Origin of the sequence: Reichenbachiella sp., from assembly GCF_039941815.1 — a bacterium.
GTDB lineage: Bacteria > Bacteroidota > Bacteroidia > Cytophagales > Cyclobacteriaceae > Reichenbachiella.
In genome coordinates, this window is record NZ_JBDVDW010000050.1 from 1 (window position 1) to 230,686 (window position 230,686).

Sequence of the window (230,686 nt, forward strand, 5' to 3'; positions counted from 1 at the left end):
AATCATAAAGCACTTTGAAATAGACACTTAACATATATTTATTGAATCACCATAGCGGTGCTATGCCTCTTCAATATAAGTGCCTCTTTCTTTGCGCTTTATAGCTTTCATCACGATTCCTAATGCATAATCCAGGTTAAAGCCCATTTTTAGACTGGTCAATAAAAAAGCAGCTGCAATTACTTGCAAGCTGCTTTTCTTTTATTCTTAAAGTACTTTGGTGTTTTCTGTCGGCATCTGGTCACCGTCCCATAGATTGCATATTGATTTGTTGTTGTTTGTATCCAGCCGGCACTTTAAACTGATCTGCAGCAATAGCTTGCTCCGCCAAAGACTCTACTATGTTTTCATTATCAGCTTTACCCTCCTTATAAGAGATGGTTTTCACCGGGATTCCGTCCTTTAGGATTGGACTATTATCGTCAAACCCCATTTGCGAAAAGGATCCGCCTGACGGAATCAGCGCTATCACTTCCTGAAGATTTTGTTTGAAATAATTCATCATCTTTTTCATAACATCAAATTTTGACTGCGCCACACCTAGTGTTTGAAATGAAGCAATATTCATCTGCAGTACTTTATTATCTTCGTTCAAACCATCATATCCTGTGGTAGCCCAAGATCCGACTTTGGCATTTTGACCGTTGGTTTGATAGGTCATCATATCCCCTCCGGGGTTCAAAATTTTATCAAACCTCTTCTTCTGCTCTTCTGGCATGTTGGCAGCAAACTGCTGCATCATTTTAGCCATCATTTTTATTTGCTCTTTTAGTTGCAACAAGGTTGGCTTATCAAACTGATAGTATTCCTTTTTCTTATTATCAATGAAAGTAAATATCTCGGTAGTCGCATCAAAAATGATGGTACTATTATCTGCACCAGAGTTTTTTACCATCATTTTGTCTGGGGTCAGATAGATTTCTGAGACAGATACTTTTCCATTACCGAGAGATTTTGTCTTTGACAAAATAAAGACGCCGTCTTCAGCCATCAGGGTGAAGCTTGTTAAAAACGTAAGCCCTAGTAAGAGTATATTTTTTGACACAATCATCTTAAGCATATTATTTTTGATTACTATTTAGTTCAAACGACGTAAACACCTCTTTTGGTACCTCGTCTAGTACTTTTATATCAGTAAGGCTTCCTTTTCCTCTACCTCCTGACAGCAGAATATTTCCATGTTTCTCATAATTCTCCCATGGAGTAATAAAATCCGGGTGTGGGTTTTCTGAAGACTCATAAAACCCCCACTGGGTTACTAAATTCGATTCCTGATCCACCCATATGTGGTAGATATTTTGTGGTGTATCTCCTACATTCTCAAATGCCAGCTGGAGTACATAGGACTCCTGACCAACCTCTGTAGTGTCGCTTCCCACATAGTATAAGGAAACACCCGAATCCTTCAATTTGAATGGCATTACCAGCCAATAGGAATCATTGATCCAGATACTTTTGGCCTTATTCAAATAACTTGCCAAACTATCCTCCTGCACAATTTCAATCCCATCAACCGAAGCTTTGCCATTTAAGCTATGAATGTTCACGAGCAGGTTTTCATCTCTGTCCAAATATTCAATCCTGACATCTCCTGTATATTTATCCCATAATAAATTGCGCTTCCCAAAGAAAGTCCATGAAATATATCGAGTTTCGTCCCAAGCCTTTCTCCCGCCCATGGCTTTCATTACTTTATCAGCAATTACGATTGCTTCAGGATCCGAATTTTCAAAATTAAAACCATCCATTGGAGGATTTTCATCAACCCATTCGGTAGGTTCATTGGATTCATTCGACTCCATATTTTCCGTCTTGGTTTGACAGTAAGTCAGGCTTAATAACAGGAATGCTAATAGTAGATTCTTCATAAGATTTAATAGTTGTACAAATCAGTTTTTTTGAACACCATCCAAAGGCTCATTTTCACAATTTCACCCATGTTTTTGCACTTCATAAACTTGGGTTCGTGATAAAATTCAGCCAGGTCTTTTTTTAGTGTTACTACATTTTTAGGAAAAGAGATAGTATCGTCGATCATGGCTCTCATCAGGTCAAACACACGATACCTGGCCACTCTCAACCTATTGGCGATAAGTGATCTTTCTTCTTTTTGATACTGCCGGACAGTCTCAGGAGTCATGTGACGAAGGCCCATATTGATCAACGCATTGTTTTGCTTGAAATATTGTGGGAGGTAGATGTTTTTTCGACCTTCATAAGATTGCTGATCGAAGTCGATAGCTTTTAGTCGATAAGATATTTCTTCAAAGTCGGGAATAATATTGACCACAAAATTGCTGGAGTGCATATCTCCGAGCAGTCTTACAAAACAGCGCTCGTTGAACTTGACAAATTCTTTTGCCAGTCTAATTTCATTAAGGTTTTTGTCCTTGAGGTGGAGTTTGATAAATTGATCTCCAGGTATACCAGCAATATGCTCCTCGATCAGTGTATTTTTATGTACTACATAATTGATTCTGTTAGGAGAAAGTAAATGTTCTAGCTCAAGACCATAGATTCTGGAAGCATCGGCATTTTTGATATAGAAGTAATCAAAATTATCGTTGATCAGATTGACAATTCTCACCCGAAAAGGCTTGGTATTTCCATATTGACAAATATCCACCCGCTCTACCCGTAGGTGATCCATCACACTCACATCGCCGTCTGCTTTTATTTCTGAATAAATCTGTTTGAGGTCATGATGAATCATAGCCATGTCGGTCTGCGGATAGAATACCGTCTCCCACAGCGTGTCCACGCCCTGATTGTCGTATAGCGGAATAGAATTGTCGTAGCGGAGCAATGACTCGTATTCTATGGGCACAGCAATGGTCCGTTTGTACTTGTGCAAGTACACATTTAGCTTTTGGCTAATTTTAAACGGAATCTTCTTTTTACTGATTATAGCCATTTTTAGACAATCTTCACCACTAATATAATTAGGGCAGACGCTTACCAAACACTATAGTTTGAAAATTATTCTAGCGTGGGAAAATCAGTGCAAACTCGGTTCCCTCATTTACTGTGGACTGTACCGAAATATTGCCATTATGCTTTCGCATAATTTGCTTTGAGAGGCTTAGGCCAATACCAGAGCCAGATTTTTTGGTAGTAAAGAATGGAATAAACACTTTCTTGAGTGCTTCTTCGTCTATCCCGGTCCCATTGTCGATAATTTTGACAGAGATTTTTTCATCAGATTCTACTCTTGCATTTATTATTATCTCTTTGTGCTTGCCGAGTTCTTCGTTCTCCTCAAAAGCCTGAATAGCATTTTTGATCAGGTTTATTAACACTTGCTCGATTTGCTCCTTGTCCGCTCGAATCATGAGCTGCTCTGGTTCTATGCTCATGTTCACCTGAATATCATTTTGTTCGATATCAAACCTTAGCAGATTTAGAATAGGTCGAATCAAATCGCAAATCAGAATATCCTCTAGTTGTGGTATTGGGATTCGAGTGAGATTTCTAAAATCGCTAACGAATTTTATGAGTCCCTCACTTCGTTTATGTATAGTATGTAATGCCATATGAAAGTCTTCGAGGTCATCCTTGGAGATGTTTTCAATTTTGAAATCATCGGCCCTGATTTGACTTTCTAGTTCTGATTCAACAGTAGCCGCAAGTGAGGAGATTGGAGTCACCGAATTCATTATTTCATGAGTGAGTACCCGAATAAGATTTTGCCAAGCGTCCATCTCCTTCTCTTCAAGCTCGCTTTTAATGTTCTGAATAGAGATCAGCTTAAACTCTTCATCCCGTCGCATGAGCTCAATGGCATATATGGCCAGTTGTACTTCTTCTCCTTTCCTCACAATTTTCATCAAATCTCTGCCACCGGTTTTCAGCTCTGTCAAACTGTTGACTAGCTCTTCACTAACTGCATCCAGTTGCTTGACATTTTTGATCAGATCTACGCCAAGCAGTGATTTTGCCGCAGAGTTGATGATTTGAATATCACCGTTCTTATTGAAGGTAATGATACCAATCCCTACATGCTGCACAATGGTACGGAGGTACTGATGCTGTGCCTCCTTCTCAGCACGTATTTCTCTAAACTTTTTGATGACATTGTTGAATTGCTGATATAGGCCATCCATGGAAGTGCCCGTCTTCCTAGTCGTATAAGTATGTGTAAAATCATCATATTTAATAGAGTTTAGAAAACCGGCAAGTTCCTTGTTCGTCTTGTCTAAGTATCTTATGAGGACATAGATTTCATAGGTTAGCAATCCCCCCACAAGGATTTTTGTAAGCAAATAAGACTCTTCGTAAAATAGATTGACCAATACAATACAGGTACCTAAGATAAGCAGCACCCTGATTATGAGATTGACCTTGAAATTATTATTATAAGCCATGTTTTTCCAATCGACGATATAGAGAAGCTCTTGTCAGTCCCAGCTCCTTGGCCGCCTTTGAGATGTTTCCATCGTGGCGATCAATGGCTTTTTTAATGACATTCTTCTCTACCTCATCCAAATTAAAGGTATCGGACTCACTGTCTGACTGTCCATCAGGCTTATGATTGAGAAAAAAGAAATCCTCTGGTGAAAGCGTGGACTCATCACTCATAATTACTGCACGTTCTATGGCATGTTGCAGTTCACGAATGTTTCCAGGCCAATGATACTTTTGTAGCTTTTTGAGTGTAGTTGCTCCTATCTTCTTTCCGCTCTTTCTATATTTCGAGCTATATATTTTCACAAAGTGGTCGGCGAGTAGCGGAATATCATCTAATCTTTCTCGAAGTGACGGTAGGTGTATTTCTACAGTATTGATTCGATACAGCAAATCTTGTCTGAATGTACCCTCCTCTACCATATCATAAATCGGCATATTTGTAGCACATATTAGGCGTATGTCTATATTGAAGGGCTTATTGGCTCCAATTTTAGTCACTTGTCTGTTTTGAATGACAGTCAGTAGTTTTGACTGTAGCGGCATGCTCAGGTTTCCAATTTCGTCAAGAAACAACGTGCCCTTACTGGCAACTTCAAAACGTCCGGTGCGGTCCTCCTTAGCGTCAGTAAAGGAGCCTTTTTTGTGTCCAAAGAGCTCACTTTCAAACAATGTCTCGGTAATAGCTCCCATATCAACACCTACGAAGACGTTGTCCTTGCGCAGAGATTGCATATGAATGGCCCTCGAGATCAGCTCTTTTCCAGTACCGTTTTCTCCGAGGATGAGAACATTGGCATCAGTTTGAGCCACCTTTTCAATTATCTTAAAAACATCTTTGATCACTTGACTTTCGCCAATGATTTCCTTGAATGGTTGATTGATTTCTTCTTCGAGCTGTTTTTTGGCGCTTTTTAGTTGGTCTACCTCTTTGTAGGACTTCTTTAGTTTGACTGCAGTATTGAGGGTAGCAAGTAGCTTCTCGTTTTGCCATGGCTTGAGTACAAAGTCGGTGGCTCCTTCTTTCAATGCTCGAACCGCCATTTCCACATCACCAAATGCCGTGATCAGGATGACGACAGCTTTGGGGTCACGTTCTAAAATTTGCTCCAGCCAATAGAACCCTTCCTTTCCACTTGTGATATCCTTACTAAAATTCATATCAAGAAGAATGACATCATAGGTGTCATTATTCATTAAGAAAGGAATCTTCTTTGGATTTTTTTCTATGATTACGTTTTTCGCATGTTTTTTCAGCAGCATCTTGGCTGCAAACAACACATCCTCGTCATCATCTATTATCAGTATATTTCCTAGTTCTTTTTCCACGGTGTTTTCTTAGTTAAAAGTTTATTAGTCAGAATATGTGCCAAAAGCGAAAACCTACTTCTGTGTTCTCCAGAGCGCATATTGAAAAAAAAGCAATTTGAAAATCGCACTATATTGAACAAAAAACTGTATCAATATCGGACACAATATACTCAAAAAATAGACCTGATGGTTACTTGCGCTACGCTATCTGAGCGTGAGGGGTGAAAAAATTACAGATTGATTTTTTTTGTCAGATTCTGCTCACCTGATTTTACTTTGATGACGAAGATTTTAGATTTGATCTCATCGAATTGATACTCTAGTTCTGAGTCTTTTGACTGTTTTACACTTTCCTTAAGGATCAAATTACCAATGACATCATATATTTTTATATCCAGGTAATCCGAAGGTTGGTTGATGAATTTTACTTTGAACGAATTTTCTCCCACCTGAGAGAGTTCGTACTCTAGAGGTTTTGCGTTTAAACTGTTACTGTAATTTATGGTACCTTCTGGCGGACGGGCATAGGTTAGTGCATTCTTCTCTTCATTAGTATTCTTTACTTCCTGACCTATTAGCAGGGAGCAATCGATGAATACCAGTAGTGCAAAGAGAAGTAAAGGTTTGTTCATTAGTTAGTTTTTAATTCCATTTTACAAGCCAAAACCTTGCCAGGCAAGGTTTTGGCTTGATATAATAATGTTAAAATTCGAATGTCAGTTGCCTGACAAATCAAGCTTCAACAACTTCTTCAAATTCTTCTACTGGTATACAGCTACAAAATAGATGACGATCTCCATAAGCATTGTCCACTCTGCCTACCGATGGCCAAAATTTATATGTTCTAAGATAGTCAAGTGGATATGCTGCATCGTTTCGCGAATATCCATGCGTCCAGTCATCCACCAGAACAGAGTCCGCAGTATGTGGGGCATTTTTCAAGACATTGTCTTCGGCGTCAACTGTGCCATTTTCTACGGCCTCTACTTCCTCACGGATTTGTAGTAATGCGTCGCAGAATCTATCCAATTCTTCTTTAGTTTCACTTTCTGTAGGTTCTATCATCAGCGTACCTGCCACAGGGAAAGACACTGTAGGGGCATGAAACCCATAATCCATCAATCGCTTCGCGATATCCTCCACTTCTATTCCGAAGGACTTAAAGGCGCGACAATCCACGATCATTTCATGAGCACACCTTCCATTGGTTCCGGTATATAAAATCGGAAATTTGGACTCCAGTCTGGTTTTGATATAGTTTGCATTGAGTATTGCCATCTTGGTCGCATTCAGTAGACCATCAGGACCCATCATAGCCACATACCCATAGGATATTGGCAATACACCGGCACTTCCATAAGGGGCGGCAGAGATAGATGTAATAGACTTCCCATGGTCTATATCTACTAATGGACTTCCAGGTAAGTAAGGAGCCAAATGCTCTGCTACTCCGATTGGGCCTATACCCGGACCACCACCACCATGAGGTATAGCAAATGTCTTGTGTAAGTTTAAGTGACAAACATCTCCGCCGATAAAGCCTGGGCTGGTCAGTCCTACTTGTGCGTTCATGTTGGCTCCGTCCATGTATACCTGCCCGCCGTTCTTGTGAATGATATCACATATTTCAGTTACACTCTCCTCAAATACGCCATGTGTGGATGGATAGGTAATCATCAATGATGAAAGTGTATCCTTGTATTGTGTCGCTTTCTCGCGTAAATCTTCTACATCAATATTTCCTTTTTCGTCGCATTTCACAATGACCACAGTATTACCAGCCATGACAGCACTGGCAGGGTTGGTGCCATGTGCAGAACTGGGTATCAAAGTCACATTTCTATGAGCTTCACCTTTATCAGCTTGATAAGCTTTGATCACGAGAAGTCCAGCATATTCTCCTTGTGCTCCTGAGTTAGGCTGCAATGATGTGGTATAAAAACCTGTAATCTCAGACAGCCACTCAGTAAGATTCTTGATTAGCTCTCTGTACCCCTCAGTCTGATTCACAGGGGCAAATGGATGCATCTGAGCAAATTCGGGCCACGTAATCGGAACCATCTCAGAAGTAGCATTCAGCTTCATGGTGCATGACCCCAGAGAAATCATGGAATGTGCCAGAGACAGATCTTTATTTTCTAATCGCTTCAAGTATCTAAGCATCTCGTGCTCCGACTGATACTTATTGTAAACGGGATGCTCAAGAAATGCTGATGTTCGTTCAAAAGCGGATGAGAACTTCACCTCAACTTCATTGGCAGCTGCGATGACTTCCTTATTGTCGATAGTAGTATCGCTATGCTTTTCAAATATTGAAATTACTTCTGATAAGTCGGCTACTGTATGGGTTTCATCAAATGAGATACCGATATATCCTTCATTGTAATAGTTGAAGTTGATTTCTTTATTCTCAGCTTCTTTTCGTATTTGTTCCTTCAGTTCATCGTTCGCCTTAATTTTCAAGGTATCGAAAAACACTTCATTTTCTTGCTCAAAGCCCAGTCTAGTAAGAAATTGACTTGCAAGACTCGCAAGTCCATGGATTCGTGTAGCAATTCTTTGAAGCCCTTTAGGACCATGATAGACTGCATAGGCTCCGGCTATCACTCCAAGCAGTACCTGAGCAGTACAGATATTGGAAGTTGCCTTCTCTCTTCTTATATGTTGCTCCCTGGTTTGCAGGGCCATCCTGTAGGCTTTGTTGCCATGGCTATCTTGTGAGACGCCAATTATTCTTCCTGGTATTTGTCTTTTGAAATCTTCTTTTGTGGCAAAAAATCCAGCGTGTGGTCCACCAAATCCCATTGGAACTCCAAATCGCTGGGTTGTCCCTACTACCACATCTGCACCCATCTCTCCGGGAGGAGTAAGGAGTACAAGGCTCATCAGGTCGGTAGCAGCTGTGATGAAAATTTGATTTTCTCTAGCCGTAGCAAACAATGATCTATAATCTTCAACACTACCTTCTGCATTAGGGTATTGCACGATTATGCCGTAAAAGTCCTGTGCAACAAGGTCGATACTTTCATGTTTTCCAATGACAAGCTCGATACCCAGCGGAATTGCACGTGTTTTGAGCACATCTAATGTCTGAGGAAAAATTCTTTCGTCCACAAAGTATTTAGTGGCATTCTTTTTATCTTTTTTCCTTAGGGCATATTGCATGGTCATGGCCTCTGCAGCCGCCGTCGCTTCATCGAGTAATGAAGCATTGGCAAGCTCCATCCCTGTTAGGTTGGCAACCATAGTCTGAAAGTTGACAAGGGCTTCCAATCTACCTTGTGCAATTTCTGCCTGATATGGAGTGTAAGCCGTATACCAACCCGGATTTTCAAGAATGTTGCGTTGGATCACGGCTGGAGTGACACAATTGTAATATCCTAGTCCAATAAATGACTTGTAAACTTTATTTTTCGAAGCAATCTCCTTGACCGACTTGATGTAACTAAACTCGTCCAGTGCTTCGGGAATATTCAGTGCACTCCGCTCTCTAATATTTTCAGGTACGGTCTGATCAATGAGTTCATCCACGGAGTTTACTCCAATGGTATCTAGCATTTGTGAAATATCCTCTTGGGATGGCCCATTGTGTCTTTGCTGAAAATGGGTGCGTTCGTTAAGATTTGCTTTCATTATGGGTTAAATGTTTACGATTAATCAAACGAAAATTGCTTCGAAATTTCCCGCAAATCTAAACTGAAATGAGCAAATATGAGTGAAGAATTTGGCCTAAAATCATACTTAATTGGCCATAAAACTATTTTGTGAATTGAGCTGATGAGAGAGAGGAGGGATCGATACTTGTGGGATTAGGTACCGATGTACCTATTCCCCACAAGATCTTTTCAACCAGCTATGGAAAGAAAGACTTTTTAATCCATCTTTCTATAGCAATTATAACCTCTTTCTTTAATCTGTTAAATTAAATTCTATGAATCGAAATATTTTTTCGACGAATCTGTCAATTTCTTAGACGAATGAATAAATATCCCTACTTCCTCTTTTTAGAGGGTTTAGATTTTCTATTCTTTTTGTCATGAAAAGCCCCTTGATAGGTTGGATCCAGTTTTCGTTTTCGAAAGTCTATTTCACGTAACTGTTCCTGCTGCTCCACAAACGGTGTCTTCTCAAGAGTAACACTTGTAGGAATGGTTTGAATCTTTATCTCTTTGTTAATTAGCTTTTCTATCTGCTTGATGTGGTATTCTTCTGCCTGATTGGCAAAAGTAATAGCCACTCCCGAATTTTTCGCTCGCCCAGTCCGGCCAATTCTGTGCACATAATCTTCATAAATCAATGGCACGTCGAAATTAATAACATGAGAAACCATACTCACATCCAATCCCCTTGCTGCCACATCAGTGGCCACCAAGATTCTAATTTCACCATTTTTGAATGCGTCAATAGAGTTGAGCCTTGTATTTTGTGCCTTGTTGCCATGGATCACACGCACTGATTTTGTGATCTTCCTTTCAATAAACTTGTAAATATTGTCTGCATTAGACTTCGTTTTCACGAAGATTATTGCTCTGGTAATCGCCTCATCCTTTAAGAGAAAATCCAACATGTTGATTTTGGACATGAAATTCGGGATGAAATATAAATGCTGACTGATGGCATCTACAGTTGATGATTGTGGGGACACCTCTACCTTCTCCGGAAACTCAAGGAACTCGGCAGACAGGTTTTCTACAATAGTGGACATAGTAGCTGAGAAAAGTAAGTTTTGCCTTTTGACTGGTATGATTTCCAATATCTGACGGATCTGCGGCATAAAACCCATGTCCATCATTTTGTCTGCTTCATCAATCACCAAGGTCTTAATAAGTTTGGTATGTAGCGCTCTTTTTTTGTACAGATCGACAAATCGACCCGGAGTTGCGACCAAGATGTCTATACCTTCGGCAAGCTTCTCCTCCTGTATCTTCATCCCAGTCCCGCCATATACTGCAGTAAATCGTAAATCCAGATAGGTACAATACTTCGCAATATTTTCATTGATTTGTGCTGCTAACTCCCGTGTGGGTGCAAGTATTAGTGCTCTGGGGTCCGTGCCCTGAGCATATTTGAGCTTCATAAGCAAAGGCAGAACAAAAGCCGCCGTCTTACCGGTACCGGTCTGAGCAATACCCATGACATCGTGCCCTGCTAAAATAAGTGGAATGGCTTTTTGCTGTATGCCAGTAGGTTTCGTGTACCCTGCCTCGTCTATGGCATTAAAAATTTGCTTATTCAGCTTGAATTCTGAGAAATTTTCCATGTTATTAGCCATCGATAGCAATTAGATGCCAGAGCCAGTTAATTTTGCTGCAAGTTATCAAAATACGTCGAATCTATCAGAAGCAGCTTGCACGAAATGATAAATCATAAAGTGTTTCTGAAGCAGATTTTTTGAAAGAAGATTGAAGCCAGAAAAAAACACAGGAGCCATGTCCAGATATACACTCATAAAAAACGCAAAACTTGTAAACGAAGGTGAAATACTGATGCACGACGTGCTCATCAAAGATCAACGCATAGAGCAGATAGGATATGATCTGTCACATGAATCTGCAGAGGTACTAGACGCAAAAGGCAAATATTTACTTCCCGGATTGATAGATGATCAGGTACACTTTAGAGAGCCGGGCCTCACACACAAGGCAGAGATTTACACCGAAAGCCGAGCTGCTGTAGCTGGAGGTATAACTTCCTATATGGAAATGCCCAATACAGTACCAAACACGCTCACTCAAGAATTACTGCAAAACAAATATGATATTGCTTCGCGTTCATCATTGGCCAATTACTCATTTTTTATGGGTGCCTCCAACGACAATATTGAAGAGGTGATGAAAACCAACAGGCAAAATGTTTGCGGTATAAAGGTCTTCATGGGTTCTTCTACTGGCAATATGCTGGTGGACGACGAAAAAACGCTCAATGAGCTATTTTCCCGGGCTGAGCTCATCGTAGCCGCACACTGCGAGGATGAAACCACTATAAGAAGAAATACTGAAATCTATAAAGAAAAGTATGAGGGCAAAATTCCGATGACTGCCCACCCGCACATTAGAAGTGAAGAAGCTTGCTATCTCTCGTCCTCGAAAGCTGTTACGCTGGCGAAGGCCAACAACACCAAGTTTCATGTGCTCCATATTTCTACCGGTAAAGAGACTGGACTATTCGATAATTCAATACCACTGAAGGATAAACTGATTACCGCAGAGGCCTGTACTCATCACCTTTGGTTTTCTGAAGAGGACTATATAACTAAGGGCGGGTTGATAAAATGGAATCCGGCTGTAAAAACTGCTTTGGATCGGGACACTATCTTTCAAGCCTTGCTTGATGACAAAATAGATGTACTAGCTACTGATCACGCACCACATACGATAGAAGAAAAGGGCGGCGATTATTTAAACTGTCCTTCTGGTGGGCCTTTAGTGCAGCATGCCTTGCCTGCTCTTCTAGAACATCATCTGAATGGTAAAATCTCTTTAGAAAAGTTGGTTGAGAAAGCCTGCCACAATCCGGCCATCCTATTTGAAATAAAGGATCGTGGATACATCCGCGAGGGATATTATGCTGATTTGGTACTTGTAGACACGGCCGATCAATGGCGAGTAGAAAAGACAAACATTCTTTCTAAATGTGGCTGGAGTCCGTTTGAAGGCCAAACTTTTAAAAGCAAAATCACGCATACGTTTGTATCCGGGCATCTGGCCTATGCCGATGGAAAAATAATAGAAGGGCAGTCTGGAAAAAGAATGCTTTTCGACAGAAAATAAATGCCGAATTAATTTTGGATTTTAAGAGCAGTAGTTTCTAAATTTGCGTCCCTGTCGAAAGGCAGGGTTCCTTGTTGCATAAGCAAGGAGATCAGCCAAAAGGGCTGAGTTCATATGGTGATTGTAGTTCAGTTGGTTAGAACGCCTGGTTGTGGTCCAGGAGGTCGCCGGTTCGAGTCCGGTCTTTCACCCAATAAAGCCTTGCAGAAATGTGAGGCTTTTTTTGTGCCTATACTTCAGAAAGATTGCGGTCCTGCAGGTCGCCGGGCTAGGCGCCCCCGTTGAGTCCGGTCTTTCACCCAATAAAGCCTTGCAGAAATGTGAGGCTTTTTTTGTGCGCCCGTAGCTTCTCTGACAAATCCATTTTTCTACCTACAGCCTCATCACATGCATTTGTCTACTGTTTTCACTTGTATAAGAATGTCTTTTATTTAAATTGAAGATCTTAAAATTTTGAAAGCGAACCTATGTATACGAAAAGAAATTACGGATTTTGGATGACATTTAATTGGTCAAAAGGGCCATTTATCTTAGGGTTCTTATATTCATTAATCATATATGTCGGGTCCTATTATCTAGACTTCAACCTATACATACCCTGGCAGCCGATAAGTATAATAGGTATAGCTGTGGCATTCTATCTTGGATTCAAAAACAACAGTTCCTACGACAGAACCTGGGAAGCGAGAAAAATCTGGGGCGGCATCGTCAACAACAGCCGAAGCTTCGGTGTCGCAGTCGTTGCTTTTGTAAGTGGCGATGGAAGCGAAGAAATAAAAAAGGAACTGATCTATCGTCATGTCGCCTGGCTTACCGCCCTCAGACATCAGCTCAGACTGAGCAGACCTTGGGAGCATACCGAAAATAGGGTGAAAGGTAAATATGCCCCCACTGTCTGCGAAGACTACACCAATAGACTAGACAATGAGCTCATAAAGTACATTTCTGAAGAGGAAGTGAAGGTGCTGGATCAAAAAACCAATGTAGCCACTCAAATCATGAGGTACCAGTCACAGCGGCTACAGGATTTAAGAGATAAAAATCACTTCGAGGATTTCAGGCATATGGAGTTTCACCAGCTCATCGTTAGCTTCTATGCAGATCAGGGCAAATCAGAGCGTATCAAAAATTTTCCTTTTCCAAGGCAATATGCATCTACTGCCATTTGGCTCACTGTAGTTTTCTGTGCATTCGTTCCACTCGGATTACTAGATGTGGCCAAAAGTATCCACGGCTGGCTTTTCTGGGTCTGCCCGGTTATTTCTGCCCTCATTATTTGGGTATTTTTCCTGATGGAGAAAATTGGTGATTATTCTGAAAACCCGTTCGAAGGCACCTACAACGACGTACCTATCACCTCCATCGCAAGAGGCATAGAAATAGATCTGAGAGAAATGATTGAAGATGAGAATATCCCAAAGCCAATTGAGGCCGACAACGGATTTTTGATGTAGCATCTGCTGGTTAGCAGCTAGACGACTTGCATCTAACATACCAAACTCTCAAGAATCTTGTAAACGACCTTTTGGTAATACTCCCCTGCTACCATATGATACAATATTGACCATATAAAATATGTCTTCCAGCATTTTTAGAAGCCAATTGACAGATTAGCTTGAAATCAATTAAATTAATAAAAAACTTCAGCTAAATATGATGCGAATATTATTCATCTGTCTATTGACGTACTGCTCACTGCATGCCTCCGCCCAGCAAACACAGCTCACTTTGGAAGACATATATAAAAACAAGACTTATGCCACCAAGCGATTTGGGCCTGCGCGCTGGATGAAAGACAACCGTAGCTATTCTACACTAGAACAAAACATGGATGCCGGTGGATATGATATGATCAAATATGACGCTTGGTCAGGTAAAAGATCTGTGCTGGTATCAGCACAAAAACTTATTCCAAAAGGCAAAAAACAACCGTTGAAAATAGTCGATTATGAGTGGTCTCCTGACAATACCAAACTCTTGATTTTCACCAATACTCGCAAAGTCTGGAGATATCACACCAGAGGTGATTATTGGGTCCTTGATATGAAATCGGAAAAACTCACTCCCTTGGGTCAAAATGTTGAACGTGCAACCATGATGTTTGCTAAATTTTCACCCGATGCCAGTCGTGTGGCCTACGTTAGCAAAAACAATATCTACGTTGAAAATCTATCCGACAGTAAATTTACACAGCTGACATTCGATGGAGGAAAATCGATTATCAATGGGACCTTTGACTGGGTGTATGAAGAGGAACTTAGCTGTAGAGATGGTTTTAGATGGAGTCCTGATGGCTCCCAAATTGCCTACTGGCAATCTGATACCAAAGGAATGGGCACCTTCTACTTGATTAATAATACTGATTCGATCTACTCCAAGCCTGTGCCTTTTCCATATCCTAAGGTGGGCACCTCCAATTCGGCAGTGAAGGTAGGAGTCGTAAGTGCTACAGGTGGCAGGACTCGCTGGTTTGATGTGCCAGGCGACCCAAGAAATAATTACCTGGCCAGAATGGATTTCATTCCAAATTCAGACGAGGTAATGATCCAGCAACTCAACAGAGAGCAGAATACTAATACCGTCTGGGTGGGTAACACGACCACTCTGTCTCTACAAAACATTTTTGTGGATAAGGATGAGGCATTTCTCGATATCCATGATAATATTATGTGGTTAGAAAATGAACAATTTTTTACCTGGACTAGCGAAAAAGATGGATGGTTGCATCTCTACAAGGTTTCCAGGGATGGGAAAAGCTTTGATACGATCACCAAAGGTGCAATAGACGTGGTGGGAATCAATTGTATTGATCCGAAGGGTGGTTATGTTTATTTCACTGCCTCTCCTGAAAACTTCACTCAAAGATATTTATACCGAAGTAAAATTGATGGAAGCGCAGAACCTGAGCGTGTCAGCCCGATAGATCAACCCGGCCAGCATGCTTATCAGATATCCGCAGATGCCTCGTACGCCATTCATACTTTCCAGAATTCGTCTACTCCCAACAAAATCTCTGTGATCGATCTTCAAAAACATCGATCAATTCGTGTACTGGAAGACAATCGTGAGCTAAAAAACAAATTCGATGCTCTAAACCTCAATCCGAAAGAGTTTATCAAAATAGATATAGGAGAAGTAGTATTTGATGCGATGATGATCAAGCCGGTCAATTTTGACCCTACTCAAAAATATCCGATCCTTTTCTTTACCTACGGCGAACCAGCAAACTCAACTGTGCAGGATGCTTGGCAAAGAGAGGATCTCTGGCACCAGTACATGTCTCAGCAAGGGTATATTGTGGTGAGTATTGACAACAGAGGAACTAGAACTCCTCGTGGTAGAAACTGGAGGAAATCAATTTACAAACAGATTGGAATCCTAGCCACACATGATCAAGCTGCGGCGGCAAAGGTTCTTTTTGATACTTACGATTTTATTGACACCAGCAAAGTCGGTATGTGGGGCTGGAGTGGCGGTGGTCAGATGACGATGAATTGCCTGTTCAGATATCCAGAAATCTATCATTCGGGTTTGGCGCTATCCTTTGTGTCTGATCAGCGACTCTATGACAACATCTATCAGGAAAGATACATGGGGCTACTCGCTGACAATGAATCCAATTATATCGCAGGCTCCCCTATCTCGTATGCCAAAAATCTACAAGGTAACCTCATGATTATCCATGGCACCGGTGACGACAATGTACATTATCAAAGTTTTGAATGGCTGGTCAACGAATTGATCAAGCACAACAAACCATTTGAAATGATGTCCTATCCGATGCGTACGCATAGCCTGAATGAAGGAGAAAACACCTCCCTGCATTTGAGAGAAACGATGGCTCGGTATTGGAAAAGGGTTTTTGAATAAATAAGTCCCCATGCCGATATAAGTGATTTTCATTTCGAAATCTGTTATCTTTAGCTAGATCAAAACATAAAATAAATGGCTATTTCAAGTATTTTCAACGATGTCATCGGGCCAGTCATGCGCGGACCATCAAGCTCACATAGTGCTGCCGCCTGTCGCATAGGCTTGATTTTACATGAATTGATGAAAGGTGACATTACGCATATGGCGGTTGACTACGACCCCAACGGTTCGCTGGTCACCACACACGAAAGCCAGGGTACTGATATGGGCCTATACGGCGGACTGTTGGGATGGCAGGCAGACGACCCACGAATGATGGACTACAAAAAGCACATAAAAGATGCTGGAATCAAGATTACTATCAATTACTTAAGTTACGATGCTCAGCATCCCAACAACTATCGAATCAGAATCGGCAACGATAAGATTGCACATACGCTCTCTGCGATAAGTACGGGAGGTGGAATGATGGAGGTGCAAGAGATTGACGCCTCAAAGGTCAGTATCAATGGAGACTATCACGAACTTCTCATCTATGGTTCGGAACTGGCCCTGATAGATAAGCTCCTGCCGGAAATTGCTTGTGACTACAAAATCATACACAAAAGTTTTATAGAAATCAAAAGTGCTGATGCCTTCGACTCCTCCACTATCGAGCGTATAGAAGGCACTCCGGGTGTGACCGATGTCTGCTATCTCCACCCTGTGCTACCAATCCTGTCGAGAAAGGATCTCAAAGTACCTTTTATGACTTGTAAGGAAATGCTGGAGCTGGGTCAATCGGAGCAACTGGAACTGTGGCAGCTTGCCACTTTATATGAAAGCATGCGAGGTGACATCTCAGAGGAGGAAGTTTTCTCCAAGATGAAGACCATCGTTGAGATCATGCGTGCAGGCATCACCGAAGGCCTCAAGGGCACTTATTATGAGGACCGTATTCTACCTGTGCAGTCACTAGGTTATAAATCCAAAATGGATCGGAATCAGCTACTGGATGGTGGCATGCTCAATAATATAGTGCTAAACACAACGGCTATGATGGAGGTAAAAAGCTCCATGGGTGTATTCGTAGCAGCACCCACAGCTGGCTCATGTGGCGCATTGCCAGGAGCTATCTTCGGAGCTGCTGAAAATATAGGCAGCACTGACGAAGAAATAGCACGAGCCTTATTAGCCTCTGGCATCATGGGTGTGTTTATTTCTGAGCACTCCACTTTCGCTGCAGAAGTCGCAGGATGCCAAGCTGAAACCGGAGCTGGAGGATCAATGGCAGCAGCTGGGTTAGTGACTCTCATGAATGGCAGCCTGGAGCAATGCGTAGCCGCGGCCTCTCTTGCTCTGCAAAATTCACTAGGCATCGTGTGTGACCCAATAGGCAATCGCGTAGAGGCTCCATGCTTAGGTAAAAATGTGATGGCCGCTTCCAATGCAATGTCGTGTGCGAATATGGCGCTGGCCAACTATGAACATTTGATTCCGTATGATGAGGTCGTTCAGAGTATGAAAGAGGTGGGTGACATGATGGCTCATGAACTGACTTGCACTGGTTTAGGCGGACTGGCAGCAACTCCTACAGGTAAGGCTATTGAGGCCAAGCTAAAAGAAAAAGCAAAATACTGCTAAATTCGAGTCTGGGCTTTATAAAAAGACCTTTGGGCCGCCCTTGAGCAAATCCTGAAATTCGGACGGTCCTATGAGCTCTTCTTGCAGACGGCCAAATTCATCCAAGGTCTCAGGCGACAGCAATTTCACTATTTCCTCCATGGCTATTCCACTAATCATATAGGGGTAGTCGGCCATGATCAACTGATCGCCGATGCACTGCGCATAAATCTGGCACTCTGCCGTACTTTCCACCTCAGTTTTAGTGATTATACATTTATTAACCCAGGCATCCAAATCGTCAAACTGATTATTCTCTATTAACCCTCTTCGATTTTCAATGTCTATGTTGGCAGCAAAATGATCATTGATTTTAGCCATTGATTCCTTTGAGATTTTGCTCTGATATCCTTCCATACATTGCATGCACATAGCATATTCAAATACGGTCGAATAAGACCGCAATCCATCATATGGCTTCAGGGCTTTTTCAATCATATAAGGTTCAATGCCATCTAGTAGGTCTCGCTCGCAGGAGATGCACTTTTGCATGGGAGCACCAGTGAGGTCATTGTAAAAAAGCTTAGGGATCTCGATGTAATTCAACGATCTATTGTTATCAGTACTCATGTCAAACAAATGAATGTAAAGGCGCCTTGAATTCAAAATTCAAACCTTTAGGATGGTTATATATAGTTAAAAAAACAATCAAATAGTATCAGGGTCTTCCAGTACAAAAACTGCTTCTTCTGGTTTGGAGAAAATACTATCAGCAAAAGCCTTTTCGGAAATCATGACATTTACAAATTCAGCAGTACCTCTGGGCTCTGTGAGTTGATTATTATCATATTTGTACCAAGTCAAGGCTTCTGGCAATACTAATCCTTGTATCTCCTGCCATTGATTGTATCTAATCCATCGTACCTCCTTGCTTTTTTCCTTTGAAAAAAAGGTGACCGTGTATCCAAGCCAGGTCATTTGATAACTCTCAGCATCATAGTGAAGGTAGTACTCGTCCTCTGGACTAATACCAACATTGGATTGATAGGTAATTTTAAAACCGGGATATTTTTTATCTTCAAAAGTAAGAGTATCCGCTGGCGCATAATTGATCCCTTCATCCGCCAGTACAAAGGGCATGGCATAGAAGTAGAACATAAGATTGTGATAAAATACTGGATTACCCTCATAGGTTGAGTCTGCATCCAGCCAGATATTTGTACCATCAAACCCTGTAGCAAAATTAGTAGCTTCGATTCTTTCTCGTCGATTGCGAAGGTCGATTTGTTGCTTTTCGTTGCCTTCCTCTCCTGTAATTTCATAGGACATCGCTCTCATTTTTTTCCAGGCATCAAGCGAGCCATGTTTATCGAACATCTTCAGAAGGTGGTCAGGATATCGACTAGGTTCTGAAGTTGTTTCTTGTTTTTGCGTCGTGGTGCTACAAGCAAAGAGTATGGTCAACAGCAGTAAGGGCAGTTTTTGCATGGTCGTTTATATTCGTAATAGGTATTTTAAGATAACCCAACCCCAAATTTATCAAAAGTGTTCCTATACCGAAGATTATTTTGTTAAATGTCGCTTCTTAAGGAGTGTATAACTGCTACATCTTTAATTTTTCGGTCAAACGATATTTCCTTTCTCTCAACAGGTTCTTTGAAATCTTTTCGTACAATTCACTTGGGTTGATTGGCTTCAGCACAAGATCATTCATACCAGCATTGAACAACCCTTCCTTCACGTCTATCATTGCTGAGGCCGTCAGAGCCACGATAGGTAGTTTTCTATATTTGGCTTCGTCTAGGTCCCTGATTTTGCGTGTGGCTTCGTATCCATCCATAATTGGCATTTGCAGGTCCATTAGTATCAAATCATAATCTTTCTTCTGAACCATTTCAACAGCCATAGCCCCATGATCGGCCAGGTCGGCCTTTGCGCCCCACTCATTCAAAAATCTTTCTGCCACCACTTGATTGACCGGAATATCTTCGACGACCAAGATTTCAATTTCCTTGAAGTCTTGCGCCCCATGGTTCTCTTCTGTTCTGGCTTTCTTGACTGTATCCAACTTATAGACCAGTGCAAACCTAAATGTGGAGCCACGTCCAAATTCGCTCTCCACACTAATAGTACCTCCTTGTAATTCGATGAGTTGCTTCGTTATGGTTAACCCCAATCCGGTACCACCAAACTTTCTGGTGATCTCTGAATCTCCCTGGCTGAAAGTGTCAAAAATTTTACTCAGTTTTTCTTGCGGAATTCCTATGCCTGTATCTGTCACTAAGCAGTCTATTCCTACCTCTGTGTCTGTCAAGCTGTCCACGATTAAGCTTACTGTGACACTGCCATCTTTTGTAAATTTGATTGCATTACCTACTAAATTTGTGATGATTTGTCTGAGCCTGGTTGGATCACCAACCACATGTGAAGGCAAATCACTGTCATGAACAAATTTGAGTTTTACATTATTCTCATCAGCCTTTACTTTCAATGCCTTAATCAGGCCATCAACATCTTCGGCAAGGTTGAATGGAATTTTCTCGAGGACTATTTTTCCAGCTTCAATTTTATTAAAGTCCAGCAAATCATTGATTAAGGAAGAGAGGTGTTCGCCAGAAAATTTCAGCGATTTGAGATCGTCAATCTGGTGAGGCTGTACATTTTTATCTGAAAGCATCAGATGGCAGAATCCTATTATTGCGTTTAATGGAGTACGCATTTCGTGACTCATCATTGCTAAAAATTCTGCCTTTGCTTTAGAAGCCATTTCGGCTTTCTCTTTAGCATCTTTCAACTCATTTAGCGTGTCTTCTACTTTCTTGTTACTATAAGTAAGGTCTTCGTGTAGATAGAGTAAGCCAGTCAATATCTCCTTATAATCATCGTTTTCCTCTTCCTCTATGCTTTCAATGGTAATCGGAATATTTCCGCTTAAAAGCTCGACCAAAGCATCCAATACCAGGTTAATAAAATCTTGCCTCATTTGACTTTTCTTATAAAAGTTGCTTCTTTTTTGAATCCTTGCCTATTGCTGGCATAGGGGTTCGATTTGCTTTTTGAAATTCACAGAGGCATATTCTAGAGCGCTTTCCATACTCCTATGAATAGACACAGATTTGAAGTACTTTCTCATGACAAGTTTGGCTGTCAACTCTAGCAATTTGTTGGTATTTAAAACAACGCAGCCGTGAGTTAGATTACCTCGGTATTTGTCAAAAATGTCTTTCAACTTATAGCGTATTTCCGAGGCAGGGCCTTTTTTCACATCTAAAAGGTTAAAAATCATTAAGTAGTTTTCTTTAAGATCAATATGGTCTTCCAATTTCTTTTCAAAAATTTCGAGTGCGGCTTTGGTTGGCTTAGCTAGTTCAGTCCAAATAATGATTCTCCCTTCTAGAAATTCAATTTTATTCTCAATGCTTTTTCTGGTTTCATCATTCATGTCTTTTGGTGTCTATGTTGAAAATATCTACTCGGAGCAAAAATTATGATCTTGTTATCCTCTCAATTCTCTGTTTAGCATCCTCCAACCAAACATGAAACGAATAGGAGCTCGAACAATCGATCATGATCATTTTGGCTGTAAATCGCAGCGGCGAGTCAGCGGCTATTATAAAACACACGTGCTCGAAATTCTCCTCGTAGTCATTAAAAATTGTCTTCATCAAGTACCTCACTTCCACTGGCGGCCGCAGGGTAATATTGGACAGATCGAAAAGGACGCAATACTTTTGATTTGGATTAATCAACTCTATCAATCTATTCCGCACACCTTGTGTGTCTACTATCGATGGGATCTTAGATTCTCGCCACATCAATATTCCATTCTCCACCTTCATTCTGTACTCGGATGGAGTCGTGGCATTCAATTGCCTAATGGTCCGCTCAAAAAAATTATTTTGTATCATCTTTCTAAAATCTTCTAATCGAACTTTTTTTTATTTCAGCTGCTCTATTTTTTTTCTGGCTTCAGAAAAATTCGAATGAAAAGACAAGGAGTTTACATTACCTCTCATCACAATTTTGGCAGCCAGCTTGATGAGTATATTTCCTTCAATGGCAATCGCATTATGAAGTATTTGTCTTCGATAGTATTTGAAGGTTTTCTTTAGCCTATCCCGATGAGCTGAGTCGTTCTTTTTCTCCTTTACCTTGGTAAGGTCGATCAGTAAATAGAAAGTGAAATGTGGAAGTATCAACTCCTGCATTTTCTCAAAAAAAAGTATCTGGTTAAACTCGGTGGGATGAGCCAGCTCCTCTATGACGAGAATATCCTTATCTATAAAGAATACTTTCTCTTTAATTCTTAGAATATCCTCAGCTGTGCTGTTTTCAATTCTATATTCTCTTTCTTCTAAATCTAGTTTCTGCTCGAATTCTGAACGGACCTTTACGTTTTGTATCATCTAAATAACTTTTCTACACTCAAAGCTATGTAGCGGACCATCCAAACGATTCTCAAACGGGTGAACAATAAGTGTACACCTATTTTATATCAGGTCAACTTTAGGTTAGCATAAGTACCCTAAGCTTTGAATAAGTGGAATGAAAGGTGTTTTTCAAATAACAACTAGAGAACTAAGAAAGGGTCAAGGTTGGAATTTCAATAGACTCTCCGAATCAAAGCCAAACGGTAGCAAGTCTCTGACTGTAGTCTTCATAATCTGATCGTTGGGCTGAACAAAAAGGAGTTCAATTTCGGATGATTGCTTGCTTTGGTACTCCATCATTGCCTGACGACAGTTGCCACAGGATGAGGCCATCACGTAGTCATTTGCCTTGGCCGGTTTGGCCGCAATGGCAATTTTGACAATAGCTTCATCGGGATAGTTTGCCCCTGCACTGAAGATCGCCACCCGCTCAGCACAGAGCCCAGATGGATAAGCCGCATTTTCCTGATTGCTGCCCTGTATTTTCTCTCCATTAGCCAATAATACCACTGATCCGACATGAAAATTAGAATAGGGTGCATAGGCGTTGGACACTGCCTGTCTGGCCTGACTGACCAGCGACTGTTCCGTCGCGTCCAACTCCGAAAAGTCGAATATTTCTGCGTTTACCTGCCGGGTTACTTTCTTAGCCATGGTCCAAAATCTATGTTTAAATGCACTAAAGCAATATGGACAATTTAATACTTATTTTTTTAAGGAAATGTTTTGTTCGTGGCCGTGAAAATCTAATAATTTGCTTCTTTTTTGGGCCAACCAACAACAAAGAAATTGACAGTACCCCAAAACTTAATACAACTATAAATGAAAAAAGTACTTGTACTTGGCGCGGGAAGATCCTCTTCTACATTGATTGAATTTTTGCTAACTCATGCAGAAAAAAATGATTGGCAGGTGGTAGTTGGAGATCTGGACGAAAAGCTAGCCAGGGAAAAAATAAATGGATACGAGAGAGGAAAAGCAATTGCTTTTGACATCTCCAATACTGCTCACCAGGACAGTCTTAGCTCAGGATATGATCTGGTGATCTCGATGATGCCTGCCTCCTTCCATATTCATGTGGCCAGAGTGTGCGCCAGACATGGGATCAATATGCTTACAGCATCCTACCTTACAGATGAGATCAAGGGACTAAATGCGGAATTTGAAAAAAATAATGCAGGCCTAATCATGGAGATGGGACTAGATCCCGGAATAGATCACATGTCGGCTATGAAAGTGCTGGACAGAATCAGGGAAGCTGGTCATGAATTGCGTGCATTTGAAACCTTCACTGGTGGTCTTTTGGCTCCCAACAATGATGATAATCCGTGGGAGTATAAATTCACCTGGAATCCGCGCAACGTGGTATTAGCAGGACAGGGTTTTGTGAAATTCATCCAGGAAGGCAGATACAAGTATATTCCTTATCAAAAGCTTTTCAGAAGAACTGAAGTCATCCACATCCCTGAGTATGGCTATTTTGAAGGTTATGCGAATCGAGATTCATTAAAGTATCTTGACGCGTATAAACTCCGTGGCATAAAAACTTTGTACCGAGGGACGCTACGAAGAGTAGGGTATTCCAAGGCATGGGATGTATTTGTTCAGTTGGGGGCTACTGATGATACCTACGAGCTACACGATGTGTCCAAGATGACGCATAGACAATTTATCAACTCCTTTTTATCCTACAACCCGGATGATTCTATCGAGCTCAAGCTGGCACACTATCTCAAACTTGAACTGGAATCGGATGAAATGTTCAAACTAAAATGGCTTGGAATGTTCGATGAGGAACTTGTGGGACTGGACAAGGGAACCCCGGCTCAAATTTTGGAACATATTCTGAAAAAGAAATGGACGATTCAACCGGATGAGAAGGACATGATTGTGATGTGGCATAAATTTGAATATTATGAGGGAAAGGAGCTAAAGCAGATACAGTCCTATATGGCGGTAGAAGGCGAAGATGCGATCAATACGGCGATGTCGAAAACAGTGGGGTTGCCGCTAGCGGTCTCTGCCCAACTCATCCTGCAAGGCAAGATGAATCCACTGGGGGTTCATATCCCTACAGAGAAAGTTATATATGAACCGGTTCTCAGCGAGTTGGAGTCTCATGGAATCACCTTTACCGAATGTGAGATGGAACCGTCGGCTAGTTGACAAGAATCGATTTAGTAATGCTGCTTTTTAGGGATTTCAATTTTTGACTTGTCTTCCCTAAAAAGCAAGATGAAACAATCACTAACCATCATCTTTCTTGTATTCGCCATACTTACAGGCTGCAAGGATGACTCTACCCTTCCAAATAAGTATTCAATTTCAGGATTTATCGGTTCTGAAGATGAAAGAGGAGCGTCGTTTGAGACTAAAGATGAAAGTGGCTTTAGTGTAGAACTCTATCAGGATCAGCAACTGATAGAAGAAACTGAAACTCCGTACGATGGCAGTTTTGAGTTTGAAGAATTCGACTCGGCTGCCTACACTATCCTGGTAAGCAAAGAGGGATATGCTGAAATCTATATCCCTCTGCAGGACATGCCTGATAATATTCTCACAATCAATATTCCATCCATACCTCTATTCGAAATTGAGACTATGACTCTGGTGGCGGGATCATTCGAAAATCAGGTACAAATGAGCTTTGAAATCAAGGGATTTCTAGCTGGAAGGTTTGAGAAAAAATATATTCGATTGTTTATTCATCGTGAAGAAGAAGTCTCCAGCACCAACTATTTGCATACCGACAGATTGGGTATACCAATAAGTTCTGACATAGTAGAACCCATAAATGACACAGATGCCAGAATTTCATTTGACTTGTTTTTGAATCCGTATCTCAAAGATTATTTCAGTGGAGAAAAAGTATATTTCGCATTCTACCCCACTTCAGAACAGGATCCGTATGTCGAAGATGAAATATCAGAAAAGCTGATCTACACGGGATTGTCAAAAAAGCACAAGGTGGTCTCCTATGTGAAGCCCTAAAAATTATCCTTAAAAAAAGGCTCAATTTGCCCTGATTACGATTGCTTTCGGGTACATCGTTTTTATATATTTGTGTTCTTAAAAATAGACTGAAATGGGAAGAGCATTTGAATTCAGAAAGGCACGTAAACTAAAAAGGTGGGGCGCTATGTCCCGTACATTTACGAGAATAGGTAAGGATATAGTAATCGCTGTGAAAGAGAGCGGCCCTGATCCAGATACCAATTCCCGACTGCGTGCGGTAATGCAGAATGCTAAGGCAGCCAATATGCCGAAGGACAATATCGAGCGCGCAATCAAGCGAGCTTCGGACAAAAGTCTGGGCGATTTCAAAGAGACCCTTTTTGAAGGCTATGCCCCTCATGGCATAGCTGTCTTAGTAGAGACTGCGACGGACAACAACAATCGTACGGTAGCCAATGTGAGGAGCTATTTCAATAAATGTGATGGAAATCTGGGTACTTCTGGTTCGGTGGAGTTTATGTTTGAGCATACCTGCAACTTTCGGTTGAACAAAGAAGGATTGGATGCTGAAGAGCTCGAACTGGAGTTGATTGACTATGGTGCAGAAGAGGTATTTGAAGACGAAGACGGAATGATGGTCTATGGAGGTTTCTCCGACTATGGTGCATTACAAAAGTACTTTGAAGAGAACAACATCGAGATTCTTTCCTCAGGTTTTGAGAGAATTCCAACTACTACCAAGGAGCTTACTGAAGCTGAGCAGGAAGATGTAAACAAGCTGTTGGAAAAACTAGAGGAGGACGACGATGTGCAAAATGTCTTCCATACGATGGCATAGTAAGCTGATTAGGCTTTTTCTAAAGTAAACTCAAAACAACTCCCGTTTCCCTCCGTGCTCTTAAGAGCAAACTTGCCATTATTGAGACGGACGAATTCTTTGCATAACGTGAGGCCGAGGCCTGTCCCCTTTTCAGCTTGTGTGCCTGGTGTAGATTCTACGCCCTGTTCTGCCAAAATAGCGGCTACTTTATCTGCTGACATACCAACCCCGTTATCTTCTATTTTGACTGCGATCGCTTTACCATGCGCACTCGCAGAAATCCGAATATTACCTTTTTCTGGAGTGTATTTCGTGGCATTGTTGAATAGATTGGCAATGATACTGGTCGCTGTGGGTTTGTCAGCCCTTACGCTCAAATCGGCCTCGATATCTACATCTACGGTCAGGTTTTTTAGTTCGGCACTCAACCTATACGGAGCAATGCCCTCATTGATCAGGTCACCCAAATTGAGTGTTTGCTGCTTTAGTTCGATGATGCCTTGTTGAGAAAGTGCCCAGTTGAGGAGGTTTTCCAGCAATTTGTGAACACTTCCTGCAGAGTTAGCCAACATTTCCAGCGCCTCATTATTCTTTTTCATCTCACTTTCGTTCAATTTGAGCACTTGTGCTAGCTGATGAATATTGGCGATTGGTCCTCGGAGGTCATGCGCGATGATGGAGAAAAATTTGTCTCTGGTATCGACAGCTTTCTTTAGTTCCAGTTCGGAAGTTTTCAGAGCCGTAATGTCTCTTGTAAAACAGGTCACCCCAACTATCTTTCCTTCTATTTGAACCGGATTGTACGAAATCTCCACATATCGAGCTTTGTCATCATATTCAAATTTGTCCACTACTTCAAATCGTTCTCCACTCAGTGCCCGATCATAACGCCCTCTCCATACAGTCTTCAAACTCCGCGGCAAGTAGCTAATAATACGATCTTTGATTTTCAAGTCGCATCGAAATGCCTGGCTAAATTCTTTTTGAAATACAGAATTCATAGTGACCATTTCATACTTCCTGTTCACTGACCAGATGCTATCAGAAGTATTCTCTATTTGCGCATAGAGATTGGCTTCACTCTGCTTGAGCTGAATCTCGGCTCTTTTTGTTTTAGATATGTCCTTGGAGCTGCAGGCCACACCAGTCACCATGTCGTCTTCTATTACCGGATTGAATGAAACTTCAACATACTCGGGTACGCCCTCTATTTCGAAGTGCTCTACCAGACCGAATTTTTCTCCTGCCAATGCTCTTTGATACCGCTCGTTCCAGAACGTCCGAAGAGGCTCGGGTACGTTTTGCAGTACGCACACTCCAGGTGCTAATCGAATACCGAAGGCATGATAAAAATCTTCGCTCATGTTGGTATTGGTGAACGTGCAATTCAAATCAGGGTCAAACGACCACAGTCGATCATTCGTATGCTCGAGTTGTGCGAGTAAGTCTTTTTGCTTCATTTTTCAACTTATTCTATGCTTAATATAAGCATTTTCTGGCATGGAAATGATAAGATCAGATAATCATACTCACTCGTCTGACAAATAACGGTCTTAGATTGATATCAAAGTTTTAGCTTCCGACAGGGCTACGACCTTAGCCCTGTCGGAAGGCTGGTTCTAGGCAAATTGCCCTACTTGATAGTGTCCGGCCTTGGTTTTAAAGGTTGTCATGAATCTATTCCAGCAGTTGATCTTTACGATAGCGAGTGTCCAGGCTGCCACTTCATTTTCAGTATAATGATCAAGCATCAATTGATAAACCTGATCACTGATCTCTCGGTTGGCCACCAGGGTAACAGCCTCTGCAAACTCAAGTACTGCGGCCTCCTGCTCGGAAAACGCCTCAGACTCTCTCCACGCTGAAAGCATGCTAAGCCGTACAGATGTTTCGCCGGCCTCTATGGCTTCTTTATAATGCATATCCAGACAAAAAGCGCATCGATTGAGCTGAGATACGTGATAGTCTACTAGCAATAATAATGATTTGCTGAGTCCGCTTGTATCTATGTATTTACCCATTTGGTAAAGTCCGTCATAAAGCCCATTCGGGGTGTTTTGAAAAGTAATTCGTTCCATTAGTATTATGCTTTAAGTGAAAAAATTCGTCACCCAAAGCTCATCAGCAGCAGTCTTCTTTTTCTTAATCTAGTTTAAGAAAGACCCTGAGACTTCTTTTTTCTGATTTTGCTAAGAAACTCTGGCGTAAAACCGAGATAGGACGCCAGCATATATTGTGGCACTCGCTGAATAAATTCTGGGTTGAGATTGAAGAAGGTGTCATAAATCTCTTCTCCGGTCAGGTTAAACATGTATTGGATTCGTCTTTGATCCGCAATATGTCTTTTCTCCAGAATGATTCGGAAATAATTAGCTAATCCGGATGATTTGCGTATCAGCTCGTCAAATCCAAGTTTGTTGATACTGAGTACTTCACATTCTTCCAGGGCCTGGATATTCAACGCTGAGGCGCGTTCATTAACAAAACTATCATAGTCCGTCATCCACCAATTCTCTATTCCAAAATTTACAATCTGCTCTACTCCTTTGTTGTTGATGAAGAAGGATCTCATGCATCCTGAGACTATAAAATGCTGATAATGGCAACGATGACCTGCAGGGAGTACCAATTCCTTTTTTTGATATGTTTTTCTTCTAATCAGGGATTCGAGCAGAATTAAGTCTGCTTCTTCGACTGTGCTAAATTTCCTGATGTGAGCGATTAGCTGGTCTACCATGATGATCAAAAATAACAAAAGTCCCTTGAGGGTGTGGCTAGTTATTCAGAGTATTATATGAAAAGGACATCCTTGACCACTGCCTTTCCAAATTCTTTATCCAGCAGCTGTAGCACCTTGAATCTGGAATTGTTCAATTCATGTTTGAGCGGAGCAGAGTTAAGCGTTACGATCAGTACGTTGTTTCTTACTTCAATCTTGGTGGTTCGATTGGCGATCCCTTGTCCCATGATCTTATTCCAGGTGCTGACCAAGGTAGTCTGGTCAAACTTTTTGCTCAGGTTGTATGATTTGAGCATAGCATCTATCACATCCTTCACCGTGGCGGTGTCTTCCTTTCGGATACTGGCAGCATGAGGTTTCCTTTTGGCCATACTAGTTTGAGTTCAACGGATCTTGTTTCAAAAGTAGCACTAAGATTCCATAGAGGTTCGGCATCAATCCTTTAAATTTCTCAGGACGCTCAAAAAAGTTTTCTATGGCCACCGAAAAAAACTCATCTGGGTCTGTTCCAGCATAATCACGAAACATGCTGCTTTGCCCATTCGCTATATTGATCATCTCTTCGTCCGCCAAACGTTGCCAGCTTTCCAATACCTCCGCATCCAAAAAGTTATACTCAGCATTCAAAATCAGATTTTCTAATCTCAGCGCATGGGCCATTTCATGCAACCCAAGGTTCCTACCATCTTCCTGGTCGATATACCCCTCTACAAACGCCTTCCATGAAAGCACAATGGCTTGCATTCTCGGATTGACCTCTCCCTTGTGATAGGTCTTGTTGATAGTAGAGTAGTAATTATCCGGATATACTAGTATCCTTTTGAAGTGGCTTAGAAATATTTTGGGATATCCGAAAGTGAGTTGCACGGCACATGCTGCGATCAGCACCTTCATCTCCTCTGTCACCACGGGTATCTGTCTGGGTATAAATTCTTTGACATGAATAAAATACTGCACTTTTTGTTCAAATCTACGCCGCTTGTTTTCCGACAGGTTTACATAATATGGAAATCTCTTTAAGAGAATCTTCTTTCGCGATGCAGACAGTGGGCGTGGAAACCCTGGCACCTGAAATCCCATATTGACTCTGCCAGACATGGCCGAAAGCACGATAAGCATCACACTAAGGACTACCATAAATAACACATCTGTAAAATCCGATGCGGGAGGGTCTACCTGTAATAAAAGGGTTGAAAAGCTAATGGTCATGGGATAAATATATCAATTCAGCTCTGACAATAATTGATCTACACGGAATGATACTTCCTGCGCACTTTCTACAATTGCAAAGTGCCCGGCGTTGTTGACCTCAATGCCAGTCACTCCATTTGGCTTGGGCAATAGGGCGTCGTCAGTGGCAAATATCCTTTGAAGGTTTTCCGGCACCCAATCATTCTGCCAATTGAGCACCTTATCTATTGATAGCTTTATAAATCTCTTGTCAGTACGGCTTGCGATATCAAAGACCATTTGTTTGCCTCTGGCAGATTTGACTCCAAATAGCCAAATAATCAACTTAGGATGAGAAGAGAATAAAAATGTAGGTATGATCCGATTGAGTCGCGTTTTTCCAACCCATCTGATCCATCTTGGAAGCTCGCTTCTTCTAGCCAGCGAAGTCACCAGAATCGTCATTTCGGGTTTTATAAATTTATTCATCTCTACAGCAAGCATTCCACCTAGGGATACCCCCAGCAGAACAAAGGGCTCGTGCTGATCTACTTGCTCGCAGAGTTTTTCTGCATATGCTTCCATGCTCTCCCAGGCATAAGTGGGCGCCCAGGAAATACATACCTTTTCGCTGTTGATCTCCAGCAGGTCAAAAACACTTTCGTCGGCACCTAATCCGGTAATGCAATATACTTTCATCCTTTTGTGATTCGGATTTGCTGCTCCTGGACACGACCATGACAAAGGCTATTCCAAAATTCTTTATGCAAATATTTCTCTTTAATAAAATCTGCTAACGCCTCAAAATCAGAAAGATTGCCTGTGAGTAGAGCAAGGGTGATTTTCTCTTCAATGGTTTTTTTGATCTCATCGAGGTCAGGATTGATCCACCCTGAACTATCTCCGGCGATTTTAAATTTGCAATAGTAATAAACCGACAGGCCATGCTCTTCTATCTCAGGAATAATCAATTCATACTCCCGATTTAGATTACTAATCAGTTCGTTCACCTCTTTACCAGCCAAATCATATAGTATAAACGACTTAAAGGTAATGGGTGCTTTTGATTCTAGAACAGTTTTCCAGTGATCCAATAGCGCAACGGTATCTCCATCAGCCATATGATGTCTGACTATATCTCTAACAGAGATACTCGGATCGATTTTTTTGAAAGCTGCACAGGTATCTAAAAACTCGTCTTCCAACTCAAAAAATTTCGTAAGCGCGCGAGCTTCTAAAAAAGTAACAGACAAGTTTCTCGCTGAAGCTTTCCGATAGGCTACCCAAACTGACCAGCCTGCCGCAAGCAGAAGTGCCAAGCCAAACAGCCCTGCAGCCATCAGTATCAAAAAGAAAATATCCATTATCAAAAGATATACAAGTTAGACTCTCCTGCAAAGAAGGGAGGTCTGTTTTTGTCTGGCCGGTGCATTTCTGCACAACTCAGAAGAACTCTGTATAGCGTATCGCGAAGACCTTGATTTATAAGGTCTTCAACAGCTTCTTCATATCCACAGCGCTTTCTATCTCTGAGACTACTTCGTCTACAGACACGCGACGCTGCTCCATAGAATCCCTTTCTCTGATGGTCACCATTCCATCCTCCAAGGTTTTGTGATCTACTGTTATACAATATGGCGTCCCGATAGCATCTTGTCTTCTGTATCGTCGGCCGATAGCGTCTTTTACATCCATCTGCACGTTGACAGAATATTTCAGTTCGTCCATGATTTCGCGAGCTTTTTCTGGAAGACCGTCTTTATTGACCAGCGGGAGCACGGCCGCTTTCACGGGCGCCAATACCGGAGGTATTCTTAGCACCACTCTGGTACTACCATCCTCAAGCGTCTCTTCTGTGTAAGCACTTGACAATACAGCCAAAAACATTCGGTCCAATCCGATAGAGGTTTCTACCACATAAGGTACATATGATTTTTCTTCCTCAGGGTCGAAGAATTGTAATTTCTTACCACTATGCTCTTCATGCGCCTTGAGATCAAAGTCAGTTCTGGAATGGATACCTTCTAGCTCTTTGAATCCCATGGGGAAGTTGAATTCAATATCGCATGCAGCATTGGCGTAGTGCGCCAAGTTTAGATGATCATGAAAACGATAGTTTTCCTCTCCAAGATTGAGTGACTTGTGCCAGTTGATTCTTTTCTCTTTCCAGCTTTCATACCAGTCCATTTCGGTTCCTGGTTTGATAAAAAACTGCATTTCCATTTGCTCAAACTCACGCATTCTAAAAATAAATTGGCGAGCAATGATCTCATTTCTAAAGGCTTTTCCGGTCTGTGCTATACCGAATGGCAATCTCATCCGACCTGTCTTCTGTACATTTAGATAGTTTACAAAAATGCCCTGAGCAGTCTCAGGCCTTAAATATATTTTGCTGGCTCCTTCCGTGACCGCTCCCAGCTCTGTGGAGAACATGAGGTTGAATTGTTTTACCTCGGTCCAATTTTTAGATCCACTGACGGGATCTGCTATACCCAGCTCTTCTATCAAAAGCTTGAGATCGTCAAAGTTTTCTTCTTCAATATCCTTTTTGAATCGGGCATTGATGGTATCAATTTTTTCTTGATTTTGGAGCACACGACCACTTGTAGATAGAAATTCCTCTTTATTGAATTCCTCCCCAAATCGCTTGGCAGCTTTATCTACTTCTTTGTTTATTTTACCTTCTATTTTAGCGACATAATCCTCTATCAGTACATCCGCTCGGTACCTCTTCTTTGAGTCCTTGTTATCAATCATCGGGTCGTTGAAGGCATCTACATGGCCCGATGCTTTCCAAGTGGTAGGGTGCATAAAAATCGATGCGTCTATGCCTACAATGTTTTCATTCATTTGCACCATGGCTTTCCACCAATAGCTACGGATATTTTGCTTTAGCTCTACCCCATACTGACCATAGTCGTAGGTGGCACTGAGGCCGTCGTAGATTTCGCTAGAGGGGAATACATAACCGTACTCTTTAGAGTGAGCTATGATTTTTTTTAATAGATTTTGGTCTTCATTTTTCGCCATAGCCGCAAAGATATACGAATCAATGATTTGGAGAACCTATCAGGTAATCAAAGTTTATTCTGGTTGAAAATCAGAGCCAATTCTGACGAATTAGCTGTGTCCAAGATATTTATCAACTGCCGCAGTCTATATCCCGATTACAAATAATACTCGAAGTTTTTTTGAATGTGATTAATTACAAATATTCTTGCACATCAAGTATCGTCTTATTCTATGAAAGCGTTTTCAGCAGCCCTTTTTCTCCTCGCTACACTAGTAGCCATAAACTGTCATTCTCAATCCGCCACTAAAGCACAGCTCAAAAATCTTACTGGCGATTGGCTTGGAGAATTCACTTTTGAGGAATCTAGAAACACCATCATGATGGCAATGTCTCTGAGCGAAAACACAGGAAAAAAGGGCAAGGGAATACTGAATTTCCCGGAGTTTTTTAATAGCTCCAACAGCATAGAAGTGAAATTGGAGAATTCGCAAGTGCTGTTCAATGAGTTGGAAATGACTCAGGGCTATGAAATGGATTTGAACGGCAAATACTTGCTTTCCTATGTGTCAGCAGACTCCATCTATGGCAACTACACCGATGGCGACATGACTGTGACAGGTGAATTCTGGATGAAAAGAAAATCTAAGCTAGAAAAATCGCAGCTAGATAAGTTTGAAAGAATTCAAACGGCATCTTTAGCGTATTATGGCCTTTCGTTGGTGAAAGAACTGCAACAGTCAGAATCTTCGAAAGACATTCTCGAGCAGGTCGGGAAAAGGCAGACTAAAGAAAGTGATTCATTTAATCAGTTTACTATCATCGGGCGTATGCAGGTGAACACAGTAGAAGTTCCAATTATCATTTATTACCTGAAGCCAGAGTTCATGAAATTTGAATTCCAAATCCAGAACGTGACATTCTACAGTGTGATCAATCAAAAAGAGAAGTGGGAATATGACCCTGTAAATGACAAACTGAAAATAACACCACATGAAGAGCAGGCGAAAAGCGAGGATATTTTTTCTTTTAGAGGTTCTTCATATTTATCAAACCTAGAGGACGGGTATAGTATAAAATCTGTAAAACGCAGCCAGCTTGATAGTCTCTCTACTTACCGAATTGTGATGGGCAAAGAGGAGGCTAGAATCACCTACTTCATAGATGACCAGACGCTTGACATCGTCAGAATAGACAAAGACCAAACTTCAGAATATAGATTGAAATACAAGACAATCAAAGGCCAAAGAGTGCCAACAGTATTTTTGAACATAGAGGCGAATCAAAAAATAAGAATGGACTTCGAGCAGATTGACTTCGACTCTTCTGTGGAAGAAGAATTGTTTGATATTCCGGCAGAGCTATTGGCGAAGCAAAAAAAGGAAGAGCGGGCTAAAGATGAGGAGTTTTACGAACTTGGTCTTCAATATCTCGAATCAGAGGACTACCCGAAAGCAATAGAACATTTTACAAAGGCTATCGAGCTGAATTCGGACATTACCCGCTACTATCAAAAGCGAGGAGAGGCCAAAGTGTCCAACGGCGATTATTATGGGAGCATCGGAGATTACACTCGTGCCATCGAGCTGACCCCTCGATCCGCAGTTTTGTACAATTTGCTGGCTACCGTTAAATACAAGCTCAAAGATTATCGCAATGCACTCCCAGATTATACCAAGGCGATCCAACTAGACAGCAATTATTTACAGGCGTACTACAACCGAGCGTATACTTATGCCAATCTCGATGATATCGATAATTCAATTCAAGATTTTCGAACGCTGTGCAGAAAGGATTCTACCAATGCCAACTACTTCCTAAATCTCGGTATCATGCTGGCTCAAAACGAATCATATACCGAAGCCATCAATGCCTATAATTATTCGCTATTGCTAAACGGTGAAAACGCAACGACCTACAATTATAAAGGTGTGTCGCAGTTCAATCTGGAAAATTATGAAGAGGCTGCTTCCGCATTTAAATATGCAATAAAATATGATTCCACTAGCGGCACCAAGTTCAACAACCTGGGTAATACTTTTCTGAACTTAGAAAAATATGACTCTGCAATTCTGTCTTATCAGAACGCACTAAGTATAGACGCTGAAAACGATGATTATTATAATAATATGGGCAAAGCATATTACTACGATGAATCATACAAGGCAGCAGAATCCTTTTATTCCAAAGCAATCGCAATCAACGGTCAGGATGCCTCCTACTTTGACAACCGTGCAAAAGCTAAAGAGGCCTTGCAGGACTTTACCGGAGCCATAGAAGACTACAATATTTCGATAGATCTCTACTCTACCGATCCAGCGATCTACTACCTACGTGGCCTGCTTAAAATAGGCATTCACGATTATTATGATGGATGTCGAGATCTCCGCAAATCCGCTGAAATGGGTTATGAGGGGGCCACTGAGGCTATCAAAGAAAAATGTACGGACTAGTTCCAAGTCCTGATCTTAAGACATACCATAGGCTCATAAAAAAAGGCCAACCATTTTCGTGAAGAATATGGTTGACCAATCATTTTGGGTAATATTATAAAGGGCTATTCGGCGGCGTTTGTGCTTTCGAATATCTTATCTGCCGATTTGGCAATAAATCCCTGAAAGAGATTTCCATCTGCATCTTCATACCTTCTGGCAAACTCATAGTAGCAGGAAGGAATCTCAAATGAGCCTTCAGCAAATTCGACTGCTTTCTTGTCAGCCAGGATACTAGACTGCTCCAGCATGGATTCGGGTGTACCTTTGATCTCACCTCCGGACACATTCATTGGAAACCCATTGGTTTTGAGAAATTCATTCATTTCCTGAAGAGATTCGATTGCCGTCAGTTGGTTGACGTTGATGGTGAAGTGATTGGCACAAAAGCCATACACGTACATCCAAGCCGCGTACTCTGACTCTTCTCTCAGTCTGAGATAGGTGTCATGGGAAATGGTCCCCCATGGCCTTCCGGCAAATATGGTTGCACCCGTTTCTATCAATCCCATTGGGATCTCATTGATTTTTTTCAAAATCAGAAACTGCAACTCCTCAGAGAATTCCTCAAGCAACAATTCGCTAATAAAAATCTTTGGTGCCTTAGGATCTGGGTGTTCGTAATGCTTCGCTCTGAGCTTTTTAGCCTCAAATACGTAACTATCCTTTTCTAAGTACCCACATGCCAAAAACGGTTTGGCCAGCTGCTCTACATTGATGCTCGGATGATCGAAGGTTCTGAAGGCGATGTGATCATTGCTGATTCGCTCTCCTTTGGCTTCGAGCAATTCATGAATCTTACCTGCCGAAGGAGTAGTCTTAACATACTCCTTCCAAAAAATGTTTATGATTTCTTCGTACTGCATTGCTTTTTTATTTGAATGCAAAAAGAAGATAATTTGACCTTAATAATTAATATATTCAGTCAATTAAACTATAATTATTATATATTAAATCAAATATCATTATTTTTACATTATAACAGTCAATTTTAAATATTTCATATCTACTTCGTATCATGATCAGTCAATTTGACTCAACGGACAAAAAAATACTCAAAAGACTCAGTGAAAACGCTCGGGTTCCGTATTCTACGCTAGCCAAAGAATTGAGCATTTCTAATACTATGGTGCATCAGAGGGTAAACAAACTAAAGCAGAGTGGAGTGATAAAAAATGCGACTTACGTATTTGATCCTAAGGTGCTGGGCTACACCACTGAAGCGATGACACGGATCATCGTGACCAACGCCAAGTATGTCAATAATCTCATCGCTGCGCTCAAAGAAATACCAGAGATCGTGGAGTGCTCAAACATCACAGGAAAATATGCACTGATTATCAAAATTTTTGCCAAGGACAATAGCCATCTACGCGACGTACTCTATGGTCGAATCCATCCACTAGCCGGGGTGGAAGGTACCGATACTACGATCTCATTTGAAACGGCTTTTCAGAAGAATATAGCCATAGACTAGCATCTGGTGAATACCTAATCGAAATTGAACATATCATCGAGGAAGGCTGCTACCCCAAATCGAATCCCCCAGTCGAGGTATTCCTGATCCTGAAAGGCAACTACACCTTCGAGTCTAAATAGTCGGAAAATATTGTCTATGCTATACCCAGCCTCTGTGTAGTTGAGCGCAGATTCCGAACCTAGATAGTTCACAAATACACTTTCCCTTACTCCTCTTTTTCTAGCAAATTTGAATCTGGAAAAAAACAATTTCCTAAACTGATAATGGGTCAGTAGATTGACATAACTGTCGTTGGTGCTGAATTGATAGTATGGGAGTAATCGGTAACTTTTCACAACATCTATATCCTGTATCGGTGTTTGGTTACCCATAAAGTGATTGTAATCTATAAAAGCCAAACTGTCCTTCGCCAAAAATCCTCCCGCACCGACTCTGAAGGTGAGTCGTCCTCTGATGCCGATATCCAATGAGTGCTGCAGATCAGCAGACCATTTGTGAAAAGATATTTCCGCATCGCTTATAGGCAAGGCATTGTCATATTTAAGAATCACCTCTGGCGAGGAATGGTTGATGGCTTTCTGCTCTTTGTTTTTAATGTAGTATTTCTGCCAGGGCTTCATTCTCAGACTTATGCCCGTGAGAAAAACCTTATGGGCTTCAAATGCTGTAGAATTTACCTCGACATTAGTTGGCTCATTGGACGTATACTCTCTATCCTTCTTGTTGAACCAAGTATGGCTGGTATTGTTTTCTAATGGCAATCTGTTGGCATATTCTGCAGAGATTTTCACTTTATATTTATCAGATATATCATGATTGTATTGCAGAGATAAAAACTCCTTCTGAAATATTTTCATGTAATTGCGCTCGAGCATAAGCGTGGTCAGTGAGTTAAGAATAGGATAAATTGGCTCCTGTTGGTTCAACTGATATACATACTTACCTCCTTCAAAGACCAGATTTTGACGGCCAAATTTATAAGTGGTTTTCAACTTTCCCTGAACCTCCTTGCTCGAAAATCCATAACGCACCAATGGCGCTACTTCCAGCCAGTGCTGATTTTCAAAAGTTTTTGAGAAGGCCAGTTCATAGTCAAAATTATACCCTTCCACTGTGTTGAAATTAAGTGCTTCCAATGGAGATTTGATCTGTAAATGTGTACGATCACCTATTCTGTATGTATTGCCAAGTACCAAATCGTAGATTCTAAACCGTTCGCGACCAGCGCGTGTTTTAATAGTATCACCCAAAGACTCGCGCTTCTCCACCAGAGCCATACTATCCATCTTTTGATACCCTTTGATTTCATAATCGGAAAGAGGAACTGGCCGTACGGTCTGCCAAAAAGTCGAGTCTTTTTTATACGCTAGAGAGTCAATGACTACGTTATTGATATATTCTACATCAGGAATCGTATCTTCTTTCATCTCCATCTTCTCATACTCTCGCATAAGTTTTCTCATTTCTTTTCTGGTGAGCTCCTTACCGCTAGTCATCTTCGAAAGCGTCTCTCCCTGGATATTTTTATTTTGCGCTTCTATTTTGGCAGCCAGCTCTCGATCTACTTTTTCATCGATGACAGTGAGCTCTACATCCAGATCTTTATTTAGTTCGATCTTATATCCGCTCACGGTGGCGAGGTAGTTGTACTCAAATTCGAATCCAAAGAAGGTGCCTTCCACATCAAACTTATGACTAATTGGAAGCCAGACTCTGTTTTCAATAGGATTATAAAGCTGATTGATCAGGAACTCAATACCGAGATAGCTGGTCTTCATATCGAGGCTATGAATACTCCAATGTTCTTCTACGATCGAAAGCTCCCCTTCGAATACGTCATCGCCCTTAGATCGGGGAGTCACTTTGATTTTGCTAAATTCAAAACCCTGATCCTTGTAGGTGCCCAGGTATTCGAATCGGTAGTAGGCGAATGCCTTGGGCGAAAGCGGTGATATGGCGTTACCAACCTTTGGTTCATAAAAGCTGCCTTTCAAGTATTCCATAGGACTCGTATTGTTGTCTTCGCCATTGCTCCTGATCGAGATCACTTCTTCTTCATATACATTGGGTCTGGTATATTTTACCTTGGTGATGGATTCGGTCACAAACGCCATAGTAGAATCGATACCTTCTTTTGCTATCGTTTTTCTTAGAAAGAAAGGAGAATCAATCAGCCTCCCCGACCCTTTGATATAAACTTCCGCTTCATAGCTATCCAGTTGTTGGCGATGAAATTTGGCTTTGGCTATCGCCTTTCTCATGATGGTGTAAGCGGGATCTTCTTTTCCAGCTCGGATCTCTACATCTTTTAGCACGATGGTCTGTGGTTCGAGCCTCACGTCTATCTTTACAGGTTCGTCAGTGACATCGACATATTTCACGACAGACTTATAACCCAGATATTGGAAAACCAAATCATATTTACCTGCTGAAAGTGGGTATTCAAAATATCCATTGTCGTTAGAAGTGGTTCCAGTCTGAAGGTTTCTGACATAGATGGTAGCAAAAGGCAACGGTTCTCCACTGGTCGACTTGATAGTGCCTTTGATTCCCTGAGCCAAGGAGACCATCGAACCGATAAAAAAGAGTAGAAAGAGTAGGCTTCGTCTGTTGAGTAGGTACCTTGGCATGAGTAGGTTTTGATTTACGTCCTTATATGAGTCTGACATGAGGATGCAAAAGTTACACTGCCGGTTGCATTTGGCAATAAATAATTACGAAAAGGCACCGGAATACTTTCTAAGCGTGCGCAAAGCAAACCCAATACTCATAAAAGTGAATACGGCTCCCATCAAATATGGGGCTCCGGGAAAATAGATCCCGAGCGTATCATTGGTAAACCGAGCAAAAAGATCAGTCATGAGAGGTGGCCCCACAATAGCAGTCAGACTGATCATACTTGTGATCGCTCCTTGTAGTTCTCCCTGCTGATCTGATGGGATCTGGCTTGTCATGATGCTCTGTAGGGCGGGACCTGCAAACCCACTTAAGGCATATGGTATCATAAAAACATACATCATCCAACCTTCGCTGGCAAATGCGAAAAGCACAAAGCCAATGAAATAGAGCGTGAGTCCCAGGTATACCGCATTTCTATCTCCAATTTTGGGGATTACAATTCTGATCAACCCACCTTGAACGATGGCCACCATCAATCCTACAAATCCAAGTGAGTAACCGACCATCTTTACATCCCAGCCAAATTTCTCCATGGTGTAATAGGCCCAGGTACTTTGAGTGGCATGTGATGCCAAATAGACAAAAAACATGGCGACCATCAAGCTCACCGCCACAGGGAATTTTTTCAATTGCATCAGCGAACCAACAGGATTGGCTCGTCGCAGGCTAAACTTCCTTCTTTTGTCTTTGTCCAGGGACTCGGGCAAAATAAAGTATCCATACAGCCAATTGATCAAGGTGAGTCCGGCTGCGGCTAGGAAGGGCACTCTAGAACCATATACACCCAGTAAGCCGCCAATCACTGGTCCGATAATAAAACCAAGGCCAAATGCGGCTCCTATCATACCAAAGTTCTTGGCTCGGTCTTCAGGGCGGCTGATATCTGCGATATACGCTGAGGCGGTAGTCATGCTGGCACCTGTCACGCCGGCTAATATTCTACCGACAAATAGCCAGCCTATAGTGGGTGCCCAAGCCAACAACAAATAATCTAATCCAAAGCCGAATAGGGAGGCAAGTAGCACTGGTCTACGGCCAAATTGATCGCCCAGGCCACCCATCACTGGAGAGAAAAAGAATTGTACTATAGCATAAGAAAACATGAGCCATCCTCCATATACTGAGGCCTCACTCAGATCACCACCGATCAGCTCCCTGATGAGATCCGGTACCACAGGTATGATGATCCCCAGACCAGTGACGTCTACTAATAACGTAATAAAAATAAAGGTCAGCGAGGCTTTGCTATTCTTCATTCGGGCATTTTTGATCGAAGATACGAGAAATATTATTGTTTGTTATCCAGGCGTCAAAAGAGTCCTGGCGTAGTATTACTCAATACATTTTTTGTTTGTAAATTATAAATTGAATCTATGACAAACTTTTTTGTCCTGATCTTGTAAGACCAATCGTCTCTAAATCAAACGACTAACGAATTATGAAAATTTTTAGAATAATCTTTTTGTGCCAAATCATTCTACTAGGTGGAATGATGGCCACGGCTCAGTCCTCATTGACCAAAACTGAAAAAAATACAGCACTAAATCATCTAAAACAGTCCCAGGCTGAGTTGATCATCGCGGTAAAGGATTTATCCGAAGACCAACTCAATTACAAAATGAGTGACGGATCATGGTCTATCGCAGAAACCATGGAACATATCGCCATTTCAGAGAAAAACATCTTTGGAATCGTAGAAATGACACTCAAAACTGATCCTGACCCTGCAGGCAGAAGTGAGGTAAAAATGTCCGATGAGCAGGTACTTGCACTCATTACCAGCCGTGATCAAAAAGTAAAAACTCGTCCGGAGTTCGAGCCTACCAACAGCTTTGGGAGCTATACAGGATCTTTGGACACCTTCAAAGCGCTGAGAAAATCTAACATGCTATTCGTGAAAAAAACCAAAGAAGATTTGAGAAATAGATACTTTGATTTCCCATTTGGGAAAGTAGATGCCTACCAAGTGGTATTATTCATGAGTGGTCATACGCAGCGCCACATGAAACAAATTGTAGAGATTATCAAAAGCGAGGGTTTCCCTAAAGCCTAGTCAATAGCATGTAAGGAACCGTCTCAAAAGGATAAGAATCAATAAAGATTACCGACTCATTTTACCAAAATAATGAAACCTAGTAGGGAAATTTTGGATACAGATGGCTAGTTCATGATTCCGCTTTTTGAGACGGTCTTGTTTTTATAGAAAGGTCAGAATTTCGTCGAGTTTAGCCTTGTTCAGCGGCTTGGATAAATACCCTTTTACAAGTTCGTGAGATTTGGCTTTGGCAATATCTTCAGGATTGATGGATGAAGTGAGCATCACCACAGGAATATCTGCTTTGATTTGCAGGCCCGAGAAGTTGTCCAAAAACCCCCAGCCGTCTAATACTGGCATATTTATATCCAGCAGTATCAGGCCTGGCGCCTGACCTTTGATCGCATGCTGTGCCAAATAGTCTACAGCTTCTTTACCATTTTTGAATTCCAAACTGTCTTCAAATGAGGGGTGCTGCTGCAGTGCCAATTTGATGACATATGAAGAGATCGGATCGTCCTCCACCACATATATGGATTTAATGCGCTTCATCAAAGGTGATTATGAATTTGGTGCCTTGATTTACCTCACTTTTTACTTCTATCTTTCCTTTCATGGCCTCCACCTGGTTTTTTGTAATGTATAAACCAAATCCTCTTGCATCTTCATTGGCATGAAAGGTATTGTACATCCCAAAGATTTTATCTCCATGGGCCTTCATATCGATTCCTAATCCATTGTCTGAGACTACAAGCTTCACACTTTTCTTTAGTTGGGTGGCTTTAATAGTAATTTTAGGTTTCAGGTCTCGTCTTCTGTACTTGATGGCATTGTCGACCAGATTGAGCATTATACTGTCAAGGTAGGCCGGAATGACGTTGATTTTTAAGTCTGCCGGTACCTGAATTTTAACAGAAACCTTATTCTGATGGATTTCTCCGCTCAGGATTTTTAGTGTTTTTTCGATCTCTGAGAGCAAATTTCTCCGCTCGATTGGCTTGTTCAAATTTTGATTGACGGTAATGATCTCATTCAGGTTTTTAATTGTTTCTTCCAACTGGCTGGTACTGCTTTTTAGCATCTGAAACATCTTTTCTTTCTCGTCTTCATCTTTTGTGCTCTCCATAAATGAAACCAAGGAGGTCAGATTGGCACTATGTGAGCGTATGTTGTGCGAAACAATATGAGCAAAATTTTGCAAGCGTTTATTTTGATCGCTAGTCATATTGAGCAGGTTTTGCAGTTCTTCCTGCTTCTGGTTTTTGGCAGTGACGTCTCGTAAAATTCCGTGATGGAAGATTTTTTTACCAGAGTTGTCATATTGGTAGAATCCGTGGTCCTCTACCCAGATTTCAGCACCATCTTTCCTTTTGAGGCGATATTGATTGTCATGTTTGATTCTGTCTTCTGTTTTAAAATAGAGTTGCGTTTTGATGTCAATCGACAGTAGCTCTTCCTCGGAGCTATACCCCAGCATATTCACTAGTGCGGGGCTGACTTCTACGAATTTGCCCTCAGGCGTACTTTTATAAATGCCGTCAAGAGAATTTTCAAAAATCGTTCGGTATCTCTTTTCACTCGCACGAAGCACCTGCTCTGTTTTGATCCGATCCGATATATCACGTACCAATGCCTGTGTGTACTCTTCGTTCTCCAGTTTGAAGGGGGAGAGCATTACCTCGACTGTAAATAGTGACCCATCTTTTTTAGAATGAACCCATTGAAAGCTATCTCCGATAGTTTTTCTACTTGACGTTTGACCGTCTGGCTGTAATTTTGGACTAAAATGATTGGGTTTGAATCCTATAAGTTCTTCTCTCGATCGACCAAATATTTCCAAGGCTCGATCATTACACTCAATGATGATATCGTTTTTGAGCATCAGAATAGCATCTCTTGCTTTGGAGAAAAGTAGTTGATACTTTTCCTGCTCTTGTTTTAGTTCACTCTGAGTGGCTTTAGCAGCGGTGATGTCCCTGGATACACCAGAAAGGTTTGTACAACGCCCACGTTTGTCAAAAACCGGGGTCAATTTAGTCTCAACGATCGTTCTGTCTTCGCCTTTACCAAAGTCTATCTCATAGGTAATTGGTTTTTTGGTGGTAATCGCCTGTATAAAATACTTTCGAATAACAGATGCACGTTCTTTATCCCATATTTCATCAACCGTCTTACCTACGACATCCTCCTTTGACCTTTTGGACAAATCCAAATAGGCGCGATTGACTGACACAATTCTGTATACTTTATTAGGCTCTACGGCAATAAGAAATATCAGGTCATTGGTATTGCTATAAATCAGATCAAAACTTTGTTCTCGCTCAGCCAGATTTTCAAGATGTCTGGCTTGCACTACTTTTATAGCCACCATAGAGGCGATGGTAGTCAGGATGCTGAGATGGATGGGTTGGAAAAAGTCTTTGTCCGGATGCTCAGAGTCAATGATCCCGATCAATTCATCTTCGTGAATGATGGGAATCGTAATTTCTGAAAACCTGAATTGATCGTCGGGGATATAGTCCTTGTCGAGAGAAGTGTCATTGGTGATTTTCGCCTTTTTCTGCAAAGCTACTTTGCCGACGATACCTGTGCCTAGTTTGATAAGTGCGGCCTTATTTTCTTTAGGAGTCCTGTTTTTGTATGCTTGTGAAGCTACCTGAATTAGATTTTCACCTTGATCATCGAGTAAATAAATGGCACAGTCATAGAAATCCAATTTGGATACCACATTGTCGATCACACTCCACAATATCTCTTTAATCGTGCTTTGGCTCAGTAGACCGAGCGCAAACTGATTGATGATATCAAGATACTTTTCCTCCTTTATTTGGGTATTGAGCATGCCTCTCAATTGTTTCTAGTAATCAAATAGGGGCAAGCTGAAATCACAAAATGCCAAAAATGCACGACCGACCTTTCCCTCGTATTAAAATTAATAAAAAAAAAGGAGGAATAAGAGGTGCCATCGGTGCTATCGTGCAGTAAGATGAGCGCCATAGAGGGAATAAATAAGAACCGATCGGTACAAAATAAAAAAAGGTTACGCTTTCACGTAACCTTACCACCTTAATAAATCGCTTTGAAGTCTTCGCTAAATACCTTTATTCCCATAGCTGGTACGTACCGAACCCTATCTCACACAACAAGCAGGTAATTGCTATATGTTGTACTCTTCTACTGCTGACTCCTTTGCGATCAATTATATCATTACACTGAGCATCGTGCAAGCCAGTACAAATCCGAATGTTAAGAGTGTACCCAATACTACTTGTCTTACGACTTTCTCTGATGATTTAAATTTCGGTTTCATAACTTTTATATTTTGTGGAATTTTATATTTTATGCTGCAGACAACTGCGGCTCTTCTTCTGATTCTTCTCCAAGGGAGTTGATTTCGGGAACTGAGATAAAATTGAACTTATAGTCAAAAAATGAACTGAAGTCCTCTCCTGCCTCGAGCATGTCATCGTCTACATCTTCGTAGTACCAGTTGACAATCACTCTTTTCCCTTGCTGATCAAAACTTTCAAGCTTTCTCAACAAATTAAATATGCACTTGGAAGAACTGGTATTGAAATATTCGAACGCAAGGTTCACGGTAATATTACCGGCGTGGTTTTGAACGTATTTATCCATGTTCAACAAAAGTGAGCCATAAAAGCTCAGCGGATTTTCAGGACTCGACTTCCCTCTTAGATCCAGTAGCTCCTTCTTTGGATTGAAGTAGACTGATGGTGTAACTTTTGATGATCTGATAAAATATCCTTGCATAGTTCTAAAATTTTAATCCAATTCAACTTAATCGTTGTGAGTATTTAAATTCTATAGTTCAAAGATGAAGTGCTTTCACCATTAATAAAATACAGGATATTCGTAAATAAATTTTTAGGCAAACAGGAAACGAAATCCAGCGTAGAATCTCATCATTATCCTGGATGTCTGTTTTTTGGCTGTATGAGCCATATTTGAGATTTTAAAGCCTGAAATTTCATAAGTGAATTACCTAATCGATAGGAAAAACCTGCAAAAAAGGCTGTTTTCTAACGAATCTGATCCTTTATTTATTTTCTGCTGTCCACCGGATTGGATAACAAATCAGCTCGTCATTGTCGATTTGCTCACCCGACACCTCAAATCCCAACTTCAAGTAAAGCGGTAGCGCATAGGTCGTAGAGAAGGCTGTCACTTGTGTGGGTTTTAGATCTGAGACCATGTGCTGCCACAGCAGTGTGGCGATTCCTTTTTTGTGATGATTCACATGCACAAACATATTATATAGATGCGTTGGTGGTTTTATGGCCAAAAGTCCAACCATCGTGTCATTTTCAATGGCGCCCCAGTAGTGAAACTCATTCTCGAGGTTCTGCCGCATACCTTCAAAGAGGACCGAAGTTTTGAACTTTTGATATCCCATTTCTGTAAAATCGCCACGATTGTACTTTTCAGCCACCTCCAATATTAGGAGACTAGCTTCTTCGATGTTCGATTGGTCGAGTTTTTGAATTATCATTTAAAAAAAATAAGTCCTGAAATAATCAGGACTTAAATCTAACCTCAATCAACACGAACTATATAACCAATTATAATTTTTTGTTAGTCCCAGTCCCCCTCGCCTTTCGAGAGACTGTATTTGCCGGCACCTAATAATGATACTGCTATGCCACCTATTAAATAAAGCATGGGTAGCTCTATAGCCCAGGTGCCTCGGTCAGCGAGACTAAATATATCTCCTGGATGTACCAGTAAAATTGCCACCAGCATGGTGAATGACATCACTAGCCCACCTAGTCTGGATTTGTATCCAAATAATATTAGAAGTGGAGCCAGCACCTCGCCTACAATCACTCCATAGCCAATAAATCCCGGGATTCCGGATTCTTGTAGCATTCCTGCTATATGTCCCGCTCCACCTGCCAACTTACCGACTCCATGAAATAGCATTCCAAATGAAAGAATAAATCGAAGTAAAAATTTTCCCCAGTGTTCTGCACCGGGTCCACTTATTAATTGAGCAATCTTATTCATATGTATTAATTAGTTTGATATAAGTGACTTTTCAAATGCTGATACAACCTGACTCAAAGCTTTCTTCTCAGAGTCGTTGCTAATGGTACCAGTCTGCTGATCGAAGTTTTCGTAAAAGGCGCCTAAGCTGTATGAACCTAATACCTCTCCGGCAAAGTATTTCATTTTAATCCTTAGATCTTCTAAAGCGCTGGCTCCTCCTCGCTTACCTCCAGAAGTACTCAATAGTAGCACAGGTTTTCCACCTACAAATTTGCCTTCCACTCTCGAAGCCCAGTCAAGGATGTTTTTAAAAAAGGCAGATAGACTTCCATTATGCTCCGGGGAGGCCATGATATAGGCGTCCGCTTCTGCCAGCTTCTGCACGAAGTCCTGGATAGCCTGTGGTATACCGGCCTTTTCAATATCAGCACTATAGATAGGAGCGTCATATTCTCTAAGGTCAATAACTTCTACCTCAGTATTAGTAAATAGTGTAGCAGCGTACTTCACCACTTGCTGGTTTATGGAAGTTGAACTGTTGCTGCCTGCAAAGGCTATTATTTTCTTCATGTTTTATTTGTTTTTACGTTTTTTGTAATTACATATTTTAGTGAAAAAAAAATTATCCTCTCATTTTGTCTAAGAGGTCGCTCAACTGATCTGATTCTTCTTGAGTAAGCGAATTATTTTTTTCATTCAGGATTTTAAGTTCACCATCCAGCTGGCTAAGTAGATCCAACCCATTAGTCGTTAGCTTGAGATTGATCATTCTGCGATTTTCTGGATTGATATCACGCTCCACCAGCTCCATGCTCACAAGTTTGTCCAACAGCCTGGTCAGATCACCTCGTTTATTGATTAGCACTTCTTTGATTTCGCCAGGACAGATCGTCAAAGGATACCTGCCTCTCAATATGCGTAGAATATTGTAATGTTGTTCGTTGATCCCAATTGGCTTGAGCATCCCTTCTGTCCGATCTCTCAACCAATAGCCGGTATAAAGGATATTGATAATGGCTTTTTCTCTTGAATCTTTGAATGACGACTGCCTGATTTCTTCTTCGAATTTCATATGAGTATCAATTACGGAATTACATTATTTGTAGTTACAAATAATGTAATTATTTTCTTAACTGTAAAATCTGTCCCTCATTCTATGGTAATTAAAGATGGATGATTAATATTGACCTCCATTTAAACGACTCAGCTATGGCCGAACTCTTGACTCCAGAATCACTTATTGCTCTGCTCACGCTCACCTTCTTAGAAATAGTACTTGGGGTGGATAATATCATCTTTATATCTATTGTATCGAATAAGTTGCCAGAGGCTCAGCAAGCAAAGGCTAGAAATATTGGTCTATTATGTGCCTTAGTTTTCAGAATTGGTCTTTTGTTTGGTATCACATGGATCATCAGTTTCTCTGAGCCACTGTTTTCTATCCTTGGCCATGCGTTTAGCGGCCGCGATCTTATTCTAGCTGGCGGTGGATTATTTCTCATTGCAAAAAGTACTGTCGAGATCAATCATAAAATGGAGGTACTGGAGCATAAGGAGGCTGCCAAAAAAAATACAGTGACTATTGGCGCTGTCATAGCCCAAATCATCATGTTGGATATTATCTTTTCTTTTGATTCGATCCTCACTGCCGTGGGACTCACTGATCAATTGATGATTATGATCATAGCTGTGATCATTGCGATGTTTATCATGATGTCATTTGCCGGCAAAATCAGTTCTTTTATCTCAAATCACCCTTCGTTGGAAGTGTTGGCGCTGTCCTTTTTGATCTTGATTGGGTTTATGCTCATGGTAGAATCTATGGGACACCATGTGCCAAAAGGATATATCTACTTTGCAGTGTTTTTCTCTCTATTGGTAGAAATGCTCAATATCAGAATCAGAAAAGGTCGAGAAAAAATAAAGCTCAATAAGCGAGTGGTTGAGGAAGGCTAGGAAAAATAAACATAAACTGAAAAAACGTTCGTTCCGTTCATTAACGTACACATTTTAGCATATAAATATTCTGTAACTCGCTGATTATCTGACGGATCGTCTTATGGCATAGTATTGGTCTTTGAATAGGTGACTTATACTTGAAATCATGCTAAAACACTACTTCGCGCAATTTTTCAGAAATCTGAAGCGCAACAGACTTTTCTCATTGATCAACATTCTGGGACTCTCCGCAGGTATCTGTACTTCTCTGCTCATCTACCTATATGTTGATTTTCAAACCAGCTTCGATGATTTTCACGCCAACGGTGAAAATATTTATCGTGTAAACCAAACGTTTATCTGGAGTGATCAAGTGGACGAGCAATTTGGATCCACCGGCCCAGGGGTAGTATTTGCCCTTACCGAAGAATTGCCAGAGGTCAAGCGTGGCACGAGACTCCTAAAGCTCAATGAGTACCTGGTCTCTTATGAAAAGGACAATGGGCAAAAAGTATCATTCAAAGAACCCAATGTGATCGCCGCCGATTCCAATTTCCTCGAGATGTTTTCTTTTGATCTACTCTATGGCGATGATCATAAAGATCTGCTCTCTGATCCCAAAAATATTCTACTAACCGAATCCACGAGCAAAAAATACTTCGGTGAGCAAAATCCAATAGGTGAGCTGCTAGACCTCGAATACGCAGGAAAGAGCTCTATCTATAGAATAGCCGGAGTGCTGGCCGACGTGCCTGCCAATTCGCATATTGTTTTCGATATGCTCATGCCTATGAACAGCATTTCAAGAGTGAAGAAGTCCAACTGGTCGTGGGTCTGGACAGGTTTTGTAACGTTTGTAGAACTTCATCCTGGGGCTGATCTTGCTACCGTACGAGACAAGATGGCTCATATTCCCCGTAAGCATGCCGAGCAAACCCTGCAGCGAGTGATGAATATGTCGTACGAAGACTATCTAAATGAGGGCAAGCAGTGGGAGATATTCTTGCAACCGCTGACAGATATTCACTTAAATACACATGTATTAAACAGAATCAACCAACCGGTCAACGTCCAAATTGTCTATGCCTATGGCATGGCGGCTGGTTTTATCATTCTTCTCTCCTGCATCAATTTCACCAACCTGACGACTACTCAACACCTTAAACGTGCTAAATTTTCTGGTATCAAAAAGCTTCTTGGGTCTTCCCGATGGCAGCTTAGTCTTGGGTATATGACCGAATCTTTTATCTATTGTCTGATCTCAGCCTGCATCGGATTATTGGCCTTGTGGTATGTCGTACCCATATTCTCGGCAGTGACACAAGCACAGCTGGCCTACACCGATATCTTTCAAGTAGAAGCGCTCGGTATGCTGCTAGCACTTATCCTGGGCATGAGCCTGGTGGCTGGTGGATATCCAGCCTTGTTTTTGAGTGCGTTCAAACCTCTAGACGCCATGAAAGGCAAAATCAAGAGCGGAAAAGATAGTGCTCCGCTTCGCAACGGCTTGGTGGTCATTCAGTTTACTGTATCAGTGATTTTGATCTCCTGTACTTTGATTGCATTCAAGCAGCTGAAATTCAGTAATGAAAAGGATGTGGGGTTTGACAAAAGTCATCTTCTTTCGGTTCAAAATCTTGAGTGGATGGACGCCAGCGCTCGTGAAGCATTTCAACATGAATTAACCCAAATTTCGGGAATCAAACAAAGCTCGATTTGTACCTCTGTGCCGCCAAATCATTGGGCGGGAGATCAATTCGAACCGATCAATGCGGACGTCAAGACTACACCGATTGATTACACTTTGATCGACGAACACTATCTCCAAACGCTACAAGTGCCGTTGCTTTTGGGAAGAAACTTCTCGAAAGCTTTTCCCGATGATATCAATTCGGTGATCGTGAGTGAAGAGACTGTTCGTACTATCGGATGGCCTTTGGATGAATCTGTACTTGGAAGAAAAATCGCCTATGGAAATGGTACCAAGCAATTCAAAATTATCGGAGTGATCGAAGACTTTAACTATCGCGGGCTGAGGGGTACGATTGACTCATTTGCACTTTTTCATCTAGAATCAGGTCTGTTTGACAGTGGCCGCCAATATCTGGTCCTATCCGCAGAATCCTCATCTTTTGATCAAATGAGTGCACTGCTCGGGCAAGTAGAATCTAGCTGGCAGCATTTTGTAGTAGAACGACCGTTCGATTATCAGTTTGTAGATGAAGCTTTTGCTGCAGACTTTAAAGAAGAGCAAAATTTTCTTCAAGTGCTTTCGTTGTTCTCTAGCCTGGCCATACTCATAGCCAGTCTGGGATTACTGGGCATCATTATCTATGCCATCGAGCAGCGGACTAAAGAGATTGGGATCAGAAAGATCGTGGGTGCCAGTGTCTGGCAATTGGCAGTGCTACTATCCAGACAACATGCTAAACTGATACTAATTGCCATCATTTTAAGTGTGCCTTCTACCCTCTTTCTCATGCAGAAATGGCTCAATGACTTTGAGTACAGAATAGATATTTCGCCTTGGGTGTTTGCTGTATCCGGTTGCTCGATACTCGTGCTTACCCTGGGAATCTCGGCTTATCATTCAGTGAAGGCAGCTATGGCTAACCCTGTGGATGTGATCAAGGATGAATAGGCTTGGGTAAGAGATTTATGATAGCTGGTGCCCTTTGGCTGCCCAGCTTCTAACTTTTGTTCTAAATAGCTCGTCGGCTTCAGGAGTCCACTTATAGTGCTCTCGGATGTAGTGCATGGTATCTTTCTCTACCTGTGTGTACACATGGCCATCGGAGATTGTGGCAAATATTTTTTCCGCGTCGGCCTTCGAGATTCTCCCATCACCTACACCTGCTACAGCTTCGTCTGCTTCTACCAGTGTGACGGCTTTGTATCTTTTGCCATCTATCTGCTTGTAGTAAGATATGTTATGGGCTTTGAAATGTTTGGTCACCTCTTCCAGCTCGCGTTCTTTTTCTCCCAGAGCCTCATCTTTTAGTTCTACCTCATGCTCCAGAGTCTTGGCTCTCTCCTTTAGCTCTTTGGAAGTTTTTTTCGACTCGGCAAACTCTTTTTTAGAAGCTCGTAAATCTGACTTGAGGGTTTTCACCTCTGTCTGAAGATCTTTTAGCGCTAGCTTATTTTCCTTAGCATTTTTATCCAATTCGGCCCGATGGCTCGCCTCCTGCTGCTCTACTTTTTGATTAAGCGCCTCATTCGCTTGGTTCAATTCCTCTACTTGCTTATCTAGCTTATAGTTGTCCTGCTCTATGGACTCCAGCTTTGCTTTCCAATGTCTATAGGTAAAATAAACGCCGATTGCGAGTGCTACGACAAGCATTCCTACTATCTCTAACAAGGCCTGTATCATTGGTCAATAGATTTAATGGTGATGGATACTCTTCTGAAGGATTTTCGTATTTCTTCGGTTCCGGCCACTGCTTCGCTTTCGCCAACAGAAGAAACCTCATAGCGTGAAGGTCGGATGTCACGATTCTCCAAATATTGTCGCATGGCGGCCGCACGACGCTCTCCCAGTTCAAGATTGTATGATTGACTGCCCAGATCACAGGTGGCTCCTATGATGCTGATTTCTACAGATCTGTCTGCTATCGTAGATTTTAGATTCTCTGAGAATCTCTCGACATACTTTTCGTCGACGAATGAGGTTGAGTTTTTCTTAAAGTAAATTTTATCTTCATTGATTTCGATCGGTGCAAGTGGCTTCACTGGCTCTTGTGATACCGTGTCCATCACTACCGGTTCAGGTTCTGGATCAGCTTTTAAATCTGGATCTGGTTCGGGGTCCTTGGTTGGGATATCGACCACTTCTTTTTGAGGATCAGTAACATCCTCGAGACACAGCCCTTTGATCTTACACACATAATACCAGGAGCTAAAGCTAGACCAGAGAATAAAAAGAAGAGCACCAAGGGTAAGGTTGAGGTTCATGTCCACTCAATATAATTATTTAGTTTCTATTTCTGATCCATTAAATGGAACAATTCCAATTTTCTTTAACTTTCGTTGCAAGATGAACAAGAGTAGTGCAGAGTCAAATAGGAAAGACAAAACAGATTTTGAAAATCTATTCAAAACATATTACCCTTTCCTGTGCTCCTTTGCCAGAAAATATGTGGAGGATGTCGACGATTGTAAGGATATAGTACACAACGTATTTCTAAATCTTTGGCAGAAGCAGGAGACGTTGGATACGGAAAGCTCGCTGAAGCCATACTTGTTCAAATCAGTACACAACAGATGCCTCAATTATATCCGTGATAGAAAGAAAATTATCCGGCATGATTTAATAACTGATACGCAGGCGCTACCGGATTATATAGAATCCAGAGATTTTCTTGAGGAGTCTGAAATGGAAACGAAGATAAAAGAGAGCATAGACGCCTTGCCTGATTCGTGCAGGGAAGTTTTCATGCTAAGTAGATTTGAGGATAAAAAATACAAGGAGATTGCTGACCAACTTGGCATTTCCATCAAAACTGTAGAAGGGCAGATGACCAAGGCACTCAAGATACTGAGAGAGCAGTTGGCAACATATTTATTGGAGATTTTGATTTTATTGTTGATTTCCATAGGGTATTGACCGAATCGCGTGTGTAAAGCATAAGAACAATGAACGAACGAGATAAACATACGGAACTGATCGAACTGGTACATAAAAAAATGACCGGCGAGGCAACGAGCGAAAACCTGGATCGTTTGACTGTTCTTTTGGCGGAAGACTCAGCCCATCAGTCTCTCTATGATGAACAAGTACAGCTTTGGTCAATAACGGAGAAGGCTAAAGGCATATCATCCCAAGAGGTGCAAGAGGAATGGAATCGTCTGGATCGGGCCATGGACCAATTGGAAGAAAAATCATCCTCGATTCCGGTATTCAAAATAGCCGCTGCTGTTGCGTTTCTAATAGTGAGCTCTATTGTGGCTTTTCAATTCTGGACTGCGTCCAATTTTATAGAAATTTCTGCGAGTACAGTAATCGAGCAGCAACTCGATGATGGATCATACATCACGCTACACGCTCATGCACAACTCACTTATCCCAAAGACTACAACCATGAAAAAAGAGAGGTTCGCCTAACTGGAGAAGCGTTCTTTGACGTGGCTGAAAATGCAGAAAAACCTTTCATTATACATGCTGAAAATACGGACATCAAGGTACTGGGTACTTCGTTTAATGTAAAAGCTGTTGAATCAAGCCCTGTCACGGAAGTGGTGGTGGTGACAGGCAAAGTGCAGGTCACCCATCGTTCGGATCAGGTAACACTACTACCTGGAGAAAAAGCGATTGTGAATAGAAAAACGGGCAAGCTATTTAAAATTGAAAATGATGATCCAAATTTCCAGTCCTGGCGAACCAAAAAATTTGAATTCACCAATCTGGCCTTAGACGAGGTCGTTCGTTTGCTAAGTGAGGCCTATCAGCAACCAATAAAACTAAAAAACCAACATCTCAACAAATGTCCTGTCACCGTATCATTTGATGGTCAGTCGTTAGAATCTATTATTACTGTGCTGGTCAATACACTTGACCTATCGGTAGTGGAGTCGGCTGGCGGACTGGTGCTCGATGGCACTGGTTGCGAATAACCGTTAACTTAGTGATACGATTTGTGACCCATGTCATATTTGCAGCTAACTTATAGATTTATAATAATGGTGGTGCTGATCCTGTCTGCACAATCTGTCTTAGGTCAGGAAGGAATGCTCCGTCAAAAAATCACTGTGGATTTCAAGGAGATCACGTTAGGCGAGGCCCTTGACAAAATCGAGAAAATAGCTACGGTAAGCTTTTCCTATAGTAGCAAAAAAACACCGGTTCATTCACTTGTCAATCTTCAGCTAGAAAATAAACCCTTAGCGGATGTTTTGAATCGCCTGTTTCAAAATCAAAACATTGATTATGTAGTGGTTGAAAACAAGATTATATTAAAACCTGCCGATCCTGCTCACTCAAATGCAAAATATACTATCAGCGGATACATCCAAGATGAGAATGACGGCGAGACGCTACTTGGTGCTACCATCCTGGTCACATCACTCGGCAAAGGTTCAATTTCAAATACCTATGGGTTTTATTCTATTTCGTTGCCCGAGGGTCACTATCAGCTCAAATACTCATATATAGGTTATCAGGATCAGTACCGAGAAGTAGACCTGCGTGCCGATGTGCTGGAAGATATAAAGCTACTTCCCAATATTTCACAACTGGACGAAATCATCGTTTCGCCAGACGACTCCACCACCAATACAGAGCATATCCATGCCAATGCCTATGCCATCGATCATGAGACGGTCCTACTCAAGACTTCTGCTATGGGAGAGTCTGACGTGATCAAAACACTGGATATCATTCCCGGAATTCAGCTATTCAGAGATGGCTCCACATTCTTCAATGTGCGTGGTGGAGACCGCGATCAAAATCAGATACTGGTGGATGAGGCGCCAATTTATAATCCAGCGCATTTTATGGGACTGTTCAGTGCTATTATCCCTGAGTCCATAAAAGACATGAAAATGTACCGTGGAGATTTACCAGCCAATCTGGGTGGGCGACTGTCTTCTGTATTGGATATCAAAACCAGAGATGGCAATTTGCGCAGATTTAGCACCAATGGTAGCCTCGGCCTCATATCCGCTCGACTGGCAGTCGAAGGCCCTATAAAGAAGGATAAAAGCTCGTTCTTCATCTCTGGCCGTCGGTCTTACATTCAAGGGATAATAAAATCGGCGGACGCCGATATCGACAAGCTTTACTTCTCAGATTTTACCGCGAAGGCCAATGTATGGCTCAATGCTAAGAATAGATTGTTTTTGTCAACATATCTAGGCAAAGATGAATTTAGCACCGATGGAGGCATCGCCTGGGAAAATAAAGCGGGTACGATTCGCTGGAATCACGTGTTTAACAGTCGACTGTTTTCCAACATCACTTTCTACTCCAGCAAATATGAATACACGCTGGTTCAGTCTCCCGATTTCATCTGGAAAAACCATATCTCAAATGTTAGTTTGAAAATGGATTTCACCAATTATCTCACGCTCACTAATACTTTGAAATTTGGGATCAAGCTGAGTGGTCATAATTTTAATCCTGGCAACGTGGAAGACCAAACCGGCGCTATTCCCGTAGGACAACCCTTCGTGCCCAAAAGAAATGCAACGGAGTTGTCGCTTTATGTCAGCAACGATCAGAAAATAAATGACTCCTGGCTGATTACTTACGGGCTGAGATTGAGTACCTGGACCAACATTGGTAAAACAATAGAATATGAGATTGACGAAAATTATGCGGTAGTGGATTCTACTATTTACGATACGCGAGACTCTTACAACGACTATGGAAACCTGGAGCCAAGGTTGAGTTTGACCTATCTGGTGGACAACAAAAATATCATTAAGTTCAACTATTCGCGGGCAGCACAATATATCAACCTGATTAGCAACTCGATCAGTCCTTTCAACAATCTTGAGGTATGGATGCCTGCCAGTGTCAATATTAAACCACAAGTCGCCAATCAAATATCATTGGGCTGGTTCAACACCTCTCCCGATTGGCAACTCAGTGCGGAGCTTTATTATAAACACATGGAGAATCAGCTGGACTATGTCAATCAAGCCAGCATCCTTCTCAACCCATATTTGGAGGCCGAGCTGAGATCTGGAGATGGCAAAGCTTATGGTTTGGAAACCTCGCTCACCAAAAGATCGGGTACGCTGACAGGCACGATATCATACACCTATTCAAAATCAACAAGGCAAATAGAGGGCATCAATCAAGGTCAGGAATATGTGTCTCTGTGGGACAAACCTCATCAGTTTGTAGTGAACGCCAACTGGAAATCTTCGCCCAGAACCACCTTCTCTGGTACGTTGTATATCAGTTCTGGTGGGCCGATCACCACTCCCACGGCATTTTACGAGTATGCTGGACGTAGCGTGCCAATATATGCCGCTAGAAACAATGACAGGCTCCCTGTCTATCATCGCTATGATATGTCCGTGAATCTGAGACTCAACAAATCCTTGAAAAAATTCAACCATTACCTCACTTTCTCTCTATTCAATTTATATGCTCAGAAAAATAGCATCTTGATCAATTTCAATAAAATAGAAGTGGATGAGAAATTCGTAGTGCCTACTAACACGCTAGGTTCAAACCCGGTGGTGTCTTCTCAAGTATTTGTATATAACATCGTTCCTTCCATCAGTTATTCATTCAAACTATGAAAAAGCTGCTCTACATTATCGCCATTCCGCTACTCTTCATATGCTGTGAAGAGACTTTTGATTGGGGCACAGGAGGCCAGAATGAACCGCTGCTGGTCGTGGAGGCCCTGCTCACCAACGAGAATAAGAGACATGAGGTGAGCCTCAGCCTTACCAGAGATCAGTTGAACGAATCACCGGAGTACGTCGATAATGCCTTTGTATTTATCAACGACAGTGATACGACCTACAGATTGACCAAGCATCCAACCCGGCCGGGCATTTATCTTACCGATTCACTACGTGCCTTATATGGCAAGCTGTACACGTTATTTATCATTCACGATCAAAAGGAGTATTTCGCTCTGACAATCTCCTCGTTTGGGGCACCGCTAGAACCACTGGTGACCACGACTACCGAAGACGGACAGCTCGAATATATCTATCAGGAAAGTAGCTCTCCATCTATGACAGAGGTAGAAATCCGATGGCCTGATACAGATGTAAATGCTGCCCCCGATATAAGAGCTTATTATTATACGCTCGCGGTGATAGATATCAACAAAGTTTTTGCGCCAGACCAAGAAAAAATCGTTTTTCCACCTGGATCCAGCATTTCGAGAAAGAAATATTCATTGACACAAAATCATCAGGATTTCCTTCGATCCCTACTTTCAGAGACCGATTGGAGAGGAGGGCTTTTTGATGTGGCTCCTGGCAATGTGGAAACTAACCTAAGCGATGGAGCGGTTGGCTACTTCGCAGTCTCAATGGTGAGCAGTGATGTGACAATTGTAGAATAGTATAATTATTCAGCTGATTATCAGCTATTTAAAAAGTTTTTTGAAATTATTTTCAATTATTCAAAGGGTATGGCAAACCTGATGTGTGATCATATCGAAATCAAGAATAACTGAAATGACTAACGAAAATAAAATAGACATGAACACTTCAAAATTAAATACACTACTCGCAGTATTGTTGCTTCTTTTGGTGACCGTATCCTGCGACGACGAAATTGAAAGTACCTCTGGTGGTGAGAGTATCGTACCGGAAAAATTTGCGGTGGATATACCAGAGTCACTGACCAATTCGCCAGCCGGTGGTAGAATCCGGAGCGGGTTATCTGCCGATGAGCTAAATGGCAATGAAATCTACGAAGGCCTGAGTTCTTATATAAAAATAGGAGAAGCCTCCGCTGAAATTATTGAGGCCATCATGCAAGGAATCTCAGATATCGGGATCAGTGGGGTAATATTTATTGCATACGAAAGTGATGAGGACGGCCGCGTGAAAAATCTCACGGTGACGGAAAACTCAACATTCGAAGACAAGACGTATGCCTATGAACTAACGGTGACGGACGCCGATTCTGAAGGCAATGATGACGGTGGAAAAGCCATGCAGGTATTCTGGAATCTAGAACCAATCGAAGGTATAGCTATCCTGAAGCCGTTCAACATCGATCGATTGAAAGATGCCGATGCCGGAGATGCCATTTATAGAATAGATTATAGTGAGGTAGAAACAATGGGCTATGATGCACATATGATCGTCTCCATCGCTAATCTTCCGTTGGCCAATCCATTGGAGGACCCTTACTCAGTAGACAATTTGAAAATGTTCGTGGGTAAGACTGGTGACCTGGTAGATGTCTATGGAAATTCCAACCATCCTAATGCTTCCTTCTTTACCACTGATTCGGGCTTCAACTGGGCATTTGTTGCCTCTGGTATAGACGGCGAGGACATGGGAGTAGCAGAAGTTGGATTACCTCCAAATGATCTTGACGAAACAGACCGAGCGGTACTCCTTGAGGACTATGCCATCCAAACCGTATTTTCGGATCAGATATCTGCGACGTGGCCAAATCTGGGTCAAAATCTAATTGACCAATATCTACTCAATACCGAAGCGCCAGGCTTTTTCAATGAGGACGGATTTGTCCAAGGTGGCACATCGCCGAGCTCAGACTACGATCCGCTGGTAGAGCGCATCCAGGATCTAGTGCCATATAATCCACTGGATATTAAAAATCTCACAGTAGAGTTTAAATAGCTGATTGATTAACTAAGGCCTTGTTTACTCATAGCAAGGCCTTTTTTTTGTTCCAATCTGAGCTAGACATTGTAACTAACGCCTGACAATTTCATTTCAATAATTACCCCTCAGATATCTGACGCAAGAAAAAATCAATTCATAAGAGTTCTTTTGTAAGAAAACCGGATAGATGGAAACTAATGGCAAGTGCTAAACTCCATGGTTTTTACCCTCTTACAACTCAGATTGAATCAAGTGCGCAGAGTCATCTCTGGTGTCACCTGGTATTATCAAATTGTCCTCCTGTTTTTTCTACTTTGGGCAGTAGCTGGCCTAGTAATAAAGGCAAGTCAGCCAGAAGGCAGTCAATCCTTACCCGTGCTGCTGGCATTGATCCTGGCCTCAGTCCATTGGATGCGCCCAGATTATCAATTTCTCAGAAATTACTTCGAAAATTATCGGGTACTATGTCTGAGTGAGTATTTGATCCTATCTACTCCCCTGTTGGCAGGATTGATGTTTTCACCCAGCTGGTATTTGATACTGCCCTATTTGATTTTTTTGATTGGACTTGCCTATCTGGTAAAACCGAAGAGAAAGTCCGCTGGTCGCGCAAGAAAGTTGAAATTCATACCTGACGCATATTTCGAATGGAAGAGTGGAATACGCAAATACTTCTATCCCATGGCAATCCTATGGCTATTGGGTCTAGTTTTTTCTTTTCAGATGGGTGCTGCAATAGTTGTCATTTTTTTGCTCGGTCTATTGTCTCTTGGCTTTTATGACTATTGTGAACCAGTCTCTATACTCATAGCTCCACAGCAGTCAGCAACAGCTTATCTGCAACATAGAATCAAAGGCTTGTTCTTGATGGCCGGGATATTTTACCTTCCCTTGCTATTATTGTTTTGTATTTTCCATCCAACTCACTGGTACATTCCTACTGTATTGGCAACTGTCATGCTGTCCTATCAGGTCTATGCTCTAATGATCAAATACGCTTTTTATGCCCCTCAGACTAAGTCAAGCAAAAATACCGTTTTGTTGTCTCTGGGTGCGCTCGTTCTTGTGCTGCCATTTATTCTGCCCGCTATTTGGGTATTAACTATTCGTTTATATTTTCAATCCATCAAAAAACTTAGCTTTTACCTTCATGATTTCCATTAACGATCTGACTCTAAGTTATCCAGGCGGGATCCCTGTAATAGAGAACCTAAATCTCACGCTGTCTACAGGACAAATCCATGGGCTGGTGGGACTCAATGGTACTGGTAAAACGAGCTTGCTAAACGTCATTCACGGAATGCTAATCCCGCAGTCGGGGGCTATTCTAATTGATGGGCGTCAGCTTACGAAGAAGGATATTGGCTTCTTGCCAACAGAAAACTATTTTTATCCCAACATCACCGGACGGGAATATCTCCAGCTGTTCGCCAATCCCAACTTTGATGCTGATCACTGGAATGACATCTTCTCTCTGCCACTGGATCAGACTATAGATGGATATTCTACTGGGATGAAAAAGAAGCTGGCGATTCTGGGCGTACTCAAGGCCGACAAACCAATATTGATTCTTGACGAACCGTTCAACGGTCTGGATATTGAAACCGGCAGAACATTGCACTCAATTATCTCCATTCTAAAATCAAAGCAAAAAACAATTGTCGTGACCTCGCATATCCTCGATTCTTTGATGGATTTATGCGATGAGATTCATTATCTTGAATCAGGAATAATCAAAAAAAGTCTTCAAAAGGAGCATTTTGAATCTTTCAAAACTGAGCTTTACGAAAGTATGGCTAACAAAACCAAGCAAAAACTAGATACCCTATTGTAGTGGCAACAGAGAGCATATCAAAAGGCAGATTACTAGAATTCGTGTATTTCATGAATGCCAAGTACAGAAATTTTGTGCTGTTTACACTGCTTATGGTCGCCCTACTCATTGTATTTGAAGCCTGCCAACAGTACTACTATATTCTACAATTTGACCTTGTACCACTTTCTGATTTCACCTTCACTGAGCTAATGATCGGGCAAGCTTATCGTTGGCTGATCTGGTTGATGATCACCCTTACCTATTTTGGTACGATCATTTATCGAGGGCAGTCCGATGAGCTATTCAAAATCACCCGACTCTCCACTACCGCAATTCATTTTGTGCTGCTGATCACCACCAACGTCGTGATCACAGCCATATTAAGAATAATAATTAATGACTTGCCCATGACAATCGAAAGCCTATGGGACAACTGCGTATTCTACTTTTTCCAAAAAACACCGATTTATACACTGGCTCATGGCGCCATGGTAGGCATGCTTCATCTAGTGAATTCGAATCAAAACCTCGAAATTGAGATCCTTGACCTCAAAAATAAAAATGAATCTGAGCCAACAGACAATCCACAGGCGTTGTCTATAAAAATCGGAATGCGGAATAAAATCATTCCTCTCAGTGATATTGTTTGGATAGAGGCCTATGACTACTGCGTCAAGATTCATACTGTATCACAGCACGCCTACGCCATGCGCAATTCGCTCAAGGCTCTGGAAAAAAGACTACTCAGTCACCAGTTTCTTCGAGTACATCGAAAAGCCATTGTGAATATGAATAAGGTGTCTGAGGTGACATACAACTCCTCTTCGTATCTTACGCTCGATAATCACACCAAAGTCGATATTGCGCAAAGCAGAGTAAAAAGCATAAAAACTTTTTTCAATTAATTGATGTTGAATCCTTTCATGACTAGCAGCAAAATGAACAACCAAAAAGACATAAGGCGAAATCAATCTTCAATTTTTCATACAATTCTGATTGTTTGTTCCCTCATTGTATTTTCCTGTAGCGACGATAGCGGATCGGAAGAGCAAATCGATCAGTATCTGATTTCATCCAAAAAAGTGGCTAACTATGACGCCATTCTGCTGCAACTTGGAGCGAGTCAGGAAGGATTGTCTTCGATAGCCAGCCAATTGAAATATGACATCAGTGTATATGAAATCGAATATAAAACTACCTATTTGGGCAGCGATATCACAGCCTCAGGTTTGATAGGCATACCTGATACCGAAGAGGAGGTTTCGATATTAAGTTTTCAGCATGGTACCATTGCAGCCAACAGCGACGCTCCTACCCAAAGCTCTGAGGGCCAATTTTATGCTTCGTTCGCCTCCCTGGGATATATTTCTTTGATACCTGACTTCATTGGATTTGGTAGTTCAGCGGACATCCTTCACCCCTACTATCATGAAGAATCCACTGCACAGGCAGTCATCGATATGATTAGAGCTGCAAAACAATTTATCTTAGCCAACGGAATTAATTCTGACGACAGACTTTTTCTTGCTGGCTATTCGGAGGGTGGATATGCCACTATGGTCGCACACAAAGCTATAGAGGATAAGTATGCAGATGAATTCGACTTGGTGGCCTCAGCCCCTGCCTCTGGCGGGTACGACCTGATAGGTATGAAAGACTATATGGTTTCTCTTGACACCTATTCCCAACCGTTCTATTTGGCGTATCTGACCGCCGCCTATGCGGAAATAAATGATTGGAAAACGCTCGTATCCGAAGTATTCAATGAACCCTATGCCTCTGCTATCCCCGATTTATTTGACGGCACAAAAAGTGGCAGTCAAATAAACGCCGCATTGACCACTGATATCAGTGCCCTGCTCACTGCCGATTTTATTAGTAATTCTACAAGCTCAAAGTATCAAATACTGACTGACGAATTATCAAGCAATAGTCCAATCGACTGGCAGCCCAATCGTCCCGTCTATATGTATCATGGCACCACGGACATCACCGTGCCGTTCATCAATTCTGAATCGGCCTATGATGAGCTCATCAAAAATGGAGCCTCTGAAGATAAGATTTCTTTTACTGCTCTCGAAGGGGTCGACCATGGAAGTGGTATCGCACCGTATGTAATTCACTTCACCGCAGTATTTGCAGATTTGTAATTATTCACACCTACATAAGACCTCCAGGTAGCTTCTATTCCGATCACGTTCCCTGCAAAAGTATTGGCGCTCCCTGCACGAGTCTAGGGGATTCGAGTTTTAGCATAGATATTACTCAAAAAAACAAATGCTTATAAAAACTCAAATACTCTGTGTGTTACTCGCACTATCAAGTGTCAGTTGCTTTGCGCAATACGACTATGCACCTAGCAAAAAATATCCTTTTGGCAGACCCAACCCAGATGCTCCGGAGCAGATCAAGGATTACGAACCCATGATTGGCGAATGTAAATGCAAGTCCTATAGAAAAGGTACTGATGGCAATTGGGCCGAACCAGTCGATATGATCTGGACATTTCAATATATCATGAATGGCATGGGTGTACAAGACTATACGCTGAAGTCCGATGGAGCCCATTCTGGAAGCATACGCCAATATGACGCCGATAGTGCGCAATGGTATGTGCATTATTACACCTCTCCATTGCCTGGTAGAGCGCCACTATCTTATTGGACTGGCAATAAAGAAGATGGTAAAATTGTACTTTTTAGATCACAAAAATCCCCCCAAGGCTACGATGGGTTTTCCAGACTCACATTTTACGATTTCAAGGACACAGGATTTAAGTGGATAGGAGAATGGATAGATGTTGGAAACACGGTTGTCGTTCCTTTTTGGAAAATCGAATGTAAAAGAGAGTAACAAAAAAGCTGAAAGAGTGATTGATCTATTAGATTCAATTACTCTTCAGCCCATCTGTAAAAACAGGTGAAATTAAGCAGGTTGAACCAAGATCTTGTGCGTTTTCAGATGGGCAGTGCACATTTGGTTCATTCATCAATAATTAACTTCTCCCAACTGAATATCTGCCAAAATAAAGAATAGATTGATCTATTGCAAATAACGTTCTTAGCGCAGCCTCCTTCATCCATATTTTTGCTGTGCACTTCTCCTCAGTGCATATTGGTCATTTTTGTACAAAAAACTCCCTGAATCAGGTTTACTTCCCTTCTTACCAGGCGATTTATTGAGCTCAGAGGGCTCTATGGTAAAAATTGCAAATGGCTTCGCTGCTAAAGTAAGTACGGCTACTTAATCAACCTTCTATCTCTTTTACTAGCTCTGCATACCAATTTTCTCCGTACTTGCGAATGAGTGGCTCTCTTAGAAATTTATATATAGGCACTTTTAGCTCATCCCCGAGTTTGCAGGCTGGATCACAGATATCCCACTGGTCATAATTCAGCGCGTCGTAGTGATCATACTTGGTGATTCTGATTGGATATAGATGGCAGGAGATCGGCTTTTTCCATTTCGTCTTTCCATCCAGATAAGCTTGTTCGATGGCGCATTTTAAGATCTTATTTTCGTCATAAATCGCAAAAGCACATTCCTTGCCACCAATAGTGGTCGTAGAATAGTCTCCCTCCTCATCCAAAATATAGCTACCTTCACTGTCTATGACAGCCTGACCTTCTTCAGACATATATGGTCTCACAGCATCGAGTACTTCTTCTAGTAGCGGAAGCTCCTCTTTTTCCAAAGGGGCACCAAGATCTCCTTCTACACAGCATGCACCGTGACATTTATTGAGATCACATATAAAGTGACGTTCTTTGATGTCATCGGAGAGCACAGCGTTGTCGAGTATTATCATAATAGGCTATTCTGAATGCAAAGTTATAAGATCAAAAAGTATTAAGCGATAAGTAAACTGGAATTGACAAGTAATAATTAAGACTCAAAAAAATTAAATTCGCATATGCCATTTGAAATCGTAGAACCCAAGATACAAGAGGTACCCATTCTAGTGAGTGTCCCTCACTGCGGTACGGACATTCCGTCTTCCATTGTCAATCAGTATGATTCGGAAATGATAGCCCACATAGATGATACCGATTGGTTTGTCGATCAGCTATATGATTTTGTAGGCAACATGGGTATCAAAATGATCAAAGCCAGGCACAGTCGCTGGGTGATCGATCTGAACAGAAATGCCAACAGTGAACCGCTCTATTCCGATGGACGGGTTATCACAGCTCTTTGTCCAACCACCGATTTCAACAATAAATCGATTTATATAAAGGATGGACCTAGCCAGGAAGAAATCAATCGAAGAATAGGTAGCTACTATTATCCGTACTATGATCGGATCAGGCTGGAACTTACGCGTTTGCAAAAAAAATTCAAGCACGTTCTTTTCTTTGATGCGCATTCCATCCGGCAATACGTCCCGGGCATACGCAAGGAAAAATTTCCGGATCTGATCTTAGGCGATGCAGATCAAAAATCTGCTGACACGAAGCTCATTCAAGCCACTCTGGAAGTACTGGAAAACACGCCTTATACTTGCAACCACAATCATCCATTCAAAGGTGGGAATCTGACCCGTACCTTTGGTCAGCCAGAAAAAAACATTCACGCATTGCAATTAGAAATGGCCAAAACGGTATACATGTCTGACGACGAATTAGATTATGAGGTTGGAAGAGCCGATAAGGTGAGAAAAGATTTAAAAAATATGTTTTCGGCATTGACCGAAACTCTAAATGACATGAACAGATGAATAAGGTTTGGGAATTTGAAGGGCTTTTGCAACAGGACGACTGGATCTCTCCTGCCTATGTCACTACTGATAACTCTGGACTTATCACAGATATTTCTACCCAAAAACCAATCTTAGACATTGAAGTAGAATCAGTAGCAGGGTATGCCATTCCCGGATTTCAGAATGCACACTCTCATGCCTTTCAGTATGCGATGTCCGGCTTAGCCGAAATCCATCCAGACCCCACCTCACAAGATGATTTTTGGAGCTGGCGTGAGACTATGTATAACATAGCGCTGACCATGGATCCAGAGCAGTTTGAACATATCGCAACCATGCTCTATGCTGAAATGTTATCTCATGGCTACACCCAGGTCGCAGAATTTCATTATGTCCATCATGATAAAGAAGGAAAGCCCTACGCACAACTGGCTGAGATGGGAAATCGACTGGTCTCGGCCGCACAGACCGCCGGTATTGGTATTACGCTCGTACCCATTTTTTATCAGCAAGGTGGGTTTGGCAAAGCACCTAGCGACAAACAACGAAGGTTTATTTCAAAAAATGCTGAGTCCTATCTCGAGCTTCTTTCAGCTTCGGATTCCGCCACCAAAAAATACAACAAAGCCAATGTAGGACTAGGCATTCACTCACTCAGAGCCGTGGATCAAGAGTCTATAACGGCCGTGTTGAATGAGGCAAAACAAATGCCCATCCACATACACATAGCAGAGCAACTCAAAGAAGTGGAAGACTGCCTTGAGTTCTATGGCCAACGGCCAGTCGAATGGCTGCTCAATAATTTTGCGGTCAACGAAAATTTTCATCTCGTCCATGCGACTCATCTCACCGCAGAAGAGACTACAGGCATTGCTAAGTCAGGCGCACATGTCGTGCTTTGTCCCTCTACTGAGGGTAATTTAGGGGATGGGATTTTCCCTCTGGGTCAATTCCAACAGCAAGGCGGACAATGGTCTATCGGTACAGATAGTCATATTGGCATCAATCCGCTAGAAGAGTTAAGAATATTGGACTACGGCCAGCGATTGACTACACACAGGCGAAACCAGTTGATCTCTCCAACTAATGGAGATGCTGGTAGATTCGGTATCGATATGGCACTAAAAGCCGGACGAAAAGCAATGGGTAATCATACAGTTGCGTACTTTGAAGTAGGACAACCTTTGGATGCAGCAGTGATCGATGCTCAGACACCCTTGATTGCGACGTCAAACCCAAAGAATCTGCTTTCTACAATGGTATACAGTGGAGACCGCACTTTTATACTAGGCACAATGGTCAATGGAGCATGGAAGGTGAAAAACAAAATACACTACGCTTCAGATCAGATTGTATCCAACTTCAAAACGTCTATAAAGGCCTTAAAATTTAGATAATCAAAGGTAAGTGTCGATTTCTTTTAGGATATCAGAGGTCAAAGGCTTGGTAAACAGCTTCTGAACTTCCCTATACTGATCTGCGAGTTCGGCATCCTGATAGTATTGAGAAGAGGTAAGAACAAAAAGTTTGATCTTTTCACTCTCTACCGAGGTCATCATTTTTCTATACTCTCTGATAAAGTCCCATCCGCTAATGGTTGGCATATTGATGTCCAATAATATGACATCAGGAAGCGCTTCGGATTTGTTCTTGACTAGATCCTCCAAATAAGTCAGCCCTTTCGTCGAACTGGTGAGTGACTCTACAGACACTTCAGGGTTGTAATCCTTGATAACTTTGGTGCAAATCAGATTGTTGATCTCATCATCATCAATAATTAAAACCTTAATTTGTTTCGTCATTATACTTAATAGAGGTGGTGAACAATAAGTTCGTCAATTTAAATTAAAAATATGAGAATAAGGAAATAAATCAGCCGTTGGAATCACTATCAATAAAAAATATGCAGGAACCCAGATGTTGTTATTTTCGTTTTCAAACCAAACAAAAAAACTTGAACTTATGAAAAAGATTTTAACAATTTCTTCAACCTTTTTATTGATGGTTGGTTTGCTCACCAGTACGGCCGCTAACGCTCAACAAAAAGCAAGTCCAGCGAAAGTTTCAAAAGCTTCTGTGAGTGGCAATGATGTAAGCATCAACTATAGCAGTCCGTCTAAGAAAGGTAGGGAAATCTACGGTGGCTTGGTGCCTTATGGCCAAGTATGGCGAACGGGAGCCAATGAGGCTACGACAATAGAGTTGTCAAAGGATGCAAATATTGGAGGTGTAGCTGTGAAAGCAGGCAAATACTCTCTCTTTACTATCCCGGGCGAAAAGGAATGGACAATCATCATTAACTCCAATGCAAAGCAATGGGGTGCCTATTCGTATGACAAATCCATGGACGTGGGTAGATTCACCGCTACTCCCAAGGCTCTGGACTCAGCCGTTGAAAGTTTCACCATCGAAGCCAATGATCAAGGTGTAGTTGCGCTGATCTGGGATAAAACTCGCGTGGAGTTCAATATCAAGTAGTTAAAAAAATAGCAATAAAAGGGCTCTGGATTAGTTTTCAGAGCCCTTTTTTATTTTATCTCAAGTATTTTGTAACATTAATCGTAATTTTACGATTATAGGATTACTTAAATTTTAATCGTAATTTTACAATCAATATGAAAACATCAGAATTTATAGAAGTCCTCAAAGAAAACCCGAGTCTGGGACTAGAGTTTGAGATAGAAAGCGGAAAGTTTATCAAGCCCACATTTCACATTACGGAAGTAAAAAATCTAACCATCGAATCAGTAGATTGTGGGGGAAATCCTGACAGCTACAAGCAGACGGTAGTACAGCTGATGGTGAATCCGCTAGAAGAAATGAGAAGACCCTGGTCTGCTAAAAAAGCCTTAGATATTTTCGAAAAGGTGGAAGCCCTAAAGCCTATGGAAGCTGATGCGGAAATATTCTTCGAATACGGCGATCTGGAAATGCGGACGTCAAATTTTAGTGTAGAAGACGTATTATTTGCTAACAACACAATCAGATTAGAGCTGTTTGCCAAACCAACTGTGTGTAAACCCAGTCTTAACCCTGGTGCCAAGCAGTGCTGTTAAGCCTGATTGACATAAGATCTAATAAGGGTCATTGCTATTAAAAACAGCAATGACCTCTTTCATAATGACAACTACCCGCTCATACTAACTATCAACAATGAAAAATCTAATCATACTTTGTACAGGCAATAGCTGCAGAAGCCAAATTGCGGACGGTTATTTCAAACACTTTGCCAACGATCAGTTGCGTGTGTATAGCGCTGGCATAGAGACTCACGGTGTCAACCCGCGAGCGATCCAAGTGATGAGCGAAGAAGGCATCGATCTCTCCGGCAATACTTCTAACAACATTACGGAATACCTCAATGTTCCTTTCGACTACATTATCACCGTTTGCGATCACGCACAAGAAAACTGCCCTTACATTCCAGGCGACGGCGAACGGGTGCATTACAATTTTCCTGATCCGGCGAAAGCGACTGGTACAGAAGAAGAAATTCTGGCCAGTTTTAGAGCTACACGCCAAATGATCAAGGATTTCGCCAAAGCATTTGTCGCTGAACGAGGTTTATGAATCTGACCCCTTTGCTACCGGAGCACTGGCCAACTGTCGAGCAAATCTATCAGGACGGCATCGATACAAATCAGGCCACCTTTGAGACTAAAACTCCCTCTTGGGAGGACTGGGATAGAGGACACTTGAAATCTCCTCGATTAGTGATATTTGATGGGCATCAAAAGTTGGTCGGATGGGCAGCACTGTCCCCTGTTTCGAGTAGAGCAGTCTATCAAGGTGTGGCAGAGGTAAGTATATATGTTGCCATCGATCAACTGGGTAGAGGGATTGGTAAGCTGCTACTTACAGAACTGATTGATCAAGCAGAAAAAGCCGGTATCTATATGCTACAAGCAGTGACTTTTCCCGAAAACAAAGCAAGTGTCAGACTGCATACTCAATTAGGATTCAGAATGGTGGGTAGACGAGAGAAGATAGCCAGGCAACATGGGAGATGGAGAGATACTGTGCTTCTAGAACGAAGATCGCAGCACCACATGGATAGTTAATATCCGTACTTTTCTTTCCATTGCGCTTTTAGCTTTTTCCGCATATCCTCCTCTCGAGGATTTTTTCCAGGTTCAAAAAGCTTATGCCCCTTCACCTCTTCAGGCATAAATTCAAAATCGACAAAATTTCCAGTATGGTCGTGGGCATATTGATAACCCTGCCCATAGCCTATTTCTTTCATGAGTTTGGTCGGAGCGTTTCGGATTCCCAGCGGGATAGACAGGTCTCCAGTCTCACGCACGAGCTGTTGAGCTTTATTGATTGCCATGTAGGCAGCATTGCTTTTTGCTGAGCAGGCGAGATAGACGACACATTGGCTAAGGATTATTCTGGATTCCGGATAGCCAATGACATTGACTGCCTGAAAAGCATTGTTGGCAATCACCAAAGCTGTCGGGTTTGCGTTGCCAATGTCTTCTGATGCCAGAATCAATAGCCGACGAGCAATAAATTTGACGTCTTCCCCTCCTTCTATCATCCGCGCGAGATAGTACACGGCTGCATTCGGATCGCTTCCTCGGATAGACTTGATGAAGGCTGAGATAATATCGTAATGCATCTCCCCACTTTTGTCGTAGATAGCAGCCTTCTTTTGAGCGATTTCTGTGACGACGTCATTGGTCACTATAGCTTCTTTTCCCAACGAGTCCACTACAATTTCGAGCAGGTTTAGGAGTTTTCTTCCATCGCCGCCTGACAAGCGCATGAGTGCTTGGTCCTCTTTGATTTTTACTTTTTTGTCTTTGAAAGTATCGGGATGATTGATAGCCTTTTCGATAAGTTCGGTCAGATTTTCTTTAGCCAAAGCATTGAGGGTATAGACCTGACATCTGGAGAGCAAAGCGGCATTGACTTCGAAACTGGGGTTTTCAGTCGTAGCTCCAATAAGCGATACCTGGCCTTTCTCAACGGCACCGAGCAGGGCATCCTGCTGACCTTTGTTGAATCGGTGAATCTCATCGATGAAGAGGATGGACTTGGATCCCAAGCGGGATTTTTGAATGACTTCTCTGATGTCTTTTACGCCTGCGCTAATTGCGCTTAGCGTAAAAAATGGCATTTTGGCAGAATTGGCTATAATATTTGCTATGGTAGTTTTCCCTACTCCGGGAGGCCCCCAAAGTATCATAGAGGGCACAGCACCCGAGTTGATGGCTCGTTTCAGAATATTTTTAAGATGGTCTTGTCCTACTAACTCATCGAGCTGATGCGGCCTAAGTTTTTCAGCAAGCGGTATGGGATTGTCAAGCATAATATAGGCTACGAATGAGGGCACTAAATGATTGGAAAATTAATGAAAAACAGGAAAGATTGATCAATTGTCGTCTTCAGAATCATCCGGCGTCTCCTCAATCTCCTCAGGCACCACTTCTTCTTCGATAGGCAGCTCCTCTTTCGGTAAGTCATCTTCTGCCGTTTCGGGTTGATCTTGTGCTTCGCCTTTCTTTTTCTTGAATAGTCCACCCAAGCCTTTTTTCTTCACTGCGGTAGTATCAGCCTCCTGCAATAGCTCCTCTTCCGACTTTTCTGGTGATGGTGGTGGGCGATTGTCTATGAACAGCTCTCCATAATACTTATTATAGTAGGCTTGTTCCTGGTTGTAGCCATTGTCAGGTGAATATCTGTATTTGTACTTTGGCCCTTCGGGCTCTGCTTCTTCGACTTTAGCAAGTAGTGGAGCAGTAGATACAGAATCGATACCCAAGGTATCAGTATCTACAAAATCCTCTGCAATAAATTCCCCCTGATCAATAACATCTTCTGATGTGGTATCGATAGGTACCGGCGCCAGCACATTTTTCTTAGGTGCTGTCATCAACTCATAATTTTTTCTAAATAAGCTTGTCTGCTTGTTTATTCCGTACTTGCTTCTACGGGAAGCCATGGCAAATTTCGGGGTGCTGTCGTTGGAGAAATAGGAGTATTTGGCCAGACGCATAGAGTCGTCCAGAATATACGTACTCTGAAAAGCAGGGCATACCACATTGTCTTTACAGGAGTAAATAACAAGGCATATCACAAACAACACTGGAAAACTAGTTCTCCTCACAAATTTTATTCAATTAGGGATTAGGTGGATACAATCACTAACCCTCAAAAATGGATAATATTTCCTGATTTATACAATAAATCAACCCAATTCTTGGACACCATTTCACGATCAAAATCAAATATCAATATTCAATCTTAGAATAGTACCAGTATCCTATTTTAGCATGGATTTCACTGTCGGATAGGCGGCATCGACCCACTCTTTGTACATTTTGCCAGAAGGATGGAGGCCATCTTCAGCTACGAGTGACTCATCACTGACTGCTTTTCTACTACCTGGTGTGATGTCGATAAAGGCTACTTTATATCTTTGGCAAATGGATTTGGCCAGTCGATTGTATTCATCCAATTCAAGACCTATTTTTTTAGGGTTTTTGTCCGCTGCAAACGGAGTGACGCCATAGTCAGGAATAGAAATCACAAAGGTCCTTTCAACCCTGTTGGCTGCAAAGGCAATGGACTGTTTGAGCAGAGATTCAAACTCCTTTTGGTACTGCTCTATCGGGTATCCACGATATTGATTATTGACACCTATCAGAAGAGAAACCAAATCATAATTGGAAGCAGGCTTTTCCTTATCGATTGCTGCCTGCAGCTCGTCAGTGGTCCACCCAGTAGTCGCGATTATTTTGGGTACTTCCATTTTGATTCCATCACCTACCAGTCGGCCCTGTAGCACATGTGGCCATCTTTCGTCTGGAGCAACTGACTCACCTATGGTATAGGAGTCGCCTAGTGCTAAGTATTTATATGTCATTTGATTATCAAAGTTTTTTTCCTAAAAATACCATGGCTATGGCTATGAATCCTACTCCTGTGATTCCAGGTGGTAAAATATTGGCTTTGACTGACATATAGATCATGATCACTCCCAAAAGGATCAGTAAATAGGCTACAGCTTTTTTCATTTCAATTGCTATTAGTGGATTGATTATTCTTCATGAACAATTTATTGAAAATTGAAGTCTTAACAAACCTGATAGATATATACCTAAAATTGTATCTATTGGCGAAATAAGATTGCTGTATATTCCAGCAGCTCCTGATCTCCCCACTTGCCATGACCTGGCACGACCAATTTAGTTTTAGGAAACTTCTTTTTGATCTTTTCTATGGTATTTGACCATTCACTGAGATTGGCCTCTCCTGTGTAGCCTTCGGATGCTCCCAAGCTTTTGACGAGGCATCCGCCAAACATCACATCTATGGTAGGCATATAGGCTATTACGTTGTCGCGGGTATGGCCTTCTCCGACCCCGCCAATCCATACTTCACTGTCACCGACCGGAATTGTAATTTCTCCGTCGAATCTGACCATAGGCTCGGTCTCTCCTGCTTCTTTGGCCAGCTCCACGGTCAGCGTTTCTCCAAAAGATGGAATACCCATGTCATGTGCAACACTGAGTCCGGCAAGGCAATCTCCATGAGAATGGGTCGGGATTATTGCCGATATTTTAGTTTTCAATTGCTGCTCTAGAAATTCAATCAGCTCTCGCGTGGCCGTAGTATCTGCGGGCGTATCAAAAATAATGCTTTGGTCCTTGTCCACATAAATTAAACCGTTGCAGCCTACTTTGCCATAGTCATCTGTCTGTAGATAGCTCTTGTGTACATAGGCTTGCGGAGCAATGGCGTAGATTTCCAGCTGATCAGATATATAGACTATTTGATCTTCTTTATTTTCAGTGTTGCATGAAAGCAACAATGCGAAGAATACGGCTAGTGTAGAATGGAGGAGCTTCATAATTTGGATTGGTCTTGCTTTACTTTTTTTGGTATTACAATTCTTGGAATACGTTCTTGCCTTGGCCCTGATCCCAGGTAAAATTTTCGATTAGATGTCTTTTACCAATGGAATCGACCGATACACTGCATATAGATTCACCACCTGTCACGTGCCCATCGTCATGCTCTTGAGCATATTTGAATGTGAGTGTATTATTGACCAGTCTACCTGCCAGGAAGCCTTTTATTACCCTACCTCCTTCGTATCTGGCACTTACGATTTCATTCTTTTGAACGAATGTGAATATGGTGTCTTGATTTACAACACCGTTGGTGGCAGTCTCGGTTACATTCATAAGTGCGCCGTGGAGATTGATCATCGAATTATAATTTTGTTACGAATATGGATAGCTCATTTATTTGTGACTCACTCAGGTCTTCAAAGATTTTTCTGCACAATTCACGTTTGGTGTCTCCCAATCCTGACTCAAGATCTGATTTTCTTTCATTTATGAAACTCATTAGATTTTTTCCGGCTAATCCGGCTGCCTTCAACTCATCATGTGTAATGTTGAGATTGGATTGTTTGACTGTAATGAGGGCTTTTGTAAGTTCTTTTACATCTCCGCTTGCCAGCGAATAGGTTTCCAATTCAGCTAAACTGATTTTGACACCAGCCTTCTGGCAGGTAATCATGGAATTCACAATATCTGTTAGAGGTGATTTTCGGATGCGCATAAAAACCAGCTCCCAGATGCTGATCGATACGTCGGAGAATTGAGCTGTGATCCAGAGCCCTACGGGTACGAAATAGCCAAATATGACAAAAAATACGACACTGGCAATAAGGAAATAAATGGCTTCTGGCATGCTATTTACAATTAGTGTAAGGAGACTTTAAAGATATGATAAAACCTCATGGTCGGCAAGGCGAAACCATGAGGTTTTAGAAAATATCAATTGATCAGGAATCACCTAGTTTTTGCAACCTTGCGATATCTTGATCTATGGAAAGAATCAGAAGGCAGGTGGCCGTACAAAATACTGGGCTCGTGATGCAGTGGTGTCCGCTCCAGCTTCCATTCGTATTTTGAATATGAACGATTCTACCTGCTGTGTTGTCAAACCACTTGGTCCATTCTTCGCCACCGGCAATCACCATAGATTCTCCTGTTTGCAAGAAGCTTAAAAATTCTTCTCCACCATTGTTGCCAAAGCCGCTAAGTACGTCTTCTTCCTGAGCCCTATTTTTGGCTGATTCAAATACATTGTAGCTGGTAGCCAATCGTGACGATTCTTCTTCACTAAATCCTATCTGCTCGAGCAGTTCTTCGGACATCTCTGCATCGTCAGCTATTTCTCCTTTTCGCTTGGCCTCCTCGACTTTGATCTTGGCTTTTTGGGCTTCCTTAGCGCTCGCTCTAAGCGATCCGGACACAGCATAGAGCATGATTCCGGCCCCTTTTTCTGTATTGACTTTACCTGAAGCGGGATTATAGTTTCCCTTTTGAAATTCTCTGGATCGCTTTAGTGCATCCTGATCGATTGCTACTCCATTGACTTCTGCTGCTTCGATAGCTTGATTGGCATAGGACGACTGCAGCACGCCAGCCCAGCCGTCTCCTTTCAGGCTTCCGTCTTGATTTTGGTTGGTTTGTATTCTTGCTACGCAATCTGCCAATGCCGAACGTACTCTGTCTTCTGTTTTGGCTGGCAGATCATTCAGTTCGAGCAGATTATTGAAATATTGAGCTGCCAGTACGGCATCTATGTTGTCTCCAAGTTTTACCTGTATCTGGGTGTTTTCCAGCTCAGTGATTTTCAATCTATCCTTAGGAGTGTCTTCTACAGCACTTAGCAAGTACTCTGTCGCTCTTGTCAGCGCCGACGAGTATTTCCCATTCGTCAGTGTACTCTTGGCACGAAGCATAGCCATGCCGACCATTGCTGTAGTGGCGGGATCGGTACTTACTGCTGTGGCATCACGGAGCTGTTGATAGCTGTGACTGCCTGCTCCCCAACCTCCGTTTTTCTGCTGAACCGACGCAAGGAAGCTTAGGCCCGAGCCTAGTGCCTGTTCGACTTTAGCTACATTTTTGAAATGGCTGTGACCGTCAGCCGATTCTTCTCCAAATATGGTTTTGAAAGTACAGCCCTTTGCTCCGCACATTTTGATATGATTGTGATCGCGAGGGTTCTTGTTTGTTGATTTGAAGCTGGGTGCAAACGACAAGAGCAAGCCTACAGCGAACATCCATGTCAAGGTTTTTGTTATAGTTTTCATAAGTATCTGCGTTTTGATTATATCATTTGATTGGACCAAGTACGTTGCTTATTTCATCAATGAAAACGTGTATTTAGGGAAGTCCGTGAGCCAGTGAGTGAAGGCCAAATGTGATTGAGGGACGAAACGCCCATTAATATCAATATTTTGATTAACTCGTCTTTATTTTACAAGTAAAAAGAAATTTAAATGAATCCGAATTTCCGAAAAGGCCTCTACATTGGACTGATATTTTACCTTTTTGGGGCTACCGTTACTATGGTAGTACATCACGTCTCTGGGTGGGAATATATGCATGCCCCTCCGCCAAGTGCTTTTGTAGTCCTTATTGTTTTGCTGCTGGCACTTGTACGAAGCGTATGGTTGGTGACCAATTTGGATAGCCGGCATGCCACTAGACACAAAGGGGAATTAGCTGTGCATGGCTTGCCGATGTTAGGGTTTATCATATTGGTAATCAGTCTTATCATGAGCTGATAGACTGAGTATATTGTCTTAAACCTGAAATATGCATTAGAAAACCTATTCCAATCATAAAGCACTTTGGCCGCTGATTAGCTGTACTTGCGCTACATATAAATGCCTAAAATTACGATGCCTACCAATACTGAAGTGATTAGCAAAGAAATAATTAAGGGTTTCCAAATGGATTTCTTCTCTGCGACCACTTCATCTCCTATATAGTTTTTATGGAAATATTCAGTCAAGATCATAGCACCTATTATATTAACAATGTATGTCAAATAGGAAGGTGCATTTTCGAATGTGGTCAAAAAATAAATCGTAACGACAGCATAGATCACAGAAAACAGTAGAACCGAATTTGCTTTATCAGTCTTGTCCAATGCCCGCAAATTACTGTAGAGTAGTACACCTCCGAATATGGTCGAAAAGAAAAAAGAGAAGCCTCTGATGGCGGTCTTAGAATACAATTCTTTGGCTTGATGCTCAGGGATATTAATTATTTCTTCGTCTAGCTCGCTCATGATGGGGGTCGAATTATTTGGTTGAGATCTGTGCAATCTAGTAAAAAAGGAAACACTCAACAATCATAAATTAAATCTGCAATGATAACTACACACTTTTATTACTGCATTACTCACTATTCTATCAGCTACCCCGTCTAAGGTAATACTGACTATACCTCTTTTGCCTGAGCTCATCCTTAACTATTCATTCCAGCTTTGAGATGTAATTATTTTAGAACAAAACCATACATCTAATCATGAGCAATTCAGATAATACCAAACTCTCCGTCACCAACAACACCGACGAACCTGTAGAGGTTTTCGTCACCTTTGCTGCGGACAACCATGCAAATAAATGCTGCCCGTCACCTGTGGGGGTTGAGGCTTTTGACATCCTGACTAAGACAAACTCGCTGAGAGGCAAATTCACCCTGGCGTCTAAGCAAACACAAGAGTTTGACCCTAAAGGTCAGTGCTTTAGCGGTAATATTGGTTTTTACATAGAGCCACAATGTCCGGTATCTGGTGCAGACTTTCATCATGGGGAATTTGGAACCAACATTGCAGAATTCACACTAAACCCAAATCAAGGCTGTGACGAGGCTTTCGACATCAGCTGCGTAAACGGAGTGAATTGCTTTATGGAAATGAAGGTCGAAGATGGAATGGGATGGCACTATGGTCCCAATCAGACTCTTATCAGCAAAATCTACAACCGAGCTTTACAGGAAAACGAAGGAAATCCCGGGGTCTTTCCGGTGAATTGCACCGATTGTATTCGCCTTGTGGGAAATGCTCCTTGTCCGTCGCTGCCTATTGGCCCTGCCCAAAAGGAGAGAATCTGTAATATCCAACGCACACAACGTGGAGGTACAGTCCAAGTGATTTTGCAAACCCCAGTGCCTTCTTAAAAATCGAAGATATTGTTGATTTTATGGCCATGTGTCGCTCCACATTGCCATATTTTTCTAAGTATCCCTTGGGAGTTGCTAATTGAGCCTAGCCAACTCCTCCTTTAGCTTCTTTGGTAGGCTGGCCGCAATAAGAGTATAGGAGTGGTCAATCAGCTCATATATGAGTTCGTCAGGAAGTGTGCCATCGGGATAGACAGAATTCCAATGCTGCTTGTTCATGTGATATCCCGGACGTATCGCGGGATGCTGGTCTCTCAATTCTACCGCGCGTTCGGGGTCACATTTCAGGTTGATAAATTCAAAGGTTTCAATATTCGCAAGGGCGTACATCTTGCCCATGACCTTAAAAACCAGTGTCGAATTATCGAAAGGGAAACCTTCGGAGGTACCAGGTTTAGACAGGCAGTAATCTCGGTAAGATTCGACATTGATCATTATTGCAACAGGGTTTTCTTGATGATGAAATAGATTACACCCAGAAGAAACGCAATGATGGCAAATTTGTTGATGCCATGCATCATTCTTAGATTCAGGTCTCTTTTCTGATTTGGGTCCTTTTTCCTAAAGAAGTACCCAAATACTTCTCCTAGTGAAAAAAACTCTCTCAGTTTACTATTTTCTTGTTTGTCCTCCATCAGTTCAAGATTAATTCTGTTAGTTCGGGTTCGATCCAGTTGCCGTCGTCCTTGATGATTTGAATCAATTCATCTACGGCATAGTCGGCGTGTACAGCTTTTTTCACTACCTCCTGCCCTCGATACAAGGTGATCTTATCTTTACCGGAGCCTACATAGCCGTAGTCAGCATCAGCCATTTCGCCTGGGCCATTTACAATGCAGCCCATGATCCCGATTTTCACTCCTTTCAGATGATCTGTACGTTTTCTAATCATCGCCGTTGTCTCCTGAAGGTCGAATAGTGTTCTCCCACAAGAAGGGCATGAAATATACTCCGTCTTGGTCATTCGGGTTCTGGCAGCCTGCAAGATCCCAAAAGCTGTTTCGTTCTCGACTTTTTTGCTGCCATTTCCTGCAAGCATTACACCGTCGCCCAATCCATCGATGAGCAAGCCTCCAATATCGGTCGCAGAAGCCAGCTGAAATCCTTCGGTCTCTGCAATCGTCTGATGCCAATGAATAACTACAGGGTGCTTAACTCCTTGCAAGATCAATTCGAAAACAAAACGACGAAGAGAGGCCATCGTATGATTGTTGCTGCTGTGCAGTACGATAATAGCATTCTTTACTGATTTCAGTTGTCCCACTTCAGAAAGCTGCTCAGCCTCAACTTTAATAAATGAAGGTTGATCGGTTGGTAATTTTGAGGCCTCTGATATATCCAACAATGGATATTTGTTTTTCTTATCTTCCAGATGGCTCCACACCTCATAATCGATGATTTCTTGCAGTCCGTTCGGTAGCATAAAACTAATGGGGTGGCTACCTGTATAAATATAATCTGCCCCAATATCATTCATACGCCATTTGTCTGGTTCGGGGAGATAAAAGTGGCCTATATCGCGTAAGTCTTTAATTCCTATGTCCGGATTATGACTGAAGTCTGCGATGACTCTTGGTACATTGTGATCCCCAAAATTTAATAGCTCTTGGGTCTCCCGTCTCTTGTATACAAATGGGTCGACTGGGCTCTCGGCAAGTGGGCTGATTGGGTCATGTCCGGCACGGTTTGCATATCTATCAATCAGTGCCTGCGCGACGGGTGCTTCAAATTCTGGCTCTTCTGTCAATGACACGCGTACCGTATCACCTAGTCCATCCTCTAGTAGGGCACCAATCCCTACCGCCGATTTGATACGACCGTCCTCTCCTTCTCCGGCTTCGGTCACTCCTAAATGTAACGGATATGGTTTTAGTCCCTCCTCATCTAGTTTATGTACCAGCAGGCGATAGGCTTGCACCATGACTCTGGTATTGCTGGCTTTCATCGAGATTACGATATCGTAGTACTCGAGATCCTCACAAATTCTTAGAAATTCAAGCGCCGATTCTACCATACCTAATGGCGTGTCTCCAAATCTACCCATGATACGATCGGACAAAGAGCCATGATTAGTACCGATGCGCATGACTGTCCCATGTTCCTTACAGATTTTGACCAGGGGTTCGAATTTTTGTCTAATCCGTTTTAGCTCTTGCTCATAGGTCGCATCTGTATATTCCAGCTCTTCAAATTTCTTTTTGTCTGCATAGTTGCCAGGATTCACCCTCACCTTTTCCACGATTTTGGCAGCGAGCTCGGCGGCATTAGGGGTAAAATGTATGTCTGCTACCAGAGGCACTTCAAATCCCCTGGCTCGCAAGCCGTTTCTTATCTGTTCGAGGTTTTGGGCCTCTTTCAGGCTGGGAGCGGTAATTCTCACATACTCACAACCTGACTCCACCATACGAATCGATTGCTCGATGGAGCCTTCAGTATCCATGGTGTCAATTGTAGTCATGGACTGTACTCTGATGCGGTGGTCACCTCCCAATGGTACTCCGCCGATGTTGACTTCTATGGCTTTCCTTCTGTGGTATTCCGTGAGTGACGGGCAGTATTTATGAGATTTGGACATGATACAAAAATAGTGAGGAGTAGAAAGAATTGTTCAAGAATTGATTAATTATCCGTGTTGCTTAGTTGTTCTTTCTTCCTCCAACAGATGACATTTAACTAATAAAGCTTTTTATATATCTCCCAGTTGAGGCCGGATGACCAGTTCTTCTATCACAGTACTACGCGACATGCAGTAGGCAGCCCAGAGTGAGTCTGCCACATCCGAGGCTTTGATGAAACGCTCCTCAGGTAAGTCCACTCCTTCCCAACTCGCTGTAAAAGTAGCTCCAGGGTGCACTGACGTGACACGAATGCCATGGGGTTTTAGTTCTTCTCTCAGTCCCAAGGACATTCCATGCATGGCAAATTTAGAAATACTATATGATCCACCATTGGGATAGGCTTTCAGTCCAGCCACTGAGCAGATATTGAATATATCACCGGTTTGTTCTTTGATCATCATGGGAATGACCCCACGTGATAGGTCATAGGCACTATACAGATTGGTTTTGATCATATGATCAAGTGCACCAGCCTCTTCATTATAGATTTCTCCTGGCACGAACGTTCCTGTATTATTTACAAGCACATCCACTTGGGTCACGGTATCATTGATGAAGCTAACAAACTTGGCTGTGTCTCCTTGCTTTGAAAGGTCAGCCTGAAAGGTATAAATTTTGATATTTGAGTAGTTTTTGGAAAGCTCTGCCTTCATGCGACTCAAGTCTTCACCGCCCCTGGCGCAGGTGATCACATTGAAATCTTCGGAGGCAAATTTCTCAATCACAGCTCTGCCGATTCCCTTTGTTCCTCCCGAAACCACAATCGTCTTATTCATAGTAATTCCTTTAATGACAGGGGCAAATTAAAGGTTTACAAAATTATTTGCTGGTAAAGTGATTTTAAATTCTGACAGGTAGTCGAAAATTGTTATTTTGGTGGCGAAATTTAGATTTTCAATGGCAAGTCTCGGACGATTTATATTATTCATAGGATCCATGTTTGTGCGGCGGGAGAGTTTTCTCACCTATGTGAAACTCACGGTGGATGAATGTATGAAAATTGGTATCAACTCCATTTTCATCGTCTCTATCGTTTCAATCTTTATTGGAGCGGTGACTACTCTTCAGACGGCCTACAATTTGGTAAGTCCGTTCATTCCTAATTATGTGATCTCCCTGGTCGTACGAGACATGACTATACTCGAACTGGCACCCACAGTGATGGCTATCGTGTACGCCGGCAAGGTAGGATCAAATATAGCTGGGGAGCTGGGCACGATGCGGATATCAGAGCAAATCGATGCTTTGGAGGTGATGGGGATCAATTCCTCGTCTTATCTGGTATTGCCTAAAATCATTGCCTCATTTTTTATGTACCCTATGTTGGTGATTCTCTCAGCCTTTCTTTGTATTCTAGGAGGGTTTTTGGCTGGTACTCTTACCGGGACTTTGACTGGATATGAATACATCTATGGTATAAGATATGAGTTTGTAGCCTACAACGTTACTTTTGCACTCATCAAATCGTTCAGCTTTGCTTTGGTCGTAGCTTCGATTTCTGCCTACAAAGGATATTTCACTAGTGGCGGTGCACTGGAAGTAGGCCAGGCCAGTACCGCAGCAGTGACCAACAGCTGTATCGGGATTCTTACCGCTGACTTTTTGCTTACCAAATTATTGCTCTAACGATGATAGAAGCTCAAAACATCAGCAAGTCCTTCAACGGGAAAGAGGTCATCAGAGACATAAGCATCAAATTTGATCAGGGCAAAACCAATCTGATTATAGGCGCTAGTGGTACTGGTAAAAGTGTCTTGCTGAAATGTATTGTTGGATTGATTCAACCTAATCAGGGCCAGGTGCTCTTCGATGGTCGCGATTTTACTAATGCAGGAAAAAATCTAAAAACCGAAATTAGAAGGGAAATTGGTATGCTATTTCAGGGGGGGGCGTTGTTTGATTCCATGACTGTGGAAGAAAATGTAATGTTTCCACTGAATGTCCTGACAGACATGAAAAATGATGAAAAACTGGACCGTGTCAATCATTGTTTGAAGCGTGTGGAGCTGACGAATGTAAACGATAAAATGCCATCAGAAATCAGTGGTGGAATGAAAAAAAGAGTGGGGATTGCCCGGGCTATCGTCAACAATTCCAAATACTTGTTTTGTGATGAACCAAATTCTGGATTGGACCCTCAGACCTCCATTACCATAGATAATCTAATCAAGGAAATTACCGAAGAGCTAAACATTACAACTGTGGTAGTGACTCACGATATGAACTCGGTGATGGAAATAGGAGATAAGGTCAGTTTTATTTTTCAAGGTCAAAAATTGTGGGAAGGCGACAATGAGTCCATTTTTGACTGTGAGGTAAAGGAATTACAAGACTTTATCTTTGCCAATAATCTGATGCGCAATGTAAAGCGCCATCGAGGCTGATCAGGTATTGACCCAGAGTAGAAATAAAAATGCTGAATAGCTAATCACTGCTGCAACCAGCTTAAATGTCTTCCAATAAAATTCATCTCCTTTCTTAACAAGATAACCTAGTAACATCATAATAGGACAAATTTGTTTTGCTGAACTTATTTTCTAATCGAAGTACTATAATAAACTGCCGAGAAAAAAATTAATTATACCAAGTGCTGGATAATTTCGACAGATCGTACCAAATCAACGGTCAACGATTTTCGTGCCAGAATCTAAAATAGGGCTGTGACTTGCATTCTGCCCATATGGATAGTGGGTCGGTCAGTAGACTTTCTACCTTCATATCCAAGGCTAATCTGAAGACCTGAGATCAACTTCTGATTATAACTGAATTGCCAAGAATAATTAGTGCCCGGTTGAAGGGCTTCCAGCAGTTCATAAGCAGCGGCCGTATTGATATCACCATTAAAGGAAATATCAGCCACTCTAAGACTAGCATTTAGAGCATTTTTCACTCCGTTAGACCATCTGGACTCAAATAGTACCTCATGGACTTTGGAGTTTTCGGGATCATCCGAAACCTGACTATTGTTTTTTGAAGCCCAGCGGTAGGTCGTGCTAAATCTAATATTGTTTGTGGGCTGCCAAATCAAACCTGGAAGTGCCTCTTGGCTGGTGATAAGATAGTTTCTGTCTTCTTGAAACTGTGATGCATTCTCCCTCTCTCCTCTTCGAAATCCCGTAGTAACCGTGATCTCCTTATTGATGTGAAACCGGAGATTGAGGGAGTATTCCTGATTTAGTCTGGATTCTATGCCCCGCGAGATGAGTTGCTTCGAATGGTTGAACAAATATCCGATATCTCCGCCAAGTCCTCGCCCTGACCGATTAAAAAAGAATACCGTGCGCAGAGCATCTCTTAAAAAGATCAACTCAGAATCTTCAACACTCAATTCAAATGGGTTAAATCTGGAACCAAAATCGTCGTTGGTATTTTTCTTATTGATATTAATACTCGTGCGATTGGATACCTTGCTCGCCATTTCTTTGAAGCCGCCTTGATTTCTCCAGCTTTTGGGCATTTGAGAATTGATGGTAAAGATCAGGGTGGTATTGAAGGCATTGACAAAGTCATTGGTCGGCACAAATACACGGATATAATTGCGCTCGTCAAAGTTGACGGCCTCGAAAAATTCAGTAAGGTCCTGAACGCCGTCTTGGTTTAGGTCTCGCCAGGCGTGGGTACCTTCCCCGTTGGCAACTTCCACGTAGATGTATTCCCTAAGAATTTCGCGACTGCTGGACGTTGCATAGGAAAGATCAGTGCGTATATGCTGATCCAGAATGCCTCCCTGCCAATTGAATCTACCCAAAATCGAACTTTCATTCTCTAGATTGGAAAAGGCTTCCTGATAGTTTACCTCCCTGAATGTGAAGGTAAAGTCCAATCGATTGTTTTTGTTGACATTGGCAGCAGCATTGGCTGAGGTCGTTTTAGAGATAGAAAATGGGGTCAAAAAACCATTTAGGATATTGTGATCTTCTCTCAGGGTGTAGTCGATTCGATAGTTGACTTTGAGCGAATCATTGTTGCGCAAATAAAACTGATGAGCGGTATAGTTCATTGCGGTACGATACAGCACATCGCTGGTCGCAAGACGTACTTCATTTTTGTCCTCTTGTATTTTATACCCAGGCACAATAAAAAACCGATCCATATATACTTCACTATACCATCTCCTCCATTTTGATTTTTCATTGATATTTTCGTTTTTCAGAAAGAAATGTCCGCCTGCCATTTTAAAATCACCAAAGCTTTTTCTGAGTTCTACCTCATGCTGAAATCCATCTATTACATTTTCTTTTTTACGCAAGGAAAACCTTGCCGAGGCCATATTTCTAAAGTCCTTGTGCAACAATAGCGAACTGTTGAATATATTGTCAGCAGTTCGAAAGCTATCCGTCTGAGGTGTATAACTCCAATCCCGATCGTACTCAATCGACCTATATCGATCTATTGGCTTGAAATCCGCACCATCATGTTCGTAGTCCATCGTAGCACTAAGCTCGTACTCAGGCAAAAATTCAATCTCCATGTCCTCTGCTCTCAGGCCCACCTTGTAGGCTATATCATTGTTATCATCATTGCCAATAGGCGAATACAAATTGAGGTCTTGATCGGAAAAAGCCACCTCTGCAAATACGGTCACTGGCTCCGAAATTTTGGTTTCCACTCCGGCAACGATCAGTTGTCGAGAATTGGGAGCAGGCACAAATCGAAGTGGGGCATAGGTCCCCTGAGATACCCCGCCAGACGGCGAGATCCATTCATAGACTCTGCCATTTACATCATTGATGACGAGTCGATAGTCTCCATTGCCCAGACCAACATTTGAGAATGATACACGATAAAGCTGCTGTGCGGAATCCACAGAGTATACAAAAATAGATTGTGGATTGCCTTCCAGATCCAGCGTGTCCTCTTTTTCATAGAGCACTGTACTGGAGTTGAAGTCGGATTCTATTTCTCCTGCGATTGGCACAGGTAGTTGATCATCTCCAGCTTCACTCATTAGCAACTTATCACTATCAGAAAGCAGAAAGGAAAGCGGTCGGTTCCTATCGTCTTTTTCTCTGTAGTACTCCAGGTGAAAGGTGCTGTTTTCGGTGCTGATCTCTTGCCTGGCATTGATAATAGACCTACTGTAGTTTTGATCTGAGTATTCATAAGTTACTCGGATTCGAGAAAACTGCGTGATTTGCACTGTAGGATTAAATGTAATTTCGCCCAGATTATAGTTGATGATATAGTCGTGATTGTATCCTCTGGTCAGCACTTTCCCATCAAGATATACATGCTCTGAGTTGGCAAGTACCACCACAAATCGTTGACCGTCAGGGCCTGTAAGCTGATACGGGCCTTGAAGACCTTCTAAGGCGGTGACGGTAACGTCAGCAAATTGGCCTTTAGCAGTTGCCACTGCTACCGTAGATCTGCCTGAAAACTTTTCATTGATGTCATAATTGATGTCAAACTGCCCTCCTTGTACATTTTTGTAGTAACGCATGAAATTAGAATTTCCATTGGTGAGTACTACATCGCCTGCTTTCAAGGATAGTTTTTCATTGTAAATCTCAAAAATGATGTTGTCGAATTCTCGAAGTTGCAGGGTATTTCCCTCAGGCTGAAAGGGAACATTCTGATCAGTGATATCTGCGCGAATATTCAAATTTTTTGAAAGCTTGCCTTCCATTTGGAAATTGAAAACTGAGTTGACGTTCAAATTTTGGCTGTTGCCAAAAGTCACCCCACGTGATAGACTACCGGTTTTATAAATTTCTGATGTAGAGAATAGTTCATCTTTCTCATAGACATAGTTATTGATCGTTGGTCGGGTGCCAAAGGAGGCAGTAGAGTCATAGAGGCTTTTGGATTTATGTGCATATTGGGCCTTTTTTGGAAATGGTATCACTCGGAAACACACTTCATCCAGCTTGGCTATTGGTTGATCTATAGTCAGTCTATTAGTCTTTGAATTGAACTGATAGGAACCTCCTGATCTAAGATTTACAGAAGTAGGGTCAATAATCAAGCTATCGCTTAAATCAATAGCAGAACTACCAGCTTCTATCTTGATGCAACGCTGTGAGGATTGACAATAGGCACTTGAGAAAAACAGAAGGCATCCGGCCGTGAGCATGAACCACAGGAGGTTTGCCTTTGCAAATCCGCTGGTAGCTTCGGCTTCCATTATGCGGTTTGATAAAGTGGTAAATCTATATAAAAGGTTGTTCCCTGGTTTTCCCTGGTCTCGAACCAGAGGTTTCCTCCAGCGTGTTCGATACCTCTTTTGGCTACTGCCAGTCCAATACCAGAGCCTGTTTCTTTGGTGCTGAAATTTGGAATAAAAACCTTGTCCTGTATCTCTTCAGGTATGCCTTCTCCCCGATCTCTAAATTCTAATCTGACCCGACCCTCTTTGATATTCATAGATACATACAACGTCGGATTTCCTAAATCTTTCATGGCTTGAAAAGCATTTAATATCAGGTTGTTGAAAATCCTTCCAAAAAGCTTCTTGTCTCCCATGACGGTGTAAGTGCCCGGCTCGAGCGCTGTCTCAATGTTCTTATCCACATGCAGATCTATAGATTTTTCCAAAACCTGGCGGAGATCAAATGGCTCGCGTTCTGGTGTTGGCATCTTTGCAAAGTGGCTAAAAGAGGTCACGATTTCATCTAAGGTATCAATTTGATTAAGCAGAATTTCTAGCGACCGTTTATCGCCTCCTTTATCTGTCAATAGCCGTTGTAGGTGCTGAATGGTCAGCTTCATTGGCGTCAGCGGATTTTTTATCTCATGCGCCACTTGTTTGGCCATTTCGCGCCAAGCTGCTTCTTTTTCGTTTCTCGCTAGCTCTATTTTTGTGCTTTCGAGTTTGCCGAGCATGTTGTTGTATTCTCTTACAAGGGTCCCTATTTCGTCGTCTGCCTTCCACTCTATAGGTTCATTGGCTTGCACAAAACCGGTTTGATGCAGACGGTCTGCAATTTCAACAATCGGACGGGTCAGCCTGGAAATGATGAAGTATGCTATGAGAATGGACAATATGAATACAAATGTGAAAATATTGATGATGTTGCCAAAAACCTCTAGCTGTTGTCTTTTGAGATGATTTTTGGAAGCAAAGTAGGGTGACCCAAGTACACCCAGCAGCTGTCCAGTATCTGTTGATTGTATGGCTGCATAGGAGGTTTTATAGAAAAAGTCGCCTATTGATTCATCCAGGATCAGGCTTTCTTTTCCTTTGCGAATCAGCTGATCCATAGCTGGTGCTACCAAATATTCGGAAACTATATTTGATTCAAATATCATCGGCGTGCTAGAGGCTAGTAGTCTGCCTTCCAGACTATAAATATTCAAATCCATACCGGCATGATTTGCCAATTGAGATATTTCATTTCCAAATTCTTCCTTGTTGATTTTTTTCTGATAGAAAAAATTCATCATATCATTGACTGTCTCGGTCATCACCAGGGCCTTTTTCAAATTGGACTTATCTATTTCTTTTCTGTTGGAAACATCGGTGCTGGACATGACTGCCACTCCCACCAACACCAATGGAATAATAAATGAGGCCCCGGAATAAATTAAAATCTTCGTGGAAAAATAGAGTTGGACAGCTTCTCTCGGCATCAGCAGAAAATTCATAATGAAGACCACACTGGCTACACCAAGGAACAGTGCAAACAGGAAGGAGAAATTAGAGATAATATTGGTGGTCGGGTAAACTTCACTGGAGATAAGAATCTTCTTGTTTCCAGAAATGGCTCCCAGATGATAATAGCCTTCGTGCTCAAGTCCTTCTTCGAACAGACCTTGTCGATTCAAAAAAGTAGTATCAATCTTGGATTCATAATCGAAATCTCCCGACTTATATAGCAAATTGTTTCCCACAAATATGGCATAATCATATTCTGTTGCAGATCGTTGCGTCCTGTCCACGAGCAGCTGTGGAAGTACTCTCTTGCCTGAGAATTTTTTCAATCTTAGCTCGATTTCAAGATAACCAGTCGTATTTTGATAGCGCTCTAATTCTACGAAGCAGACAAATTTCTTACGCTTCCGAATATCCATTTGTGCATCATAATATATGCCTTCAAATCCAGTTGAGAATTCCGTGGATTCATAATTTGGCCTTAGATCGTCTATTGTGCTACCCTTATATTTATCAGAGATACCTTGGCCGTCAGCATCAAAAAGGGCAATTTCTATTTCGTAATTATTAAAATAGGTATTAAAATATGTTCTCTGGATTCGCTGTACAATACTCTCCCTTTGACTTTGAGGATTGATCATTTTGCTATTGATCACCACATCATTTTTTATTTTTTTCATGATGGTGGAAAGAAGATATTCTCCATCGATGTCCCTATCCAGCTGGAGATAGGTAGCAAATTTTTTAATCTTATTGGTCTCCTTTTTTTCGAAGGATTCATAGATCAAAACGGAACCAGTGAAAGCCAAAAGAATCGCTGAGAGCATCAAATAATTCAGGCTATTGAAGCGGAGTTTTTTGAGGTTTGAAGGAAGATCAAATTGATAGACCACAATTTGGTAGAGCAAATTGCCACTAAGTACGAGCCAGAGGCTATCATAATTAAAAAGCACTACTCCGCTGATCAGAATACTGACCACATGGAGTTTCAAAAAGAGTGCGCGGTGTCCTCCAGCTTTGCTGAAGGCTTCAAATCCAAAATAGGTAACCAGAAAATAAAGTATACCATAAAGGGAAATCAGCAAATACGCGAAAATGCGCTCTAGCGGAAAATTAAGTGAATCGGTAATATCGAGTGAAAGTTGAGAATGGGCCAGTACGATTTGAATGGTATCAGCAAAGAGATAAAAAACGAAATAGCCCATGACGATCGAGGCATAGGATATCCATCTTTTGGTACGATTACCAGCCCAACCTATAAAGTCGTCTTTTTCAAATAGTACAAATACCAAAAAGATGTTTAACGACAGCACGTTGAGCAGTGCATCTCCGAGGCTGGAATAAAACCATTCGAAGCTAAAGGTCGAACTGGCAAATACGCCTAATCTAAAATAGCCGCTCGGAAAGTGTGCCGCAATCATAATGCCTCTCAACAGTATGATAGATAATAGCAAAAAAGTAGCTCCATGTCCAAATCCTCGCTTGTACTTGATCCAGATGGCCAGATGGTAAATAAGTAGAAAAAGACCACAGAAAAACAAAGTAATGATTAGAAGAATAAGATGATTGGCTTCCTGTGCATAGTTTGATCTGCCTGTCCATTGAACATTGAAAAGCTCCTTACCTTCAAAGCGGATGGGTACTGAAGACTCTCCATAGCCTATTTCAAGATTGCTGGGGATAATGTTTCTGTTGTACTCATCAGGAAACGATCTCAGGTCCGAATCAAAGATTTTGCGGATAGGGACAAAGGCTACTAGTTTATATGCTCTGTCAGTGCTGATCTGATCATAGGTTCTGAATAAGTATTCTCCCTGCTGACCTGACAGTAGAGGTTCAGATGGTGAAATGATAAACTGTTCTAGAGGTGGGATAAACAAATTATTTGTCCAGCTAATCAGTTTTCCTTTTTGATCATAGACCAGAAAGTCTACTCCTAATGGCGCACTAAAAAAAGGGATATCATCTTCGACCAGGTCATGAGCCAAATCCAATATAGCATATTGCTCGGCAATCGCAGACTCTATACCTTCCGCCTCTTTTTCCACGTCGATTCTGGAGAAGGCAATAAGGTATACCAGCACAGCCAATCCAATGGCTGAGAGTATTAATCCTAAGAATATGTACTTTTTTGTCTGAATGATTTTGAAGTTAGAATCAATCAATCAAAATACACAAAATTATGCTAATCAGAGTATTTGGGATTGAATCTGATCCCTCCAAAAAGATGAAGGAAAATCGATCTGGAGTATTTAAACATCACGGGCCAGAAGATGGCCAAAGACACCAAAACTACCGACATATAGACCCAGGTCTCTGGATTTCCAAAAAAATTGTATAGTACGAATCCGGTAGTCAATGTGATGGCTGCTGAAAAGGCATAACTCACAAACATGGCTCCAAAGTAAAAACCAGGTTCAGGCTCGTAGGTCTGCTCACAATTGGGACATTTATCATACATATCAATGCTGAACCACTTCTCAAGTAGCTTGTATTTAAACATTTCGCCTTCACGGCATCTTGGACATTTGCAGGTTAGCAACGCCTCACTGGAGCTTCTTTTTTCCATGACTTTTACTTTTTTTATACCAAAGGATGCCTATTACAAGTATGGCCAGATACGGGGTGAAAAACAGATACATAATACCGAAATTCAACCCTTCAGCCAGGCTCAGTTCGCCATGGCTCACATTGTTTACAATCGTGGTCTTACACATCGCACATTGTGCCCACACCTTTGTGTAGGGTAACAAAAGAGAGAATATTATTAGAGCTACCTTTTTCATTTGAACTTATAATTGTTCAGGTATATGTACGAATATTATTGCGGATAGTATGGGCTTGCCATAAAATAAACAAGAACACCAGTCACGGATACATACATCCATATTGGCCAGGTATATTTTACCGTATTCTTATGCTTTTCTATGTTTCCGACAATCGCAAAATAAAAGGCGAATAGTACAAATGGAATCACCACAAATGACATTCCTATATGAGATAGTAACACAGCAAAATAGAAGTATCTGAGATTTCCAATTCTGACCTCTTCACCATGTTCAAGTATTCCGTTGAGATTAGCATCGCCAAACATTGCGGATGCGCTAGTCGAATGATAAAGCGAATAAGCCAACACGAAGATTATTCCAAGTGTAAGTGCAAAAGACATAAAGAACTTGTGCCAGAGAATCTCACCTTGTCGAGCATACCTTTTGCCCATAAGGAGGAAAATGGCCGTCAAGGAATTGACTAATGCGTTGAATGCAGGAATATCTTTGAGCCAGAGGTAGTCTAAAGAAATTTTGGAAGGTGAATACAAAAAAACGCCTATGAGCCCCGGTATGGCAACCGAAAGCAACGCAATGACAACGATTGCTACTTTACTATCTTTCATATGTTAGTTGTTTAACGAAATTCTTTACTCGCTCAAGAGAATGTACAACTCAGTGTTTAACCGATCAATCTCTTTTAACACATATGGATCATAATATCCACGAATCTGTTGCTGTCTATCTACTAAGACAAGCCCACTATCTGACTTGAGCGTGCTGTCAAAATTCAGCTGCAATATACATCTTCCGATGTTTATCAAATCACTGTCTGGAAGATTAAATCGCTTCCAGGAGCTGTATTTAGATGTAAAATTTGTTGTGTCCATTTCCTTTTTTATGGATATCAACTTCACATCACTCTTTTCTTTATATTTCTCCAGAAAGGTATAGAGGTTGTTTTTGAGGGTTTCAGAATCTCTGTTACCGATTTCATAGACGGCAATAGAAGCTGAGAGATCCTCATCTAATATCAGGTTCAATGCAGATCTATCGATGCGGTAGGCTTCGTTTGTATTAATCGAATCACAACCATGATAGTGCTTCGTCAATCCTTGCTGATAATAGACTGGAATCGCGAAGTGGTTTTTCCCAAATCCTTGTAAAAACAGGTACACCAGTACTGGCAGAACCAGTAGTAGAAAAAGAAGTATTAGCTTAGTACTTTTCATCTTGAGCAAAAAAAAATGCCGTTTCTCAACGGCATTTCATTCATGTTTTTTTAGCAATTATCCTCCGAAAATTGCAGTGTATATCGCATCTCCCTGTATCAATAGAGCGCCAATCAACCACACAACAAAAATGAGGGGAAGCATGATACTCATTTTAAGTCCTTTGGTCTCGTGACCCAAGTGCATAAATTCAGACATAATGTAATAGGCCTTTACAATCGTCATAGCGATAAAAATCACTGTTTTGATTAAGCTTGTCTCTAAGGTAAAAGCAATGGCGAATTCTCCAGCTGTTATCAAAAACAGGTAAAGCGTTACTGTCCAGATATGCTTTATTTTCGCTTTGTCTACAGGAATGATTACCTGCTCTTTTGTTTCTTGTTCCATTTTGTAATGTCTTTTTATCTTAGATTAAGTAGAAGAAGGTAAATACAAATACCCAAACCAGGTCTACAAAGTGCCAGTACAAGCCTACTTTCTCTACCATTTCATAATGTCCTCTTTTCTCCAATTTACCAACTACCGTCTGATAGAAAATAATGAAATTGATCACCACTCCACTAAAAACGTGAAAGCCATGAAATCCTGTAATGAAGAAGAACAACGCAGCAAAGTTTGGTGGTCCGTATTGGTTCTGCGATAGGTTGGCTCCATGGAAAAGGTAATCAGCAAGCGGCTGACCATTTGCATCTGCACCCCCTTGAATAAAGTGAGACCATTCCCAAGCCTGACAGCCGAGGAAAGTAAGTCCACCAACAATGGTCCAAAGCATCCATTTTTCAACTGCCTGTCTATCATTTCTTTGCCCAGCTTCCACAGCCAAAACCATTGTCACAGAACTCATGATAAGAATGAAAGTCATCAGACCAACAAAAACAAGCGGCCAGTGCACTCCATGCATCAGTGGAAATCCATTGAATACCATATCAGGAATAGGCCAGTATTCTTGTGAGAATACATAGTTCTCAATGCCCTGGGTTAGATCATATGCCGGATGGCTATATCTAATCAATCCATAAGCTACCAATAAAGAGGAGAACGTAAAGGCATCTGAAAGCAGGAAAAACCACATCATGAGTTTTCCATAACTGGCTTTCATCGGTGAGGTTCCACCTTGCCATAAATTCTCGTTATTTTCTTCTACTACAACTGCTGAACCAGCCATGCTCTGAAATTTTAATTTTAATGATTAAGTGTCAAAAATAAGTATAAATACAACCAAAGTCCACCCAAAAAATGCCAATATGTAGCACACATTTCGAGTTGATCTAAACTTTTGGAATGAACCTTATACTTGAATGCAGCGACTACTACCACTGCTATAAATACCAAAGCACTCACCAGGTGAAACCCGTGAACTCCTGTGAGTACATACAGAAAAGATCCTGCAGGGTTACCTACAAAATAAACGCCTTGCTCTATGAGTGCCTGCCAGCCTAAGTATTGGCCAATCAAGAATCCTACACCGGTTAAGGCAGTCAGAATTAACATGACTCGCATTTTCATTATTTCATCTTTCTTAGCGAAATAATAAGCCAACTGCATGACCACACTACTCAATACAATGATCAGGCTAGTCACGTCAAACACAAATGGGAGCTCAAAATCCAGCCATACTCCGCTAGATGATTTCACTACATATGCACTAGTCAACGCTGCAAATAGCATGACTACTGAAACCATAAACAGCCAAAGAGCAAATTTCTTTGGATGCATTTTGAACTGCGTACCCTTGTCTTTCTTAAATATCATTGCTGCGTTCATATCAAATTTTGTCTAACATATATGCTATCTGCACAATGGGCAGATATAAAAACGATCCGAACATAATTTTCAAGGCTGATTTATCGGTATTGTCTCGCATCAGGCTAAATGTCTGAGCCAAAAATGCACAGCCGCAAACTGTGACTATCACGGCAGAGTTCAACCCGGTGACGCCAAAATATGTAGGTAATAGGCCGAGTGGTAATAAGAATAGCGTATAAATCATAATGTTGATTGCCGTATTCAAATCTTTTCTTCCGTTGTTGGGCAGAAGTTTAAATCCTGCCTTTTTGTAGTCTTCATCTCCTACCCAGGCAATAGCCCAGAAGTGTGGGAATTGCCAAATAAACTGTATTCCAAAAATAATCATCGCTTCAAATGAAATCACTCCGGTGGCTGCTACCCAACCTAGTAGCGGGGGCAAAGCTCCTGGTATTGCACCAATAAATACAGCAATGGGCCCAACTCTTTTCATCGGTGTATACACAAAACTGTAAAGAAGCAGCGACACAAAGGACAAAGCTACAGTCAGCGGATTGGTAGACAGATACAAGATATAGAGTCCCAATACTGCCACTAGAAAGCTAAAAATAATCGCTTCTTTTTCAGTAATTCTTCCAGTTGGAAGAGGTCTGTTTTTTGTGCGATTCATTAATGCATCATATTCGACCTCAATGATCTGATTGATAGAAACAGAGGCCCCTGACACTAGCATTCCACCTAATGATAGGAGCAACAAATTGCCCCAATTTAACTGCCCACTGGAAGCTAATATGTAACCAAACCCAGATGAGAATGCCACAAGAAATGACAGCCTGGGTTTTAGCAATTCTATGAAGGCGGCAGCTTTCGCAGCAACGCTGGGATCATTTGTGATATGACTTGTGATCTTACCCATTGCTTAATTCTTGTGTTGATTCTTCTTTATCCTTAATTATTAGATATAAGAAATATTGAATTCCGAAAATCATCAATGCCAGCAGTAAATGCACTGGCTGAATAAAATATGGCATGGCAAAGTAAGCCAACACCACACCGGTAAATATTTCCAATACCACCAAACTTACTAACCCCCATACCAGGTATTTGGAGGTGCTGAAATCTTGTATACTTTTAGTCAACCTGTAAATAAGATAGATGTGAATAGCTAACAACAATAAGGAATATGATCGGTGCATATAGAATATGATCCCCAAATTTTCTATCCAGGCATATCGCTGATCTTCTCCCAAGATATAGGCGATTGAATCTATGGCCTCTCTAACTTGAGTGCCCATCACAATTTGTGCAAAAAACAACAACATGCAAATAATTAGCAATCTTCTTACCTTATAGGGCTTGTAAGAAAGTAGCCCTTCTACATCGGCTGCCGCTGCCTTCACCCGTACTTGCAGTAGTAGAGCGATCAGCCCTATGGCCAAAATCATATGAAACGTAATCATCCCTGGTAGCAAATTGGTAGATACCACAATAGAACCAATCCATCCTTGAAATATCACAAGCGCCAGAGCAGCTAATGATAGGAAGAATATGCTTTTCTTGCTATGTATAAATGAGTATGACAATACGGTACAAATAATTATTAGAAACCCAACTACAACTCCTATGAGCCTGTTGATATATTCTGTCCAAGTTCTTGCAAAGTTAAAACTGTGAGTTTCGGTCACATTTTTACCTTTTCTAATATCTCTGGCCAACCCTGAAAAACCAAGTGATTTCACAAGTTGAGCTAGCTTTTCATTCTTCTGTATGCGCTTTTCGGCATATTGATCTTGATAATCGTCCGGCAAATCCGCCTCACTTGTGGGAGGGATATAGGAGCCAAAACATTTAGGCCAATCCGGGCAGCCCATACCAGAACCCGTACTACGAACAATGCCGCCTACCAATATTAAAAAGTAAACGGCAATGATCGTAATGCTATTAAATCTTATAAATAAACCTTTTTTAGGCTTCTTATTCATTTCTTATTAAACTAACCTAGTTTCTCATTTTCAGCATCTTCTGCTTCATGAGGAAGGTTAGATTCCGGCGTCTCAGACAACGGTACGGTCTGAGGGATGAAATCTTTGGCAGCACCAGGCTTGCTATAGTCATACGGCCATCTGTACACTGAAGGAATCTCTCCAGGCCAGTTGCCATGACCAGGTTCTCTTGGCGTCGTCCATTCTAGGGTGTTAGACTCCCAAGGGTTCGCTGGTGCCTTCTTACCTCTCCACATTGAATAGAAGAAATTGAAAACAAACAAGAACTGGCCTCCGAAAGTAATAATCGCAGCAACAGTCACAAACATGTTTAGATCACCAAATGAGCTAAATGCATCAAAGTTGGTGAATGAGTAATATCTTCTTGGAAATCCAGCAATACCAATGTAATGCATTGGAAAGAATACTAGATAAACACCTACAAAGGTTAGCCAAAAATGGATGTATCCTAATTTCTCATCAAGCATTCTCCCGAACATCTTAGGATACCAGTGGTATATACCTGCTACCATTCCAAAGAATGCCGAGCTACCCATCACAAGGTGAAAGTGAGCAACGACGAAGTAAGTATCATGTAGGAAGATATCCAGAGCCGAGTTGCCAAGGAAAATACCAGTTACACCACCAGAAATAAACAATGATACTAAGCCAATAGAGAACATCATCGCGGTGGTAAACCTAATGTTACCCTTCCAAAGGGTAGTGATATAGTTGAATGCCTTGATTGCAGAAGGTACTGCTATAACCAAGGTGAGGATCATAAAAATAGATCCAAGGAATGGGCTCATACCTGTTACAAACATGTGGTGTGCCCACACTACAAATGATAATATACCTATCCCCATCATAGAACCAATCATCGCTTTATATCCAAAAATTGGCTTACGTGAATTGGTTGAAATAATTTCTGAGGTGATTCCTAGTGCAGGAAGAATGATAATATAAACTTCGGGGTGACCGAGGAACCAGAACAAATGCTGGAAAAGAATCGGGCTACCACCTGAATTAGGTAATGCTTCTCCGCCAATATAAATGTCTGACAGGTAGAAACTTGTACCAAAAGATCTATCAAATACAAGCAACAAGGCCGCAGCTACTAATACTGGGAAGGACAACAACCCTAAGATGGCAGTAAGGAAGAATGCCCAGATTGTCAAAGGCATTCTTGTGAAAGACATACCCTGAGTTCTTAGATTGATAATAGTAGTGATATAATTGATACCACCAAGTAGAGTAGATGCGATGAAGAATACCATAGACACAAGCCAGAGTGTCATACCGAGTCCTGATCCCGATATCGCCTGAGGCAATGCACTCAATGGAGGATAGATTGTCCATCCGCCACCGGCTGGCCCTGTTTCAATAAACAAAGAGATGAACATAATCACACTGGATAAAAAGAAGAACCAGTAAGACAGCATGTTCATAAATCCGGAAGCCATATCTCGGGCTCCGATTTGTAATGGAATCAGAAAATTACTAAAGGTACCACTCAGTCCTGCGGTAAGCACAAAAAATACCATAATGGTACCGTGCATGGTCACCAGTGCAAGATAAAATTCAGTATCCAGCTGGCCAGCTTCAGTAATCCAATTTCCTAGCAGCGGTCTCAACCACTCCAGATCTATACCTGGAAAACCAAGCTGCAATCTGAAAATAATCGAAAGTCCCCCTCCTATGATTGCCCAAAAGATACCAGTAATCAGAAATTGCTTACCGATCACTTTGTGGTCCTGGGAGAAAATATAATTTGTTACAAAATTGCCATGATGCTCATGATCGTGATCATCGTGTCCTGCAATATGTTCGTCTAATTGTACTTCAGTAACTGCCATGATTTCTTTAATTATAATGAAGTATTCACTTCCTCACCACTTACATTTTCTTCTGCAGCCATTTGAACAGGGCTGCTTGCTTCAATATTCGCCAAGTAATCAGGGTTTTTAGATAACCATGATTTTTGCTCCGATTTCCACTTTTCATAATCTTCCTTCTCGTCAACTACGACGATGGCTCTCATTGAAAAATGTGCCTTTCCACAAATCTTATTACAAACTAGTTCATACTGGAAGTCTGGATTGCCGGTCTCGGCTGCCATATCCGCAGTAGACTTTGTAGGAACGAACCAGAATTGAGTTGGCATTCCTGGAACTGCATTCATTTGAAGTCTGAAATGAGGCAGATATACAGAGTGAATTACATCTCTAGCTCTGATCTTCAACAGGACAGGCTCGCCTTTTGGAATATGAATCTCTCTAGGTAAAAAGTCATCTTTAGCGTTTGGATTGCTAAAATCTACCCCTAGTCGATTATCTGTATCGATCAGCTTGTAGTCAAATGGTCCTAATTTACCATCTGCACCCGGGTATCTTGAAGCCCACGCATACTGATATCCGAAAATTTCGATCACCTCCGCATTTGCGGGAGCTGTATCAGTAATTTGAACCCACGCTCTCCATCCTTGAAACACCAACAATGCTAGAACGATTGCCGGAATAAAAGTCCAAATCATTTCTAGTGTATTGTTATGCGGATAGAAGTGTGCTTTTTGTCCTTCTCTATGTCTATATCTCCAAGCGAAGTAGAACAGAACGGCATTAGTCAGGATAAATACAGCTGTAGTAATGGCTGTAGTAATCCAGAATAGCCTGAAGGTGATTTCTCCATGCTCAGAGGCCACAGGCACAGTATATCTATCAAATTCGGTATAAGAATATCCAAAGAATAATACAGTTCCCAGTATCAAAAAGATCATGAATAAAGCTCCGTTCACCTTATTACTGGTACCCATAGGGTCTCCCTCTTTTCCTCTTACGACTTGCACCAGGGTATGCGCTCTGAAAATAGTTACCAAAATGGCGACTACCAATACCACGGCTAACAAGATTACAATATTCATCATGTCTTTAAATGTCTATTTTGTAATTAATTTCTTAAATATGATGATGCAATGTTTCTTCCATCATTGGGTGATTCTTAGCCACAAGCGGATGCTTAGCTAGAGAATGCAATACCGTATAAATGAAAGCCGATGCATAAACCATAATCAAACCTATTTCCAGCAGCCCGAAGCCACCGTTTTCTTTCAAAGTACCAGGAGTAACCATCAGGTAGAAGTCGATCCAGTGTCCAAATAGAATGATTGGAGGCACAACTTTTAAGAATCTTGAATGTCTTTTTGCATCTCTTGGCAAAAGCAACAAGAAAGGAAGGAAAAAGTTTAGAATCAAATTCAGGAAGAAATACCCCGAATACTGGTCACTTTTCCATCTTTCAACAAAATAGATCGTCTCCTCAGGAATATTCGCATAGTAGATCAAAAGAAACTGAGAAAACCAGATGTAAGTCCAGAAAATACTAAATCCCCAAATGAACTTACCTATATCATGAAGGTGGTTTTGGTTAACAATCTTTAGGTACCCTTTGTCCTTGAGCAGTACAGCAATAAAAGCGATCAATGCAAGACCGGATACCCACCAACTCGCAAACACGTACCAGCCAAACATAGTACTAAACCAGTGCGGGTCAATAGACATCACCCAATCCCATGCGGCTACACTTGAAGAGTATCCGAAGAATACCAAGAAGATGGCTGACAGGGTTACATTCTTTTTCCAGCTTGTGATCCCTCCATCAATGTCTTCTGCAAGCATCTGCTTTCTGATTTGGATAAACAAAATATACCAAACACTAAAGAAAACTACCATTCTAGCGAAATAGAAAAATGGGAATCCACCGTTTTCAAATGGCGCGAAGAAATAACCTGCTTTACCTTTTAGAATTTCATCTCCTCCATTTTCTGCATATAAGCTTTCGTGGGTCCAGTGAAACAAATCATGGCTTCCGAATAGGAAAACCAAAATCATCAGGCCTGCTCCGATAGGCAGCCAACTGGCCATTGCCATAGGAATTCTTTTCAAACCAACAGACCAACCTGCCTGTGCAACATATTGAATCGCAATAAAGAAGATACCAATGGCGGCTAATCCTGTAAAGAATACATTGTTGATCCAAAGGTTGGCATATAGACGCTTAGTCCATTTAAAAGCTTCATGACCACTTTCTGCGGCAGCTTCTGCACCGTGCGGATCATGCCCGCCCATATTCATCATTACTACTCCGATGGCTGCTAGTACGAGACCAGCGACAAACGTGATAAGAATGTTCTTTTTGGCTCCTGCTGAGAATATATATTTTTCGTCACTCATAATATGATCTCCTTAAGAATTATTGGTTTTGAAGGGTTTGAACAAATCGAACAATTTTCCATCTATCGTTGACGCTCACCTGAGAAGCATGTGATCCCATTCTGCCTTTACCCATTGTAATAACATGGAAAAGATGCCCTTCGGACTTATCTTTTACTGCTCTTGAGTTGTATGGGGTCACCCCCTTAAATACCAGCCCTACCAGGCCGTCACCCAATCCTTGCTCGCCATGGCAGTGTAGACAGTATCTACCAAATAGCACTTTACCTTCTGCTACTACCTGCGCTGTCGAATCCACAGGATTCTTCAATGATCTAGCCGCTAGCGCAAGAGAATCTTTAGGGATCCTGTAAGGGAGAGCTTCTCCTCTACGCACCGTATTGGGTACCGCCTCACGCATATTCATTTCGTTAGGATTGTTGGGATTTGAGGTATAAAACTCAGCGGGTCCCTCCTCTTGCGAGGTCAACCATCTACCGGCTTCTTTGTCCTTGATTTGAGAAAGCCCTTCGTAAGGTATAGAGTGATACATCTGGGGAGCGTACTCTACTCCTGTATCGTTGCCTCTGGAAGCGCATGACGCCACAACAAATCCTGCTGCAGCTATGACGATTCCGTTTATATATTTATTAAAATTCATTTTAATATTTTTTCCTAATGAGAATCCTGGTTTAGTCAAACTGCTTGTTATTTACTTCCTGTGCTCCCGCATCAGACAATGCTTTTTTGATATCAGCTTCGGTCAATTTGTTCTTGTCTAAATCCACAGCCATTACATGCTTGTCATCCGTGATTCGAATATCAAATATCCTCGGCTTTGCCCAAGGTTTGAGGTCACTCACCACGAAGAAAGTTCCTACCATTCCAAAGGCAGCTAATAATACAGTCAATTCAAAAGTTACAGGAATGAATGATGGAAACGGAAGAAAATCCTTACCACCAACGATCATTGGCCAGTCTACAGTCATCATTCCAATCTGCATAGTCAATGCAAGTGTGGTACCTAGCAGTCCAAAAATGAAAGCTGCTATGGACAAACGAGATCTTCTGTATCCCAATACATCGTCGATACCATGAACTGGAAATGGTGAGAATACTTCGTGAATCTTGACTCCGCCCTGACGAACCTGAGCGATTGCTTTTAGCAATACATCCTCGTCGTCGAATACACCTAATACAAAGTTTTTATTACCGTCGCTCATCTTATTTCTTTTTTTCTCCGGTTGCCTTAATAATACTTTTTACCTCTGCCATATTGATCACTGGGAAGAATTTCGCGAAAGCGAAGAAACAAGTGAAAAACAGTCCAAACGTAAAGATATAAGTTCCTACATCGACCCAAGTTGGGTAGAACATGGCCCAGCTCGATGGCAGGAAGTCCCTGTGTAGTGAAGTAACAATAATTACAAATCGCTCGAACCACATTCCAATATTTACAATAATGGAGATCACAAAGGTAGCGGCGATACTTGTTCTAATTTTCTTAAACCAGAAGAGTTGTGGTGAGATCACATTACATGTCATCATAGAAGCATACGCCCACCAATAGGGTCCAAGTGCTCTATTATAAAAAGCGTACTGCTCACCTTCTACTCCTGAGTACCAAGCGATGAATAGCTCAGTGATGTAGGCAACACCAACGATAGACCCTGTCACCATGATGATGATGTTCATCAGCGAGATGTGCTCGATTGTGATATAGTCTTGAAGCTTGTAAACGTGTCTTGTCACGATCATCAAAGTCAATACCATTGCAAATCCGGAGAAAATCGCTCCAGCCACAAAATAAGGAGGGAAAATCGTGGTATGCCATCCCGGGATCACCGAGGTAGCAAAGTCAAAGGATACAATGGTGTGTACCGAGAGTACAAGTGGTGTAGCCAGACCGGCAAGCACTAAGGCTACCGTTTCATATCTTGACCACGTTTTGGCAGCACCGTCCCACCCAAGGGCAAGGGCTCCGTATATTTTTTGGCTCAAGCCAGTCGCTCTGTCTCTAATGGTTGCAAAATCAGGTACCAGACCAATATACCAGAAGACCAATGAAACTGAGAAGTAAGTCGAGATCGCAAAAACGTCCCATAGTAGCGGGGAGTTAAAGTTTACCCAAAGCGATCCGTAGGTATTGGGAAGTGGTAGTGCCCATACTGCTCCGATCCATGGTCGCCCCATGTGAAGCAGTGGAAACTGCAATGCACAGATAACCGCAAAAATGGTCATCGCCTCTGCAGCCCTGTTAATCGACATTCTCCATCGCTGTCTAAACAGCAGTAAGATGGCCGAAATCAAAGTACCTGCGTGACCTATACCTACCCACCATACAAAGTTGGTGATGTCCCAGGCCCAGCCTACGGTTTTGTTGAGACCCCAGCTACCGATGCCATCCCATACAAGAATGAAGACTGCGTATGCACCATAGCCCAAGAGTGCCAATGATACAGCCATAGCCGCATACCAAGATTTGGCTGGTGCTTGCTCTACTCTGATACAAATATCCTCAGTTACGTCGTGTACCGTTTTGCCTCCTGTGACGAGAGGTTTACGAACTACTGCTTCTGCGTGCATATTGATTCTAATTTATAAATTAAGCGTTAGCTTCGTTTTCTTCTTTATTTCTAATTTTAGTGAAGTACCATACATTAGGCTTCACCGCTAGCTCTTCCAATACATGGTAAGCTCTTTCTTCTTTCACTTCTGGTCCATTTTCGCCTTGCTCTAATTTCAACATTTTTGAAATTCTCGATTTCGGGTCTTTTAGGTCACCGAATACGATGGCTTCCGAAGGACAGGCTGATGCACATGCAGAGGTGATTTCACCATCCACAGGTCTTCTGCCATCTTTCTTGGCTTCTAGCTTGCCATGCTGAATTCTTTGCACACAGAAAGAACATTTCTCCATTACTCCTCTGGATCGAACTGTTACATCAGGGTTCAATACCATCTTACCCAGATCGTTGTTCATAGAGGTGTTCTCAGGAAACTGATCATTGTCGTGATACTTAAACCAGTTGAATCTTCTTACTTTATATGGACAGTTGTTGGCACAATATCTAGTGCCTATACATCTGTTGTATGCCATTTGGTTGAGTCCTTCCGTAGAGTGGTTCGTTGCAGCTACAGGACAAACAGTCTCACATGGAGCGTTGTTGCACTGCTGACACATCATTGGCTGGAAGGTGACTTCAGGATTTTCCGCTGACGGAATTTCCATTTCCTCCAAATCATCCTTAGCATCACTGCTATAGTACCTGTCTATTCTCAACCACGCCATTTCGCGTCTATTGAGCACTTCTTCTTTACCTACTACTGGTACATTGTTTTCTGCCTGACAAGAAACCGTACATGCGCCACATCCAGTACATGAATTAAGGTCTATTGTCATTCCCCAGTGGTGGTTTGGATACTCATGTCCAGACCATAGCGATACGTTACCTGGCTTGGTAGTGCCGCTGTAAGTAGTAATCATTGGGAAATCTCTACCCGCATTTGGGTCTTTCTGATATTTTGACAAAATAGACTCCTGAATCACATTTTCTCTACCCATATAGGTGTGGTGAGTTTGTGTTTGAGCTATTTTATATTCTTCACCACTTAGCGATACGGAAACACCAGAGGTGACGGCTTTGCTTTGGTAACCACCTTTATAGTCCATCAAAGGATAGGCATTTACTCCTACTTTGTCGGCCACTTTGCCTGCGCTGGTACGGCCATATCCTACTGCTAGTCCGATCGTTCCGTTGGCTTGTCCAGGCTGTACCATGGCTGGTACTTTGATTGGCTCATTGTTGCCCACCTTGAGTGAGACAAGCTGAGTTGTCATATCACCAAGTACCAATCCCAGCTCTTGAGCCATTTTTGGTGAGATGGTCAAGTAATTGTCCCAAGTAGCCTTTGTGATGGGATCAGGCATTTCCTGCAACCATGGGTTGTTGGCCTGAGAGCCATTTCCGATAGATGCCTTTTCATACATCACGAGCTCTACGTCAGAGCTGTTAGATTTTATTCCTGCAGCGGCAGCATTTACGTCTCCTGCAAATGTGACTGCTTCAGCCGCTACTTCTGTTTCGAGTATACCCGCTTGAATTGTAGAATCCCAATAAGTTTGTTTATCACCAGAAGCATTAGCCGTCCATCTTGCTTTTACAAAATCGAAATATGACTCTGAGCTACCTGCCCATACCAAGAAAGACTGTCCAGCCTGACGGGTATTGAATAGGTTTGAAATAGTAGGTTGTGAGAAGCTAACTTTACCTGCGACAGGTTCGAAATCATTCCAAGACTCCAAGAAGTTATTGTCTGGAGCGATGGCGCTAGTCAGACCAGCGGTTTCATCTTTTCTTTCTGAGGTAGAAAGCGAAAATTTTGCTTTCTTCAATCCCGCTGCGATCTGTGCGCCCATGGCATGATCATAAACTGGATTGCTATTAAAAAACAAAACTCCATCAATATTACCTGCATTCAGGTCTTTGATGAAGTTTACCATGGCTTTGTCATCACCCTTTCTAGTGTTGACGGTTGCGGCCATATCAATGGTTGTTCCATAACAGCCTAATAAACTGTTGATCGCATTGACGAGAATTTGTACATTTTCATCATTGGATCCAGATACCACTACCGACTTTGACTTGCTCGCCCATAGATCGTTAGCAGCTTTCGTCAATACGGCTGTATCTCCCATCTTCGGAGCGTTGACTGCTTCTGCACCGGCTTTCGCAGCCAGCATATTGTACAAGTTGGCGATGAAGGCTCCTTGTTGAGATGGCTTAATTGCGCTTCTGTAGTCCGCATTAGAACCAGTCAAGGAAAGATTCGACTCAAATGAGTAGAGTCTTGACATGGTCTTCTTTTTATCATTTAATCTTCTGGTTTGAGCAAATTGCTTGCTATGCAAGGTATTGTTCAGCCAGTTGCCCAAGAAGTCAGCATCAAAAGACACAATTGTATCTGCTTTACTGAAATCATATGAAGGGATAGCTCTTTTGCCGAATGATGCTTCGTTGGCAGCAAGCGCTCCACTGAACGAAGTCTGGTCGTACTGGATATGCTCCAAGCCGGCATATTTTTCTTTTAGCTTATCTATGGCTGCAAGCGTAGATGGGCTAAACACTGAAGAACTCACAAGTGCTATTCTATTGGCTCCGGCTAGTTGCTTAGCAACCTCTGCATCCAACTCGTCCCATGTGGCTGATTTACCACCGAGCTCAGGTCCCTGCAATCTCTGCTTATCATATAGTGAAAGTACAGAAGCCTGTGCCTGAGATGAGGTACCGCCGCCGCTTACTGTTGAAAGTTTGTTGCCATCGATCTTGATTGGTCTCCCCTCACGAGTTTTGACAACAACACTACAATATTCATTTCCATTTACATATGAAGAGGCATAGTAGTTGGGCACGCCGGGATCCACATCTACTGGTTTGTTTAGATAAGGAATCGCCTTTCTGATAGGCGTTTCACAAGCTGCCAGAGATGCTGCTGCTACTCCAAACCCCATCAACTTCAAGAAATCCCTTCTACTTGCACCGGTTCCTTCGGATTCGCCTGTAATAGGCAAGTACTCTGGAAACTCTTTGTCAGCATGCTTTTCGAATTCTGGGTTTTTGGTCAACTCCTCCAACCCTTTCCAATATTGCTTTTTGGTCTCTTTCATGTGTTCTTACTTGACTTATTAGTCGTATGAAGCGCTATGACTTCATTAATAGTATCTTAATTTTTTTTATAATTTAATAGTGACATTTAGAGCATTCAAGCCCTCCAATATCTTCTACTTTCATTGGCTCATCGCTATGCGCATTGTGCATCTCTACCAAATTATTATAATAATCATTTCCTTTAGCATTCACATCTGTCTCTCTGTGACAGTTGATACACCATCCCATTGTCAATGGAGCATATTGTGAAACTTTTTCCATTTCTTCTATCGGGCCATGACAGGTCTGGCATTCGATCTTTCCGACTTGCACGTGTTGCGAGTGATTAAAGTATGCCAAGTCAGGCAAGTTGTGAATTCTAACCCACTCTATAGGCTCGTTTTTCTCAATTGCCGCATATATCTTTTTGATCTCCTCAGACTCAGTCTTGATTGAAGAGTGACAATTCATACAAATGTTTGGAGAAGGAATGTTAGCATTTTTGCTCTTTCTTACTCCTGTATGACAATAGTTGCAATCGATCTTATAATCTCCAGCGTGAATTTTGTGTGAGAAAGCTATCGGTTGATCTGGCTGATATCCTTGTTGCACTCCGATGGTGAATATCCCATCTATTGCGGACTTCAAAATAATCGCGGTGACAATAAAAGCAACTAAACCTAGGAAGGCGTTACTCTTCACCAAGGCACCCATATCAAATGTCTGCTCGGCGATCTCCCTATCTTCCTCGGATAGGTCATCCTTTTGAGTAAGGTATTTTTTGAGCATCGTAATGATCATAGCTAGCACAGCTAAAATCAACACTAATACAATCAGCAATACGATCATCACAGTGTTTACAAACTGTGAAGGCTCTTGGACAGCAGCCTCTCCACCGTCGTTGGTGGTCACTTCTTCCGTGGCTACTACAATCTCTTTCCCAGATTCTACTTTAAGGTATCCAACAATCGCTGAGATTTCTTCATTTGAGAAATCATCGAATGCGGTCATTTCAGTTTTGTTGTATTCGTTGTAAAGATTCACGGCATATTCGTCGCCGCTTTTAATAACCTTCTGTGAATTTTTCACAAAGGCCTGTATCCAGGCCAGGTTTCTTCTCTTGTGTACATCTCTCAACGCCGGCCCTATCACCTTGTCGTTTACCGCATGGCAAACCGTACAGTTAGCCTTAAATAATTTTTCTCCAGTTGAAATGGCCGCCTCATCTGTAGGGATGCCATCCGCGTCCTGCGCAACAACCACATTTTGAGTGAACAAAACTGAAAGAATCAAGGAGAGGAGTAGAACGGTTTTTGTGCTTAAAAAAAGCGCTCCGGAGTGTAAACTATATTTTTTTGACATCAGTTTTAGCTTTCCTTTTTTGTAAAGTGGTGCAAATGTAACATCGGGTAGTTGTATTTCAAAAACATAATAATGCCTTCTACGTACCCAAACAAGCACCCCCCTCTGCTAGGTAGTTTATCTGACTGTATATCAATCTTTTACAGCATTAAAAAGTACTAAAATTAGTGCTATTTAGAATTGATATAAATAAAATGTTCAAATCAGCTCAAATTCAACCCTACATTTTTATACATAATATTTTCTGCATCCCGACTACAAATCTTAATAATAAAGTCAAATTATTGTATACATAATATTCTTATGTATATTTGTCTTATGTATTCAAAAGAATTGATTAAAGGCACCTTAAAGACGGTTATTCTCAAATTACTCTCATCGAATGGCAAAATGTATGGCTACGAGATTACTCAAAAAGTCAAGATTCTGACCAACGGTAAAATACAATTGACTGAAGGCGCATTATATCCCACACTACACAAACTGGAGGCTCAAGGTCTGGTGACTACCGAGACTGAGAACATCAATGGTCGTAAACGCAAGTATTATAGCATGACCGACAGCGGCAATGAAGAAGCCGACGCACGTTCAAATGAATTCACTGAGTTTGTACAAACCATGCTTCTATTACTCAATCCACAACTGAAGCAGCCATCTTAAATTGAACAAAAATGAAAACTCTTACAAGGACTCAATATTTATACATTACCAATGATTTAAAGGCCAAAGGTCTTTCTAAAGGATTTCGGATCGAACTTCTCGATCACATTTGTTGCCTGGTAGAACTGGAGCTAAACGAGGGCAAATCTTTTGCGAGCGCCTATAAGCTGGCGCTGGATTCTTTCGGACAAGAGGGATTTGAAGAACTGAAACAGGTTTCACCCTTGGTTAAAAAACAAAGACGGAGTTTAGTCAGTCAGTTTTTAGCATCAGGAATAGCAGCGTGCATTTTTATGATGGTTTTCGTTGCGGGTGCCCAAGATCCTCCTACCATTTCCCCTTTGGATCATTATAAAAGAATAACATCTAATTTCGGTGAAAGATACAATCCGCTCAAGAAAGCGCAGGATTTTCATAATGGGATCGATTTTTCCGCTGAGGTGGGTACCCCTGTTCAATCCACTGCTTCCGGGACTATCAAATCAGTAACCAACAGTTTTGGTGGGTATGGACTTCATCTAGAAATTGAGCACGGTGATGGTTTCATTACTAAGTATGCTCACCTGTCCGAGGTAAAAGTGAAAGAAGGAGAAATGGTTGTACTTGGTCAGATTATTGGTTTATCTGGAAATACTGGCGCCTCCACTGCACCGCATTTGCACTATGAAGTGGTAAAAGATGGGGAACACCTGGATCCTAAGGATTATTTCTGATTACCCATGAAGTCATTCCAGGAAGCAGAAAAGTCAAGGGACATATTCAAAAATACTATTACCGGAGGAGAAGAAATAACCACGATCACTTGTTGAAAAACTGATTTCTGCATCCACTATCGGAGCATCGTTTGCCTGAGTCCATGAATCAGTAGAGGGATTGTAGATCCAAAAACTGTCGTATTTGCCTCCGCCCAAGTATCCCAAATTTCCGATGCTGAATACAGCCATAGTGAGCTCATTTCGCTGATCCAACTCTCCAGGATATGCCGCCTTGATGGTCCATTCGTCTGTGGACGGAGTATAGGCCCAAAACTGGGCTTGATCCTCTTGCTGATTATTGCTATTAACGGCAGAATAGACGTTGTATACGTATATAACATCGTCAATCGCAAAAACGGCTGGCTGCCCAATAACCCCTCCAGTCGCAGCAGTTTTTTCCGTCCAACTCCCCATCAGGTTTCCATTTGCGTCCATCCCATTAGACTCATCGGTAGGGTCAAATTCCCAAAGGTCATTGCTAAACTGAAATGAACCTCCGCCAATGTAACCTTTCCCATTTACAGCAATACTCAACGGGTGATTTCTGCTTTGTCCTGGAAAACTTGATTTTTTGGACCAGCGATCATTGATGGCATCATACTCCCAAAAAGTTGCGGGATTTTCGTTATCCGAAGAAGACAGCATATACCCTTTACTACCGATTGAAAAGCCTCGGGATTCAAATCCAACTCCATCTGGTATGCTTTCCTTCTGCTCCCATGTATTGGCATCTATATCATAGGCCCACCATTCTGTGATTGAAGTCGGACTACCATCTTTGAATCCCATTCCTACATGAAAACTGTTTTCTATGAGGAATCCGGAAGGAAACTGTCTCAATTCTCCTGGATATTGACTTTCTGCATATACATGCCAAGCATCGCTCTCCAAGGTCGTAAATGACACTTGTTCGCTATAAATCATCGATAGATCCTCAAATACAAAATAAGTTCGAGCATAATACTGAGTATTTAGTTCCAATTGAGTAGCAATATCAAAAATCGGAAAAGGGCTGCGGCCAATTCCTGAAACTGGGTTTGATGGCCAGGCTTCGCTTATGGAGTCATGTGGTTCGGGGTTGGGAAAAGTTGACCACACTACTCCAAATCCTTTATTTTTCAACTCTTCGCCTTCGAATACAACAGTGCCTTCGATATGAGCCTGATACAATCCAAGTTGGCTAATCTCGGGAGCTGTAAGGCTCACATCCAGTACATCTTTGAGCGGCTGATCTTCTTCGCTGCATGAAGAAGAAATAAGAGTAGAAAGTAGCAGCAAGCAAATTAAATTACTGCAGGAGAATAGTTGATTTGGTCTTGACGTCATGATTTATTTAGCTGGCTGAAAACTTAAATTTATTGCTCCAAAAAGTCAGTGGCAACAAAATATAAAGAAAATTAGATTTAATGGATTCATAAATACTTGAGGAAGGCCATCAATTATACTAGATTCCTCCGTCGTCCATCTTGATTTTCATTAAAACAGAAAATGCGTCATTGATGTTTTTTTGTTCTACTACGATAGAGAATTCGTTTGAAGTGGAGATGACTTCTATGACCGTGATCCCATACCAGGCTATCATTTTGAAAATGTAATAGTACAGTCCGTAGGCCCGAATATTTGATGCTTTCAACATGACTGTTGCCGAACTGAGTTGGTTATTTCCGGTCAGGTAATTTTCGTCTTTGAAAATTCTTTTCACCCGATCAATAATATTGTCACTGACTATCAAGGTACGTTCGTACATGCCCTGCGTAAACGAGCAATAGGTGTCAGGCAAGCTCTGAACCTCATGCAGCAATTTCGTTTGATTTTCTGTCAGTGTCGGCGAATTGGAATAGGTGAAAGTGGACAGCCCAGAGCGAACAAATACATCTCCGATGTGCTCTCTAAAATTTTTTGGATTTAAGTTGAGTGCATTAGTCCCCATTGTAGACCGCCGTTTAAGGGCCATTAGAATAGAGGCTTCTGTAGCCTCTTTCATTAGCTCCTTTGATACATAGGGCTGAAGTAGTCTGGCGAGTGATGAGTAGTTGATCAAGTTTGCGGTCATCGCCTCCTCGATAAAAGGCATCTTCCTTATGCCCTCTTCTACGATGTCTGATATTTTCTTCATGTCGTTAAATATTTAACAAAGTGCAAATATTATGAATAATTATAACAATTATTTCACAGCACCTGGTATAAAAAATACATTTGAATAAATAATTATTAATTGAAATAAAAAATGTCATTGAAAACGCCTTTTTACTACTATGATCTTGAGTTGTTGAATCAAACACTCGAAAGCATGACAGCTGCTATTCAAAACCCGAATTTCAAGGTACACTATGCGGTAAAGGCTAATGCCGAAGATCGCATCCTTCAGACCATAAAGGAACATGGCCTGGGTGCGGATTGCGTCAGCGGTAATGAGATAAAAAAGGCGTTGGCTCTTGGATTTGAGCCAAAAGAAATTGTCCTGGCTGGAATAGGCAAGTCTGATGAGGAATTGGATTTAGCCATTTCACATAACATTCATAGTATCAATTGTGAATCTATAGAAGAGCTGGAAGTCATCGATGCGATAGCAAAGAAGCATGATACTATAGCTAATATCGCTTTCAGGATCAATCCTAATGTAGATGCGCATACACATCACAAGATCACAACGGGGCTAAATGAAAACAAATTTGGAATCCCGATTTCAGAAATCGATACAGCGGTAGATGAAATTTTAAAACATAAAAACCTTGCGCTGAAAGGTATTCACTTTCACATCGGCTCTCAAATATTAAGCTTAAACCCCTTTGCCAACTTATGCCAGCAAGCCAATCGTGTGACAGAAGGCCTTAAAGCGCGAGGAGTCATTCTTGAGCATATCAATGTCGGAGGTGGGTTGGGCATCAATTATTCTGATCCCGAATCTCAGCTAGTACCCAACTTCGAAGAATACTTTAGGGTATTTGAAAAATTTCTAAATGTAGAGGACGGCCAAACCGTACATTTCGAGCTAGGCCGTTCTATAGTAGGACAAGCGGGGTCCTTGATATCCAAAGTTCTCTATGTCAAAAAAGGGGCCGCTTCCAATTTTGCGATTATTGACGCTGGCATGACCGATCTCATGCGTCCAGCTCTATACAATGCTTTCCATAAAATAGACAACCTTTCGTCCTCTGGTGAGCAGGAAAGCTATCATGTAGTAGGTCCTATCTGCGAGAGCTCGGACACTTTTGGAAAATCTGAGCTACCAAAAACCTCAAGAGGAGACTTTTTGGTGATTAGATCCGCAGGTGCTTATGGGCAAGTACTCAGCTCCAACTACAATCTACGTGATCGAGCTGAGGCGGTCTACTCAGATGTGATGTCCCTGGAAGAATATATAGCTCCAAATAGACCATTAGTCAGTCTTGCGGCCCAATAAAAACATAAATCATGTAATACAGTTAATAATGAAAATTGCGATGGGTGGTTCCCATCGCATTTTTTTATTCCTGTCGGAATCTAATATTCCAACTATTATTTAAACAATTCCATACGCAGAGTCCTCAAAATATAGTACATTTAAAATCCACACTTAAGACCCAAAACATGTCCGATTGATTCGGCTGTATAATTGCAAAGATTTATTAACGCAAAGTTGATTGACAAGTGAGAAAGAACTTATCTAAGCACATTTCGGGAGCTAGCCTATTCCTCATCGTGTTATTGATTGCTATTGGGATCTTTAGTATGATGCGTGTTTATAGCAGTCACAATTCCATCGATGAAGTAGCACGCATAGATGTGCCGCTGATCGAAGCGATGACAAATATCGAAACCCATCAACTAGAACAATCTATAAATTTTGAAAGAGCAGTTCGATTTGCCGAAGAAATAGGCAAATATGAAAATGCTCAGAAGAATTTTGAACTGGCCGATAGTCTATTCAGAAGCCTTGCCCTTCTTGTAGATGATGAGCTGGTACACGCCGAAGAGCAGGTAAAAGTTGGCATCAGCGAGGCACTATCGGACAATCAAAGAATCATCATGAAGGATCTTCTCAACGCACTCAAAAAGATGGAGAAAGAACATCTCAGCTACGAAAGAGATGCTTTGGCGGTGATTGATCTCCTCATAGACGGTCAAATCACAGAGGCCATCATCAGGGTAGATGATGTGGAGGCCGAAGAAGAAAAATTCAATAAAGAGGTAGAAAGGGTTTTGCTTCAAATAGAAAAATATACCGAGCATGCCATCAACTCCATCGAGGTACAAGAGAGAACCACCCTTAGATTGGTCGTATTATTCACTTGTTTTTTTGTGATGGCTTCGATTGTAATCGCTTTCATCTCAGGTAACAAGAATACAATTCCCATTGAAAACCTTACAGAAGGCGTAAAAAAAATAGCTAAGGGCGAAAAATCGGTGCAAGTGACTTCACCACCGTCGGGACTCACCTCGGAGCTCACCACTACTTTCAACGAAATGGTTGTCAAGCTACAGGATGCAAATGAAGAAATCGAAAGGCATATTCATTTCTCGAATAGCACGGCAAGAGATCTGAAATCGCCCACATTAGAACTGATTAGCATTCTTGAGCGCCTGGAAAAGGGTTCTGATGGTTTTGACAAAAGACTTGAGGAAGCAAAGGCTTCTGCGCATCGGGTTTACTCTATTGTGGATGCGCTCAATGAGGTCAACGATTTGAGAGAAAACCTCAAAATCAAGCCTGAATTATTGTACTTCGAGAATGTCTTAAGTGAAGTTGAAAAACAATTGGCTGATAAAATGCAGGATTCGAATGTGATCGTCACTAAATGGTTTGCAAAATGTCCTTCCGTAAGGTATCCTGCTGACCAATTAAAAATCATTTTTCTGCATTTGATTACAAACGCCATTAAATATAGCAGTCCCAATCGCCTGTTGGAAATCGAGATAGAATCCTATATGGACAATGAACATACCGTATTAGAAATCCGTGACAACGGCGTCGGGTTTGATTCCAACGTGAGCGGTGTGGAAATACTCGAACCTTTCAAACAGCTGAACCCAACAGATGACGGCAATGGACTAGGGTTGTACTTGGTGAAAACCATCATTGACCACCACCACGGCCACATTTCGGTAAAAAGCAAACCAGGTAAGGGTACGATCTTCACCATTTATATTAACTAAATAGATAAATTCTAGCGTCGCCCTCCAGAGCAACGGGTAAAACTAAATTTTACACTTCCACCAATTCTCCATTGATAAAAGTATCTCAAGTCTATAAAAGTTATCAAAACTCAATTCCAGCCTTGCGGGATATTTCTTTTGAAATAGAAATGGGAGGCGTTGTTTATCTACTCGGGGAGAGTGGTTCGGGTAAAAGCACTTTGGTGAAAATCATAGCTGGACTAGAGGATGCCGATGAAGGTGAAGTACGGGTCGGCGATGAAGAAATCACCGGCCCAGCTAAACATCTTGTACCAGGATATGAAAACATAGCTTATGTACCTCAAGATTTCAAACTTCAAGAATACTGGACGGTAAGCGATAATATAGGGAAGAAAATATCTCATTATTCTCCTGCCGATAAAGACGGTCGTATTGCCGAATTGCTGGAGCTTTGCCAACTTCAAGATTATGCTGAGCGGATGCCTCGTGAGCTCTCAGGAGGTCAAAAACAAAGGATTGCGATTGCGGCTGCTATTGCCGATGATCCTGATGTGGTGCTGCTGGACGAACCGTTTAGTAACCTGGACCTGCCCATGAAAATAGCGATCAGACAAGAAATCATTGAAATACTCCGGTCTCTCGAGATCACTGTAATATTGGTGAGTCATGATCCGGCCGAAGCACTTGCTGCAGCTGACATGATTATCCTGCTGAGAGATGGGCAGATTGAACAAATGGCATCTCCTGTAACCCTCTATCAGCGACCTCATTCACACTATGCTGCGAAATTTCTAGGACCAGTAAATGAATTGAAATTAGATGGAAAAATTATCCTCAAGCGGCCTGAGGAGATTAAAATTAGTGAAAATGGAAAATTCGATGCCTCAGTGATCTCAGCACCATTCATGGGTATGCACTATCACATATTCCTGAAAACAAAATTCTCTTCCTCTCCCATACTAGCCTACGCTCAGCAGCCATTAAAACTGAATCAAAAGGTTCGGTTTTCTATAGACTAGAGGATTAGTTAATTCTTTAAAATATGAACTTGAACCATTCCTACAATAGATTGGTTATGACACGAAAATTGGAAATTACATCGATATGGATACTTGCAAGGACAGAATCACACCTGAGCTAATAGACAAAAGTCTGAGTTATGAATCGTACAGGACTTTGATAGAAAATCTGCTAAAAGAAAACAAGGCAACAGGGTCTAATCATTCAGAAAGCATGATCAACTACTCGCAGCTCAATCTCCAAAGAATGAAAAAGTGGGATAAGGTCATAAAGCTGTCCGATGACCTGCAAGTGGCTATAGATAAAATAGACAAGGACCAAACCTGGGTGGCTCTGACCGAAGGCTGGTGTGGCGATGCCGCCCAAAACTTGCCTCTGGTAAACAAAATTGCAGAATCGAACGAGCATATAAATCTTCATTTGCTGCTGAGAGATGAAAATCTCGAATTGATGGATTGTCATCTGACTAACGGAGGAAGGGCAATTCCTAAGTTGGTCATTTTGGATACTGAAACTAAAGAGGTCCTCGGTACATGGGGCCCACGCCCTAAACCCATCCAGGAGATGCTTGCAGAAATGAAATCAAAAGATGATTTTTCTTATGAGTATTTTTCATTGCTCAGTCATACCTGGTACGCAAAAGACAGATCTCAGACTGCACAGAGCGAATTTTTGTCCCTACTCCAAGGTCTCTGACCAATAAATACAACACTGAGTTAGATTATTTCCTTTTCGATTGCCAGACGAATTAGTTCTGCAGATGTTTTTACCTGCAGTTTATGCATTATGTTTCTGCGATGAGTTTTAACCGTATGCTCACTGATAAATAAGCTGTTGGCTATTGCTTTACTATTCATACCATCCGCAAGGCAGCGGATTATTTCTTTTTCCCGCTCCGAAAGCTCCGCCAGTCCGGTATTGGTCTTGCTCTTGCCTCTGAAATAGTCAAATACCTGATCGTTTATTTTTGGGTGAAAATAATTTTTCCTCGCGCTGGTATTAACAATCGCCTGTACCAGATCTTCTTTCGATGCATCTTTCAAAATATATCCCTGCGCACCCTTTTCCAGAGCGCCCTTGATCTGCTTCATGGATTGGTGCATCGTGAGCATCAATGCAGGCTTCTCATACCCTTTGGAATTGAGCAGTTCCAGGGTAGCAATGCCATCCAGAATCGGCATATCAATGTCCATCAAAATGAGATCAATCTCAAGAGTATCCAGCAGGTCCGGGACCTGATTGCCATTTTTGGTGTGACTGACTATTTCTATGCCATCATCAGAATTAAACATGGATTTAACACCTTCGGCAAATAGGTCATGATCATCTACAATTAATACTTTTATCATGGCATTTTTAGGTTATCAGGTTGGCTTGAGAGGTAATTGGCAAATCTATATTGACTGTTGTACCACTGGTAGGATGGCTATCAAAGCGAATATCGCCTTGTATTCCAACCACCATTTCTTTGAGGCTGCCCAGGCCCATTCCGTCAGAATCCATTTCGACTTTATCTCGATCAAACCCCTTTCCGTTGTCTTCCACCAAGATATTGACGTATTTTTCTTCCTCAAAGCAAGTAAGAGAAATGGACAATTTAGTAGCCTCAGCATGCTTGAGTACATTACTTACCAGCTCTTGTATGATTCTATAAATAATGATTTCATTATCAGAATCCAATTGATGTTCACCCATCGCGGCAGAAAATTCTACTTCTAATCCCCCAGACTGTTGTAGATGTGCTGTAAGTTCTCTGAGTGCTGGCACTAGTCCAAAATTTTCGGAGATTCCCATATTCAAAGTATGTGAAAGGCTACGAATATCACTACATGCTTGATCGACTAGCATGGCAATGGTTTTATGTTTGTCTTTCTTGGTGGTCTCCAGACCATTGAGATTTACTTTTATGGTTGCCAATAAGCTTCCGAAATGATTGTGTAGCTCTTGTGCCAGTCGTCGTCTTTCACTATCTCGCCCCTTTACCATGGACTGTAGTGCTTTAGTCTCCTGCGCCCCCAGCAAATCTTTAATTCTATCTTTTTGCTTTTTTCTCTCCACGCTAGCCATCAATTGGGTTGTCCGAAATCTTTGTCTGAAATAGAGCAGCAAAACTATCGCTAGAATCAAAAGAGCAATTGCTATGGCGATATAAGTCCACTGTAGAGCCTCTCGTTTTTCGAGGAGATCGATTTCCTTCTCTCGAAGATTGACTTCAAATTCGGTACGCAAATCTGCCATTTTTTTTGTCTGCTCAGTATTTTCTATGCTATCCTTATAATGCAGGTATTGGGTTTGGTACTCCAGCGCTTTTTGAAAATTTTTCTTGCTATTGTAAAGCTCAGATAGCAAAAGGGAAGCATCTCTGATCTGTTCTTTCAACCCCAGATCCTCACCCATCTGAATGGCTTTTTCTGTATGCCAAATGGTCTTCTCAATATCATCTTGCTCTAGATAAATCCTCCCTAGTTGATTGTGATAATCTGCCATTCCATACTGATCACCAAGGGGCTCTAACATGGCTATGGCCGCCAGTAAATCTTCCTCTGCTCTATCCAGGTCACCCAATTTCCAATAAACAAGCGCTCTATTCCCAACCGTATACGCCTTGCCAATCGCGAGCCCGACCTCCTCGAAAATAGGCTCGGCTTCATTGTAGAGCAGCATAGCCGAATCTAGTATACCCAGGTTGTAATAACTGTAGCCTGTATTGAGAAGATTGATAGCCAGGGGTTGTTTTTTTCCATGTTGCCTCAGTACCTCAATGGCCATATTATCGTAGAAAATGGCATTTTTTGAATCATCATTGGCCGAATAGGTTGTCGCTATTTCGCCATAAATTTTTACCTGAAGATCGTAATTATTTATTTCGATAGCGATATTTATACTTTGTAAAAGGTGCTCTAGAGATTTTTTTAAAGCTCCTTTTAATCGATAAGCGACCCCTTTATGTAAAAATGCTTTTGAGACATAATTACTCAAATTTTCCTCAGTGGCGAGAGTCAATAGGGAGTCCGCAAAGATCAATTTTTCTTCAGGTGAGGCTGAGAATATTGCAATTTTATCTAAGGTGGAAATCTTAGATATAACCGACAGGGTGTCGTTCTCCAACAACACCAGTTTTAGACTATCTGCCTTTGACTGATTCTGACCAAAAACATGACTGCGATAATTCATGGCGACAATAAAAATTATTGTCGCCATCAAAAAAATTTTCATACACCTATTTAGTTTACAATTTACCCTTATCCTCCTCCCTGTTCTGTTTGAAGCCTCGGATCTATACAAATGTCTATTTTCTTACCTTCCTGAGTTTCAAGAACTGCGTTTAGGCAAAACACTGCAGTTCCGTTTTTTTGAACATTTCCGATGGGTATTGAAAAACTCAAAACATGAGTATCAGGCTTTACTTGTGAAGGAAGTTCTATACCGGTATCCTCAGTGACCAGAAATCCCGTAAAATATAGTTTAGCATAAGAGAACAATTCTAAGGGTACTATGCTGAAATGAATCTCCTGACCGGTTTGAACATTAATTGTGAAATTTTTCACGGCATTGCCAAGTGCCAGTGATCCTTGATCATAAATGAGGGTATGTGCCCTGACGTCTTCGTTTTTTGGTTTTGGATTGTTTAGCGCGATGATACTGTTCGTATCTATCTGAATAAAAATGTGTCTTGAATTTCCCATTAGGTTTAGTTTTTAATTTTTCTTGTTCATACTGGACGTAAACTTAGGTAGCGCATTAATCTGGTCTCTACCCCAAAAGAGGTATTGTACAATATACCATCGCAATGTCTACTTGAATTTAGGGTGCTCTATCACGCCCCACAAGTACAATTAAAAATATTTGAATAAGGCGTATCAGTTTCTAAAATCAATCCTATCCATTCTCAAAAATTCATAATTGTGCATTAAATAATAGTAACACAAAGAGGTAGGCACTACCCATCATGGGGTATAAATAAAACCAACTCTTATAGTTGAGTGAATCGAGTTCTACCAAACCCAATTTTGACAAGTCCTTTTCAATTAAAAGGTCCGGCGATATCCGAAAAGCCGATGTCAAACAGAGTAGGAACCAACTTCAAAAGTTTAATTATGAATAATATCATCAATGTTCAAGTCACAATCGACACAGAGGCAATCATCAACGATTTCCCTAGCCCAAGTACTGATCCAGCCAACCCCACTGGCATCGGGCATCAATACCAGTATATGGTCGTCACAGATGGGGCTTCGATTTCTGGTCAGGGAGGTGCTGATCTCAACTTCGCGGCACAGGTGGGAGACAATGTAAGGTTTCATGGAACTTCAGCGTCTGACAATTTCGAAAATGCTTTGCTGATCTATGGTATAGACCGTTTTGGCGGAGACCAAGTCTTCAGTCCATTTATGAGTTTTACCTATGTCAAAAATGGCGTGGCTCCTACTGGCGTCAATGTTTTGCCTGCTCACATAGGCTCTCAGCAGTTTTGGTTTTATGAGGGCCGTGTGATTGCTGAAGGCGTAGAAAACTTCAAGGTGGTGTTCGCCCTCTACTCAAGAGATTCCAACGGACTGCCTATCGTACACGGTTATTTCTCGTGGGATCCTACTGTCACAGTAAACGGCTAGTATCACAATTAAAATAATCTACCGGGGTACACTCTGGTGGATTATTCTCTCCCTTCAATGATGCCAATATTGGCTGTCTCACATCCCTAAACAGCCTTTTTCCCCGACCAATACCTCTTTTGGGGTAGTGCCAATTATACCCCTCTTGCCTGACGGAATCACCTACAGATAGACAGAAGTTTGTCATGATTTCAAGCTAAAAAAATTGAATCCATAGCAACAATTGCGAACTGAAATGTAGTAACTGCCCTGACTCGGGCACTTACTACTCTTTCGGTTCTGGATGACCAGTATAAACCAAAAAGTACACTATGAGAAAATTATGCAGACTATCGATTGTGCTCCTATTGCTGCTCAATCTGGCAGAACTAAAGGGGCAACAGGCTGTAACATCAGCTGGAGGATATACTACTCAGTCTAAAGGCACTATCAGCTATAGCATTGGGCAATTGCTGACAGAGTCCTACTCTACCAATAGTGGCTCCGCAAGTTTTGGCGTGCAGCAGGCCTATCAGGTAACAACTATTACCGGACTGGAGGCAAATGATATAAAGCTTGACTTAGAAGTCAATGCGTATCCAAATCCTACGATTGATTATCTAATGTTTGAGATCGTCAATCAATCTGAACCTCTACAGGCAGAAGTATTTGATATCAATGGATCGCTACTAAGAAGTGCTACTATAAGGAGCGGAAATGAAAAAATCCAAATGTCGGGATTGGTAGAGGCTATCTATATCGTGCAGATCAAGAGCAGAAAAAGAATTCACAAAACTTTTAGAATCATCAAGAAATAATTTCATCCGAGCATGAGCCATTCATACTAACTGACAACGCTGAGTGTGCTCGTCAAAAATTTTAAAAAATAGAGACATGAAAAAGATCGTTACCATACTAATACTGATGCTGTTAGTCGCCAGTGGGCTACTCATTCAACAGTTGAAAGCGCAGGCTCCGACCAAGCTGAGCTACCAGGCAATCATAAGAAATGCCGACAATGAAATTTTAGCCGGAGAGGTCGTAGGTATGCAAATAAGCATAATACAAGGTACAGCAGACGGAACCGTACAATATGTAGAAACACATATGCCACTCAGCAATCCAAATGGACTTGTCATAATTACCATCGGATCTGGTACAGTGGTAAGTGGAGATTTTTCGACTATAGACTGGTCGAATGGTGATCACTTTATGAAAACCGAAGTGGATCCGGAAGGAGGTACATCCTATACAATATCCGGCACAAGTCAGCTACTAAGCGTACCCTATGCGCTGTATGCTGCTTCCGCTGGAAACGTGTTTAGCGGAAGCTATGATGACCTTACTGACGTACCAGAGGGGCTTAGTGACGGCGATGACGACACTCAGCTGACCGAAAGCGAAGTAGATGCTTATGTCGCTGACAATGGCTACCTGACTGCCGAGGTTGATGGCTCTACTACCAACGAAATCGAATTGCCGGAGCAAGGCGGAAACTCAGGTAAAGTGCTAACTACCGATGGTAGCAGCCCGGCTTGGAGTACCGTCAGCTACAATGACTTGACCGATGTGCCTGCGAGCGAAAGTTTTGATGGGGATTTTTCCAGTTTGACGAGTATCCCATCAGGACTGAGTGATGGCGATGATGACACACAGCTCAGTGAAAGTCAGGTCGATACGTATGTTGCCAATAATGGATATCTGACTTCTTTCACGGAAGTGGATGGTTCCATTACTAATGAAATAGAACTACCCACACAGACGGGCAATAGTGGGAAGATGCTGACTACGGATGGGTCAAGTCCTGCTTGGTCAGCTGTGAGTTTCGATGATTTAACGGACGTGCCATCTGGGCTCAGTGACGGTGATGACAACACTCAATTGAGCGAGAGCCAGGTCGACACCTATGTGTCTAATAATGGCTATCTGACCTCATTCACAGAAGTGGATGGCTCTATTACAAATGAAATAGAACTACCCACACAGACGGGCAATAGTGGAAAAATGCTGACTACAGATGGATCAAGCCCGTCATGGTCTACTGTGAGTTTCAATGATCTGTCGGATGTACCATCTGGTATCAGTGATGGTGATGACAATACCCAACTGAGCGAAAGTCAGGTGGATACCTATGTCTCCAACAATGGTTATTTGACCTCATTCACGGAAGTGGATGGTTCTGTGACCAATGAACTCGAACTGCCTGCTCAGACAGGAAACTCTGGAAAGTACCTTACTACAGATGGATCATCGGTGTCTTGGGATACTCCATCAGGATCATCCTCATCGGTGAAAACAATCAGCGGCAATACAACGCTGCTGAGTACGGATCATACTGTGATTATCAACGGGGCATTTACGGCTACTTTCCCAGCTTCACCGACTGACGGTCAACTATTAATATTGGTAACAAATAGTAGTAGTGCTGGAATCAACGGAAATGGCAGATCGCTCCTTGTTGCAAACGGATCATTTTCTGCACTCACCTTCGCTGACGTGACTTCTAACATGTACACTTTCGTCTACAGCTCAACAATCAACGCCTGGATGGGCACTTATTAATTCAAACTTAAACAGATCTACATTATGTCAACTTTCGTAGCAGAAATCAAATTATTCGCAGGAAATTTTATCCCAGAGGGATGGTTGGCCTGCCAGGGTCAAATTCTAGCCATGAGTCAATATCCTGCTTTAGCTTCGTTGCTGGGGTCGCAATATGGAGGCAATGGTACTACCACTTTTGGATTACCAGATTATAGCGGGAGGACACTCATAGGCGAAGGCAATGGAAAAGGGCTGAGTCCCAGGGTACTTGGGCAGCAAGGTGGTATAGAAACGGTAACACTACAAACCTCCGAGATTCCTGCGCACAATCATGTAATAAACAATACACCTGCTGTGCAAAACAACCTTACTGTAAGTGCGACCGGTGTAGTCAAATGTGCAAGTACGGCTGGCAATAGTGCCGATCCCAATAATGCCTTTTTGGCCAAAACTAAAGCGATCACAGGAGACAGCATTTATACTACAGATGCGAGTCAGGCCACTGCATCTATGAATCCGAAAGCAGTGGATATTAATGCTGCGTTGCAAGGAAATATAGCCGTTGAAGTAAGTAGTCAATGTGGACTCACCGGAGCGGGTCTTGCTCATGAAAACATGCAACCATGGGCATGCGCCAGCTATATTATCAACTGGGATGGTGTCTATCCCAATAGAACCTGACCTGGAGAATCCAATTATCAATGCCGTCTACAGACTAAAAAAGCCAGCTGGATTAGCTGGCTTTTTTGGATTATGAATCACACAACACTTATTTGTCGTCGTAGCGCATCATGGTTGTTTTGTTGATATTGTTGGCATCATCGCGGTAGACAACAAATGGAATCTCATTGTCTACCATCATTTCCAAATGATTTACGTTACCATCGGAGAATCCGACCGAGCCGAGAGGGGACCAATTGCTTCCATTATACTTCATGACGGTAGCTTTGCCGCTGCTAAAGCTATCTCGAAAAGCTACATGGATCTGGTCGTCTTTGATGGCCAGGCTTTGATACTGGGCGCTGCTCAATGAAAAAGCAGCCGTTCCTACGATTGACCAGCTACTATTTTTATACCTCATCACAGTAGTTTTTCCATTGTTGTCCTCGTCAGAAAATGCAACGTAAGGAACAGATCCATCAAATATTAGATCCACATAGCTGGCCACTGAACTAAAGCCAGCAGTTCCCACCACAGACCAATCAGTGGTCTCAAATTTTGCCACAGTAACCTTCGAACCGTTTCCTGCATCCTGATAGGCCACATATGGTATGTCATTATAGAATTTGAGTGAAACATAACTGGCTGCACCACTTGAAAAACCTGCTGTACCGACCAGCACCCAATCACTGCCATCAAATTTCATTACCGTGATCTTAGCTGACCTGCTCCAATCTTTGTAGGCCACATACGGCACATCGTCATTGAACACGAGACTCTGATACTCGGAGGTATAGGATACGGCATAACTCCTCTCTGCAAATCCTGCAGATCCTACCAGCTGCCAGCTGCCATTTTCAAATTTCATTACAGTAGTTTTTCTTCCGTTTACATCATCCCTGTAGGCGACATAAGGAATCCCATTGTTGAAGGTCAGACTTTGATGTGTAGCATATCCATCCGAAAATCCAGCTGTACCTACCACTTGCCATTCGTCGTCTTCATATTTCATCACCGTCGTTTTATTGTCATTTTCTTCGTCGCGATAGGCGACATATGGCACACCATCTAGTACAGCGATGCTTTGATAATGTGCTTTGCCTGCTGAGAAACCAGCGGTTCCGATTGTTTGCCAGCTCGATGATACATCTCTGAGTGCAATGGTGACATCTACTTCGACAGAAACATCACCCGCCTCTACAGAGATAGTAGCCGTGAGCTCTTCTCGGCTTTCAAAGTCAAACAACAGTTTGTCTTTTACAGTCACTTCACCTGTACTCGCATCAATCTCTAAAGCTCCGGCAGGCTCCTCTTCAGCTATCGAGAAAACGAAATCTCCTGCATTTGTGGTAGCTGAGATCGTACCTAGCTCTTGTTCATTGGTTGGATTTTCATCAATGGTCAGGCTTAGTTCCTCTGCTGATATACCAGCTACATTTACACTCAGGTTTACTGTCTTGCTCACATCACCATTCTCTACAGTCACTACCCCGGTGATAAGTTCATTGACGGTATATACAAAGAGAGAGGCATCTGCCACGCTCAATTGTCCTGAAGATTCGTCTATATCAAATGCTCCATCTATGCTTTCAGAGGTGATCGAAAAGGAAAGGGAGCCTAAATTGGTTTCTGCATCGATCGTGCCGATGACCTCGCCATCCGCGGGCGAATCGTTGACTGTGGCTGTAAAATCCTCGACCGTTACTTCCACTTGGTCTTCTACGTTCAATTCATCCTCACTGCATGAAACCCAAAGCAATATGGATATCAATAAATAAACCTGTGTTTTCATAATATAAGTCTTGAGTTAAAAATTTTAATCAAAACTATCTATCTGAAAACCCAGAATTCGAGTCGATGACTATTCGCAGCGATCCATTGACTATTCGTCGGGATTTTTTGAATTTTAGTTGAATTTGAAATCCAGAAACCTACAAGTTCTCTAATGCAGACATAAGGGCATCCTTTTTTCTAACAGCCACGGGCAAGGTACTACCGTCTTTCATGTAGACGATGCCGCCTTCCTTTTTTTCATATCTGTCAAAGTGCAAAAGGTTGATTAGGTGGGATTGATGCGCTCTGAAAAAGGACTGGCCTTCGAAAAGCTGATCAAATTCTTTGAGTGTTTTAGAAACCATAACCTTGCGACCATCGGCCAGGAAAAAGTGAGTATAGTTGGCTTCTGATTCACACCTGACAATGTCTTTGACTAATACCAGATAGACGGTCTCGGAGTCTTTGAGTATGACCTTTTGATCAGCGTCAGAGGATTGCTTATTCTGCACCAGGTTGGCTACTCTCAGGTTTTGCTCCTGCTTGTCAAACGAGAGAGCGGCTTTTTCTAAAGCAACTTTCAAGTCGTCTGGATCGACCGGCTTTAGTACATAATCAATCGCACTGTACTTAAAAGCTTTGATGGCATATTCATTGTGTCCAGTCACGAAAATCAATTTGAAATCTAGCTCACCGTACTTAGCCAGCAGGTCGAAACCTGTACCATCTCCCATCTCTACGTCCAATAGAACCAGGTCTGGTTTATGCTTCTTGAGGCATGTCAATCCAGTCTGTACACCATTGGCCTCTCCTACGACTTCTGCCCCAGGGGCATAGATAGAGAGGAGGATTTTTAGGTTTTCGCGCACCGTGGCGTCGTCATCAATTAATACTACACGCATGTATGTTTTCTTGAATCTTTAAATCTACCTGAAAGGAACTTTCAATTCAACTTTGGTGCCTCGAATTTCTTCATTTTCATCGATGATCTCCTTCATGACGAGCTGTATTTTTCTCTTCAAAGTTTTGTTGAAAATGGCCATACGCTCCTGAATAATGGCGGAAGATAGCGAGGTATGATTTTCTGACTGGCTATCTGTACTAGCCAATCCTCCGCCATTATCCTGTATTACAATGGATATATACTCCCCTTCTTTTTCAAACGTCAAATCGATCTGACCCTTTCCATCAGCGTTGACAATACCATGCTCAATGGCATTCTCTACAAAAGGTTGAACAAACATGGGGGGTATAGAATCTGACTCGGTATCAATCTCGTCAGCTACCGAAATGTGATAATCAAACCTATCACTCATTCTCATTTTATGAATATCCATATAGTTGGTCAGCATCTTGAGCTCATCCTCAAGTAGTATAAACTCTTTTCTGGAGTTTTCGAGCGTCTCACGCATGAGTTTGGCAAACTTTGACAGGTAGCTGGCTGCTATCTCAGGCTGATTCTTGAGCATAAAGTTTTGGACTGCCAGTAGGGCATTTGAAATAAAATGAGGGTTGAGCTGAGACCGGAGAAATCTCTGTTCTAGTTCCATCTGCATCTGGCTGACTCTAAGTGCCCGCTGTCTGAGAGTCAAATAAATACCCAGCGCCACTAATATGATCAGTACCACACCGACGACAATCGCTATATTCTTTTGCTTAATCTCTAGAGACTGGATGGTGGCACGCTGTGAAAGAGCAGAAATTTCAGCTTCCTTTTTTGCCGTTTCATATTTAGTTTGAATCTCAGCCAATTGTCTGGATTTTTGTACATCATAGATTTGATCTTTGAGCCTGGTAAATTCTAATCTTGCTTCATATGCTTGAGCATGATTTCCCAATTTGGCGTAGGCCATAGCCAAATCTTTATAAACGCTATAATATAATTCTACCTGGCCAGATTTTTTTCCTGCTTCTATGGCCAGCTCTGCATAGCTCACCACCTTTTCATAATCCTTCAGTTTTAGATATCCCGATACATTTCTCGTATACAGCGACGGCAAATACAGCTCATAACCTGACTGCCGAGCAAGGTCTATTATGTCATTATTTGTGTCCACTGATTTGGAATAATCTCCTGCCTGATTATATAGATATGATATCCCTTGCATAAGCAGAATCTCCCTGTTGCGATCCTTGATCAATCTATTGACAGCAATACCTTCTTCGAAATTCATTAGCCCTGCATCATACTGGCCGCTATCCGCCTTTAGATAGCCCAACCATTCCAGAATACTAATTTCTCTCTTTTGATCTCCTATACTTCTGGCTACTTCCAGCATAGCCTCGAAGTCTGAAATTTTAAGATTTTGTGGTTGATGATCATAATAGATAGTAGAAATGTTTAATTGAGCTGTAATCATGAGGGGCTTGTCATCAATACGCTCTGCTATATCCAAAGCTTTGAAATAGATGGCTAAGGCAGAATCAATCTGTCCTGCGTGCTGCTGCAGCGTACCCAACCCGACATAAATGGAGCCCATACTTAGACTGTCCTTTGCATCTATGGCCACAGATAAACCTTTGTTGAAATAAAAGCTGCTTGAATCAAAATTTCCAGCACTTTGAAAAAAGTTACCCAGCTTGCTCAGTACCTGTCCTACCTCGTTGTACAGATTGTTTTTTAATCCAATCGTAGCCGCTTCTCTATAATAAAAGATAGAACTGTCCAGGTCACCCGCACAATATTTAAGATCGCCGTAAGATTGAAAGGTTTTGAATTTCACCAGCTTAGAGTCAGCAAAAAATGGTGAGTGCGTCAATTGGTGATAGTACGCAAGCGCCAAACTGTCATTTTTACATACATTCGACTGCATCAATTGTAGAAGTACTTCTAGTTGTGCTCCGCCTTCTTCGGGTGTTAAATTCACTGCGTGTGTATGCATTCTAGCAGGTAATGCATGGGAAACGTATACCAGGGAGTACAATATCAGAAACAATAACTTATTCATTACGATTCTCTAGATGGTTTAGGGTTGGGCTCAATGCCTTATTCGATGACCACAGGAAAATCCTGTCCTCGAGAGTAAGTGACCGGATACTGCGGTTTGCCTTTGTATTGGCTCGAATACTCTGGCACCTGTGAATCAATATAGGCTTTGAGTTCATATATAGTAACCTTGCCATCCTTGGGTGCTCCATCAGCTTTGCCGCTGAGTGCTTCTAAAATCACATAGGTAAATAGCCCATGGCCAAGCTCGGCAAATTCAGTGGCAAACTGTTCACTACCTGAGGCCGCCAGTACATGCACCCCGGAGCTACGCGATAGTTGGGCCATCGCTTTTTCTTCGCTGGCTCCACGTACCGCGAGTAATTCTGTGGATCCACCAGACTGACACGCATCTAATACCACCAGCTGTTTTAATGCACTGATATTTGCAAATTTTTGCTGCAAAGTTGATGCATTCACAGCCTCATCGGTGAGTAAATCAAAATCATAAAGCCGGATATTCTCTGTCGGGATGAAATAGAAATTTCCCTCTACCATACTACCATGTCCGGCATAGTAAAAGAAGAATACATCCTGAGGTCTGGCGTCGACTGCAATATCATCCAAGGTAGAGAGGATGTTTTCTTTGGTGGCTTTCTCGTTAAAAAGTGAGTACACCTCTATTTTGTTGAAAAGCTTCTTTCCTTTGGTTTTGACCAGCTTCAAAAAGGCCTCAGCATCTTCTAAAGCATAATTGAGGTCCAGACTCGGGTTTTTGTACTTGTTGATCCCAATAGCCATGATATGACAAGTGATGTCTTCGTGGATACCATCCGCAAACAATTCCCTTCTTGCCAGCTCTGATTCGATTCTCTCCTGACTAAAGGCCGATATTGAAATTACGTTTTTACCAGGAACCAATTTCACAGGGTAATGATGAAATACTGATTTACCAGGCTTGGGCTTGGTCTGAACCATCCGGTCATGCCCCGGTAGACGTTTGCCATTATGCAGGAGCTTGACTTCATCCAATCCTCCACCTTCATCTGTGATTTTCACCATGACATCTATCTCTTTTTTGTTTAAATGCTCTCCTGCCGTCGGCGAAATTATCTCAACAGTGGGTGGTGGCGAATCGATTAACCTAGACTTAATGTTAATATTCTCATTGAGTTGCCCCCCCTCTTTCAGCGATTTTTGAAGAATTCCTGGCTGATAAAAGTCTTCAAAAAACTGATCAAGTGAATAGCTTTTTAGCCCACGTACGAAGAAAATATTTTGTTTGGCTTTTTCAGTAGCATCAAAATATCCATTGTTATTGGTCACCAGCCAATCACGGTTATGGAGTAGTATGTGCGAGATGATTTCTTCACCTGTTTTGGTATCCCATATTCTAGTCGTGCCATCCAGACTGTGGGTAATCAAATGCTTATCTAAGTGTATAAATTGAGCGCTTGTAATGGCGTCGGTATGGCCTTCAAATGTTCTCTGTAGTTCTCCTGTCTCAACATCCCATAATCTGGCGACCCTGTCGGAGCCAGCAGTGACTATCCATTTTCCGCCAGTATCAAAAGAGGCTGTGTAGATATGTCCAACATGGCCGATGAATTTCTGTACTGAAAGTCCGGATTTGATATCCCAAAGTTTGGCTCTCCCATCCCAGCTGGCAGTAAGCATTCGATCATCTCTAATTTGAAGCTCTGACACTATTGTAGTATGTCCGATAAATTGTTTAGCCGGTTCGCCGGTATCCAACTCCAACAGCTTCAGCTCCTTTCCCAAGGTGCCTACCATCAAATACAAGTCGTTTTGTGCAAACGATAGCGAGTAAGGCGAATTCTGCTCCATACGATAGACTTTGATCTCTTTGCCCGTGCTGATCTCCCATAGTCTGGCTGTACCATCCCAGCTTCCTGAGACCAGGTACTTTCCATTCTGGCTAGTGGCCAGCTCAAATATCAACTCACGGTGACCCGTAAATGCCTTAACCTCATCTCCTGTAGCCACGTCCCACATTTTGATCGTCTTGTCACCTCCTGCGGTAAAAAGGAATTTGCCATCTCTGGAAAATTCACAGCTTATGACTCCACTCTCGTGCCCTTCAAATACACGTACCACTCGCCCTTTGTCCAAATCCCACAATTGAACGGATGGCCCCATGGCCTTCACAACCGTTTTTTCATCTGGCGAAATTTCAATACGCTCTCTGAAGCTCACATACCTACTGATGTTGTACTGCCAATAGGACTCTGGGTCTAGCCCCAATCCATTATCCACCGCTTGATTCAAATAACCTTTTAGAGTTTTTGATATACTTCCGTCCTGGATATTCCAAATTCTGGTAATTCGATCGTTGGTAGCCGTAGCTATATACTTACCATCTGGACTGATGACCGAAGAATTGATTTTGGTGTTTTCTATTGGGGTTTTCCTTATCAATTTTCCCGCTTTGCTGTACAGCTTTAATGTGTCTTCGTTAGATACATAAACATAATTGCCTTTCATCCCAATGGCATTATAGTCGTCCTCCTCGCCCCCATATTCTTTTATAATCTTGCCTGTTTTATAATTCCATAAGGTAACTGCTCCGTGACGGCTGGCAGAAAGTAGTTCGGATGAGTTGTCGCCAAGCTGAATAAAACTTGCGCATCCACCGCAAGAGCTTGGACTGATATTACGGAGTGTATCTTCGGCTATCGACGTAGTCACATCATAGATTATTATTTTTCCATCGTCGTTTCCCGTTATTATTTTCTTATCATCTTTTGTAAAAAGTACTTGTACGCCGACGCCTATTCCGGTTGCGGGATTTCCCTTATACTCGGCAAGTTTTTTGCCTGAGGCAACATCCCAGCGAAAGACCGTACGATCCCACCCACCGGAGACCAGTTGTGAGCCGTCAGCATTAAAATCAAGTGAAGAAACTCTCTTGGAATGGCCTTCAATTTTAGTTCTTATTTTTCCAGTAGATACTTCCCAAATAATGATGGTATTGTCTGAAGATCCGCTGGCAATCCATTTGCCGGTAGGGTCAAAGGTGATGATGTTTACTGGATCCAAATGTCCCAAAAAGGTTCGGATTTCCCTGCCAGTTGATACTTGCCAAAGTTTAATGCTATTGTCTCTGCTTCCAGTGGCTACAAAATTGCCATCAGGACTGTAGTCTACAGTTCTAACAGCTGCTCGGTGTCCTCGTTGTATGACGGTTTCTAACGGGTATTCCTGAGCGTTGCTAGTTAGAACAAAAAGCAATAGGGTAGCTGATGTGAATAATTTTTTCAAGGGTGGGGACTTTAAAATTTCGGATAAATATACTACGTCTTAGAAGAACTTTGTATCGTAGAACGGACGCTGAAAGATTTCTCTACGACTCGTATAAATTCAATCAAATATATGCAGGTCATATAATGATATTATTATCAATTTCAAATAAGTCTGTAAATACCATCCAATTGTTATAATTTTAGATTGAGAACTAAGTTAAATAGGTTATTTAAGCAAACAATTGTAGTATGGCTAAAAGGATCAAGTGGTTTTTAATTTTCATAATCAAGATGGTTTTGGTATTCGTCCTGATCATTTCACTAACACTTGGTATTCTACTTAATATTGTTTTCACACCTGAGAAGATTACTCCGTGGGCAGAACAGGCAGTAAACAATGAAATCGATGGCGATTTCTCCGCTTCAAGTATAGAATTGACCTTTTATTCAACCTTTCCAAATTTATCAGTAGAAATTCAAGACGGTTTGATTGTGGTGAACCACTTAACCGACAGTATTAGCAATCGTTCAGCATTGGATTCTCTGGTTTCTTTTGAGACTTGTGATATCTCCATCAATCCCCTTTCATTTCTGCAAAAAAACAAGGTAGATGTCAATCATGTCATACTCGAAAAACCAGTAATCAACGCGTATATCAACGCTGAAGGGAAACCAAACTGGGATTTCATGAAAACAACGACTCCGTCAGACACTACCTTATCCGCTGCCGATACTGATACCACTGCCATCAACTATGAAATAGGCCAGGTGAGAATATTAAACGGTGATGTTTTATACCTGGATGATAGTGTTTCTTATATGGCTAAGGTTAGTGGTTTGAATTTAAATCTGAGTGCTTTTATTGGTGTTGAGTTAGCAGAACTTGTTATAGAATCAAGCATAGCAAAATTCCGATTTGAGGAGTCAAAAGAGATTCTTGCAGATGATCTTAGTCTAAAAATGAATACAAAACTTGAATATAATTTTTTGACCTCTAGATTGAATTTTGATACCACAACAATGAGTATCAATGAAAATCAGCTTGAAGCTCTAGGTTATATTCAGCAGGACACTTCTGGAATAATTGACATGGATTTAGATCTCAATTTGGATGTGCCATCTATCAACAATGTCATAGCATTGATTCCACATAAATACATCGAACTTGAGAATAAATTTACTGCTAAAGGGAGTCTATTATTGTCTACTAAATTGGTGGGCCAATATGGAAACGAAGTGATGCCAACCATGGCCATAAATCTAAAATTAAAAAATGGAGGACTCGAATATCCTGACCTGCCAAACAAAATTGACCATTTAGAAGTTGATCTTAAGTCATTTTTAGACCCTACTTTAAATAGAAAATCACACATAAATATTAATAAAATCGAGGTAAAGAGCAAAGGTGTTGCTCTGCAGTTGAGTGGAACAGCAAAAGATGCACTAGGCCATGCACAATTGTCGCTTACTGCTGCGGGAAACATTATTTTCGGTGAAATAAAAAACACCATCCCTCTTGAGAACATCTCTCTAGACGGGGAGGCCAATTTCGACTTGAAAAGTGAGTTTGCTTTAGATGATATCAAGAATAACGACTATGGTAAAATAGCCGCATTGGGTAAAATTGGTTTGGACAATATCCACTTCACATACAAATCTGACAGTCTTGTGTTTGAATCAAAAAGATCAGTTTTAATACTAGGGCATGAACAAATCGATACTTTAGTTGATAACAACCAATCAAGAGAATTTGAAGGTAATTTTCGCTTTTCTCGACTTAAGTTTAGCGTAACCAATCAAATTAAAGCTGAAGTTAGAAAATTGTTTGTGACTGTCAAAACCAACCCTTGGCAAGACTCAACACAAATAGCTGATGTGATATCTAGTCTTCGCTTTAGAGATGCAACACTAAATCTATCTGATACGACTAACGTCAGTGCAGCATATGCTAGTGGTAAAATTGCTTTGAGTCCGTCTAAAAAAAACAAATCCATTCCAGCTATCCACTCAACCTTCAAATTCGATTCTATAAAGGCAATCTCTGGTAAGAACACTCTGTCATTAAAGAAGGGTAAATATAGTTTTGATATGGTCAGAAAAAGAGATGATGAGTGGCCAACAACTGGTTATTTGACATTTAGCAGTCTTTTTATCTATACGCCTTCGTTTCCTAAAACAATTCGATTTGCAAGAACGAGATTTGACCTAAAACCCCAAATCCTGACACTAACTAATGCAAGAGTAAGAATTGGGAAATCAAACATGACATTGTCGGGAAGAGTCTTTAACCTTCAAGAAACAATATTCAAAGGGAAAGCACTGCGTGCAAAATTAGATGTCACATCCACCAATCTTGACATTAATCAATTAATCGGAATAATGAATAAAGGTGCGATCAATGATCAAGAATTAGCAGCGAGCAATGAACAAACTGATACTCTATCGGTAGATGATGAAGAAAGCAGCGAGCTAGAGTCCTTTGTCATTCCTAAAGGAATTGATTTTACCCTTAAGAGCAAATTTGATAATGTCAAGTTTGGTGACCTTATGTTCAATGATGTAAAAGGAACAATGCTAATCAAAAATCAGAGTATAATTCTCAGAAAAATTAATATGAAAACCAAAGCGGTAGATATACTTACTTCCGTAAAATACAATGCAAAGAATAAAAAATTGGCCAAAGCCGAATTCAAGATTAATCTTACTGACATAGATGTAGCCAACTTGGTGGAGGTAATGCCATTTTTGGATACCTTATATCCTATGGCTCGATCGTTTGAAGGGCAAGTGAATTTTGCCATTCAAGGCAGATCAAGGCTAAACAATCGGTTGGAAATCATAGAGCCTTCACTAAAGGCTATTGCAAGGATACAAGGACAAAATTTAGTATTACTAGATGGGGAAACCTTTTCATATATCTCAAAGACACTGATGTTCAAAAATAAGGACAGAAATCTAATTGATAGCGCCTCATTTGAAATGATGATAGAAGATGGAGTTATGACTCTTTTTCCATCAATTGTAAATGTAGATAGATATAAAATTGCGATTGGTGGTATACATAATCTTGATCTTACCTATGATTATCACATATCCGTACTAAAATCTCCAGCACCATTCAAAGCAGGGATTGACATTTTTGGAGACTCGGAAGATTATGATTACAAAGTCACTAAAGCAAAATATAAATATCTGTTTTCAGATAAGGAGCGCCATCAGAACAAAGCGGATACTACCATTCTCAACAAAAAAAACGAGATCATGAAAAAGCTTCAATTCTAGCCGTCAAGCCAAATTATGACTTAACAAATTCGAAGGTCGATCCATTAACTCTTATTAGGTAAATACCAGATTCAAGATCATGAACTGGTAAAGCCACTTTATCCCCTCGTTTAATCAATGATCGAGTTATTATTTTTCTACCCTGCATATTATATACGCTTACTTCTTTTGGCAATTGTTGCTGAGGCTGAAGCGATTCTATATATAGAAACTCACTGCCTTCGGAAGGATTAGGGTAAATGAGTAAATCTTGTGATTCTGTATCAATTGATAGCACTGTGATTGTCAATTCTTGTTCTGATTCCGCTTCCAAATAGTCACAATTCCCCTCCTGCACTGCCGTAATAGTCACACTGCCCTCTGACACAACAGTTGCCGTAGTCCCATTGATTGATACAATATCAGGATCGCTACTGGTGAAAATCACATCAAGCCCTGAATCACTACTCGCCACCAATTCGAAGGATTCAGATCCTACAAATTTATTCCCAATGTCCTCAAAAGTAATTTGCTGTGATTGAATTTCTCCAGCCTCGATTTTCCAGATCCCGCGGCCAAATGTAGCAGCAAACAGCTTACCAGTTTCATCTTGCATTTCTAGTTCTCTTACCACCACATTTGGCAGTCCTTCTCCCAAATAATTCCAGGTAGTTTGGCCTTCGTTACGCGAGTACACACCGATGTCGGTACCTATAAACACCCTTCCGCTGCAGCTATTTTGGCTCAGAATGCAATTAACTGGCAGGTCAGGAAGACCTTCAGATACGCTGGTCCAGTTTTTTCCGCTATCGGTAGATTTATACACTTTCTCACCTATTTCATAATTGGAGAAGGTAGCCCAAATAGTGCTGGCATCATTGTGCGCAAAGGTCGCATCCGTCAGCGTATAAAAAGGTAAACCTACTGTGATATCGGACCATTTGTCACCGTCATCGGTGGTTAGATATAACGAACCGTCGGAGGAGGCTAATAGGTGATCTGTGTTAGTAGGGTGCTGTTTGAGAATGCTTATGTTTCCTCCTGTTTGAAAATTGCTAATCTTTGATAGGGTTTCTCCTTGATCCGTGGATTTCCAAACATTTTCAAAACCAAAATACATCGTTTTATTATCATCTGGGTGCATGATATAGGGTGTAATCCAGCCCCCGCTTTCATCATCAGAATTTATGACATCCAAATCTATATTCTCGCCATCGTCTGTATATCTAAGTATACCGCCGTTCTGATAAGAGGAGTACATGATTGTCGGATCTGTGTGATCAATGATGGCTTCCATACCATCGGCTCCATATATCTGATACCATTGATTATTTTTCCTTAAATAGGCTCCATTATCCTGTAGTCCTCCGATCACAATATTTTCATCTGTAGGATGAGTACTAATTCTATAGAATTGGCCAATATTTAATCCAGGGCTAAGGTCGGTAAAGGTATCCCCTCCATCTGCAGATACAAATACACCCCCGTCACAGCCCGCATATAGCTTACCATTTGCAATATCCAGTGTATGATTGTCTGCGTGTACATATGGGTACTCTTCAGTATCCCAAATCCAATAGTTCTGGATTTCCCACGTGACCCCTGAATCTATAGACTTCCAAATATGGACTCCACTAGCATAGAGGATATCTTCATCGTCCGGGTCTACTGCTATAGCCAGATCATACCATCCTTGCCCATCATCTGCGTCCGAACCATCCGTTTCATATCCGAAAATATTGGGTGTATTAGATTGCATGCTCATAGTGGATAGCTGATCTTCTGACTTAAACAATCCGCCGAACGTGGCGTCATCGTCCGAAACCAAAACATATAGGGCATCTAAATTATCTTCCGTTACTCCAAGGGCTTTTCTACCCAGCGTGGTGTCTAAAGATTCGAAGGTAAAAAGCGCCGATGACCACGTAGCACCGCCATCTGTTGATTTATAAAGTGTCAGTTCATTCTCTGAATCCTCATATCTCGCCGCTGCATAAACAATATCATCATCTCCCGGATGAAAAACCAAATCTGAAATGGTAACAGTCATCACCTCCGTCCAGGTATCTCCTCCGTCAGTGCTTCTATGTACGCCATCTCCTGCTACAATCATGAGGTCAGGGTTAGTAGGACTTACCTCAAACTTAAAGAACACATTATAGGCCGACTCCTCATAACTGAAATTGGTGGTGCTCCATGTTTTTCCACCATCTATAGATTTGATAAGACCGACACTTGGCGTATCACTGCCATAGGCATCTCCAGTCAACACGATTACTTCATCTGAGTCCGCAGGGTTCACATAAATATCGGTAGCTCCCAATACAGCCAATTGATCAGTTGTGGTGGACCAGGTTGCACCGCTATCTTCGCTCTTCCAAACCCCTCCACCTGAGGTGCCAATGTAAATTATGTCCGGGTCGTTTGGGTCTACCGTGATACAGTTGATTCTACCATTACCTGGACTATACCCGTTGGAAGCGACTTGCCAATCATATGGCCCAATTGCTTCCCAGCTCTCAGTATTCGTTCGAGCAGATTTGGTGAATTTCTCTTGAAGCAATTTATACTCTGAAATCCTCATGGTATAATGACCACTCGAAGACAACTGCCCATCTACCAGTCGGGGGAGAACTCTATCTTCCCACCGCTTAAATTTTTTAAAATCTGAATTGCGTCGACCTGTTCGATCCCAATAAGAATAGAATGCCTCTCTGATTTTTACAAAATCTCTTTCTCCCTCCGAAATTAATCGAAGATGATCTTGACTATTTGCATCCGAAATGACTACAATTGTTAAAACAACTGCTAAAATCATGCGGAAATTAACGTTTAAACTTGACATGGGGATGATGCGATTTGTCGTTTGTTCGATATTGATGGCTGGCTGTACTACATTAAAAATACAATCTTTTGGAGACATAAGTGTAAGCACACTCCCAGAAGATGAAAGAATCGCATTCAAGATTCAAAATATTTCGGAGAATGAGGTGGTTTTCCCCTCGTTGAGCAATTTCTATCTCGAAATGCTGAATTCAGAAGAGTGGAAAAGGATCCCTTATACACCTTGCCCGTGTGGCGTGCCTTGTGCCAGACCCATTCCTCGAAAGTTAAAGCCAAATGAGCAAACTACTATCTATTGGAATTATCTCTCCAGAAAGTGTAAGGGAAGAGAGGCTATTGAGGAAACATTGACAAAAGGACAATTCAGATTAAGAGTCAATTATCAGGTAAGGGAGGAAAACAAAATTTCTAAATCTGAAAAAATCTGGGTTGAGTTCAAGCGGTGATCCAACAATAGATTTCGTTATCAAACCCAATAGTATAAATTTTTAACTACGATCAGCATGTATTTTTAAATGGACTCCTTTTCCGCCCTAGACATTCTTTTATTTCTTGGTATCACTCAAGGTTTGTTTTTAGCAGGCACAATCCTACTTACTCAAAACAAAAATAAGGAAGCTAATCGAGCGCTGGCAATTGCCCTTATTTTGGCGTCCATCATGCTATTTGGACGAGTAGTAGCTTCTAGGATTACAGAGGAATGGGTATGGCGAGTTGGCACTTTTGCTGATACATCTGTATTGCTTTTCGCTCCACTCCTCTATTTGTACGTTCGTCGCTTGACATACAGTGAAAAACCAGTGTTTAGACTTTCCATATATCATTATCTCCCAGCGATAATTCATGTACTCTACTTTACATGGACTCTTTCGAAGAATACAGAGGAAATTTATGAACTGTACCGATCAGGAACTCTCCCATATATATTCATGACCGTCGAAACCATTGGGTTAATATCGTTCTATTTCTATTGGATCAAATCTGTTCTGCTTTTGAGAACTTTCGAAAAACTGGAAGCCTATCATCTGTCTTATAAGCAAAACGTAAAAAGATATTTGATTATAGTATTATCCACCCTGCTTGTTCTTATACTATTTTGGTCATTCAGCTTTACTGGTTATTATATCTTGGAAAAGCCATTTGACCACATCAATTATGATACAATGTGGATATGTACCCCGGTATTCATTTATTTAATAGGATATTTCAGCATTATTCAACCGGAGGTCTTTCGAATGCCACTCTTAGCGAAAAAGCTATCAGAACGTGATCGATTGTCTAAGGAGGAGATAAAACACTTACAAGAGAGACTAAATTACTATATCAATGAAGAAGAATTATTTCTTCAAAAAAACCTTACACTCAAAAGTCTATCTGATGCCATTGGCACTTCATCCAACAATCTATCTTGGCTACTAAACCAAGTTTATAATACATCCTTCTATGATTACATAAATCAGAAAAGAATAGAAGAATTCCAGAAAAAAATAAAAGCAGACAAGCACCTCTCTCACACGCTCTTTGGGCTAGCAATTGAAGTTGGTTTTAGTTCCAAATCAACCTTTAATAAGGCCTTCAAGACTGTTACGAATCAAACACCAAAGGACTACATCAGAAATTTGGATAAAAAGGTTTGATTGTACCCAATAGGTCGATTGCAAATAGTTGGTAATCTATGTTTGGCCTTTCTAAACAAACCTTAAAACATATGAATACGGCAAAATTTGTCTTGATAATTTTCCTAGCTAGTACTTTTGTCAGTTGTGGCAACGAGGACGGAGAATCGGATCCAGTAAAAGAAGAAACAGAAGATATTTCCTTAGAAGAAAAGTATTCTGGCACATGGTCCTCTACTCTTCCTAACAAAGTGTATGACAAAATTGCAGTTTCTTTTATTCTTACTCCTGACGAAGATTCTAACACCTGGACAGGTGAATTCTTTTTTACCGCCGGCTATACTGCATGCTGCGATGGAGGTAAAAACAATGGAACACTAGAACTTGTAATAGAAGACAATGTGATTACAAGCTTCGAATACGATGACACTGTACCTGGCTGTGGTGGAACATTTACCGGTAGCGGTGTAGTAGATGGAGACATACTAGATATCGATTTTACCGGTTCAGATTGTGAAGGAGAGCATACACAAGGTAAAATGCAACTTACCAAAAGGGAGTAACCAGGCTTCCAATCTGGTATAACAATTGATTTGGGAATTAGTCATCCAAGATTGTGGCTAACTCCCATTGTTAATTGCTTTTTGATAAGGATATATTGGTATTGCGACTACTCTTTCCATTTAAGATAATAAGCTCTGCAACAATCAAATTTGGCACCCAACATAGCCAAGAAACAATTAAGTAAGACGAAATAAAATCAAGCCCAAACCCTATTTGCAAGGTAGGCAACCAAATCCTTAAGGTGACAGCTGCCCAACAAAGAGCATAACTCCTAATCATCCACTGCTGATGAGCTGTGATCTCTCCCTTCTTGACAGTGATAAATGCCATGAACGTAGTAATGACCCACAAGACAGCCATAATTCCAAATCCAAAACTTGCAATAAGCCCTCCCGTAGCATAGAAAGATAGATACAAACCAGCTGTTCCGCTTAGAAGAACGGAAATCACGTATATCTTCCCAAGAACCTTATGAATGTTTATATTCCTAACCCTCAGTTTTCTGCTAAACTGTGTCCAACCTGTGAGCATAGTCATTGCACCAAAACCAATATGCTGATAGAAAAACCAGAACCAAACTTCATTCTGTAGAAGATCTTCAGACTTGCTTCCAAGCAGTCCCTGCTTCATATCTATTAAAAAATAGACCACAGGGTATACTCCGATCAGCAGAGAAAAAACACCGAATAGTACCCAACCAAGCTTTTTCATATCAGTATGCAATAATGATAGTATCTCTAGAATGTATCCCTCAGTTAGATAGCATTTCTAAAGATTTATTACAGGAACTGAAAAAAAATCAAAAAGTACTTGGGTGGTACGACGGATATTATTGTCGTAATATAAATGTAGGTAAAAGTTCTTCTATTGACTTCTCTGAATAATTCAATAATTAATTCTCTGAATGCAATAAGGATCTTTACATCTTGCGCTAGTATTTAAAATTTGAATCGCTATTCTATCCATTTAATTGAGGATTTACTAGCACAAATTTTCAATTTTAAATATGAATACATAGCCAATAAATATATCTTTGCGCATTATTTTATATAGTGCTCAGCAACTCGATTAAGTTGAATGATTGAAGTAGTAAAAGTTCAGGATAAGAAGGAATTGAAAAGGTTCATAGATTTCCCTCATGCCTTGTATTCGCATGATACAAATTACGTGCCTGAATTATTTATTGCCCAAAAAGACCTTTTGGACAAGAAAAATCATCCTTTCTTTCAACATTCAGAAGCGGACTTTTTTCTAGCCTACAAAGGCAATGAAATAGTTGGTAGAATTGCTGCGATAAAAAATAATAATTACCTGAGATTTACCGGAGATCAAACCGGTAAGTTTGGTTTTTTTGATGTGATTGAAGATTACAAGGTAGCAGAAAAGCTACTAGATACAGTTTCAACATGGCAAAAAGACAGAGGGCTTCTCAAGTTAGCCGGACCTGAGAACTATTCCACCAATGAGACATGTGGAACTCTAGTCGAGGGATTCAATTCCTCTCCTACCATTATGATGCCCTATAACAAACCGTATTATGGGGAGTTTTTGGAGAGGTATGGATTCGAAAAAGATATGGATTTGCTCTCCTATATTATCTATACTAAAGATGTACCTGACAAGCTCATTAGTCTATCTGATAAGATTCTTGAAAGGCTGAATACCAAGGGTATAACTATAAGAAAAATAAATATGAGCAACTTCTCCGAAGAGATTGATAAGATCATAGAGATCTACAACTCAGCTTGGGAGAAAAACTGGGGATTTGTCCCAATGACCGATGAGGAGTTTAGGCATGCGGCCAAAGATATGAAACAGATCGTGGATCCTGATTTCATTCTCATCGCAGAGCACGATGATAAGCCGATTGGGTTTTCTTTGAGCATTCCGGATATGAATGTTCCGCTCAAAAAATTGAAAAAAGGCAGATTGCTGCCATTTGGCCTTTTTAAGCTCCTATATTATAAAAGGAAAATCGATAGAGTACGTGTTGTAACTCTGGGGTTAGTCGAAGGATATAGGAAACTGGGAATTGATGCCTATTTTTATATGAAGGCATTTGATGAGGCAAAAAGAAAGGGAATGTTGTATGGCGAGGCATCATGGATTTTAGAAAATAATCTGATGATGAATAAAGCCATTGAAAATATCAATGGCGAAGTTTATAAAAAACACAGATTGTTTAAAAAAGCAATCTAACAAAAGAAAAAAGGGACTAATTGAATTCTAAAGAAGATAAATTGGTATTTTGCTTGTTTGAGGAATTAAATTCTTCAATAATAGCTAAATGGACGGTATAAGGCACCAATAAATTCTTTACAAAACCGATAATTGATGAGTATTCTACAAGAACGTTTGGCGAAGTACACTGTAGCTAAGGAGGCAAGAGATCAAGGACTATACCCTTATTTTAGGGAAATAGGATCTAATCAGGACACAGAGGTCATTATCAATGGCAACAGAGTTCTGATGTTCGGCTCTAATAGCTATCTGGGTTTAACAAATCATCCTAAAGTAAAGGAAGCTGCTAAATTGGCGGTAGATAAATATGGCACTGGTTGTGCAGGCTCCAGGTTTCTCAACGGCACCTTGGACCTACACGTTCAACTTGAAGAAAAACTCGCCGAATATTTCAACAAGGATGCCGCACTTGTGTTTAGCACTGGTTTTCAATCCAACCTGGGAACCATTTCTTGCCTTTCTGGCCGAAATGACTATATACTCATTGATGAATTAGATCACGCGTCAATTATTGACGGAACGAGATTGTCCTTCTCCAAGGTGATTAAATTTAAGCACAACGACATGGAGTCGCTGGAAAAACAGCTCAGCAAACTACCCAACGATGCCATAAAAATGATCGTTGTTGATGGGATTTTCAGCATGGAAGGAGATATCGTAAAACTTCCCCAAATCGTTGAACTTTCAAAAAAATATGGAGGAACTATCATTGTAGATGATGCTCATTCGGTAGGAGTCATTGGCAAACAAGGTTCTGGAACGGCCTCACATTTTGGACTTGAAGACGACGTCGATTTCATTGTTGGTACTTTCAGTAAGTCTTTGGCCTCACTCGGTGGGTTTGTCGCAGCTGATCATACCGCTATAGATTACTTGAAGCATAACGCCAGAGCACTAATGTTTAGCGCTAGTATACCTCCCGCATCTGCAGCCAGTGCGCTTGCAGCACTCGAGATTATCAAAAGCGAACCAGAAAGAATTGCAAAACTCTGGGACAATACGAATTATACTATCAAGTGTCTCAAGGAAAATGAATTTGACATTGGTGATGCAGAATCTCCAATAGTTCCAATCTATGTAAGAGACAATACAAAAACATTTCAGGTAACTCAGATGCTCTTCAATGAAGGTATTTTCGTAAACCCTGTGATTTCTCCAGCAGTTCCGAGTAATTCTTCATTGCTTCGATTCTCACTGATGGCGACTCATTCACATGAGCAAATAGACATGGCTATCGACAAGTTCATCAAAGCAAGAAAAATGATTGGCTTTGGAGAGCCACAAGAAATTTTTGAAGAAGCGGCCCTTCTTTCCAACAAAGCATAATTATGGAAGTTTGAATTATTCAGGCTTTACTTATTCAAATGACCAAGATCGGTTTTTTCCAGATTTAATGTAGCGATGAACATACTGATTACAGGTGCCACTGGATTTATTGGTAAGTTTTTGGTGGAATATGCCTTAGATGAAAAATTCAATGTCTTCGCCGCCGTTAGGAAAACCAGTAATCGATCAAGCCTTATGGGCATGGATATTAGTTTTGTACAGCTAGAATTGTCCTCTCTTGAATCATTAAAGATTCAACTCAACAGTTTTGTGGATATACATGGATCTATTGATTACGTGATTCATAATGCCGGTATTACAAAATCAACAAATAATGACGACTACGACACAGTAAACTTCGACTACACCGTGAATTTGATTCAAGCTTTAGAGTCAACTAATCAACGCATCTCAAAATTTGTCTTTGTGAGTAGCCTGGCTGCCTCAGCACCAGGAATTGATGATCAGATGATAAAAATTGATGCTGATGGAGATCCTGTTTCTGCCTATGGATGGAGTAAGAAAAAAGCAGAGCTGTATATAGAAGAAAAATGTAGTTTACCTTATGTAATTTTGCGCCCACCACCAGTATTTGGTCCAGGAGATAAAGACATGTTTCCGGTATTCGATCTGGTGAACAAAAACCTTGAACTATATGTAGGGGGTAAACTGCAATTGTTGTCCTTCATATATGTAAAGGATCTTGCCAGAGGGATTGTGAAAGCCACAGTGTCCTCGGTGAAAAATAAAAAATATTTTTTATCAGATAATGGACAGTATGACAACATGAAGTTCAACAATCTGATCAAGCATTGCTTAAATAAGAAAACATTAAAAATAAAACTACCACTATTCGTAGTCTACATTGTGGCTTTTTTCTCTGAGATTTATACCAGAATTACAGGAAACTTGTCTCAATTAAATATTGAAAAAATAAAGGAACTCAAATGCTCAAACTGGATGTGTGACTCCAGAGATTTCTACAAAGATTTGGCTTTGGAGCCAAATTATACACTTAGTGAAGGAATCCAGGAAACCATCGACTGGTATAAAAAGGAGCATTGGTTAAAATAGCGTTAAAATAGATTATAGATGTCAGACAAAATTACAATTCAGGAGCCTAAAGGAAAGCTAGGCATTCTTACCCCAGGAATGGGTGCGGTATCCACTACCTTCATGGCAGGCGTACTGAGTATCAGAAAAGGTTTATCTGATCCGATTGGATCTCTAACCCAGATGGGAACTATCCGATTGGGAAAAAGAACTGAAAACAGAAACCCATTGATTAAGGATTTCATTCCAATTGCACCTCTGGAAAATGTTGTGCTCGGAGGATGGGACGTCTTCGAAGACAATGCTTATGAAGCAGCCATGCATGCTAAAGTGTTGGACAAAGATTTGCTCAACGACCTGAAAGATGAATTGGAACAAATCAAACCAATGAAAGCTGTCTTCGACAAAGAATATGTGAAGAGACTTGAAGGCACCCACATCAAAACAGGATACGCCAACAAAATGGAGTTGGCAGAGGCCTTGATGGAGGATATGCGCAAATTCAAAGAAGAGAATGGATGTGAGCGTTTGGTAATGGTTTGGTGTGGTTCTACTGAAATCTACATAGAGGAAGGCGAAGTCCATTCTACTATTGAGAAGCTAGAAGAAGGAATGAGAAACAACCACCCAGATATTGCTCCAAGTATGATCTATGCCTACGCAGCAGTAAAAATGGGTATTCCATATGCTAACGGTGCGCCTAACCTCTCATGTGATGTGGACGCCATCGTAGAACTTGCAAAGCAAACTGGTGCCCCAATCGCAGGTAAAGATTTCAAAACGGGTCAGACACTGATGAAAACCATCCTTGCACCTGGACTAAAAGCTAGATCACTTGGTATCGACGGTTGGTTCTCTACCAATATTCTTGGAAATAGAGATGGTGAAGTTTTGGATGACCCTGATAACTTTAAAACTAAGGAGGTATCCAAGCTTGGTGTACTTGAAGAAGTACTAGAGCCAGAATTACACCCTAAGCTTTATGGCAATCTATATCACAAAGTAAGAATCAACTACTATCCACCAAGAGGTGATGATAAGGAAGGTTGGGACAACATCGATATTAAAGGATGGCTAGGCTATAAAATGCAGATCAAAGTAGATTTCTTATGTAAGGACTCTATTTTGGCAGCGCCTTTGGTATTGGATCTGGCATTGTTCCTTGATTTGGCATCAAGAGCCAGCATGAAAGGTGGAATTCAGGAATGGCTATCATTCTATCTGAAGTCACCTCAAGCGGCCAAAGGATTGAAGCCACAGCATGATATTTTTGTTCAGCTTATGAAGCTGAAAAATACACTCAGGTATCTGGCAGGAGAAGATTTGATTACTAATCTTGGGCTGGATTATTACGATTGATAGTCTATCGTAACCAAAAGGTTATAAAATCCCAGTTGAAATTATTCAATTGGGATTTTTTTATTTTAGAAAGTGCTTCCTGAAGGTCTCCACCGCTGAATTCTCACCTACTATGACTAGTACCACATTGGGTTCTACCAAAACTTTTGAAGAAGGGTTGAATTCTAATTTTCCCTCAGTATTATTGAGTCCCACCACCGTGACACCAGAAATGTTTCTAATATCCATAGACTCTATACTTAAGTCTCGAAATTCAGTCTTCAGGTCTTCATATTTGACCTCTTCGAGACACAATCCATTCTCGTTGGTGCCAGACAACTGATCCAAATACTCTATCACGAACGGTTTCGTAATGTGTTGTGCCATATGAAGGCCTCCAATGGCATCCGGCATGATAACATGGCTAGCTCCAGCCTGTTTTAGTTTTTTGATTGAATTCTCTTCCGAAGCTCTTGATATCACTCGAACTTTCGAGTTGAGTTCCTTTACGGTCAGGGTCAAATATACATTCTCAGCATCGCTAGGCAAGGTGGTGATCAACGCCTCTGCCCTATGAATTCCGGCTTCTTCTAACACTTCCTCATGTGTAGGGTCTCCTAGGATAAACTTATATTTTTTTGTGTTTTGAATAGTGTCGAGAAGTTGATCATCTCTATCAACTACCACAAAGTCGATATTTTGACTCCTAAGTTCTTCGCAGGCTTTGCTGCCATTTCTTCCAAAACCGCAAATGATTATGTGATCTTTCATTTTTCTTACTTCTTTACCAAAGGCATATTTTTTGTAAAGCCTGTTGAGCTCTCCTTCGAAGAGGTAGGTGGAAAATACCGAAACTACATACGCAAATACCATTAAGTTGAAAATGATATAAATGCTTGTAAACAACCTTCCTTCATTAGACAATGGATAAACCTCGTTAAATCCTACGGTGGAGAAGGTGATCACTGCCATATAAAAGGACTCTATCCAACTAAATCCTTCGATCCAATAAAACCCAATGGTACCCGTCAGTAAAGATATTATCAGCAATAGTATGCTGAAAATCAATTTTTTAAATATTATTAATTGTTCTGACAAAAGCATTCAATCAGCTTTTTTCTGGCCTTGGGACATTCTCCGGTTCTTCGGCCCTTCGAATCGGGCGTTTAGGAACCGGCTTGTTTCTAAATCTCAATTTATAGATTAAATAGTAATTAAACCCGAATCGACTCCCCTTATCCGCTTCTCCATAACCAGGAATCTCATAAGGGAATAGCTCTCCATTTCCAGTCAATGCTTTTGAGAATTTAAATCTAACCGTATACCCCAAATAAACAGGGCCTGCTATTTTAACATTTATTCCCACATTGGCCTCAAACCAACGGGCACTCATATTGTCATTCTTGTAATCGATTGTAGTCCCACCCCAACCCGCATCAGACTGGTCATAGTTAATTTGATCATTGAACGAACTTCTTGCATACATTAATCCGAAAAAAATGCTACTCCGGTGTAGGTTGTATGGCATCAGATTGACTTGAGGGCCTATTCTGAAAAAACTTCCCTCAGAAGTGTAGGTATAATTGTCACCACCCAGCTTGAACTTATCCACACCAAATTCTCCTGTCAGGTAAAACTGATGAAAATCAATTTTTGAATGAAATTCCAATCGCGTTTCATCAGTAAAAAATGTCTTACCTAGATCAATTATATCTGCAGCAAAAAGAATTTCGGAAGGTTTATAGTCCTTCTTTAATTCTTGACTCCAGCTCATCGTGCAGTTAAGCACCAGAATTAAACTAGCGGTATACTTTAATATTTTCATCGATTGAAACGTCTATAGTTGTCGAACTCAGCTCGTGGGTAAACGAGGAGCCTATTACCTCGAGCTCATCATAATAAAAAGACGGACTACAGGATTCTGATATCCATCGAAGCTCTTTGGAATAACCCAATGACAAAGTATCTTCATCTGTGCTACCTATAAACACATATGTCACTGTAGAATTATCAGGATTCAGTGCAACTGCAAAACTCGACAATGAATCTTCTGAGGTATAGAAGGTGCTGTCAGATGATCTTTCTCTAATCTGTACAAACTTGAGAAATAACTCACTTGAATCCTCTATATCATAAAAATTGACAAACACTGTATTGCTTCCGAGATCGAGGTTGCAATCAGGCTCTTCAGAGCAAGCCCATAGCAATAGCAATCCACAAAAAAGCACTATTAAATCACGCATGTCAACTACAATAATTCAACTGATATTAAACCCTATTATTCGGCGCTAAGATACTTATATATATCGAATCCATTATCGGTTGAGACTAGCAAACGATTGCCCGAAAACCGAATTTTTCCAGTGGACACTACCGGCAGCGCTATGGTCTTATTTAGAGTTTTGTACAAATGAATAAATTTAATGAATCCGTCTTGAGCATAATAGAGATAGTCCTTGGTAAAACCAACATCACTTAGCCCTAAAACTGGTAAACCATATAGATGATTTCCTATATTATCGAAGACTTGAATCCCAGTGATTTTGTCGATGAGGTAAAGTCGATTTTGATGCGTATGAAAGGATTGTATATCGGCTTGTTGTTCGTCAAGTATTCTTGCTAACGTTTTTTTTTCAAGTACTCTATTGTTACTCAAGTCGATAAGTTTGAGCGAAAAGTTTGACACATCCAAAACCCAAATCGAGGGCTGTATATTGAGTGTGATTTCTTCAACATAGCCAACATCATAATCCGTCAGCCTATACTTCACAGGAGAAGACAAGTACCTATCCAAAATCACCAACTCCTGAAGGTTATCATAAAACAGGTATACTTTGAGCTGTGTCCCCGCAGACATATCATGAATTTTCGCAAATTGGACTGGAGCATATTCTAGAATCAAATTGCCCATTGCATCATATTTAGAAACAGTGCCATGAAAATCTGCGATATATATATTACCTAATTGATCGAACTCAATATGATCAATATTGGCATGTTCAACTTTTTTCAACAACGCCCATGATTGCCCCATTGAAGTATTTGTCGAGATGGCAAACAATAGACAAACAATGCTAGCTTTCATCTGAGAAATCTCTAAGTTTTACATCGGCGCCGTCATATTCGGCGTAAGTGCAGGCGTTGAACCATTCGCCCAGATTCAAATAAGTTGCTGTGGAATTCAGCTCATGTTTACCAGCGATATGTCGGTGTCCATATATATAATAATTATGTGTGTCGTGTTTCTCAACTTCTCTACTATGGATGATAAGCCATTCTTCCTCTCCATGAAATGTCAACGGGGTGCTCATCTGTGCTAGTCTACTGCCCTTTGACCATTTTTTGGCAAGCGCTATTCCTAAATCTGGGTGCAACCATCTGAACATCCACTGGCAAAGTGGGTTTGTGAATATTTTCTTGTAGAATTTGAATTTGGAATCGCCTGGACCTAAACCATCACCATGTGCAAGGTAAAATCGCTTACCCCCAAGCTGAAAGGATACTGGTCGTTTTATTATTTCAACCCCAATCTCTTGTGTCAAATAATCTCCCAGCCACAAATCATGATTCCCTGTAAAAAGATAAATGTTGATTCCTTGATCAGTTAGTTCTGCTAGTTTGCCCAACAACCGATTGTATCCTTTCGGTATAGCTTCTTTGTATTCGAACCAAAAATCGAAAGTATCCCCTAAAAGAAATATGGATTGGGCATCAGTAGAAATTTGATCCAGCCAGCGCACAATCTTGATTTCTCTCTGTTTGGATTGAGCAGGGTCAGGCACACCCAAATGAAAATCACTGGCAAAGTAAATTTTCTTACCTTTCTCTATTTCAGCGAAACGAGTATTCATCAAAAAAAAAGGGGCTATTAATCATAGCCCCAATTTATTCTATTATTTAGAATCTTCTGTCGTTTCTTCGAGATTCTCAGCGGATTCTGAGGTCTTCTCATCCTCATTCTCAACTTCTGATTTAATTTCTGATTTGAGTTCCTCTATTGCCTTCTCATTTTTTTCTTCCTCGACTCCTTTAGGGCCAAGCGAACCGTTAGTAAATGCCTCATAATTGGTATCTTTTGCGAATGGTCGTTTTCCAATCAGGCCTTCCAGGTCAGCCTGAAAGATGATCTCTTTCTCCAAAAGCTCCAGAGCTATGATTTCCAATTTATCTCTCTTATCTATGAGCAATTTCTTGGTTCTCTCATAAGCTTGATCTACAATGCTCTTAACTTCTTTGTCTATAAGCTCCGCCGTGGCTTCAGAATACGGTTTGTTGAAATTGTATTCTGACTGCTTCGAATCATAGAAAGATATATTTCCGATCGCGGCATTCATACCATATACAGTCACAATGCTATAAGCCATTTTAGTTATTCGCTCCAAATCACTCAGCGCTCCGGTTGATATTTTGCCAAAGACAATCTCCTCGGCCACTCTACCTCCCAGTGCCATGCACATTTCGTCTAAAAGCTGCTCAGTCTGATGTAAATGCTGCTCTTTTGGTAAGTATTGTGCATAACCCAAAGCGGCATAACCACGAGGGACAATACTAACCTTCACCAACGGATCAGCATGCTCCAAGTACCAGCCGGCCACAGCATGACCCGCTTCATGATATGCTACTATTTTCTTTTCTTCTGGTGAGATAATTTTGCTTCTTTTCTCTAACCCACCTATTACTCTATCAATCGCATCCTGAAAGTCTTTCAGGTCTACGGCTTTTTTATCTTTTCTGGCTGCTATCAATGCTGCCTCATTACATACATTGGCAATCTCCGCTCCAGCGAAACCTGGAGTTTGTGCTGCCAACTTTCTGGAGTCTACATTTTTATCACTTTTGATTGGACCCAAGTGCACCTTGAATATAGCATCTCTACCTACTATATCGGGTTTGTCAATACTAATTTGTCTATCAAATCTTCCTGGTCTGAGCAAGGCCGAATCCAATACATCAGGTCTGTTCGTTGCTGCCAAGATTATTACCCCAGAATCGGTGGAGAATCCATCCATTTCTACCAGCAATGAATTCAGCGTGTTTTCTCTTTCGTCATTAGAGCCTGGCATTTGCCCTTTTCCTCTAGATCGTCCAATGGCATCGATCTCGTCGATAAAAACGATACAAGGTGCCTTCTCCTTTGCCTGCTTAAATAAGTCTCTAACTCTAGCCGCGCCTACACCTACAAACATTTCCACAAAGTCTGATCCTGATAGGGTGAAAAATGGTACGGCTGCTTCACCAGCCACGGCCTTTGCGAGCAACGTTTTTCCTGTTCCGGGAGGGCCTACAAGTAAAGCGCCTTTTGGAATTTTGCCACCCAATTTGGTGAATTTTGAAGGATTCTTAAGAAAATCAACAATTTCCTTTACCTCTTCTTTTGCTTCATCAAGACCAGCTACGTTGTCAAACGTGATTTTTACTTTGTTCTCTGCATCGAACAATGCAGCCTTTGATTTACCAATATTAAAAATTTGACCCCCAGGTCCGCCGCCGCCTGTCATCCTTCTCATCAATAGCCAAAAGCCGAGTATGATAATGATGAAAAAACCAGAGTTTAAAAAGATATGAGTATAGTCAGATCGGTCATCTACCAAATAATCATAATCATTTCCTGGCTTTAGCTGAGCGTCCAAGCTAAGCTTCTTTCTATCGAAAATATCCAGACTTTCAATTTTGAAGAAATACTGAGGTCCATTCGCCTGCACGCCGAATCGATTTTGTTTTTCAAGATGAGCCTTATATTTACTGTTTTGAAGTGCCTCCTCCTTTAATGTGACTTCTACAATTTTTTGATTGCTGATCAATACGACTTGCTTTACATCGTTGCTGAGCACCATTTGCTCAAATCTTTTAAAAGATATCTCGACTGCAGAGCTGTTGTTTGAAAAGTACGTAATGCCAAAAATAAATGCCATTAACCCCAAGATCACCCAAATTTGATAATTGGGTTTATTGGGCTGGTTCACACTATTCTTTCTCGGTTTATCCGCCATTATTTATTGTTTATGAAATTTTGTTTAACGCCTTGTTGCTGATTAAGTTTTAATCTCCAATAGAAGTGATGGTTGCATCTCCCCAAAGCTTCTCCAGAGAATAAAATTCTCTTCGATCTGCCCTGAAAATGTGAACTACCACGTTGGCATAGTCCATCAAAATCCATTCCTTATTTTCTTTTCCTTCCTTTCTCCAGGGATTATCAGCAGTGGCTTTATATACTTCTTCTTCTACGGAGTCAGAAATGGCATCAATTTGTGTGTCTGAAGTGCCCGAACAAATAACAAAAAAATCAGCCACGGCATTTCCTATGCTCGTCAAATCCATCAGCACTACATCAGAAGCCTTCTTTTCCAACATTCCCTTCACCACCGCGTCGCTCAATACTTTAGAATTTCGAGCTTCCTTTATTTCTGTCATGCTTTGTCTCTAAATTTACCACAAAATTAACCAATTTAAGTTGCATAAATTCTTTGCCAAACCGCATTTCCTTGGAAAAAAGGTAATTTATCTGTCACATTGTCACTCAACTAATGAAACGGCAGCTGCTCTCCTAAAGGAAAAACCTCAAATAGAAGGTACAACCGTCATTACTAACCATCAGACAAACGGTAAAGGTCAGCGGGGTAGTACATGGGAATCAGAGGCTGGAAAAAATGCCACATTTTCAGTTATACTTAAACCGAGTATGGTTGCTGCCAATCAGCAATTTCAATTGCATCTGATTACCACTTTGGCCATCCATGCAGCCTTGTTTCCGTTTCTGGGTAAAAAATTGAAAATCAAGTGGCCAAACGACATTTATTATGGTGATCGAAAACTCGGCGGTATTCTCATCGAGAATTCTCTCAAAGGTCACGCCATAGAAGCTTCTATAGTTGGTATTGGGCTGAATGTCAATCAAAAAACTTTTAATGAACCAAAGGCAATTTCTTTGACAGAAATTGTGGGTGACGAATTTGAAGTAAATGAATTGATCGAACAAATACTGATACAATTGGAGAAAACTTATCTTGTACTGAGAAGTGGGGATATGAAAAAACTGAAGTCACAATATTTACGAAGACTGTATAGATACATGTCCAAAGCCAATTATGAAATTCCTGGCAGAACAGTGAAAGGTACAATTGTCGGGGTAACAGATAGCGGACATCTTCAATTAAAAGAAGATGAAGTTACTCATGAATTTGATTTCAAGGAAGTGAGTTATAGGTGAACCAAATTGAAGGTTTTTTCGTCATGATTTTATCCGTTAACTTTGCGCACGCAAATAGAAAAATATTAAAATGATAGATACAGCATCAAAATTCAAAGTAAAAGACATTAACCTAGCCGATTGGGGCCGAAAAGAGATCAAACTAGCGGAGGCAGAAATGCCTGGTTTGATGTCTCTAAGAAAAGAATATGGAGAGAGCAAACCTTTGGCAGGAGCCAGAATTGCGGGATGTCTTCACATGACTATCCAAACAGCTGTCCTTATCGAGACACTTATCGAATTGGGTGCAGATGTAACCTGGTCCTCTTGTAACATATTTTCAACTCAAGATCATGCCGCTGCGGCCATTGCCAAAGCCGATATCCCAGTTTTTGCATGGAAAGGAATGAATGATCAAGAATTTGATTGGTGTATCGAACAAACTCTTTTTGCATTTGAAGATGGCAAACCATTAAATATGATCCTTGACGATGGTGGAGACCTGACCAATATGGTTTTGGATAGATATCCAGAATTAGTGAAAGACATCAAAGGGTTGTCTGAGGAGACTACCACTGGTGTACACCGACTGCAAGAAAGAGAAGAAAATGGAACACTTCCTATGCCAGCCATCAATGTCAATGACTCTGTGACCAAGTCAAAGTTTGACAACAAATATGGATGTAAAGAATCTTTGGTTGATGCCATAAGAAGAGCAACAGATGTGATGATGGCAGGTAAAGTAGCCGTGGTCGCAGGGTACGGTGACGTAGGAAAAGGTTCTGCCGCATCTCTTCAAGGTGCAGGAGCACGAGTCATTGTCACAGAAATCGATCCTATTTGTGCGCTACAAGCAGCAATGGACGGTTTTGAAGTGAAGAAAATGGACAATGCTGTGGCAGAGGCTGACATAGTCGTAACCACCACTGGTAACAAAGATATCATCCTGGGTCGTCACTTCGAACAAATGAAAGACAAGGCTATCGTATGTAACATCGGGCACTTCGACAATGAAATTGATGTAGCTTGGTTGAACGAAAATGCTGCCAAAATGGAAATCAAGCCACAGGTAGATCTCTATGACCTGAATGGCAAGGAGATCATCCTACTTGCAGAAGGTAGACTTGTAAATCTAGGATGTGCAACCGGACACCCTTCTTTCGTAATGTCCAATTCATTTACTAACCAGACCTTGGCCCAAATCGAACTTTGGACAAACGGCGATGCTTATGAAAACAAAGTCTATATGCTACCTAAACATCTCGATGAAAAAGTAGCCAGACTTCACTTATCTAAAATTGGAGTTGAATTAGATGTACTAAGTGAGGAACAGGCAGAATATATCGGAGTAACTGTAGAAGGACCTTTCAAACCAGAATATTACCGATACTAAACAATTAGATTAAAAAACTGAAAGGCCGTCTAAAGCTGCATTTAAGGCATTTAGACGGTCTTTTCTATGTAGTGTCGTCGTTTAACTGTTCAAAAAATTTATTAACTCAACAAAACCGTATAAATTTAAGAACGTAGGATTGTGTGTTCATACATATATTTGGACATCAATCAAGACCAATGGAAGAATCGTCAACCAAGAACAACTATTCCGACAGTATAAAGGATAAAATCTTCAATGAGGAGTTTATGCCTAATATACATGCTATGTACAACTTTGCACATCGGCTCACTTATGATGAAGATGATGCCAAAGATTTGGTACAAGACACCTTCATGAAATCGTATCGTTTTATTAATTCCTTTCATCAAGGAACTAATGCCAAAGCCTGGCTGTTCAGAATCATGAAAAACAGCTTCATTAACGACTTTAGGAAGAAAAGTAAACAACCTGCCAAAGTCGATTATCAAGAAGTGGAGGGTTACTACAATTCTGAGGGCACTCAGAAGTCTGTAACCACAGATTTGAGAATCGATACTGTAAAAAACCTAATTGGTGACGAAATATCAAATGCGTTGAGCGCATTGGATGTCGATTTCCGAACTGTGATTATTCTTTGTGATCTGGAAGGCTTTACCTACGAAGAAATGGCCAAAATCCTGGACATTCCCATAGGCACTGTTCGGTCCAGGCTACATAGAGCAAGAAATTTGTTGAAAGAAAAATTGCAATCTTATGCACAAAGCATGGGATATTAATATTTAAATTTGCGGCGATTGTGAGCTTAAAAAAATTGGTGCTGGAAATGAAACTCCGAACGGGCATGGCAAAATGCACGGAGTACTTGGATTTGATCCAATCTGTAGTGGATGGAGAAGCCAGTAGATCTCAGGAAGTTTATTTGAAAAGGCATTTGAGCATGTGTTTGAAATGCCTTGAAAAATATAATCTTGACCAAGAACTTAAGAAAGTTTTGCAATTGAAATTGGCAAGCCAGGAGGTTCCAGAGGGACTTGCTGACGCCATAAAAATGAAAATCGCAAAATCAGCTTAGTACATGCAAAAAGGCAAAGCCATTATTTTTTCGGCTCCCTCCGGATCCGGTAAAACCACTATAGTCAAACACATCCTATCCAAGTTTCCTGAAATAGAATTTTCAATTTCTGCCTCAACCCGAGATCGCCGAGGAAGGTCAGAAACCAATGGAAAGGATTATCACTTTCTAAGTCCTGAAGAGTTTAAAACTAAAATCGACAAAAATGAATTCATAGAGTGGGAAGAAGTCTATGAGGGCAATTTTTATGGTACATTAAAATCAGAGATTGACCGAATATGGGCGAAAGGGCATCATGTGATTTTTGATGTAGATGTAAAAGGAGGTATAAGTCTCAAAGAGTATTTTGGAGATGAAGCGTTGTCTATTTTTGTAAAAGTCCGGGACATGGATGTACTGGCCGAGCGACTTAAAGATAGAGGTACAGAAGACGATGACAGTCTATCTCGAAGATTATATAAAGCCAAGTTTGAAATGTCATTTGAAGACAAATTTGATATCACCCTGGTCAATGACAAACTTGAAGATTCTCTTATTCATGCGGAACAGATGATTACTGATTTTTTGAAATAAGAACTACATTAGACTTATGAAAGTCGGACTTTTTTTTGGCTCATTCAATCCTATTCATATTGGTCATATGATTATAGCTCAGACGATGTTGGATTGTGGTCGTATAGATGAGCTTTGGTTTGTAGTAAGTCCACAAAATCCATTCAAAAAAAACAACAACCTTCTACACGAATTCGACCGATTGGACATGGTGGAGGCCGCCATTGCTAGCCAGCCTAAATTTAGAACATGTGACATTGAGTTTCATTTGCCACGGCCTAGTTATACTGCTCATACTCTTGCCGTATTGAGCGAGAAATTTCCGGAAAAGGAATTTTCCCTTATCATCGGCGGAGATAACCTGGCCTCATTTCACAAATGGAAAAACTATCAAACTATCCTCGAGCATCATGATTTGCTAGTATACCCGAGACCAAATGGTGAAGCTCCAAAAATTAAGAGTTCAAATCGGATACATTTTGTTGAGGCTCCATTATTAGACATTTCCGCCACATTTATCCGCGATAAAATAAAAAAAGGACACTCGATTAAATACCTAGTGCCCAATGAGGTCGAAAACTTTATTGATGGAAAGAAATTCTATCAATAGTCTATATCGTCATTATATCTTTTTCTTTTTCTACCACTAGCTCATCAATCTGGGTTACATGCTGATCTGTAAGCTTCTGCACATCTGATTCGGCACTTTTTACTGCGTCTTCAGAGGCTCCTTCTTTGATCAGTGCTTTTATTGAGTCATTGGTTTCTTTTCTTACATTCCGCACGCTAACTTTTCCATTCTCAGCCTCCGATCTTACCAGTTTCATAAGATTCAATCTACGTTCTTCGGTCAACATCGGAATATTGATCCTGATCTGCTCTCCATCATTTTGTGGGTTCAGTCCTAGATCACTATTGATAATTGACTTTTCTATTTCACCAATTATGCTCTTTTCAAATGGCTTTACCGAAAGTGTTCTCGCATCAGGAGTGCTCACTGAAGCTACCTGGTTTATGGGTGTCATGGCACCATAATACTCTACCATCAAACCATCCAGCATGTTTGGCATGGCTTTGCCAGCTCTGATTTTCAAAAGTTCTTGCTTGCAGTGCTTAACGGAATTATCCATCAACTCTTTAGCTTCTTCCAAAAACATTTCAATTTCTTCCATGACAATTACTATTTACTCAATTCTTTTTTTCAAATATAATAATTCTATAAAACTCAAATTATGATATCAGTGTTCCAACTTCTTCTCCCGAGACAATTGCTTTTAAATTATCGGCTTTGTTCATGTCAAAAACGATAATTGGCAGGTTGTTTTCCTGGCATAGGGTAAATGCCGTCATATCCATTACATTAAGTCCTTTTTCATAAACATCCTGAAAACTGATTTTGGAGAATTTGGTCGCTGTAGGATCTTTCTCTGGATCGGCCGTATAGACTCCATCCACTCTTGTTCCTTTTAGGACTACATCAGCTTCCATTTCGATGGCTCTCAGGCTAGCCGTAGAATCCGTAGTGAAGTATGGGTTACCAATTCCAGCTCCGAAGATGACTATTCTACCTTTTTCAAGGTGCCGCACCGCTCTACGCTTAATAAATGGCTCACAAACTTCTTCAATTTTGATCCCTGACATCAGGCGGGTATACAATCCGGCTTTCTCCAATGCTGACTGTAGTGCCATGGCGTTGATAACGGTGGCAAGCATGCCCATATAATCTCCTTGTACTCGGTCTATTCCAGAGCTTTCTGCTTGTACACCTCTAAAAATATTACCCCCTCCAATGACGATGGCGATTTCTACACCCTGTTCCTTTACTTCTTTGATCTCTTTTACATATTGTTCAAGTCTGGTGGCATCAATTCCATATTGCTTATCCCCCATAAGGGCTTCACCACTTAATTTCAACAATATTCTTTTATACTTCATCGGAGATTTACCATTAGAGTGTTAGACAAAAATTTCACAAAGATAAGAGGGAAAACGAAACGTGACGTTTATAATGAAAGTAAAATTTTTCCTTTTTCAACACTTTCTCCTTTGCTTGAATAAAGTTCTGTGATTACGCCATCCGTTGGGCATTTTATGACATTTTCCATCTTCATGGCTTCCAAAATCAGCAAGTGATCTCCCTTTTTTACCTCCTGTCCTCGTTCTACCAAGACATCAATGATAAGTCCGGGCATTGGCGCTTTCACTTCTTTGGCCCCAGCCTGGCTGGAAGACTCCATGCCAAGTTTGGCTAGTAGCAAATCAAGATTGTCTTTGATATTCACAGTATAAGGTGTGTTATTCACCTTTAGCTCTACTGTTTTTTCTTCTTTATCAATGGAGAGTACTTTCGCCTGATAGGACTTGTTATTGACCAATAGATGAAGGTCTCCATTCCCTGATTTGGCCAGGTCAAACTGAAATGGCTGACCATCGATGTGGAATTCATTCTGAGATTGGTCTACTTCAAAACTCTTTTCTCCAATATGGGCTTTTTTCATTCTTGTGTCGTTTGAGTCAAAAATAACAGCCTTGACTTAAACCACCATAGCTATGGAGAATAATTATCCCAATTGAATCGGTCGACTCATACTTTCGTCTAAGGAAATGAAAGTCTCAGTTCTATCGATACCTTCCACTTTCTGAATTTTGTCATGTAACACCTCTCTTAAATGGTTTGTGTCACGACAATGAATTTTGATGAAGATATTATAGTTACCCGTGGTATAATGAATTTTAACTATTTCTGGAATCTCTCTCAATTTCTCAACTACGGTATCATATAGTGAGCTTTTCTGTAGGTAGATGCCAAGAAAACAAGTCACATCAAAACCTAGCTTGGAATAGTCTAATTGAAGCGTGGTTCCTTTCACCACGCCAAGCTCTTCCATTTTCTTCATTCTCACATGCACGGTACCTCCGGATACATATACTTTTTTGGCTATTTCTGTATACGGTGTTTTTGCATCTAGCATCAAATGAGAAAGGATTTTCAGATCCACTTCATCAATTTCGTAATTTTTCGGCATGATTCAATACTGATTTTATTAATTATTCAACAATATTAAATATATATTAGATAAAATGTAAATTTTTTGCCTTTTTTATGTGATATTTTTAATATATCGTCCATTTCATTAATTTTACCATATCAAAACAAATGAAAAACATGTTCTTTGTTTTATACTGTAGGGTGATGAAATAGGCAGCCATGCCCTCCTATCTCGGGGGTGGAGAATTGGGACAAATCGCTCCTTGCGACTAACTACTCCGTGGAGGTTCGAATCCTTCTCCTACAGCCATCATTTTTGGGTTAATGTTGTTTAATGAAAGAGTCTGGTTTACCAGACTTTTTTCATTTATAGACTTACTCTCTTACAAATAATCAGGCCCATTCTGCTCAACTCATTATCTCGATACATATTTCGTAATAAGAGCACCTTTTTCAATACTACGATTATTATTTTTCCAATAAAGGATGTAAAAAAGTAAAAATAATGTATTTATTCCTAGGTTTTGATGAAATATTTTCAGCATTGACGTCGATTTAGTACTTTTGAATTATCAAAACAAACGAAAAGACGTTCTTTGTTTTTATACTGTAGGGTGATGAAACAGGCAGCCATGCCCTCCTCTCTCGGGGGTGGGGAACTGGAATAAATTTCAAGCAATTGAAGCTAACCACTCCGTGAAGGTTCGAATCCTTCTCCTACAGCATCATTTTTGGGTTAATGTTGTTTAATGAAAGAGTCTGGTTTACCAGACTTTTTTCATTTATAGCCATTGAAGTAAAAAAAGTAGCGCAAACATTGTTGATAATTCACCTCTCATTGCTCATCTTTAATGGATTTTTCAATTTTTATTTCTATCCAGCATAGAAATATTCAAGAGCACTAACAAAACAACATGGCCACGCACAATTGGTATAAACACTACCCTAAGGGAATTCCTGAACAAATCAATCCAGACGAGTACGATTCGCTTGCTCATTTATTAGACATTGGTTTTGAAAAGTACGCTCATTTGCCCGCCATGGAAAACATGGGCAAGAGCCTATCTTATTCCGAACTCAAAGAAAAAGTAGATCAATTCGCAAGCTTTTTACAAAATCATACACAATTGCAGAAGGGAGATGCCATAGCGATACAAATGCCCAATCTTCTCCAATATCCAATAGCTATGTTTGCTGCATTACGTTGTGGGCTGATGGTAGTTAATACCAATCCATTATATACCTCAGCTGAAATGAAGCATCAATTCAACGACTCGGGAGCGAAGGCTATAGTCATCCTCGAAAATTTTGCTTGTAATCTGGAAGAGATACTTGCCGAAACAAAAATCGAAACTGTCATTACTACTGAAATTGGAGACTTATTGGGTGGTATAAAAGGTCCAATCACCAATTTTGTGGTCAAAAGAATCAAAAAAATGGTTCCGTCTTTTTCAATCCCAGGACGTATTCACTTTGGCCATGCCCTGCGCTTAGGTAGTAAATCGAAGTTTAACCCGATCACCCTAAGTGGAGATGATATCGCCTTCTTACAATATACCGGCGGTACAACGGGAGTTTCTAAGGGAGCCATGCTTTCTCATAGAAACCTTGTATCCAATCTCGAACAGGTATGCGCCTGGATGAGCATCATGCTCAAAGAAGGCCAGGAGCTAGTAATCACTGCCCTGCCTCTCTACCATGTATTTGCACTTACTTGCAACTGTCTTGTCATGTTTAAGCTTGGTGCAAAGAATGTTCTAATCACAAATCCCAGAGACATGCCGGGTTTTGTGAAAGAGCTTAGTAAACACCAATTTTCGGTGATTACCGGGGTGAACACACTATTCAATGGACTTTTAAATCAAAATGATTTCGAGAAATTAGATTTTTCAAAATTGAAAGTAGCCTTTGGTGGTGGAATGGCCGTACAAAAAGTGGTAGCTGAAAAATGGCTGAAGGTTACGGGTTCTTCGCTCGCAGAAGGATATGGTTTGACAGAGACCTCTCCGGTCCTTACCATCAACCCACTAGATGGGACGGATCGTACAGGGACAATAGGTCTCCCGATATCCAGTACTGAAATAAAAATGCTAGATGACGAGGGCAATGAGGTACCCATGGGAGAACCAGGCGAATTATGTGCTAAGGGGCCGCAGGTAATGAAAGGATATTGGCAAAGGCCAGATGATACCGCTCAGGTTATGCATGGAGAATGGTTTAAGACTGGTGACGTCGCTGTGATTGATAAAGATGGCTTTATTAAGATTGTGGATAGGAAAAAAGAAATGATACTGGTTTCAGGGTTCAATGTCTATCCTAACGAGGTGGAGGGCGCAATCGCCAGTCACGATAAGGTATTGGAAGTTGGAGCCATCGGTGTACCAGATCCAAAATCCACGGAGGCTGTAAAAATATTCATAGTCAAAAAAGATGATTCTCTCACGGTAGAAGAAATCAAGGCGCATGCTCATGAAATTCTAACTGGATACAAATGTCCAAAGCATATAGAATTCGTGGATGAACTACCAAAATCAAATGTGGGTAAAATTCTAAGACGCGTACTCAAGGAACAGGACGCCAAGGTGAATACTTATGTTTAAATTTCCAAATAGGAGTGATTTTTGAAAAAATCATACCTTTGCGCCGTAAAACATCGACTAATTTATCAAAACATAACAAATGAGATTCTTTTTTATTGCCATTTTAGTGATGGTTTCGTCGTCGCTATTTGCACAAACTGATACCACCTACTGGAACAAAGGAGGAGCGTTCGGAATCAATTTCACTCAGGCTACTTTGACTAACTGGTCGGCTGGAGGGTCCAGTTCGATTTCAGCAGCTACTAACTTTAAGTACTTCTTTGACTATAAGCGAAAAAATGTGCTATGGAAAAACACACTCGATATGGGTATCGGGGTGATCAAAGAAGAAGAGTCAAAACAAAGAAAAGCAGATGACCGCCTGGTATTCACCTCAAGTTATGGCAGAAAAATAAAGGAGAACGACAAATGGTATTATAACGCCACTATCGACTTCAGAACCCAATTTGCTAAAGGATTTAGCGCTGAAGATGTAAATCAAGAAAATTATATTTCAAAATTCATGGCTCCGGGTTATTTAATGGCCTCTATGGGAGTTGATTGGAGACCCAACGAATACTTCAGCATTACCATAAGTCCACTTACAGGCAAATTCACCTTTGTGAACGACGATCGCTTGGCAGCAGCTGGAGCCTTTGGTGTAGATCCGGGCAATAAATTGAGGTCAGAAATTGGAGGCAAATTTATAGCCACATTTGATAAAGAAATATTCAAAAACGGATCACTCACCTCCAACTTGATTCTTTTTACTAATTACACCAAGAATCCTAACAAGGTTGACGTGAATTGGGAAAATACCCTAACTATGAAAATCAACGATGTGCTTTCTGCCAATATATACAATCAAATCATTTATGACTTTGATATTAAATTTGAAAAGTTTGATACGGATGGCACATTGGTAAGCTCTGAAGATAAATGGCAATTCAAAAATATTTTTGGATTAGGTCTTGCTCTCAAATTTGGAGGTACCAGAGGAAAAAAAGGCTGATTATATAATCAGCCTTAATACATTTATGCGAAGGCCCCCTGGCTCTCAGCGTAAGTGGTGTACGAAACATTTGCTGGTGATTTTATAACAAAAAGTCGAGCTTCAGAATCAAACTGAATATCTATGTTATCTTCATTTTTTACAATCATGAAATCATCCTGAGCAATTGCCCCTTGATTGTACTTTCCTTCTCCTTTCAAGACATAGATACTGTAAACAGCATCCTTTTGTAGGGACATAGACCATTGTCCGGACTTTATTTCTGATATATCCAGAACAGATATTCCCTCGGTATCTATTTCCATTGGCGACCCTTCTCCAATGATAGTCTTTGATTTTCCGTTGCTCATATCGACCACAGGAAACTCCATGCTCTTAATATCTGAATAGGTAGCCTCTTTCTTCAATGACTTACTTAGGTTTGGGTCAAACCAGATTTGAAAAAATTCTCCACCTGGAAGAACCTTCTCAGCATGAGATATTCCGTTGCCCGCTCTGATTACCTGAGCATCTCCTTGATTAAGGCCCAACCATCGATCAAATTTTGTATCATAATGGGACAATTGCCCTGATATGACATAAGACATGATTTCGAATCCTTGGTGTGGATGTGTATCAATTAGGCCTCCCGTATCCGACCAGGCATGAGCCCAATAAAAAAGATTGGACATCGAAGTTGCTCCCCCTTTTTCATGAGGAAAGCCTATAGGCTTATTCTCTCTTATTCTTCCAAAATCAAATGCTCCTTGAGCTTGATGATGTTTGCTTACTATCTCTACACTCATAATATCAGGCTTAACGTAAAATTTTATATGTTGTTACATATTTTGTAATTACAAATTAATTTATCTAATTCTATTTATTCTTATCATATGCTGTGTACTGTGACTTCGTGATCAGAACTATAATTTCACCTCTAAGGCATGAAAAACCAAGAGATTAATTCAATATCAATCCTATTTCAGGCAGCCGTCAATAATTTCATAGGAATGAGTTATATCTGGTATTAACTCATGCCACTGGAAAATGTAGCACTGTAATAAGGAGACTTTTAATTGCACAATCACTCAGGCTGCAGACATAGAGTTGGTCGCCAATCAAATATTTGCCTTGCTGCTATTGGCTTCAATACAGTTGAATCACCTATTTATGTTACGCTACATTCTAAGGTCTTCAAAATTGTACATTACAGCTAATATTAATCTGCTTTAAGATATATTTGTTTAGCATGCACTATTGGGTGATTTAATTCATGAAAATAGATTTAAACGAAATTTGGGAGTTTATGGAACTTGTTCCTAAGCCTAAGACCGCCAAAGAAGGCGAAGAATGGATCTATGAGTTGGTGGCTGGCGAAATCACTATTGCGAACTTAAAATCACTTGATCTTCTGAATTTAAAAAAGGAAGAAAATTACGATACAGAATTGTTGCCTTCAATATTCACATTCAGAGAAATTCTGTGGCAACCCAATGTCTATACTCAGCCCGCTCTTTGTATACCACAACTCAATATTCTAAAGGTCTTCTGCGAGGATTATGTGGAAGAGAAAAAAAAGGAACAAAATGGCGATGTGTGGCCTTACTTTGATCTTTTGAAGGGATTGGCCTCTTTCTGCAAAGATGCCTTGGAGCGAATCAACGCAGAGAATGATGCGGGTGAAATTCGTATTACCTCGATTCTCGGAGATCTTAGAAAAAAAGCTTTTCCCGTGATCAAGTTTTTCATTTTCCATCCCATGAATAGGAAAGACTATCAAACGGATGCACTCAACCGGCTCAACTATGCTGTCAAAATCATGCTGACGCAATACAACAACAAGTATTATGATCTTAGAGATCCATTTTGGAATGTGACGGTAGGAAATCCAGATGAGCTGGAAAAAAAGATAGCAGCAAAAAATGCGCTGAAAAATGAAGCTGCTATGACAACAACATCTTTGGATCATGGAAGTGTAGAATCCAAAGAATCACCCAAGACCCTTCCTAAAAATAAGATAATTGCTCCTATCATGTCCAATTCACAGGACGGCGAATTGGAAGAGCTTTAGTCTCACATATTATTCTAAGGTTAGATTAATGAATTAATTGAGCAAGCACTGATCTTCTCATTTATTCGGCGTAATTTTGCGCTTTAATTTTAAGAAGGATGACAGAAATCAGAAACGTTGCTATCATAGCACACGTTGACCACGGAAAGACAACCCTGGTTGACAAGATCATTTATGCTGCTCAGGCAAATGACGCAAAAAGAACACAGGACAACAATGAGTTGATCCTAGATTCAAATGATCTTGAAAGGGAACGTGGAATCACGATTCTTTCGAAAAATGTATCTGTAGAATACAAGGGAGTGAAAATCAATATCATTGATACTCCCGGTCACGCCGACTTTGGAGGCGAAGTAGAGCGTGTGCTGAGTATGGCTGATGGCGTGATACTGTTGGTCGATGCTTTTGAGGGGGCCATGCCTCAAACCAGATTCGTGCTGAGCAAGGCGTTGGGTCTTGGGTTGAAACCTATCGTGGTAGTAAACAAGGTCGACAAAGAAAACTGTCGTCCAGATGAAGTACATGAGGAAGTATTTGACCTTATGTTTAACCTGGAAGCCACCGAAGACCAATTAGACTTTCCTACTCTATATGGATCTTCAAAGAATGGCTGGATGAGCCACGATTGGAAAAACGAGACAGACAATCTTGAGCCACTACTAGATACGATTATTGAAACCATTCCGGCACCAGAACAAAAAGAAGGTGTGTTGAGAATGAAAATTACATCTTTGGACTTTTCCTCATTTACTGGAAGAATTGCAATTGGAAGGATTCACCAAGGATCAATTGCCGTAGGACAAAGTCTTGGACTTACCAAGAAGGATGACACAGTAAAGCGTGTTAGAATAAAAGAACTACACATATTTGAAGGTCTGGGAAAAAGAAGTGTAGATAAAGTAGAGTGTGGAGACATCTGCGCAGTAACCGGAATCGACGACTTTGAAATCGGCGATACCATTACCGATTTTGACAATCCAGAACCATTGGATAGAGTGGGAGTCGATGAGCCTACTATGAATATGCTCTTTACCATCAACAATTCTCCTTTCTTTGGTAAAGAGGGAAAATACGTAACCTCAAGACACTTGAGGGACCGATTGATGAAGGAAATTGAGAAAAACCTTGCACTTCGAGTTGAAGCTACTGATAGCGAAGACAAATTTTTGGTTTACGGACGTGGAGTTCTTCACTTGTCCGTCCTGATCGAAACTATGCGTCGTGAGGGCTATGAACTACAGGTAGGTCAGCCACAGGTTATCTATAAAGAAATTGAAGGTCAAAAACATGAGCCAATTGAGCATTTGGTAATAGACGTGCCAGAAGACGTGTCTGGAAAGGCTATAGAGTTGGTAACCAAAAGAAAAGGGGAGTTGACTATCATGGAGCCTAAAGGAGACGTGCAGCATTTGGAATTCAACATTCCGGCAAGAGGCTTGATTGGATTAAGAAATCAAGTATTGACCGCTACAGCTGGTGAGGCAGTGATGACTCACAGATTCAATGGATACGAACCTTACAAAGGTGACATTCCTGAAAGATTGAATGGGTCTTTAGTATCTATGGAAACTGGGCCTGGTACTTCTTATGCCATAGATAAGCTTCAAGATAGAGGCATATTTTTTGTGTCTCCTGGTGATGATTTGTATGTAGGCCAGGTGATTGGAGAGCATTCACGGGCTAATGATTTGGCTGTAAACATCCAAAAGGGTAAGCAGCTGACCAACATGAGAAAATCGGGTACCGATGCGAGTATGAAAATTGCTCCTCCAAAGAAATTCTCATTGGAAGAGGCGCTCGAATACATCAATAAAGATGAGTATGTGGAAGTAACTCCACTCTCAGTTAGAATGAGAAAGATTGATTTTAAGGCCTAAGAGTCTTAATAAAAGTATTGAGAAAGGCAGCCCATTGCTACATATGGAGTTGCCTTTTTTTATGCTTCTTTGATCACGTGCATTCGCAAATCAAAGGCATCAAGAGCCGATAGGACTTGTTTAATGAAGTCTGGGTTGTTGATATAGAAATTAAGAAAATTATCGTGGCGTTCCTGCAATCCTCCTCCTGGAAAGAGCTTGTCTTTCAAGGCCCCCAATTGATTCAATGCTGTTTCATGTTTTTGCTCCTCTGATTTCTTTAGTCGTTTGGCTATATTGTCAAGGCCCTTAGCGGCTTTGGCATGTTCTGCTGCGATAAACCCTTTCAATGAGGCATCTACTGTTGCCGCCTTTTCGGCCAATTGTTCATACACCTTTTCGAGATCTCCTACCTCGCCGTTCAGGCTCATAGATTTTTCTCCATACTTCGCCAAATATTCACTTTTTAGTTCTTCTGCTTTACTAAATACTTGTTGGGGCGATAACTCAAACTTCGCCATCTTTTTGGCTGAAGCCGAATTGATATAAAGTGCGAAATTTCTGGGTAGTAGAATCGGAAATGTGATGCTGTAATTTTCGAATACTTTTGGTAGTTGGAGCCAATAAACCATTTCAGCAGGGCCTCCTATATATGCAAGATTGGGTAATACAGTTTCCTGATAGAGTGGTCGCATGACCACGTTGGGACTGAATCTTTCAGGATGCTGTTCTAGCTGAGCTAGAATCTCAGATTCTGTAAAAGTAACAGTTGTGTTGTTCACCTGATATCCGTCTCCATCTTTTACAATACGTTCACGACTGCCATCTTCTAGATAGAAAAAATTAATTTCCCTCGAATAAATCTGCGGTTTGTATCCTAGCGCCTCCAGGTCTGCGTTAGTCGACTCTACTAGTTGGTTTGCCTTGCGGGTCAACAGTTCGTCTTTAATGACTGGCACAAATAATTTTTTTAGATGCCCATGGTCTGCATCCAACACCACCACTCCCTCGTCAGCAAAAAGTTCATTAACATAGTACCTAACTGCATCGGCTAGGTTGTTTTGCTCGAGATAAGCTCGCTCAAACAACTCTACCTTTTCAGGAAGTTCGCTAATTACGGTTTCCAGTCCATCATTAGTGTACCGTCCCACAGCACCTTTCTGGTCTGTTTTCCACTCATATTTTTTGCCGAAAAGGTTGAAATAAGATATTTCATCAAAATCATGATCTTCTGATGCCATCCAGTAGACAGGCACAAAATTGTAATCCGGATATTGTTGTTTGAGTGATTTGCAGGCATTGACAGCAGTGGCTATCTTATAAATAAAGTAGAGTGGTCCTGTAAAAATATTGAGCTGATGGCCTGTGGTAATGGTGTAGGTATTTGGCTCTTTTAGTAACTGAAGGTTGGTACTAACAGCAGTAGACTTATTTGTATTTTGATATTGTGACTCTAGCACATCACAAAGCACTTTTCTATTTTCATCAGCAAATTGCTTTTTTCTGATTTGCTCTTCAAAACAGTCAATTGACGGACGTAATCCATAAAATGCTTTTAGTTCTTTTTTATTCTCCAGATAGTCTAGAAAGAAATCAGAAAATGAATTTGTGTCGTGTAGATCAATTTTTTCTACCTGCATGCTTTGTTAAGATTAGTCCAAATATTAAAGATGCAAGGTTTTACGCACCAGCCTTAAATAAGATGCTGAATTGATTCAAAACCATGCAAATATTAAATAACTGGTTCTCCGTAGAGGTCGAACGGCTCGGCCGAAGTAATTTTGATTTCAGCAAAATCCCCTACTCTAAGATAATGATCTTTTGCGCTGACCAAAACCTCGTTGTCCACTTCTGGTGAATCAAACTCCGTGCGGCCCACAAAATAGTCTCCATCTTTTCGATCAATCAGTGTTTTATAGGTATTGCCTATTTTAGCTTCATTGATTTCTAATGAGATGCCTTCTTGCAATTCCATAAGCGCATCCACTCGTTCGTTTTTCACCTCTTCCGGTACATCATCAACCATTGTACCGGCATGTGTATCCTCTTCGTGTGAGTAGGCAAAAACACCAAGCCTCTCAAACTTGCTTTCTTCAACAAAATCCATGAGCTCTTGGAAATCTTCTTCTGTCTCTCCTGGATGTCCAACAATCATAGTCGTGCGGATCGCAATACCTGGCACTTGCTCACGTATTTTTTTCAGTAAGGTCGTAGTTTTCTGCCGATCAGTTCCACGGCGCATCAATTTGAGAATCTTTGATGATCCATGCTGAAGCGGAATATCGAGGTAGCTACAAATGTTTTTCCTTTCTACCATTATTTCCAAAATGTCCTCCGGAAACCCCGTGGGAAAGGCATAATGCAGCCGAATCCAATCGAGTCCTTCAATATCGGAGAGTTTACTCAGTAGCTCGGATAAGTTTCTTTTTTTGTAGATATCCAGCCCATAATAGGTGGAGTCCTGGGCAATCAATAAGATTTCCTTGACGCCATTCTTTACCAGGTTTTTGGCTTCGGTCACGAGCTCTTCAATTGGTCGGGATACGTGCTTGCCTCGCATAAGCGGAATCGCGCAGAATGAGCATGGGCGATCACAACCTTCCGATATCTTCAAATATGCGTAGTGTTCGTCAGTGGATGTTTCCCGTTCTCCGATCAACTCATGTTTATAATCCGCTTTGAACTTAGCCAAAATAGCTTTGAGATCAGTCGTGCCAAAATACTCATCTACGTTGGGGATTTCTTTGGCCAAATCATCCTTATATCGATGCGAAAGGCAGCCCGTGACGTACAATTTTTCAATATGCCCTTCTTCCTTTGCATCTACAAATTTCAAGATGGTGTCTATGGATTCTTGTTTGGCATTTTCAATAAACCCACAGGTGTTGACAATAACGGTTGTGGCATCATTTTTTTTTGACTCGTGTACGGCATCAATGTCATTGCCTTTGAGTTGCGTAAGGATGACTTCAGAGTCCACAAGATTTTTTGCACATCCCAGGGTGACAATATTCACCTTCTCCTTTTTTTTACCTTTAGTCTTCACTGCCTTTTGAATTTATCGATACCTATCAGCCGATAGGTAACTGCAAAATTAGGGGAACTCCGAGGATTGGAACCAGAAAATGTGATTTCTTTTAATCAAGTAAGACAAGTTATAAGACTAAAAGCAGATATAATGATCATCAGCCCAAGTGTATGTAAGGATAGGTGATCACAGAACTTATTTGATCAGGATCTGTCTATAATAATGTTGATAAGGAGAAGTGATTTGCAATGTATATAGACCTTGCTTTACTAATTCTTTCTGCAAGTATAAGGTCACACTCTGAACTTCACCGATTTCAATTCTGTCTTTTATGAAAATAATTTGTCCTGAAATGGAAGTCAGTTTTAGGGAGAAAAAATCACCTTCTATTCCACCAAGCGATATTTGAAGGTTTTCATGGGAGTACACAGGATTGGGGTACACAGCTAGATCAGCATTTTGGCTAAGGTGATCCTTAGCTTCTACCACCTCCGAGTATTCATATGCTCCATCATAGTCAATTTGCTTTAATCGGTAATAGGATCTTCCATCGAAGAAGTAATCAGAAAAACTATATTTTTTTTCGGTATTGACTGTTCCATGTCCGCCTACATAACCAATTTTACGAAAGTCAATCCCATTTTCGCTTCTTTCAACATCAAACCCTGCATTATTTAACTCAGATGACGTAGCCCAGCGCAAAATCGCAATACCGTCACGTACTTCCGTTTTGAAGTACTTCATTTCTACTGGCAGCTCTGTCGAAGTGCCATCCAGAAAGTCTCCAACATTTCCAAGACCATCACCTTCCAAATCATCCGCAGGAGACACATCGGTGTATCCACTGGTGCCTTCAACATATACAGTTCCTGCACCGAAGGTAGGATCCCCTCCTCCAAAAGCGCCAAAATTTCCACCCACGGCTACCACACCTCCGCTATTTACTGTAAAGGTGGTGCCAGTATTTAGATTTAGATTGCCCATGACTATTAGCAGTCCATTGACCACTACGGTATTACCTGCGAAAAAACGAGAGGTCAAACCGGCATCTGCGATTACTAAGGTGTCTTCTATTGTTAATACATCACCTCCTCCATTGGTCAGATCAATTCTATTGCCTGCCTGAAGAGTGATATATCCATAGATGGTCAGGTCTTCTATTACATTGTCGAATGGGGGCGCAGTTCCTGAGGTCCAGGATGCATCATCAGTCCAGTTTCCGGTATAGTTATCTAAACTTGAATCTTGTGCAATAGCCGAAAAGTATGAGTGAACGACCAGAGATAATAATACTATGTGCTTTTTCATTGCTGATAGCTTTTGTTATTAACACTGGCTGAAAGTTAGTTGATACCCGAAGTTGATTAAACATCAGTTTATTGCAGGCAGAAAAATATAAAATTAAGGATTAATTGATCCTCTCAATTTCTACCCGTCGCCAATTTAGCTCAATATTCTCAAAATATTACAATTTTAAATTGTAATATTAACAAAATTTGTGTCATAAAAACGACTTAAATGTTATAATTACAAAAAAAACCACTCTTTTTGGAGAGTGGTTTTGAGTTTGGAGTTTGAGTTTTGACTTTATAATAAACCTCTATAAACGTCGAGTATTTTCTTTCTGAAAACTATGCTGTATTTCGCATTGACTAATTCTACCTCTGCTCTATTTTTATTGTTTAAGCTCTCGAGATAGGTGTAGAAGTCGGTATTTCCATTTTCGTATCTTGTCTTTACAAATTCAAAAGACTGATTGAGTGCCACAAGATTGTCGTCTGCTGCCTTATAAGTTTCCTGAGCTGCTATCAGGTCCAAATATACCTGCTGTATAGTATTAGTAATATCAAGTTCAGACTGTTCAAGGTTCAATTTTGAATTTTCTCTATTCAGTCTTGCTACTTGTGCGTTGGTTCGAATCGAATAATTATTAAATATCGGAACAGTCATTCTCAACTCAAGGCTTTTGTTTGTAAGGTTGCTATATTGATCTCCTATGGATAAATCCACTGGTGTACCGGAGGAGAAATCCTTGTTGAGTGACGAATACTGCGTAGAATAGCTACCTATCAATCTCACCGTAGGAGCATAAGCACTTTGGCTTGCTTTGAAATTGTAATGTGAGGCCTCAACATTGGCGTTAGCACTTTTGAGGCTTGGTGAATAAAGCATGCTTTGGGCCAGCACCTCGGCAAATTTCTCGGATTCCAAAACAGACGCTTCATCTTCCATCGGCATCGGTGCAATAGTATATTCTTTAGATACGTCTAGTTGCAATGCTTGCAACAAGCTCAATCTGTCTCTTTTGAGCTGATTCTGAAGATTTACAAAATTCAAATTTTCGTTGGCCAACTGTGATTGAAAGTTGTAGACCTGTTCAAGGTTACCAACTCCCACTTCGTTTCTCTTCTTTTCACGTATCAGCTGAGCTTGCAAGAGTTCCTTACGGTCTGCAGATATCTCAAGTCTTTTTCTGTCCAATATAACTGCGAGGTAGGCTTGCAGTACATTTGCATTTACCGTTTGCTCAGTTGCTTTGATCTGATTGATATTTGATTCTAATGTTTTTGCAGTAGCCTTTTTGTTATAATAATTAGACAAACCGCTAAACAAAGTTAAATCTGCACTGACACTCAGAAAGCTACTCTCTCTACCTCCAGTAAAAAACTGGCCAGAGCTATTGTCAAATCCGGTACCATTGTTCCAGGTATAATTACCAAATCCTGACACTGCGGGCAGATAACTCATTATGGATTGAAAGTCGTTTGCTTTGGCAATTCTTGTATTGTTTCTAATCTGCTTCAGCTGAATGTTGTTGTCCATCGCGATTTTGAGGCACTCTTCCAGAGATAGCACCTTACTAGCCGCAGATTGCTGGACTGCTGTGGAGTCCTGCGATTGTCCAGTGGCTTGCAGACTAAAGATTGTCAGCGCCATCAGTCCCAATGCTATCCTATTCACCATTCCTTTCTTCATTTCATTCGTCTGTTTATGTGTTATCTTTTTGTCAAATCACCGGTTACCTATCGTTATTCGGTGCAGTTTTTCTTTCAAAAAGATTTCAAGTTTTCAAGTCTTTGAGTATTCCCTGGGGTGTTGAGATTGAGTTTTGTCCCTGAGGTTGAGCCGTAGTGAGGCAGCCGGCACATGTTTTGGCATGTACCGACTATCTCATAGAGCAGTTGTATTGGTAATTGATCTTAAACTAGTGCCTTGTCTTTGGCGTTTACATTTTCTGATACGATCTGTCCATCAAACAGGTGAATTACTCTGTCAGCGTACTCTGCATCTACGGGTGAGTGAGTTACCATTACTACGGTAGTCCCCTGCTCGTTCAAATCGCTCAATAGTGTCATTACTTCCTGACCGTTGGCCGAATCCAGGTTACCAGTAGGCTCATCCGCAAGTATCAACTTTGGCTTGGCGACTACTGCTCTGGAGATCGCAACTCTTTGCTGCTGTCCACCGGATAGCTGCTGAGGGAAGTGATTTCTTCTGTGCATGATTTTCATGTGCTCCATCACCTCTTCTACTCTTTTCTTACGCTCAGAAGCAGAATATTTCAAGTAGATCAATGGCAGCTCAATGTTTTCGAATACGGTCAGCTCATCGATGAGATTAAAGCTTTGGAATACAAATCCAATATTTGCTTTTCTAAGATCTGCTCTTTGTCTTTCGCTATATTCAGAAATCTCTTCGTCTCTGAAATAAAATTCTCCTTCTGAGGGATTGTCCAACAATCCAACGATGTTTAGCAGGGTAGATTTACCACAACCTGATGGGCCCATAATCGCAACGAATTCACCTTCTTTTACATTTAGATTGACACCTGCAAGTGCAGTAGTTTCAATTTCATCTGTGTAGTAAAATTTCTTTAATCCGTCGGTTCTGAGTAGTGTATTCGCGTTTTCCATTTGAATATTGTTTAGTATGTTTTAGTTCTTAATTGATTATTTAAATACGAGTCTGTCTTTGTCTTCATATCCATCGTAGGAAGAGACAACAACTTTCTCGCCTGGTTGCAATCCTTCGATCACTTCGTAGAATCTTGGATTCTGACGTCCCAGTCTTATATTTCTTCTTGTTGCAAATGATCCTGATTCGTCCACCACAAATATCCAGTTGCCTCCCGTAGTCTGGTAGAAACTTCCTCTAGGGATCTGTACAGCCTCGATGTTTTCGCTCAGTTGCAATTTGATTTGCAGGGTCTGACCTCTTCTAATGTCTGAAGGTAATTCATTTTCAAATTTTAAATCTACGGAGAATAGCCCATTTATGACCTCAGGGTATATTTTGTAAATTTTTAGTTGATGTGTTTCTCCTGCAAAATCGAATGTGCCTTCCAGTCCTTCGTAGATTCTGGCAATATAGTGCTCGTCTATGGTCGCTCTTACTTTGAAAGCGTCCAGGTCATCAATTTGGCCAATGTTTTGACCGGGCATGATTGACTCACCTATTTCCACATTTACAGAAGACAAGCTACCCGAGATAGGCGCTTTAATATACAGATTGTCCAAATTGCCTTTGATCATTACCAGGTTGTTTCTGGTTCGTTCCAAGGTTTCATAGGTCTGTCTAATTTGAGCTTCGGTGGATTTAGTATCGAAAGCCTGAGACTCTACCTCTATTTGTCGGTTAGTCACCAGACGATCATAGGCTCTTTTTAGATTTAGAAACTCTTGCTCGGAAATCACATTTTCTTCTTTGAGTTTAGCTCCTCTTTCGTAAGCATCTCTAGCTGCGTCTATATCATAGTCCAAAGCTGTTAATCTTCTTTTTAACTCAAATTTATTTCGTTCCAACGACAGTTTAGTACTTTCCAGGTTATTCACAAGAATGAAGGCCTGTGTTTCCTCACGGATAAAGCTCTGAACCAAATTGTTGTTGGCCAGCTTCAATATCGTATCACCTTTAGTCACCATTTCACCTCCATCCAGGTATTTTCTCTCCACGTTACCGCCTTCTATGGCATCTAGTCTGATAGTTTTGATAGGCATCACATTCCCATCTACAGGAATAAATTCACGAAATTGTCCTTTTACTACATCAGAGACGTTGATCTTTTCTGATGAGACATTGAGTTTTGATCCCTTATCAGCAAAAATAAAGTTGTAGAGTACAAAAGAGACAAACAGTGCTCCAAATGAAATGGATGAAATCCTCCCCACGGTCCATTTTTTCTTTTTTATCTTTTTATCCATTGGTAATTTTTAATTTCAAGTTCGAACGGATTATGCCAAGAAGGATGCCATAATCATATATAATTGATTGTCAATGATTTACATTTTATACCATGTCGTCCACTTGACTGAATTTGTTCAGGATTGAAACAATAGGTGTTCGATTTTGACCACTTTTAAAATATAACAGGCTCTGTAATTAGAAAGACATTAGCCCAGCAAAGAGCTGAACGCTTTAGGCTCAAAAATCATAATTACCTAGTGCGACCACGAATCGAATGTGGGAAGCAGACTGCATTCGATATCAATTCCATAAGGCGCTAATGCAACCTGCGATTAGATAGAGAAAATTGTATCGTTTTTCCGAATAGCGCAATTATGGAAGATTTGGGCAATCATCTTCAATAATTGGTGTCGAATAATACGATTGAGAAGTTCTGTGAAAATGAGTGCTTTGCTAAAAAGTTTAAACCACCAGAGGAAAAGGTGAAATTCGATTTGCTCGAAAATAAGCACAAAAAAAGGGTTCAAGACTCCTCCTGAACCCCAAGGTCAAAAACTCAAAATAAAAAGGACTAATCAAATCTTAATCCACAACAACAACACGAATATAAATACTCTATTCTTCAAATAAAAATAGTCTTTGAAGTAATTCAAAGAATGAACCGGATATGGCAAAATATGGACATTAATCGAAATCAAACCTACTTTAGGAGATAATCAGAGGATCAACAGTTTCAACCTTATATAACTAAAATCGTGTACTTGGCAATTGAATATAACGGCAGAAATAAATTCTAAGAGCCAACGATTTTTACTATAGATTTGTCATTCATGAGTTTCACTTATCCTATTTTTTTGTGGGGGCTGACCGCACTGGCCATTCCCATCATTATTCACCTTTTCAATTTTAGAAAAGCAAAACGGGTAAGCTTTTCTAATGTTAGGTTTCTGGAGAATATCAAAAAGCAGAACTCATCGAATCTTAGACTTAGACATCTCCTCATTCTACTGACTCGACTTCTTTTCATTTTTTTCCTTGTATTGGTATTTGCGCAGCCTTATATACCCAGTATTGAGGATGGCCTTCAAAGTCGTTCGGTGACCTTATATATAGACAACTCCAATAGTATGTCCAATCTCACGGAGCGTGGGGTGAGTGGATTCAACGAGACACTGGGCATAGCTCAGGAGATCACAAATCTTTATCCGGCAGAAACTCAATTTAGCTTAATCACCAATGATTTTGTGCCTGGGACGAGCCAAGGACGAGCCAAAGCAAAAACAGCAGAAGATTTGACAGAAATTAAGTATTCTAGCCTTTCGAGAAGCGGGCAAGAATTATTTGATAAAATCCAAGGGGGAAAGCCCGGAGAGATCAAAGACATTTTCATCCTATCGGACTTTCAACAATCTACCATCGGTCAATTTGAGCAGATTATAGATTCTACTAATCAATACCACTTGATCCGTATGGAAATGACCGAACAAAAAAATATTTTCGTTGACACAGTCTTACTAGAAAATCCTTTTCTAGTCTCCAATCAAAAAAATGCCGTCCACATCAAAGTAAGAAATGACGGCACTGACATCAATGATCTGCAAGTAAAGTTTTTTGTCAATGACAATCAGAGCGGCACCACCAGTATAGATATTGAAGCTAATAGCACCAAGGACCTTGTATTTGAGCTGTCTGGCAGGTTGGAGTCTTCTAACCGATGCCGGGTGAGTTTTGAGGATTTTCCGGTGGTGTTTGACAATGATTATTTCTTCACTTTGAATCTGGCTTCCAAAATCAAAATTGTAGAAGTCACAGATGAAAAGAAGACACCAATAGGCCAAGTTTATAAAAACAATCCCTTGTTCTCCATCACTTCCTTTCAATCCAACAATATTTCTTATCCCATACTGGAGCAGGCTGATTTGCTAATTCTCAATGGACTTCCAAACATTGCCGCTGGACTTGAGGCCCAAGTCAATAAGCAACTCAGTCAGGGAAAATCTGTAATTTTTATTCCAGCTAGTGTCCTCTCGACTGACTATCGAATATCTAATGTAAAGATGCAGAGTGATTCGCTGGCAGCTCGTACTTCACTCAAACTTCCAGATTTGAACAATCCATTCTTCGCAAACATATTTGAAGAGTTGGGACGAGACACCCAGATGCCTGAGGTGTCCACTACTTATCGCTTTCAACCCAATGGTCGCTCCTTGCTAAAAACGAAAACCGACGTACCGTATCTCAGCCTATTTCCGACTAGTGGCAACTTATACCTTTTCGCTGCACCTCTCTCTGCCGCATATACAAATTTTCACAGACATGCGCTTTTTGTTCCGGTCCTGCACAGAATAGCTGAACTGAGCAGCAGCAACCATCCGGCACTGGCATACAGTGTGGATCAGATGAATCTGTCACTCAAGGTGGATAGTATCCCCAATGGACAGCTGTATAAATTAATAAGAGAAGATGCCGAACTTATACCATCTCAGCGTATCAGTGCAAATGAACTGGTATTAGACATGCCCAGGTATCTACTGTCCGCAGGATATTACGATCTGATGCTGGGATATCATCAGATCACCACTGTTGCTTTTAACCACCCCAAGCTAGAATCAGATTTAAAAACCTTGTCGATGGAAGAGATAAAAGCCCGGTTGACTGGGGTCAAAAATCTGAATCTCTACGAAGCACAAGAGGCCAAGGTCTTTTCTAATAATTTGAAAGAAAAATATCACCAACGTGATTTATGGAAATATGCTTTAATTTTGTCCTTGATTTTTCTGTTTGCTGAAAGCCTGCTACTAAGATTTTTATAATGAATATATTCTTAAGAGAAGCCAAAATCCTCGACCCAAAATCACCACACCACAATAAAGTAGTAAATATTCATATCAAAGATGGTCGCATCGAATCTATCGACAAGAAGGAGCATAGAGGCGAAACGGTAATCGAGGCCAAAGGAATGGTGCTATCACCTGGCTGGTTTGATATGCGAGCCAACTTCAATGACCCTGGCAATGAGCATCGCGAGGATCTAGTCACTGGCGCTGCCACGGCGGCTCAGAGTGGATTCACCGGAGTGGCTATTTTACCCAATACCGAACCAGTAATCCAGACCAAAAGTCATATAGAATATGTGCGCTCTAGGTCTATCAACTTTCTCACAGACATCCTACCAATGGCTGCGGTCACTATAGATGCTAAAGGCGAAGAACTTACAGAAATGCTGGATTTGCACCAAGCCGGAGCGGTGGCTTTTACAGATGGTGAAAAACCGCTTTGGCACACGGACATCATGCTCAAATCTCTGATTTACTTGCAGAAAGTCAATGGGTTGCTTATAAATCAGCCGGAGGACCAGTTGCTAACCCGCTTTGGGTCTATGAATGAAAGTACCGTCAGCACGGTCTTGGGGCTAAAAGGAATGCCTACGCTTGCAGAGCATCTTATGATCAAGCGTGATCTGGACTTGCTGAAGTATGCTGGTGGCAAGATGCACTTCTCCAATATTACCTCCGCGGAAAGTGTAAGTCTGATCAAAAAAGCGAAGAAAAAGGGATATCACATTACCTGCGATGTGAGCATACATCATTTGATTCATACGGATGAGGATTTGATGGACTATGATTCAAATTATAAGATCAATCCTCCACTCAGAACTGACAACGATCGAAAAGCATTGATCAAAGGACTAAAAGAAGGGGTGATTGATGTAATTACCTCCTCGCACACTCCATTGGATGAAGAGAGCAAAAAACTAGAGTTTGACCGAGCAGAGTTTGGAATAGCTGGACTGCAAACTATGCTTCCCTCACTATTTCGACTTTCTAACGAACTGAATTCTGAAGAATGGATTGAAAAAATTACCCATAATCCAAGAATGATTCTAAATCAGCCATCGGCTTCAATAGAGGCAAAACAAACGGCAAACCTGACGCTAATTGATACTAAATCGAAATGGACTTTAGATGACAGTACCAATCGATCAAAATCAAGAAATTCTCCATTCTTCCAAGAGGAACTTACCGGTAAGGTCAAGGCAGTAATCAACGGTACACAATTTCAAATTTTCGATTGAAGTTTATGAAACCACTTTTCAAAACTCCACTGAAATTTGGACTCATAGGTGCTGGTATTAGCATGCTTATGTTTTTTGTGCTGTATCTGACGGGATCGAACCCACTGCTTGAAATGCAGGTTTTCAGCCTATTCATACTACCGGTTTTTATCTTTTTTGGGATTAAAGAATTTAGAGATACTTTCAATCAAAGCACAATGAGCTTTAGCCAGGGTATGACTGTGGGACTGATTATCTATCTATCTATCGGACTATTCTATAGTCTGTTTTTGGTGGGAGTTTTAAATATTATTGATACTTCTGTAATAATGGAGGAATATGTGGCTACTAATCTTCAAAAATTGGAGGAAAGTAGAAGTCAGTTTAGCCAAAAAGAATTTGAAGAGAGCTATTTAGAGAATCAAAATAGTACGATCTATGTCCCAATCAAGGACATCGCCGTCAAAACACTTTTTATTGGATTTTTGCTGACAAGCTTGCTGTCCACCGTTTTGAAAAAACAATCAAAAAAATAAATGATCGGAGCAGTCTTATTTTAGGCTGTGTTTGTTTTATTTAAACTTAAACTATTACTGAAATGGAATCAAACGCTAACTCGGCCATACTCAAAAATGGTCTAATACTCGGTTTAATCGGCATAATTATTACTATGCTGGCTTATGTGATTGATATCACTATACTTACCAATATATTTTTCGGACTCGGAATGATGGTCGTATCGATCATACTTCTTGTCGTTATGGGGTCAAAATATCGAGACAGCGAACTAGAGGGGTTCATAGACTTCGGACCGGCTTTTAAGTTTGTGTTCTTCGCCTCAGTCATCTCCATGGTACTGTCAGGTATTTTTCAGATATTGCTCTATACGGTCATTGATCCAGAGCTTCCTGAGCTTTTGATCGAAGGTACGCTGCAGAATACCGAAGAGCTCCTGGAGTCTTTTGGTACTCCTGCAGAGGATATAGACAAGGCCATGGCCGAAACCGAAAAAAGCCTGGAAGGACAGTTTACAATAGGTGGCATAGTCTCTAACAGCTATGTGTATCTTATCTTAGGGGCTATATATGGGCTGATCGCCGGTGCTATCATTAGAAAAACAAAACCCGAGTTCGAATAACTATATGAGTGAAACTCTAGATATATCTGTAGTCATACCTCTGCTCAATGAGGAACAGTCACTACCCGAGCTGCACGATTGGATAGATCGCGTCATGACACAAAAAGGATTTCGATACGAGGTCCTTTTTGTGGATGATGGTAGTACAGATAAATCATGGAGTATCATCAGCGAATTAGCTGAAAAAAATAATAGTGTCAAGGGCATTAAGTTTAATCGCAACTACGGAAAGTCTGCTGCACTAAATATCGGATTCAATCATGCGATCGGTCAGGTAGTGATCACCATGGACGCTGATCTGCAAGACAGCCCCGACGAAATACCCGGGCTGTACGATCAAATCGCAAAAGATGGGTATGACCTGGTGTCAGGCTGGAAGAAAAAGCGATTCGATCCGATCATGAAAACCATCCCGTCGAAGTTTTTCAATTTTGTGGCCCGTAAATTCTCCGGAATCAAGCTACACGATTTCAACTGCGGTCTCAAAGCTTATAAGCAAGAAGTGGTGAAATCAATAAATGTATATGGAGAGATGCATCGGTATATCCCGTTTTTAGCGAAGGGTCAGGGTTATACAAAAATAGGAGAACGAGTGGTACAGCATCAGGCTAGAAAATATGGTGAAACCAAATTTGGGCTTGAACGATTCATTTTCGGTTTTTTAGACCTGTTGTCGATATCTTTTGTATCGAAATTTAAGAAAAGACCTATGCACTTTTTCGGTTCCTTTGGCACACTCTCCTTTCTGTTAGGTACTCTGATTACATTTTGGGTGATAGGAAGAAAAATCTACGAGGTCCAAATGGGACTACCAGCTCGTGATGTAGTAGATCAGCCACTGTTTTTCCTTGCTCTTGTTGCGGTTATAATTGGTGTGCAGCTTTTTCTAGCAGGGTTTATTGGAGAAATGATGACCCAATTCTCTACCAGGAAAAACGACTACCTTGTAACCAAAAAAACTGGGTTTCCAGAATAAACTCCAGACAAACCAAGTATAAACTTGCATGCAATCATTTACCGGAAAGCTCTTCTTAGGTATTGGCGCAGTACTCTTATTCTTATTTGCGGCTAGTGGAATCAATGAGCCCTCTGAATTGATTTTAATACTGGTGGTAATTGCCCTTACCATATGGGTCACGGCAAAAAAGAAAAAGAGTCAAAAAGAATCCATTAGCTTTCAAACCGCATGGCGAGGTCTACTCAGTGAAAAGGTCGACTTTTATCGCTCCTTAAACCGATCTGACAAAGAAGACTTCGAACAACGTGTAATCAGTTTTTTTAATGAAATCAAAATCACTGGAGTTGACTTCGAAATCGACGATGAGTGTCGGCTGCTAGTAGCTGCTAGTTCTATTATCCCTTTTTGGAAATTACCTGTCTGGAATTTTGGTGAGCTACGTGAAGTGCTCGTCTACTCGAATCGTTTTGATGAAAATTTTCAAGTAGGCACTGACCATCACGTACTAGGCATGGTAGGTACAGGTGGTCATATGAGTCACGTTATGTTGCTATCAAAGCCTTCGCTTTACAGGGGGTTTGAGAATAAAACCAACAAGATGCACGTAGGTTTTCATGAGTTTGCTCATCTATTGGATATGTCTGATGGCGAAGTAGACGGTATTCCAGAGGTTTTACTACCAGGCGAACTGATCAATCCATGGACAAAACTGGTGCATAGAGAAATCAAAAAAATAAAGCAAAACAAATCTGATATCAACTCCTACGGGGCGACGTCTGAGGCAGAGTTTTTTGCGGTGATTTCAGAATACTATCACAAGAGGCCTAAACTTCTCGCTCGCAAGCATCCTGATTTGTATAAAATCCTAAAGCTCGTTTACAATCCAAATATAGCTTCCGCGTAGATCAATCCTTTTTACAGAGATGAATGATCTCATCTTTTGGTAGCGCATATTTTTGCTGAAGCACTGGAGACAATGAATTCACAAAATCATCTTCAATCACTGTAAACCCTGCTTTTCGTAGGCGATCCGGATAGTCTTTTCCATAAAGTCGCACATGATCATCCTGCCCGTATAACTTTTCTCGTTCTTTGGGGTCCGTCACAGAAGGATCTTCAACCGTAACCTCCGGTACGGGGTGGAAAATTGGAATTTGAATAATGGCCCAGCCTCCCGGTTTCAATACTCGATAGATTTCTCTCATCGACTGGATATCGTCAGCGACGTGCTCCATCACATGATTGCAAAAGGCCACATCGAAGCGGTTGTCTTCAAAGGGCATCTGATGAATATCCATTTTCACTTTAGCAAGTGGCGATTCCAAATCTGCAGTGATATACTGATCGCCGTGCATCTTTTCAAATCTCTTAATAAAACAAAGCTCTGGTGCGATATGCAGCACTTCACGACCAGGGTCAAAAAAATTAGTTTTCTCTTTCAGATATAGCCACATAAGCCGGTGTCGCTCAAGGGCAAGGCAATTAGGGCAAAGTGCATTGGCTCTAGCTATTCGGCCGTAGGGCACAAATTTGGAGAATTGGCTCTCGCAAACTGGACAGGTCACCTCTTTGCCTCGATAAAAAACCGCAATAACTTTGAGTGCTAAATGGCTAAAAAGCTGTAAATATTTTCGCGGTATATGGCGAACGACGAAACTGATAATTTTCTTCACTGCTAAAGATTTAAGGCGCAAAGATAATCGCAGCCTCTTAGTACAGAAGGGTTATTCTAATTATCTATCAACTCTTCTAATTCGTGATTGATCGAGTCGTAATCAAAACGAAAAGTATAGTTAGTCGCTTCCATCTGGTCAATAATCTCTCGTACATGACCAATAACTTTCTCCTCTTTATGTCTCAGTTCGTCAGTATTCACGAATTTGAGCGAGGCGATCATCTCGGCAAATGTGGCATTCATAAACCTCATGGCTTTGAATCTTTCTCCCTGGTCGAGGTTGTTTTCTGACAATGTCATGCAGACATGTGCAATTGAGTTGAGTGCATTAAAGAAGGCTTTGTTCAAATCTTCGACCACCAAAGAATCGCTTCTGATCTCATCTTCTACAATTTCGAGGTCTTGAACTGCGCGTTCGATATGAGCTACCGATGAGCTGTCCGCATATCTTTCGATGACTCTCATCTGCATCATGGCATCATCCATTTCTTTGATTGCTCCATTAAAATCCTTATTGACAATAAGGTGCCTTGCATCTGAAAGATGCTTGACTGGTCCCATCGCTCTCTCTATGGTCAATTCATCATGAATCATATTGGCTAGATGAAGTGCACCAATGGAGACGACAATTACAAGTATATTTGGGATGGCTGTTGTTTTCATGCTCACAATCTTTGGCTTTAATGCCTCTTAAAATCGATTTAAGCGTGTAAAATACTCAATATTCCTGAGAGTTTTTTGATTCGATTTTTTTTCGATTTTATTATTAAAATAATCCATTAAAATGTAGAATTCAGCCAACCATAACTCGATATCATTCACTTAGCTACAATATTTTTTATTCTAGACTGATCTCTTATCTTTGCGCTGGTTTAAAAAAGAGGGCTTTTTCGCCCTCTTTTAATTTTAAATAAGAGTTTAAAAAATTCTAGGAAAAGATATGAGTAATTTGATTTATGTGCCAATAGCATTGGCCTGTCTGGGACTTGTATTCATGCTGATAAAAATGGCATGGGTTAAAAAACAAAGTTCGGGAAATGAGAAGATGCAAGAAATCTCAAAGAACATTAAAGAAGGCGCACTAGCTTTCTTAAGTGCTGAATACAGGCTCTTGGCGATCTTCGTCGTGGCTGCCTCTATCGCTTTATTTGGTATTTCTATGTTAGTAGAAACCACAAGTTGGATGATCATACCGGCATTTGTTGTAGGAGCCATATTTTCTGCTGCAGCTGGCAACATTGGAATGCGAATCGCCACAGAAGCCAACGCAAGAACTACTGAAGCCGCCAGAACTAGTTTACCTAACGCTTTGAAAGTTGCATTCGGTGGTGGTACAGTAATGGGATTAGGCGTTGCGGGATTGGCTGTATTAGGCCTTAGCTTGTTCTTCCTTGTTTTTGTAAATATGTTTATGGGCGCTGGTTCATTCTATGGTGATATGACCATGGTACTAGAGGCACTGGCAGGATTTTCATTAGGTGCTGAGTCTATTGCACTTTTTGCCAGAGTAGGTGGTGGTATTTATACCAAAGCCGCTGATGTAGGTGCTGACCTGGTTGGAAAAGTCGAAGCTGGTATTCCAGAAGACGATCCTAGAAACCCTGCGACCATCGCAGATAATGTAGGAGACAATGTAGGAGATGTAGCCGGTATGGGTGCTGACCTTTTTGGTTCTTATGTAGCTACAGTTTTGGCCTCTATGGTTCTTGGCAACTACATTATTAAAGACATGGCGGACGCCGGAGTCGTTCTTGATACATTCGGAGGAATGGGACCTATCCTTCTTCCTATCATGATTGCCGGAGTAGGAATTATCGCTTCTATTTTAGGTACATTTTTAATTGGTGTGAAAGACAACAACGCCAAAGAAGCGGATGTTCAAAGATCTTTTAACATCGCTAATCTTGCTTCTATTCTATTAACAGCCGTTGCTGTTTGGTTTTTGATCGATTGGATGCTACCAGAAGTAATTGTTGGAATGAAATTTTTCGGTGAAGGCACTAGAGATATTCTGAGTCGTCACGTATTCTACGCTACTTTGGTAGGTTTGACAGTAGGCTATTTGATCTCGGCGTTCACTGAATACTACACTGCTCTGGGTAAGAAGCCGGTGTTGAGTATCGTACAAAGTTCTGCGACAGGAGCTGGAACAAACATCATCGCTGGTCTGGCTACTGGTATGATTTCTACCTTCTCTTCAGTGATATTATTTGCTGCAGCGATCTGGGGATCTTACGAATTGGCTGGATTCTATGGTGTGGCGATTGCTGCTTCGGCGATGATGGCTACCACCGCTATGCAATTAGCGATTGATGCTTTCGGACCTATCTCTGACAACGCTGGAGGTATCGCTGAAATGAGCGAATGCCCGAAAGAAGTAAGAGAAAGAACTGATATTTTGGATACTGTAGGTAACACTACCGCTGCCACAGGTAAAGGATTTGCAATTGCTTCTGCTGCATTGACAGCACTGGCACTATTTGCTGCCTATGTTACTTTCACAGGTATCGATGGGATCAACATTTTCAAAGCTGATGTATTAGCTGCCTTGTTTATCGGTGGTATGATACCAGTAGTATTCTCTGCATTGGCCATGAAGTCAGTTGGTAAAGCCGCTATGGAAATGGTAATGGAGGTGAGACGTCAGTTCAGAGAGATTCCTGGAATCATGGAAGGAACTGGCACACCTGAATTTGCTAAATGTGTAGATATCTCTACCAAAGCAGCTTTGAGAGAAATGATGTTGCCTGGAGCATTGACCATCATCACTCCTATTATTGTTGGATTTGTGATGGGACCTGAGGCATTAGGTGCATACATGGCTGGTGTGACTGTATCAGGCGTACTTTGGGCGATCTTCCAAAACAACGCTGGTGGTGCCTGGGACAATGCTAAGAAGTCCTTTGAAGCTGGTGTAGAAATCAACGGCGAGATGACTTACAAAGGCTCTGACGCACATCACGCTGCGGTAACTGGCGACACAGTTGGTGATCCATTCAAAGATACTTCCGGGCCTTCGATGAACATCCTAATCAAACTGACATGTTTGATCGGATTAGTGATTGCGCCAATATTGGGAGAAGTATACGGTACTGGTGGACACAGCACCGAGACTGAAGTAATGATGATGGGATGCAAACACCAAGGAGCATGTACTGCTGCTTGCCATGCCAAAATGGAAAACAAAAAGGCTTGCAAGCCAGGTTGTACCAAGGCATGTTGTGCAAGCAAAGCCGAGCAGCCTGCATCTACTGAGTCCATTTCTGAAGAGACCACTGAGTCAACTTCAGAAGAGACAACTACTGAGGCGGAAGCTAAAGAGTAAAACTGATTAATTTAAGATATTAAAGCCCTGGCTTCCGAGTCAGGGCTTTTTTTGTACCCATTCTTTCCTTATACTTGATTGTCCAACTTCTTGTATCCAATGAAATCATGTATACAATGCGGCAAACCTGCCGATGAAAACTACTGTTCATTCTGCGGCCAAAATCAAAATATCCAAAGACTGACTCTTAAATCTTTCTTCAACGATTTCTTCAGTCGGGTCTATGGTCTGGACGGCGCATTTCCAAGGACTGTACTAGGACTGGCAATAAATCCGGCACGTGTAGCTAAAGAATACATCGAAGGGATTCGTGGTAAGTATGTTGGACCTGTAGGCTACTATTTTCTGATCTTCGCCATTTTCCTGTTGGTGGTACAATTCTCTGATTACACGCTAGATGATTATTTACCCAAAACTGAGGAGTATGCGGATTCTTTGATGGAAAATAATAATCCAGACCGTGTGCTGCAAGTCAAAGAACTTGCGTTTAGAGTCAAGCAAAAGGTGTTTAACAGTATACAATATGTGGCTGTTTTGATTGTTCCACTTTTTGCTATGTGGTGTGGTATCTGGTTTAGAAAATCAAAATATAACTTTATTGAAAATGCGGTTTTTGCTTTTTTTATTCACGCTCAGGCCATTATAATCAACATACTCGGATTTGTTTTTTTTGCAAATACAGGATTAAAAAGCAACACTGTGATCACGGCTCTCTCAGTCATTTATTACGTCTGGAGCATTAGTCATTTTTATGTAGGAAAAATTCAATTCAAGGCGATTATCAAAGGTGTTCTGGCACATGTATTCGCTTATCTCTGCTTCCTCATTTTGGTGATGTTCGTGGTACTTATTGGCCTTTTACTGACCGGAGGGTTTGAATTTACGGCCTAATATCTCAAGTAAAATGGGCCAAGCAGTGCTTTGAAATTTTCTGTATGATTGTTTCCCTCACGGATAATCAACTCTTCCACTTCAATCTCAACGCTGGTTCTGGTAATCAGCGAAATGATTCGAAACACTTTACCATTTGGTTGATTTCTGATCACAAGTGCTTTGGTAAAATTAAGGCCTTGTGATTTGACTTCATTTTCAAACAGTGAGCTTTCATAATCCGGATATAGGATATAAGCCTTACCCTGCTTGGCCAGTAGTTTATTCAGGGCTGCTGCCAATTTTTGTTTATCAAAACCCTGACTATCATGTTTGGCCAGGTTCTTCTCTCTATCGTCAGATTTGAGGCTATCGCTAAAAAATGGAGGGTTTACAACAATTAGGTCAAAAGGATCGAATTCGCTTTCTACATATTTAAAAATATCTGTCTGGATCACCTGCACCCGTTCCGGCCATGGTGAGGCGGCCACATTTTCACATGCCTGCTGTGCGGCTTCAGTATCCAGCTCTACAGCTTCTATCTTCACATCTGTACGCTGGGCAAGCATGAGTGACAGCAGGCCGGTACCACATCCTATATCCAAAATCCGCTTCTGGCTCTCTATAGGAATCCACGCTCCGAATAGGCATGCTTCCGTGCTGACCTTCATTGCGCATCTCTCTTGATTAATAGTGAATTGCTTAAACTGGAAGTAGGAGTTGGACATGATCAGGAATATTTACCATCCGGATTACTCTTGTGAATTTGCAAAAAACTGGTAGCCAATAAATCCATAAATCAGCCAGTTGAACATCCGAAGTGCTAAGCCTGGCAGGGTCACGGCGGTCAGAAGTAACAATGCACATCCGATCCCAAAGATGGTACCTGCCAATTTTAAATTTCTTTTACTTTTCTCCAAAGTGGCATTGGCAAACGAACTAATCACTACGGTCATGGCTATACCTGTGCACAGCATATAGATGCCAAGGTTTTGATATACGATCTGTTCATCATCGAGGGAGAAAAGCAGGACTGCACCTATTATTGCCCCCGTCATAAGTACCGCACAGATGTTGGCAGTTTTGATTTCATCATTCGATAGTACAAGTTTTCCAAAAGAATGAAATCGTAAGAAAATATTGGAAACCGGCCCAATGATCCAAGTTGAAATCGCAAAAATCATGTACAATACAATGATCAGTTCGGCCACCGGCGTGAGGGCACCTAGTTCGCCAGCATATTTATTCAGTCCCTGGATCAGCAAATATCCGATGATCACCACAGCCCATCTCATTTGAGGTTTTAGACCTTGCATCCAGAAGACATATTTCAAAAACAGTCTATAGAATAGGTTGGTAGCCTTGATGGTTTGTAAAATGCCATGTCGAGCAAACTCATTGTTTGGATCCAGCCTAAGTGCTTCTCTAAAATGATCTTTCGCTTGAGTATAATTTCCTTTCTGCAGTTCGCTGTAGCCCACAGAAGCATGAGTGTGTGGATTCATCGGGTTGCTCTTGAGCGCCTGATGATCTGCCTCCATCTGTTCTTCTTCGTGACCAAGCTTCAGTAGTGCACGACTTCGATGGTTGAGGCACATTTCATTTTCAGGATCTATTTCCAATCCAGCATTGGCAGCCTCCAGGGATTTTTCGAATTCGGCCTTTTCAAAAAACACTACTGCTTTCAACCCATGGGCTTCGGGCATCAAAGGATTGTAGGCCAGTGCGTTGTCCAAGAACTTCAGCGCTTCTTTTCTTTTGCCCAGAAGGGCTTGGGTCAATCCTTTGAAATATAATATGTCAGGATCGGACGGGTCAAGCTGAACAAGGTTATCTACAATCTTGTCCGCATTTTCGTGCTCTTTCAATCCAAGATGGGTCTGTGCTAGCAGAAGCAGCGCTGCGATACTTTCGGGATCTGTAGCCAGGTAGGATTGCACTTCTTTCTGCGCCTCGGCATATCTTTCCTGCTTGAGCAGATGTTCTGACTTATAAAGTGCTCTGTTAGCTTCCATCAATGGTTCGTTATTTTAGTTTGAGATAGGTTAGAATTTCGTCATATATGCCAGAGTCGTTCGCGTAGACAGCATAGTTCTTGGCAGTTTGAAACCACTCTTTTGTGCTTGGCTTCACTGTCTTCAGCGCGTTGGATAAGTCTTTTGTTATAAGTGGGGAGGGAGCTCCTTTTTTGATGGCTTCTTCGAGCTTCGCTTCTATGGCCACATCGATGCAGGCGTTGATATCTGCTCCAGAGAATCCATCTGTCAGTTTAGCTAGTTTCTGATAATCAATAGATTCGATTGGTTTGCCAGCCAAAGCAATGGTGAATATTTCAACTCTACTCTCTATGGATGGAGGCTGCACAAAAATCATTCGGTCGAATCGTCCCGGCCGGCGAAAAGCTGAGTCTAAATGCCATGGAGCGTTGGTAGCACCGACAACCAGGATACCGTCATTATCACTAGACATGCCGTCTAGCTCAGCGAGAAACTGATTGATTAGGTTACGCCCGGCACTGCTTCGGAGATCATTTCTATTGGCGCCTAGCGCATCGATCTCATCAAAGAAAAGTACGCATGGGGACATCGCTCTCGCTTTTTCAAATATCAGATTAAGTTTTTTTTCGCTTTGGCCAATATACATGTCCAATATCTCGTCTATCCCTACGGTGATAAACTGGGAGTCGATTTCTCCGGCTGTGGCTTTTGCCAAATAGGTTTTACCACATCCAGGCGGTCCATAAAACAAAATTCCTCCGCCTGTCTTTTTGCCATAGGATTTGTACAGGTCTGCGTGTTTTAGTGGATGAATGATTTTGAGGCTGATTTGCTCCTTTTCATAAGCCATGCCTCCTACATCCTTGAAGCTGATCTTGTCACTATTGCCGAAAATCTGATCTTCTATCTCGTCAGGGAACGAGGTGGAGTCACCATCGTCTTCCATTTGCTCAGGTTTGCGGATCAGCTTATCTTCGATTTCTTTATCTTCAAAATCCGGATTTTGAAGTTTGATTTTTTTATATAATTCTACAGCCTCCTCTAAATTATTTTCGGCCATATAGGCTTTGCACAAAAGCGTAGAGGCTTCCACATCGTCAGGGAGTTGCTTGAGCAGTTCTTCCAACACGATCACTGCAGTGCTAAAATTGCCGTTGCCAAAATAGCTTTGAGCGAGCCCAAATTTTGCTTTGGTATTGGATGGGTCCTTGGCAATGAGATCAAGACATTCAGACTGAAGGGCATCCCACCATTCATTTTTGATCATCGTATCCAGGATGACCTGCCTCAAAAACTCATTGTCTGGCGAAGCAGCCAGGGCTTCTTTTAGTTTGCGCAACTCTTCGTTCATAGCTAAAAATAAAATATCGATAAAGATAAGTGCAATGATTTTCTGACAGTGATTCTGAAAGATAAAAATTGAAGGATTTGCAGAATTCTTTTGTGAAATTAGTTCCGTGATTTTAAACCTTTTTTCGGTTAATCACATATCCAAAGATTGCCCGAGACGAAAAACAACAGCTTCATACTTGTACGGGTTTGAAGCTGTTGTTTAATTGATTGAAGTATTGTGCTAGTTTATTCCTTCTACATTCATAATAGGACGAATTTCCAGCCTCCAATCTCCGTCTTCAAATCTTGGATCTTCTTTTATCAGGCTGGATGCTTCTTCCAAATCATTTGCCTTGAGCAAATAGTATCCTGAGATGACTTCTTTGGTTTCGTTGAAGGGGCCATCTACAAATGAACCATTCTTCTTCGTTACCATTGTGCCTTCCATTTCTAGTGGCTGGGCGGCTTGCATATGACCGGACTCCATGAGCCTTTTGATATAGGCACCGACTTTTTGTACATGTTCTTGCTGCTGCTCTGGTGAGAGATTGGCTACTGGATTTCCTTCGTTTCGAATGAGTACCATAAATTCTTTCATAATTTGTTCTTTTAAAGTTTATATCCTCATTACAACTGAGTTTTAGAAATTAGGACAGCAGTCTCCAGTTTTTTATTTAAAAAAGTTAAATCTCGCTCATTTTGGCAAACTTCCAGTGCGGTTTTATAATGAACGATGGCCTTGTCAAGCTCTCCTGAATGAAGGTACAACTCTCCTATCGTAAGGTAAAGAAGGTGGTTCTTCTTTAGTTTTCCCTGACTCTTGAGCGCGAGAAGCTCTACTAAAGCAGGCTCAGTTCCAAACACTTTTGAGAGTACCACTGCTCGATTCAGTCTGATCACTGGTTGGTCTTCCAGTTTTAGCCAGGCGTCATAAAGTTTTAGTATTTCATGCCAGTCAGTCTCCGCCAGGCTAGGTGCAATGCAGTGATGTGCCGATATCCCTGCCATGATCAGGTAGCCGGATATTTTATCCCCTTTCTGAGCATTTTCTAAGTGGGCCAGTCCTAGATCAATTAGGTCTTTGTTCCACTTGGATCGATCTACCTTCTCCATTTCCAGCACCAGATTTTCTTCATTTATTCTGGCTTCGAAGCGAGATGCATTGAGATACATCAGCGATAGCAAGGCATGTCCATCTGCCAGATGAGTCATCATGGGGTGAAACACCACCAGCTTGGCGAGTCTGATGGCTTCGAGTGAAAGCTCAGTACGTACAAGCCGGCTTTTCTTGCTAGGAGAATAGCCTTCGTTGAACAATAAATAGATCGATTTTAACACGACATCAGTAGATGCAGTAAGTTTTATTGAATCCAGAGATAGTTCTGCGATTTTTAATTTTTTACGGCCTCTTACCAGTCTTTTATTGATGGTTTCGGTGTTGGTAAAGAATGCTGCGGCTATTTCGGCTGCACTAAATCCACAAAGAATTTTCAAAATCAGGGTTAATTGTACCTCTTCACCAATACCAGGGTGGCAGCAAGCATACATCATACGGAGCTGGTCATCGGCAATTTCTTCATCTGAGAATCCAACACTCTCCGATTCGTCTGAATCCATCATCTCGTTCAACAAATGTTTATACTTCTCGTGTTTTAAGATATTGAAAGTTTTGTTTTTGACAGTCGTATATAGCCAGCCAGCTGGGTTATCTGGTATACCGTGACGCTGCCAATGCTCTACAGCCGCTAGTAAAGTGTCTTGTACCAAATCCTCTGCGGTCTCAATGGGTGCGGTGCCGAGATATTTGGCTACCACGGCTACCATCTTGCCATATTCATTTCTAAAAAAATGCTCGGCCAATTCCTTTTCTGTATTTGAGACCGCTTTTGCCATAGAGAAATTGAATATGCCTGATTCCTTAGTTACTCAAGTTAACTGAGGCCTGGATAAGATCACATGCTTCATTACAAACAATTGCGACCTGGCTACCATTCCCATTTTCCACGACCAAACAATCGCCAGTTTCGATTTGATTTCCTTGATGTTCGGCTTTACCGGAATGCAGGTAAAACAATTCAAAATCAGATTTCAATTCAACGACTAATTCTACTTGATCAGAACCATGATGTGGCGTCAGCGTACCGGCAGCTCCCTGCTTGCACATCAAATTAAAATCAGTCACAACGCCCTTACTCGTGGTATCCCAGTCTCCTTGAAAAGTATCCTGCTCGAATGGAGCCATGGTAATAGAATGATGTCCTGCATGGTTCAAAGTCAGACTACCTTTCAATACCATAAGTGTCCTGGTGATATTTGGGAATGCAGTAAAAACGGTTTCTTCGGCTTCTACGGTAGCTGTGCTGATCCGAAACAAAAAATTTCGTGCTTGAAAGTCTCCCGTGGTTGGATAAATGAAAATCTCTGAACTGGTTCCGCTGGCCCAGAACACCTTCTTGGATGGGTCTGGCTTCAGGTGATGAATGGTCATTTCTTTTCTTTCAAATTTAGCACTATGAACTGACTCTTTGACATTTCATATCTTTTCACTTGCTGAGGAGAGCATATAATGCTTGGTGTGGTCTCGTATGTATTTTTATATTCAAACCCTGCTGTTTCTAATACCTTGACGGGTGCTGGATTAAATGCATAGGGTTCGCATCGTAGGGTTTCTAATTCGAAATGCTGGAAGTATTTCGGAATTGATAGTCTGACCAGATCTAGCCCATTACCAAATCGTCTATTCTTCTTTTCCCAAATATGCAGATGCATAAAAGCTTCTTTGCCAAATGTGATATTATTGATGTTGGAGTGGCCAATAGCCTCACCATCCACTTGCCAAATGACATAATAGAGTGACTTCTCTTCGAAGGGTTTGTCGAGCTCATCCTTTATACTTCTGATCCAGTCAGTACGAGCTGGTAGTTTGCTTTTGTCAGCACCCATACCACTAAGGTAGTCGGCATCCGCATTCATGAAGTAGTCTACTATTCGATCTACATCTGAAGCATTCATTTCTCGAATCGAGGTGATCATCCGGTTTTATTATTGAATTAAGACTTCATCTAACTTATTGCTAAATATAACAACAGTGTTTCTATACGGAGAAAGATTAGTGAAAGATGAGATTCTAACGTTTTGAAAGGAGGGTGATCAATGAAGTGCTAAGCCATCCCTGTTTTTTCAAAGCATGATTCTTCATCTGCAGTTTGCAGCTGCTCAATATTGGGATAATGAGCGGGTTTCTGTATTGGCTAATATTAGATAGGAATGGGGTTTTTCATAATTTGTGTATACTCCTGAAGGTCTGTCTTCCATTACCCAGATAAGTAAATTGGATCTTGTTGTCCTTAAAATTCTGATTGACGACTTCCAAAGCTTTACTGACTGCAAGTGTGCCTTCTGACCAGCATTCGAAGAATTTTTCAGCGTATTGGGTCATGTGCTCAATGGGTATTGTGCCGTTCGCAGCGATGACGGTACGGACGCCAGCCTTTTTTACTGCGGCGGCTATCCCAGATTCGATTCCATAGCAGGTGTTGAGAAATAATAGGCGCGGCTTGTAATGGTGAGATCGTGTAATCAAGTCTGACAAAATAAGTGGTGAAAGTGTATTCCCATCTGCCAGCTTAATGCCACTCTTCTCATTGCTGTGGCCAATTAGATAAAGTATGTCGGATCTGAAGTTTAGCAATGACGCATCCCCTCTCACAATTTTTGCCTCAGATTCAAAGTTTGGAAACATACTTTGAAGCCTATTGAAATGCAAAGGAACCGTGGGGCCGTGAGGCCAGTGAAAGTAGAGCATGCTTAGCATAGGATTTTAATACACATCAGAAGCCCGGTTCACAGCATGGGCCTATTCTAATGGTGGTGTTCAATCCACGGTCGCAATCCGTATGAGGAACCAAACCATGATGAATAACCGTATTTTGATTGGTTATGCTATCAGTGGCATCTAATTCTACCAGGTTTACATATTCCACCATTCTTGGACTCTTGTATATCCTATTGACCCAAAACACTTCTTTGGTTGCTCCTGAACCTATTGTTTTGGTTTTTGTAATAAGATTGATTGCAGAGTTAATTGAAATTTCTGACAATAATTTCAATTTTCCTTCCACAGTATATTGTTTGATACCAGGGCTATCCATGAGAAAATCCTTTGGTTTTTCAGCTATTATGTCGTCAATTTCCCTATCCTCAGGCGCTTTTCCCGACGGGCCAATAACCTCCAGATTTGTTGCCAGTATATACGAAGCAGTTTTCCTGAATAGCCATTTTGTACTATCATATGGTTTATTAATATTTTTTGCATCCGTTTTTGTTGAAACCTGATATAACGGATCAGGTTGTCCGTCACTCAATATGGCAATCTTAACAGGGTATCTGTCATAACCTGGTTCTTTGGTTAGATCACGGATTATATCCTGGTCGATAAGGTCGTCTAGACACTCTACGAAGGGAGTGTATAAACTGGACTTCTTTGTGTTTACCATTCTTAACTCCTTGGTCAACATATCCTTGATAAATTTATCACGTTTAGCCTTGCTTATCTTAATCTTTTCTGTTTTTGTGTCATCCTTCCATTGTTCCGGTATCAACCATTTCCCATCAGTTGTCAAGAACTTTGCATCAATCTTTTTTTTTGTATCCGAAAAACCATCATTGATATTTTTAATGTGAATTCTGACTGTAAAATCATGACGCGGTTTTTTTTGAGCCATATTCCGATACTCTGATATCTTAATTTGTTTGGTTGTACCAGGCCCCTTTTCCATCAATTCATCAGGCGGTGTGTCATCATTCCATCTGATTAACCTGAAGCCTATGTACTTTTCTTCTACCTCCTCATCATTCATCCATTTATCTACCTGCTTTTTTACCTCTTCTATATATTTGGTCTTTTTACCTGAAATGGATGCAGAATCATCAATAAGGATCATGTAATACCCTTTTTTTAGTTTGACCCGATTGAGCATTGTCACACCAATTTGATTCACCTCCGGCCCCGCGTTTCCTGCTGCAACAGTGATGGCATCCACAATCAATAAATGATGGTATTTCCCTTTTTCAATAAATCCCAGGTGAGGCCCAGGCCTGCTTCTTAGTACTGGTGTACTACCTGACCCAACAACGGCACCTACATACATCCATTTTGGTGGAATCCTATCAGAACAGACAAAATCACCGTCTTGTAGATCATGCGCTGCAACAAGATCAGCAGTTAGTGAATTAGACCTGGGACTTGCAGTGCCAGTAAAAATTATATCACTATAGTTTATCCGCTTAGGCTTTAGCTGATTGAACCCTCCAGATGCGGAATTATCAACACATGTATATCTTCGATCGGTACCAAGTCCATCGGCCACCTTTTCAAGTTTAAGATTTCCACCGGATGTCTTGACTTCATATACTGGGTACAAGGCAGCATCAGGGGGAAGCGCCACGCTATGATCAAATGGAAGGTCGTTTGGATAAACCCAAACATCTATCCATTCGCCAGTAAAATCTTCGGTTAGCCGGACTTCGTTCATTCTACCACTTGTGAAACCACAATCGAATCCCATTGCCAACCATCCATTATCTCCTATTTCATAATAGGCTGCATATTCCTCATCCATTATTGTTCGGGTATTGGCAACGACAGCACCATCCTTATAGGCTTTCAAGATCATATTTGGGATCAAAACCATATATGGAGCATTTACTGCTGGTGCAATAATATCATTACATGGAAATTTTCTAGACTGTCCTGTACATTGACCAACAACCTCGTTTTCTTCGTTGTTCAACCAACCAACCAGTTTCCCATCAACATTTAAGTGTTTGTTGAATATCTTATTGAAGGGGGCTTCGTCCTTTAAATCTCTGTTGGCTTTCTTAAATTCTTTTAATTTTTCGGCTTGGTATTTTTTTATTTTTTCCTTTTGGACTTTACTCCAAACAGTAGATGAAAAGAGTAGGTTTTTGACGTCGGTGGCACTTAGGGAAATAGGATGGCAACCGGGCGTATCGTTGTTCAAAGCTTTCATTTTTAGGATTACTTGGGCACTCAATTTATTCTCCGGCCATGTGTGATTTTTGGCCTTCAAAATTGCCCTCAACAATGCGTACAGCCCATTGAACCCGAGTCCATGTTTTCCCCTGTCATAAACCCTTACCTGAACAATTTCCTCTGCCTCAATAATTAGCTCGGTAGCCTTTTTTTTGCCTTTTCCAGTTGCGATCAATATACTTCCCATGATAGTTTTTGAGTTTGTGTTTACAGCCCGTATTTGCTTCTGAGGGCCCGCATTAATTCATCCAATTCCCCTTGGTTATCAACATCATGAACGTAGACGGTCCAGCCATTGACTGGTGCAATACCAAAACTATGTAAGTCGGGCCTCTCGGTTTTGGGATAAATATTATATCCAATAAGTTCTATTATCCCTTCACCTCCCGTTGTTGGAATTGTAGGTAGGGTTCTGGGGTTTTCATCTGCCGTAAACCGAAAAGATCCAAGGTGTTGATTTGGTGCGGGAGTTGCGATAACTGGGTCCCAATTACTTTTCTCCGTTCGCGTCCCATCTCGTTCGACTAAATATAGCTTTCCTGATTCTTCCACAATCGTTTGTCCAGATTGTAGTGTAACAATGTTCCCACTGGCGTCTGTCACCACAAGATTTCCACTTGCATCAATCATTTTGGCCGTTTTCGTGCCATTCCCATCAGTAATCAGTATCAGTACTTTCGTAATTTTACGCTCAATGTTATTAGTTCTATCCGCTGTTTGAATTTCACTTTCTTTTTTCAGCAGGTCTGTGGTAATTTCCTGCATCGCCTGTCCTAAAGGGGTATAATCGGTATATGGTTTAGTAATATCTTCTGCTTCTGTAACCAGCTTTTGTTTAATGCTTGCAGAGGCCGGGCGCTGCACCAATCTTTTCATTTCAAATACATTGTTATCATGTCTTGTGGGCGTAACCGGGAATTCCATGGGTTCACGGTTAATAAAATTAGGGATGAGTGGCTTTATTATTACCGGCCATTGACCATTTGCCGGGTTGTATGGATTGTAGTGAAAGCCCCAGTATTCAAAAGATTCCAGTTGGGCAAGGACATCTTTAGGATCGGGTGTAAACAGATTATGGGCGACTGATTTTAACGCCCTGGTATATAGACGTTGCGGAATAGGGGCCTGAAACCTAACTCCACTTCGTTGAGGAACATTATTTTCTCTTTCAACCCTACTCCGTTCCCTGTCATCCATACTGCCACTTCTGTCAATGGCCAGAGCAAGTACCACTGGTGAATATTCTTTCTGAAGTCCTTTAGCTCCAGAAATATCAAACCCAGGTTCAACCGTACTATCCTGTGCTGGTCCATGATCGACAATTCTAACCCAGTTGTAACTACCTGGGTCACTCACTTTATACGCCCGATAATCATTTTCCTCTTGAGTTGGGTTTGGCTGATTTGAGACCAACCTCATGCTATGTTGAAACACCCTTCTTTGGGCCGATTCGGATGCAGGTATACCTCTTATGATGTTGCGTTCAACCGCATTTTCCATATTAGCCTTGGTCACAGTAATTTGGCCTTGATTTCCACTGAACCCTTTAAGGAAATAGTCATTTCGCATAAGAAATCTATACCATTGATTGGTGTATGTTTTGCTGTTGGACTTGTACTCTGAAATGTTATGGCCAAAATCGCAAGAATATTCTTCCTGAAGGGCACCAATCTCTGGCCTCAACTTTACCAAAGGATGAGTGTTAATAAAATTCTGTGTTAAAATGGTACTTCTTGGAAAATTGAACTTGAGAATTAGTAATCCGTAAATCCCAATAGAGAGGCGTTCTCTATTCTCATTGAATAACGTTGGCATGTTTGTGGCTACGGTACGTCGTCCTCCGTTGTTATTATTGCCAGGGACCAAAACAGCGATTATTGGTGGAGAATAATCATAATAAAAACTGGAGTATTTGCTTGCCTCTATAACGATCCTGTCCGGAAGATCTTCAAAATCTTCATTTGTTGACTCGACTTTGCTGTATCCCTCTTTAGTTTCTATATAAATAAACATTACTGGACTACCATTATTGAATTTATCAGCCTGTTCCAAAATAATATTCCCCAGGTTATAGCCTGTAGCAGCCGGTTTAATCGATCCATCTTTATAGATGAATTTAATTACCGCACCTTCCGGAGGAAACTCTAATATTTCGGTAGACCCTTCAATCAATTCTCGTTTGATCAGCAATGGTATTCTTAGAGTCACGGGTTCAGTTGTAGTCAAGTTTTTTGATGAAGCATCCGCCATCAGGAATCCTTTGGCCTTCATTTTTTGAGCATTCTCCTGCACGTCAAAGGCCGCTTTGTCTGCCATTCTGATCCTTAAGACGTTTTGCTCTGTTTGCAAAAAAGATTTTACAAATTCTTGCTGGGTATCCGAATCATAATCTGATGATGTATAATCAATATCAGCATACTCCTTTGATTTACTTGGCTGATATAAAACAGCTCCCATTCCCAGTTGAGGAGGTTTTCCTATTGCTGGAGTAGATGGCGGTGGAGTAGGTGGCGGTGGCAAAAGACCATTCCTTTTATTGAGCTGTTTTATAGTTATGAATTTCTTTCTACTGCTTCCGACGACCAATTGTTTTTTGCCCCACTTATATAGGACTTTAATCGTTTCCTCCTTGGCCCAATTGAGTTCGGAGGGATCTACATTTATTTTCCCTTGCTCCGTTGGGTCATACATAATTCCCATCCATGGTGCCCCGTAAAATTGTCCCCAAGTGTCAGAATATGTATTCCATATTTTTTTATAGGACTTATTCAATTTTCCATCAATTATTTTAGGGTTGATCTCTTTCCCCTTATCATCTAATAACTCTTTCAATCTTTTAGAGGCCAATGTCTGGAAGAGTTGAATGATCTTTTTCAGTTCTACAGGATCGGGAGTTTTATTGACTAATTTGATCAAACCTGGGCGTGACGTACCTGAAGAGTCTGATAACTTTATTTCCAATGCTCCCAAATTATTCGATTCACCAAGCACACCATCCCCTTCATGTGTTTCCACAAGTTCAAGCTCATAAATTCCTGAAGGAAGATTGTCCATTACCGCCTTGCCAGAATCTCCTACGAGTAGGTAGTAAACTCCAGCTAAGACTGGGACTTGGAAACCAAATTTCCCAAAAGCATCTGATAGTGCCAAAGTGTAGGCTTCATCAGTTGCAAATCGAACTCTTTCAGGAAAAGGTGGGCGAACCATAGTCTCGGGATTGGGTGGCAATTTTGCCCTTAGCAACTCATCCATTTTCTTCCAAACGGAATAGTCTACTTTTTCTGACGGGCTAGACAAACCCATCACATCTTTTTTGAAAGCCTTGACGTGATCAGTAAAAGGTGATTCGAATTTACCTCCAACTGTACCACTTTTATAGCCCAGTAATTTCAACCAGATCTGTAGGGTCACTACATAGATGCCTTCTGCATTTTCGCTTAATTCCTTCACTGAGGTAGGAACCTTCGGTACTAATTCTTTCAAATCCATGACTATTCTTTTACTTTCATTTCACCATAACTTGTAATGCTGAAGACTTCATAGTCTATTGTAGCTCCGGGAGGCTTTACAAAAGCATCTTTGTAGCGGAAGGTTCCCTCCCAACTGTCAGGTCGAAAGCGGTCTCTTCTCTTCACAATCTTAGGCTTTGGGGCCCATCCAAAGGCAACAATATCGCTTTGCATGGTATCACCTAGATGAGTCTTACGTTCTACTCCGTAGGCATTTTGAGGCTGCGACCAGCTGTCCTTATCGGTACGGATCAATCCCCTCAATTCTGTATTGACTCGTTCGTCTCCATTGAGATAGAGTCTGGCTCTGACAATAAGTAGGTCTTCGTTTTCCGGGTCATTCAAGAAATTGTCATCCACGGCCTCTTTTTGGGCAATTCCGATTTCAAAGACATAGCGCGTCTCATCGCCCAATTTGGTTACCTCTTCAATGTTTCTGCTTGGATACGCGGTGTTGATTACATGACCCGGTATAATCTCGAATGTCTTAATGTCTACTGTTTCTGATTGGAAATTCACCGTTCGCTCAATCATTACATCCAGTACGAGCTTCCAATTGCCCAAGTCTTTTTCCATTATTCTCACCTCTGGGTAGCAAACATCCTTACCAGCGTATACTGGTCGGTCCATGCCTAGAAATACGGCGCCTTGTACTTGCTCCTGGGCTACTGCAAGCAGCCTTCTATTGAATATCGGGTCCTGCCAGGCCAGTTGGTAAAATGTAAATGGCTCAGGCCCATCCAAGGACGCTACTGAGCATGTTGGTAGTTCATCACTCAAGCCTCCTGTATAATCCGCATCGAAGGGGTACAACTCTCTGGGAAGTGGAACCGGTCGTGGAAATCGGAATTCATTGCCCCAAGATCCGCCTCTTCTGACCATGGCATCATTGGATTCTATCAAACCAGCCAATCGGAAATTCATCATCGTCCCGGGACGACCGGCAGTAAAAATATGACCCACGCGTGGAGCGAGAAACGGGTTCATATTCGATCTATCCAGGCCTTTCGCTTCGAAGGCTATTTTCCTAGAGGCCGGAAGCAAGTCACCTTGGTCAAGCGGACTCTGTGATAGACCAACAGTTTTTGTTACGTCGTGAAAAATTACATCACGAGTCATTTCCAACCAACGATGATACCCAACATCGTTTGATTGCGGAGATGTTCTCTCTGTATTCAACGGGCCCGGGGCTGTTCCGGCGATTTTGTGCGTAAACCCTATTGCATTACCAGCTGCTGGCACTCTTACTTTCACAAAGGTCTCTACCCGGTCAATGATTTGTCCTGATTTATCCTTTAAGGTTAAAACATAAACCACGGTTTTCTCAGGTTTTAGCACAGTACTTTTACCCTCCAATTCAGTTATGAGATCAGCCTCACGTTCGCTTAGTTGATAGATTCCCTCCTCATCACAAACCCAATTAAGAGTTGTGACTTCGCCTTTGTTGATTGTTTTAGGCTCCACCTTAAATGAAGAAATTATTCTTTTCCACTGCTGGTTGTCCAATTTGGGATCTGCTGGTTCGTACATGGCTCTGCTTTCATAATATACCTTACCATCCAATAATTCAGGGCCAGATGCGAGTGGATCCTTGAATACGGTATCACCCATTTTCTCAAACCGCAGATCAACGACCAGAGGAACTGTTGTATTGAGTTGTTTTCTCTTGGTTTGCCTCAATACACCACCAGAGGGTCGTGAGGTAATCAGGAAGTATTTCCGTTGTTCAAGAAAGGATGAAGGGGTCAATAGCTGCACCCGCAAGAGTGGCGAGGTGGCGATATTGAGGCGTGAGGTTTCTGTGGCCACCCATTCCCAAATGCGCTGTCTGACCTTAGAATATGACTCTGGGTCCTCAGGGGGAAAAAGAACACTTTGCCAGCTATCTTCCTCAGTAATACCAAGAAGGAATACGCTTTCAATTGCTAAGCCTAGATTAAAGGTGGCTGAGGAATTGGAATTGGCTGACCAAAACTGAAGGTGGATTCTGATCTCTTCAAAATTCTGGTTTTCAAATGAAAAGTCATATCGTGTTTTGGCTACAGCATAGATAAAATCGCTCATTTTATCGATCCCAAACCCTTTAATTGCAAGCAGTTGATTCAATGCGGAAAATTGCCCTTGTTGTTGAATTCTAGATTTTATCCTACTGATCACCAGCTCTCCAATTCCATATCCTTCTTCTGTCAAAGAAAAGCCTCCCGGAGCGTCAGGCACTTTATTTTTTAGTTCATATGCTGAAAGGTTATTAGCCCACTCCAATACTTCATGGGTGACTTCGGAAGGGATGTAGATCAATTCCTCTTTTGTAACACCTTTCCAGTCGAGAAAAATTCTAGGTGTAGCAGCTAGTTGTCGAACTGAATTTTTACTCAATTCAAATGGAATATCGCGTTGTTCTAAATGAATGGCTGGACTGGTGATATAATAACAATTCATGGCTGAACGCCGCTCGTACGATATCTCTTCGATTTTTGGTACAGCCTCGGTTACGGCCATGTGAGTCTTTCCTGCATGCTTAATCAGGCCAGTGATTGCACCAAGGGTTGACCCAAATGGAATTCCCTTTGTGTTATCGGATGGATCGCTCAATCTCCAATCATAAAAACTCAGCCAACCTGGCTGAAATCCATCCTGGATAGTAGTATATGGAAACAATCTTGTATTGGCGACGGGGTCATAGTTGACTTGATCCATTCCGTTTCCTCTTTCTGCCAGGTTTGGTTGATGGTCTAGGGCATATTGGTCAATTGAGTTGAGTTTCAACAATTGTTCTCTATTAATAAAGGTTGATTCAGCAACATAGGTGCCTTCATCATTCTGTTTGATCTTGAATTGATTGGTCAGATATCTGTGAAGTAGTTGTGATTTATTGGTGTTGATATGGCCGGATGTATCTGTAATAAACGGCATAGCCAATCTTGTCCATGGTGCAGTCTCCGATTTTCCGGAATCATCAAAATCCAACTCAAAACTTGGAATACCACTGACCATTGTATCTCTTTTCTTCCATAAATTAAATGGTGCTCTTTCTGTTATATTTTCTGTGAAAGGGCGCAGCCAAAAGGCTTCTGTAGCTTCAACAATCATCACGTCTGGAGTACTGTTGAGTAGTTTTTTCAATTCGTAGCCAAGTGCGCCTACAAATCCCATTTCAACCTTTTCTGAGGCTTCAAAATTGATTAGCTCGTCATCTTTGGAGAAATTATGAAGTGTGCGTGCCTCATTAGCCTGGAAGTATGGTAGCGAAATAGATTTGCTTCCTCTCAACAAAACTTCTTCAATTATTGATCGTGGATTGGCCAGTCTGATGTGTTGGCTGGCCGTCCATCTGAGATATTCTGATGAAATCCCATTTTCTATTCGGTTTATTTGATGGTTGACCAGAGTAGGTATTTCTATCATTCCCGTGGTATTTGGCAGTTTGCCAGATGAAGGGATATATTTTGGTCTGAAAAATGCCTTTCCATTAGAGTCTAGCTCCGATCCTTTGATAGAGGCATCCCTCATCAAAACCTCAATTTTATGTTCGAAGGCCCCACGCTGAGTCGTAATCCAACTGATTTCATTTTGCAAACTGAGCATTCCGGTCAATTTTACTTCCAATTCAGGATCTGCTCCACTACTGAGGGAATAACTAAATTGCGTGGCAACAATATTGGGTGTTTCAATGGCTGTCTCAATCACCATAATCAGCTTTTTGAGCTCTGCTTTATCCACCTCACCTGCAGCGGGTGGATCGTTTAGCTCCAATGAGACATAAGCTTGCAGTGACTCTTTATCAGTGATATTCCAACCTGGCAAAAACTCAAAGACAGGCTTTGTACTTCTCCAATTTACCGCCTTATTAATGGCCATTGATAATTTGCCCGGCGAAAGCTCAACCTCGCCTTTTTCGCTTTCTGTGAGTGATATCAGATGATTTGATTCTCCAAAAGACAAGAAGTTTGCCTTCTTCACAGTCAAGTGTTTTTTCTCTTTGTTGAAGATATATTTAAACGTGATATCCAACAATGGCCTCCCAGAATTTCCTTCGTGTGTTTCTATCAGCTTAAATTCCAGTTTAGAATTTTTATTGGCTCCCTTTCTTTTGAGGTAGAAGATGCCGGAAATCGGTACTAGCGTAGATTGGATAAATTGGTTAGAGTTGATGAGTTCAAAACCAAAAGTATGATTGGCTGACAAGGGCTTTAAAATCTTTTTGTCTACATAGCCGACTGGCAGTTTCCATTGGCGTTCCATAAAATGGAAAACCACACTTGCCTGTTCTCCTACACCTTCAAATATTAGCGCAGTTTTATCACCGATTTTTTGAATAGATACAGGGGATGACAACCACGGTAGTGGATCTGGTAGATTGGCAGTGATAGAAAGATCTGGTGCGGCTTCATAAAATGGCCATAAAATGTGTCCTTCAAATGCCTCTAGTTCCCACTCGTTTCCGTTTCGGATAAAAGAAATTTGTATCCCTTGTGAAGAATAATCCGCAAGTGATATTGAGCCAGGTTTTAAATGTAGAATGCCTTCAAACACTACTCTTACAGGAATAGAAGGTATATTTTCATTTTCCTTAAATTGCAGCTCCACCAAGTTACAAACCTGAAAAGGCAGTCCCCAAAAATCAATTTCCCCTAAAGATGACCACCTGAAATTCCTCAATTGTGGTGACCTGAAAATGGAATTCTGATTGTTATATTTCCAAGCATCATTTTCTAAGATCAAGGGTATATTGGAGAAGCTGAAAAGGACATTGTTGACAGGAGTCGAAAGATCAAGCACATCATGTGACCAAAGCCAAGATTTCTGGTGCACATGATTTCCGTCAGTCACAAGTACCATTCGACCTTTTTTGCTATCAGATATTTTGAATGCTCCTGTTCCACCCTGATCGACAACAACAGATTTGTCGTCTACGGAAGAATGAAAGGGCTGCATTGACCCAGCGTTGATAATCACTTCTCCGGATTTTGATACCGGTGTGATATTGAATTTTTTGTGGGTATTGTCATACCGGACCTCAAAAGAGGCACTAATACCTTTTAGTAATTCCTTAGCCTTTATCGCTTCAATTATTTCAGCCTCATTTGAAAAATCTAGCGATGCTGACGGGGGTGAAATCTTTAGATCTGCCTGCGCATTGAATTTTTGATTAGCAAAGAGGTTTTCTATTTGTACCTTTTTTCCTTTTTCTGACAACACTAATCCCTGTTTCAAATTAACCGTCGATCTCAACAATAATGAATGATTAGATTGTGATAAAGTGTAACTGTCTATGAGCTGCTGGATCCAATTCTGTTCCTGGTTGTTGATTGTTTCCGTCTTTTTCTTTTTTTCTTCTTCACCTGATGATCGAAGTGCTTCGATCTCGTCTAGAATCGGTAGATCATGTCTCCAAACCCAATTTAACTTACCTGCGGATGGCAAACCTTCAGCAATCGTAATTGAAGCGTCATTCTTCAGTTCAAATGCAATTCCGGGTAATTCAGGGATCACCCAGTTGAAGACTGAATATTGAGATTTATTTTGCAGAAAGGATTCAGCCTTAAATTGCCCAAACATCAAAACAGGGACTTGCCAATTGATTCCAGGCCTTAGCATAATCATTGGTGATTCAGAGGCCTTTAAGGGCAAGTATGTTCTCTTTTCGTTTAGACGATCCCCTTTTCTGGGGTCTCCATACAAAGGTAAGGATGGGAACCAATGCAAGCCTGGGGGGCGGTACCAATATTCAATTTCATCAACTTTTTCCGGTGGAGTAAGAATTTCTGTATGGCTATCTGACCAGTCACCTTCGATCGGCTTTTTTTTATCTGCCACTCCCGGTATATAGGCAAGTTTAACTTTGAAATGGGTAGCTCCATCCTTAGGTTCAAAGCCCTTTTTTCTGATAAGACTGAGTCCTAGAAAATGATTCCATGAAGAGCTTTCATCCAATCCAGAAGGCTCGGGAAGATCCGGAGGTCCATTTTTGAATATACTTTTTCCGGTAATTGCCGGGAGATAAATAGGTACATAATCCTCTAATCTCAATTCGGGGTCTCCCAGACTGGCTACCACACTTTGACAGGCTTCACTATTGTCCAATTTAATCTCCACTTCAAATCGATTGGTATCAATGATAATCATAGACGAATACCTGGCTTGACTGATGTCTGGACTAGGCGGTAGATCAGAGGTCTCTTGCACCCAAGGAACTTCACTCAAGCGTACCAATCCTTTAAAAATGGCATTAGTTTTTATTGAATTATTTGTATTTTCATTTTCAGGGATTGTACATAAAGGAATTTGAAGAGCTCCAGATTCGGTCTGTATCCAAACTTTATCACTATCCTCATCCATCCCATATTGATCCATCAATGAGGCCATCAATTCGGCACTGTCATTTTCCAATTCTGCCTCGAAATCACCACTCCAAAGGCTTTTTTCTTCTTGTTGATACTCGTATTTGAGTTGGGAATTTTTCAGGGTCGCATCACCGGCAATACACTTAATATTTTTTCCGGAGTTGGTAATGAGAACTTTATCGAACTGCAATCTTGAGGTACCTCCTGCCGCCCCCCTGATTTCTCCTTCAAACATTCCTTTATCAGGCTTGAACTCCCATTGATTGTTTTGCAACTGCCAGAATACTTTATCAGGTATTTTGGAGGATACCAATCCTACTGCTGGAGAATTAATTTCTGGTAGTCCATTGTCATCTTCAACATGTGCAGTAGCTTCAATTACCCGATGTTGGAAATTTCTTAGACTATTGATCCAAGCTTTATCTTTTTCTATTTCCAGCAGGTGATCATTCGCATTTTGCACGCGATATCTGAATTTTCCTGGCAGGCCCTGGTCATTCTCCCATGGGACGCTTTTGACGCCTTTCAATGTAAGCCCATCTGGATTAAGAATTATTCCATGACCTTGGGTCGGCTGATTTAATCCAAAGTATGTTTTGAGCAGGGTCCTCAACGTTATTTGCTGCTGTCTTTTACTCCGAGAATTCTTAATAGTAGCACTCGATATATAACTGGGCCAATTTCCTTTTTTATCACATAAAAGTTCTATTTCAATAGCCGTCGGGATAAAACCCCAACGAGATGCAGTAGATGGGCTCACGTTTTTTTCGGGAAAATCCAATATAGTATTGATTGGGGAGGCACTGCTAGAAAATTTCAATAGGAGCGTACGCTCTTCTTTCGGCAATTCTATTTCTATAGTTTTAGGATTGATTAATCCGGCTATGGTTCTAAACCAGTTTTGGCTTGTCTTAGGATTTTTGACAGATGCCCTTCTTCTTCGAAGTATATCTGCAGCTAAAAAATCTTCCGTGATGATTATTGGGCCTTTTTTGCGTTTGGAAGGTGATTCTTTCTTTTTCCTTAAAATGACTTCTTCAAATGAAAAGTTGGCCTTCCACCCCTTGTTGATGCTGTATGCGTAATATTGCCGTGTCTTTTTCTTAGCCATAACTATATTTCCACCTCTGTTTTATGAATAAGTACACTCGATAGGCTCCGCTGATGTCCGTAGGCTCGATTGCAGATCAATTCAAATATAAAATTGTCTTCAAGTGCCATCCATTGGATCAGTTTTCTATTAACCTTGAGATTAATATCAATTACAGGATCGAATTTTGATTTAAGATCTATCGGGGCCAGCTTTTCAACCTTACCGGGATTTTCCGAATACAAATAACTTCCGGAAGTGACCACCAAATACCTTCTGGTTTCAGGATAGTTTCCTTCTTCTACTGGCTCTGGCTGAATGTATGCAAGTGGAATGATTCGTCCCTGTCTTCGAATTTGAATGGTAAATTTCAAATCAAAATCCCAAATACGTTTGGCGAAAGGCTCCTCATGTTGCCATATTTTTTCCTGGACTTTTGTGAAACTGTCCCAGACGGAAGGTATTTTCCAAAACAATTTTAATATGTCATTTTCACCAAATGACCATCCAGCATGATCGGTATCTATGCCAGGCATAATCGTGGGTAGCGACTGTACAGCATCTGTCAGCTTCACTGGTGAATCGACATCGTCGGCTCTACTAAAGGCTGCCAATCTATATTGATAATAATAAGGTAATTCCAGAATTCGAATCACCATACCTTTAGGCTCGAGTAGCTCCGTAAACGGGTGGCCGTGAAGAGAAGCATCAGGTTTTAATTTACTATCTCCCGTCCATTTAGCATCTGCTGCCAGTATCTGTTTTTCTTGCTCATTGATTGCTAACTTTTGATCTTCCCCTTCGAACTCATGGGTGAACCAATTGTCATCTCCATTCCAGCCACTCCATTGTCGCCAGCCGGCCTTCACTTCTGAGTATAAGCTCCAGGCAAGTCCTCTATAACCCAGGCGATTTCTTAGAGTTTCGTTAGACTGTACCATGGCTTCCTCTTCATGTTCTCTGACCAGCCATTCTGTACATTGAATGCCTTCTCTTAGTTTGTTACCAAGAAACTCGATGACAGGAACACGAGGGACTTCTACTCTCGGCAATCGTACCAAAAGTGGCTCTTCTTGTATCTCTTCCTCATTATTAGTAATCAATCCCAGTTGCAAATAAAGTGGGTGGTAACGACCAATGCGCTTTATCCTGTAGGCGAACCTGCGTGCTAATGGCTCTTCATGGGTTTGTTGGAAGGATATGCTATCATCGTGATTTACACTTCTTTCTATGTTTCCTTGTTCGTTGTACCAGGACACGCTCAAATCGATATCACCATTTTCTGAAATTCCTCTAGTTTGTGCATATCGATCGATAAACGCGGTGTATCGCTCAATAATTCCTGCCGAATCAAATCCGATTAGTGCTCTTCCTGTCCCTGTCATGACTTGTAGAATAGACCTGAATTGGTTCAGAGAATTGGCGAATTCGGTAAAACGCTCTTCTTTTTGCAGGTCAGGGTCTGCATTGATGGAGGATTGTTTTATGACAGGATGCAGCCCTAATCTGTAATAGTTCATGGGTGTTTGCCGGTCACTATTCAATAGTAGTTCAAGGTTGAGCCTGTGACTGGCATCTATATTAGAGGCATGGGCATTGATCAAATTGATCATTTTATCTTCTCGGAGCATCACACCATTTTGATAGATGGCCAAATCCACTGTCCTGCCCATCCATTGCAACATGCCCATTCCAAACGGGTCCTTTTCTAAATCAAAGTCTTCTGACAATGCGTCAAATGAAATTTTTTCGACCTCTTTGGGTGAAATACCTCCACCATGGATCATCAGAAAACCATTGTTTTCCTCCGTCCAGCTCTCAATACTGAGAAGTATTTCTTCTAATATTGGATGTATCAATAGTCCATCACTAAAGCCATGTATATCTTCTGTACCAGACATCAATAGTAGGCTCCCCCAGTCCGGGTAGCCTTCAATAGGGAGATCTACTGACTTGTCTTCGGCTTTTCTGAAATTTGACTTCCATTTAGAAAAATCAACTGTGTTATAAGGAGAATTGCCATACGTATTTTTTGACAGCACTTCTACCGTGACTTGCTTTTTGTAATTTCTTAATTCATCGTTTGTACTTGCATCCCGGTCTCTAACATAGACTACATACCCACCAGTAGGATACAAGAATTCATCATCTACATACTGATGGTGAAGTAGCTTTATACTGACTTCCCTTATGTATTTGTTGTCGAGAGGGGTATAATCAAAATGGTGCATATGGGAGGTGAGTATGGGCTCGAGATAGGGAATGGTCTCCGCTCTCATATCCAGCTGACTCACCCATTCAATTACAGTGTTGGAGAAGGGTGGGATTCTTTCCAGGTGGGCGTAATTTTTCTTTAATTGGTCATTAATTTTTGTTGAATGCTCGCATCTTATTAATCGAGAAGCATTGCCTTCTTCTGATATGGATCTAACAAATAAGGTATGCACCTTTCCAAATGAAAAATCTTCTAGGCTATCTAATGTGGTAATTGAAGTCGGATCATATATGGTGGTTACCAATCGCATGCCTTTCGGTGATACGATAGGCTTATCATTACTACCTCCAATGTCCTCAACATCATCTCCCAATCCATAATATCCTCCGGATGAGAGTGGTTGATCTTTGGTCCAAATTTCATAACGAACCGGACTACCTTCCCATTTAAGCATTTCTTTGCTTGGTGAAACAGCTATTTTTAAGAGTTCTTCTTCGACCCCTTGGGCGGTAATCATTAATTGATAATCACAAGTACTTTTATCGGGAGGCGGCGGCGGGCTGAGATGTTTTCTTGAGGTGAGATGTTCGAGAGTTTGCGAGTATTGCCCAAATATATCGACAGCAGTAAAACGATAAATCAGTTGGTCTTCAACAGCTGCAGGTTGTTGGAACATATCAGAAAAATCAAATCGAGGTACAACCAGATAAAAATTTCGGTTGCCATCACCAATATCCACCATGGCCGGAACAAATCCTGCTTGCGCTTCCCATTTTACCAATTCTGACTCTTGTGATTCACTGGAGAGGTTGATTCGTTCTACCAAGTAGTGGTCAAAATATTCGAAATATTTATTCTCCTCTTGCAATCCAGAAGCTTCTTTTTCAGTCATTAATTCAACATGGCCTTCGTCATCAGTTCTTTCAAGTTCCCATGAGAAATGAATGCCTTGTTCATCCTGAAACTCCAAAAGATCCTTTAATCGGAATTGGTATCCTTCCTGTTCAAATCCTACACCATAATTGTCTTGATTGATTATTCCCTGACCTATTTGTGAGCCTTTTACAAGTTGGGTTTGACCATAGCCCTGATCAATCTTAATTGAATTCACTTTTAGTGAAAAATTCTTTTCATCGGAAATTTTAAATTTGAAAGCCAATCCAGAATTTGCCAATACTTCCAATGATTCATAGGAGGTCTCAGAGTTGATCAATGTCTTGAATTGACGGAGTAGAGTGCCCGATACTCCATTCCGTATGCTTTTCATATTTTCAAGCCCATTCAACAGTTTTTTTCTTCTATTGAACACTTGCTGATCATCGTCCGGGTTTATTGCAGGGAGTGAGTAGTCTCCACCCAGCATATATTCGAGTACTTCCGGCTTGCTTACTATCTCCTCTGTCCACCTGGTTTGTGCAATAGTTAATGCCTGCCATGAAAATATTTCGTCTTTTCCATACCTAAAAGCTTCTTCCAATGCCAGATCATAGATACTCCCTTCGGCCGAAAATTTCGGAGATCTGATATCGGGTCTGAGTTCAATGTCATCATCCAAACCATCTTTTGCTCCTTCCTCGGTTCGCACCCTCCAATCCACCATTAATTCTGGCTGCAAATAAGGATCCTCTAATATCTGATCAATTAGTTTGTGCTCGGTCTGAACTGACTTTGGTTCATAGTAGAGATGCCCTACTTCCAGTTTTTCTTCGACAGATGGATCTGTAATCACTTCCTTGTTCCAATCCAGAGAGGTGCTTACCTTCCTTTTTTTACCGGAGGTTGTGATTTTTGACCCATCAGCATATTCCTCAAAATCAACATTGTTCAGCTCAAACTCTAGTTCATAATTGGGACTTGTCGTTTTTTTGAATGTCCCATTGCTGTTTTTAGTTGGGCAGGTAAACCAAGAGTCTTCTTCGGGTAACATCAACAGGTAGATGTAATCTCCTTTGCGCACTGGCATCGCTCTCCATTTGGGTTTTTGAGTTTTGATCAGTGGTAGAAGAAATACCGGTTCCGGTAGGTATCTTGTTGGTTTTAGAACATCACCAGCCCTGGTCACTCCATCGGATACCCTACTTCTAGCCTGCTCCAAAGCTGATTTATTCATCACGAAAGCCACGGAAGCTCCAAAGCTGATTTTCCAGATTCTAACTGAAGCTGTAGCGTATCCCTCCATTCCAAAGCCTGCGTCGGATACCCCAAAATCTACCCTGGCCGAAATGATAATGGCGATTTCCTGAGAAAGGGTGAAACTATAGAAGAAAAGATCTACTTTGATTGACAGCTTTATATCTATAAATGCGTTGATCCCTACAAAACCATAAAGAGCAGGAAGGTGCCCTATCCTGGCCATAATACCACCGTAAATGCCAATGTAGATCTTTATAGAAAAACTGATCTTCACTATGCCTAGATTGATCCTCTCACTATAGTTTTTATCTACTGCTATTTCAAATGACACCCCAATCGTCAGGGAGTTTGACGTCGTTCTCATCATGAAACCTGCCTTTCCGACATACGCACCTAGTGGGAAGGTTAGTTGTCTTGGCCACCCCAGTTCAAGTCTGAACATGCCTGGCTTGGTTTCCAGAACAAAACTAAAAGGTGACTGAATCAGTGCTTTTGCCAGTGCCGGAGGGACTCCCTTCGGACTTGCTGCCGCTGGATCAACAACATAAGTAGCAAGAAAGTGGTTGTTTCGGGCAGAGTAGTACAGTAATCCAATGATTGCTGGCCGCAATCCACCTGATCCTTTTTTCAGCTCATCCAGTACTCCAAAAATCCAGCCTCTCATTGAGATCATAATGGTGAGGTCACTCCTCAATCCCAACAAAACATCTCCGACAATTGGTGCCGGTTCGTTTCGTTTTTTTAGTCCGTAGGTCATCCATGCGGAAATCACAACTGTCCATCTTGCTTGATCACCTTCAAGGTCATCAGACCAGGATGTAGGCAAGTGAGGGCCTACTGTGATTGTTCCCTTAGAAGGATTGTCGAGTACCAGATTGGGGTCGTCCATGACTAGTAGTGTTTTTCTCCAGCCAAACCCTACCCCCAAATCTCTTAGATAGAATTTATCAATAAATCGCTTGTCAAAATCAAGCCATTCAGCATAAACCATCCAGACTCTTACTTTCTGGTTATCCGATTCTCTTAGCACCATCGCAAACTCCAGTATGACGTTGATATTGACAGTCTTGTTTATTGTCAATTTACCATGACCGCTAAAACCTTTCCAAGCAGGAGTATCTACGTATTTGACTGATCCTGAGACCGACAGAGATGATTTATAGGCAAATTCAAGTCCAAGGTTTTCAAAAGCAATTTGTGGTAATAGTTCGCCAGGATTTGGTTTGCCAATTCGGAATTTATGGAATTCAGGATCCTTGTTTTGGAGATCATTGCTGCTAAAAAACACTTGCCCCCCTATGGTCAATGCGGCCTGCCCATCGTCAAAACCGGTTCCGATTCCGATGCTCCGGAGTTCAAATCCAAATACTCCGAAAATGCTAATTGTTTTAGGCTCATTTAATACAACTGATAATCTAATGCCGGGAGGCAAACTGTCAAATGCTTTGGTCAGCACTAAATCTTTAAACTCCATGCTGGCTGATTTAAGATCAGAAAGAATAAAGGTATCTGTCGAGCCTTCGGGAGGAACAATACTGATCTTTCCGGTGATCATAAGTATCAACTTTAGATTACCGTCGATCTTATGAATATCAATATTGACCGATTTAAGGTCTAATTCTACCCACCAGTCTGTTTTCAAATGAACGCCTAGTTGAAAGTCGGCTTGCACACGATCGAGTTCAAACCCTTCTTTGAAAGATAGAGTAATACTTCCTGTAGCGTTATCTATCCATGGAAGTGGCCCTTCCGCTTTGATATATCCACTCTGGAATTTGCTTCTGCTAAACACAACGTGACCCTCGGCACCTTTGAAGGACTCTCCAATACCTGACACTTTAGTCACGCCTCCTTTTAAAAACAGTTCCATATCGATGCCACCGCCATCAATCAGTAGATTGGAAACCTCCATTTCAAAGCCACCATCATCGCCGTCGGTAATGCCACCGTAATAAGCTTTTAGACTTGAAGCTGATAAAGAAAGATTTCCTCCTTCGAAGCTCACCATCAGGGTATTCAATCCGGTCACTGTGAGGCCTGCGACTGTAAACTCATTGAATTCGGTTTTGACCTTCAAACTTGCAGCAGGATCAAATGCCATGGTATCAGTATCCAGAGTAAAGAGCCAATCCGCAATTAACTTGATAGGTTCTCCTGTGTCAATTTTGATGTTGAGATCAATTACAAAATTCACCTCAAATACTCCTTCCAAATTCTGAAATCGTGCCTCCGCAATGACCATTTCTACTTGCGGTGCATCTCCATCCAGACTACCAAATTTAAATCCTACCAAGTCTGATGGATCGATTGACAAAGGCAGGTTATCAAACATGCCTACCACCGAATTGAATCCTGGAACAAAATCCCAACTCAATGGCAAATTGACTGAGGCCATGGTAATATCTATATCTTCCTCAAACAGGTCAAATGAGATCTCTAGCTTAGGAAACTCTGGGATATTAGCACCTTCTATGGGCAACATAGCCATGATTTCTCCAGCCTCTTCCATAGCGCCTTCCACCTTTCTTATAAATGGGCCGTGTAGTTTCAGACCAGCTGTACTGGAAAGGAATAGTCGCAGAGACAACTCAAGGTGATCGTCTTTGAATACCGATGAAACAAGAATTGCTGCGTCTCCGCTCAAGGATAGTTTTAACCCACCGAATTCGGCAATATCTATCTCATCCGGGGGTCCTATTACAATATCAAAAAATATTTGCCCGTCCTGATCTATCCCTGTCTCTAGCCTAACAAAATCATTATAATCATCTAGAAATCCCTCTACTGCATCTTTGATAGTGGTCAGATCAATGCTCCCTAAAGGGAAGTCTTTGAGGATCGCTCCAGCTCCATCAAAAACTGAAAGAATCTTTCTAGGATCGACAGGTGCACTCCATCGGTCTCCGGCACGCTTCGGTACACCGAGATCTAGCCTGCTATCTGCGGACAGTGGCCAGGGAATTTGAATTGTAACCTGTTGATCTTCTTCTCCTCCAAAGGCGCCTATTATAGATATTTCGCCTTTGCTGCTGCCTGGGAAATAGGCTGGATGAGCATCTATCATCCAGTCAGAAATCATAAACCATTCAAAACTAACTTCGCCATCCTGCTGAATCAATCTCAATTTCCATCCGGAAACATCTATCATATCCATAAACTTGTTGTCCGGCCCTTCAAAACCTTCAATTTCAACTATGGCAGATGTTAAGGAAAAGAAAGATTGGTCTTCCTGATTAAAGAGTATGGGAAACTCTAACTCTATCTCATCTAATTCAATAAGATTTACTGCGGCCTCATCGTCTGTGGCCGAATTGGCATAATTGCTCAATCTAATCGCACTTATTGTGCTGAGCTCACTTATGGTATTTTCTAAGCTTAATTCCGGCTCTTTCGTTTTACCATACAACTCGAGTCTGGAATCTGCAGACCCACAAGATATCCATATGTATTCTTGCAAGTTAGACATGCCTTAACCGATTAACTTGACATGTACTGCTCTGAATTATATGAAATAAAAACGACTGGTTTGAAATGCAGTTATTTGATTGGAAGGTTATTGAAAATGAATCTAATCTTCCAATGTAATTGTCCAGGAATTTCTGATGGAGAATATCGTTCCATCTTGGCCAAAAAGGAGAAAACGGTGAGGTTAAGTCTTTCATGAGTTAGGATCAATCGAATGACTAATCTCAAACTACTGCACAATAAATATAGTAAAAATTGCTTGCTCTAAAAAGAAAGAATTAACTGAACTCTTCTCCAATTATAAATTTTTGTCTTTAAAACGACGAAATATTCGTGTTGTAGCGACTTTCTTTCTTTCTGATTTTCCTAAATACAGTGAACGTACTAAGGGTATTAATTTTGTAATAATTTATAAAATAACCCGTGTCAAGCTATTGAGTTTCTGGATTCAAAGTTGAATCCAGGAGTTGGTGGAATCTCCCTTGAAAAACTTTAGGTTTACTTTACTCCATCAAAAAGTCTCTTGTGATAGACTGTGTCCTTTTGATTATCAAACAAATGCACTGGATCAACTACTTTTTCTTTATTTGCTTGACCACATTTCTCAGCTCTTCCTTTTCGCTTCTGAACATATCCATAAGAAAAATCATTTCATTTTGGTTTTTGATGGTGGAGAGCGCTACTTCGGGTGACTTGTATCTATAAATCTTCCAAAGTTTTCTAGAAACAAATCCTCCGAGAAAAAGGAATATTAGGGCGCTAGCTAACGTCCAGTATAATTTGGCTTGTTGCTGATCTTGTCTTTGTTTATTAAAATAATTGGCGGTAATTAAATCCATCTTATAGCCTTGCCCCTTTTCTATTAGGTCTTTTTGAACTTTTTCAAAGGCTTCATACTTTTCACCATACATGCTAATGTAGGCATAGGATTTGTCGATATCTACTGATTCAAAACACTGCGCTAATAGCTTGAATTGATCAAAATACTCTGATGTTTCCGGTAGCTCTGGCATTAGTGGGGTGGCCTTCTCTGCATAGGACAAGGCCAAGTTTGAATTGCCTTGAATCAGTGCCAAATTGGCCATATCCTGATAGGTGATAAACAAATCCTTTGCGTTGCCCAGTGGTTCTTTTTCTGCCAAAGCCTTTTCATAATTGCGCCAAGCCTCAACATAATCTTTCTGTTGCTGAAATAGATTCGCCAAATTGTGATATGCTTGTCCTCTAAAGCGGGAAGCGACAGATCCCGTTTCCAGATCAATCATTTGCTGGTAAAATGATCGCGCACTATCAAATACATTTAGTTCGTGATATACTAGGCCCAGTTCATTATAGGTTTTCAATTGCTGTTCTTTATCATTTGCTTCAATCATTTCAAATTTGCTTATAAGCAGCTGTTTTGCTTTCTCAGCTTCTCCTATCTTTCTTAAAATGATTGCCTTATTATGAAGCAATTGTATAAATGTTTTTTGATCGCTGGCCTCTAAGGCAAAGGTCATGCCCTTGTCATAAAAATCGATGGCTTCATTTATCCTATAATGTTGTCTGTAAATCACACCTAAGAGGAGACAAACCTTTGCCTGATCTGCCAGAGATTTCTGGTCGTTCATACCAATAAATACTGTGAGTGCATCCAATAAATAAGACACTGCCTGGTCAGTATTGCCTTCTCGATCCATCAAACTGCCAAGTATAAAATTGCTTTTGGCCTCTCCATAGTTATAGTTAGCCTCTTTAGATTCTTCAAGCGCTATTTGTAGCAAGATTATGGTACTGTCAGGATGTGTGACGTAGTAGTTTTTAGCCTGGCTATGGACTTCAGAAATTCTGTCTGCTATTTTTTCATTGGAAAATGGCCACATAGCCAATAGCAGGAAAGCCAAAAAGGTTTGCATGTCAAAAGAAAATTAAGGTTAGGATTCCAAATATAAGAATAAAGGCAATTATGAATAACATAATTGCCTTTTAAATAGAGATTATATTTTGCTAATTAACCCCAAGGATCAGGTTTCTCCTCATCTTCATCTGCTGTCATTTTTTCTGAGGTTGGCGTTTTCACTTCGATTTCCTCCAGCTTGTCGTCGCAGGCTGAGAAAGAAATGAGTGATACAAAATACAATGCAAGAATTATACTTACTCTTTTCATAATAATTAAGTTTAAATTTTTAGAAAAGAGTAAAGATCAGGGAAATAGATGAATTCTGTTTTTTGTGTTCGCTAGAGGATTGGCTGGCATGTTTTATCCGATCTGGTCAGTCAAGGCTAAAACAAGTAACACTGGCATGCATATCCTTGTTTATTCAAGGTATTTATTGAGAATATTACTATCTATCTGGAGAACGGTTGCAGGATACTTACGCATTAGAAACTCTATAAATTCTTTCTCCCTGTTGCTTTTCTCTATTGGGCTCAAGCTAAATATTTCAAAACCCCCTTCGTGTAGTTCAATTTTTAGTACCACTCGATTTAGAAAAACCAAAGACAAAGACATCCCTCCTATGAGAAGTATCAAACCTATACCTGTGATCATCCCGACAAACCCTCTAACACCACGCATTGTCAAATGGTTTAATTCTGGAATAGTTGTGAGTTCTCCTTGTGCCCAAAAAATTCCAACAAATCCGATTAAAAAGAATGCAGCACCAAATATTGAAGTTCTCACCGGGTGCTTGGTTAACGTCCCTTTATAAATTTTGATCCTTGAAATATCGGCTAAATCAATCTTTCGAAAAGGATTATTACCTCCTACAATTTGTAGCTGATCTTCTGTGATGGTAAGGTTCCCAATTCTAAACTGAGACTTCATTCTAATCGTTAAAAATCATTGATCCCATTCTCAAAAGCCTGATCGGGCGGTAGGTTGGGAGAAGTAGCGGCTTCAACAGCCAGCTCATCACAACGCTCGTTTTCTGGAATACCAGCATGACCTTTCACCCATTTGAAGGATACCTTGTTTCGCTTATATGCCGGAATAAATCGCTCCCATAGATCGCGGTTTTTCTTATTCTTAAATCCTTTTTTTACCCAGCCCCAGAGCCATCCTTTTTCTACGGCATCCACCACGTATTTAGAATCCGAGTAGATTAGTATTTCAGCATTGATGACTTTCAAAGCTTCGAGCCCTTTGATCACTGCCAGGAGCTCCATACGATTGTTGGTGGTTTTGCGAAAGCCTTCTGACAACTCCTTGCGATGACCTTTAGCCAACAGTACAGTACCATATCCTCCCGGGCCGGGGTTGCCCCGAGAGGAGCCGTCTGTATAGATGATGATGCTTGGGTTAGACATAGATTTTTACCAAATGGCCAGGCCATTTTTGAATAGTTTGATTGAAATCGCCAACAAAATAATTCCGAATACTTTTCGGATCACATCAAATCCGGCATGTCCAATTTTCTTTTCCAGCCAACTGGAAGATTTCAAAACGGCATATACCAGCAGGAGATTTACCACGATGCCAACCAGGATATTAGTTAGCTCATATTCGGCACGAAGAGAGATCAATGACGTCATGGTACCCGGGCCGGCGATTAGAGGAAAGGCTATTGGCACGATAGACGAGGAGCCTGATTCTTCTGCATCAGACCTAAATAGTTCGATCCCCAATACCATTTCCATACCGATCAAAAACATGATTAGGGCTCCGGCTATAGCAAACGACCCGATATCTATTCCAAAAAGTCCAAGAATTTTATCCCCTAGAAAAAGAAATATCACCATAATCAATCCGGCAACAATAGTGGCTCTGGCACTATGGATAGTTCCGGTTTTTTTCCTCAGATTGATGACGATTGGTATATTTCCAACAATATCGATGATGGAAAAAAGTATTAGTGAGACTGACAAAACCTCTGTAAAATTCATTTGCATTACCTTATTCCTATTATGTGTTTGATTGCTTCTTTATAACCATCCAGCCCCATGCCAATGTAATGTGCAATACAGACTGATTTCAGATAGCTATGGTGGCGAAATGACTCTCGCTCCATGATATTCGAAATATGCACTTCTATTACCGGAGTAGTCACTCCTTTGACCGCATCTGCAAGCGCAATAGAGGTATGTGTATATCCTCCGGCGTTCAATACTATCCCATCGTAGTGAAAACCCACTTCATGTACCTTGTCGATCAATATGCCTTCGTGGTTCGTCTGCAAGTACTCAAGCGATACCTCAGGAAACTTGACCTTTAGATGTTCAAAATAGTCTTCAAAAGACTCATGTCCATATATTTCGGGTTCACGTTTGCCAAGTAGGTTTAAATTAGGACCGTTGAGGATTAGAATTTTCATGCGCTAAATATAATGGGCGCAAAAGTAAGCCACAAGTTTCGATGTATTGTGTAATCAAACCTTTTATTCTCTTTCTTTTGAAGCTACGTCAAACTACTTTTACTAACTCATGTCCTGGAAATTTTACATCAGTCAATTCAAGTCGTATCTCCAGCTAGAACGATCACTGGCAGCCAACTCTGTGGATGCTTATGTGCAGGATATAGAGAAGCTGGAGCAGTTTCTTTTGCTCCATGGGTCGGAGGCCGGACCACTCACGGTGACTGACACAGATATTCGAAATTTGCTGGAGTACATTCATGAAATGGATATGTCGGCCTACTCACAAGCCAGGATTGTGTCAGGGATTAAATCCTTCTTCAAATATTTGGTGTTCGAAGGGGATTTGGACAATGATCCTTCCGAGCTGATCGAGGCGCCAAAGCTGGGTCGAAAACTACCAGACACACTGAATATACAGGAAATTGATACTTTGTTGGGCGCTATAGATCTATCGACTCCGGAGGGACCCAGGAACAGAGCCATGCTTGAGACGCTTTATAGCTCAGGCCTTCGAGTGTCTGAGCTAGTAGGACTACAGTTGAACTGCGTGCTGGATGATATTGGCTTCCTGCGAGTCATCGGCAAAGGCAACAAGGAGCGGCTGGTGCCTATCGGCCGGGAGGCACTCAAGCATATCAATATTTATATAGAACATGTACGGTGCCACATGGATATCAAAAAGGGCCATGAGCATTTCGTTTTTCTCAACAGAAGGGGAGCTCAGCTCACCCGGGTAATGATTTTTACTATCATCAAGAATCTGTCTATCAAAATAGGGTTGAATAAAAAAATCAGCCCGCATACTTTCCGTCATTCGTTTGCCACGCACCTTATCGAAGGGGGTGCAGACCTGCGTGCAGTACAGGAGATGTTGGGTCACGAGTCCATCACTACCACGGAGATCTATACGCATCTGGACCGCGATTTTCTAAAGCAAACCATCAAGGATTTCCATCCAAGGTCATAAAAAAGACTTGCACCAAGAGCGCAAGCCTTCTAGTTTCATCTAAATAGTTTGGGTCAATCCGTTTTTGCTAATTCAAGGTTTAAGTCACTCACGGCTGAGGACTGAACCTTCACTTCAAGACCTTCTTCAAGATATCCTTGCTTTTGAGCTACAATCCGATACGTCTTATTCGGTTGTGCTTTAAATTCGAAATTGCCCTGCTGATCAGTTTTGACCTGTGTTGCGTTGCGTTTGCCTTTTTCCATTACCGATATCAGCGTATTACCCATGGCGTTTCCTGATTCATCCGTCACGGTGCCGCTCAATGTCACGGTTCCACTTTCTCCGTGGTCCACAAACACGACTTTTTCTTTGGCATTTTGGGACATGTTGGCAGAAATATAATCTGGCGAAATCCACAACAGCGCTTTTTCCTCTTCACTTTCTACAGCTGGTAAGAAGCCAGTCACCATAAATTCAGCACGTCGGTTGATTTGATGTTCGTCCTCCGAACATTTCACGCCGTCGTCACACTTGTTGAGAAGTTTGGTTTCACCATAGCCTTTACCTGCCAATCTTTGTTTTGAAATACCGTGCTGAATCACATATTCAGCTGATGACTTAGCCCGTTTGTCAGAAAGATTAAGATTGTATGGATCGCTCCCTCGACAGTCTGTATGTGTGCTCAATTCCACAATAATAGATGGGTTCTCGTCTAGCAGTCCAGTAAATTTATCCAACTCTTCTGCTGCATCTGGTCTGATATTCCACTTGGCCAGATCGAAGTGAATATCATCAAGCTCGATGGGCTTACCTATTACTATTTCCTCCAATTGTATATCATGGATTATCTCACCTGTGTGTTGACTCTTAGTGTTGAGTTGGCTGTTTTTTGTAAAAAATCGATGTTTTTTGACTGTGTACGAATAGCTGGTGTTGGGCTGCCCAATGAAAGAGTATGCACCGTCTTCTCTTGTCTTCATCCCAAACTGGTCTCCGGTAGTTTCATTTTTGACAATAATACGAGCTGCATCTAGCGTATCTCCTTTGATCTCATCTGTGATGGTACCACGGATGATCAGCAATTCTTTTGTGATTCTCAAGATGATAGTATCCCCAGCTGGGATATCAGACGGAGTGAAGGTGAGCTTATCTTTTGTATATGCGGACTTGATTGCAGTAGCAGTGTAACTGCTTTCCCAATCATAAGGGAAATTGAAAAGTCCATTTTGCATAGTCAATACTTGACTGGTTGTATCTCCGTTTTGATTGAGGGCTGCAATATTTACGCTGTCCAATGGCACACCAGTAAGCAAGTCGACTACTTTGCCTGGAATAGCTCTTCTTTTCTCAAAACTAAACCCATAAATATCGTCCAATCCGAGGCCACCTATCCGATTTGAGGCAAAATACCCTGTTTGCTTCACTCCTTCATCCTTGATGATCACCCCGAAGTCATCTGTAGAAGAATTTATGGGATAGCCCATATTGACGGGTTGGTCACCAATTTTTTTCAGGTCTACTTTGAAGATGTCTAAGCCACCTAATCCTTTGTGTCCATCAGAGGCATAATATAGGATTTCGTTTTCGTCTACAAAAGGAAACATCTCATTGCCTTCAGAATTGATTATGTTTCCCAGGTTTTCCGGTTCGCCCCAGACATCTTCGTACCATATAGATCGGTAAATGTCCGTCTTACCGAGACCTCCCTCTCGATCTGATGCAAAGTAGAGCCTCTTTCCGTCCTTGCTCACGGTGGGATGGCCTGTTGAGTATTCGTTGCTATTGAACCAAAGTTCATCAGGGGTAGTCCAACTACCGTTTTCTTCTTTCTCTGAAAAGAAAAGCTTTAGTTTGTTGATTCCTTCTTTACTCTCTTCGGCTTTTGCTCCCTGTACGTGCAATTTCTTTTTGTTGAACCTGAGTTCTCCTTTTGTATAGTTATTTCTGGTGAATATGACTCTAGTGTCGCCATTATAGAAGGCTACAGGCCCCTCATGATAACTTGATTTGATCTTTCGATTAAAAATATGTGCATGATTGGCGGAATCAACTTTGAACAAGTTCAGAAAATAGGTTTTATCCCATTTATATTTAGGTTTTAGAAATTGTATTCCTTTGGTCGTTTCTCTAGCGGACACGAACAGTACCTGATCTTCAAAATAGCTAGGGCTAAAATCGTAAGTGGTGGAATTGAAAGCTGCATGCCAAATCTCAAATCGTACCGAGTCTTTATAAAACTCAAAAATTTGATCCAATCCTATTAGTCTATCTTTTACTCTTCGATCGTTAGGGTGTAGCTCTTCAAACTTTAGGTACCATTCTCGCGCTTCAATGTATCTCCCTTTACTAGTCAAAACCTCGGCGTAGTTGAGATAGTGTTCGGAGGATATTCCTTGAATATTGTTGGCGAAAACTCGATCATACCAGATGGTCGCACTGTCCAAATCATTGACCAAAAAGTAGCCTTTGGCTATATCCAATTTGACGGTGTCGTCAGACGGTAAAATATTGAGCACTTTCTTGTATACTAGTATCCCTTTAGCGTAAGCGTAATCGTCATAATAATTCGCCGCTCTGAGCTTGGTTCTTTCATATTTCTTAAGCTTCGTTACACTCAATGAGTCTCCCGTATGGGCAGACAATAGCGTGGGCAGAACCATGTTCATCCATGCGATAAGCACAATAGAACCGACAATAACATTATTTCTATTTTTCATCTTCAAGGTCTGTTGGGTTAGAAATATCGTGGCGTAACTATTTTATCACTTCGCGAATTGAACACATAGTTGATCATGATCTCATGAGATCCACTATTAACTCGTGATATGTCAGAAGTGGTGTAAAAATCATAGGAATATCCCAGCTGAAACTGTGGAGTAACTTGTAGCTGAAAAAGGGCATCAAAACTATCCAATGACCGGTAGCTTACGCCTAGCCATACAAGTTCATTGATCAAGAAGTTGACGTTCGCGTCAATCTGAAATGGAGCACCTTGAACCCACTTGAATAATAAATTGGGTTTCATCTTCAAATTATGACTGAGATCAAATACATAACCTGCGGCCAAAAAGTAATGCCTGATTAGCTTTGCATCCGGATCTGTCGCCTGACCAGTATTAGGATTGACAGGAACTTCCAGATCATCTCCTACGGTATAATTTAGCAACTGCGGTACAGAAAATCCAAGATAAAATCTATCGGAATGCCACATAATGCCGGCACCTCCGTTTGGAGAAATATCGTTGATATTTTGATTGGCCAAACTAGGATCGTTATTGACATTCTCTGTGAAATCAGCCTTGTATTGATTAAAACTTGCTTGTAAGCCAAATGAAAGTTTGGTATGATTGACAAAATTGATTCTATAGGCTGCACTAAAATAGGCACCGAACTGATCCGTAATTCCAATTTGATCACGAATCAATACGGCTCCAAGCGCAATTGATCTATATTTTATTGGGCTATGAATAGAAAACGTCTGTGTCTTAGGCGCACCATCGAAGCCGACCCATTGATATCTGGCTAAAATACTTGTACTGATTCCTTCGTGGATTCCAGCATATGCAGGATTGAGGGCTAGCTGATTGAACATATATTGAGTGAACATGACTTGCTGCTGTGCCTTTGATTCACGGCCTAGTACCAACAGCGTCAATGTGATGATAATAATTTTTAGACTCTTCATATTATTCTCTGTTGATATTATTGAATTCTTACAAAACCTTTGAGTGGTGCACGTCCCCTGCCCAGATCGATTACATAGAAATAGGTGCCGATAGGGAGTTTTCCGCTAGAGCCGAATACGCCTCCTCCATTTCCAACGCCCGAAAATGCATTTTCCCGATTATCATATCCTTCGATTTCCCATACCACATTGCCCCATCGATTGAACACCTTCACGGTATTGTCGGGGAAGTTTTCTATATCCTCGATCTGCAATCTGTCATAAGGAAAAGCACTAGTGGATGATATAACTGTATTGAGCACAGTAGCTTCTTGCTCTCCTTCCAGCACTGTAATAGTCACAGTAGCTGTTGTACAGGCCATGATTGTAGAATTGTCACAGACCTCGTAAACGAAGGTGTCTTCACCGATAAACCCGACAAATGGAGTGTAGGTAAAAGTTCCATCCTCTTCGATGATGACCACCCCGTTGGCCGGTTCTTCGATGGCCTCTGTAGTAAATGTTAGCTCATCTTCAATATCTGGGTCTGACACCAATGATTCTAGTGAGCCGACATACTCATCTTGCACCTCGATTTCCAAATCTTCTGCCTCAGGTGGGTTGTTAGGATCAGCTGCACATGCATCCGTAGCGGCTGGATAAGAAACCGAAAGTGTCAATTCAGGATTTACAGAGACTCGGATGCTCATCCCATTTCTCAATCCATCTTCTACCTGGACCCACTCACTATTGGTATAATTCCATCCAGGCCAATTGATACCATTGCCGTTTTCGTCTGTCTCTGCACCGGGCCACAGCAATCGCCCTGAAAGTGGTTGATCACCCAAGGTCTCTGCAACTTCATTGTCGCTTTTCACCCAATCTATTTGCGCCAGTCCCGTGGGAGTAAATCCAACTGGACTGATTTCATAATCAACATATGGCACATCATTCACACACACTTCTTGCAAAGTCAGCGTAACTGATCGGTCATTGGTAATGGTAACCGTAATAATTGCTGTGTCTGTTCCACCATTGCCATCGCTTATTTCATAAGTAATGAGTATGGTGCCAAGAAAGTCTTCCGGAGGTGTCAGCGTAATGGTCCCATTAGAATTGATCACGACAGTACCCTCATCCGGTGTGGCTGACGTAATTGTGAGTACATCATCGTCCACATCAAAGTCGTTTGACAATGGAGAAATAGTGACGGGTGTATCCTCTGCAGTAGTAGCTGTATCGTCTATTGCAACTGGTGGATCTTGCACTGGGCTGATGGTGATTCCGATAGAGGCTACATTCGAAAGTGCTCCTTCATTGTCTTCTATAGTATAGTTGATACTAGCATCTCCGTTGTACTCATCTTCTGGCGTAAATGTGACGTTGCCATTGGTATCCACAGTATAAGATCCTTTTCCGTCTATGACCAAAGGTGTACTACTATTTCCTGTGTTTGAAGCATCGTCTGGATCAATTAACGAAATGCTGGATGGTTCAACATTGCCGTCTACATCTGTATCATTGTCCCCTATAAGTGCGATGGCAATGGCTGTGTCCTCATCTTCAATATTTCCAAGGTCATCGTTGGCCACAGGAGGGTCATTTTCGGTGGTCACATCAATGTTGATCACATCTGTATCTGTACCGCCTTTAGGGTCTAAAGTCGTAACAGTAATCGTGGCGGCACCGAAGTAATCTTCAGTTGGAGAAAATATACATCCTTCTAGAGCGGTATTGATATTTGTCAACGACACATCCTCAACTGTGATACTTGCGGTTCCATTCCCAACTATGGTAACTCCTCCGACTTCTGTCAATGTCAATATCCCGTTGGTTATGGTGATGGTTACATCCTGAAGATCTTCATCCACATCGGTAATCAGAATTTCGTTGCTATTTGAAGTACTGAATGCTAAATCAATGTCTTCGGTGGTAGATTCTGAAACTGATTCTGGCTCTACAAATGGCGGTGTATCATTGTCTTCAATATTGGCGGTAGCTGATGCGGTAATGATAGATACGTCTGCCTCGGATATGTTTGAAATCTGTGCGATCAAAGTCTCAGTAACCGATTCTATGATCATATCATCTGTAACTGTCACGGTAATATCACCTGTAGTTGCACCTATATTAATTGCTATCTGAGCAGATCCAGCTATTGCGGTATAATCGCTGCCACTGGTAGCGGTACCTGTACCCAAATCTGAAAAGTCAGCAGTAATAATGGAACCTGTATCATTAGCCTTAGACAGCGTCATTCTAAATACAATATTTACTGGTCCAGTTTCATCTCCATGAGTTAAAACAGATAGGGACGCTGTCACACTATCATCATCAGATATATTAGCAGTAGCTGATGGAGTTGTGATGGTAACATCTGTATTGGATGCATTCGAAATGATGGCTGACATGGTTTCGATATTATCTTCAAGTTCACTATCATCAATGACGACCACTGTAAGTGTTCCAGTCGATGAACCATTAGCGATAGTGATGGTCGCTGCCCCGGCTATTGATGTGTAATCATCACCGTTGGTTGCTGTAGATGTCCCCAACAACTCATCATCAATATCAAAAGTGATGGCCGATCCGGTATTGTTCACTTTACTTAGCGTGACCGTGTAGACTATATCTACAGGGCCTGCTTCATTGCCATGCTGGGTCACGCTCAAGTCAGCGTCTGCTGCATCGTTGTCTGTGATATTAGCGGTCGCGGACGGGGTGGTGATGGTAATGTCTCCATTCGAAGCGTTGGATATCGTAGCATCCACAGTTTCTGTATCTGCCTCTAGTAACGCATCATTTGTGACCACTACAGTCAAAGTACCTGTATCAGAACCATTGGCTACGGAAATTGTTGCCCCGCCGGCTATCGCGGTGTAATCATTGCCACTACTGGCGGTGCCTGTCAGGTCGTCATCTATATCAAAAGTGATGGCTGTCCCGGTATTGTTCACTTTACTTAGCGTGACCGTGTAGACTATATCTACAGGGCCTACTTCATTGCCATGCTGAGTGACGCTCAAGTCAGCGTCTGCTGCATCGTTGTCTGTGATATTAGCAGTTGCGGACGGGGTGGTGATGGTAACATCTGTATTGGATGCATTCGAAATGATGGCTGACATGGTTTCGATATTATCTTCAAGTTCGCTATCATCAGTGACGACCACCGTAAGTGTTCCAGTCGATGAGCCATTAGCGATAGTGATGGTCGCTGCCCCGGCTATTGATGTGTAATCATCACCGTTGGTTGCTGTAGATGTCCCCAACAACTCATCATCAATATCAAAAGTGATGGCCGTCCCGGTATTGTTCACTTTACTTAGTGTCACGGTGTAGACTATATCTACAGGGCCTGCTTCATTGCCATGCTGGGTCACGCTCAAAACAGCATCTGCTGCATCGTTGTCTGTGATATTAGCGGTCGCGGACGGGGTGGTGATGGTAATGTCTCCATTCGAAGCGTTGGATATCGTAGCATCCACAGTTTCTGTATCTGCCTCTAGTAACGCATCATCTGTGACTACTACAGTCAAAGTACCTGTATCAGAACCATTGGCTACGGAAATTGTTGCCCCGCCGGCTATCGCGGTGTAATCATTGCCACTACTGGCGGTGCCTGTCAGGTCGTCATCTATATCGAAGGTGATGGCCGATCCGGTATTGTTCACTTTACTTAGTGTCACGGTGTAGACTATATCTACAGGGCCTGCTTCATTGCCATGCTGAGTCACGCTCAAGTCAGCGTCTGCAGATTCGTTGTCTACTATTTCACCTGCTCCAGTATCTAAGACGTCTACTTCGTTACTTACATTTCCTGTCCCTAAGGCTAACTGTGCAGTGAAGGTTTCGTCAATTTCCAGCAGACCATCATCCGTGGTCCCAACGGTAATAGTTTCTGTACCTGCAGTGCCTCCCGAAAAAGTTACGGTCTGGGTATTCTCAACGTAGTCATCGTTTGTTGTACTCACATTAACAAAACTGACATCCACCACAACATTGCCATCTACATTCTTATCCAATATGACATCAAAGCTCAAGTCACCTCCTTCGGTGACTGTGGCATCACTGATAGTTACGGTCGCATCATCACCATCGGTGATTGTACCCGTACCCTCGTCTGATACCACCACATCTGCATGTCCACTGTTGAGGCTGAGTGATGCGGTAAAGGTTTCATCTATTTCTAGCAGCGCATCATCGGACGTCGCGACAGTAATTTGTTGTGTAGCTGTACTTCCACTAGTAAATGTGACTTGTTGCTGAGTTGCTGTAAAATCCCCAGCTTCGGTCGTCACATTCGTGAAATCAATGTCTATTACTACATTTCCTTCTACCGGAGAACTTAAATCAAGATCAAAAACTATTCCTGATCCTTCGGTGTTATCTGCATCATTGATAGTCACTGTAGCGTCATCATCATCTGTAATTGTGCCTTCGCCGGTATCACTATCATCTACTTCAGAATTACCTCCAGTAAGGGTCAGACTAGCGGTGAAGGTTTCATCCAATTCTAAGGTACCGTCATCTGTAGTACCTACGGTCACTGTTTTAGTGCCAGCAGTACCACCAGTGAAAGTGAAGCTTTGAGTGCCTTCTACATAGTCATTAGTTTCGGCATCTCCTCCTCCAAAGCTCACATCTACACTGACGTCTCCTTCTACATCATTAGTCAAGGTCAGCGTAAATTCTAAATCTGAGGACTCTGTTTCGGTCTCATCAGAGATCGTGATGGAAGCTGTATCATTGTCAACGAGATCTGCTTCGGCTGACTGCAATCCTGCGGTAGATGTAATAGAAACACCCGAAGAAGCATTCGAAATTGTGGCAGTTATTGATTCATCAATTTCCAGCACAGCATCATCAATGACAGTGAGCGTTAGTGTCTGGTCATTGTCTCCACCGCTAGCTATACTTACTGTAGTCGAGCCCAAGCCACCTGTAATATCAGTGGTTTCTGCGTTGCCGCTAAAAGATACATCGGCAGTAATAGGGGCTCCGGAAGTATTAAAATAATCCGTGCCGGCACCATCTGTCAGTTGTATGGTATAAATAATATTAACCGGTCCTGTTTCGGCTCCATCCTGCGTTTTCACTATTTCTAACACGGCATCATCATCAATATCCGCATCGTCCTGATCTATTACAATGGCGACGGGTACTGTAGCATGCGCCTCGTTTGTAATGGTGGCTATTAGTTCTTCAATTTCAACATTGGTGTCTACCAAAGCATCAAAATCTAGTTCGACCGTCGATGATCCATCGGCAATCGTGATATCGGTGGGTAATGTTGTATTGAAATCTGCTTGCGTCGCATCACTGAAGGCAATATCTGCAGTGAAATCAGTACCAGTAGCATTGGTAAGATCGTTTCCATTTCGATCATTGGAATCGGTCAGTGTGACTTCATACTTGACATTATCGCCTCCTTCTACACCGTCTTGTGTAGTAGTAATTTTGATATGGACATTATCATCATCATCATCAATTACATCTGCATCCGCAGAAGCCGCATCTATGGTGGCTCCGGTAGGATTGGATATCGTTGCTCTTATTAGCTCATCTTCTTCAATTAATAGATCATCAACTACATTTAATGAAATTAAGACACTGCTTTCACCATCGGCAATCGCCACTGGAGTAAGAGATGCAAAAGTGGTTGAGAAATCAGCCTGAGCTGTTTCAGATCCAGTGATAAACGCAATGTCCACAGTAATGTCAATACCTGTAGCATTAGTCAAAGGATTGGTTCCATCATGAAGTTTAACTCTAAATTGAACAGGTACTGTTCCGTCTTCTTCTCCATCCTGAACCCATTCAACGTCTACTTTTACTACTGCTGCATCATCGTTATCAGCGATGATAGCATCTGCATCAGAAGTACCAAGCGAGACTCCCGTCGTTGGATTGCTGATTTCGGCATTTAAGTTTTCATCGCCCTCTACCAACAAATCATCATTTACCACGAGGTCGATCAGTGCTGATGAGCTTCCATCAGGTATAGCAATAGACGATGGGAAAGAGGCCGGATCGACATCTGCTGCCACTGCGTCATCAGAAAAGGTCAAATCCACGGTAATGTCCGACCCGGTATCGTTGGTATTGACTCCGCCTGCTCCTGTCAAGTTCACTGTATACTGAACATTGACCGGGCCGGTCTCATCTCCGTCCTGAGTCCATGCAATGTTAATATCCACATCATCGTCGATAGTTGCTGTAGCTGCGGAGATATCTATGCTTGGAGTAATTCCATTATTATCTACTGGCGCAGATATAGTGGCGGTTAGACTCTCAAATTCTACTGATGTATCTACAATAGGGTCAAAGGAATAAGTGGTGCTGCCTGTAGCATCCGCAATACTAAATGTTGTAGGAAATGAGGATTCTGTCAGGTCACTGAGGTCTGCCGAATTTGAAAAGGCAATGGTCCCTGTAAATGAGGCACCTGTTTCGTTTGTCAGATCTGTACCAGAACTATTCACTAATTTGACATTGTATTCTATATCATTTCCACCTTCTACTCCATTTTGAGTGGTCAATATCCTTAGTTCGGGAGCATCGTTGTCAATCACACTGGCTCCAATAGCGCCGGTGGTAATTGATCCGATGGATGGATCAGAAAGAATTGCCGTTATCGTTTCAGACAACTCTATGAGCAAATCGTCATCAATGTTCAGCGCGCGTGTATTCGAGGCGGATCCGTTGTTGATATTGATTGTTTTCTGTGTCACAGAAGTAGTAAAATCATCTGAAATGGCAGTCCCCATTGTGAAATCTATTTTTACCGAAAGGTTGCTTCCAGTCTGATTCTCTAGCTCATTGGCTGAGGCATCTTGTAGTGTAGCTCTATATCGTAGGGACTGTCCTCCTTCTATTCCGTCTCTGTCTTTGGTAAGAATCCATCTCACATCATCATCATCGTCATCGGCTATGGTGCCTGTGGCAGCAGCAGGAGTGTCAATACCATAACGGGTACCTGCAACCACGGTTAATTCCAGGGTTTCATCACCTTCAATGAACAGGTCGTCTTCTGGCGTGACATTGAGATCCACAGAGGTGCTTGATGCTGGTAAGGTGACCGTCCCAGACGTGTTGCTGAATGTGGTAGCGTCATCACTATTGATATCAGTATTATAAGTGGCTGTACCATCTACATCGAAATTGATGGTAAGAGGAGTGCTGATGGCTCCGTTGGACGTAAACGTATAAACCAAATCTGTGGCTCCATCTTCGTCTACTGATGCTGGCGAAACATTTATCTGAATCAATGGCTCAATAGTGACGTCCACATCCTCAGACATAGTACAGGTTCCATTGTCAACGGTCCAGGTAAAAGTGTAATCTCCCGGAATGAGATTTGTTATATCGCTTGTAGGTGATGTAGGGGTGCTAATATTTGGAGTTGCCGCCGCTGGTTTGGTTTTCGTTGTCCAGTTGCCCCCATCCGAAGCGCGAAAATCAGAATCATCTGCAGCCATAGCAACTGTCGAATTAGTTGTAGTCTGGTCTGGTCCTGCTATTGGCAACGGTGAAACTTCTACCTTGAGGCTTCCGCTTGTAGTTTCACAATTACCGTCAGAAATAACTATTCTCCTAAACCATGTATCTGTAATCAAGGTACCTGGGCTATAGGAGTTGGAAGTAGCGCCTCCTATATCGGTAAAAGTGGAGTTGTCTGAACTTTTCTGCCACTGATAGGTGAAGTTACCATTACTGCCTCCTGGAGCTGTGGCAGTAATACTTGCCGCGGCCGCATCTTCGCAGGATACAATATCAGCGCCGATAACATTGCCGGTAAAATCAGGCAGAACCGTAATAGTAGCCACGGCGGAATAATCCGCGTTACATACGCCATTCTTAACCTCAGCACGATAATAGGTCGTGGTGGTCAGATCGGTGTATGTCAAGGTGTGAGTAGTATTTACAATATCAACTTCTTCTCCTGCAAAAGCATTGGTGGTAGATGATTGCCACTTCACAATGCTCCCTGTTTCTCCGCTTAGCACTAGAATAGCTTCATTTTCTCCATAGCACTCTGTGGCATCGGAAGATAGCGACCCTCCGTCTGAAGTTACATCAGTGGTGATGGCATAATTGTCTGAAGTAAAATCACAAGGGCCAGAGGTAATAACTCTTCTAAAGTAAATCGTGGTTTCTGTTGATGGTGATGTCGCTGCGGGGGTATAATCTTCCTGGTCGTTGGTTCCAGTGGCATCCGTCCAATCCGTCTGATTATCACTGGTTTCCCATAAGTAGGTGTATGATCCAGTACCACCTGTAGGTGTAGCTGCGTCAAGTACTGCTGGGGTATCACCCGAACAAACTGTTTGTGTGTTGGCCGTTGTTACATCAACAATGCCAGGTCTCACGAGAATATCCTCCGTGGTAGAGGCCTCACAGCCGAAAGCTGTCGCTACAGTCAGAGTCACAGTAAATGTTCCGTCGGAGGTAAAGGCATGTCTCGGATTCTTTT

190 protein-coding genes and 1 tRNA gene (1 of these 191 cut by a window edge) are annotated in these 230,686 nt (G+C 41.3%); 70 read left to right on the plus strand and 121 right to left on the minus strand.

Annotated elements, in window-relative coordinates:
- Window positions 1-241 precede the first annotated feature (241 nt).
- From ABJF11_RS10800 to ABJF11_RS10835, 8 genes are all read right to left on the minus strand, one after another.
- The gene (locus ABJF11_RS10800) at window positions 242-1,051 is read right to left on the minus strand and encodes a hypothetical protein (protein ID WP_348119861.1); all 810 of its coding nucleotides are present in this window, start codon (window positions 1,049-1,051) and stop codon (window positions 242-244) included.
- 10 nt (window positions 1,052-1,061) lie between these two features.
- The gene (locus ABJF11_RS10805) at window positions 1,062-1,868 is read right to left on the minus strand and encodes a hypothetical protein (protein ID WP_348119862.1); all 807 of its coding nucleotides are present in this window, start codon (window positions 1,866-1,868) and stop codon (window positions 1,062-1,064) included.
- Between the two features lie 5 nt (window positions 1,869-1,873).
- Entirely contained in the window at window positions 1,874-2,914 is a 1,041-nt protein-coding gene (locus tag ABJF11_RS10810; protein ID WP_348119863.1) for a hypothetical protein, read from the minus strand.
- 70 nt (window positions 2,915-2,984) lie between these two features.
- A complete protein-coding gene (locus ABJF11_RS10815) occupies window positions 2,985-4,364 on the minus strand; it encodes an ATP-binding protein (protein WP_348119864.1) in 1,380 nt (459 codons plus the stop codon).
- Window positions 4,354-5,733: a sigma-54 dependent transcriptional regulator gene (locus ABJF11_RS10820; RefSeq protein ID WP_348119865.1), complete on the minus strand. Its 1,380-nt coding sequence runs from the start codon at window positions 5,731-5,733 to the stop codon at window positions 4,354-4,356. The genes ABJF11_RS10815 and ABJF11_RS10820 overlap by 11 nt, the downstream gene beginning before the upstream one ends.
- Window positions 5,734-5,945: 212 nt before the next feature.
- Entirely contained in the window at window positions 5,946-6,347 is a 402-nt protein-coding gene (locus ABJF11_RS10825) for a hypothetical protein (RefSeq protein ID WP_348119866.1), read from the minus strand.
- A gap of 100 nt (window positions 6,348-6,447) precedes the next feature.
- A complete protein-coding gene (gene gcvP / locus ABJF11_RS10830) occupies window positions 6,448-9,348 on the minus strand; it encodes an aminomethyl-transferring glycine dehydrogenase (protein WP_348119867.1) in 2,901 nt (966 codons plus the stop codon).
- A gap of 358 nt (window positions 9,349-9,706) precedes the next feature.
- Window positions 9,707-10,987: a DEAD/DEAH box helicase gene (locus tag ABJF11_RS10835; RefSeq protein ID WP_348119868.1), complete on the minus strand. Its 1,281-nt coding sequence runs from the start codon at window positions 10,985-10,987 to the stop codon at window positions 9,707-9,709.
- A gap of 157 nt (window positions 10,988-11,144) precedes the next feature.
- Between ABJF11_RS10835 and ABJF11_RS10840 the strand changes: the two genes are divergently transcribed.
- The 5 genes from ABJF11_RS10840 to ABJF11_RS10860 all read left to right on the plus strand — a co-directional run bounded on the left by ABJF11_RS10840 (window position 11,145) and on the right by ABJF11_RS10860 (window position 17,981).
- A complete protein-coding gene (locus ABJF11_RS10840) occupies window positions 11,145-12,485 on the plus strand; it encodes a dihydroorotase (protein ID WP_348119869.1) in 1,341 nt (446 codons plus the stop codon).
- Window positions 12,486-12,601: 116 nt separating this feature from the next.
- Window positions 12,602-12,677 (plus strand) — tRNA-His (locus ABJF11_RS10845).
- Window positions 12,678-12,952: 275 nt separating this feature from the next.
- Window positions 12,953-13,939, plus strand: coding sequence for a bestrophin family ion channel (locus ABJF11_RS10850; RefSeq protein ID WP_348119870.1), 987 nt, complete (start codon window positions 12,953-12,955; stop codon window positions 13,937-13,939).
- Window positions 13,940-14,138: 199 nt separating this feature from the next.
- Window positions 14,139-16,355 carry a S9 family peptidase gene (locus ABJF11_RS10855; RefSeq protein WP_348119871.1) on the plus strand — a complete coding sequence of 739 codons (2,217 nt, stop codon included), beginning with the start codon at window positions 14,139-14,141 and terminating at the stop codon, window positions 16,353-16,355.
- A 75-nt stretch (window positions 16,356-16,430) separates the two neighbouring features.
- On the plus strand, window positions 16,431-17,981 hold the full coding sequence (locus ABJF11_RS10860; protein ID WP_348119872.1) for an L-serine ammonia-lyase, iron-sulfur-dependent, subunit alpha: 1,551 nt from the start codon (window positions 16,431-16,433) through the stop codon (window positions 17,979-17,981).
- A gap of 15 nt (window positions 17,982-17,996) precedes the next feature.
- Here the strand turns inward: ABJF11_RS10860 and ABJF11_RS10865 are convergent, their stop codons facing one another.
- From ABJF11_RS10865 to cdd, 7 genes are all read right to left on the minus strand, one after another.
- Entirely contained in the window at window positions 17,997-18,590 is a 594-nt protein-coding gene (locus ABJF11_RS10865) for a hypothetical protein (protein WP_348119873.1), read from the minus strand.
- Window positions 18,591-18,668: 78 nt separating this feature from the next.
- Window positions 18,669-19,448 (minus strand): DUF6503 family protein, encoded by a 780-nt coding sequence (locus ABJF11_RS10870; protein WP_348119874.1) that lies wholly within the window; start codon window positions 19,446-19,448, stop codon window positions 18,669-18,671.
- A 115-nt stretch (window positions 19,449-19,563) separates the two neighbouring features.
- Window positions 19,564-20,943: an ATP-binding protein gene (locus tag ABJF11_RS10875; RefSeq protein ID WP_348119875.1), complete on the minus strand. Its 1,380-nt coding sequence runs from the start codon at window positions 20,941-20,943 to the stop codon at window positions 19,564-19,566.
- 42 nt (window positions 20,944-20,985) lie between these two features.
- Window positions 20,986-21,402: a hypothetical protein gene (locus tag ABJF11_RS10880; protein WP_348119876.1), complete on the minus strand. Its 417-nt coding sequence runs from the start codon at window positions 21,400-21,402 to the stop codon at window positions 20,986-20,988.
- Window positions 21,403-21,445: 43 nt separating this feature from the next.
- The gene (locus tag ABJF11_RS10885; RefSeq protein ID WP_348119877.1) at window positions 21,446-21,868 is read right to left on the minus strand and encodes a hypothetical protein; all 423 of its coding nucleotides are present in this window, start codon (window positions 21,866-21,868) and stop codon (window positions 21,446-21,448) included.
- Between the two features lie 30 nt (window positions 21,869-21,898).
- Complete coding sequence (locus ABJF11_RS10890; protein WP_348119878.1) at window positions 21,899-22,366, minus strand: hypothetical protein; 468 nt, start codon at window positions 22,364-22,366, stop codon at window positions 21,899-21,901.
- A gap of 183 nt (window positions 22,367-22,549) precedes the next feature.
- Complete coding sequence (gene cdd / locus ABJF11_RS10895; RefSeq protein ID WP_348119879.1) at window positions 22,550-23,044, minus strand: cytidine deaminase; 495 nt, start codon at window positions 23,042-23,044, stop codon at window positions 22,550-22,552.
- A gap of 168 nt (window positions 23,045-23,212) precedes the next feature.
- Between cdd and ABJF11_RS10900 the strand changes: the two genes are divergently transcribed.
- The 3 genes from ABJF11_RS10900 to ABJF11_RS10910 all read left to right on the plus strand — a co-directional run bounded on the left by ABJF11_RS10900 (window position 23,213) and on the right by ABJF11_RS10910 (window position 26,183).
- Window positions 23,213-24,556 (plus strand): saccharopine dehydrogenase C-terminal domain-containing protein, encoded by a 1,344-nt coding sequence (locus tag ABJF11_RS10900; RefSeq protein ID WP_348119880.1) that lies wholly within the window; start codon window positions 23,213-23,215, stop codon window positions 24,554-24,556.
- Between the two features lie 69 nt (window positions 24,557-24,625).
- On the plus strand, window positions 24,626-25,381 hold the full coding sequence (locus ABJF11_RS10905) for a hypothetical protein (RefSeq protein ID WP_348119881.1): 756 nt from the start codon (window positions 24,626-24,628) through the stop codon (window positions 25,379-25,381).
- Between the two features lie 94 nt (window positions 25,382-25,475).
- Entirely contained in the window at window positions 25,476-26,183 is a 708-nt protein-coding gene (locus ABJF11_RS10910) for a YebC/PmpR family DNA-binding transcriptional regulator (RefSeq protein WP_348119882.1), read from the plus strand.
- An 8-nt stretch (window positions 26,184-26,191) separates the two neighbouring features.
- On the opposite strand, the gene ABJF11_RS10915 is transcribed toward ABJF11_RS10910, so the two are convergent.
- From ABJF11_RS10915 to ABJF11_RS10950, 8 genes are all read right to left on the minus strand, one after another.
- Entirely contained in the window at window positions 26,192-27,625 is a 1,434-nt protein-coding gene (locus ABJF11_RS10915; RefSeq protein WP_348119883.1) for a PAS domain-containing sensor histidine kinase, read from the minus strand.
- Between the two features lie 159 nt (window positions 27,626-27,784).
- The gene (locus ABJF11_RS10920) at window positions 27,785-28,243 is read right to left on the minus strand and encodes a carboxymuconolactone decarboxylase family protein (protein ID WP_348119884.1); all 459 of its coding nucleotides are present in this window, start codon (window positions 28,241-28,243) and stop codon (window positions 27,785-27,787) included.
- A gap of 74 nt (window positions 28,244-28,317) precedes the next feature.
- Window positions 28,318-28,902, minus strand: a complete 585-nt coding sequence (locus ABJF11_RS10925) for a Crp/Fnr family transcriptional regulator (RefSeq protein WP_348119885.1) — start codon at window positions 28,900-28,902, stop codon at window positions 28,318-28,320.
- Between the two features lie 53 nt (window positions 28,903-28,955).
- Window positions 28,956-29,276, minus strand: coding sequence for a DUF721 domain-containing protein (locus ABJF11_RS10930; protein ID WP_348119886.1), 321 nt, complete (start codon window positions 29,274-29,276; stop codon window positions 28,956-28,958).
- A 1-nt stretch (window position 29,277) separates the two neighbouring features.
- On the minus strand, window positions 29,278-30,114 hold the full coding sequence (locus ABJF11_RS10935; RefSeq protein ID WP_348119887.1) for a zinc-dependent peptidase: 837 nt from the start codon (window positions 30,112-30,114) through the stop codon (window positions 29,278-29,280).
- 12 nt (window positions 30,115-30,126) lie between these two features.
- Complete coding sequence (locus ABJF11_RS10940) at window positions 30,127-30,774, minus strand: alpha/beta hydrolase (protein ID WP_348119888.1); 648 nt, start codon at window positions 30,772-30,774, stop codon at window positions 30,127-30,129.
- Window positions 30,771-31,439, minus strand: coding sequence for a hypothetical protein (locus ABJF11_RS10945; protein ID WP_348119889.1), 669 nt, complete (start codon window positions 31,437-31,439; stop codon window positions 30,771-30,773). The genes ABJF11_RS10940 and ABJF11_RS10945 overlap by 4 nt, the downstream gene beginning before the upstream one ends.
- 118 nt (window positions 31,440-31,557) lie before the next feature.
- Window positions 31,558-33,105, minus strand: a complete 1,548-nt coding sequence (locus ABJF11_RS10950; RefSeq protein ID WP_348119890.1) for a glycine--tRNA ligase — start codon at window positions 33,103-33,105, stop codon at window positions 31,558-31,560.
- A gap of 213 nt (window positions 33,106-33,318) precedes the next feature.
- Between ABJF11_RS10950 and ABJF11_RS10955 the strand changes: the two genes are divergently transcribed.
- Entirely contained in the window at window positions 33,319-35,538 is a 2,220-nt protein-coding gene (locus tag ABJF11_RS10955) for a tetratricopeptide repeat protein (RefSeq protein WP_348119891.1), read from the plus strand.
- 104 nt (window positions 35,539-35,642) lie between these two features.
- Here the strand turns inward: ABJF11_RS10955 and ABJF11_RS10960 are convergent, their stop codons facing one another.
- On the minus strand, window positions 35,643-36,443 hold the full coding sequence (locus ABJF11_RS10960; protein WP_348119892.1) for a DUF1338 domain-containing protein: 801 nt from the start codon (window positions 36,441-36,443) through the stop codon (window positions 35,643-35,645).
- Window positions 36,444-36,595: 152 nt separating this feature from the next.
- Between ABJF11_RS10960 and ABJF11_RS10965 the strand changes: the two genes are divergently transcribed.
- Complete coding sequence (locus ABJF11_RS10965) at window positions 36,596-37,054, plus strand: Lrp/AsnC ligand binding domain-containing protein (protein WP_348119893.1); 459 nt, start codon at window positions 36,596-36,598, stop codon at window positions 37,052-37,054.
- Between the two features lie 14 nt (window positions 37,055-37,068).
- Here ABJF11_RS10965 and ABJF11_RS10970 read toward each other — a convergent pair whose 3' ends face one another.
- The gene (locus ABJF11_RS10970; RefSeq protein ID WP_348119894.1) at window positions 37,069-39,726 is read right to left on the minus strand and encodes a DUF5686 and carboxypeptidase regulatory-like domain-containing protein; all 2,658 of its coding nucleotides are present in this window, start codon (window positions 39,724-39,726) and stop codon (window positions 37,069-37,071) included.
- Between the two features lie 45 nt (window positions 39,727-39,771).
- Window positions 39,772-40,992: a TCR/Tet family MFS transporter gene (locus ABJF11_RS10975; RefSeq protein ID WP_348119895.1), complete on the minus strand. Its 1,221-nt coding sequence runs from the start codon at window positions 40,990-40,992 to the stop codon at window positions 39,772-39,774.
- A 182-nt stretch (window positions 40,993-41,174) separates the two neighbouring features.
- On the opposite strand from ABJF11_RS10975, the gene ABJF11_RS10980 reads away from it, so the two are divergent.
- Window positions 41,175-41,789, plus strand: coding sequence for a DinB family protein (locus ABJF11_RS10980; RefSeq protein ID WP_348119896.1), 615 nt, complete (start codon window positions 41,175-41,177; stop codon window positions 41,787-41,789).
- A gap of 144 nt (window positions 41,790-41,933) precedes the next feature.
- Here the strand turns inward: ABJF11_RS10980 and ABJF11_RS10985 are convergent, their stop codons facing one another.
- The 7 genes from ABJF11_RS10985 to ABJF11_RS11015 form a co-directional block, all read right to left on the minus strand.
- The gene (locus tag ABJF11_RS10985) at window positions 41,934-42,323 is read right to left on the minus strand and encodes a response regulator (protein ID WP_348119897.1); all 390 of its coding nucleotides are present in this window, start codon (window positions 42,321-42,323) and stop codon (window positions 41,934-41,936) included.
- Entirely contained in the window at window positions 42,310-44,613 is a 2,304-nt protein-coding gene (locus tag ABJF11_RS10990; RefSeq protein WP_348119898.1) for a PAS domain S-box protein, read from the minus strand. Before ABJF11_RS10990 ends, ABJF11_RS10985 begins: the two co-directional genes overlap by 14 nt.
- A gap of 497 nt (window positions 44,614-45,110) precedes the next feature.
- Window positions 45,111-45,542 (minus strand): DUF1987 domain-containing protein, encoded by a 432-nt coding sequence (locus ABJF11_RS10995; protein ID WP_348119899.1) that lies wholly within the window; start codon window positions 45,540-45,542, stop codon window positions 45,111-45,113.
- Window positions 45,543-45,828: 286 nt separating this feature from the next.
- Window positions 45,829-46,281, minus strand: coding sequence for a GNAT family N-acetyltransferase (locus ABJF11_RS11000; protein WP_348119900.1), 453 nt, complete (start codon window positions 46,279-46,281; stop codon window positions 45,829-45,831).
- A gap of 83 nt (window positions 46,282-46,364) precedes the next feature.
- A complete protein-coding gene (locus ABJF11_RS11005) occupies window positions 46,365-46,796 on the minus strand; it encodes a DoxX family protein (protein WP_348119901.1) in 432 nt (143 codons plus the stop codon).
- 9 nt (window positions 46,797-46,805) lie between these two features.
- On the minus strand, window positions 46,806-47,348 hold the full coding sequence (locus ABJF11_RS11010) for an NAD(P)H-dependent oxidoreductase (RefSeq protein WP_348119902.1): 543 nt from the start codon (window positions 47,346-47,348) through the stop codon (window positions 46,806-46,808).
- Between the two features lie 52 nt (window positions 47,349-47,400).
- A complete protein-coding gene (locus tag ABJF11_RS11015) occupies window positions 47,401-47,850 on the minus strand; it encodes a MarR family transcriptional regulator (RefSeq protein WP_348119903.1) in 450 nt (149 codons plus the stop codon).
- A 137-nt stretch (window positions 47,851-47,987) separates the two neighbouring features.
- Here ABJF11_RS11015 and ABJF11_RS11020 point away from each other — a divergent pair, with 137 nt between their 5' ends.
- The gene (locus ABJF11_RS11020; protein WP_348119904.1) at window positions 47,988-48,734 is read left to right on the plus strand and encodes a TerC family protein; all 747 of its coding nucleotides are present in this window, start codon (window positions 47,988-47,990) and stop codon (window positions 48,732-48,734) included.
- 148 nt (window positions 48,735-48,882) lie between these two features.
- Window positions 48,883-51,357, plus strand: a complete 2,475-nt coding sequence (locus ABJF11_RS11025) for an ABC transporter permease (RefSeq protein WP_348119905.1) — start codon at window positions 48,883-48,885, stop codon at window positions 51,355-51,357.
- Window positions 51,358-51,372: 15 nt separating this feature from the next.
- Here ABJF11_RS11025 and ABJF11_RS11030 read toward each other — a convergent pair whose 3' ends face one another.
- Together ABJF11_RS11030 and ABJF11_RS11035 are read right to left on the minus strand one after the other, a co-directional pair.
- A complete protein-coding gene (locus ABJF11_RS11030; protein WP_348119906.1) occupies window positions 51,373-52,089 on the minus strand; it encodes a hypothetical protein in 717 nt (238 codons plus the stop codon).
- Window positions 52,086-52,670 carry an OmpA family protein gene (locus tag ABJF11_RS11035; RefSeq protein WP_348119907.1) on the minus strand — a complete coding sequence of 195 codons (585 nt, stop codon included), beginning with the start codon at window positions 52,668-52,670 and terminating at the stop codon, window positions 52,086-52,088. The genes ABJF11_RS11030 and ABJF11_RS11035 overlap by 4 nt, the downstream gene beginning before the upstream one ends.
- An 82-nt stretch (window positions 52,671-52,752) precedes the next feature.
- On the opposite strand from ABJF11_RS11035, the gene ABJF11_RS11040 reads away from it, so the two are divergent.
- From ABJF11_RS11040 to ABJF11_RS11085, 10 genes are all read left to right on the plus strand, one after another.
- A complete protein-coding gene (locus ABJF11_RS11040) occupies window positions 52,753-53,322 on the plus strand; it encodes an RNA polymerase sigma-70 factor (protein WP_348119908.1) in 570 nt (189 codons plus the stop codon).
- A 29-nt stretch (window positions 53,323-53,351) separates the two neighbouring features.
- Window positions 53,352-54,329, plus strand: a complete 978-nt coding sequence (locus tag ABJF11_RS11045; RefSeq protein ID WP_348119909.1) for a FecR domain-containing protein — start codon at window positions 53,352-53,354, stop codon at window positions 54,327-54,329.
- 30 nt (window positions 54,330-54,359) lie between these two features.
- Window positions 54,360-56,969: a TonB-dependent receptor gene (locus ABJF11_RS11050; protein ID WP_348119910.1), complete on the plus strand. Its 2,610-nt coding sequence runs from the start codon at window positions 54,360-54,362 to the stop codon at window positions 56,967-56,969.
- On the plus strand, window positions 56,966-57,751 hold the full coding sequence (locus ABJF11_RS11055; protein WP_348119911.1) for a DUF4249 family protein: 786 nt from the start codon (window positions 56,966-56,968) through the stop codon (window positions 57,749-57,751). Before ABJF11_RS11050 ends, ABJF11_RS11055 begins: the two co-directional genes overlap by 4 nt.
- Before the next feature lie 139 nt (window positions 57,752-57,890).
- Entirely contained in the window at window positions 57,891-59,006 is a 1,116-nt protein-coding gene (locus tag ABJF11_RS11060) for a hypothetical protein (protein WP_348119912.1), read from the plus strand.
- A 201-nt stretch (window positions 59,007-59,207) separates the two neighbouring features.
- Window positions 59,208-60,155 (plus strand): hypothetical protein, encoded by a 948-nt coding sequence (locus ABJF11_RS11065; protein ID WP_348119913.1) that lies wholly within the window; start codon window positions 59,208-59,210, stop codon window positions 60,153-60,155.
- The gene (locus tag ABJF11_RS11070) at window positions 60,142-60,825 is read left to right on the plus strand and encodes an ATP-binding cassette domain-containing protein (RefSeq protein WP_348119914.1); all 684 of its coding nucleotides are present in this window, start codon (window positions 60,142-60,144) and stop codon (window positions 60,823-60,825) included. Before ABJF11_RS11065 ends, ABJF11_RS11070 begins: the two co-directional genes overlap by 14 nt.
- 50 nt (window positions 60,826-60,875) lie before the next feature.
- Window positions 60,876-61,712, plus strand: a complete 837-nt coding sequence (locus ABJF11_RS11075) for a LytTR family DNA-binding domain-containing protein (RefSeq protein WP_348119915.1) — start codon at window positions 60,876-60,878, stop codon at window positions 61,710-61,712.
- Between the two features lie 33 nt (window positions 61,713-61,745).
- Window positions 61,746-62,957 (plus strand): lipase family protein, encoded by a 1,212-nt coding sequence (locus tag ABJF11_RS11080; protein ID WP_348119916.1) that lies wholly within the window; start codon window positions 61,746-61,748, stop codon window positions 62,955-62,957.
- A 154-nt stretch (window positions 62,958-63,111) separates the two neighbouring features.
- Window positions 63,112-63,660, plus strand: a complete 549-nt coding sequence (locus ABJF11_RS11085) for a hypothetical protein (protein WP_348119917.1) — start codon at window positions 63,112-63,114, stop codon at window positions 63,658-63,660.
- A gap of 394 nt (window positions 63,661-64,054) precedes the next feature.
- Here ABJF11_RS11085 and ABJF11_RS11090 read toward each other — a convergent pair whose 3' ends face one another.
- A complete protein-coding gene (locus ABJF11_RS11090; protein WP_348119918.1) occupies window positions 64,055-64,615 on the minus strand; it encodes a DUF3109 family protein in 561 nt (186 codons plus the stop codon).
- Between the two features lie 105 nt (window positions 64,616-64,720).
- On the opposite strand from ABJF11_RS11090, the gene ABJF11_RS11095 reads away from it, so the two are divergent.
- Both ABJF11_RS11095 and ABJF11_RS11100 read left to right on the plus strand, forming a co-directional pair.
- Complete coding sequence (locus ABJF11_RS11095) at window positions 64,721-65,524, plus strand: N-formylglutamate amidohydrolase (protein ID WP_348119919.1); 804 nt, start codon at window positions 64,721-64,723, stop codon at window positions 65,522-65,524.
- Window positions 65,521-66,903 carry a formimidoylglutamate deiminase gene (locus ABJF11_RS11100; RefSeq protein ID WP_348119920.1) on the plus strand — a complete coding sequence of 461 codons (1,383 nt, stop codon included), beginning with the start codon at window positions 65,521-65,523 and terminating at the stop codon, window positions 66,901-66,903. Before ABJF11_RS11095 ends, ABJF11_RS11100 begins: the two co-directional genes overlap by 4 nt.
- Here the strand turns inward: ABJF11_RS11100 and ABJF11_RS11105 are convergent, their stop codons facing one another.
- Window positions 66,904-67,308, minus strand: a complete 405-nt coding sequence (locus ABJF11_RS11105) for a response regulator (protein WP_348119921.1) — start codon at window positions 67,306-67,308, stop codon at window positions 66,904-66,906.
- Between the two features lie 160 nt (window positions 67,309-67,468).
- On the opposite strand from ABJF11_RS11105, the gene ABJF11_RS11110 reads away from it, so the two are divergent.
- The 4 genes from ABJF11_RS11110 (at window position 67,469) to ABJF11_RS11125 (ending at window position 69,567) form a co-directional block, all read left to right on the plus strand.
- Window positions 67,469-67,984, plus strand: a complete 516-nt coding sequence (locus ABJF11_RS11110) for a DUF2911 domain-containing protein (RefSeq protein WP_348119922.1) — start codon at window positions 67,469-67,471, stop codon at window positions 67,982-67,984.
- A 137-nt stretch (window positions 67,985-68,121) separates the two neighbouring features.
- On the plus strand, window positions 68,122-68,562 hold the full coding sequence (locus ABJF11_RS11115; protein ID WP_348119923.1) for a DUF6428 family protein: 441 nt from the start codon (window positions 68,122-68,124) through the stop codon (window positions 68,560-68,562).
- A gap of 97 nt (window positions 68,563-68,659) precedes the next feature.
- Entirely contained in the window at window positions 68,660-69,076 is a 417-nt protein-coding gene (locus ABJF11_RS11120; protein WP_348119924.1) for an arsenate reductase ArsC, read from the plus strand.
- Complete coding sequence (locus ABJF11_RS11125; protein ID WP_348119925.1) at window positions 69,073-69,567, plus strand: N-acetyltransferase family protein; 495 nt, start codon at window positions 69,073-69,075, stop codon at window positions 69,565-69,567. The genes ABJF11_RS11120 and ABJF11_RS11125 overlap by 4 nt, the downstream gene beginning before the upstream one ends.
- Here the strand turns inward: ABJF11_RS11125 and ABJF11_RS11130 are convergent.
- From ABJF11_RS11130 to ABJF11_RS11165, 8 genes are all read right to left on the minus strand, one after another.
- Window positions 69,564-70,820 carry a replication-associated recombination protein A gene (locus ABJF11_RS11130; protein WP_348119926.1) on the minus strand — a complete coding sequence of 419 codons (1,257 nt, stop codon included), beginning with the start codon at window positions 70,818-70,820 and terminating at the stop codon, window positions 69,564-69,566. The two genes, ABJF11_RS11125 and ABJF11_RS11130, sit on opposite strands and share 4 nt — an antisense overlap.
- Before the next feature lie 63 nt (window positions 70,821-70,883).
- Window positions 70,884-71,618: a hypothetical protein gene (locus ABJF11_RS11135; RefSeq protein WP_348119927.1), complete on the minus strand. Its 735-nt coding sequence runs from the start codon at window positions 71,616-71,618 to the stop codon at window positions 70,884-70,886.
- A 156-nt stretch (window positions 71,619-71,774) separates the two neighbouring features.
- Window positions 71,775-72,377 carry an SGNH/GDSL hydrolase family protein gene (locus ABJF11_RS11140; RefSeq protein WP_348119928.1) on the minus strand — a complete coding sequence of 201 codons (603 nt, stop codon included), beginning with the start codon at window positions 72,375-72,377 and terminating at the stop codon, window positions 71,775-71,777.
- 7 nt (window positions 72,378-72,384) lie between these two features.
- Entirely contained in the window at window positions 72,385-72,528 is a 144-nt protein-coding gene (locus ABJF11_RS11145) for a hypothetical protein (RefSeq protein ID WP_348119929.1), read from the minus strand.
- 95 nt (window positions 72,529-72,623) lie between these two features.
- Complete coding sequence (gene bla, locus ABJF11_RS11150) at window positions 72,624-73,364, minus strand: subclass B1 metallo-beta-lactamase (RefSeq protein ID WP_348119930.1); 741 nt, start codon at window positions 73,362-73,364, stop codon at window positions 72,624-72,626.
- A gap of 34 nt (window positions 73,365-73,398) precedes the next feature.
- The gene (locus ABJF11_RS11155) at window positions 73,399-73,725 is read right to left on the minus strand and encodes a hypothetical protein (protein WP_348119931.1); all 327 of its coding nucleotides are present in this window, start codon (window positions 73,723-73,725) and stop codon (window positions 73,399-73,401) included.
- A 4-nt stretch (window positions 73,726-73,729) separates the two neighbouring features.
- Complete coding sequence (locus ABJF11_RS11160; RefSeq protein ID WP_348119932.1) at window positions 73,730-74,215, minus strand: flotillin-like FloA family protein; 486 nt, start codon at window positions 74,213-74,215, stop codon at window positions 73,730-73,732.
- 94 nt (window positions 74,216-74,309) lie between these two features.
- Window positions 74,310-75,629, minus strand: a complete 1,320-nt coding sequence (locus ABJF11_RS11165) for a hypothetical protein (RefSeq protein WP_348119933.1) — start codon at window positions 75,627-75,629, stop codon at window positions 74,310-74,312.
- A gap of 189 nt (window positions 75,630-75,818) precedes the next feature.
- On the opposite strand from ABJF11_RS11165, the gene ABJF11_RS11170 reads away from it, so the two are divergent.
- Entirely contained in the window at window positions 75,819-76,106 is a 288-nt protein-coding gene (locus ABJF11_RS11170; RefSeq protein WP_348119934.1) for a hypothetical protein, read from the plus strand.
- A 92-nt stretch (window positions 76,107-76,198) separates the two neighbouring features.
- On the opposite strand, the gene ABJF11_RS11175 is transcribed toward ABJF11_RS11170, so the two are convergent.
- Window positions 76,199-76,615, minus strand: a complete 417-nt coding sequence (locus ABJF11_RS11175) for a hypothetical protein (RefSeq protein WP_348119935.1) — start codon at window positions 76,613-76,615, stop codon at window positions 76,199-76,201.
- A gap of 239 nt (window positions 76,616-76,854) precedes the next feature.
- Between ABJF11_RS11175 and ABJF11_RS11180 the strand changes: the two genes are divergently transcribed.
- Window positions 76,855-77,508, plus strand: a complete 654-nt coding sequence (locus ABJF11_RS11180; protein ID WP_348119936.1) for a hypothetical protein — start codon at window positions 76,855-76,857, stop codon at window positions 77,506-77,508.
- Window positions 77,509-77,586: 78 nt separating this feature from the next.
- On the opposite strand, the gene ABJF11_RS11185 is transcribed toward ABJF11_RS11180, so the two are convergent.
- The 4 genes from ABJF11_RS11185 to ABJF11_RS11200 form a co-directional block, all read right to left on the minus strand.
- Window positions 77,587-77,946: an MmcQ/YjbR family DNA-binding protein gene (locus tag ABJF11_RS11185; RefSeq protein ID WP_348119937.1), complete on the minus strand. Its 360-nt coding sequence runs from the start codon at window positions 77,944-77,946 to the stop codon at window positions 77,587-77,589.
- Entirely contained in the window at window positions 77,946-78,146 is a 201-nt protein-coding gene (locus ABJF11_RS11190; protein ID WP_348119938.1) for a DUF6728 family protein, read from the minus strand. The genes ABJF11_RS11185 and ABJF11_RS11190 overlap by 1 nt, the downstream gene beginning before the upstream one ends.
- Entirely contained in the window at window positions 78,146-80,086 is a 1,941-nt protein-coding gene (gene ispG, locus ABJF11_RS11195; protein ID WP_348119939.1) for a (E)-4-hydroxy-3-methylbut-2-enyl-diphosphate synthase, read from the minus strand. Before ispG ends, ABJF11_RS11190 begins: the two co-directional genes overlap by 1 nt.
- 111 nt (window positions 80,087-80,197) lie before the next feature.
- Window positions 80,198-80,905, minus strand: coding sequence for an SDR family oxidoreductase (locus tag ABJF11_RS11200; RefSeq protein WP_348119940.1), 708 nt, complete (start codon window positions 80,903-80,905; stop codon window positions 80,198-80,200).
- A 121-nt stretch (window positions 80,906-81,026) separates the two neighbouring features.
- Here ABJF11_RS11200 and ABJF11_RS11205 point away from each other — a divergent pair, with 121 nt between their 5' ends.
- Both ABJF11_RS11205 and ABJF11_RS11210 read left to right on the plus strand, forming a co-directional pair.
- Entirely contained in the window at window positions 81,027-81,755 is a 729-nt protein-coding gene (locus ABJF11_RS11205; RefSeq protein ID WP_348119941.1) for an ABC transporter permease, read from the plus strand.
- A 2-nt stretch (window positions 81,756-81,757) separates the two neighbouring features.
- Window positions 81,758-82,513, plus strand: a complete 756-nt coding sequence (locus tag ABJF11_RS11210) for an ATP-binding cassette domain-containing protein (RefSeq protein WP_348119942.1) — start codon at window positions 81,758-81,760, stop codon at window positions 82,511-82,513.
- A gap of 263 nt (window positions 82,514-82,776) precedes the next feature.
- On the opposite strand, the gene ABJF11_RS11215 is transcribed toward ABJF11_RS11210, so the two are convergent.
- The 19 genes from ABJF11_RS11215 to ABJF11_RS11305 all read right to left on the minus strand — a co-directional run bounded on the left by ABJF11_RS11215 (window position 82,777) and on the right by ABJF11_RS11305 (window position 106,669).
- Window positions 82,777-86,256 (minus strand): hypothetical protein, encoded by a 3,480-nt coding sequence (locus ABJF11_RS11215; protein ID WP_348119943.1) that lies wholly within the window; start codon window positions 86,254-86,256, stop codon window positions 82,777-82,779.
- A complete protein-coding gene (locus ABJF11_RS11220) occupies window positions 86,256-89,888 on the minus strand; it encodes a HAMP domain-containing sensor histidine kinase (RefSeq protein ID WP_348119944.1) in 3,633 nt (1,210 codons plus the stop codon). Before ABJF11_RS11220 ends, ABJF11_RS11215 begins: the two co-directional genes overlap by 1 nt.
- A gap of 20 nt (window positions 89,889-89,908) precedes the next feature.
- The gene (locus ABJF11_RS11225) at window positions 89,909-90,292 is read right to left on the minus strand and encodes a DUF983 domain-containing protein (RefSeq protein WP_348119945.1); all 384 of its coding nucleotides are present in this window, start codon (window positions 90,290-90,292) and stop codon (window positions 89,909-89,911) included.
- Window positions 90,270-90,509, minus strand: a complete 240-nt coding sequence (locus ABJF11_RS11230; RefSeq protein ID WP_348119946.1) for a hypothetical protein — start codon at window positions 90,507-90,509, stop codon at window positions 90,270-90,272. The genes ABJF11_RS11225 and ABJF11_RS11230 overlap by 23 nt, the downstream gene beginning before the upstream one ends.
- A 35-nt stretch (window positions 90,510-90,544) precedes the next feature.
- A complete protein-coding gene (locus ABJF11_RS11235) occupies window positions 90,545-91,117 on the minus strand; it encodes a DUF420 domain-containing protein (RefSeq protein ID WP_348119947.1) in 573 nt (190 codons plus the stop codon).
- Between the two features lie 24 nt (window positions 91,118-91,141).
- Window positions 91,142-91,723 carry a hypothetical protein gene (locus tag ABJF11_RS11240; RefSeq protein ID WP_348119948.1) on the minus strand — a complete coding sequence of 194 codons (582 nt, stop codon included), beginning with the start codon at window positions 91,721-91,723 and terminating at the stop codon, window positions 91,142-91,144.
- 57 nt (window positions 91,724-91,780) lie between these two features.
- Window positions 91,781-92,110, minus strand: a complete 330-nt coding sequence (locus ABJF11_RS11245) for a cytochrome C oxidase subunit IV family protein (RefSeq protein ID WP_348119949.1) — start codon at window positions 92,108-92,110, stop codon at window positions 91,781-91,783.
- 19 nt (window positions 92,111-92,129) lie between these two features.
- The gene (locus ABJF11_RS11250) at window positions 92,130-92,888 is read right to left on the minus strand and encodes a cytochrome c oxidase subunit 3 (RefSeq protein ID WP_348119950.1); all 759 of its coding nucleotides are present in this window, start codon (window positions 92,886-92,888) and stop codon (window positions 92,130-92,132) included.
- Between the two features lie 17 nt (window positions 92,889-92,905).
- Window positions 92,906-93,487 (minus strand): cytochrome c oxidase subunit 3, encoded by a 582-nt coding sequence (locus ABJF11_RS11255; RefSeq protein WP_348119951.1) that lies wholly within the window; start codon window positions 93,485-93,487, stop codon window positions 92,906-92,908.
- Between the two features lies 1 nt (window position 93,488).
- Window positions 93,489-94,385 carry a heme o synthase gene (cyoE, locus tag ABJF11_RS11260; protein WP_348119952.1) on the minus strand — a complete coding sequence of 299 codons (897 nt, stop codon included), beginning with the start codon at window positions 94,383-94,385 and terminating at the stop codon, window positions 93,489-93,491.
- Window positions 94,378-95,451 carry a COX15/CtaA family protein gene (locus tag ABJF11_RS11265; RefSeq protein ID WP_348119953.1) on the minus strand — a complete coding sequence of 358 codons (1,074 nt, stop codon included), beginning with the start codon at window positions 95,449-95,451 and terminating at the stop codon, window positions 94,378-94,380. Before ABJF11_RS11265 ends, cyoE begins: the two co-directional genes overlap by 8 nt.
- 11 nt (window positions 95,452-95,462) lie before the next feature.
- A complete protein-coding gene (locus tag ABJF11_RS11270; RefSeq protein ID WP_348119954.1) occupies window positions 95,463-97,307 on the minus strand; it encodes a cbb3-type cytochrome c oxidase subunit I in 1,845 nt (614 codons plus the stop codon).
- Window positions 97,308-97,318: 11 nt separating this feature from the next.
- Window positions 97,319-98,374 carry a cytochrome c oxidase subunit II gene (locus ABJF11_RS11275; protein ID WP_348119955.1) on the minus strand — a complete coding sequence of 352 codons (1,056 nt, stop codon included), beginning with the start codon at window positions 98,372-98,374 and terminating at the stop codon, window positions 97,319-97,321.
- Between the two features lie 31 nt (window positions 98,375-98,405).
- Entirely contained in the window at window positions 98,406-99,680 is a 1,275-nt protein-coding gene (locus ABJF11_RS11280; RefSeq protein ID WP_348119956.1) for a quinol:cytochrome C oxidoreductase, read from the minus strand.
- A gap of 19 nt (window positions 99,681-99,699) precedes the next feature.
- On the minus strand, window positions 99,700-100,320 hold the full coding sequence (locus ABJF11_RS11285) for a cytochrome c (RefSeq protein WP_348119957.1): 621 nt from the start codon (window positions 100,318-100,320) through the stop codon (window positions 99,700-99,702).
- A gap of 31 nt (window positions 100,321-100,351) precedes the next feature.
- Window positions 100,352-100,882: a DUF3341 domain-containing protein gene (locus ABJF11_RS11290; RefSeq protein ID WP_348119958.1), complete on the minus strand. Its 531-nt coding sequence runs from the start codon at window positions 100,880-100,882 to the stop codon at window positions 100,352-100,354.
- Between the two features lies 1 nt (window position 100,883).
- On the minus strand, window positions 100,884-102,245 hold the full coding sequence (nrfD, locus tag ABJF11_RS11295) for an NrfD/PsrC family molybdoenzyme membrane anchor subunit (RefSeq protein WP_348119959.1): 1,362 nt from the start codon (window positions 102,243-102,245) through the stop codon (window positions 100,884-100,886).
- 19 nt (window positions 102,246-102,264) lie between these two features.
- The gene (locus ABJF11_RS11300; RefSeq protein WP_348119960.1) at window positions 102,265-105,327 is read right to left on the minus strand and encodes a TAT-variant-translocated molybdopterin oxidoreductase; all 3,063 of its coding nucleotides are present in this window, start codon (window positions 105,325-105,327) and stop codon (window positions 102,265-102,267) included.
- 73 nt (window positions 105,328-105,400) lie between these two features.
- Window positions 105,401-106,669, minus strand: coding sequence for a c-type cytochrome (locus ABJF11_RS11305; protein ID WP_348119961.1), 1,269 nt, complete (start codon window positions 106,667-106,669; stop codon window positions 105,401-105,403).
- Window positions 106,670-106,987: 318 nt separating this feature from the next.
- Between ABJF11_RS11305 and ABJF11_RS11310 the strand changes: the two genes are divergently transcribed.
- Window positions 106,988-107,329: a PadR family transcriptional regulator gene (locus tag ABJF11_RS11310; protein ID WP_348119962.1), complete on the plus strand. Its 342-nt coding sequence runs from the start codon at window positions 106,988-106,990 to the stop codon at window positions 107,327-107,329.
- 11 nt (window positions 107,330-107,340) lie between these two features.
- On the plus strand, window positions 107,341-108,042 hold the full coding sequence (locus tag ABJF11_RS11315; protein WP_348119963.1) for a M23 family metallopeptidase: 702 nt from the start codon (window positions 107,341-107,343) through the stop codon (window positions 108,040-108,042).
- A 33-nt stretch (window positions 108,043-108,075) separates the two neighbouring features.
- Here the strand turns inward: ABJF11_RS11315 and ABJF11_RS11320 are convergent, their stop codons facing one another.
- A complete protein-coding gene (locus tag ABJF11_RS11320; RefSeq protein ID WP_348119964.1) occupies window positions 108,076-109,410 on the minus strand; it encodes a hypothetical protein in 1,335 nt (444 codons plus the stop codon).
- A gap of 118 nt (window positions 109,411-109,528) precedes the next feature.
- The gene (locus ABJF11_RS11325; protein WP_348119965.1) at window positions 109,529-110,200 is read right to left on the minus strand and encodes a hypothetical protein; all 672 of its coding nucleotides are present in this window, start codon (window positions 110,198-110,200) and stop codon (window positions 109,529-109,531) included.
- A 111-nt stretch (window positions 110,201-110,311) separates the two neighbouring features.
- Between ABJF11_RS11325 and lysA the strand changes: the two genes are divergently transcribed.
- The 4 genes from lysA (at window position 110,312) to ABJF11_RS11345 (ending at window position 114,918) form a co-directional block, all read left to right on the plus strand.
- Window positions 110,312-111,487, plus strand: a complete 1,176-nt coding sequence (gene lysA, locus ABJF11_RS11330; RefSeq protein ID WP_348119966.1) for a diaminopimelate decarboxylase — start codon at window positions 110,312-110,314, stop codon at window positions 111,485-111,487.
- Between the two features lie 227 nt (window positions 111,488-111,714).
- Window positions 111,715-113,220 carry a HAMP domain-containing sensor histidine kinase gene (locus tag ABJF11_RS11335; protein ID WP_348119967.1) on the plus strand — a complete coding sequence of 502 codons (1,506 nt, stop codon included), beginning with the start codon at window positions 111,715-111,717 and terminating at the stop codon, window positions 113,218-113,220.
- A 71-nt stretch (window positions 113,221-113,291) separates the two neighbouring features.
- The gene (locus ABJF11_RS11340; protein WP_348119968.1) at window positions 113,292-114,221 is read left to right on the plus strand and encodes an ABC transporter ATP-binding protein; all 930 of its coding nucleotides are present in this window, start codon (window positions 113,292-113,294) and stop codon (window positions 114,219-114,221) included.
- Window positions 114,222-114,306: 85 nt separating this feature from the next.
- Window positions 114,307-114,918: a thioredoxin family protein gene (locus ABJF11_RS11345; RefSeq protein WP_348119969.1), complete on the plus strand. Its 612-nt coding sequence runs from the start codon at window positions 114,307-114,309 to the stop codon at window positions 114,916-114,918.
- A gap of 20 nt (window positions 114,919-114,938) precedes the next feature.
- On the opposite strand, the gene ABJF11_RS11350 is transcribed toward ABJF11_RS11345, so the two are convergent.
- The 3 genes from ABJF11_RS11350 to ABJF11_RS11360 are packed head-to-tail and all read right to left on the minus strand — an operon-like array spanning window position 114,939 to window position 117,908.
- A complete protein-coding gene (locus ABJF11_RS11350; protein WP_348119970.1) occupies window positions 114,939-115,571 on the minus strand; it encodes a response regulator transcription factor in 633 nt (210 codons plus the stop codon).
- Window positions 115,572-115,578: 7 nt separating this feature from the next.
- Window positions 115,579-117,423 carry an ATP-binding protein gene (locus ABJF11_RS11355; protein ID WP_348119971.1) on the minus strand — a complete coding sequence of 615 codons (1,845 nt, stop codon included), beginning with the start codon at window positions 117,421-117,423 and terminating at the stop codon, window positions 115,579-115,581.
- A gap of 41 nt (window positions 117,424-117,464) precedes the next feature.
- Window positions 117,465-117,908 (minus strand): hypothetical protein, encoded by a 444-nt coding sequence (locus ABJF11_RS11360; RefSeq protein ID WP_348119972.1) that lies wholly within the window; start codon window positions 117,906-117,908, stop codon window positions 117,465-117,467.
- A 411-nt stretch (window positions 117,909-118,319) separates the two neighbouring features.
- On the opposite strand from ABJF11_RS11360, the gene ABJF11_RS11365 reads away from it, so the two are divergent.
- The 4 genes from ABJF11_RS11365 (at window position 118,320) to ABJF11_RS11380 (ending at window position 122,039) form a co-directional block, all read left to right on the plus strand.
- Window positions 118,320-118,835, plus strand: coding sequence for an inclusion body family protein (locus ABJF11_RS11365; protein ID WP_348119973.1), 516 nt, complete (start codon window positions 118,320-118,322; stop codon window positions 118,833-118,835).
- 311 nt (window positions 118,836-119,146) lie between these two features.
- The gene (locus ABJF11_RS11370; RefSeq protein ID WP_348119974.1) at window positions 119,147-119,632 is read left to right on the plus strand and encodes a T9SS type A sorting domain-containing protein; all 486 of its coding nucleotides are present in this window, start codon (window positions 119,147-119,149) and stop codon (window positions 119,630-119,632) included.
- A gap of 76 nt (window positions 119,633-119,708) precedes the next feature.
- Complete coding sequence (locus ABJF11_RS11375) at window positions 119,709-121,376, plus strand: hypothetical protein (protein ID WP_348119975.1); 1,668 nt, start codon at window positions 119,709-119,711, stop codon at window positions 121,374-121,376.
- Between the two features lie 24 nt (window positions 121,377-121,400).
- Complete coding sequence (locus tag ABJF11_RS11380; RefSeq protein WP_348119976.1) at window positions 121,401-122,039, plus strand: tail fiber protein; 639 nt, start codon at window positions 121,401-121,403, stop codon at window positions 122,037-122,039.
- Window positions 122,040-122,127: 88 nt separating this feature from the next.
- Here the strand turns inward: ABJF11_RS11380 and ABJF11_RS11385 are convergent, their stop codons facing one another.
- The 4 genes from ABJF11_RS11385 to ABJF11_RS11400 form a co-directional block, all read right to left on the minus strand.
- Entirely contained in the window at window positions 122,128-123,810 is a 1,683-nt protein-coding gene (locus tag ABJF11_RS11385) for a cadherin repeat domain-containing protein (RefSeq protein WP_348119977.1), read from the minus strand.
- A gap of 139 nt (window positions 123,811-123,949) precedes the next feature.
- Complete coding sequence (locus ABJF11_RS11390; RefSeq protein ID WP_348119978.1) at window positions 123,950-124,693, minus strand: LytTR family DNA-binding domain-containing protein; 744 nt, start codon at window positions 124,691-124,693, stop codon at window positions 123,950-123,952.
- Between the two features lie 24 nt (window positions 124,694-124,717).
- Window positions 124,718-126,739, minus strand: coding sequence for a histidine kinase (locus tag ABJF11_RS11395; RefSeq protein ID WP_348119979.1), 2,022 nt, complete (start codon window positions 126,737-126,739; stop codon window positions 124,718-124,720).
- 38 nt (window positions 126,740-126,777) lie between these two features.
- Complete coding sequence (locus tag ABJF11_RS11400; RefSeq protein ID WP_348119980.1) at window positions 126,778-129,999, minus strand: caspase family protein; 3,222 nt, start codon at window positions 129,997-129,999, stop codon at window positions 126,778-126,780.
- Between the two features lie 230 nt (window positions 130,000-130,229).
- Here ABJF11_RS11400 and ABJF11_RS11405 point away from each other — a divergent pair, with 230 nt between their 5' ends.
- Window positions 130,230-133,262, plus strand: a complete 3,033-nt coding sequence (locus tag ABJF11_RS11405; protein WP_348119981.1) for an AsmA-like C-terminal region-containing protein — start codon at window positions 130,230-130,232, stop codon at window positions 133,260-133,262.
- A gap of 13 nt (window positions 133,263-133,275) precedes the next feature.
- On the opposite strand, the gene ABJF11_RS11410 is transcribed toward ABJF11_RS11405, so the two are convergent.
- Window positions 133,276-136,059: a T9SS type A sorting domain-containing protein gene (locus ABJF11_RS11410; RefSeq protein WP_348119982.1), complete on the minus strand. Its 2,784-nt coding sequence runs from the start codon at window positions 136,057-136,059 to the stop codon at window positions 133,276-133,278.
- On the opposite strand from ABJF11_RS11410, the gene ABJF11_RS11415 reads away from it, so the two are divergent.
- The 3 genes from ABJF11_RS11415 to ABJF11_RS11425 all read left to right on the plus strand — a co-directional run bounded on the left by ABJF11_RS11415 (window position 136,058) and on the right by ABJF11_RS11425 (window position 138,264).
- On the plus strand, window positions 136,058-136,531 hold the full coding sequence (locus ABJF11_RS11415) for a hypothetical protein (protein ID WP_348119983.1): 474 nt from the start codon (window positions 136,058-136,060) through the stop codon (window positions 136,529-136,531). The genes ABJF11_RS11410 and ABJF11_RS11415 overlap by 2 nt on opposite strands.
- Window positions 136,532-136,600: 69 nt before the next feature.
- Window positions 136,601-137,722 carry an AraC family transcriptional regulator gene (locus ABJF11_RS11420; protein WP_348119984.1) on the plus strand — a complete coding sequence of 374 codons (1,122 nt, stop codon included), beginning with the start codon at window positions 136,601-136,603 and terminating at the stop codon, window positions 137,720-137,722.
- A gap of 71 nt (window positions 137,723-137,793) precedes the next feature.
- The gene (locus tag ABJF11_RS11425) at window positions 137,794-138,264 is read left to right on the plus strand and encodes a hypothetical protein (protein ID WP_348119985.1); all 471 of its coding nucleotides are present in this window, start codon (window positions 137,794-137,796) and stop codon (window positions 138,262-138,264) included.
- 70 nt (window positions 138,265-138,334) lie between these two features.
- Here the strand turns inward: ABJF11_RS11425 and ABJF11_RS11430 are convergent, their stop codons facing one another.
- The gene (locus ABJF11_RS11430) at window positions 138,335-138,976 is read right to left on the minus strand and encodes a DUF2306 domain-containing protein (protein ID WP_348119986.1); all 642 of its coding nucleotides are present in this window, start codon (window positions 138,974-138,976) and stop codon (window positions 138,335-138,337) included.
- Window positions 138,977-139,342: 366 nt separating this feature from the next.
- Here ABJF11_RS11430 and ABJF11_RS11435 point away from each other — a divergent pair, with 366 nt between their 5' ends.
- From ABJF11_RS11435 to ABJF11_RS11450, 4 genes are all read left to right on the plus strand, one after another.
- Window positions 139,343-140,464 carry a hypothetical protein gene (locus ABJF11_RS11435; RefSeq protein ID WP_348119987.1) on the plus strand — a complete coding sequence of 374 codons (1,122 nt, stop codon included), beginning with the start codon at window positions 139,343-139,345 and terminating at the stop codon, window positions 140,462-140,464.
- A 135-nt stretch (window positions 140,465-140,599) separates the two neighbouring features.
- Window positions 140,600-141,832, plus strand: a complete 1,233-nt coding sequence (locus ABJF11_RS11440; RefSeq protein ID WP_348119988.1) for a pyridoxal phosphate-dependent aminotransferase family protein — start codon at window positions 140,600-140,602, stop codon at window positions 141,830-141,832.
- Between the two features lie 75 nt (window positions 141,833-141,907).
- A complete protein-coding gene (locus ABJF11_RS11445; RefSeq protein WP_348119989.1) occupies window positions 141,908-142,906 on the plus strand; it encodes an NAD(P)-dependent oxidoreductase in 999 nt (332 codons plus the stop codon).
- Window positions 142,907-142,924: 18 nt separating this feature from the next.
- Window positions 142,925-144,244, plus strand: coding sequence for an inositol-3-phosphate synthase (locus ABJF11_RS11450; protein ID WP_348119990.1), 1,320 nt, complete (start codon window positions 142,925-142,927; stop codon window positions 144,242-144,244).
- A gap of 60 nt (window positions 144,245-144,304) precedes the next feature.
- Here ABJF11_RS11450 and ABJF11_RS11455 read toward each other — a convergent pair whose 3' ends face one another.
- The 7 genes from ABJF11_RS11455 to rsfS are packed head-to-tail and all read right to left on the minus strand — an operon-like array spanning window position 144,305 to window position 150,634.
- Window positions 144,305-145,327 (minus strand): NAD-binding protein, encoded by a 1,023-nt coding sequence (locus ABJF11_RS11455; RefSeq protein ID WP_348119991.1) that lies wholly within the window; start codon window positions 145,325-145,327, stop codon window positions 144,305-144,307.
- A 4-nt stretch (window positions 145,328-145,331) separates the two neighbouring features.
- On the minus strand, window positions 145,332-146,048 hold the full coding sequence (locus ABJF11_RS11460; protein WP_348119992.1) for a DUF6048 family protein: 717 nt from the start codon (window positions 146,046-146,048) through the stop codon (window positions 145,332-145,334).
- Window positions 146,023-146,466 (minus strand): DUF6452 family protein, encoded by a 444-nt coding sequence (locus ABJF11_RS11465; RefSeq protein ID WP_348119993.1) that lies wholly within the window; start codon window positions 146,464-146,466, stop codon window positions 146,023-146,025. The genes ABJF11_RS11460 and ABJF11_RS11465 overlap by 26 nt, the downstream gene beginning before the upstream one ends.
- A gap of 35 nt (window positions 146,467-146,501) precedes the next feature.
- Window positions 146,502-147,308: a hypothetical protein gene (locus ABJF11_RS11470; RefSeq protein ID WP_348119994.1), complete on the minus strand. Its 807-nt coding sequence runs from the start codon at window positions 147,306-147,308 to the stop codon at window positions 146,502-146,504.
- Complete coding sequence (locus ABJF11_RS11475; RefSeq protein ID WP_348119995.1) at window positions 147,298-148,074, minus strand: UDP-2,3-diacylglucosamine diphosphatase; 777 nt, start codon at window positions 148,072-148,074, stop codon at window positions 147,298-147,300. The genes ABJF11_RS11470 and ABJF11_RS11475 overlap by 11 nt, the downstream gene beginning before the upstream one ends.
- Before the next feature lie 42 nt (window positions 148,075-148,116).
- Window positions 148,117-150,213, minus strand: a complete 2,097-nt coding sequence (gene ftsH, locus ABJF11_RS11480) for an ATP-dependent zinc metalloprotease FtsH (RefSeq protein ID WP_348119996.1) — start codon at window positions 150,211-150,213, stop codon at window positions 148,117-148,119.
- Between the two features lie 49 nt (window positions 150,214-150,262).
- Window positions 150,263-150,634: a ribosome silencing factor gene (gene rsfS, locus ABJF11_RS11485; RefSeq protein ID WP_348119997.1), complete on the minus strand. Its 372-nt coding sequence runs from the start codon at window positions 150,632-150,634 to the stop codon at window positions 150,263-150,265.
- Window positions 150,635-150,674: 40 nt separating this feature from the next.
- Between rsfS and ABJF11_RS11490 the strand changes: the two genes are divergently transcribed.
- The 6 genes from ABJF11_RS11490 to nadD all read left to right on the plus strand — a co-directional run bounded on the left by ABJF11_RS11490 (window position 150,675) and on the right by nadD (window position 155,018).
- The gene (locus ABJF11_RS11490; protein WP_348119998.1) at window positions 150,675-151,430 is read left to right on the plus strand and encodes a biotin--[acetyl-CoA-carboxylase] ligase; all 756 of its coding nucleotides are present in this window, start codon (window positions 150,675-150,677) and stop codon (window positions 151,428-151,430) included.
- A 70-nt stretch (window positions 151,431-151,500) separates the two neighbouring features.
- Entirely contained in the window at window positions 151,501-152,802 is a 1,302-nt protein-coding gene (ahcY, locus tag ABJF11_RS11495) for an adenosylhomocysteinase (RefSeq protein WP_348119999.1), read from the plus strand.
- 179 nt (window positions 152,803-152,981) lie between these two features.
- Window positions 152,982-153,560, plus strand: coding sequence for a sigma-70 family RNA polymerase sigma factor (locus ABJF11_RS11500; RefSeq protein WP_348120000.1), 579 nt, complete (start codon window positions 152,982-152,984; stop codon window positions 153,558-153,560).
- 20 nt (window positions 153,561-153,580) lie between these two features.
- Complete coding sequence (locus ABJF11_RS11505; protein WP_348120001.1) at window positions 153,581-153,856, plus strand: zf-HC2 domain-containing protein; 276 nt, start codon at window positions 153,581-153,583, stop codon at window positions 153,854-153,856.
- Window positions 153,857-153,859: 3 nt separating this feature from the next.
- On the plus strand, window positions 153,860-154,429 hold the full coding sequence (gmk, locus tag ABJF11_RS11510; protein WP_348120002.1) for a guanylate kinase: 570 nt from the start codon (window positions 153,860-153,862) through the stop codon (window positions 154,427-154,429).
- Window positions 154,430-154,445: 16 nt separating this feature from the next.
- Window positions 154,446-155,018 (plus strand): nicotinate (nicotinamide) nucleotide adenylyltransferase, encoded by a 573-nt coding sequence (gene nadD, locus ABJF11_RS11515; RefSeq protein WP_348120003.1) that lies wholly within the window; start codon window positions 154,446-154,448, stop codon window positions 155,016-155,018.
- Between the two features lies 1 nt (window position 155,019).
- Here the strand turns inward: nadD and frr are convergent, their stop codons facing one another.
- From frr to ABJF11_RS11535, 4 genes are all read right to left on the minus strand, one after another.
- Window positions 155,020-155,580 carry a ribosome recycling factor gene (gene frr / locus ABJF11_RS11520; RefSeq protein ID WP_348120004.1) on the minus strand — a complete coding sequence of 187 codons (561 nt, stop codon included), beginning with the start codon at window positions 155,578-155,580 and terminating at the stop codon, window positions 155,020-155,022.
- 58 nt (window positions 155,581-155,638) lie between these two features.
- Window positions 155,639-156,343, minus strand: a complete 705-nt coding sequence (gene pyrH, locus ABJF11_RS11525; protein WP_348120005.1) for a UMP kinase — start codon at window positions 156,341-156,343, stop codon at window positions 155,639-155,641.
- A gap of 68 nt (window positions 156,344-156,411) precedes the next feature.
- Window positions 156,412-156,906 (minus strand): biotin/lipoyl-containing protein, encoded by a 495-nt coding sequence (locus ABJF11_RS11530; protein WP_348120006.1) that lies wholly within the window; start codon window positions 156,904-156,906, stop codon window positions 156,412-156,414.
- A gap of 63 nt (window positions 156,907-156,969) precedes the next feature.
- Window positions 156,970-157,434 (minus strand): Lrp/AsnC ligand binding domain-containing protein, encoded by a 465-nt coding sequence (locus ABJF11_RS11535; RefSeq protein WP_348120007.1) that lies wholly within the window; start codon window positions 157,432-157,434, stop codon window positions 156,970-156,972.
- 877 nt (window positions 157,435-158,311) lie between these two features.
- Here ABJF11_RS11535 and ABJF11_RS11540 point away from each other — a divergent pair.
- Both ABJF11_RS11540 and ABJF11_RS11545 read left to right on the plus strand, forming a co-directional pair.
- Window positions 158,312-159,997: an AMP-binding protein gene (locus ABJF11_RS11540; RefSeq protein ID WP_348120008.1), complete on the plus strand. Its 1,686-nt coding sequence runs from the start codon at window positions 158,312-158,314 to the stop codon at window positions 159,995-159,997.
- 79 nt (window positions 159,998-160,076) lie between these two features.
- On the plus strand, window positions 160,077-160,988 hold the full coding sequence (locus ABJF11_RS11545) for a DUF3078 domain-containing protein (protein ID WP_348120009.1): 912 nt from the start codon (window positions 160,077-160,079) through the stop codon (window positions 160,986-160,988).
- 23 nt (window positions 160,989-161,011) lie between these two features.
- Here the strand turns inward: ABJF11_RS11545 and ABJF11_RS11550 are convergent, their stop codons facing one another.
- Complete coding sequence (locus ABJF11_RS11550) at window positions 161,012-161,773, minus strand: pirin family protein (RefSeq protein ID WP_348120010.1); 762 nt, start codon at window positions 161,771-161,773, stop codon at window positions 161,012-161,014.
- A 467-nt stretch (window positions 161,774-162,240) separates the two neighbouring features.
- On the opposite strand from ABJF11_RS11550, the gene ABJF11_RS11555 reads away from it, so the two are divergent.
- Together ABJF11_RS11555 and typA are read left to right on the plus strand one after the other, a co-directional pair.
- Complete coding sequence (locus tag ABJF11_RS11555) at window positions 162,241-163,038, plus strand: hypothetical protein (RefSeq protein ID WP_348120011.1); 798 nt, start codon at window positions 162,241-162,243, stop codon at window positions 163,036-163,038.
- A 98-nt stretch (window positions 163,039-163,136) separates the two neighbouring features.
- Complete coding sequence (typA, locus tag ABJF11_RS11560; protein ID WP_348120012.1) at window positions 163,137-164,915, plus strand: translational GTPase TypA; 1,779 nt, start codon at window positions 163,137-163,139, stop codon at window positions 164,913-164,915.
- 59 nt (window positions 164,916-164,974) lie between these two features.
- Here typA and bshC read toward each other — a convergent pair whose 3' ends face one another.
- The 6 genes from bshC to ABJF11_RS11590 form a co-directional block, all read right to left on the minus strand.
- Entirely contained in the window at window positions 164,975-166,534 is a 1,560-nt protein-coding gene (gene bshC / locus ABJF11_RS11565; protein ID WP_348120013.1) for a bacillithiol biosynthesis cysteine-adding enzyme BshC, read from the minus strand.
- A 92-nt stretch (window positions 166,535-166,626) separates the two neighbouring features.
- Complete coding sequence (gene rimO, locus ABJF11_RS11570; RefSeq protein WP_348120014.1) at window positions 166,627-167,940, minus strand: 30S ribosomal protein S12 methylthiotransferase RimO; 1,314 nt, start codon at window positions 167,938-167,940, stop codon at window positions 166,627-166,629.
- Between the two features lie 177 nt (window positions 167,941-168,117).
- On the minus strand, window positions 168,118-169,230 hold the full coding sequence (locus ABJF11_RS11575) for a T9SS type A sorting domain-containing protein (protein ID WP_348120015.1): 1,113 nt from the start codon (window positions 169,228-169,230) through the stop codon (window positions 168,118-168,120).
- Between the two features lie 279 nt (window positions 169,231-169,509).
- Window positions 169,510-170,898 (minus strand): TolC family protein, encoded by a 1,389-nt coding sequence (locus tag ABJF11_RS11580; RefSeq protein WP_348120016.1) that lies wholly within the window; start codon window positions 170,896-170,898, stop codon window positions 169,510-169,512.
- Between the two features lie 224 nt (window positions 170,899-171,122).
- Window positions 171,123-171,836: an ABC transporter ATP-binding protein gene (locus tag ABJF11_RS11585; RefSeq protein WP_348120017.1), complete on the minus strand. Its 714-nt coding sequence runs from the start codon at window positions 171,834-171,836 to the stop codon at window positions 171,123-171,125.
- Window positions 171,837-171,872: 36 nt separating this feature from the next.
- The gene (locus ABJF11_RS11590) at window positions 171,873-173,123 is read right to left on the minus strand and encodes an efflux RND transporter periplasmic adaptor subunit (protein WP_348120018.1); all 1,251 of its coding nucleotides are present in this window, start codon (window positions 173,121-173,123) and stop codon (window positions 171,873-171,875) included.
- Window positions 173,124-173,936: 813 nt separating this feature from the next.
- On the opposite strand from ABJF11_RS11590, the gene ABJF11_RS11595 reads away from it, so the two are divergent.
- The 6 genes from ABJF11_RS11595 (at window position 173,937) to ABJF11_RS11620 (ending at window position 180,160) form a co-directional block, all read left to right on the plus strand.
- Window positions 173,937-175,919 carry a BatA domain-containing protein gene (locus ABJF11_RS11595; RefSeq protein WP_348120019.1) on the plus strand — a complete coding sequence of 661 codons (1,983 nt, stop codon included), beginning with the start codon at window positions 173,937-173,939 and terminating at the stop codon, window positions 175,917-175,919.
- Complete coding sequence (locus tag ABJF11_RS11600; RefSeq protein WP_348120020.1) at window positions 175,919-177,181, plus strand: dihydroorotase; 1,263 nt, start codon at window positions 175,919-175,921, stop codon at window positions 177,179-177,181. The genes ABJF11_RS11595 and ABJF11_RS11600 overlap by 1 nt, the downstream gene beginning before the upstream one ends.
- Window positions 177,182-177,186: 5 nt before the next feature.
- Window positions 177,187-177,696 carry a DUF4199 domain-containing protein gene (locus ABJF11_RS11605; protein WP_348120021.1) on the plus strand — a complete coding sequence of 170 codons (510 nt, stop codon included), beginning with the start codon at window positions 177,187-177,189 and terminating at the stop codon, window positions 177,694-177,696.
- Window positions 177,697-177,758: 62 nt separating this feature from the next.
- Window positions 177,759-178,298 (plus strand): DUF4199 domain-containing protein, encoded by a 540-nt coding sequence (locus ABJF11_RS11610; protein WP_348120022.1) that lies wholly within the window; start codon window positions 177,759-177,761, stop codon window positions 178,296-178,298.
- Window positions 178,299-178,302: 4 nt separating this feature from the next.
- The gene (locus ABJF11_RS11615) at window positions 178,303-179,274 is read left to right on the plus strand and encodes a glycosyltransferase family 2 protein (RefSeq protein ID WP_348120023.1); all 972 of its coding nucleotides are present in this window, start codon (window positions 178,303-178,305) and stop codon (window positions 179,272-179,274) included.
- Window positions 179,275-179,302: 28 nt separating this feature from the next.
- Window positions 179,303-180,160 (plus strand): M90 family metallopeptidase, encoded by an 858-nt coding sequence (locus ABJF11_RS11620; RefSeq protein ID WP_348120024.1) that lies wholly within the window; start codon window positions 179,303-179,305, stop codon window positions 180,158-180,160.
- Window position 180,161: 1 nt separating this feature from the next.
- Here ABJF11_RS11620 and ABJF11_RS11625 read toward each other — a convergent pair whose 3' ends face one another.
- Complete coding sequence (locus ABJF11_RS11625) at window positions 180,162-180,929, minus strand: methyltransferase domain-containing protein (protein ID WP_348120025.1); 768 nt, start codon at window positions 180,927-180,929, stop codon at window positions 180,162-180,164.
- 56 nt (window positions 180,930-180,985) lie between these two features.
- A complete protein-coding gene (locus ABJF11_RS11630; RefSeq protein WP_348120026.1) occupies window positions 180,986-181,594 on the minus strand; it encodes a hypothetical protein in 609 nt (202 codons plus the stop codon).
- 277 nt (window positions 181,595-181,871) lie between these two features.
- On the opposite strand from ABJF11_RS11630, the gene ABJF11_RS11635 reads away from it, so the two are divergent.
- Together ABJF11_RS11635 and ABJF11_RS11640 are read left to right on the plus strand one after the other, a co-directional pair.
- Window positions 181,872-184,256 (plus strand): sodium-translocating pyrophosphatase, encoded by a 2,385-nt coding sequence (locus ABJF11_RS11635; RefSeq protein WP_348120027.1) that lies wholly within the window; start codon window positions 181,872-181,874, stop codon window positions 184,254-184,256.
- A 99-nt stretch (window positions 184,257-184,355) separates the two neighbouring features.
- Window positions 184,356-185,147, plus strand: a complete 792-nt coding sequence (locus ABJF11_RS11640; protein ID WP_348120028.1) for a DUF3667 domain-containing protein — start codon at window positions 184,356-184,358, stop codon at window positions 185,145-185,147.
- Here the strand turns inward: ABJF11_RS11640 and ABJF11_RS11645 are convergent.
- The 18 genes from ABJF11_RS11645 to ABJF11_RS11730 form a co-directional block, all read right to left on the minus strand.
- Window positions 185,144-185,854 (minus strand): methyltransferase, encoded by a 711-nt coding sequence (locus ABJF11_RS11645; RefSeq protein ID WP_348120029.1) that lies wholly within the window; start codon window positions 185,852-185,854, stop codon window positions 185,144-185,146. The genes ABJF11_RS11640 and ABJF11_RS11645 overlap by 4 nt on opposite strands.
- A 24-nt stretch (window positions 185,855-185,878) precedes the next feature.
- Complete coding sequence (locus ABJF11_RS11650) at window positions 185,879-187,141, minus strand: tetratricopeptide repeat protein (RefSeq protein WP_348120030.1); 1,263 nt, start codon at window positions 187,139-187,141, stop codon at window positions 185,879-185,881.
- 10 nt (window positions 187,142-187,151) lie between these two features.
- A complete protein-coding gene (locus tag ABJF11_RS11655) occupies window positions 187,152-188,474 on the minus strand; it encodes an AAA family ATPase (protein ID WP_348120031.1) in 1,323 nt (440 codons plus the stop codon).
- Between the two features lie 222 nt (window positions 188,475-188,696).
- Window positions 188,697-189,053, minus strand: a complete 357-nt coding sequence (locus tag ABJF11_RS11660) for a YciI family protein (protein WP_348120032.1) — start codon at window positions 189,051-189,053, stop codon at window positions 188,697-188,699.
- Between the two features lie 29 nt (window positions 189,054-189,082).
- Window positions 189,083-190,348: a sigma-70 family RNA polymerase sigma factor gene (locus ABJF11_RS11665; RefSeq protein WP_348120033.1), complete on the minus strand. Its 1,266-nt coding sequence runs from the start codon at window positions 190,346-190,348 to the stop codon at window positions 189,083-189,085.
- A 25-nt stretch (window positions 190,349-190,373) separates the two neighbouring features.
- Window positions 190,374-190,943 (minus strand): HutD family protein, encoded by a 570-nt coding sequence (locus ABJF11_RS11670; protein ID WP_348120034.1) that lies wholly within the window; start codon window positions 190,941-190,943, stop codon window positions 190,374-190,376.
- Complete coding sequence (locus tag ABJF11_RS11675; protein WP_348120035.1) at window positions 190,940-191,488, minus strand: GNAT family protein; 549 nt, start codon at window positions 191,486-191,488, stop codon at window positions 190,940-190,942. Before ABJF11_RS11675 ends, ABJF11_RS11670 begins: the two co-directional genes overlap by 4 nt.
- Before the next feature lie 244 nt (window positions 191,489-191,732).
- Window positions 191,733-192,197, minus strand: coding sequence for a hypothetical protein (locus tag ABJF11_RS11680; RefSeq protein WP_348120036.1), 465 nt, complete (start codon window positions 192,195-192,197; stop codon window positions 191,733-191,735).
- Between the two features lie 88 nt (window positions 192,198-192,285).
- Complete coding sequence (locus ABJF11_RS11685) at window positions 192,286-194,697, minus strand: hypothetical protein (RefSeq protein WP_348120037.1); 2,412 nt, start codon at window positions 194,695-194,697, stop codon at window positions 192,286-192,288.
- Window positions 194,698-194,717: 20 nt separating this feature from the next.
- Window positions 194,718-197,999, minus strand: coding sequence for a peptidoglycan-binding domain-containing protein (locus ABJF11_RS11690; protein WP_348120038.1), 3,282 nt, complete (start codon window positions 197,997-197,999; stop codon window positions 194,718-194,720).
- Window positions 198,000-198,001: 2 nt separating this feature from the next.
- Window positions 198,002-205,474, minus strand: a complete 7,473-nt coding sequence (locus tag ABJF11_RS11695; protein ID WP_348120039.1) for a hypothetical protein — start codon at window positions 205,472-205,474, stop codon at window positions 198,002-198,004.
- A gap of 2 nt (window positions 205,475-205,476) precedes the next feature.
- The gene (locus ABJF11_RS11700) at window positions 205,477-213,267 is read right to left on the minus strand and encodes a hypothetical protein (RefSeq protein WP_348120040.1); all 7,791 of its coding nucleotides are present in this window, start codon (window positions 213,265-213,267) and stop codon (window positions 205,477-205,479) included.
- Between the two features lie 571 nt (window positions 213,268-213,838).
- Window positions 213,839-215,161, minus strand: coding sequence for a tetratricopeptide repeat protein (locus ABJF11_RS11705; protein ID WP_348120041.1), 1,323 nt, complete (start codon window positions 215,159-215,161; stop codon window positions 213,839-213,841).
- Window positions 215,162-215,256: 95 nt separating this feature from the next.
- Window positions 215,257-215,412, minus strand: a complete 156-nt coding sequence (locus tag ABJF11_RS11710; RefSeq protein WP_348120042.1) for a hypothetical protein — start codon at window positions 215,410-215,412, stop codon at window positions 215,257-215,259.
- A gap of 150 nt (window positions 215,413-215,562) precedes the next feature.
- Window positions 215,563-216,072, minus strand: a complete 510-nt coding sequence (locus ABJF11_RS11715; RefSeq protein WP_348120043.1) for a hypothetical protein — start codon at window positions 216,070-216,072, stop codon at window positions 215,563-215,565.
- 8 nt (window positions 216,073-216,080) lie between these two features.
- The gene (gene rnhA, locus ABJF11_RS11720) at window positions 216,081-216,554 is read right to left on the minus strand and encodes a ribonuclease HI (RefSeq protein WP_348120044.1); all 474 of its coding nucleotides are present in this window, start codon (window positions 216,552-216,554) and stop codon (window positions 216,081-216,083) included.
- A gap of 6 nt (window positions 216,555-216,560) precedes the next feature.
- A complete protein-coding gene (locus ABJF11_RS11725) occupies window positions 216,561-217,136 on the minus strand; it encodes a MarC family protein (protein WP_348120045.1) in 576 nt (191 codons plus the stop codon).
- Window positions 217,136-217,558, minus strand: coding sequence for a type II 3-dehydroquinate dehydratase (locus tag ABJF11_RS11730; protein WP_348120046.1), 423 nt, complete (start codon window positions 217,556-217,558; stop codon window positions 217,136-217,138). The genes ABJF11_RS11725 and ABJF11_RS11730 overlap by 1 nt, the downstream gene beginning before the upstream one ends.
- A gap of 109 nt (window positions 217,559-217,667) precedes the next feature.
- Between ABJF11_RS11730 and xerD the strand changes: the two genes are divergently transcribed.
- Window positions 217,668-218,567: a site-specific tyrosine recombinase XerD gene (xerD, locus tag ABJF11_RS11735; RefSeq protein ID WP_348120047.1), complete on the plus strand. Its 900-nt coding sequence runs from the start codon at window positions 217,668-217,670 to the stop codon at window positions 218,565-218,567.
- Window positions 218,568-218,620: 53 nt separating this feature from the next.
- On the opposite strand, the gene ABJF11_RS11740 is transcribed toward xerD, so the two are convergent.
- The 3 genes in view from ABJF11_RS11740 to ABJF11_RS11750 are tightly spaced (at most 17 nt apart) and all read right to left on the minus strand, a layout consistent with a single transcriptional unit that may run on beyond the window.
- Complete coding sequence (locus tag ABJF11_RS11740) at window positions 218,621-221,266, minus strand: carboxypeptidase regulatory-like domain-containing protein (RefSeq protein ID WP_348120048.1); 2,646 nt, start codon at window positions 221,264-221,266, stop codon at window positions 218,621-218,623.
- A 17-nt stretch (window positions 221,267-221,283) separates the two neighbouring features.
- Window positions 221,284-222,234 (minus strand): type IX secretion system membrane protein PorP/SprF, encoded by a 951-nt coding sequence (locus ABJF11_RS11745; RefSeq protein ID WP_348120049.1) that lies wholly within the window; start codon window positions 222,232-222,234, stop codon window positions 221,284-221,286.
- Between the two features lie 17 nt (window positions 222,235-222,251).
- Window positions 222,252-230,686, minus strand: the 3' portion of a protein-coding gene (locus tag ABJF11_RS11750; protein WP_348120050.1) for a PKD domain-containing protein. The gene runs 3,871 nt beyond the window's last position; 8,435 of the gene's 12,306 nt are visible here — the last part of the coding sequence; its start codon lies off the right edge, out of view; it ends in the stop codon at window positions 222,252-222,254.

Coding starts and splice junctions, on each gene's coding strand:
- ABJF11_RS11140 (WP_348119928.1), bottom strand. CDS start 72,377: ATGACATATAAATACTTAGCACTAGGCGACTCCTATACCATAGGTGAG.
- ABJF11_RS11440 (WP_348119988.1), top strand. CDS start 140,600: ATGAGTATTCTACAAGAACGTTTGGCGAAGTACACTGTAGCTAAGGAG.
- ABJF11_RS11125 (WP_348119925.1), top strand. CDS start 69,073: ATGAATCTGACCCCTTTGCTACCGGAGCACTGGCCAACTGTCGAGCAA.
- ABJF11_RS11185 (WP_348119937.1), bottom strand. CDS start 77,946: ATGATCAATGTCGAATCTTACCGAGATTACTGCCTGTCTAAACCTGGT.
- ABJF11_RS11360 (WP_348119972.1), bottom strand. CDS start 117,908: ATGGGAAATTCAAGACACATTTTTATTCAGATAGATACGAACAGTATC.
- ABJF11_RS10855 (WP_348119871.1), top strand. CDS start 14,139: ATGATGCGAATATTATTCATCTGTCTATTGACGTACTGCTCACTGCAT.
- ABJF11_RS10800 (WP_348119861.1), bottom strand. CDS start 1,051: ATGATTGTGTCAAAAAATATACTCTTACTAGGGCTTACGTTTTTAACA.
- ABJF11_RS11325 (WP_348119965.1), bottom strand. CDS start 110,200: ATGAAGAAAATATCAGACATCGTAGAAGAGGGCATAAGGAAGATGCCT.
- ABJF11_RS11200 (WP_348119940.1), bottom strand. CDS start 80,905: ATGAATAAGACGATTGTGGTTTCGGGAGGAACAAAGGGAATCGGCAGA.
- ABJF11_RS11545 (WP_348120009.1), top strand. CDS start 160,077: ATGAGATTCTTTTTTATTGCCATTTTAGTGATGGTTTCGTCGTCGCTA.
- ABJF11_RS11120 (WP_348119924.1), top strand. CDS start 68,660: ATGAAAAATCTAATCATACTTTGTACAGGCAATAGCTGCAGAAGCCAA.
- ABJF11_RS11205 (WP_348119941.1), top strand. CDS start 81,027: ATGGCAAGTCTCGGACGATTTATATTATTCATAGGATCCATGTTTGTG.
- ABJF11_RS10990 (WP_348119898.1), bottom strand. CDS start 44,613: ATGCTCAATACCCAAATAAAGGAGGAAAAGTATCTTGATATCATCAAT.
- ABJF11_RS11530 (WP_348120006.1), bottom strand. CDS start 156,906: ATGAAAAAAGCCCATATTGGAGAAAAGAGTTTTGAAGTAGACCAATCT.
- ABJF11_RS10935 (WP_348119887.1), bottom strand. CDS start 30,114: ATGACCATTAGCTTTTCAACCCTTTTATTACAGGTAGACCCTCCCGCA.
- ABJF11_RS11680 (WP_348120036.1), bottom strand. CDS start 192,197: ATGTTTCCAAACTTTGAATCTGAGGCAAAAATTGTGAGAGGGGATGCG.
- ABJF11_RS11590 (WP_348120018.1), bottom strand. CDS start 173,123: ATGGATAAAAAGATAAAAAAGAAAAAATGGACCGTGGGGAGGATTTCA.
- ABJF11_RS11100 (WP_348119920.1), top strand. CDS start 65,521: ATGAATAAGGTTTGGGAATTTGAAGGGCTTTTGCAACAGGACGACTGG.
- ABJF11_RS10940 (WP_348119888.1), bottom strand. CDS start 30,774: ATGAAAGTATATTGCATTACCGGATTAGGTGCCGACGAAAGTGTTTTT.
- ABJF11_RS11665 (WP_348120033.1), bottom strand. CDS start 190,348: ATGGCAAAAGCGGTCTCAAATACAGAAAAGGAATTGGCCGAGCATTTT.
- nrfD (WP_348119959.1), bottom strand. CDS start 102,245: ATGCACGCAGAAGCAGTAGTTCGTAAACCTCTCGTCACAGGAGGCAAA.
- ABJF11_RS10880 (WP_348119876.1), bottom strand. CDS start 21,402: ATGAATGATGAAACCAGAAAAAGCATTGAGAATAAAATTGAATTTCTA.
- frr (WP_348120004.1), bottom strand. CDS start 155,580: ATGGAAGAAATTGAAATGTTTTTGGAAGAAGCTAAAGAGTTGATGGAT.
- ABJF11_RS11435 (WP_348119987.1), top strand. CDS start 139,343: ATGATTGAAGTAGTAAAAGTTCAGGATAAGAAGGAATTGAAAAGGTTC.
- ABJF11_RS10950 (WP_348119890.1), bottom strand. CDS start 33,105: ATGGCGAAAAATGAAGACCAAAATCTATTAAAAAAAATCATAGCTCAC.
- ABJF11_RS11535 (WP_348120007.1), bottom strand. CDS start 157,434: ATGCCGAAAAATTACGAAATTGATGAAGTGGATCTGAAAATCCTTTCT.
- ABJF11_RS11660 (WP_348120032.1), bottom strand. CDS start 189,053: ATGAAAGAATTTATGGTACTCATTCGAAACGAAGGAAATCCAGTAGCC.
- ABJF11_RS10900 (WP_348119880.1), top strand. CDS start 23,213: ATGAAAAAAGTACTTGTACTTGGCGCGGGAAGATCCTCTTCTACATTG.
- ABJF11_RS11035 (WP_348119907.1), bottom strand. CDS start 52,670: ATGAACCTCAACCTTACCCTTGGTGCTCTTCTTTTTATTCTCTGGTCT.
- ABJF11_RS11075 (WP_348119915.1), top strand. CDS start 60,876: ATGAATGCCAAGTACAGAAATTTTGTGCTGTTTACACTGCTTATGGTC.
- typA (WP_348120012.1), top strand. CDS start 163,137: ATGACAGAAATCAGAAACGTTGCTATCATAGCACACGTTGACCACGGA.
- cdd (WP_348119879.1), bottom strand. CDS start 23,044: ATGGCTAAGAAAGTAACCCGGCAGGTAAACGCAGAAATATTCGACTTT.
- ABJF11_RS11265 (WP_348119953.1), bottom strand. CDS start 95,451: ATGAATAAGAAGCCTAAAAAAGGTTTATTTATAAGATTTAATAGCATT.
- xerD (WP_348120047.1), top strand. CDS start 217,668: ATGTCCTGGAAATTTTACATCAGTCAATTCAAGTCGTATCTCCAGCTA.
- ABJF11_RS11610 (WP_348120022.1), top strand. CDS start 177,759: ATGGAATCAAACGCTAACTCGGCCATACTCAAAAATGGTCTAATACTC.
- ABJF11_RS11620 (WP_348120024.1), top strand. CDS start 179,303: ATGCAATCATTTACCGGAAAGCTCTTCTTAGGTATTGGCGCAGTACTC.
- ABJF11_RS11065 (WP_348119913.1), top strand. CDS start 59,208: ATGGTTTTTACCCTCTTACAACTCAGATTGAATCAAGTGCGCAGAGTC.
- ABJF11_RS11600 (WP_348120020.1), top strand. CDS start 175,919: ATGAATATATTCTTAAGAGAAGCCAAAATCCTCGACCCAAAATCACCA.
- ABJF11_RS11015 (WP_348119903.1), bottom strand. CDS start 47,850: ATGAAATTCGAAGAAGAAATCAGGCAGTCGTCATTCAAAGATTCAAGA.
- ABJF11_RS10870 (WP_348119874.1), bottom strand. CDS start 19,448: ATGCAAAAACTGCCCTTACTGCTGTTGACCATACTCTTTGCTTGTAGC.
- ABJF11_RS10865 (WP_348119873.1), bottom strand. CDS start 18,590: ATGAGTACTGATAACAATAGATCGTTGAATTACATCGAGATCCCTAAG.
- ABJF11_RS11240 (WP_348119948.1), bottom strand. CDS start 91,723: ATGAAAAGTACTAAGCTAATACTTCTTTTTCTACTACTGGTTCTGCCA.
- ABJF11_RS11215 (WP_348119943.1), bottom strand. CDS start 86,256: ATGGAAGCCGAAGCTACCAGCGGATTTGCAAAGGCAAACCTCCTGTGG.
- ABJF11_RS11415 (WP_348119983.1), top strand. CDS start 136,058: ATGCGGAAATTAACGTTTAAACTTGACATGGGGATGATGCGATTTGTC.
- ABJF11_RS11460 (WP_348119992.1), bottom strand. CDS start 146,048: ATGAAAATATTAAAGTATACCGCTAGTTTAATTCTGGTGCTTAACTGC.
- ABJF11_RS11245 (WP_348119949.1), bottom strand. CDS start 92,110: ATGGAACAAGAAACAAAAGAGCAGGTAATCATTCCTGTAGACAAAGCG.
- ABJF11_RS10920 (WP_348119884.1), bottom strand. CDS start 28,243: ATGGAACGAATTACTTTTCAAAACACCCCGAATGGGCTTTATGACGGA.
- ABJF11_RS11670 (WP_348120034.1), bottom strand. CDS start 190,943: ATGACCATTCATCACCTGAAGCCAGACCCATCCAAGAAGGTGTTCTGG.
- ABJF11_RS11655 (WP_348120031.1), bottom strand. CDS start 188,474: ATGAACGAAGAGTTGCGCAAACTAAAAGAAGCCCTGGCTGCTTCGCCA.
- ABJF11_RS10860 (WP_348119872.1), top strand. CDS start 16,431: ATGGCTATTTCAAGTATTTTCAACGATGTCATCGGGCCAGTCATGCGC.
- ABJF11_RS10970 (WP_348119894.1), bottom strand. CDS start 39,726: ATGTCAGACTCATATAAGGACGTAAATCAAAACCTACTCATGCCAAGG.
- ABJF11_RS11455 (WP_348119991.1), bottom strand. CDS start 145,327: ATGCTTTTGTCAGAACAATTAATAATATTTAAAAAATTGATTTTCAGC.
- ABJF11_RS11345 (WP_348119969.1), top strand. CDS start 114,307: ATGGATACTTGCAAGGACAGAATCACACCTGAGCTAATAGACAAAAGT.
- ABJF11_RS11250 (WP_348119950.1), bottom strand. CDS start 92,888: ATGGCTGGTTCAGCAGTTGTAGTAGAAGAAAATAACGAGAATTTATGG.
- ABJF11_RS11685 (WP_348120037.1), bottom strand. CDS start 194,697: ATGGGAAGTATATTGATCGCAACTGGAAAAGGCAAAAAAAAGGCTACC.
- ABJF11_RS11730 (WP_348120046.1), bottom strand. CDS start 217,558: ATGAAAATTCTAATCCTCAACGGTCCTAATTTAAACCTACTTGGCAAA.
- ABJF11_RS11280 (WP_348119956.1), bottom strand. CDS start 99,680: ATGAGTGACGAAAAATATATATTCTCAGCAGGAGCCAAAAAGAACATT.
- ABJF11_RS11370 (WP_348119974.1), top strand. CDS start 119,147: ATGAGAAAATTATGCAGACTATCGATTGTGCTCCTATTGCTGCTCAAT.
- ispG (WP_348119939.1), bottom strand. CDS start 80,086: ATGTCCAAATCTCATAAATACTGCCCGTCACTCACGGAATACCACAGA.
- lysA (WP_348119966.1), top strand. CDS start 110,312: ATGTCATTGAAAACGCCTTTTTACTACTATGATCTTGAGTTGTTGAAT.
- ABJF11_RS11425 (WP_348119985.1), top strand. CDS start 137,794: ATGAATACGGCAAAATTTGTCTTGATAATTTTCCTAGCTAGTACTTTT.
- ABJF11_RS11025 (WP_348119905.1), top strand. CDS start 48,883: ATGCTAAAACACTACTTCGCGCAATTTTTCAGAAATCTGAAGCGCAAC.
- ABJF11_RS11635 (WP_348120027.1), top strand. CDS start 181,872: ATGAGTAATTTGATTTATGTGCCAATAGCATTGGCCTGTCTGGGACTT.
- ABJF11_RS11020 (WP_348119904.1), top strand. CDS start 47,988: ATGGCCGAACTCTTGACTCCAGAATCACTTATTGCTCTGCTCACGCTC.
- pyrH (WP_348120005.1), bottom strand. CDS start 156,343: ATGAAGTATAAAAGAATATTGTTGAAATTAAGTGGTGAAGCCCTTATG.
- ABJF11_RS10815 (WP_348119864.1), bottom strand. CDS start 4,364: ATGGCTTATAATAATAATTTCAAGGTCAATCTCATAATCAGGGTGCTG.
- ABJF11_RS11080 (WP_348119916.1), top strand. CDS start 61,746: ATGAACAACCAAAAAGACATAAGGCGAAATCAATCTTCAATTTTTCAT.
- ABJF11_RS11405 (WP_348119981.1), top strand. CDS start 130,230: ATGGCTAAAAGGATCAAGTGGTTTTTAATTTTCATAATCAAGATGGTT.
- ABJF11_RS11605 (WP_348120021.1), top strand. CDS start 177,187: ATGAAACCACTTTTCAAAACTCCACTGAAATTTGGACTCATAGGTGCT.
- ABJF11_RS10915 (WP_348119883.1), bottom strand. CDS start 27,625: ATGAAGCAAAAAGACTTACTCGCACAACTCGAGCATACGAATGATCGA.
- ABJF11_RS11700 (WP_348120040.1), bottom strand. CDS start 213,267: ATGTCTAACTTGCAAGAATACATATGGATATCTTGTGGGTCTGCAGAT.
- ABJF11_RS10945 (WP_348119889.1), bottom strand. CDS start 31,439: ATGGATATTTTCTTTTTGATACTGATGGCTGCAGGGCTGTTTGGCTTG.
- ahcY (WP_348119999.1), top strand. CDS start 151,501: ATGATAGATACAGCATCAAAATTCAAAGTAAAAGACATTAACCTAGCC.
- ABJF11_RS11740 (WP_348120048.1), bottom strand. CDS start 221,266: ATGAAAAATAGAAATAATGTTATTGTCGGTTCTATTGTGCTTATCGCA.
- ABJF11_RS11040 (WP_348119908.1), top strand. CDS start 52,753: ATGAACAAGAGTAGTGCAGAGTCAAATAGGAAAGACAAAACAGATTTT.
- ABJF11_RS10850 (WP_348119870.1), top strand. CDS start 12,953: ATGTATACGAAAAGAAATTACGGATTTTGGATGACATTTAATTGGTCA.
- ABJF11_RS11390 (WP_348119978.1), bottom strand. CDS start 124,693: ATGCGTGTAGTATTAATTGATGACGACGCCACGGTGCGCGAAAACCTA.
- ABJF11_RS10985 (WP_348119897.1), bottom strand. CDS start 42,323: ATGAAGCGCATTAAATCCATATATGTGGTGGAGGACGATCCGATCTCT.
- ABJF11_RS11350 (WP_348119970.1), bottom strand. CDS start 115,571: ATGATAAAAGTATTAATTGTAGATGATCATGACCTATTTGCCGAAGGT.
- ABJF11_RS10890 (WP_348119878.1), bottom strand. CDS start 22,366: ATGATACAAAACGTAAAGGTCCGTTCAGAATTCGAGCAGAAACTAGAT.
- ABJF11_RS11645 (WP_348120029.1), bottom strand. CDS start 185,854: ATGTCCAACTCCTACTTCCAGTTTAAGCAATTCACTATTAATCAAGAG.
- ABJF11_RS11550 (WP_348120010.1), bottom strand. CDS start 161,773: ATGAGTGTAGAGATAGTAAGCAAACATCATCAAGCTCAAGGAGCATTT.
- ABJF11_RS11555 (WP_348120011.1), top strand. CDS start 162,241: ATGAAAATAGATTTAAACGAAATTTGGGAGTTTATGGAACTTGTTCCT.
- ABJF11_RS10835 (WP_348119868.1), bottom strand. CDS start 10,987: ATGGCTAATAACATGGAAAATTTCTCAGAATTCAAGCTGAATAAGCAA.
- ABJF11_RS11715 (WP_348120043.1), bottom strand. CDS start 216,072: ATGAAGTCTCAGTTTAGAATTGGGAACCTTACCATCACAGAAGATCAG.
- ABJF11_RS11155 (WP_348119931.1), bottom strand. CDS start 73,725: ATGATCAATCTCCACGGCGCACTTATGAATGTAACCGAGACTGCCACC.
- cyoE (WP_348119952.1), bottom strand. CDS start 94,385: ATGGGTAAGATCACAAGTCATATCACAAATGATCCCAGCGTTGCTGCG.
- ABJF11_RS11060 (WP_348119912.1), top strand. CDS start 57,891: ATGAACACTTCAAAATTAAATACACTACTCGCAGTATTGTTGCTTCTT.
- ABJF11_RS10810 (WP_348119863.1), bottom strand. CDS start 2,914: ATGGCTATAATCAGTAAAAAGAAGATTCCGTTTAAAATTAGCCAAAAG.
- ABJF11_RS11380 (WP_348119976.1), top strand. CDS start 121,401: ATGTCAACTTTCGTAGCAGAAATCAAATTATTCGCAGGAAATTTTATC.
- ABJF11_RS11420 (WP_348119984.1), top strand. CDS start 136,601: ATGGACTCCTTTTCCGCCCTAGACATTCTTTTATTTCTTGGTATCACT.
- ABJF11_RS11595 (WP_348120019.1), top strand. CDS start 173,937: ATGAGTTTCACTTATCCTATTTTTTTGTGGGGGCTGACCGCACTGGCC.
- ABJF11_RS11110 (WP_348119922.1), top strand. CDS start 67,469: ATGAAAAAGATTTTAACAATTTCTTCAACCTTTTTATTGATGGTTGGT.
- ABJF11_RS11090 (WP_348119918.1), bottom strand. CDS start 64,615: ATGATAATACTCGACAACGCTGTGCTCTCCGATGACATCAAAGAACGT.
- ABJF11_RS10875 (WP_348119875.1), bottom strand. CDS start 20,943: ATGAGGCAAGATTTTATTAACCTGGTATTGGATGCTTTGGTCGAGCTT.
- ABJF11_RS10930 (WP_348119886.1), bottom strand. CDS start 29,276: ATGGCCAAAAGGAAACCTCATGCTGCCAGTATCCGAAAGGAAGACACC.
- ABJF11_RS10840 (WP_348119869.1), top strand. CDS start 11,145: ATGTCCAGATATACACTCATAAAAAACGCAAAACTTGTAAACGAAGGT.
- ABJF11_RS11255 (WP_348119951.1), bottom strand. CDS start 93,487: ATGAACGCAGCAATGATATTTAAGAAAGACAAGGGTACGCAGTTCAAA.
- ABJF11_RS11640 (WP_348120028.1), top strand. CDS start 184,356: ATGAAATCATGTATACAATGCGGCAAACCTGCCGATGAAAACTACTGT.
- ABJF11_RS10955 (WP_348119891.1), top strand. CDS start 33,319: ATGAAAGCGTTTTCAGCAGCCCTTTTTCTCCTCGCTACACTAGTAGCC.
- ABJF11_RS11275 (WP_348119955.1), bottom strand. CDS start 98,374: ATGATGAATATTGTAATCTTGTTAGCCGTGGTATTGGTAGTCGCCATT.
- ABJF11_RS11450 (WP_348119990.1), top strand. CDS start 142,925: ATGTCAGACAAAATTACAATTCAGGAGCCTAAAGGAAAGCTAGGCATT.
- ABJF11_RS10910 (WP_348119882.1), top strand. CDS start 25,476: ATGGGAAGAGCATTTGAATTCAGAAAGGCACGTAAACTAAAAAGGTGG.
- ABJF11_RS11000 (WP_348119900.1), bottom strand. CDS start 46,281: ATGATAATTCAAAAACTCGACCAATCGAACATCGAAGAAGCTAGTCTC.
- ftsH (WP_348119996.1), bottom strand. CDS start 150,213: ATGGCGGATAAACCGAGAAAGAATAGTGTGAACCAGCCCAATAAACCC.
- ABJF11_RS11310 (WP_348119962.1), top strand. CDS start 106,988: ATGTATTCAAAAGAATTGATTAAAGGCACCTTAAAGACGGTTATTCTC.
- ABJF11_RS11580 (WP_348120016.1), bottom strand. CDS start 170,898: ATGAAGAAAGGAATGGTGAATAGGATAGCATTGGGACTGATGGCGCTG.
- bshC (WP_348120013.1), bottom strand. CDS start 166,534: ATGCAGGTAGAAAAAATTGATCTACACGACACAAATTCATTTTCTGAT.
- ABJF11_RS11105 (WP_348119921.1), bottom strand. CDS start 67,308: ATGACGAAACAAATTAAGGTTTTAATTATTGATGATGATGAGATCAAC.
- ABJF11_RS10960 (WP_348119892.1), bottom strand. CDS start 36,443: ATGCAGTACGAAGAAATCATAAACATTTTTTGGAAGGAGTATGTTAAG.
- ABJF11_RS10995 (WP_348119899.1), bottom strand. CDS start 45,542: ATGCAAGGATATTTTATCAGATCATCAAAAGTTACACCATCAGTCTAC.
- ABJF11_RS11285 (WP_348119957.1), bottom strand. CDS start 100,320: ATGAATTTTAATAAATATATAAACGGAATCGTCATAGCTGCAGCAGGA.
- ABJF11_RS11235 (WP_348119947.1), bottom strand. CDS start 91,117: ATGAAAGATAGTAAAGTAGCAATCGTTGTCATTGCGTTGCTTTCGGTT.
- ABJF11_RS11395 (WP_348119979.1), bottom strand. CDS start 126,739: ATGAATAAGTTATTGTTTCTGATATTGTACTCCCTGGTATACGTTTCC.
- bla (WP_348119930.1), bottom strand. CDS start 73,364: ATGAAGCTCCTCCATTCTACACTAGCCGTATTCTTCGCATTGTTGCTT.
- ABJF11_RS11500 (WP_348120000.1), top strand. CDS start 152,982: ATGGAAGAATCGTCAACCAAGAACAACTATTCCGACAGTATAAAGGAT.
- ABJF11_RS11170 (WP_348119934.1), top strand. CDS start 75,819: ATGAATCCGAATTTCCGAAAAGGCCTCTACATTGGACTGATATTTTAC.
- ABJF11_RS10885 (WP_348119877.1), bottom strand. CDS start 21,868: ATGATACAAAATAATTTTTTTGAGCGGACCATTAGGCAATTGAATGCC.
- ABJF11_RS11630 (WP_348120026.1), bottom strand. CDS start 181,594: ATGAAAACAACAGCCATCCCAAATATACTTGTAATTGTCGTCTCCATT.
- ABJF11_RS11050 (WP_348119910.1), top strand. CDS start 54,360: ATGTCATATTTGCAGCTAACTTATAGATTTATAATAATGGTGGTGCTG.
- ABJF11_RS11270 (WP_348119954.1), bottom strand. CDS start 97,307: ATGGCAGTTACTGAAGTACAATTAGACGAACATATTGCAGGACACGAT.
- ABJF11_RS11230 (WP_348119946.1), bottom strand. CDS start 90,509: ATGAAAAAGGTAGCTCTAATAATATTCTCTCTTTTGTTACCCTACACA.
- ABJF11_RS11475 (WP_348119995.1), bottom strand. CDS start 148,074: ATGAATACTCGTTTCGCTGAAATAGAGAAAGGTAAGAAAATTTACTTT.
- nadD (WP_348120003.1), top strand. CDS start 154,446: ATGAAAGTCGGACTTTTTTTTGGCTCATTCAATCCTATTCATATTGGT.
- ABJF11_RS11375 (WP_348119975.1), top strand. CDS start 119,709: ATGAAAAAGATCGTTACCATACTAATACTGATGCTGTTAGTCGCCAGT.
- ABJF11_RS11010 (WP_348119902.1), bottom strand. CDS start 47,348: ATGAAGAAAATAATAGCCTTTGCAGGCAGCAACAGTTCAACTTCCATA.
- ABJF11_RS10805 (WP_348119862.1), bottom strand. CDS start 1,868: ATGAAGAATCTACTATTAGCATTCCTGTTATTAAGCCTGACTTACTGT.
- ABJF11_RS11190 (WP_348119938.1), bottom strand. CDS start 78,146: ATGGAGGACAAACAAGAAAATAGTAAACTGAGAGAGTTTTTTTCACTA.
- ABJF11_RS11575 (WP_348120015.1), bottom strand. CDS start 169,230: ATGAAAAAGCACATAGTATTATTATCTCTGGTCGTTCACTCATACTTT.
- ABJF11_RS11355 (WP_348119971.1), bottom strand. CDS start 117,423: ATGGCGACAATAATTTTTATTGTCGCCATGAATTATCGCAGTCATGTT.
- ABJF11_RS11005 (WP_348119901.1), bottom strand. CDS start 46,796: ATGAATAAGATTGCTCAATTAATAAGTGGACCCGGTGCAGAACACTGG.
- ABJF11_RS11165 (WP_348119933.1), bottom strand. CDS start 75,629: ATGAAAACTATAACAAAAACCTTGACATGGATGTTCGCTGTAGGCTTG.
- ABJF11_RS11175 (WP_348119935.1), bottom strand. CDS start 76,615: ATGAGCGAGCTAGACGAAGAAATAATTAATATCCCTGAGCATCAAGCC.
- ABJF11_RS11690 (WP_348120038.1), bottom strand. CDS start 197,999: ATGGATTTGAAAGAATTAGTACCGAAGGTTCCTACCTCAGTGAAGGAA.
- ABJF11_RS10965 (WP_348119893.1), top strand. CDS start 36,596: ATGATCAGTCAATTTGACTCAACGGACAAAAAAATACTCAAAAGACTC.
- rnhA (WP_348120044.1), bottom strand. CDS start 216,554: ATGTCTAACCCAAGCATCATCATCTATACAGACGGCTCCTCTCGGGGC.
- ABJF11_RS10905 (WP_348119881.1), top strand. CDS start 24,626: ATGAAACAATCACTAACCATCATCTTTCTTGTATTCGCCATACTTACA.
- ABJF11_RS11180 (WP_348119936.1), top strand. CDS start 76,855: ATGAGCAATTCAGATAATACCAAACTCTCCGTCACCAACAACACCGAC.
- gmk (WP_348120002.1), top strand. CDS start 153,860: ATGCAAAAAGGCAAAGCCATTATTTTTTCGGCTCCCTCCGGATCCGGT.
- ABJF11_RS11615 (WP_348120023.1), top strand. CDS start 178,303: ATGAGTGAAACTCTAGATATATCTGTAGTCATACCTCTGCTCAATGAG.
- ABJF11_RS11045 (WP_348119909.1), top strand. CDS start 53,352: ATGAACGAACGAGATAAACATACGGAACTGATCGAACTGGTACATAAA.
- ABJF11_RS11055 (WP_348119911.1), top strand. CDS start 56,966: ATGAAAAAGCTGCTCTACATTATCGCCATTCCGCTACTCTTCATATGC.
- ABJF11_RS11365 (WP_348119973.1), top strand. CDS start 118,320: ATGAATAATATCATCAATGTTCAAGTCACAATCGACACAGAGGCAATC.
- ABJF11_RS11130 (WP_348119926.1), bottom strand. CDS start 70,820: ATGCTTGACAATCCCATACCGCTTGCTGAAAAACTTAGGCCGCATCAG.
- ABJF11_RS11070 (WP_348119914.1), top strand. CDS start 60,142: ATGATTTCCATTAACGATCTGACTCTAAGTTATCCAGGCGGGATCCCT.
- ABJF11_RS11695 (WP_348120039.1), bottom strand. CDS start 205,474: ATGGCTAAGAAAAAGACACGGCAATATTACGCATACAGCATCAACAAG.
- ABJF11_RS11710 (WP_348120042.1), bottom strand. CDS start 215,412: ATGAAAAGAGTAAGTATAATTCTTGCATTGTATTTTGTATCACTCATT.
- ABJF11_RS11410 (WP_348119982.1), bottom strand. CDS start 136,059: ATGATTTTAGCAGTTGTTTTAACAATTGTAGTCATTTCGGATGCAAAT.
- ABJF11_RS11160 (WP_348119932.1), bottom strand. CDS start 74,215: ATGCCAGAAGCCATTTATTTCCTTATTGCCAGTGTCGTATTTTTTGTC.
- ABJF11_RS11320 (WP_348119964.1), bottom strand. CDS start 109,410: ATGACGTCAAGACCAAATCAACTATTCTCCTGCAGTAATTTAATTTGC.
- ABJF11_RS11315 (WP_348119963.1), top strand. CDS start 107,341: ATGAAAACTCTTACAAGGACTCAATATTTATACATTACCAATGATTTA.
- ABJF11_RS11745 (WP_348120049.1), bottom strand. CDS start 222,234: ATGAAGAGTCTAAAAATTATTATCATCACATTGACGCTGTTGGTACTA.
- rsfS (WP_348119997.1), bottom strand. CDS start 150,634: ATGACAGAAATAAAGGAAGCTCGAAATTCTAAAGTATTGAGCGACGCG.
- ABJF11_RS11675 (WP_348120035.1), bottom strand. CDS start 191,488: ATGATCACCTCGATTCGAGAAATGAATGCTTCAGATGTAGATCGAATA.
- ABJF11_RS11290 (WP_348119958.1), bottom strand. CDS start 100,882: ATGAGCGACGGTAATAAAAACTTTGTATTAGGTGTATTCGACGACGAG.
- ABJF11_RS11030 (WP_348119906.1), bottom strand. CDS start 52,089: ATGATACAGGCCTTGTTAGAGATAGTAGGAATGCTTGTCGTAGCACTC.
- ABJF11_RS10825 (WP_348119866.1), bottom strand. CDS start 6,347: ATGAACAAACCTTTACTTCTCTTTGCACTACTGGTATTCATCGATTGC.
- ABJF11_RS11585 (WP_348120017.1), bottom strand. CDS start 171,836: ATGGAAAACGCGAATACACTACTCAGAACCGACGGATTAAAGAAATTT.
- ABJF11_RS11705 (WP_348120041.1), bottom strand. CDS start 215,161: ATGCAAACCTTTTTGGCTTTCCTGCTATTGGCTATGTGGCCATTTTCC.
- ABJF11_RS11210 (WP_348119942.1), top strand. CDS start 81,758: ATGATAGAAGCTCAAAACATCAGCAAGTCCTTCAACGGGAAAGAGGTC.
- ABJF11_RS11725 (WP_348120045.1), bottom strand. CDS start 217,136: ATGCAAATGAATTTTACAGAGGTTTTGTCAGTCTCACTAATACTTTTT.
- ABJF11_RS10980 (WP_348119896.1), top strand. CDS start 41,175: ATGAAAATTTTTAGAATAATCTTTTTGTGCCAAATCATTCTACTAGGT.
- ABJF11_RS11385 (WP_348119977.1), bottom strand. CDS start 123,810: ATGAAAACACAGGTTTATTTATTGATATCCATATTGCTTTGGGTTTCA.
- ABJF11_RS11470 (WP_348119994.1), bottom strand. CDS start 147,308: ATGAAAGCTAGCATTGTTTGTCTATTGTTTGCCATCTCGACAAATACT.
- ABJF11_RS11305 (WP_348119961.1), bottom strand. CDS start 106,669: ATGTCAAAAAAATATAGTTTACACTCCGGAGCGCTTTTTTTAAGCACA.
- ABJF11_RS11445 (WP_348119989.1), top strand. CDS start 141,908: ATGAACATACTGATTACAGGTGCCACTGGATTTATTGGTAAGTTTTTG.
- ABJF11_RS11300 (WP_348119960.1), bottom strand. CDS start 105,327: ATGAAAGAGACCAAAAAGCAATATTGGAAAGGGTTGGAGGAGTTGACC.
- ABJF11_RS11650 (WP_348120030.1), bottom strand. CDS start 187,141: ATGGAAGCTAACAGAGCACTTTATAAGTCAGAACATCTGCTCAAGCAG.
- ABJF11_RS11115 (WP_348119923.1), top strand. CDS start 68,122: ATGAAAACATCAGAATTTATAGAAGTCCTCAAAGAAAACCCGAGTCTG.
- ABJF11_RS11095 (WP_348119919.1), top strand. CDS start 64,721: ATGCCATTTGAAATCGTAGAACCCAAGATACAAGAGGTACCCATTCTA.
- ABJF11_RS10925 (WP_348119885.1), bottom strand. CDS start 28,902: ATGGTAGACCAGCTAATCGCTCACATCAGGAAATTTAGCACAGTCGAA.
- ABJF11_RS11225 (WP_348119945.1), bottom strand. CDS start 90,292: ATGGAAAAAAGAAGCTCCAGTGAGGCGTTGCTAACCTGCAAATGTCCA.
- ABJF11_RS11465 (WP_348119993.1), bottom strand. CDS start 146,466: ATGCGTGATTTAATAGTGCTTTTTTGTGGATTGCTATTGCTATGGGCT.
- ABJF11_RS11430 (WP_348119986.1), bottom strand. CDS start 138,976: ATGAAAAAGCTTGGTTGGGTACTATTCGGTGTTTTTTCTCTGCTGATC.
- ABJF11_RS11540 (WP_348120008.1), top strand. CDS start 158,312: ATGGCCACGCACAATTGGTATAAACACTACCCTAAGGGAATTCCTGAA.
- gcvP (WP_348119867.1), bottom strand. CDS start 9,348: ATGAAAGCAAATCTTAACGAACGCACCCATTTTCAGCAAAGACACAAT.
- ABJF11_RS10975 (WP_348119895.1), bottom strand. CDS start 40,992: ATGAAGAATAGCAAAGCCTCGCTGACCTTTATTTTTATTACGTTATTA.
- ABJF11_RS11145 (WP_348119929.1), bottom strand. CDS start 72,528: ATGAAAAAAGCTGTAGCCTATTTACTGATCCTTTTGGGAGTGATCATG.